The organism is Pseudomonas sp. 7P_10.2_Bac1 (genome assembly GCF_025465935.1).
GTDB lineage: Bacteria > Pseudomonadota > Gammaproteobacteria > Pseudomonadales > Pseudomonadaceae > Aquipseudomonas.
In genome coordinates, this window is record NZ_JANLNV010000059.1 from 1 (window position 1) to 230686 (window position 230686).

Sequence of the window (230686 nt, forward strand, 5' to 3'; positions counted from 1 at the left end):
TATCACTGGGATGAGGTGGTCGTATCCGCGCCCTAGATACGGAGGAACACAATCCGTAAAAAGGACCATGTACAGTCAGAAATCAGCCACAAAGTGCTGGTGAGAAAACGCGCAAAATAATTAATAAGCGCACCAAAAGGAAATACTGCAAAAGGCGCTTCTCACCAGGCCACGCTCATTTCCGCGCATATACAACCTTGCTCATAATCGCCCGAACCTCTCCTTGCAATTCGCGGAATTCCATCATCATCGAGTCAACGTCAACCGCCTTTACACCCTGCCCACGCTTCTCGGCCAACCACAACTTCAGCAAACCAGCGATGCGGCCAAGATCGCCAGTGACCTGCACGAGGTCTTTCACGGCATGAAGATCTAAAACCGAACGGGTTTCGTGGTTGAGGCCCGCCGCCAAAAGATAGGCCGACATTGATAAACCAGCTTGGGTCGCTCGTTCCGCCACTTCAATTTTCTCGTGATCAGTCACCCAGACCTTAACAGGTGGTACTTCCCGTCGAGGTCTGACCATACCGGATTTCTGTACGTCGTCTTTCATGTAACCCCCATCGTCCATCAGCTAACCACACTAGGGACTTTGTTTTTTGATCTGGTCGCGACAGCGATAGTCAGCCTCGCAGAGCAAGAATTCGTTGAGCCAAAGGCGAATAAGGCAGGTGGTGGAGTCCGCAGCTGCGGAGCAGCGTAGGCCTACAACACACATCTTGCCGTCTCTCTCCATGCGTAAAACTGCGCAGTTGCGCGCTTGAATTCTGAAATCGTTATCGCGCATGGTTACGCGCTATTACGTGTTATTACGCTATTATACGCATTCAAACGGCCGATATTATGCGCATCGGTGCGCAACAATGATTACAACTAGATTTGATCGGAATTGTGGAGAGAACACGATGGCAGACACACCGGAAAAAATACGTCGAGGGGTCGGGCGAGTAGCCTTCTTGGCTCGACTCGATGAATTTCGAAAGCTCGTTAACGCAGGGTGGCCAATCACCATAATTTATGAAGATCACGGCTCATCAACTGGATTGAGCTATAGCCAGTTTGTTCGGTACGTTGGAAAGTACCTTCGCACGCCCCCAACGCGAAACGCAGTTGACGAACAACCCCACGTCCAGGCATTGCGCAAAACCTCCCCTGAGATAATCTCCAAGCCGCATGCAACTCCTCTCGAGCAATTAACCGATCCGAAACCCTCAAAGCCCATGAACCCGCCCAAGGGTCGCATAGCCTTCCGGCATGACCCAAGCAGCGGTAATACTCGAGATGACTTGATTTGATGATGGGTTATGAAAAAGGAATCCTTAGTCTGTGACTCGATTATTGAAACGAATCTGTAAAAAATCGGTTTTTACCAAACGTCAAAACGGCCGATTTGAAGCACCCAAACGTCTATTGCAAACCTCTTTTCTTTTGGTGCCCTCCATTAGCTCGCTGCCAGTGCATGGCGAACAAAATATCGAGGTAAAATCAGCTTATGAAATCCACGACCAACGCTGATCTAAGTTGCATTAGGTTACGAACGATTGCATTGATGAATCACTTACGCATAAGTGCAGGAGCGTCATGCCCCTATCAACTCAGCGTTATGATTGACGAGAAAGCCAACAAACTTGGCTGGCCCGACATGACAGAGTCCAAAAGACTCTATAAGTACTTCCAAGGAAACGTGAGAAGGCACCCTACTCAAATACTGAACCTTCTTTCTCAGATTTTTCAAGACGTGGAGAATACCTACTGGAAAGGTCCTAATGATCTGTGGGTTGCGTTGTGGGGTGACATTCCTCTGATATCAATCATTATCAAATCCAGCTCGCAAACCTTGGAGCAATCGACAACCGAGGAGGCGTTGAATAAAGTATTCATGGATTATTTAGTTGATGGCACTTTTTCGCTGCCGTCTACCATTGCAGTATATCGATACTTGGTCATCACGGATCCATACGGCAGATTTGGTGATGGTCACGGCTTCGGCCGAGCATTTTCGATATACAGTCAATTGAAAAAAATCCTCCAAACTGATGACATAAATAAACATCTTTCAGAACTGGGAGTCTATTTAGAGGTCCAGATGGAAATAGACAAGATCGAAAGAGAGCGCATTAATAACAGACCTTACTGGGTTAGCCCCATCGAATGTGGCAGAGTCTAGCCACTTTTCGCTGGAAAGATTACAACAGCTGAGCAAACTATGGAGAGTGAACGCAGCCTCGACGGCACCAAAAGCGTGAGTTTATCCACAGCATCGTAGGGGTAGTAAAAAAGTAGTAAAAAGGTAGAGAGCACTTCGCTCCTATGGACACCACGGTTTACAAGGCCTCCAGCATCAGGGGAGGAATGCAACCCCGATAAAGCGGAATGCAACCCCGACCGACCGGAATACAACCCCGACGCAGGCGGAATGCAACCCCGATAATTCACGAGGGTTAAAGGCGCGTCCACACTGCTTGTTCCATCCCTTTCGTACTTAGCTCGATTCTTCCGGCCGCAATGACCTCGACGCGTTCCAGCTCCTGCATCGCAACACCTAATGAAACCCTGAACTTGCGCATTGGACTGTAATACTGGAAGTGGTCCTTCAACCATACGAGCTGGAAGCGCTGCACAGACTCACTCGAAGTAGCGACGAGACGCTGCAATGCCTTGGCCATATCTTGACCTTTACGAATACGCAGCCGCTTCTCCCAATCGATTAACGCATATTCGCGATTGCTGTAAAGATAACGCCACCTTGGATCGATACGGACGGTGTAGCTCTCTCGCTCTGGATCGTACATAAACTTATCAATCAGGTGGAGAGACTCTGCTCTGCCTACCTCGAGCTTCGGTCTACCGTCCTTCGTCACCTCGACAATTAACATGGCGAAGCTCAGTGCCTTCATCGTTCTGTGCAACCACTGATACTCATAATTCCCGGTTTGCCTGCCTATCGCTCGCAGCAGGCGAGCACGATTGACTGGCACGGCATCACCTAGCGGAGCTTTGATCGCTTCGTGCATCAACTGCATCCAAACATCGGCCTGGGCCTCATCTAGCTGTTCACCCCAATATGTGAGGACAGCGTCCTTTCGGCTGGCTAAGACAGTTTCCTTGTGCATTTTCTTGCCTCCACGAGCCACGGGGGCGAACAAGCTGGAGCGGGCAATGTGATTCGGCATTGCACGACTGAATTCACTTAGGCCAGGCAGAAACAAGGGGGTAGGTGATAGCGCTACAGAAGGCCTTGGTGGGGCGGATTTTCGTAATTGTTCCACCCGGTCAGAAAGAGAACCCCGGGATCTCATTTTGCCGAGCGGCGTTGCTGAGCGATTTGCGCGGTTTTAGTAGGACGCCCTGGCCGAGCGCGATGATGCTCGGCACCAGGCGTTGCAAACTCACTACCGACAACATGCTCTGCCAGCCATTCCTCCACGTCCTCCAATCGCCATAGCAACCGTTTAGTCCCGGGCAGGCGGCAGATTGGCGGTAGAGCCTGAGGATTACGAGTAGCGTCGCTACGGATGCTTGCGACGGATTTTTGTAAACACGCAGAAAGCTGATCGACAGTGAGTAAGGCTTGCATAGATTGGCACTCGTATGACCTGAGCAGGTTAGTGCTCATGGCTGCAGGGGTTTGCGAATGCCATCAGATTTAAGCAATGCCTCGTCATGCTCACGGTAAGGTTTTAAGAGAATCTGTACCGGTACTTTTCTCGCGAAGCGGATTTTAGAGCCTATGAAAATGCAACGTAGAGGTAGCTCCCTGCTACCATAATTAGAGTTGTCAACGCTGATCTGTAACTTTCAAATCTATGGTAGATACGCCAAATCACACCCAAAAGAAACTCACCACAAGGGAAGTATGTAATGAGACTTAAGGAATTAGTTATTTGCAATTTCCGCGGCTACAAGGATCGCACAAGCATTTCTTTTGAAGACGGCCTTACAGCAATTACAGGACGCAACGATGCCGGAAAATCTACAATTCTTGAAGCGCTGGAAATTTTCTTCAATAATAAAAATGTGAAAATTGATATTGGCGATAAGAATGTAAAAACAGAAACCACAGACATCGAGATAACTTGTATATTCGACGAACTGCCAACCGAATTAATTGTCGACGAAAACTACCCCACAAGTTTCAAAAAAGAGTACTTGGTAAATTCCAGCGGTGAAATTGAAATCAGGAAACTCTACAAAATACAAAAGACTGTTAGCGGTCCTTCTGTACACTTAAAATGCCTTCACCCTTCGGCTGAGAAACTGAACAACCTACACAACTCGAAGCTAGGAGATCTGAAACAACTCGGACAAGAACTTGGCATTCAAGATCGGGTAGCAGATAAAAGGGTAGCTTCTCTTTGGAGAGAAGCACTGTGGGGCAGCGTTGAAAATTTGCTGCTCCAGGATCAATACTTGGACGTGAGCTCTTTGGAAAAGGAATCCAAAGCCATTTACAAGAAAATAGAAGCAGAACTTCCTACATTCGCACTATTTAAATCCGATCGGGAAAGCAACGATGCCGATCCAGAAGCGAAAAACCCTATGCAAGTTGCAGTAGATCAGGCAAAAAGAGCTCTGCAAGCTGAAATTGATGCCTTACAAGATAAAATAGAAAAATCGGTCCTAGAGGTAGCTGAAAGAACCAAAGAAAAGCTTCGCGAAATGGACCCGGCCCTAGCTTCTGAATTACACCCTAGATTTAAAGAAAAACCAAAATGGACATTTAGCTTTACACTGGATGGCGAAGATGGCGTACCTATAAACAAGCGTGGCAGTGGTGTCAGACGATTAATTTTGCTTAACTTTTTCCGTGCCGAGGCGGAAAAAGTTAAAGCTGAGAACAGTTCACCAAGAGTGATCTATGCCATTGAGGAGCCGGAAACCTCGCAACATCCTAGTTATCAAATTATGCTTATCGAAGCACTAATTTCGCTTTCATGCCGACCTGACTGTCAAATAATAATAACTACACACGTACCCGCACTAGCAGGCCTATTACCGCTGGACTCAATACGCTTCATTGAAAAAGACAACACAGGAAATCCCTGTATACAATTCGGCGGAGATGATGTTTTAGAGAAAGTTGCGCAAAGCCTCGGAGTACTACCAGAAAGGGAAATAGCAGCATCAAAGGCAGTGATATTAGTCGAAGGTCATAGTGACGTAACCTTCCTTAACCATGCAGCAACTGCACTTAAGAACAATGGGGATATTGAGAAGACTCTTCACGAATTAGGCATCGCGTGTATCCCGATAGGAGGCTGCGGAAACCTCAAGCATTGGGTTTCAAAAAAACTCATAGAGCAGTTAGATCTGAATTGGGGGATATTAATCGACTCAGATGTCGGTGATGTAATGCAACACACCAGAAACATTGAAAATATTGCAAAGCTCAAGGAGGAAGGAAGAATTGCTTTCTCAACTAGAAAACGAGAGCCAGAGAATTATTTAGATCCTCAGCTTTTTATTGATTCTCACCAAACCAATATTGCGTACACAGACACCTGTGACGCAAAAAAAATCATCGCCACCGCGCTAACAATACGAAAAGACGATGTACTGGAACGATTCTGGCCTCGCATGACTGCCGACCAGGTAAAGGCGCGCTCTACATACAATGAAAATGGAGTAGACGTTATTGAAATCAAAGAGATTTTGAATGCTTTTGCATCGTTGACTCAGTAATCCAATACCAACCGCTACGTCTCAAGGCTACGTTTATCGCCCACACAAACGTAGCCTCGAGCTAGCTAGCCTTTGCTCGATCAGTCGCAATGCATGGCACAAATCCGGCACACCAGAAAAGCAAAGTACTGCTGAATTCCGCAACACACTGCACTAACCTGCAACCACACAACTATATGATTTTAATGGGAAAAAAGTAATTTCCATGATAATTCAACCACTTACGGCGCCGCTCATTTGTGCAGTTGCACTGCAAAGGGCCGACGGGGAAGGTTTCGCGGATGAGGCGAGGTTGTGTGCTCATGGTTCAGGTTTCCAGATCTGTTAGACCTCTTAAAACTTCAGCCCCACGCTTAGCGCCACGAAGTCGCGGTCGCTGAGGGTGTTGTAGCGTCCACCAAAGAAGTTGGTGTACGACAGGCTGCTCAAGTAGGTGTTTTCGTATTCGGCATCAAGGCCCAGGCTGATCGCCTTGCGGCCTTGGTTGAAAGTATTGTCCGGGCCCGGCGAGTAGCCGCTGACGTCATGGGACCAAGCCAGATTGGGCTTCAGGTCCAGGCCGGGCAGGACTTTGTTGTAGTCCCACACCGCACGGGCGCGATAGCCCCAGGCATTGGCCGTGGTAAAGCCGTCATGGCCATCAGTACCAAACACTGGATCGCGCCCATAACGCGCGTCGGCACTGCCTTCCAGCCCGGCGGTGTGGATCACGCCGACTTCGCCTATCAGGGTCAGCCGATCAGCGCCCATGGCATTGTCGAAAAAATGCTTCAGTGACGTCTGGAACTGAGTGATCTCTTTGCGCCGATAGCCCTGCAAATCATCCCCCGGCGACACACTCAGCGGGGATGCATCGGCCAAACCGGGCAACAAGGTCACGTTGGCGAACAGCAAGTCGTTGCTGTTGAGTTGCACCGGCGCGTTGGGCCGGTAGCTCAACTCGCCTTTCCAGACCGTACCTGTGGATAACGTGGTATTGAAGCTCAGCCCGAACAGGCGGATGTCTTGTGGGTAATCGATGTAGTAACTGGAGTTGCCCGCCACGATCATCGGCGCCAGGTTGCCAGCCCCGGAGGCCATGTTGTAGGCCGATTGCGAGGCCGCGCGACCACTGAGGATCGGATCACGGCTGTGGTAGTTCATGAAGAACGCACCAAAATCGGTGTCCAGCGGCTCAAACACGTAGTGCAAGGCCACACCAAACTGCCCACTGTTGCGTGCTTTTCGGTCAGACGCCCGACGCACCAACACGCCTTCACCGTTCACATCCACACCTGCCGACGTCAGCGCCGCCAGGTCAGCAACGTCCAGCGCAGAGCGTTTGTTCATCACCCGGTAATTGCCGCTGCAACCGTCGGCGATAACGTCAGATTGCGAAAAGAATGTCCCGCAGTTATCGGCCTCGGACTGTTCCCAATCAAGTTGGTAAAAGGCCTGGGCAGACAGGTTGTCGGTCAGGTTTTGCGACACGTAGAACAGATTGACCGGAACCAGGCCGTCCTTGAATTCAGCACCCGGGCGTCGATAAGCAGAAACGTCCGTGGGGTTGATCGCATTGATCCCACCACCGATGAACTCCGCTTCCCCCCAACTGACCACTTGCTTGCCGACACGCACCATCCCAGGCTGATCGCCGATGGCGTAGTTGTGGTAGACGTAGGCGTCCAGTAACTGCGTGCCCGCCGACTGGGCCGACGCCCTGCGGCCACTGTTACTGATGGGTTTGAAGGGGCGGCTGTCGTCTTGCAGTTCGAAGTCGTACCAGTACTTGCCGCGCACGTAGAGACCGCTGTCGCCGTACTTCAACTCCAGGCCGTGGATACCGGTGAAAATTTTCGAAAAGGTTTCTCCGCGCTTGAAGTTCAAACGGCCATCATCGGAAATTTCGGATTGACCTGTACCGCCGTTATTGGCGCCGATCAGCTTGTGGTCGGCCTTGGCGGTGGACCAACTGGCGCCAATGGCCAGTTCGGAGTCCAACTGGCCTTCAACTTCGCCAATGTTAAAGCTCACGCCCCAAGCGGGCCCGGCGAGCACCGAGGCGAGACTGACTGCCAAGGGCAGTTTGGCTCGGCACCAGAACCGGCTGACTGAGGGCATTGATACTTCTCCGTGCGCACGCTGCAATAAGCCCGCAAGGATGAAGGAAAACCAGAATTTGACAAGATTATCTACGCACCAAACCTCTGCTGGAGCGAGTTTGCCTCGCGATCTTTTGAGTGTTGAAAAGATCGCGAGGCCAGCTCGCTCCTGCAGATGGCAATGCGGTCAATGCATCTCGGTGAAGGCCAGTTTCACGCCCAGCGCCACCAACACCGCGCCCATGGTGCGATCAAACCAGTGGCCCATGCGGGCAAAGCCGGTGCGCACACGCTGATGGCTGAACAGCATTGCTACCATGCAGAACCAGACGCCGGTTGCGATCGCGAGGTACACGCCATAGCCCGCCTGGATCGCCAGCGGAGTGTGCGGGTTGATCACAACAGTGAACAACGACAGGAAAAACAGCGTCGCCTTGGGATTCAGGCCGTTAGTCACGAAACCCGACGTAAAGGCGCCACGCGCCGTGCGTTCACCCACCGGCAAGGCTGCCGAGACAGCGGCCGGATCGGCAGGCTTGGCGCGCAGTGCCTTGATCCCGATGTACAGCAGGTACGCCGCCGCCAGCCATTTGAGCGCGTTAAACAGCACAATCGACTGCGACACAATGATCCCGATACCCAGCAACGAGTAGCCTACGTGCAGGAAAATCGCCGAACCTACGCCAAACGCGGTAAAAATACCGGCGCGGCGACCATGGGTCACGCTTTCACGCACCACCACCGCAAAATCCGGCCCCGGGCTGGCCACGGCCAACAAGTGAATCAAAGCGACAGTCAAAAATTCTGTCCAGTACATGCACGGCTCCATTACAAATTGTTTCTTCTGTTAGGCTCGACACCTTACGCCTTCACTCGACAGCACAAAAGGTACAGTTGATGACGAATACTCACCGCGCAGTCTTCCTTGATCACCCAACCCTGGACCTGGGCGATCTCGATCTCAGCCCGTTACGCAACACGTTCGGCGAGCTGCAGTTGTACTCGGACACCACGCCAGACAACATCATCGAACGCTTGCAGGGCGCCCGCGTCGTCATCAGCAACAAAATCCTGCTCAACGCCGCCACCCTCGCCGCCTGCCCCGATCTCAAGCTGATCCTGGTCGCCGCCACCGGCACCAACAACGTGGACCTGCAAGCCGCCCGTGAGCACGGCATCACCGTTGCCAACTGCCAGGGTTACGGCACCCCTTCCGTCGCGCAACATACCCTCGGCCTGCTGCTGGCACTGGCGACACGACTGGTCGACTACAACAAAGCCGTGGCTGACGGCCAATGGCAGCAGGCCAAGCAGTTTTGCCTGCTGGATTTCCCGATTGTCGAACTGGAAGGCAAGACCCTTGGCCTGTTTGGCCATGGCGAATTAGGCAGTGCAGTGGCCAAACTGGCCGAAGCCTTTGGCATGAGGGTGTTGATCGGGCAGATTCCCGGCCGCCCGGCGCGCGCCGACCGCCTGACCGTGGACGAACTGCTGCCCCAGGTCGACGCCCTGACCTTTCACTGCCCGCTCAATGAACACACCCGCAACTTTATCGGTGCCCGCGAACTGGCCCTGCTCAAACCTGGCGCGTTTGTGGTGAATACCGCGCGCGGCGGCATGATTGATGAACAAGCGCTGGCCGACGCCTTGCGCAGCGGTCATTTGGGCGGCGCGGCTACCGATGTACTGAGCGTCGAACCGCCACGCGACGGTAACCCGCTGCTGGCTGCCGACATTCCGCGCCTGATCATCACCCCGCACAGCGCCTGGGGTAGCCGCGAGGCGCGGCAAAGAATCGTCGGCCAACTCACCGAAAATGCCCAGGCATTCTTCAACGGTACAGCGCTACGAGTCGTCAGTTGATAAACTGCGCCCCTTTTTTGAGGAGCAGATTATGGATCCGCGCAGTGAAGTACTGCTTCGTCAGCCTGACTACTTTCAAGGCTCGGTACTGTTAGTCGGTTTGCCGGCTGACGACTTGCTTGGTCAATTGCCGAACGCGCACGGCTGGTGCTGGCACGCGGGCGATCAGGCTGCACTCGACGCCCGCTTTGCCGGGCGTGTGGCGTTTGGCGTCGAAGTCCCGGCCCAGGCCTTCGACACCGCCGTGGTGTTCTTGCCCAAATCCAAGGAACTGAGCGACTACGTACTCAAGGCCGTGGCCGCTCGCCTGCCCGATGCCGACGTGTTTCTGGTTGGCGAGAAAAAAGGCGGTATCGAAGGCGCATCCAAGCAGCTCACTGCGTTCGGCAAGCCGCGCAAGCTCGACAGCGCCCGGCATTGCCAGCTGTGGCAAGTCACCGTAGAGAACACTCCGCCAGCCCCGGTGCTGGAACAACTGGCGCAGCACTATGAGCTGGAGCTGCCCGACGGTCCGCTGAGCGTCGTCAGCCTGCCGGGAGTCTTCAGCCACGGTCGCCTGGATCGCGGCAGTGCCTTGCTGCTTGAACATTTGGACAAGCTGCCCAGCGGTCACTTGCTGGATTTCGGCTGCGGGGCTGGCGTTCTGGGAGCTGCCATTAAACGCCGTTACCCGCATAACAACGTCACGCTGCTCGATGTCGATGCATTCGCCACTGCCAGCAGCCGTCTGACCTTAGCTGCCAACGGTCTGGAAGCCGAGGTTATTACGGGTGACGGAATCGACGCCGCCCCGATGGGTTTAAACACCATTCTGAGCAACCCACCGTTCCATGTCGGCGTCCATACGGATTATCACGCCACCGAAAACTTGCTGAGAAAATCGATCAAACATCTGAAAACAGGCGGCGAACTTCGTCTTGTCGCCAACAGCTTCCTGCGCTACCAACCGCTGATCGAAGAGCAATTCGGGCACTGCACGGTCAAGGCTGAAGGACAGGGTTTCCGGATCTACAGCGCCAAGCGTCGCTGACATTTTTTAAAAAACAGGGCTTGCCGGATCGGATTTGCCTAGGCAGAATCCGCTCCGTCCTAGGGGAGTAGTCTCCCACGAGCAATCTGCTCGTCCGGCATGCGTCAACATACTTGGTCAACAGACCATGGCGCATGCGACCCAGGCGTCCGCACAGACGGACCGGGGTTTGACAAGACCTATGACACGAACACCTGACCCGGGGCGGGGAGGTTGTACGTGTCATAGCCGTGTCGACCCGCCCCTGGAAACCTACCTGATGATGCTCGACTCCTTACTCGTTCCGACCGCAATCGTTGCTCTGGCCGAAATCGGCGACAAGACGCAACTGCTCGCACTAATCCTCGCCGCGCGTTTTCGCAAACCCTGGCCCATCATTGCCGGCATCATCGTCGCGACCCTCGCCAACCATGCCGCAGCCGGTGCTGTAGGCGCCTGGTTCAGTACGTTCTTCACGGATGTGATGTTGCACTGGATCCTCGCCGCGAGCTTTACCGCCACCGCATTGTGGACGCTGGTGCCCGACAAGATGGACGACGACGAAGCCAGTACGACGCGCAAATACGGTCCGTTCATTACCACGCTGATCACCTTTTTCATTGCCGAAATCGGCGACAAGACCCAGGTGGCGACCGTCATGCTGGCCGCGCAGTATCCGGATTTGTGGCTGGTGATTATCGGCACCACCCTGGGCATGCTGATTGCCAACGTACCGGTGGTATTGGCGGGTAACTTTGCGGCAGACAAACTGCCCCTGACCCTGATTCGCCGCCTGGCAGCGACCGCGTTCTTCGTATTGGCCATTGTGGCCGTGTACAACGCCATGGTGACCAGCGGCTGGGTGTAAAACCCAACCCAACCCTCTCCCAGAGGGAGAGGGAGCTGATTTGTGGCGTTTCGCAGATCGGCTTTTGCCGTTAGGGCCAGGGTGCGGGCAAGACCGTTATTGAGTTTTAGGCGCCTGTTGATAAAGCGGCATCACTTTGGGAATTGCCGCCTCCAGCGAGGCGATCCGGCTACTGGAGGCCGGGTGGGTGCTCATGAATTCAGGCGGCGAGTTCTGCGACGCCTGGCCCATTTTCTGCCACAGGGTGATCGCCGCATTCGGGTTGTAACCCGCACGCGCCGCCAACTCCAGGCCAATCAGGTCGGCTTCGTTTTCATTGCTGCGGCTGTTTGGCAGCGTGAGGCTGTAATTGACCACCGTATCGGCCAATTGCATGCTGTCCTGCCCCAACCCCAACAAGGCGCCAGCGCCCTGCTTGGCAATCTCGATGCCGTACGCCTTGGACATGGACTCGCGGCCATGCTCGCGCAAAGCGTGGGCAATTTCATGCCCCATGACCGCAGCAATTTCGTCATCGCTCAGGTTGAGCTGTTCGATGATCCCACTGTAGAAAATGATCTTGCCGCCAGGACCACAGTTGGCATTGAGTTCGTCACTCTTGATCAGATTGACCTCCCAGTTCCATTGCGCGGCATCCGGGCGGAACGCCGGCGCCTGAGCGATCAGGCGATTGGCAATGGCCTGCAGGCGCTTGGCGTTGGTACTGGTCTTGTCCAGCACCCCCTTGGCGTTGGCTGTGCTGACGGTTTCCTGGTAGGACTGTGCATACATTTGGTCAACCTGCTGGCTCGACAGCATGCTGAACATGTACTGCTTGCGCTCAACCCCCACTGCTCCACCCTGAGTGGTGTTCACCGCCTGACAGCCACTGAGCAACACCCCGGCGCCCAGTGCGCACATTACCGCTAACTTACCCATCGAGGCTCTCCATAAAGATGGTCTATAAAGGTGGCGCGCATCGTATATCAACCCGGTGTCAGGCACTCGGGTGCATTGAGTTTGGGATCATTGACCAGATTGGCCAAAGGTCGTTCACGCAACGCCGTTTGCGGGCTGGCTAGCAAGGCCTGCAACACAGGCAACGGTGTCTCGGGATCGAGCCAGGCTTGCTGCCCGGCGTCGTCGAGGATCAGCGGACGACGCTGCGTGGCCGCCGCCTGAGTCACCACCGCAGTGCTCAACCAGACATGCCCTTCGACCGGATAGGCTTCCCAGATTCCGGCAAAAAACAACGAAGAGCCCACGCCCGGGGTCAACCAGAAGGGTCGCTTGCGCACATTGCCGCGCCACTCATAAAAGCCGTTGGCGGGGATCAGGCAACGGCGCTGACGAAAGGCTTCGCGGAACATCGGCTGCTCGGCCAGGGTTTCGGCACGGGCGTGAGCAGGCGTGCGCGACAGGTCGGTCATCCAGGCCGGTGTCAGCCCCCAGCGCGCCCGCGCCAGCTCTCGCTGCCCCGGCTCAAGAGCAGTGCGCATGATCAAGACCGAGTCGTTGGGGGAGATGTTCCATTGGGCCTGCTGGTCCGCCGGAAACCCAGGCAAGGCTGCAAAGGCAGGGCTCCAACGAAACAAGGCAAAACGTCCACACATGGGGCTGTACAACTCTTTTATAAAGAAACAGTGAAAAAGGCTGCTCAGCAGTCCAGTACACCAGGGAAGCTCTCAGGCTCGTCATCCGCCAGCGGCGAGGCGCCATTGTACGCATCGATCAACTCACGCGCCTGCAACGCCTGATCATTGGCCACAGCCAATCCCAGCAACCCCAGTGCGGGTAACTCGCCCATGCCGCCCACCAGATCACTCCCCTGCAGGCTTGCAACTATTCCTTCACTGGCAAGCATGACCACCAAGAGTTCAGCCTCCATCAAGTTTTCCGGCTCGTAGATTCGCTGCATCGCGCTTACCTGCTACTCATTTTCGCTGTGGACGTCGAGCATCCATTCATGACCATCTGTCTGGAGCGTGAAAACAATAGGCCGGCAACACACCGCGCAATCTTCAATGTATTGTTGATCGCCCCCCGACAGGTCGAGAACGGCTTCGTTCGGCTCGCCACAATAAGGGCAATCATAGTGTTCCGTTTCAAGCATCGCGGTCTCCAGAGTGACTTGTGCGTATAATCGCCGGTCTATTAGCAGGGCCTTATTTTGTCCTGCCCTGCGTACTAACCCTAGCCGTTTCCAACAAGAGAACATGATGGGCGAATTCGATACCATCCGACCTTACAGTGACACTGAAGTCCCGGCTGTTCTGGCCCGGCTACTCAGTGACAAGGCTTTTCTAGATATCCTGACTCACTTTCGCTTTCCACGCCTGGCGGGGGCATTCGGCTGGCTGTTAAAACCCCTTATAGCGCATCGCCTGCGCAAAGAGTTCGCGAACGTCACGTCCGTCGCAACCCTGCAGGACAAGGTCGAAGTGTACGTCGACCGCACCATCGAGCATGCCACAGATGGCGTGACCTATACCGGCGTCGAGCATTTGAAGTCCGGTACCGCTTATCTGTTCCTGGCCAACCACCGCGACATCGTGATGGATCCGGCCTTCGTCAACTACGCCGTGTACCACGCAGGCTTGCCGACCCCGCGCATTGCGATTGGCGACAACCTGCTGCAAAAGCCCTTTGTCAGCGACCTGATGCGCCTGAACAAGAGCTTCATCGTGCACCGTTCGATCACCGGTCGCCGCGAAAAACTGGCGGCTTATCAGTTGCTGTCGGCGTATATCAACCATTCGATTCGTAACGACGGCCAGTCCATCTGGATCGCCCAAGCCGAAGGTCGCGCCAAAGACGGCGATGACCGTACAGACTCGGCGATCCTGAAGATGTTCCACATGAGCCGTAAAGACGAGCCCTTCGCCGAGGTCATTCAATCACTGAACCTGACCCCGGTGTCGATCAGCTACGAATACGACCCGTGCGACCAGGCCAAGGCCCGCGAGCTGTACATTCGTGCAACGACGGGCACCTACAGCAAAGCTGCGGGCGAAGACGACACCAGCATTGCCAACGGCATCACCGGCTACAAAGGTCGCGTACACGTGAACTTTGCGGCGCCGCTGACTGAAGCGTTCGAGGACAGCAAGCTGCTGGCCACCGAAGTGGATCGTCATATCCTCACAGGCTACCGCCTGTTCCCGGCGCACTACCTGGCGTATGCGCAGTGGAACGATGCCGACCCGCAATTGCAGGTTCCGACCGCTGCCGAAGTCTTCCCAGCCGAAGAACTGGCCAAGGCCCAGCAAGAATGGCAACGCCGCCTGGACGCCTGCCCTGCCGAGCATCGCCCGTATCTGGTGCAGCAATACGCAATGCCGGTGCGCAACCAGTACCGCGTCAAGGCCGGCTTGGCGCTGTAGGAGCGAGCTTGCCTCGCGATCTTTTGATCTTCAAAGGATCGCAAGGCACGCCAGCCCCTGGCAAAAATGCCGACCAGCCTAAATTGCCATGTCACCGTTTCGTCATGAAGAGAGGCCACTCTATGGCCCCTCGACACGGACACGGAGCTTGTCATGCTGCACGCTGAAAACCAGGACCGCCTCTACCTGATCGCCCCGAGTGATGAACAACAGGCGCTCATCGAAAGTTTTTCCTTCAATGTCCAGGACCGCCACTGGCTGGTCTATTGCGCCCTGAGCGGCCACACCCATGCCGATTTGCCTGAATTGGACCTGCTCACAGGCATCAGCCGCCTCGAGCTTTACGCCGAGGCCGCATGAACCGATCCGACACAAAAAAGCCCGAACTCAATCCGTTCGGGCTTTTTTATTGTTCAATGATTACTCGCCGAGCAAACGGCCGACCGACGGATCTTCAAACACGCGAGTCAGGGCATCGCTCAACACATCGCTGACCAGCTTGGTGTTGGTTTCCTGATTCGGCGCCATGCCGAAACGCTGATCCAGCGAAGCGCTGTAACGACCACTGTAGCTGCGGCCGCCATTGCGCACGTCAGAGCGGAAGGCCGCACCGATAGTCGCTTCAGTCACGTACATGGTGTCTTTAGGCGACTGATACTTGAGTTCAGACAAGGTAACGGTCAATTGCGGGGCATTCATGCCGTTGGCCGTCGGGGTATAGCCCAGCAGACGCACAGCCGCTTCGGCCTGGGCTTGCAGCTTGGGGATCACATCGGCGCTGCTGACGCTGATGGAACTGGTCTCAGGGTACATACCACCGCGAGTCCCCAGGGTTGGCGAAGGACGACCATCCACTACGCGCACCACCACAGGCTGGCCACGACCGACCGGCGCGATCTGCTTGGTCAGCTTGGGCTGCGGATTGAGTTGTTGCGGGCTGTGGGCGCAGCCGACCAGAGTCAAACTGGTCACAGTGATCAAACCGAACAACAGGCGTTGCAACATGCTCATCTCTCCAGGACTGGATAAAACCGGTCGCCAGTATAGCGGTGCTGCGCCCGCAGGAACTAGCGGCTTGCTGTCACCGCCTTGTCATGGCCGATACATCGACATGTCACGACCCGCGCGTATTGTTTGCCCTACTGACTCAACAGGTGCTTCCCATGAACACGTCATGGTCGTTATTTTCGTTTCTCAAACCCCATCGCTGCTACGCACGGCTGGACTCAATGGGCCGCTGCCAGGCTTTCAAACAGTGCAAACAACCACCGGTCGGCGAGAATTGGGTCGAAATCGAAGAAATTCGCCTCAACTGGTTGCACCAAGTACTACCTGCCAGTGCCCGTATCCCTACGCGCGCGTCCCGTTCAGCGGTGCTACCCCTGTTGGGCCTTTGATACATGCACCAATAAAAGTCATTTAACAGGATCAATTGCCTACGTTTCTTCGCTACAATCTCCCCCCGATTATAAGGACGTCTCCTGATCGGGCCTCGCAGCATCGCTAATGTGCTTTTATTAGCTCCTTCGCACCGCCCACAGAGAGCCGCCCACACAGATCATGTGAAGCTGGCAAGCTTGCTGTTTACAACTCCAACCTTCGCCTTTGCACGATCTGCCAGAGCTGCCATGTTGCTCGGTGACTGTGTTGCATACGCGCAGATACCGGTAGCGGTAGCCCTTTTTTGAGGTTCACGTCTTCAAGAGAGCGTGAAAAAAAACGGGTTTTCACAACTTCACAAGAGTGTGGCGAGCAAATGAAAAGTTTTGCGTCTGAATATGCACCATTAGCGTCTGCAACAACCTCACCCGGCAGGATCCTGATCGGCTCCAGAGCACGAGACTGAGAGCCTGTCCGCTTACGGATTTGGTCGCACAAACGGACGTTCTTGACCTTAAGTCGAATTGCCTGCCGAGCACTGAAATGCGTTCATATGAACCTTGAAGGGCCGGTTGGTGGCGTCCGCTGAAGCTGCAAGAAATTGCGATGAATCGGACATGGCGATCCTTGTCATGAGTGACCAAAGCCCTTATCTGAAAAAGGCTCTGGTACACCTGGCAGCTATGCCGTCAATTAGGTGCCGTAGATTTTGGAGACGCGTTAATGGCGCATAACGAAGCAGTCGACGTAGTACTGGTTGGAGCGGGCATCATGAGTGCCACCTTGGCCGTGCTGCTCAAAGAGCTCGACCCTGGTATTACGCTGGAAGTTGTTGAGCAGATGGATTCGGGTGCTGCAGAGAGTTCCAACCCGTGGAACAACGCAGGCACCGGCCACGCCGGCTTGTGCGAATTGAACTACACGCCGCAAGCGGCGGATGGTTCGATCGACATCAAGAAAGCCGTGCACATCAATGCCCAGTTCGAAGTGTCTAAACAGTTCTGGGCCCACCTGGCCCAACAAGGGACCTTCGGTTCGTGCAAATCCTTCATTAGCCCAGTGCCTCATCTGAGCTATGTCGAAGGCGATAAAGGCGTTGCCTATCTGAAAAAACGCTTTGAAGTGCTGAGCAAGCACCATGCGTTTGCCGACATGGAATACACCGAAGACAAAGCCAAAATGACCGAGTGGATGCCGCTGATGATGCCGGGCCGCCCAGCGGACCAGGTCATTTCCGCCACCCGCGTCCAGCACGGTACTGACGTCAACTTCGGCGCCTTGACCAAGCAATTGCTCAAGCACCTGGCCAGCGCTCAAGGCACGCAAATCAAGTACAGCAAAAAAGTCACTGGGCTCAAGCGCAATGGCAACGGCTGGACTGTCAGTATCAAAGACATCAACAGCGGTAGCACCCGCAACGTCGATGCCAAATTCGTGTTCCTGGGTGCTGGTGGCGCGGCATTACCATTGCTGCAAGCCTCGGGCATCGAAGAAAGCAAAGGCTACGGCGGCTTCCCGGTTAGCGGCCAGTGGCTGCGTTGCGACAACCCGGAAGTGGTCAAGCACCACCAGGCCAAGGTGTACAGCCAGGCGGCCGTGGGCTCCCCGCCGATGTCGGTTCCGCACCTGGACACCCGTGTGGTTGACGGCAAAAAGTCGCTGCTGTTCGGACCTTATGCCGGCTTCACCACCAAGTTCCTCAAGCACGGTTCGTTCCTTGACCTGCCAATGTCGATCCGCCTGGGCAACATCGGCCCGATGCTGGCTGTGGCCCGCGACAACATGGACCTGACCAAGTACTTGATCAGCGAAGTGCGCCAGTCGATGGAAGAGCGTCTGCAATCCCTGCGTCGCTTCTACCCACAGGCCAAAGCTGAAGACTGGCGCCTGGAAGTCGCTGGTCAACGGGTTCAGATCATCAAGAAAGATCCGAAAAAAGGCGGCGTGTTGCAGTTCGGTACCGAACTGGTAGCCGCCAAAGATGGTTCGCTGGCCGCCCTGCTGGGTGCTTCCCCAGGTGCCTCGGTGACTGTTTCGATCATGCTGGAACTGATCGAGCGTTGCTTTGCACAAAAAGCCACCGGCGAATGGGCTGGCCGCCTCAAGGAAATTTTCCCGGCACGGGAAAAGGCCCTGGAGACAGACGCCGAGCTGTATCGCGAAATCAGCACCCGTAGCTCCGAGCTGCTGGAACTGGTTGAGCCTAAAAAAGCTGACACCAGCCTCGCGTAATACTGCGATCGCGCAGTAATCGCAACGAAAAGCCCCTGCCCATTCGGTCAGGGGCTTTTTTTTTGCCTGCATCCCGACAGCCTTTACCCCATCGTGAACAGCACCCGCGTGCCGCCATTGCGTATAAATTCATCATCGTCCGGCACGGCAATCAGCTCTGCCGCACACGTGGCTGCAACCGCCCCCGTTGATTTGGCCTGAGCCCAGCGATTGAGATTTGCCGCACCCGGCGTGAGGTGGCCAAAACCGAAGTGGCAGGCCTGCTCGCCCTGACGGTAGGTAAATGCCTCTGCGCCTCTGGCGACGGGCAGGTAATACATCAGTTCCTGGCTCGACTTGGGTGCAACTACAAAGTCATACCCGGCGTTGTCCGGGTCTTCCAGCCATGAGAAATCATCTCCTGGCGTAATGGCATGGGCGCTGGCATTAAACACCTCTACCTCCAGCACCTCATCGGCCGCCAAGGCATCCGAGCCCAAAGCGACCAGCCCTACTCCAAAGACTAGTGTTTTTATCACGTCGTTAAGGCGATTCATGGTTCGATTCCCTTCAAGTTTAAAGACAGCCCAAAGTCCTTTTCGGCCCTCTTGAGTATTGTTCGCCCACGCAAAAACACCCCGTCGCAAAAAGCGCGGGTTATGTAAGAAGTGTCTGGATCAGGGCTTAGACGAATGGCAACGGCCACTCAGGGTTCTGGCCTTAAGCGGTGGGGCCGCCGCGAAAGGCCATTCCTGGCCATGTCGCGGCTAACCTACGCTCGGCCAGCGTGGGTTTAACGAGGCCTCTTGGATCTAGATCAAAAGATCGCGAGGCAAGCGCGCTCCTACAGGCGGGATCAGCCGCGCGCTGCATTGATGAGTTCGATGTACTCGGCAGCATTGCGCTGGTCTTTGATGATCTCGACAAAGGTCTGGCCGTGCTCATCCTTGCCATCCAGATCGTAACCGGCCTCCTTGAAGAAGGTCAGGAAACGTTCAAAATCGTCGATACGTAACCCACGATAACCTTTGATCAATTTGTGCAGCGAAGGTGAAGTCGCATCCGCAGGCTCGAAGTCCAGGAACAACTTGATCTGCTCATCGCCAATTTCATCACCAATCAACTGCTTCTTATCTTTACGCATGTCCGACTCCAGCCTGCTGATACTTCACGAGGCCCGCAGTTTACCCAAGGCTCAACGCGCACGCACGCTGGCGGTGTGCAAGTCAGCCCAAATATGGCCATTGGCATAGGTCAGGAACTGACAATAGACGGTGTCGTTGCGCAGCAAGTCCATCACCACGCGGTATTGGGACACTGGATAAGACAGCATCAGGGTTTTGCTCTCGCTGTCGAAGACCGGCTTTTTCAGGCTCTTGCTTTCTCCGTCAAACGAAATAAGCACTTCACGCACGGTCGCACCCGGGCTCGCCGGTTTGCCCTTTAAACGCACCAGCAACGGCGCCGTGACCGGTATCGGCTGTTGGTTGGATTGGCGCTGATTGCCCACTACCACCGAATACGAGGTCACTTGCATCAACTGCTGCTGTTCCGGCTTTTCGGTACGCAGCTGCAAGTCATCAGCAGGCAAATACTGCGCGTGTGCAGGCGCAGAAACCGCAGGCGCTGCGGCCAGCGGCAAACTGAACACCAACAAAATAGGGGCTACACAGCGAAATAAGCGGTTCATGACCAGCTCCGAAAGGCGAGGCAAGCACTCTAGCACGCGGACGTAACAGGACATGACCGGATATCTCCACGCCCCGCCTTTTCACTGGCTATACGGCCTGCAGTTGCCCCGACCCAATACGCACATGCCTTGGGTGGAAGCGCGCCAGGCTGCTGCGATGCCCCACGCTGACAATACTCAGGCCCGGCAGTTGATCGATAAGTGCCTGATACAACAGCGTCTCATCCTCTTCGTCCATAGCTGACGTTGCCTCATCCAAATACAGCCACTGCGGGCGATACAGCAGCGCACGGGCGAAGGCCAGTCGCTGTTGCTCACCGCCCGACAACACACGTTGCCAGTGATTGGTCTCGTCAAGCTTGGGGATCAGATGCTCCAGACGGCAAGTGCGCAGCACTTCTTCATAGCGCTCAGGCGGGTAGGTGTCGCCGGTCTGTGGATAACTCAGCGCGTCACGCAAGGTGCCAATCGGCAGATATGGTTTTTGCGGCAAAAACAACGAACGCCCTTGGGGCAGACGAATAGACCCGCCGCCTTGTGGCCACAGCCCGCCCATGGCGCGCAACAACGTGCTTTTGCCGCTGCCGGAGCGACCGCTGAGCATTAACCGGTCGCCAGGTGCCACGTTCAAGCTTGCCTTCTGCAGCAGAGACCGACCATCAGCCAGCGCCAAGCTCAGGCCATCGACGTTTAACGCCTCACCCTGGGTCTGCACATCAATCGCAGGTGAGCGCTGTTCGTTGTCGGTCATGGCCTGACGGAAACTCAGCAAGCGGTCGCAGGTCGCGCGCCAGGTCGCCAAGGTCACGTAGGCGTCGATGAACCAACTGAAGTTATCTTGCACGTTGCCGAAGGCCGAGTTGATTTGCATCAGCTCACCCAGCTCGATCTTGCCCGCGAAGTAGCGTGGGGCCGCCACGATGAAGGGAAAAATAATCGCAATTTGTGAGTAACCGGACGTAAAAAATGTCAGGCGCTTGGTCACCTTCATTTGCGTCCAAAAGTTGTGCCAGACCTTGCCAAAGCGTGCACTCAGCCGTTCATGCTCATTGGCTTCACCGTTGTACAGCGCGATGCTCTCAGCGTTTTCACGCACCCGTACCATCGAAAAACGCAGGTCCGCTTCGTAGCGTTGCTGCTTGTTGCTCAGACCAATCAGGCGACGACCAATCAAGTGCGCCAACCAGCTGCCGACGGCGGCATACAGCAGCGCGCACCAGAACATGTAGCCCGGGAGAGTAATGCCGAACACCTCGATGCTGCCCGACACGCCCCACAAAATAATCGAGAACGAGACCAGGCTGACCACGTTGCGGATCAAGCCCAGGCCCAGGGACAGCGTACTGTCGGTAAAGGAATTGAGGTCTTCGCTGATACGTTGGTCAGGGTTATCGGTGTAGCCACCCTGCTCCAACTGGTAGTAGTTCTTATGGGCAAGCCAGCGCGCGAAGTGTTTTTCGGTCAGCCAGCGCCGCCAGCGGATGGTCAGCATCTGGGTCAAGTAAAGCCGGTACACAGCCCCGGTAATGCCCACGGCGGCAATAATCCCGAAATAACCGATCAGGTGCCAGAAGGCCGCACTGTCCTTGTTTTCCAGTGCGTTGTAGAAGTCTTTGTACCAATGGTTGATCCACACCGAAATGCCGACGCTGAGCAGCGACAAGGCAATCACCGAGATCAATAGCAGCCAAGCCCTGGCGCGCTCCTCACTGCGCCAGTAAGGCGTTATCAGCCTCCAGACGCGAGGAATAAAATCTCCACGCACAGCATCATTTACGACAGAAGGCTCAGCATTCTGATTCATCGTTAAGGCTCGGTAGGAGTAAAGAACAACCTGCAAGCCGGTCAGGGCGACCGGCGTGATAGCACGTTGTAAAACAGACTAGGGCTTGTCGCTGTCAGCTTGCAAGTTGCAAAGAAACTGCGACAGCTTCTGTTCAGCGTCGGACTGGACGCTTCTGCAATTTGCGCTGCAAGGTGCGTCGATGCATGCCCAGCGCACGGGCAGTTGCGGAGATATTGCCTTCATGTTCGCCCAACACGCGCTGAATGTGCTCCCATTGCAGGCGGTCTACAGACATGGGGTTGTCTGGCACCAGCGAGTCGAGATCGGCGTGCTGGCTCAGCAGGGCCGCCATTACGTCATCGGCATCGGCCGGCTTGCACAGGTAGTTGCAGGCGCCGCGCTTGATCGCCTCAACTGCCGTGGCAATGCTCGAGTAACCGGTGAGGATCACCACGCGCATTTCCGGATCGAGCTCCAGCAACTTGGGCAGCAGTACCAGGCCCGAGTCACCTTCCATCTTCAAGTCCAGCGTGGCGAAATCAGGCATGTCCTGCTGAGCCAGCACCAACCCTTCTTCCGCTGAGCCTGCCGTGCTGACGCGAAATCCGCGTCGGGCCATGGCGCGGGCCATGACGCGGGTAAACGTGGCGTCGTCATCCACCAGCAACAAATGTGGAAGCTCTTCGCTTTCGACCTGAATGTCTTCACTCATTTTCGTTTCCTCGGGAGGCACGTGGCAGGCGCAGCTCGGTGAGCGTGCCGCCATCCTCATGACTGTAGAGTTTTACCGAGCCGCCTGCGCGTGTCACGCTGGCCTTGCTCAAGAATAGGCCCAGGCCGAAGCCCTTGCCTTTGGTTGTAAAAAACGGCTTGCCGATTTGTTCGGCTATGGCCAACGGTACACCTGCACCGTGGTCACGAATACTGATGGTCAAATCCAGCGCATCCCAGTCCACCGTCACTTCCAGCCCTTCCGGGCAGGCATCGGCGGCGTTGTTGAGCAAGTTGAGCAACGCCTGGGTGAGGTCTGGCGGTGGTGCCAGACGCGGCACCGGCGCGTGCCCCAGGCACTGAAAACGATAGGTCGCCTCAGGACGCATCAGATGCCAGCGATTCAACGCCTCATCGAGCCATTCAGTCACGTCCTGGGTCTCGATGGCCATACGCCGATTGGCTTCGGCGGCCCTGACCAGTTGCTGCAGGGTTTCCTTGCACAACTTGACCTGATCCTGCAGCACGCTCAAATCGTCCTGCAATTCGGGGTCCAGGTGATCGCGGCGTATTTCCTTGAGCAGTACGCTCATGGTCGACAGCGGCGTGCCCAACTCGTGGGCCGCCCCGGCGGCCTGGGTCGCCACAGCCAGCAATTGCTGGTCGCGCAGGCCCTCTTCACGACGCAAGGCGCGTAACTCTTCCTGGCGGCGCAGCTCTTCGCCCATTCTGGCGGCAAAAAAGGTAATCACCGCCGCCGACAAGGCAAAGCTCAGCCACATCCCGTAGATCTGCAGTTTTTCACGGAAGAACGGCGCCGCTTCCACGGGGTAAAACTGCATCAGCAGCAGCGTGTAAAGCGCCAGCGCAATACCGGTCAAAATCAGCGAGTAGCGCCACGGCAGGGTCACTGCCGCAATGGTCAACGGCACCAGGTAATAAGACACAAAGGGGTTGGCCGAACCCCCGGAGAAATACAGCAAGGCGCTGTGGATAAACAGATCGCAAGCCAGTTGCAGGGCGTATTCCAGCTCAGTGACCGGCCAGGTGGTGCGCAAGCGGATTGCGGTAAACGCACACAACAACGCTGAAAAACCCAGCGTCAGGCAGAGCTGAAACCAGGGCAGCGGCAGTAGATGGAACCCATAGGCGATGCCAACCGAACCTGCCTGTGCGGCCAGCACCAGCATGCGGATAAACGTGAGACGCCAGAGGTTCTGGCGAGTAGCAGACAATAGCTGAACGGGGGCGAGCATGAGCTCTCCTGATGAGTGCTCCAGGCGACCGCACGGAGTATAACCAAGCTGGCGGCCCGACAGGCAAACGTGCGGCAATGGGCCACAGTGTGTTTTTCTGAAAAAACGCTAGTAGCCGCGGCCAATTAGAGGATTAAAAAATCGCGAGGCAAGCTCGCTCAGATTGAACTGCACGCACGTGTGTCCAACCTCCCCCTTTTTTTGAAGTTGTATAAAAAATGTAAGTAGGCGAACTGAATGCCGCCCGCTACAGTCTGATAAGTCTTGCTGACCTCACCCAAGGAGCTTTTATGTTTACTGTTCAGCGCACTGCCGCCCTTTTAACCCTGAGCCTTGGAGCTCTCGCCAGCCTGCCGGCCTTGGCTGACGGGGTTAATTACAATCAGGTCTCGTTGCGCGCAGAAGCCAGTCAGGAAGTGCCGCGCGATCTGATGATCGTGACGCTGTACACCGAGGCGCAAAATACCGATTCGGCCAAACTCGCGGCCGACATCACCACCGCAATGAACAAAGCCATTGGCCAGGCCAAGCAAGTCAAAGATGTGACGATGCGCCAGGGCAACCGTAACAGCTACCCGATTTACGACAACAAGACCCAGAAGATCACCGGCTGGCGTGAACGCGCAGAACTGCGCCTGGAAAGCACCGATTTTGCCGCCCTGTCCAAGCTAACCGGCGAGCTGATGCAAACCCTGAAAATGGGCAACATGCAATTCACCGTGGCCAATGCCACGCGCAAAACCAGTGAAGATGCCCTGCTCAAGGATGCCGTGAATGCGTTCAAGGCACGCGCCCAACTGACCACTGAAGCGCTGGGCGGCAAGGGTTACAAAATCGTCAACCTGAACCTCAACAGCAACGGTTACCCGCAACCGTATATGCGCAGCGTCATGATGATGAAAGCGGCCCCGGCCGCCATGGACGCTGCACCGACGCCTGAAGTCGAAGCTGGCACCAGCGAAGTCAGCATGAGTGCCGACGGTGTGATTGAAGTCCAGATGCAATAAGCCTCACGCCACACCAAAGCCCTTGCAGCGTTCGCGCTCAAGGGCTTTTTTATGCGCGTCACTCCATAGAACTCACAGTCAAAAGGGATATGTCCTACGTATAAAAAAACATGCGCCGACATATTTTCCCGCCTCGAGCCTAGATAAGTAACACCTCCCTCCCAAACCGCCATGCACCCGCATCATCAACTGCACAGCTCATCAGGATTAGGCAACACCTTCACACGAACGAACTAGGGTTAATCCTGTTCCGCTTTGTGCACTGTGCATCGGAGGGGTCTGTATCAAGAGGCTGATTCACACGGTCGTCCTCACACTAAAAATGACAAAAAAGAGGTCTTCATGTTTAAACACGCGGTCATTCCTTTTCTAGTGAGCGCCAGCCTGCTGGCAAGCGCACCTTACGCCCAGGCAGCGACTAACCTGGTGTATTGCTCTGAAGGCAGCCCCGCCGGTTTTGACCCGGGGCAATACACCACAGGCACCGACTTCGATGCTTCGGCCGAGACGATCTACAACCGCCTGAGCGAATTCGAACGCGGCAGTACCAACGTCATTCCCGGGCTGGCCACAAGCTGGGACATTTCACCAGACAACCTGACCTACACCTTCCACTTGCGTGAAGGGGTCAAGTTCCACACCACGCCGTACTTCACCCCCACGCGCAATTTCAACGCCGACGACGTGCTCTTCACTTTCAATCGCATGCTCGACAAAGACATGCCGTTCCGTAAGGCCTACCCGACCGAGTTCCCGTACTTCACAGACATGGGAATGGACAAGAACATCAAGTCGGTCGAAAAAATCGACGACCACACCGTCAGGTTCACTCTAAACAGTGTCGACGCGGCCTTTATCCAGAACATGGCCATGCACTTTGCCTCCATCGAGTCGGCCGAATACGCCGACCAGTTGCTCAAGGCCGGCAACCCGTCCGATATCAACCAGAAGCCCATCGGCACCGGCCCGTTCGTGTTCAAGAGTTACCAGAAAGACTCGAACATTCGTTACACCGGCAACAAGGAATACTGGCGACCCGAAGACGTCAAAATCGACAACCTGATTTTCGCCATCACCACTGACCCGTCAGTGCGCATGCAAAAGCTGAAAAAGAACGAGTGCCAAATCACCATTTACCCTCGCCCCGCTGATCTCAAGGCCCTCAAGGACGACCCCAACCTGAAGATGCCCAGCCAGGCAGGTTTCAACACGGGTTACATCGCCTACAACGTGATGGACAAAATCAAAGGCAGCGACCAGCCCAATCCGATGGCCCAGCTCAAGGTTCGCCAGGCGCTGGACATGGCCGTGAACAAGCCGCAAATCATCGATGCGGTCTATCAGGGCGCGGGGCAATTGGCGACCAACGTCCTGCCGCCGACTCAATGGTCCTATGACGACACGGTCAAGGACGCACCCTACAACCCGGAGAAAGCCAAGCAGTTGCTCAAGGAAGCAGGCATCAAGGAAGGCACCGAAATCACGCTGTGGGCCATGCCGGTGCAACGCCCGTACAACCCGAACGCCAAGCTCATGGCTGAAATGCTGCAATCGGACTGGAGCAAGATCGGCATCAAGGCCAAGATCATGACCTACGAATGGGGCGAGTACATCAAACGCTCCAAGGGCGGGGAAAACGGCGCCATGCTGATTGGCTGGAGCGGCGACAACGGTGACCCGGATAACTGGCTGGGCACCTTGTTCGGGTGCGATGCGATCAATGGCAACAACTTCTCCAAGTGGTGCAACCCCGAGTTCGACCAATTGATCACAGCCGCCAAGTCCACTACCGACGTGGACGAGCGCACCCGGCTCTACAAGCAGGCCCAGCACTTGCTCAAGGAACAACTGCCGCTCACCCCGATCGCCCACTCGACGGTGTATCAACCGATGCGCAAAAACGTTGAAGGCTTCAAGATCAGCCCGCTGGGGTTGATGTCCTTCTATGGCGTCGGCGTCGACAACTAATCTGCCCTGTTGAATGCGGCGGCAACGCCGCATTCACTTGCTCTCTTCCCTTTCAGAAAATCCCCTCATATTAAAGCTACCTCGTACTACAGCAGAGGCTATAGGACTCCCAGACGTTTCCTACAGCATTGTCAGTTCTGACGCATTTACTCACAGTCTCGCCCCCTCTAACGTTTAGTCAAAGCCAGCCCGTTACGTCGGACGGCTGAAGCTCTGCACGGATAAGCCGCTCACGAGGCGCACGTTCAGAACGCCTAAAACAATAAGAAGGATTGGGATCGTGATGCGCAAACCTCTGGTTTTATCTGTGTTGATCACCGCGAGTGCACTGGCCGGCAACCCATACGCCTACGCAGCCAATAGCCTGGTGTTTTGTTCCGAAGGCAGCCCTGGCGGTTTTGATACGGCGCAATACACCACCGCCACCGATAACGATGCCGCCGAACCTCTCTACAACCGCTTGGCCGAGTTCGAGCATGGCGCAACAGCTGTCCAACCTGCACTGGCGACCCGCTGGGACATTTCAGAAGACGGCCTGACCTACACTTTTCATCTGCGCGAAGGCGTGAAGTTCCACAGCACAGCGTGGTTCACCCCGACCCGTGACTTCAATGCCGATGACGTGCTGTTCACCTTCAATCGCATGATCAACCCCGAGCATCCCTTCCGTAAGGCCTACCCCACCGAATTCCCGTATTTCAGCGGCATGAGCCTGGACAAGAACATCGCCAGCGTCGAGAAAGCCGACCCGATGACCGTGGTCATGAAGCTCAACACAGTGGACGCCGCCTTTATCCAAAACCTGGCCATGAGCTTTGCTTCCATTGTTTCGGCCGAATATGCCGATCAATTGCTCAAGAGTGGCAAGCCCGGTGACATCAATCAAAAACCGATTGGCACCGGGCCTTATATATTCCAGCGCTATCAAAAAGACTCGAACATCCGTTATGTCGCCAACAAAGAGTATTGGGACCCCAGCCAGGTCAAGCTCGACAACCTGATCTTTTCCATCAACGTCGACGCCTCGGCGCGCATGCAGAAGCTGCGAAAAAACGAATGCCAGGTCTCGCTCAACCCACGCCCGGCGGACTTGGCCGGGCTCAAGGCGGACCCTGCATTGCAGGTCATTGAAAAACCCGGCTTCAACCTGGGATACATCGCCTACAACGTCCAGCACCCGCCGCTGGGGCAACTGCCGGTGCGGCAAGCCTTGGACATGGCAGTGAACAAGGACGCGATTATCAAGGCGGTCTATCAGGGCTCAGGGCAAAAGGCGGTCAATGCCATGCCGCCGACGCAATGGTCCTATGACGACACCCTCGTCGACGCCCCTTACAACCCGCAAAAAGCCAAGCAATTGCTCAAGGCCGCCGGGGTCACCGAAGGCACCGAAATCACCTTGTGGGCCATGCCGGTGCAGCGTCCTTACAACCCCAATGCCAAGCTCATGGCCGAAATGCTGCAGTCTGACTGGGGCAAAATCGGTCTCAAGGTCAAGATCGTCAGTTATGAGTGGGGCGAATACATCAAGCGCACCAAAAATGGCGAACATGACATCTCGCTGATTGGCTGGACCGGTGACAACGGAGACCCGGATAACTGGCTCGGCACGCTGTACAGCTGCGATGCCATTGGCGGCAACAACTACTCCATATGGTGCGACCAGGCCTACGACGCCCTGATCAAAAACGCCAAGACCGTCACCGACCGCGAGCAACGTACAGCCTTGTACAAACAAGCCCAACAGCTGATCAAGCGACAAATTCCGATCACCCCCATTGCCCACTCAACCGTCAACCAGCCCTTGAGCATCAAGGTCCAGGGTTTTCAGGTCAGCCCCTTTGGCCGCAACACATTCTCGGGCGTCAGCCTCGACGACTGATTAACCCCTTTTCCCGTCAGTTTCAGCAGGCCGCCCCCTGGGTGGTCCGCCGAGGCTTTGCCCAAAAAAACGTCCGCAACGCTCTACACGTAGCCACACCGCCGTGTCCCTAAAGCCACGGCAATAACAAAAAGAAGACACAGGAGCTCAACCATGAAACTTACACACCGCGCGCTGCTAGCCTTGGCCATCAGCGGTCTCAGTACAACGGTCCAGGCCGACGAATTTATCGCCACCCAACTCAAATCCCAGCCCAGTGAGCAAAGCGAAAACGAGGGATTTGTGGAGGGCAGCACCTTGAGTGGTTCCACACGCAATTGGTACGCCAATGAACTCAAACGCCGCGGCGGTGAATTCAGCTACAACGATAACGGCACCAGCAAAACCACACCGCGCCGGATCAACTGGACGCAAGGCACCATTCTTGACTTCAACTCGGGCTTCACCCAGGGCACGGTAGGGTTCAGCACTCAGGTGGCGGCTTACAACGCCATCGCACTGGATCGCAGCGTCAATCACATCGCGGGCAACAACAACCGCACCCTCAGCCGTAATGATGGCGATGCCGTGGGGCAGTGGAGCAAATTGGGCCTGGCGAATATCAAGGCACGTGTCTCCAACACCACACTGACCGTAGGCCGACAGAACTTCAGCAGTCCAACGCTTGATGTGATCGGGAACCGGGCACTGCCTTCAAGCTTTCAAGGGGTGGGATTGCGCAGCGAAGAGTTCAATAACCTGACCTTTGACGCAGGGTCCTTTGACCGTGTGTCGCCACGTACCGAGCAAGGCTTGAGCAAGTTCCGCAGTGAGTACGGCGCCCTCGGTGTCGAAACCGATCGCGCCAGCGTGGCAGGGTTTAGCTACCAGCCTCTCAATAACCTGACAACCTCACTGTATGCCACCCACGTTGAAGACTTCTGGGACCAGTACTACTTTGGCGCCATACACGAATGGGGCGACAACGCCGTGCTGGGCCTGAACACCAAATTCAACTACTACAAGACCCGCGACACCGGCAAACAAGCCATGGGCGAAATCGACAATAACGCCTACAGCCTGGCCTTGGGCCTGACTCATCAGGCCCATACCGTGAGCCTGTCGTACCAGCAGGTGATCGGCGACGAGTACTTCGACTACCTGCACGAAACCAACGGGATTTACCTGGCCAACTCGCTGCTGTCGGACTTCAACGGCCCGAACGAGAAGTCGCTGCAACTGGCGTATAGCATCAACATGGCGCAATACGGAATCCCGGGGCTCAAGTTCAACGCCTACCACGCCCGCGGCTGGGACATTGACGGGACCCACTACAAGGGCACCGCCTATGATGTGCGCAACATGAACGGTGAAAAACACTCGGAGTTCAGCGTTGGCACATCCTATGCAGTCCAGAGCGGTCCACTCAAAGACACGGCCATCCGCGCGACCTACACCACGCACCGAGCCAGCAAAAACCAGTCTGACGGCAGCATCAATGAGTTCCGTCTGGTGACAACCATACCGTTCAACATTCTGTAAACGTTACTGAGTGCTCACCAGCGCTGCGACAGGGTTCAATTGCGCCTGCCGCAGCGCTTAGCCGTTCAACAAATCTGGAGAGGGTTGCCATGAAAAAAAACCTGCTGTGCACCGCCCTTGCCGCCGCACTGCTCAGTGCCGCCGTGAGTGCCAACGCCAAAAACCTGGTGGTCTGCACCGAAGCCAGCCCCGAAGGATTCGACATCACTCAATACAGCACGGCCGTCACGGCCGACGCCTCGGCAGAAACCATCCTCAACCGGTTGGTCGACTTCAAGCCCGGTACCACCGAAGTTGAACCGGCCCTGGCCGAGCGCTGGGACATCAGCCCGGACGGGCTTGAATACACTTTCTACCTGCGCCCGGGCGTCAAATTTCACACCACCGACTACTTCAAACCGACCCGAACCCTCAACGCCGATGACGTGATCTGGAGCTTTCAGCGCCAGTTGGACCCCCATCACCCTTGGCATGCCCTGTCGCTGGTCGGCTACCCCTACTTCGAGAGCATGGGTTTCAAAGACCTGCTCAAAAGCGTCGAAAAAGTCGACGATATGACCGTCAAGATCACCCTCAACCATGCCGAGTCGCCGTTCCTGCGCGATGTGGCCATGCCGTTCACCTCCATCTATTCCGCCGAATACGCTGACCAGTTACTCAAGTCCGGTAAAACCGCTGACCTGAACAGCAAGCCCATTGGCACCGGGCCGTTTATCTTTGTGCGTTACAACAAAGACGCCCAGGTGCGTTTCAAGGCCAATCCGGACTATTTCCGAGGCAAGCCACCGAGCGACAACCTGATTTTTGCCATCACCACCGACAGCAACGTGCGCCTGCAAAAGCTCAAGGCCAACGAATGCCAGATCGCGCTCTACCCCAAACCCGACGAGGTTAAAAACATCCGCCTGGACCCTAACCTCAAGGTCGACGAACTGGCCGCGCTGATGACCAGCTACATCGCGATGAACACCGAACACAAGTACCTGAGCGATGTGCGGGTACGTCAAGCCATCGACATGGCGTTCGACAAGCAAACCTACCTCAATAGCGTGCACGGTGAAGGCAATGCGCTGCTGGCCGTCAATCCGTACCCGCCGACCATGCTGGGGTTCAACGCCAGCCTGCACAACCCGCCGCGCGATCTGGACAAGGCGCGTGCGTTGCTCAAGGAAGCCGGTGTGCCAGAAGGCACCACGTTCACCCTGTTCACCCGCAATGGTGGTGGCCCCAGCAACCCCAACCCGATGCTGGCCGCGCAGTTGCTGCAATCGGACCTGGCACAGGTTGGCCTTAAACTCGATATCCGGGTCATGGAATGGGGCGAAATGCTCAAGCGGTCCAAGGCCGGTGAACACGACTTGGTGTCGACCGGCTGGGGCGGCGACAACGGCGACCCAGACAACTTCCTGACCCCGCTGCTCAGCTGCGAGGCCGCCAGGAATGGTGAAAACTATGCCCGCTGGTGCAATAAAACCTTCCAGGACCTGATCACCAAAGCCCGCACCATCAGTGAACCCGCAGAGCGGGCTGCACTCTATGAACAAGCACAGGTGGTGTTTCATCAAGAACAACCGTGGATCAACGTCACCCACCCTATGCTGTTTACAGCCATGCGTAAAAACGTCGAGGGCTACACCCTCAGCCCACTGACCAACAATAATTTCGCCACGACCCAGGTGAAGTAGAACAATAAAATACCCGCCAGCGCTTAACCTGCACTGGCGGAATTGCCTGACCGGCTGATGAGGAACACCACACGATGTTTAGTTTTATTGCCCGCCGAGTGGGGTTATTGATCCCCACGTTCTTCGGCGTCACCTTGCTGACCTTCGCCCTGATTCGCATGATTCCCGGTGATCCGGTTGAAGTCATGATGGGCGAACGGCGTGTCGATCCCGAAATGCACGCTCAGGCCATGGAGCGCCTGGGCCTGAACAAACCGCTGTATGAACAGTATTTTGATTACGTCGACAAACTCGCCCACGGCGATCTCGGGGAGTCCTTGCGCACCCGTGAAAGCGTGTGGAGCGAATTCATTGCACTGTTTCCCGCCACCCTCGAGCTGGCCGGTGCCGCGCTGTTGTTCGCCGGGGTGTTCGGCTTGCTGGCCGGGGTCATCGCGGCCCTCAAGCGCGGCTCGCTGTTTGACCACGGGGTGATGGGGATTTCCCTCGCGGGTTACTCGATGCCGATCTTCTGGTGGGGCCTGATCCTGATCATGTTCTTCTCCGTGGGCCTGGGCTGGACCCCGGTCTCCGGGCGCATCGACCTGCTCTACGACATCGAGCCGAAAACCGGCTTCATGCTCATCGACACCTTGCTCAGCGACGAACCCGAAGCGTTCTGGGATGCGTTGCACCACATCATCCTGCCCGCCATCGTGCTGGGCACCATCCCGCTGGCGGTGATTGCCCGCATGACCCGCTCATCGATGCTCGAAGTGCTGCGCGAGGACTACATCCGCACCGCCCGCGCCAAAGGCCTGTCACCTGCCCGGGTAGTGTTCGTGCACGGCCTGCGCAACGCGCTGATTCCAGTCCTGACGGTGGTTGGCCTGCAAGTCGGCACCCTGCTGGCGGGCGCCGTGCTCACCGAAACCATTTTCTCGTGGCCCGGCATCGGCAAATGGCTGATAGAAGCCATCGGCGCCCGGGACTACCCCGTGGTGCAAAACGGCATCCTGCTAATCGCCTGCCTGGTGATTCTGGTCAACTTCGTGGTGGACATCCTCTACGGCTTTGCCAACCCACGCATCCGTCATCAGCGCTGAGATCATGAACATGAGTACCTCGACCAACACTGAAGTGGATCAAAGCCTGCTTTATCCCTCCCCGTACAAAGAGTTCTGGCACGCCTTCGCGAAAAACAAAGGCGCGGTAGCGGGCCTGATGTTCATGAGCATCATCGTGTTCTGCGCGATTTTTGCCCCCTGGGTCGCCCCGCACAACCCCAGCGAGCAATACCGCGACTTCCTGCTCACCCCGCCGGTGTGGCTGGAAGGCGGCAACTGGCAATTTTTGCTGGGCACCGACGAACTGGGCCGGGACATGCTCTCGCGCCTGATCGCAGGTTCGCGCCTGTCACTGCTGATCGGCTTGTCATCGGTGGTGATTTCGCTGATTCCGGGCGTGATCCTGGGCCTGTTCGCCGGGTTCTTCCCGCGCCTGCTGGGCCCCAGCATCATGCGTTTGATGGACATCATGCTGGCCTTGCCGTCGTTGCTGCTGGCCGTGGCGATTGTCGCCATCCTCGGCCCGGGGCTGATCAACACCGTCATCGCCATTGCCGTGGTCTCGCTGCCCTCCTACGTGCGCCTGACCCGCGCCGCCGTGATGGGTGAACTGAACCGCGACTACGTGACGGCTGCGCGCCTGGCCGGTGCCAGCTTGCCGCGCCTGATGTTCATCACCGTGCTGCCCAACTGCATGGCACCGCTGATCGTGCAGGCGACCTTGAGTTTTTCGTCGGCAATCCTCGACGCCGCCGCCCTGGGTTTCCTGGGGTTAGGCGTGCAACCACCCACGCCTGAGTGGGGCACCATGCTCGCCTCGGCCCGTGACTACATCGAACGTGCATGGTGGGTGGTAAGCCTGCCTGGCCTGGCCATTTTGCTCAGCGTGCTGGCAATCAACCTGATGGGCGACGGTCTGCGCGATGCGCTGGACCCGAAACTCAAAAACGCCGCCTGAGGAGATTCCCATGTCATTGCTCGAAATCAAGAATCTCAACGTTCGATTTGGCGACGCCAACGCCGTACCAGTAGTCGATGGTTTAAGCCTGTCTGTGGATAAAGGCGAAGTTCTGGCCATCGTGGGCGAATCGGGGTCTGGCAAGTCCGTGACCATGATGGCGCTGATGGGGCTGATCGATGCACCCGGCATTGTCAGTGCCGACGCCCTGACCTTCGACGGCAAAAACATGCTGACCCTCAGCCCGCGTCAGCGCCGGCAAGTGGTCGGCAAAGACATGGCGATGGTCTTTCAAGACCCGATGACCGCCTTGAACCCCAGCTACACCGTGGGTTTCCAGATAGAAGAAGTGCTGCGCCTGCACCTCAGAATGTCGAAAAAGGACGCCCGTAAACGGGCCATCGAACTGCTCGAAAAAGTCGAAATCCCCGCTGCCGCCAGCCGCATGCAAGCCTACCCGCATCAGTTGTCGGGGGGCATGAGCCAGCGCGTGGCGATTGCCATGGCCATCGCCGCCGAGCCCAAACTGCTGATCGCTGACGAGCCGACCACCGCACTCGACGTGACCATTCAGGCGCAGATCATGGACTTGCTGCTCAACCTGCAACGCGAACAGGACATGGCCCTGGTGCTGATCACCCACGACCTGGCCGTGGTGGCCGAGACGGCACAACGGGTGTGCGTGATGTACGCCGGTCAAGCGGTCGAAGTCGGCAATGTACCGGGGCTGTTTGACGTTCCGGCGCACCCGTACAGCGAAGCCTTGCTGGCGGCCATTCCGGAACACAGCATGGGCGCTGCGCGTCTGGCGACCCTGCCGGGCATCGTGCCCGGACGTTACGACCGCCCGCAGGGCTGCCTGCTATCCCCGCGTTGCCCTTACGTGCAAGACACCTGCCGCCAGCAACGACCGGCCCTTGAAACCAAAGCTCACAGCCAGGTGCGCTGCTTCTTCCCTTTGAATCAGGAGGTGGCGTAATGACTGTCGTTCTGACTGCCCGTGATCTGACCCGCCATTACGAAGTGTCCCGCGGCCTGTTCAAAGGCCATGCCGTTGTCCGTGCACTCAACGGCGTGTCTTTTGAACTTGAAGCCGGGAAAACCCTGGCCGTGGTCGGTGAATCCGGCTGTGGCAAATCAACCCTCGCCCGCGCCCTGACCTTGATCGAAGAACCCTCCTCGGGCTCGTTGAAAATCGCCGGGCAAGAAGTAGCAGGCGCCAACAAGGCCGAACGCAAACAACTGCGCAAAGACGTGCAGATGGTCTTCCAAAGCCCCTACGCTTCACTCAACCCGCGGCAAAAAGTCGGTGACCAACTGGCCGAACCGTTGCTGATCAACACCACCCTGAGCGCCAGCGAGCGTCGCGAAAAAGTCCAGGCCATGATGAAACAGGTCGGCTTGCGCCCTGAGCATTATCAGCGTTACCCGCACATGTTCTCAGGGGGGCAGCGCCAGCGCATCGCTCTGGCCCGGGCCATGATGTTGCAACCCAAAGTGCTGGTGGCCGATGAACCCACCTCAGCACTCGACGTGTCGATTCAGGCGCAGGTGCTCAACCTGTTCATGGACTTGCAGCAAGAGTTCAACACCGCCTACGTCTTTATCTCGCACAACCTGGCGGTGGTACGGCATGTGGCCGATGACGTGTTGGTGATGTACCTGGGCCGCCCGGTAGAAATAGGCCCTAAAGACGCCATTTACAGCCGACCGTTGCACCCTTACACCCAGGCACTATTGTCGGCGACCCCGACCATCCATCCGGACCCGCTCAAGCCGAAAATCAAAATCGCCGGAGAACTGCCCAACCCGCTCAACCCGCCGTCCGGTTGTGCGTTCCACAAGCGCTGCGCGTACGCGACCGAGTTTTGCAGCACACACGAGCCAACCTTGCGTGAGCTGGACAACCGCCAAGTGGCTTGCCATCACGCAGAGCAGTTTTTGCAGGGTTAAGAAAACCGTCGGAGCAATCGGTCAACGCTCGATCATCGTGGACAGTAATCCACAGATGATCGAGCGTCGTCACTGACCGGCGGCTCCTGAGTGCAGGATCCAGCCGCTCTTAAACTTATTGGCTGTACGTGTAAAACATCAGGATGACTTGGAGTCCGGAGACTCCCACTCACCCCTGCTGTTTCTCACGTACTGGACACTTGCGCCCTGCAAGTAGGTAAACACACCGGTGTTGTGATCAAACGTATCGCCGTTTTCATAGGTGTACAGCTGCGTTGCCGAGCTTTCAGGAGGCGCATCACCCGCCCCCTCGTCGGGCGCCTTCATATCAGGGAACTCCCACTGGCCGCTGCTATTTTTCACACCCTGAACGCGCACGCCATCCGCAAACGTATACACCCCTGTGCGCTCATCAAACGTATCGCCATTGGCAGCGACATACAGCCCATCAGGTTGGGTAATGCCGCCGTCAGGGTGTTTTACAGAGCCATCAGTGAGCGCGACAGAGCCATTGGGGTGTGTAACCGAACCATCCGCATTCTGCTGGCTGCCTTGCGGGTGTATGACTGATCGTTGCCCTGTTAATTGGTCCTGCGTGTAAGCAACAGCCACTGGCGCAATGAAATTTGTCAGCACGAAGTATTTGGCCGCACTGAGTCCCGTTATGCCCCCAGGAGAAGGAGCCGTCACAGGTGGATTTACGGGCGGATTTACAGGTGGATTCACCGGCGGCCTCACTGGCGGATTCACCGGCGGTCTCACTGGCGGACTCACAGGCGGTCTCACCGGAGGACTCACAGGCGGCCTCACCGGAGGACTCACAGGCGGTCTCACTGGCGGCCTCACCGGTGGCCTTGTTGGAGGACTCACCGGCAACTTCGATGGAGGACTCACCGGTGGCTTCAACGGTGGTTTGCGAATCATCGCCCTTGGCTCATTCGGACTGAGCACCAAGTTTTCAAGCTCATGCGCCTCTTCGTCACCCTCGCGCCAATCATCGTGCAGGTTGGCAGTATCGCTGTCGTGCTGTTCATTCAGTAATTCAACACCCTCTTCACTTACACGATTGTCAGAATCATTCCCTTCGGCTCTGAAGCCGGCTTTATCATTAACTACATCCATTTTTTGTTTCCTCGAAAGCCGTGAAATAACGGCATTAAATACCTTCATACAACCTCACGCAGAACGCTCTCGCGGTGATTGCAGGTTTTTAAAAAGAATAAAATAGAAATAACAAAAAGCCAGACATCGTATTAAAAACAGAAAAGTTACTTAACCAAAGAATTATGCCTGCAAGACAGTAGCCCGCGCACCTGTAGTTATATTCGCAATATAAAAAAAGCGTTTACCCTCGATTATCGCCGCAACATCGTCGGCCTTTGGCACTCCATACTCTAGTTGCCTGATACACGCAGAGTATGAAACTTCAGATTTCAGCGTAGCAATTTTGGTAAGCCCGCCACTCTCTCGCCCCTCTTTCTTATGCGATATATCACAAACATAAAGTATATCCAGACCAATCAACACGTTAGCAAGTGTTTTAGGTCCACTTCAAACTATCGATACCACTGCAATATCTGACCTCTGTGAAACTTCGACCTCTTTGCCATTCACCGCAGCTTGGTATAGGTTTTCTTAAGAAAAATCTCCAACAACCCACTTTATACAAGACCCGCCAACAGGCTTTTTAAACGTGTGCACGTCTGCTGGAAAAAACACTTGTTCAATCGCTACGCTCAGAAAACAAGCATGACGACACCCCCTACCGAGTTAATACGACAAGGCCAATCATGAAATCCGACCTATCAACAGAAAACATCATAAAAAAAATGTCCTACGATGAAATCATTCTGCAAGCGCAAAACGCCCCCAGAGTATTCACCAGTATTTCAACGGCCGAACAGGACAGTGTGAACCGTGAGCCCGGGCTTTTACTGACAAAAGAAGAAATCATCAACATAAAACTCTATGAAGCCGCAGCCCTGGCGCTTCCACACACAATGGAAGACATTCAAATTTATCTGAATTATGGCGACCCCAGTGACGGTGGCCTAGGGCTCGAATACAAAAACTTTTTGGCAACGTTCGGCTTGACACGCAAACACGCTCTAAGTTGGTCAGCACTGCACGATGATATGAAGCTGACGGGCACAAAACTCAAAATATTTGCACATAGCATGACGGTCTATGGCGACTCTATAGAGGAACTCTACAAGGGCATCAAAGCCCTTAAAAAACTTGAAAACTACCTTGAGATCAACAAGATCGAAACCCTCGCCCAGTTAAAAGAGATCGAGGTCAGTTCAGGTGTGAAGTTCCCCGACATCGAACTTGAAAAAGGCACCACAAAACAGCTTGGCAACTACCTCGATAAAATATTCGAAAAAGTGAGCAAAAATCTGGAAGACACAAAAAACATCCAGAATAAACTGACCACTTTCAGCGACGATCTGCACAATCACGTACTGCCAAACATCAAAACTCGACTCAAACTCGTTAACTCAAACCCGGTACAGAGCGATATAGAAGCACTGACGAACTCGATCGAAGAGCGCGCCTTGCACATTGAAGAAAAAAACAAAGAATACAAAGCACTGGTTGAAAAATCCGTCTCAGCTGTCGGCACATTCAACATGGCGGGGCTGGCTTTGGCCATTTATTTGGGCGTCGAAGCCGACGGTATAAGGGTCGAATGTAACCAATTACGTGATGAGCAAGCACTGCACATTGAAAAACTCAGAAAGAAAAACCAGACCTTGGCTTCATTACAAAGAGTTAGGCTCGACTTACAAAACCTTGAGCTTGTGACGTTCAACGCAGATATTGCAACGAAAAATCTAAGACATGTCTGGAACGTCATCTATGTGTACATACAACAGTCGAAAGAGTCGATAGACGACATCAACGATGCATTAAGCCTTGGTCTATTCATGACTGAGTTCAAGCTTGTCATCGACCCTTGGAGAGACATCGAAAAACAAACAGATATATTCATCAACGTCTTCAAAGAAGCCGACGAAGAATACAAGCGAATTTATATAGACAGCGACAAAAAATCTCAAGGCCACATGGAGTTCTAAAATGACCAACACGACCTACCCTCCGATCACCCCCACCCTCATGGCTAACAGTCTGGGCCTCATGAGAGAAGACTCCAGCACCGCCGCAGCGCTCTTTACCCAATTAAACTACCTCCCGGCTCTGCATGATCAACTTCAATGTGTGGTTATTCGTGCAAGCGCCAGCAGCCAGGTGCTACGTGACACGGCATTAACCGCCAAAATGGAACTTGAGAAAAACATCAAAGAGTTGGACCTGCTCAAAAACACCTTAGCAGACTCGCAAGCCACTAAAGACATACACGCCGCAAAAGCTAACCTGCTTAACAAAACAAAACTCAAAGTACGCGATTATAAAGAGCTGTTACTCGCTCAACTTGCAAGCCTCAACAGTCCTTTACCAAGGGATATTACACAGCGTTACCTAGGCGAGTTCGAACAGGAACACGTGGCGGCTGATGCCAGCTTGAATCTCTTGATTGAAAATAAAAATACGCTTCAAGAGGAACGAAAAATCATCACCGCGGGCATTGATGCGCTTTCAGCAGGCGGAGTAGAAAAGCTTGGCAGGGAGATGACAATGACGCTGGAGAGCATAACCAGCCTCGGACTGGCACCTACCCAAGTACAGATTATTATGTTAGCCCTCGAACAACTTAAAAAATCCATCAACCAAATTGGCGAAGGCATTAGATTTTTAGACATGCTACAACAGCGAGATATGTTGATCGCAAAAATAAAAACTCTGAACAACGCCATCACACAAAAGAACAAAGAAATAACTGCTCTAAAAGGCCGAACCAGCTACATCAACACCCTTAACGCCATTGACCACCAGTTGCACATTTATACTGGCGAGTATGAGCGAACAATGGATACTTTTAAATTATTCATAGCAAACATGGACACTGACTTTCAAACCGAAGCCCAAAAGTTTATTCAGTTTTTGAACCCCCTTTCAAAACCCTGGTAAGGGCGTGGACACACTCAACGGCATCGCCAGCCGTGGCAATAAACCTGTCCAATGATGACTGCCTGTTTGAAGCACAACGTTTAAAGGAGACGCGTCTGGCTTTGAAAACGCTGCAGGGGATCTAAAAGCGGTAAACCTGCTGGGCACGTTCCAGGCTTGAGATCCAAGGTATAAAGCTGACGCCAGTCATAAACGTTGGAATCTGCTATCACTGAGCAACAGCGATAGCAGATTCAGATGACTTATGAGTGTTAGTGGTGCTCACGCGTGGCGCGGAAGCTGATGTCAGGCCAGCGCTCTTCCATCAACGCCAGGTTGACGCGGGTCGGGGCCAGGTAAGTCAGGTGACCACCGCCATCGACAGCCAGGTTTTCCACAGCCTTGTTGCAGAACTCTTCCATCTTCTTCTTATCGCTGCTATCGATCCAGCGCGCCGAATACACGGTGATTGGCTCGTAGGAGCATTCCACTTTGTATTCTTCTTTCAAGCGGCTCGCGACCACGTCGAACTGCAGCACACCGACGGCGCCCAGAATGATGTCGTTGCTGCGCTCCGGGAAGAACACCTGGGTGGCGCCTTCTTCGGCCAGTTGCTGCAAGCCTTGGCGCAGTTGCTTGGACTTGAGCGGATCGCGCAGACGCACGCGTCGGAACAGTTCCGGGGCGAAGTGCGGGATACCGGTGAAGCTGAGGTTTTCACCTTCGGTGAAGGTGTCACCGATCTGGATGGTGCCGTGGTTGTGCAAACCGATGATGTCGCCCGCGTAGGCTTCTTCGAGCTGTTCACGCTCGGAAGAGAAGAATGTCAGTGCATCGCCGATGCGAACATCCTTGCCGGTGCGCACGTGGCGCATCTTCATGCCCTTTTCGTACTTGCCCGAGCAAATGCGCATAAAGGCGATACGGTCGCGGTGTTTAGGGTCCATGTTTGCCTGGATCTTGAACACGAAACCGCTGAACTTCTCTTCAACCGGCTCCACCACACGCTCGTTGGCTACGCGGGCCAACGGCATCGGCGCCCAGTTGACCACCGCATCGAGCACGTGATCGACACCGAAGTTGCCCAACGCCGTACCGAAGAACACCGGGGTCAGTTGGCCGTCGATGAACTCCTGCTGGTTGAACTCATGGCAAGCGCCCTGCACCAGCTCAAGCTGTTCAACAAAGCGGTCGTACTCGTCACCCAGGTGCGCACGGGCCTCGTCCGAGTCGAGCTTCTGGATGATCTTGGTTTCAGTGCGCTCATGACCATGCCCGGCGGTGTAGACGATGATGTAGTCGTCAGCCAGGTGGTAAACACCTTTGAAGTCGCGGTAGCAGCCAATCGGCCAGGTGATCGGCGCCGCCTTGATTTTCAGGACCGCTTCGATCTCGTCGAGCAATTCGATCGGGTCACGAATGTCACGGTCGAGTTTGTTGATGAAGCTGACGATCGGCGTGTCACGCAGACGGCACACGTCCATCAGGGCGATGGTCCGTGGCTCAACACCCTTACCGCCGTCGAGCACCATCAGTGCCGAGTCGACCGCGGTCAATGTGCGGTAGGTGTCTTCGGAGAAGTCTTCGTGGCCCGGGGTGTCGAGCAGGTTGATCATGTGGTCGCGATACGGGAACTGCATGACCGACGTGGTAATCGAGATACCCCGTTGCTTTTCCATTTCCATCCAGTCGGAGGTGGCATGGCGGTCGGACTTTCGCGATTTCACCGTACCGGCGACAGCAATCGCCTTGCCCATCAACAGGAGCTTTTCAGTGATGGTGGTTTTACCCGCATCGGGGTGGGAAATGATGGCGAAAGTGCGGCGTTTCGCGACTTCGGCGGCCTGATGGGTCATGGGAAATCGCCTGACGGTTGATTCAAAAAAGGGCGCGGATTATAGCTTAAATCACGACCGAGCAACCACCGTTCGCACCCTTGCTCGTCGATCAAGGGTGGCAATGTGCCGTAAAAAATGTGAACCTTTTAGGCAGTGGAGGCGTCCACTCCTCTGATACGACAAAGCGTCAGGGGCTGAATTATCAGCAAGTTAGTCTGACGAGGCTGCGCTAATGACAGGTGCAAAAGGCATTTCGCCCACCCACCTGTTGCTCTTCGCGAACACATTGTCGGCAGCCAGAAATGGTCTTGCTACAGGGAAATGTGTCCGCCGACTGAAAAAAGGAGTCCGCCTATGGCTAATCGCTATGGTAAAGGGCTTATAGGATGCGTGGCAGTTGTCGCGGTCCTGGCCCTGTTGGTCCACTGGATCGGCATAAGCACTATCGAACACTATCAAGATGATCTGTTGTTCTACCTGCAAGCCCACCTGTACCTCGTACTCGCTTCAATGTTTATCGCCCTCCTTGTAGGGATACCTGCTGGCATTTTCCTGAGCCGCCCCAAAATGGCCGGGCATGCCGAGCGTTTCATGCAGGTCTTCAACATCGGTAACACCGTTCCACCGCTTGCAGTACTGGCCATTGCCCTGGGTTTTCTGGGGATCGGCAGTGGGCCTGCTATCTTCGCCCTGTTTCTCGCCTCGTTGCTGCCCATTGTGCGCAACACCTATGAAGGCCTGAAAAACGTTCCTGCCTCACTCAAGGAAGCCGCTGTCGGTATCGGCATGACCCCGCGCCAAGTGCTGTGGCGGGTCGAATTGCCCAATGCCGTGCCCATCATCATGGGCGGCGTGCGGGTTGCACTGGCGATTAACGTCGGTACCGCTCCGCTGGCCTTCCTGATCGGCGCCAACAGCCTGGGCAGTCTGATTTTCCCCGGCATCGCCCTCAACAATCAGCCGCAATTGATCCTTGGCGCAGCCTGCACCGCGCTCCTAGCATTGCTGCTCGACGGCCTGGTGATCCTCATCAGCCGGCGTTGGTTGGAACGCGGTCTGCGACCTTCATAGGTCGGGCTGAGGAAAGGAATAATCATGAAAAAATTAAGCTTGATATTAGGCTGCATCCTGCTGTTCGCAGGAATTGTTCAGGCCGCAGAAAAACCTACCATTCGCATCGGTGCGCGGGTGTTTACCGAGCAGACCCTGCTCGCCGAAATCACTGCCCAGTACCTCAACAGCAAGGGCTATAACGCCCAGGTAACCGGCGGTCTGGGCAGTAGCCTGGCACGCAGTGCCCATGAAACCGGACAACTGGACATGGTGTGGGAATACACCGGCGTATCGCTGGTGGCCTACAACCACATCACTGAAAAGCTCGACAAAGATCACGCCTACGACCGCGTTAAAGAAGTCGACGCGAAAAAAGGCCTGATCTGGCTGCACCCGTCCAAGTTCAGCAATACCTATGCGCTGGCGTTGCCACAAAACGTGGCTGAAGAATTCCCGGACATCAACACCATCAGCGACCTGGACAAGGCGCTGCGTGACCCGGAAAACAAAAACGCGCTGGTGGCACTCGACACCGAGTTCGCCAACCGCTCCGACGGTTTGCAAGGCATGGTCAAGTTGTATGACATGGACCTGACACGCAAAAACATCCGTCAGATGGACGCCGGGCTGGTCTACACCGCCCTCAAAAACGGCCAGGTGTTTGCGGGGCTGGTGTACACCACCGACGGTCGCTTGAGCGCCTTCAACCTCAAGCTGCTGGACGACGACCTGCATTACTTCCCGGACTACACCGCCGCGCCGGTGGTGCGTAAAGCGTTTCTGGATCAGCACCCTGACCTCGAAGGTCTGCTCAAGCCGCTGGCTGACCTGCTGGACGACGAAACCATGCGCCAGCTCAACGCCCGGGTCGACGTTGACCACGAAAGCCCGTCCAAAGTCGCCGCAGACTTTCTGCGCCAACATCCACTCAACTGAGGAGAAGACATGGAATTTCTAGACGCCTTTTCCCACATGGATTGGTCGCTGGTCGCACACCTGACATGGCAACACATCACTCTGGTCGGCATCGCCGTGACCCTCGCCATCGTGGTCGGTGTGCCCTTGGGTGTGCTGATGACCCGCTTCCCATCGCTGGCCGGCCCCATGCAAGCCAGCGCCACGGTCATGCTGACCATTCCTTCGATTGCGCTGTTTGGTCTGTTGCTGCCGTTCTATTCGAAGTTCGGCCAGGGCCTAGGCCCGCTGCCTGCGATCACCGCGGTGTTTCTGTACTCACTGCTGCCCATCATGCGCAACACCTACCTCGCTCTCACCGGCGTGGAACCGGGTATTCGTGAAGCCGCACGCGGCATCGGCATGACCTTCGGCCAGCGCCTGCGCATGGTTGAACTGCCCATCGCCGTCCCGGTGATTCTGGCAGGTGTGCGCACCGCCGTGGTCATGAACATCGGTGTCATGACCATCGCTGCCACCATCGGTGCTGGCGGCCTGGGTGTACTTATTCTTGCTGCAATCAGCCGCAGTGACATGTCGATGCTGATCGTCGGCGCGGTATTGGTCAGTGTTCTGGCCATCGTCGCTGACCTGCTTCTGCAATGGCTGCAACGCTCGTTGACTCCAAAAGGATTACTGAAATGATCGAACTTCAAAACCTCAGCAAAACCTTCCAAAGCAACGGCAAAGATGTCAAAGCCGTGGACTCGGTAAGCCTGACCGTCAACGAAGGCGAAATCTGCGTATTCCTCGGGCCTTCGGGTTGCGGCAAGAGCACCACGCTGAAGATGATCAATCGCCTGATCACCCCCACTTCGGGCAAGATTCTGATCGACGGCAAGGACACCACCGACCTCGACCCGGTCATGCTGCGCCGCCATATCGGTTATGTGATCCAGCAGATCGGTCTGTTCCCGAACATGACCATCGAAGAAAACATCACCGTGGTCCCGCGCCTGCTGGGCTGGGACAAGAAAAAATGCCACGACCGTGCCCGTGAACTGATGAGCATGATCAAGCTGGAGCCCAAGCAGTACCTGCACCGTTACCCACGCGAACTGTCGGGCGGCCAGCAACAGCGTATCGGCGTGATCCGTGCCCTGGCGGCAGAAGCCCCGCTGCTATTAATGGATGAGCCGTTCGGCGCGGTCGACCCGATCAACCGCGAAATGATCCAGAACGAGTTCTTCGAAATGCAGCGCGCGCTGAACAAGACCGTGATCATGGTCAGCCACGACATCGACGAAGCGATCAAGCTGGGTGACAAAATCGCCATCTTCCGTGGCGGCAAACTGCTGCAGATGGATCACCCGGACACCTTGCTCGCACACCCGGCCGACGACTTTGTCAGCAACTTTGTCGGCCAGGACAGCACGCTCAAGCGTCTGCTGCTGGTCAAGGCTGAAGACGCGGCCGACAACGCTCCGTCCGTCAGCCCAGAGACGCCGGTGGCCGAAGCGCTGGAATTGATGGACGAACACGACCGACGCTATGTCGTGGTCACCGATGCCGACAACAAGGCCTTGGGTTATGTCCGCCGTCGCGACCTGCACCGCCAGACCGGTACATGCGGCCAATACTTGCGTGAGTTCAACGCCACTGCCGCCTACGACGAACACTTGCGCATCCTGCTGTCGCGCATGTACGAGTTCAACCGTTCATGGTTGCCGGTAATGGACGCCGAACGCGTGTTCCTCGGTGAAGTGACCCAGGAATCGATTGCCGCCTACCTGAGCTCGGGCCGTTCACGCGGGGCCAAAACCAGCATTGTTTCGCCTGCTGAAATAGCCTCGGCTTAACCTTCTCCTGGAGGAGCGAGGTTGTCTCGCGATCATTTGATCTTTAAAAGATCGCGAGACAAGCTCGCTCCTGCAGGGCTTATCCAACACGAATCATGTTCTGAGCCATCACTGCCTGGCCATTGATGGTGCACAGCCCGTCTTTATGATGGCTCGCATGCCTTCCGCTGCGAGCCTTCTTTATGTCTCACGCCAAAACCCTCTATGACAAACACATCGACGCGCATACCGTGTGCACGCTCGATGACCAGGGCCACGTGCTGCTCTATATCGACCGCCAGGTCATCAACGAATACACCAGCCCGCAAGCCTTCAGCGGTTTGCGCGAAGCCGGGCGCGACGTGTGGCGCCCTGAAACCGCTCTGGCGGTGGTTGACCATGTGAACCCGACCACGCCGTTGCGCGTCGCCGCCATGGCTGATGCAGGCGGTGCGTTGCAGGTGTCGTACCTGCAACAGAACTGCGAGAAATTTGGTATCGAGCTGTTTGATGTGCTCGACAAACGCCAAGGCATCGAACACGTCATCGCGCCGGAACAAGGGTTTGTCCTGCCCGGCATGGTGATCGCCGCCGGTGACAGCCATACCACTACCTATGGCGCGTTGGGTGCGTTTGGCTTTGGTATCGGCACCTCGGAAATCGAGCACCTGCTGGCCACGCAGACGCTGGTCTATAAACGCCTGAAAAGCATGCGCGTGACGGTGGACGGCGAGTTGGGCGCGGGGCTGACCTCCAAAGACGTGATCATGGCCCTGATCGGCAAGATCGGCGCCTCCGGGGCCACGGGCTACGCCATCGAATTTGCCGGATCGACCATCGAGGCGCTGAGCGTCGAAGCGCGCATGACCATCTGCAACATGGCTGTCGAGGCAGGAGCGCGCGGCGCCTTCATGGCTCCCGATGACAAGGTCTACGCCTACCTCCAGCTCAAGCCACGGGCTCCGCAAGGCGAGCAATGGGAACGCGCCGTGGCGCGCTGGCGCCTGTTGTACAGCGACCCCGACGCGCAGTTCGATCATGAAGTACACCTGGACGCCGCAGAGTTGCAACCCATGGTCACTTGGGGCACCAGCCCCGACCAGGCGGCCGCCATTGGCAGCAGCGTGCCCGACCCGCTGGCCGTGAGCGATCCGATTCTGCGCCAGGACATGCGCCGCGCCCTGAACTACATGGGCCTGGAGCCCGGCATGGCGCTGAATGAAGTGGTCATCAGCCATGCCTTTATCGGCTCCTGCACCAACGCCCGCATTGAAGACTTGCGCGACGCGGCCCACGTAGTGCGCGGCCACAAGGTTGCAGCGCATGTGCGCGCCATGATCGTTCCAGGCTCTACCCAGGTACGCGATCAGGCCGAGGCTGAAGGGTTGGCGGCGATCTTTATCGACGCCGGTTTCGAGTGGCGCCAATCCGGCTGCTCGATGTGCCTGGCGATGAACGATGACGTGCTCGCCCCCGGTGACCGCTGCGCCTCCAGCACCAACCGCAACTTCGAAGGCCGCCAGGGTGCCGGCGCGCGCACCCACCTGATGAGCCCGGCCATGGTGGCGGCAGCCGCAATCACCGGCCACCTCACCGACGTTCGTCAACTGCCAGGGAGAATGTGAACATGCAACCGTTTACCACCGTCAGCGGCAAAGCCGCACCGATGCTTGCGGCCAACATCGACACCGACGTGATCATGCCCAAGCAGTTTCTCAAGGGCATCGACCGTAACAGGTTGGATCGCGGCGTATTTTTTGACCTGCGCTTTTTGCCATCGGGTGAGCCAAACCCTGAGTTCATCCTCAACCAGCCGGCTTGGCACGGCGCACACTTTTTGGTCACCGGGCCGAACTTCGGCTGTGGTTCCAGCCGCGAGCATGCGGTCTGGGGTCTCAAGCAGTTGGGAATCCGCGCGTTGATTGGCAGTAGTTTCGCCGGGATTTTCTATGACAACTGCCAACGCAACGGCGTGCTGGTGATCACTCTGGAAGACGTGTTGGTGCAGGCGCTGGGGCGGCTTATCAGCCAGCCAGAGACGGCTGAAATCACGGTTGACCTACTCACCCAAAGCATCCGCCTGGGGGAGGATTCAGTGATTGAATTCAAGATCGACGACCTGCGCAAAACGGCGCTTTTGCAAGGGCTGGATGCGATTGGCAGCACCTTGCAGCGCAGTCAGCAGATTCGCGAATTTGAGCAGCGGCATTTGCAGGCTAATCCCTGGTTAAGCTGAAAAGCGCCCTGGGCAGAGGTCACAACCGTCCCAAATGCGCCTGCAAAAACTCCACACACACCCGCAACTTGCCGGAATTAGCCAGCCGCGTCGGGTATACCGCCCACACGTCGGCGCTCTGCCGGTAGTCAGCCAGTACCTGTACCAGTCGTCCTTGGTCCAACAGCGCCTTTACATCCCACATCGAGCGCAGCATCACACCGTGGCCGTCCAGCGCCCACTGCAGCACGATCTCACCGCTGTTGGAGGACAACGCGCCACTGACCCGCACGCTGACTTCACCCTGCGGGCCTTGCAGTTGCCAGATACCGAAAGCGTTGTCGCGTTCCTTGAGTACCAGGCAATCGTGCTGCTGCAGGTCCTCCAGGCGCTCGGGCACTCCCCGGCACTCAAGGTAGTCCGGCGAGGCACACAGCACGCGATGGTTGCTCGCCAGGCGGCGACCCATATGTTGGCCGGCGGGGTCATCGCCTACGTGGATTTCCAGGTCGAAGCCTTCATGCACGATGTCCACCACCCGGTCGAACACGTCGAGGCGAATTTCCAGTTCCGGATATTGCTCGGCCAGTAACGAAATGGCCGGGGCAACATGGTTGCGGCCAAAGCCAAAGCTGCTGCACACGTGCAAACGCCCGCGGGGTTCGGCGCGGGCTTCAGACAGTTCGTCGTGCAATTGCTGCACATCGTCGAGGATACGCACCGCCCAGCGCTGCACCCGCTCACCGTCGTCGGTCAGCGCGACGCGACGACTGGTGCGGTGCAGCAAGCGGCTGCCAAGGGTGGTTTCGAGGATCTGGATACGTTTGCTGACATAGGCCGGGGACAATCCCAGCTCTTCTGCCGCAGCGGCAAAGCTGCCCTTGCGCACAACCGTCAGGAAGACCCTCAGGTCTTCCGGCAACGGTGTACTGTCTTTTTTTGGCGGCATGGTCATGAATGGCGTGGCGTCAGGAAGCCCACAGAATAGCTCAGCGCAAAAAAGGCAGCACCTGCTCAAGCAGAAGCTGTGGCACCTCTTCGGCAATGTAGTGCCCAGACGGCAATGCCTGGCCACGCACGTCCGTGGCGACTTTCTGCCACTCGGCCAGCGGATCGAAGCAGCGCCCGACCGTGCCCTCTGCGCCCCACAACACCAGTACCGGCAGGTTCAGGTGCCGACCGGCAGCGATGTCGGCACGGTCGTGCTCTAGGTCAATTCCGGCGCTGGCACGGTAGTCCTCGCATATCCCCCGCGCCGAACCCGGCAGTTGAATACACCGCACGTATTCGGCCAGCGCCTGCGCGGTAAACGGCTGCAAACCGGCGCTGCGGCTACCCATCACGCTCAGCAAATACTGCTCGGGGTCGGCTTCGATCAGGCGCTCGGGCAGTGGCGCCGGGCGAATCAGGAAGAACCAGTGCCAGTAAGCCCGGGCGAAGGCTTCGTTGGTCTGCACGTACATCGCCAGCGTCGGGGCGATGTCGAGCATCACCAAACGGCTGACAGCCTGCGGGTGGTCCAGCGCCAGGCGATGAGCCACCCGGGCACCGCGATCATGGGCCAGCACTGAGAACTGCTCAAAGCCCAGGCTGTTCATCAACGCCAGTGAGTCGCGGGCCATCTCACGCTTGCTGTAGGTACTGTGATCCGCCACCGCTTCAGGCCTTTCGCTGTCGCCGTAGCCGCGCAAGTCCGCCGCGACAACGGTGAAATGTTCGGCCAGTTGCTCGGCAACCTTATGCCAGATCACGTGGGTTTGCGGGTGGCCATGGATTAACAGCAAGCCCGGCCCGCTGCCGCCGATACGATAGGCAATCTGAACGCCATTGACCCGGCGTTGCTCTGTATGAAATCCCGCAAACATGTGGCTGCTCCTTTTGTTAGTCAGCCCATGCTAGGGGTCTGAGATTCTGCTGCAAGGGCCAAAGCGTGGCGGCTCGATTCATGAAGTGTGAAACATCACCCGCGCATCAAGGCCGGTTCACTTATTACGTGTCGATCCGGGCGGTCTTTGCCGGGGGGCTTGCGCCCTCTTCATTATTGAGCGGGAAATACACACAGACGGTCAGACCGCCCCCTTCACGATTGCTCAGTGACAGGCTGCCTTTATGGCTGACGGCAATGCGCTTGGCGATGCTGAGCCCCAATCCAAAGCCGCCTGATTGATCATTACGCGACGTCTCCGCACGCACGAACGGATCGGTGACCGACTGCAAAACCGATTGCGCGATGCCGGGGCCGCGGTCGTTGACTCGCAACGTCACACCGTTTGAGGAGCGCTCGACCTCAATGGTTATCTCGCGGGCATAGGCCTGTGCATTCACCAGCAAGTTCTGCAAGCAACGGTGCACCAGCACGCCGTTCGCGCAGATCATCCCGCCCCTACCGCTGACAGGCAAAGGCTCTTTGGGCGTCGACAGTTCCGTACACAGGTTACGCAACACGCTGTCGACATCAATGAACTGGTACGTGTGCTGGCCGGCACTCTGCAGGTAGACGAGGACCTGAGTAATCATCCTGTCCATTTGATAAATGTTCTGCTTCAAGCGCTCACGCTGATCGAGATCGCTCAACCGCTCAATGCGCAAGCGCATGCGGGTCAACGGCGTTCGCAGGTCGTGGGACACTGCCGCCAGAAAAAAGCTCTGGTCATTGACCATCGCAATAATCTGTTTCTGCATGGCGTTAAAGGTCTGGGCCGCCTGTCGCACCTCCAGGGGCCCTTCAATCGCCAACGGCGCCTGGTCCAGGTTGTCGCCCAATGCATTGGCGGCGTCACTCAGCCGTTTCAGAGGGCGCAGGCACAAGCGCACAGCCAGCCAGCACATCCCGATGACGCCGATAATGCGCACCACATACACCCGCAGAATGTAGTCGGCGATTAATGCCCAGGCTGACTCGCCACTCCAACCCTGCAACTCGTGCGCCTCGATGCTCAACCAATGGCCGTCGGCCAATGGCACTGCGAAGTCCACATGGGCCGTGGCCGTTTGCAGGCCAAACAGGCTGCGCCAGACCAGCGGCTGGCCTGATGCGTCGGTGAGGTCGACATTGATCATCTCAACCACAGGCTCCTGCCCCAATTCATACGCCAGCGCCTGCTTCAACAGCAAGGCCGTGCGCCGGGCAGCGCGATGGTTGTCAGGTTGGGTATCGGGTTTTGTGGCCAGGCAGTTGGCCGTGTAATGGGCAGGTGCCGTCTGCGGCTGACCCGGTATACAGCTGTTTTGGCTGATCAATTGTGCGGTTCGGCTGGCCATCAGCCGCACAGGGGCTTCGAGGACTTGTGCATAGCGCACGTCAAACCAGATGCTGCTCGACAACAATTGGATCGCCAGCGTGCCGCTGACCAGGATCAGCGTCAGTTGGCCAAACAGGGTTTTGGGCCACAGGCGCATCACCGCCTTCAAGAGCACCTCGCGCACCGGGTCAAACCGCCGCTTCAGGGCTGGCAACACTCAACAGATAGCCTTCATTACGCACGGTCACTATCTGCACGTGCCCCTCTTTGAAATGCTGGCGCAGACGACTGATGCACATGTCGATCGAGCGATCCTCGGGCGAGTATTCACGGCCCATCGCACTGAGTGTTAGTTGATCGCGCGATAGCACCTGTTCACGGGCCTGGAGCAAATCACGCAAAACCCTGAAGTCGGAGCGCGGCAAGGTCAATGTCTGGCCGTCCGGGGTGTGCAGCAGGCGCTTTACGTAATCGAGGCGATAGCCAACGAACTCGCGCTGTGTCGTGACCGGACGATCCGCATGGGGGTCGGTGCGACTGTGCCGACGCATTACCGCCTTGATTCGGGCCATCAACTCACGGGGTTCGAAAGGCTTGGTCAGATAATCGTCAGCCCCCACCTCCAGCCCGACGATGCGATCCAGCGCTGAGCCTTTGGCGGACAGCATGATGACGCTCAGGCCGGGGCGCGACTGAAGCTGGCGACACAGGCTCAGCCCGTCTTCGCCCGGCAGCATGACGTCCAGTACAACCAGATCGACCGCTTGGCGCTCCAGGTGTGCCCACATCTGCAGACCATCGGCTGCTGCCAGCACCTGATCGCCATTCTCACTCAGGTAATCGCACAGCAACTCGCGGATTTCATCATCGTCATCCACGACCAGCAGCGTTTTGGCGTCCGGGAGAGGTTTTGGGCCGGACAATATGTACCGCTCATTACATTCCATTACACATCCAGACATATCCGTAATAGTGCCTGACGGCGCGACACCTAAAATGCTACCAAACATTATCTGCAAATACGAAGTATTACCAATGACAACGCAGGGCATGATGACGGATCTATCAGCACCAACTTCGACCTTAACCCCCCCTTATCGCCATCCAGCACCCCGCAGCCCTGCAGCAATCATGGTAGCCATGGGGCTCAGTGCAATGTTCGGCATGGCCAGCCAACAGGCGATAGGCGCACCGCTTGAACTGGACACCTTGAATGTCCAGGGCACCCAGCCCTCAGCCGATGAAAGCGCCGACCAACTGGGTTACACCGTCAAGAGCACGACCAGTTCGACGGGCATGAAACTCACCCCGCGCCAAACACCACAGTCGGTCACCACCATCACCCAGGAACAAATGGCCGACCGCCAGATCACCAACATCGAGCAAGCGCTGGACAGCGCACCCGGCATCACCATGAGCAAGTCGGAAGTGGGCGGACGCACCGAGTACCGGGCACGCGGCTATCCGATTACCAACTGGAAAACCGACGGCCTGCAGTTTCAGGGCGGCTCGGACTTCAGTGGCGCAGGCAGCTCGCTGAACATGGACATGTATGAGCGTATCGACATCGTTCGCGGTGCCAATGGCTTGCTGGGCGGCACGGGCGATCCATCGGCCACCGTCAACCTGATCCGCAAACGCCCGGGCTTCGAGTTTGGCGGCAGTGCCTACGCCACCTATGGCAGTTGGGACCAACGTCGTCTGGGCGCCGATCTCAACCTGCCATTGTCTGAAGATGGCCGTTTGCGCTCCCGTCTGGTCATGACGCAAGAAGATGCCAATTCTTTTCGCGATCAGCAGTCCGACCGTTCGCGGGCGGCGCTGGCCAATTTCGAGTTTGACCTGACGGATGACACGACGCTCGGCGCGGGCTATCAATATGAGTACTACAAAATCGTCGGTGGCGGCTGGGGGGCAAACATCCCGATCTGGTACGGCGATGGCAGCAAAACACATCTACCGCGCAGCACCAACGTGGTGCCCAGCTGGAGTTTTGGCGAATACACCACACGCACAGCCTTCGGCTCGCTAGAGCATCGCTTTGACAACGACTGGACACTCAACGTCAAAGCCGCGCAAAGCACCACCGACGCGCTGAATCACCGCGGGCTGGCCAAGGTCAACTCTAAAGGCGGGGGCGAATTCGGCGGCTACTGGAACCAGGATGGCAGCGGTGCCGTGCTTAACGGCTTGCACAGCTCCACCGACACCACCCAGCAGTCTGCACAAGTCGACGTAACCGGCCCTTTCAGCTTGTTCGGACGCACCCACCAAGCCATGTTCGGCTACAACGACAGCCGTACCGTCGCCTGGTCGCCCCAGTACCGTTGCAATATGGTCAGCGATGACCGCATCAGCCCTAGCTCGCTTGGGTGCCAGTTCCGGGCAAACAACGGTTTCCCGATTACCGACTGGCACAACGGAGTTGACAGCGACTACCGGATCAATGCGTACAAAACCGGCCTGCACACCAAAACCACCACTCGCCTGCAAGGCATGTATGCGGCCACCCGCCTGAGCATTACCGACCCGTTGTCGGTGATCCTGGGCGCGCGCATCAGCGATTACAGCAGCACGACGTTGTCGACTAACGGCGCCCGCAGCAATCAACAGCAAAACGGCATCGTCACGCCTTACCTGGGCGCGGTATATGACCTCAACGACACGTACTCGCTGTACGCCAGCTACACCGATATCTTTAGCCCGCAAAGCGAAGAAAGCACGAGCGGCAACAAGTTGGAGCCGATTCGCGGTCAGAGCTATGAAACCGGGATTAAGGGTGAATGGTTGGACGGCAGGGTCAACGCTCAAGCGGCCTACTTCCTGACCCGTCAGGAAAACAAGGCAGTGACCGATGGCGCCAACACCACGCCCACCGGTAACCAGGCGTACACCACGGGCACCGGCGTAGAAACAGAAGGTATCGACCTCGAAGTCTCCGGCGCGCTGACACCTAACTGGAATGTCTATGGCGGCTACACCTACCTGCACTTCCGCCGACTCAACGCCGACGGCCAAAGTGATCCGTCGCACCTATTCAAGGCCTCGACCACCTACCGTCTGTCAGGTGCTCTTGATCGCCTGACCGTGGGTACCGGCGTCACCGCGCAAACCAGCATTCGCGCCACCTCCACCCCGGCGGGTATTCCCTCCAACGGCGTGAGCCGCGGCCCCACCGATGTCACCTGGGCGGGCTATGCCATCTGGAGCGCAATGGCCAAATACGACCTCACCGAGGACACGGCCGTTACCCTGAATGCCAACAACCTGTTCGACAAAACCTACTACACCCGTTACGGCTTCTATGCGGGCGCCATCTATGGTGATCCGCGCAGCGTGTCGTTAACCCTGAGTACTGCATTTTGAGGCCCGGCCAGATTCCTTCCCCGAGGTAAGCCAAGCTTCAACGTGCAACTACCTAAGCCCGCCAAATGGCGGGCTTAGTCTATTTGGCACGTCTGAAAAGCCACGATGGGAACATCACACTGTCATCAAGGTCGGTTACTTGAATAGCTCACTTTTTCGCCCCGACGAAGGCTTATAAAAATGCGACATTTTTAGTTGATCTCAGCGCTTTCACGTCCTACAGTTCGCGCCGAACATCCATGCTGGAAACGATCCATCCGGCTCAAGTACTGACGACGAGAGAGCAAGCTTTCGGCGGACATGCCTTGGGAAGTAGGCGAACCAAAGTGGGGATACGGAGGATGTTCATTTGCACCCATTTATTTATGACGTTTGCCACTAGGAGTCCCTACTCATGTCGATTCAGGTCGAAGAATACTTCGCGCGCGAAACCTTTCAAAAAATGAAGGCCTTCGCTGACACCCAGGAAACCCCATTTGTTGTTATCGACACCGCCATGATCGGCCAGGCGTACGACGACCTGCGTGCAGGCTTCGAATTTGCCAAGGTGTACTACGCGGTCAAGGCCAACCCGGCCGTTGAAATCATCGACCTGCTGCGCGACAAAGGGTCGAACTTCGACATCGCATCGATCTACGAGCTGGACAAGGTTCTGGGCCAGGGCGTTTCCGCGGATCGCGTCAGCTTCGGCAACACCATCAAAAAATCCAAAGACATTCGTTACTTCTACGAGAAAGGCGTGCGTCTGTTCGCCAGTGACTCCGAAGCCGACCTGCGCAACATCGCCAAGGCCGCGCCGGGCTCCAAGGTCTATGTGCGCATCCTCACCGAAGGTTCGAGCACGGCTGACTGGCCGCTGTCGCGCAAGTTCGGCTGCCAGACCGACATGGCCATGGACCTGCTGATCCTGGCCCGCGACCTGGGCCTGGTGCCTTACGGCATTTCGTTCCACGTGGGTTCGCAGCAACGCGACATCAGCGTCTGGGACGCGGCCATTGCCAAGGTCAAAGTGATCTTCGAGCGCCTGAAAGAAGAAGACGGCATCCACCTCAAGCTGATCAACATGGGTGGCGGCTTCCCGGCCAACTACATCACCCGTACCAACAGCCTGGAAACCTACGCCGAAGAAATCATTCGCTTCCTGAAAGAAGACTTCGGTGATGACCTGCCGGAGATCATTCTGGAGCCGGGCCGTTCGCTGATCGCCAACGCCGGGATTCTGGTCAGTGAAGTGGTATTGGTCGCCCGCAAATCGCGCACCGCTGTTGAGCGCTGGGTATACACCGATGTCGGCAAGTTCTCTGGCCTGATCGAAACCACGGACGAAGCCATCAAGTTCCCGATCTGGACCGAAAAGAAAGGCGAAATGGAAGAAGTGGTCATCGCGGGCCCAACCTGCGACAGCGCCGACATCATGTACGAAAACTACAAGTACGGCCTGCCCCTGAACCTGGCCATCGGTGATCGCCTGTACTGGTTGTCGACCGGTGCCTACACCACCAGCTACAGCGCCATTGAATTCAATGGTTTCCCGCCGCTGAAGTCGTTCTACCTGTAAACCTTGTAAAAAAAACCTCCCCGGATTGGCGTCCGGGGAGGTTTTTTTATGGCCTGACGGTAGCGCTGAACGGTGTCACACCGTGCGCTGCAAGGTATTGATCCGCGCTTGATACACCTCACTCATGGCCCGGATGGCCGGCTCTTTGGCTTCAAGCAACGCGGCGTGGCTGACCCGCAGGAATTTCAGGTTGCCGATGGCCTGGGCACGCTCGAGCCAAACCAGTGCGCCCTCGATATCACCGCGCTCGGCCAGCACGGCAGCGTGGCTGAATTGCCCGCGAAAATCTCCGGCATGGGCGGAGCGCTCATACCATTGGTGTGCGGCCAGCGGGGCGGCCGGGCAATAGCGACCGTCTTCAAGGTAGCGACCCAACAAGTTCATCGACTTGGCGTGCCCCCTATGCGCAGCCTCGCGGTACAAGGCAAACGCCGCGTACTGGTCTTGCGCCACACCGCGTCCGGTCGCCAGCAAGTTGGCATAGTTATACAAGCCCCAATCGAGCCCGCCCTGAGCGGCCATGCGGTAATGGCTGGCGGCCGCGCGTTCATCCACGGCGCACCCCCAGCCATGCTCAAGGCAGCGACCCAGCATATTGCGCGCCATCAAGTGCCCGCCGTTGGCGGCAATACCAAACCAGCGAAAGGCCAACGGCACATCGCGCTCAATGCCTTGCCCTTCCAGCAGGATCTGGCCCAGCAGCGCTTGCCCTTCAAGGATGCCTTGCTTGGCGGCCATCAAAATGGCCTGTGCGGCCCGGGCCGGGTTCTCGGCGAGCATGCTTTGCAGTTGCTCGCCGCTGAGCACTTCTTCACGGCGTAATTGAAAGCTCATGACTTACACCTCAACCCAACGGCGCAACAGGTTGTGGTAGGTGCCGGTGAGTTGAATCAGTGACGGGTGATCGGGCACATCGCGGGTCAATTGCTGAATGGCGTTGTCCATCTCAAACAATAAGGTGCGCTGGCTGTCTTCACGGACCAGGCTTTGGGTCCAGAAAAACGACGCAAAGCGGGCGCCACGGGTCACCGCGTTGACCTTGTGCAAGCTGGTGCCGGGGTACAGCACCATGTCGCCCGCCGGGAACTTGACCTGCTGCACGCCATAGGTGTCCTGGATCACCAGCTCACCGCCGTCGTAGTCCTCTGGATCACTGAAAAACAGTGTGGCCGACAAATCCGTTCGCACCCGCTCCGGGCTGCCCTTGGGCTGACGCACCGCATTGTCGATATGAAAGTCGAAACTTCCACCGCCGGTGTAGCAGTTGATCAGCGGCGGGAACACTTTGTGCGGCAAAGCCGCCGACATGAATAACGGGTTTTGCCACAAGCGTTCAATCATCGCCGCACCGATTTCCTTGGCCAGCGGGTGACCTTCGGGCAATTGCAGATTGTGCTTGGCTTTGGCCGATTGATACCCGGCGGTGATTTTACCGTCGGCCCACTCTGTCGCCATCAACGCCTCGCGAATGCGCTGGACTTCTTCACGGGAGAACAAGCCGGGAATATGCAGCAGCATGGGGCGATACCTGAACGTGAGAAGGATGCCAATGGTATTGATTCTTATTGACTATGTAAAACTTTGTTAAAAAGTAGGGTCAAAAGCAGTCTTGCAAAAGCTGTAACGGCTAAATGTAAAGAATGTAAATTTAGCGCGAATAGTAATTCCTCTCAATTGTTAGGAGGAATTGTTTGCACTATATTCCGCCCTCAAATTCCGGGGGGAGGGATCTTCACATGTCGCGCCAACGTATAAAAATACCTGCCAATTCACCGCGTTTACTGGCCTCGGCTATCGGTGTAGCGCTCACTGCCACCTCTGCCAACCAGATGGCTCAGGCCGCCGAAAACACAGATAAAAAGACTCAGGGCAACAGCATTTCCCTGGGCGCAACCACCGTGACCGGCGAGCAGGCACAGCAGTCGTATCAGACAGAAAAAGCCAGTTCCCAGAAATACACCGCGCCCCTGGTCGACACACCACGCTCGGTGACCGTCATCCCTCAGCAAGTGCTGCAAGACACCGCTGCCACTTCGCTGCAAGACGCTCTGCGCACCGTACCCGGTGTGACCTTCGGCGCAGGCGAAGGGGGCAACCCACAAGGCGACCGTCCATTTATTCGCGGCTTCGACGCCCAAGGCGATACCTACCTGGATGGCGTACGTGACGCTGGCGGGCAAACCCGCGAAATCTTCGACATCGAATCCATCGAAGTCAGCAAAGGCCCCAACTCGTCATTCGGTGGCCGTGGCTCGGCGGGCGGTAGCTTGAACCTGGTGAGCAAGACCCCAAAACTGGGCGATTTTCTCAACGGCGGCTTCACCTACGGCTCGGATCAGACCCGCCGCTACACCGTCGACATTAACCGTCAGTTCCTCGACACCGCCGCGTTCCGTCTGAACTTGATGAGCCACGAGCAAAACGTCGCGGGTCGTGATTCGGTCAACTACGACCGCTGGGGCATTGCCCCCTCGCTGACCTTCGGCCTGGGCACAGACACCCGCCTGAACCTCAGCTACTACCACCTGAAAAGCGACGACCTGCCAGATTCGGGCATACCGTATGGCTACGGCAGCGCGTCCAAAACTGCGGCCCACGTGCACGACAAGCCGGACGATGGCGGCCACAGCAACAACTTCTACGGGCTCAAAGACCGCGACTTCCGCAAGACCCGCGTAGACATCAGCACCATCACGTTCGAACACGACTTCAACGATTCGATGACCGTGAAGAACACCTTCCGTCACGGCAATACCGGGCAGGACTATATCCTGACCCAGCCGGACGACAGCCAGCACAACGTTAACCAGTACGGCACCGTCTGGCGTCGCGCCAACACCCGTGTGTCGACCACCCAGACCACCACCAACCAGACCGACCTGTACGGTACCTTCAACCTGGCGGGCTTCAAGAACACCTACTCCACCGGGCTTGAGTTCACCCGCGAAGAAACCCGCGCCAGTGGCTACACCGTGACCCCGAACAGCAACCCTAATTGCACACCGGATAAAGTCGGCAACAGCGGTGGCCAATGCACCTCGCTGTCCAATCCGAACCCGAATGACGAATGGACCGGCACCGAGGCGCGCAACTACTACGGCACCAACACCGTTGGCGTGACCAAAGCCGCCTACGTGTTTGACACCCTTGAGCTCACCCCGCAATGGCTGCTCAACGCCGGCCTGCGTTACGACCAGTTCGATACCACTGCCAACACTAACGCCGCCTCGGGCCGTACCAAAGCCAAAAACGACAGCAACTTCTTCAACTGGCAGGCTGGCCTGGTGTGGAAGCCGCAGGATAACGGCAGCGTTTACCTGTCCTACGCCACGTCGGCCGCGCCTCCAGGCGGCCTCGTGGGTGAAGGCGTAGAAGGCAACGGCCTGATAGCACCGGGCAGCATCATCACCAGCGACTTGAAACCAGAAGAGACCGTCAACTACGAACTGGGCACCAAGTGGGATGTGTTCCAGGACCGCCTGTCCCTGACAGCTGCCGTGTTCCGTACCGAGAAAAAGAACACCCGTGTTCTGGTCGACTCGTACACCTATGAAAACGCCGGTAAATCCCGCGTTGACGGCATCGAACTGTCGGCCAGCGGCAAGATCACTGACAAGTGGCAAGTGTTTGCAGGCTACAGCTACCTGAAAAGCGAGCTGGTGGATCCGGGCCTGAAAGCCAACCGTAACGGCAGTGTGAACACAGCCGCTGTGTCGGACAAAGGCAACGAAATGCCGAACACGCCGAAAAACAGCTTCAGCCTGTGGACCACCTATGAAGTCATGCCCAAGCTGACCATCGGTGGCGGCGCGTTCTATGTGGACGCGGTGTATGGCGATACAGCCAACACGGTTTACGTGCCGTCCTACACTCGTTACGACGCAATGGCCAGTTACAAGCTGACCAAGAACATCGACCTGCAATTGAACCTGCAGAACCTGACCGACAAAACGTACTACGACAAAGCTTACGCGGCACACTTCGCCAATCAGGCGGCCGGCCGTACAGCCTTGTTGACCACCAGCTTCCACTTCTAAGCGCAACACCCGCTGCGGGGTTTCCCGCGCAGTGAGCCAGTGCCTCGTCCAGTCATGGTCGGGGCATTTGCGTGTAAACAACTCGGGCACGGCATAATGCGCCGTGACGCATTTTATGAGCGAACAAGGCGGTCGTCGTGTTTAAGAAAACCCTGTTCCAGTTGCACTGGTTTTTTGGAATAACCGCAGGGCTCATCCTGGCCCTGATGGGCATCACAGGCGCGACCGTGTCGTTTCAGGACGAGATACTGGACTGGCTCAATCCAACCGTACTCAAAGTCCAGAAACTGGACAGCGGCGTGCTGGCGCCTGCCGAACTGGTGCGTATCGTCGAAGCCACCGAAGGCAAGCAAGTGGCCATGATCTGGGGCGGTCTCGATACAGACAGCGCCTCACGGATATTTTTCACCCCGCCACCGGGCGAACGCCGTGGCCAACTGCGTTATGTCGACCCTTACACCGGCAGCTATCAGGGTGACGTCACGGGCCTGGACTTTTTCAACCTGATGCTGCAACTGCACCGTTTTCTGGCGATCGGAGACACCGGCCGCCAGATCACCGGGGCCTGCACCTTGATGTTGTTGTTCTTCTGCCTCTCGGGCCTGTACCTGCGCTGGCCGCGCAAGGCGTTGAACTGGCGCGCCTGGCTGACCCTGGACTGGGCGAAAAAAGGCCGCAGCTTCAACTGGGACCTGCACGCCGTCGCCGGAACCTGGTGCCTGGTGTTTTACCTGTTGGCGGCCCTGACCGGCTTATCGTGGTCTTACGAGTGGTACAACAAGGGCCTGCAAAAACTCTTCTCCGACACCCCGAACGCCGAGCAACGCAAAGGCGGACGCGGCGGGCCGCCAGGGGGTGGCGGCGGCACTCTGGTCGCTGATTATGAGGCCATGTGGGCCAGCATCCAGAAAGCTGCCGGGCCCGACCTGAGCCAGTTCAACATCCGTATGCCGCCCGCCGCTGGAATGCCTGCGACAGTCTATTACCTGTTGAAAACCTCGCCCCACGAACGCGCGCTTAACCAGATCACCCTCGATCCGGCCACCGGTGTGGTAAAGCGCGTCGATCGCTATGACGAAAAAAGCTACAAGGCGCAATTGCTGACCAGCATCTACGCCCTGCACACCGGTAGTTACTGGGGTATTACCGGGCGTGTCCTGGTCACCGTTGCATCCTTGACCATGCCGCTGTTCTTTATTACCGGCTGGTTGCTGTACCTGGACCGTCGGCGTAAAAAACGTCAGATCAAACAGGCGCGTCAGGGTTTTAGCGACGTCAGTCGCGATGCGTCTTCCTGGCTGATCGGCTTTGCCAGCCAGAGCGGCTTTGCCGAACAACTGGCCTGGCAGACTGCCGGGCAATTGCAAGCGGCGGGCTTGCCGGTGCGCGTCCAGCCATTGGCCGCCGTCAGCGAAGAAGACTTGCAGCAGGCCAGCAACGCCTTGTTCGTGGTCAGCACCTTTGGCGATGGCGAAGCACCGGACAGCGCGCGCGGCTTCGAGCGCAAAATCCTCGGCCACCCGCTGAGGCTCAACGCCCTCAAGTATTCGGTGCTGGCCTTGGGTGATCGCCAGTACCCGCACTTTTGCGGCTTCGCGATCCGTATCCAGCAATGGCTGGCCGAGCGTGGCGCGCAGTCATTATTCAGCCCGGTACACGTCGACAGCGGTGACCCCGAAGCTCTGCACCACTGGCAAGTACAACTCAGCCAACTGACAGGCGCTGTACCCGGCGCCAACTGGCAAGCGCCGAGCTACAACAACTGGACCCTCGCGCATCGACAACTGCTTAACCCTGGCAGCAGCGGCTCCGGGGTTTACCTGCTGGGGCTCAGCGCGCCCGACACCGACTACACCTGGCAGGCAGGTGACCTGGTTGAAGTGATGCCAAGGCAATCGGCATGGGCAATCGACCATGTGCTGGACGGGCTGGGCCTGTCAGCAGACACCCTGGTTCAGCTCGATGGTCTGCAAGAAACCCTCGCCCAAGCACTGGCCAGCCGCCAGCTACCAGAGAACCGAGGGCACCTGGTGGGCCTGCATGCCCAGGCGCTGGTCGACGCCTTGATCCCGCTGAACATGCGCGAATACTCCATCGCCTCGATCCCGCAGGACGGCGTGTTGCAATTGATTGTGCGTCAGGAACGCCATCCCGATGGCAGCCTGGGCCTGGGCTCTGGTTGGCTGACCGAACACGCTCCCCTGGGTGCGGCGATCAGCCTGCGTATACGGCGCAACAGTGGCTTCCATCTGCCAGCCGAACCTTGCCCGCTGATCTTGCTGGGCAACGGCACCGGGCTTGCCGGGCTGCGCAGTTTGCTCAAGGCGCGAATCCAGCAGGGTCAACAACCCAACTGGTTAGTGTTTGGCGAACGCAATGCGGCCCACGACTTTTATTGCCGCGAAGAGCTGCAAGGCTGGCTGGCCAGTGGTGCGTTGACGCGACTCGACCTGGCGTTTTCCCGGGATCAGCCACAGAAGATTTATGTACAGGACCGGTTACGCGAGTCCGCTGAAGAACTGCGCCGCTGGCTGGTCGACGGTGCGGCGATCTACATCTGCGGCAGCTTGAACGGCATGGCGTCTGGTGTGGATGAAGCGCTGGTTGACCTGCTGGGGGCCGAAGCGGTGCAACGGCTGATTGAGCAAGGACGTTATCGCCGGGATGTGTATTGAGCACCGTACAGGCAGGAGGGTGTCTACCAAACCAGCGGCTATTTAAAACAGGGTCGACACCCGGCGGTCTTTAATAGGCAACTGATGATGTAATCGAAGGTAATTAAAGATCTTTCTTACAGTCAGCGTTGTTATATCCGCACTTAGAGGGCTGCAGAGAGGTATTAAAAAACTACTCTGAACGTGGCACATCAACTTTCACAGGGAAGTGAAAATGCTGCCACGTCCGCCCCGCCCCACCCTTGAGCAACGCCATTTCGCCCGGCGTTTACGCGTCGAGCAAACCGACTGCGAGTTACACCTTTGGCAAAAAATACGCGCCAGACAATTGCTGAATCTGAAGTTCCGCCGCCAGCATCCCTGCCCGCCCTATGTGCTGGACATCTATTGTGTTGAGTTGAAGTTGGCCATTGAACTCGATGGCGGCCAGCATTTTGATGGGCAGTCGTTGGCCTATGACCGGCGTAGAACCGGTTACCTCCAAGGTTTGGGGATCACCGTGTTGAGGTTTGATAACCGGCAGGTGCTTGAGCAAATGAATGAGGTATTGGAAGAGGTGTATCGCGTGGCCGGGCGAATGTTAAAAGCGCCCTCACCCCAACCCTCTCCCGGAGGGAGAGGGGGCTGACCGAGTCGTGTTTGGCATCTGCGCCAAGCCCAACAGACTGCAGCCAATCAACAGCCCCCCCCCAATCGGCTCCCTCTCCCTCCGGGAGAGGGCTGGGGTGAGGGGCTTGTGTCACGCCAAAATCCAACAAGCCGCAATGACTCAGGCTGCGCCTTAACCCTTGGCCGTTTCCAGTGCCATGTCCACCGGCTCCGGGCGTTTGATCAAGGCATATACCACGGCTGTCACCACACTACCGGCCACGATCGCCAGCAAGTACAGCAACGCATGGTTGATCGCATTCGGGATCAACAACACAAACAATCCGCCGTGCGGCGCCATCAGTTTGCAACCGAAATACATCGACAACGCACCTGTCAACGCGCCGCCCACGACGCTTGCAGGGATCACCCGCAGCGGATCTTTGGCCGCAAACGGGATCGCTCCTTCCGAGATAAAGCACAGCCCCAGCACCATCGCTGCCTTACCCGCTTCACGCTCGGTCTGGGCGAATTTGCGGCGTGCAATCAGAGTCGCGATGCCCAGGCCAATCGGTGGCACCATGCCCGCCGCCATGGTCGCAGCCATCGGTGCATAACTTTGCGAAGCCAGCAAACCCACCGAAAACGCATACGCTGCCTTGTTGATGGGGCCGCCCAAGTCGACACACATCATGCCGCCCAGCAACACGCCCAGCAGGATCGCGTTAGTGGTGCCCATGCTGTCCAGGAAGTGCGTCAGGCCTTCGAGCATGCCAGCCACGGGCTTGCCGACTACGTAGATCATCACCAGGCCAGTGAACAGGCTGGCAAACAACGGGATGATCAAAATCGGCTTCAGCGCTTCCAGGCTTTGCGGCAAGCGCGCATAACGATTGATCGCCTTGGCGCAGTAACCGGCAATAAAACCGGCAATGATCCCGCCAATAAAGCCGGCCCCCAAGGTGCTCGCCAACAAACCGCCAATCATCCCCGGCGCCAGGCCCGGACGGTCGGCAATCGAGTAGGCGATATAACCCGCCAGCAACGGCACCATCAATTTGAACGCCGCATCACCGCCAATTTGCATCAACGCCGCAGCCAGGGTGCCGGGCTCTTTATAAGCAGTAATGCCAAACACAAAGGACAGCGCAATCAGCAAACCACCCGCCACCACCATCGGCAGCATGAACGACACGCCGGTCAGCAGGTGTTTGTAAACGCCGGTTTTTTCTTGCTTGGCCGGTGCCGAAGCTCCCGTTGCCGCGCTCTCTTGCCGACCTTCGGCCAGGGCTTTGTTCAACGTGGCTTCTGCCTGTTTAAGCGCAATGCCGGTGCCGCAACGGTAGATTTTCTTGCCTGCAAAACGCTCGGCCGGGACTTCAATATCAGCCGCCAGCAACACCACGTCCGCCTCGCTGATGGCCTGCGCACTCAATGGGTTGCGTGCGCCAACCGAGCCCTGGGTCTCGACCTGCAGCTCGTAGCCCAGACGCTTGGCCGCCTGTTGCAGCGCTTCAGCCGCCATAAAGGTGTGGGCCACTCCGGTCGGGCAAGCGGTCACCGCAACGATTTTCGGTGTATGCGCTGCCGAGGCTGGCGCAACGGCAAGTTCCGGGGTGGTGTACACCTCGGCTTCTTTGACCCCGCGCAGCAATACCGCTTCGACGTCTTGCAGAGCCTGGGCCGGGCTGCTCTGGAACACCCGCTTGCCGATAAAACGCTGCAGATCTAGCGGTGTGCTGCTGACCACCAGCACCCACTCCGCTTCATCGATGGTTGCCTTGGACAACTGACGTTCCGGGTGTTTGGGGTCATGCACTTCAACGCTGGTACTCCACCCCTGGCGCTGTGCAGCGGCATCAAGCAAGCGGGCGCACAGTACGCTGGTGACCATGCCGTTAGGGCAACCCGTCACAATGGCTAATTTCATGGATATCCCTCTTATTCTGTTGCCAGAGTGCTGACGTTGACGGCGCTTTCGAGCGTCGCCAATTGCACCGCATCGCTGATGCCGAAACCTATTTGGGTGACTGCCATGGCCGCAATGGCGGTGGCAGTGCGCAAGGTCTGCTCCGGGCTGTGGCCGCTGATCAGGCCGTGCACCATGCCAGCCAGCAATGAGTCACCCGCGCCAACCGTACTCGCCACGCGGACTTTGGGAGGTATCGCCTGCATGGAGGGTGTCCCTGGGCTGAACCAATTCACGCCTTGGGCTCCATGCGAGATCACAACATGCACGACCCCTTGAGTCTGTAACTGGGTGGCGGCGGATACTTGGGCGTCCAGGCTACTGATCGCACTGCCCAGCACTTCGCTGAGTTCTTCAGCATTAGGTTTGACCAGCCACGGACCTGCACGCAGGCCTTCTTTCAAGGCCTCACCGCTGGTGTCCAGGATCACTTTCAAGCCGAATGCCTTGAGCCGCAGCACCAACTCCCGCAGCCACTGCGCTGTGATGCCACGCGGCAGGCTGCCGGCCACCACCACCGCGTCATGGCTGGCCGCAATGTGATCGAGTTTGTCGAGCAAGGCCTGTTGCGCCAGCTCACTGACCTGCGGCCCAGGGCCGTTGATGTCCGTGACGCGGCCATTGTCTTCGGCCAGCTTGATGTTGCTGCGGGTTTCGCCCGGCACACGAATGAACGCGTCGGCAAAACCACGGCGCTGGAACAGCGCCTCAAAAGCCTGTTGATTGTCCTCACCCAGAAATCCGCTGACGGTCAGCGAGTGCCCCAGGTCCGCCAGCACTTGTGCCACGTTGAGGCCTTTGCCAGCGGCATGGCTCAACAGAGCCTGGCTGCGGTTCACCTCGCCAGGTGCCAGTTGCGGCACGCGCACGGTCAGGTCCAGTGCCGGGTTTAGGGTGATTGTGAGAATCCTGGCCATTACAACGCCTCTACCAATGCACGGACTTCGTCCGGACTGCCGACGCTCAGGGCCTGTTCGGCCAGGGTTTTAAGACGTTCCATGTTCAATTCACGTACTCGCGCTTTCACTTCTGGGATACTGCGTGCCGACACGCTGAGTTCATCCACACCGATGCCCACCAGCACTGGCACTGCCAGCGGATCGGCCGCCAATTCACCACAGACACCCACCCATTTGCCGTGGGCATGGGCTGCTCGCACGGTGATGTCGATCAGTTGCAGCACCGCCGGGTGCAAGCCGTCTGCCTGCGCTGACAAGGTCGGGTGGCCACGGTCGATGGCCAATGTGTATTGCGTTAAATCATTGGTGCCGACACTGAAGAAGTCGACTTCCTTGGCCAGCACCGGAGCCAGCAAGGCGGCCGATGGCACTTCTATCATGATCCCCAATTGCAGGTCGGCCACCGGGATCTCCAGACGCAGACGCTCTGTCATGTCCCGCGCCGCACGCCACTCCGCCACACTGCCAACCATCGGGAACATGATGCGCAACGGCCGGTTGTCCGCCGAGCGCAACAAGGCGCGCAACTGGCTTTCCATGACCTGCGGGCGTTGCAGGGTCAGGCGGATGCCGCGGACCCCGAGAAACGGGTTTTCTTCTTTCGCGATGGGCCAGTACGGCAGCGGCTTGTCACCGCCCACGTCCAGGGTCCGGACCACCAGGGGCCGACCTTGCAGGTCGTCCAGTACACGGCGGTACTCGGCTTCCTGGGTGGCTTCGTCCGGCGCCTGGGAATGGGCCATGAAAATCAGTTCGGTGCGTAGCAGGCCAATGCCTTCGGCGCCCTGCTCAACCGCGCCGGCAACGCCTTTGCTCTCACCGATGTTGGCAAACACTTCAATCGCATGCCCGTCCGCAGTCACGGCAGGTTGATGGCGCAACTCAGAGGCGGCCAACAGGCGCTGCTCGCGGCTGTCGCGCTCATCGGTGGCGCGCTGCAAGGCATCCGCATCGGGGGCCACGTGCAAACGACCGCGCTGGCCGTCGATCAACAATTGCGTGCCCGGCTCCAGCAACAGTACAGCGTCGCCTGCGCCTACCAGGGCCGGTATCCCCAGGGCTCGAGCGACGATAGCGCTGTGCGCGGTAGCACCGCCACGTGCAGTCAAGATGCCCGCCACCCGCACCGGGTCCAGACGCGCTACGTCCGAGGGGCCGACTTCATCCATCACCAGCACGTAGGGCTGATCGGGTTCGGCCAGGGTCTGGACGCCACACAACTGCGCCAGCACGCGACGGCCAATGTCACGCAAGTCCGCCGCACGCTCAGCCAACAGCGCGTCCTGCAATGACTCTTGTTGACGGGCGGCCGCTTCGATCACCGCCATCCAGGCCGCTTCGGCGCTTTCGCCTTGCTTGAGACGCGAACTGACTTCGTCGGTCAGTTCCGGATCATCGAGCATCTCCTGATGGGTGATGAAAATTTCGCGGATGGCCTTGGACTGACTGCGCTGGATCAGCTTTTCGATGTCTTGGCGCACCTCATTGATGGCGCTTTGCAGGCGTTCACGCTCAACCGCAGATGACTCGCCACGCAGGGGGTAATCGAACACTTGCAGCACCTGGATGTGCGCCGGGCCAATGGCAATCCCTGGCGACGCCGGCACGGCGTGAATGACGCTGCCGGCAACGGGGGCCGCCACCGCAGCGGTCATATCGGCCTGGGCCGGTGCGGATTCGCTGTGCTGCGCCAGCGGCTCGACCTCTTCGCCAAGGCCTTCTTCAACCGCAGCCAAAATAGCCGGCAAGGCGTCATCGGCGACCGACGGTTCGGCGACAAATTCCAGCACCTGGCCACGGCGCGCACCGAGGCTGAGCAGTTTGCTCAAGCTCTTGGCAGACACCGCGCTGCTCTCTTGGCCATCGATGATGCGCACACGAATATCGCCGTCAAAACCCTTGGCCAATTGCGCGAGGATCTTGGCCGGGCGGGCATGCAAACCATGGGCGTTGGCCAGGGTGATACGGGCACTCGGCCAGTCTGCCGGCAGCTCGCCGCCCAAAGCCTCAAGCACTGCGCGGCGGCTGGTGGCACGCCCCAATTCTTGACCGCGCCCTTCTATTAATAACGCGCACAGACGTTCCAGCAGCGCCTGATGCGCTTCGCCCAAGCTGGCCAGGCAGAACAGCCCGCTGAGCGGCTGGCCCAAATAGCGAATGGGTTTGTCTGGGGTGACAAAGGCCAGCCCAGGGCGTTTGACCGTTTGCTCACTGTGCAGCCACCACAGGCCATCACCCAGCGGCAGCGCCTGGGCCTGTTGCAACACGGCGGCAAATCCGTTGCTCACGCAGTCAGCCTGGCGCAGCAAACGCGCGCCGCGCCAGACCAACTCTTCAAAGTCATCGGCTGACACGCCAAGGCCAATCATCTGAGCGTCCAGTGCAAGTTCTTGCGGGGCGCCTTGCAGCAATTTGAGCAACGCCTCAGGTGAACTGGCGCGCCGCAGGGCCTCGCCTAAATCGGTTTCGCCCAGCGCCCGGGTCAGCAACTGCAATAGCCGCAGGTGTTCGTCAGACTTGGCCGCAATACCAATGGCCAGGTAAACAATGTGTCCATCCCCCCAATCCACGCCCTGTGGAAACTGCAATAGGCGCACGCCGGTGGTGTACACCAGGTCACGGGTTTCAGGAGTGCCATGGGGGATTGCAATACCTTGCCCCAAAAAGGTTGAGCCCTGAGCCTCACGCGCTTGCAAGCCATTCAGATAACCTTCGGCCACCAAACCATCGGCAACCAGTTTATCGGCGAGTAAATGCAGCGCCGCAGACTTGTCCACAGCCGTTTGGCCCATGGAAATCTGCTCTTTAGTGAGCTCGAGCATGCGTTCTCCTTTTCCGACGCTCAACGGCGCACGGTATTGTTTTGAATTATGTCAGCTTAGGCCGCTCTCCCTAGAGTGTGTCAGCAGATGTGTGGCAAGCACGCTGCTGTCGTAGGAAAATGCCTTAAATCATGCAGGCTGAAACGTTTAATCAAGAAAGGACGGCACGTTACTGCATAATCGCTCGCGCTTGAAGCCCAACCTGTCGGTTTGATCGAAGTCAACCGGACGATGTTGCAAAAAAATACAGTGACTACAAGGCAGACGATGATCGACTGCCGTAATCGGTTAGGATTGACCACAATGTCGACACGTACTACAAAAAATAAGGAATTTTCGGCGTGAAGCTCAGTGATATTGCACACCTTGCAGGGGTTTCGGTGACTACCGCCAGCTATGTCATCAATGGCAAGGCCGAGCAGCAGCGCATCAGCAGCAGCACGGTCGAGCGCGTACGCGCTGTTGTCGAGGAGCATGGATTTACTCCCAACCCACAAGCCGCAGGCCTGCGCAGCCGGCACACGCGCACACTGGGTTTTATTCTCCCGGACCTCGAAAACCCGAGTTATGCACGCATCGCCAAGCAGCTTGAACAAGGCGCCCGTGCCCGTGGCTATCAATTGCTGATTGCCAGCTCAGATGACGCCCCCGACAGCGAGCGCCAGTTACTCAAACTGTTTCGTGCACGCCGCTGTGATGCGCTGTTCGTGGCCAGCTGCTTGCCGCCGGAAGACGACAGCTACCGTCAACTGCAGGACCTGGGCCTGCCAATCATTGCGATTGACCGAACACTGGAGCCTGCGCGCTTCTGCTCGGTGATCAGCGACGACTGCGAGGCCAGCCTGCAACTGACTCGTAGCCTGTTGAAACCCGTGCCTCAGCAAATTGCACTGATCGGCGCACGCCCCGAGTTGAGCATCAGCCAGGCCCGTGCCGCCGGATTCAAGCAGGCACTGGAAGGATTTGAGGGTGAAATCCTGATCGAACACGGCGCAGCCTTCAGCCGAGAGTGCGGCCGACGCATCATTGACGAACTGCTGGAGCGTTTGGGGCATTTTCCTGAAGCGCTGGTCACAACCTCCTACGTGCTGCTGCAAGGCATGTTCGATGCCTTGCAGGAACACCCGGACCAAAAGCCGCCGCTGCGCCTGGCCACCTTTGGTGACACTCAGTTGCTGGACTTCCTGCCGCTGCCGGTCAATGCCATGGGCCAACAGCACCAGTTGATTGCCGAAAAAGCCTTGGAGCTGGCGTTGGCGGCTATTGAAGAACGACGCTACGAACCGGGCATCCGGGCCATTGCCCGTACCTTCAAACAACGCATTCAGTAGGTTGAGTGCATGCCACTGATTGACACCCACACTCACCTCGACTTCCCGGACTTCGATCCCGACCGCGCGTCATTGCTGGCGCGCAGCCGGGCGCTGGGGGTCGCAAAGATGGTGGTGCTAGGGGTCTGCCAGGACAATTGGCAACGTCTATGGGATCTGGTTGAAAGCGATCGCCAGTTGTATGGCGCCTTGGGTTTGCACCCGGTGTATCTCGATCAGCATCGCCCTGAGCATGTGCGTGAACTCGGGGAGTGGCTGGAGCGTCTGGCCGGGCATCCACAGTTATGCGCGGTCGGCGAAATCGGCCTCGACTACTTTTTGCCTGACCTGGACCGTGATGCTCAGCAGCATCTGTTTGAAGCGCAACTGCAACTGGCGGCCGAGGCCAACCTCCCGGCGTTGCTGCATGTTCGTCGCAGCCATGCACCGGTCATCGCCACGCTGAAGCGCTTTAAGCTAAAGCGCGGCGGGATCATCCATGCCTTTGCGGGCAGTCGTGAGGAAGCCCGCGAATACATCAAGCTGGGGTTCAAGTTGGGGCTGGGCGGCGCAGCCACCTGGCCACAAGCCTTGCGCCTGCGCAAAGTCCTCGCTGACGTGCCGTTGGCGTCCATCGTGCTGGAAACCGACTCGCCCGATATGGCGCCGTTCATGTACCCCAATCAACGCAACAGCCCGGAGCACTTGCCAGCTATTTGTGAAGCGCTGGCGCAAGTGATGGGGATAAACGCCGAGGTGTTGGCCGAGGCCAGTACGGCGAATGCGTGTGAGGTGTTTGGCTGGGAAACTAACTAAAACTTTGTAGGAGCGAGCTTGCCTCGCGATCTTTTAAACCAGCAAAAGATCGCGAGGCGAAGGGCTTAGAGCAACAACGTCCACACCGCGAAACCGGTGTACCACAACACCGCTGCACGCAGCAGCAAGGCCCACAAGGTGTCGAGACTGGCGACGCCCTCCGGGCCGACTTGTGGTGCCGGAATTTCCGCGGCGGCACAACCGGCTTTGTTAATGAGCTGTTCTGCGCTGATGTCCCAGCTCAACAGTTCATGCAACATCACCCGAGTGACCGCGGCAAAGTTGCCCACCAATGCAAAACTGGCCGCCAACAGACGCACCGGCAACCAGTCGAAGGCATGCCGCAGTTGCTGCGCACGCTCAACCAGCTCAGGGTTTTTACTGTGTTCCGCTGCCAGCGCCAGCAAGCGATAGCTCAATGCTGCTACCGGGCCCAACAGGAAGTACCAAAAAATGACTGCGAAGAAACTCTGATACGCCTGCCAAAGCAAATAACTTTGTACTTTCTCGAGCAATTGCTCGCCGCTGTCTGCACACACGCCGAGGTCACGCTCAGCCACATGCACACTCGCCTGTAAGTCTGCGCGCCGCCAGGCATCACGAATCGGACCCAGCCCCGCCAGCAAGTCGCCACGCCCCAGACTGTAGATCAGGACCAGTAGGTGCACCGGCAACACCAACAGGCCATACGCCACCGGCGCCAATACCCACAGCAACAGGCCCAGTACCAGCACCGGGAACAGGATCAGGATGGCCAACACCCACCACGGCCTGCTCGCCAGTTTGGGGCTGGACTCCAGCTTGTGCAGTTCGCGCAACCAGCCGCCATCACACTGCAGACGCTGACGAACACTCGAGAATTTCTCGACCAGAATCGCCAGCAGTAACACCACAAAACTCATCGCTTATCTCCTGTGTGCCGCAACGCGTCACGAAAGCGCATCCATTCAAAAGCCGGGCCCGGATCCGTTTTTCGTCCCGGTGCAATGTCACTGTGACCACATATGCGCTGCGTTGTGATTGCCGGATAGGCGGCCTGTAACTGCCGGGTCAAGGCTAGCAGCGACTGATACTGCGCGTCGGTGAATGGCAGTTCATCAGTACCTTCAAGCTCGATGCCCAGAGAAAAATCATTGCAGCCCTCACGCCCGCCAAAATTCGAAATACCGGCGTGCCAGGCACGATCAAGACAGGAGACAAACTGAGTGATTTCGCCGTCACGTTCAATCAGAAAATGCGCACTGACCGTGAGTTGGCGAATACCTTCAAAGTAGGGATGTTCAGTGGCATCCAGTTGGTTCTGGAAAAACTCTTGCACTTTGCCGGTACCGAACTGACCTGGCGGCAAGCTGATGTTGTGGATAACCAGCAGTGAGATCTCGCCGCCAGGGCGCGCATTGAAGTTGGGTGACGGGCAATGGTGCACGCCTTGGCACCACCCGCTTGCGGGATCCAGTTGCATACAGGCTCCTCAATGACACTTACGAAGGGGCCCAGTATGCCGCGATGGACACACCGATGGGGAGCAATCTGTATGGCCTGGATCAATGCGCGCTGTATTGACCCAGGCTGCCGATCATCGAAGCGAGGGCACGGTCGAACAACGGCCGATCATCCAGCAATGAAATCGTCCCGCTGCGCAATTGACCGATCAAGTCAGCGCGGCTCTTCTCCACTGCTTTGATACCGCTGCGGTTCACAAACACGTGGCGGCCTTCGGGTTCAAGAATCGCAATCAACTTGCAGCGCTGGCGGCAGGCCGGGTTGGCTTGCAGTTCAATCCAAGTGCCGATACGCAACTGACTGACCAGCAGCAAGCCCAAGTGATCCTGCTCGTCCAGGGCTGTCGGCAGCCCGGCACTGGTGAGGAGCGACTGTTTGGCTTGCAACTGCTCGCGGGCACGCAGGCGGTGTTCAAGCTGCTCGACCAGCCCGCGCTCGGCATGGGTAAACCTGAGAAAATCCTGCAGCAGCGCTTCGAGCAGTTCGGGCAAGTTGACACTAGGGCAGCGCGCCAGTTGCTTGACCACCCGTTCGATTTCCCGATACAGCGGGTCGCCGTAAATACTAACGCTGTCATCCCAACCAACGGCCGCCTCTGCCATCACGTTCAATAGACTGCGGGCTGGGTGGCTGTCGCTACTGAAAAAATGCTGATCCATGCGGGCAATATTGAGCATGGGCTCCTGCAACTGGCCCAGAAGCTTTTTCAAGGGCATTGCCAGATTGCGGTCGCGGCTGATGTACTCGAATAACTTGCCCACCAGTTGGCTGACGTCCTGGCCAGCCACCACCGACTCTTGCTCGCGGGTTGCCAGGCCAGCGCTACAACAGGAGTCCGCAGCGCCAAGCTCGGGCAGTACGCCCGTGGCCACCAGCAATTGGTTGGCATCGGCGTACAGGCGCGTGGTCTGGCTGAGCAGGTATTTGTCGAAGAGTTGCAACATGATCAGCTTGACCTTGAGATCAACGCCCTGATCACGCTCTGCCTGCAAGAAATACTCACAGAGCATGGCCGGCCCCAACGGGTTGTTGTGCTCATTGAGCGTCACCCAGCTCAAGGTATTGAGACGAGCGGACAATTGGCACAGGGCCAACTGATCGCGGGTCAGCACTTGGGCGACCATGGCGTTGATGACTTGATCACGTTCAGAATCATTGATGACCAAAGGGAACGCATTGTGTACCGGAACCGGGGCCTGCAAGGCGCTCTCGCCAGCATCCGCCTGGGTCAACTTGATGAAGGCGAAAAAAAGCTGCTCAAGAAAACCGCGTTCGATGTTCTTGCGCTTGAGCCGCACATCGCGCATGGCTTCAAAATACAGACTTTGCTCGGCGTCACTCTGGGCCTTGTCGGCCATTTCAAACAAGGTTTCATCGGCATTGTCGAACAGCACCTGCAGTTCTTGCTTGAGTTGCTGAGCGGCCTTGTCATGCACCTGCAACAGGATCACAGGCAGGCGGGTGAGCGGCGAGTGCATCGCCAACTCCGTAGAGACCCTGTACCCAGGCCCCACTTTCCCGTCATTTTGCATCCAGTCCTCCAGTAATGGTTTTATTCGCTGACAAGTGAAACGCACGTGACTGTTAAGTCACGCCTGACGCTCACGGACAGTAACCGGCGCGTGTTTGCACACGCGCCGGTGGGTCGAAATCAGAACATCACTTATTGCGTCAAAGCTATGACGCCAAATAGAAGGCGGATTATCTTGTAAAAGAGGCCGCATATACCAGCAGCACTCTTCAATTCATCCAACCCGTGGGCAAATTAATCCTGAAACTGCCAAAAGCCGCACAATTAGGCGTGTACTCGGCCACAGCACTGCGCACCTTGGGTTCCTCGGCAGCATAGTCATATAATCGACCCACTTTGTTTGTGGAGCGCGTTATGCCGAATTTACATCTGGCCGACCTCACTGCCGAAATCGAAGCCAACGTGCGCCGTGCGTTAGCCGAAGACTTGGGCAGCGGCGACATCACCGCACAACTGATCCCGGCCGAACGCCTGGCCAAAGCGACCATCATTACCCGCGAAGCGGCCGTTATCAGTGGTACCGCCTGGGTCGACACTGTGTTTCGCCAGCTCGACCCACGGGTAGCCGTGCATTGGCAAGTGGCCGACGGCGAACGCGTAAGCCCCAATCAAGTGCTGTTTCACCTCGAAGGCCCTGCCCGCTCGCTGCTGAGCGGTGAACGCAGCGCCTTGAACTTTCTGCAAATGATGTCGGGCGTGGCGACCCACGCACAGTCATTGGCCGACAAAGTCGCCGACACCCGAGTCAAGCTGCTCGATACCCGCAAAACCTTGCCGGGCCTACGATTGGCACAGAAATATGCGGTGACCTGCGGCGGCTGCCATAACCACCGCATCGGCTTATACGATGCCTTCCTGATCAAGGAAAACCACATCGCCGCGTGCGGAGGCATTGCCGAAGCTATCAGCGCCGCACACAAAATCGCACCGGGCAAACCGGTGGAAATCGAAGTCGAAAGCCTGAAAGAACTCAAAGAAGCACTGGATGCGGGCGCCGACATCATCATGCTCGACGAACTGAGCCTGGATGACATGCGTGAAGCGGTGCGCATTAACGCCGGCAAAGCCAAGCTTGAAGCCAGCGGCGGGATCAACGACGCCACCCTGCGGCCCATCGCTGAAACGGGCGTGGACTACATCTCGATTGGCGCCATGACCAAAGATGTCAAAGCGGTAGACCTCTCAATGCGCTTGAGTTGCTAGCTGCGTCAGAGTGGCAAATTTTGAGCTGCAAGCTAAAGGCCTCCCTAGCTTGCAGCTTGCCGCTTAAAGCTTGCCGCTTGTAGCTGCCTCCAACCCCAACAACCATTGTTTGGCGGCCAATCCGCCACCAAAGCCGGTCAGGCTGCCATTGCTGCCAATCACGCGATGGCACGGAATGATGATCGGGATTGGGTTACGCCCATTCGCTGCGCCGACCGCCCGTGAGGCTTTAGGGCGCTGGATCTGCTGAGAAATCTGACCGTAGCTGGTCGTCATCGCGTACCCAATGGTGGTCAGCGCCTGCCACACCGACTGCTGAAACGCTGTGCCCAACGGCTTGAGTGGCAAGTCGAAGGTCACCCGTTCACCCGCGAAATATTCGTTAAGTTGGCGACGGACTTCTGCCAGTTTGCTCGGCGCATGTTCCCAGCCTGGCAGCGGCGTGTGTGGCCGGCGGTCCAGTTCGAACCGGATTTCACGAAGCCCTTCATCATCGGCCACCAAAAACAGCGGGCCAATCGGTGAAGGCATTTGGTCGTAATACACCTGCGTCATGTTGGCTCCTTGCGTGCGGCTGCAGAATCGGTCGCTGCACGCCATAAATACATCACTGAATAAGCGCGCCACGGCCGCCAGCTTTCTGCCAGCGCTTGCAACGCCTTGGTGCTCACCGGTTCACCGAGCGGGTTGGCTTCGCGGCGTAAAATCAAATCGGCTGCCGGAAAGGCATCGGGGTGTTTGAGCACGCGCATGGCAATGTAGTGCGCGGTCCACTCACCAATGCCCGGCAATTGCACCCAACGGCTGATAAAACGTTGCAGCGGTTGTTCGAGGGCAAAATCGACTCGTCCGTCAATCAAGGCACGAGCGATGCCTTGGATGGTGTTGATTCGCGCCTGAGTGATACCCATTTGCCCCATGTCTGCGTCCACCAATTGCTCGGGACCAGGGAACAACCGGTTCAGCTCCGAACCGGCTACCGCCTCTATCGCAATGCCGTAGCGCTGCACGATACGACTGGCGAGGGTGCGCGCCGCTGCCACGCTGACTTGTTGGCCCAGCACCGCGCGCACCGCTACCTCAAAACCATCCCAACCACCCGGCAGACGCAAACCGGGGTAGCGTGCGATGACCGGCGCCAGCAGCGGGCTGCTGCTCAAGGTCTGGGCAATGGCCAGCGGGTCGGCGTCCAGATCAAACATCCGGCGAATCCGAGTGACCACGCTGAGCATCTGGCTCGGCGCCACGTTCAATAGCTCAAGTTGCAATGCATGTTGTTCCCCCGGCCATGCACTGACCCGAAGCCAACCGGGAGAAGCCGGATCACCGAATACTCGTTGATAGCTCTGCCCATCCACCTGCTCGATACCCGGCAGGGCCCGGGTCTGCAAAAAGCCCAGCAACGCCTGGAAGTCGTACGGCGGGCGATAGCCCAAACGCAACACCAGCGCCTTGTCGGCACGGCTTTTAGGGCTGCGTCTGAACGCCCTAGGCTCGGCATGATTAGCTTCGGCAAACGCCGCATTGAAACGGCGCAGGCTACGAAACCCCGACGCCATTGCCACCTCGGTGATCGACAGATCCGTCTCGGTCAGCAGTTGCTTGGCGAACAGCAATCGCTGAGTCGCATGCACTGCCATTGGCGGCGCCCCCAGGTGCTGGACGAACAAACGGCGCAATTGCCGGGCACCAATCTGCATGCGCTCGGCCAATGTCTCCAGAGAGTGATCGGCCAGGTAACCCTCATTCATCAGTGCGAGGGCCCGCGACACCAAATGCTCGCCGTGCAGCCACAACGGGTTGCCCGGCGCCAACTCCGGCCGACAGCGCAGGCACGGGCGAAAGCCCTGGGCCTGAGCGGCGGCGGCACTGGCGTAATAGACCACATTCTCGGCTTTGGGCGGCCGTGCCGGACAGACCGGCCGACAGTAGATTCGAGTGCTGAGCACGGCGGTAAAAAACACCCCGTCAAACCGCGCGTCGCGGCTTAGACGGGCGATTTCACAGGCAGCAGTGCTGGGTGTCGAAAAGCGGTCATGTGTGTTCATGAGCCGCAGAATAGCACTGCATTTTTAGCCATTCTCGCCATTTTCGGACGTCAATGTTCGAGAACGTCAGGCCCGTGTCGACCTGTCGGAACTCACTACTTGCACGCCCCTTTATCGAGGCACGTTCCACTCTGGCTCCACACCAGCGTGCTGCCCGAGCTGCTCAGCGATGGGGTCATGACGCTGGTCCAGCCGCCAGCGGCCTCGGTGCCGGTCATGGTAATCACGCCATCGATCACGCTCATGCCCGCCGCCAGGTTGTCGGTCGGGTCTGCCGGGCCAGGAATACCGTGGGTGCCAGCGTCGCACACACTCAAGTCATTGCTCTCGCTGTAACACAGCGCAACGGCCGTCTTGTACGTGTTGCTGATGGCGTTCAGCTCGGCAAAACGGGCTTTCATGGTGTGGTCGTGGTAAGCCGGTAACGCAAACGAGGCGATCAAGCCAATGATCGCAACCACGATCATCATTTCGATCAGGGTGAAGCCGTGTTGTTGTTTCACAAAAAGTCTCCAAAAGTGGGACGTGGCCCAGCGGCCAGACGCCATAACTGTGCTGAGCCCGCAAAAAAGTGCGCACAGGCTACCAAGGTTAGCGGTCGGATGCTCTCTCACTGCGTGGCAGACACCTTTGGATACTCTCGCGACGCGACCTCATCGCTCTGCGCATCTAGCCTTAAGGCTCACAGCACAACAGGACGAGCAGTTCTTGAAGGACTCATACATGGCAGCACAACCCGTTAAAACCGGGGTTTATCGCTGGGAAGGCACCGACCTCAAGGGCAACCCTGTCAGCGGTGAAACCAACGCACAAAGCCTGGCCATGATCCGGGTTCAACTCCGTCGACAAGGTATTACCGCTGGTAAAATCCAGCGTCATGGCACGCACAAGCGACGCCAGGGCAAACCCATCACAGCGCTGGATATTTCTCTGTTCACCCGCCAGTTGGCCACTTTGATAAAAGCCGGCATCCCTTTGCTCCAGGCGCTGGAGGTCATCGCCAAAGGGTTCGAGCGCCCGGCAATGCGCCAAATGGTCACCGAGCTTGCGCAGGACATCAGCGCAGGCACCACCCTGGCCACGGCAATGCGCAAGCAACCCGCCTATTTCGATGCACTGTTTTGCAACCTCATTGACGCCGGTGAACAAGCCGGCGCCCTGGATGTGGTGCTGCAACGGGTGGCGACCTACAAGGAAAAAACCGAGGCCCTGAAAAAGAAAGTCAAAAAGGCCATGACCTACCCGACCGCGGTGGTCCTGGTGGCGCTGCTGGTCAGCGGCATTTTATTGATTGAAGTCGTGCCGCAGTTTCAGGAGTTGTTTCGTTCATTTGATGCCCAGCTTCCCGCCTATACGCTGGCGGTGATCGCTTTGTCCCAGATGCTGGTGCAATACGGTGTGTGGCTGTTCGCTGGGGGGTGTCTGGGCCTTCTCGCCTTTGGTCATCGCTATAAACGCGCTCCAGGTTTGCGCCAGCGTATTGATCGCTGGCTGTTGAAACTGCCTGTCATCGGTACCTTGCTGCACTTGTCGGCCATCGCCCGTTTTGCCCGCACGCTGGCCACCCTCCTGGCGGCCGGTGTGCCACTGCTTCAGTCCTTGCGTGCCGTAGCGGGCGCGACGGGCAATCACGTGTATAAAGAGGCCGTGCTCAGGCTCCAGCAACAGGTTGCAACAGGTAGCCAGATCCATGTCGCCATGAGCGCTACGGGGGTATTTCCGGGCATGGCGATTCAAATGACAGCAATTGGCGAAGAATCCGGCACATTGGATGACATGCTAAATCACGTCGCCACCTATTATGAGAGCGAGGTCGACAGCCTGGTCGATAACCTGACAACGTTGATGGAGCCGCTGATCATGGCGGTTCTCGGGGTGCTGGTAGGCGGGCTGGTGATTGCCATGTATTTACCGATTTTCAAACTAGGCCAAGTCATTTGAGCACGATCGATTATTTTTCCCTGTTTCCCGACGTCTTTATCGCCTGCGCACTGGTGCTGGGCCTGTTGGTAGGCAGCTTTATCAATGTGCTGGCGTGGCGCCTGCCCACAATGCTCGAACAGGACTGGCAGGCACAGGCTCGAGAATTGCTCGATATGCCTGCCCAGGCCAAAGGCCCTGTGTATAACCTGATGCGGCCCCGCTCCCACTGCCCGCACTGCCAGCAACCGTTGCGCTTCTGGGAAAACATCCCGGTTCTGAGCTACCTGGCGCTACGCGGCAAGTGCGCGCGATGCAAAACCGCCATCAGCTTGCGTTACCCGATAACGGAGCTAACGTGCGGCGTGCTGTCGGCAGTGGTGGCATGGCACTTGGGTTTTAGCCCTCAGGCTGGCTGGATGTTGCTGTTGACCTGGGGCTTGCTGAGTATTTGCCTGATCGATCTCAAGCATATGATCGTGCCGGATGTGCTGGTGTTACCACTGCTGTGGCTGGGTTTGTTGCTCAACACGTTCGATACTTTCAGCACGCTGACCCAAGCAGTGTGGGGCGCGGCGCTGGGGTATCTGTGCCTGTGGGGCATTTTTTGGGTGTTCAAATTGCTGACCGGCAAGGACGGCATGGGCTATGGCGACTTCAAGTTGCTGGCGCTATTCGGGGCTTGGGGTGGCCTGGCGGTATTGCCGTTGACCCTTGTGCTGTCGTCGTTACTGGGCGCGATTGCAGGGCTGAGTCTTTTGGCCTTGCGTCGGGCACGCACCTCCACACCCATCCCCTTTGCACCGTATCTGGCCATTGCTGGGTGGATTGCAATGCTCTGGGGTGGTCAAATGACCGACTTCTATTGGCAGCTATCGGTTTGAAATGAATACCCCCTCTTCCAAACCCTGGATTCTCGGTCTGACCGGCGGCATCGGCAGTGGCAAAAGTGCCGCCGCCGAGCACTTTGCCGCTTTGGGCATTCACGTCGTGGACGCCGATCACGCGGCGCGCTGGGTGGTCGAACCCGGACGCCCGGCGCTGAGCCAAATCGCCGAACACTTTGGCAATGAAGTTCTACAAGCCGACGGGCAACTCAATCGCGGTGCGCTGCGCAACCTGATTTTCAGTGACCCGCAACAACGCCTGTGGCTTGAAGCCCTGCTGCATCCGCTGGTGCGCGAGGAGATTGCGCAAAACCTGGCTCAGGCCCAATCGCCCTACGCCATTCTGGTCTCGCCGCTGTTGATTGAATCTGGTCAGTACAAGACAACCCAGCGCGTTCTGGTGATCGACGCCCCGCAAGCCCTGCAGGTTCAGCGCACCTTGTTGCGCGATAACACCAGCGAAGCGCAAGTGCAGGCTATCCTCAAAGCCCAGGCCAGTCGCGAAGAGCGTCTGCGCCATGCTGATGACGTGCTGGTCAACGACACCGACCTCACGGCACTCAAGACCGAAGTCGAGCGCTTGTATCACTTTTATTTAACTCTGCATGGAGGCCAACCATGACCAAACCTATGACCGTAGATTGCCCAACCTGTGGCGTTGCAGTGCAATGGAAAACCACCAACGCCTACCGGCCTTTCTGCTCAGACCGTTGCAAACTGATCGACCTGGGTGCCTGGGCCAGCGAAGAACACAAAATTCCGGTGAGCCCGGACGCTGAGGAAGAGCTTTTCTCAGAAGACTTGCCAACGCGTCTGCATTAACGCTCTGGAGCCACTGCACCAGGCTGCGATTGATCAACGATCAAAAAAATCGCAGCCTTGAGCACTCCACGAAAGGCCCTCACTGGGCACGCCTCTTTTTGAATGCCCTCGCCAGCCCTGCAAGCTGTTGAGCTTGGGGGACCCACAAGGGGATGTGAGTACAGAGATTTTTTAGTCGCGCAATGGTGGAGTCAAACCGGCTTGTGCTTCTGGTTGAAACAGACCAAGTCAATTTCCACCAGCGCCTTGCGCCCTAAACGAGTGACGCCCACCGTTGTTCGTGACGGGAGTTTTTGCGGGTTGTTGAAATACTGCGCGTACACCGTATTGAACGCGGCGAAATCGTTGTCGTAATCGCTCAGATAGATGCGTACAAACAGCGTGTCATCCAGGGTGTAACCCGCATGGTCAACGATGCGCAGCAGGTTCTCGAAACACAGATGGGCCTGGGCCTCGATACCCTCACGCAACTCGGCGGTGGGGGCATCCGGGTCGGTCGGCAATTGCCCGGTAACGTACAACCAGCCATCGGCCTGGACCGCATGGGAGTACATGGCCGAAGGCGGGGGCGGGCTGGCATTCGGCACAAAGTGATGCAACGTGTCTTGGGACATGGTTAAAACCTCGAACTGAAAATTAAAGCGCTGCAAGCGCCTTCTGAAAACATTCGACCGGTGCGAGAGCCACGCCGATGCCGATCCAGCCGGTCGCGCCATCGCGGTGGGCAATACCGGTATGAATCCGGATCGACTCGCCCGCTGCCACCACTGCGCGAGCATCAAGCCCCGCACCGACTCCACGGCTGCCTGTAAGGGCGGGCGCAATCAGCGGGTGCTTTGCGATAAACAATTCACGCATGCGCCGCCCGGCAGCCTCGGCTTGTTCCCAGTCCTGAACCATCAACTGCGCAAGCTCAGGCGCCGCGTGCGCGATAGTGCCGCCAAGTCCGTAGGCTTCCACAATGGCGCTATCACCCAGGTCGGCCTGGCCATCGGCAGGCACGTTAGGAGGAAAAAAATAGCCTTGTGGCGAAGAGGCCGCGTGAGTAAACCAGCGCTGCCCTGCCCCGGCGATGCGCACGCCGCAGCGTACGCCGTTGCGCGCAATGGCGGTAATGATTGACGAACCGTCTATACCGCTTGCTCGGTCCAGGGCTAGCTTGGCGGCGGCCATGGCATAGTTGAGAAAGTGCTGCGGGTTACCCAGTAGCCACTGCCGAATGTCGCCATCAAGGGCTGGCAACTGCTGCGCAAATGCATACATCCCGCCGACATTGCGCTGATGGGTGTCATCCCCCAGCGACACGCCTTGGGCAATCAGCGGCAATAATGGCAGACCTGCGGCGGGCAATGCCTTGATGATGCCCGGCCCGACCACCCGGTCCAGATAATCGAGTTGCTCGCCGATCAATTCGTCGTAGCAACCAAACCGTAGTGCTCGGCGCCCGGACTCAGCTAGCGTGGCGTGAACCACTTCGTTACACGCACGGTTTTCGATCCGCATCAATAGCTGGCTGGGTCGCACCACGCCCGCCATGGGGGAAACGGTGCCCAGATCATGGTTGGCATGCAGGGTAATTTCGCCGTCAAGTATCAGCCGCCTGGCGTGATCGAGATCACCCGCCCAGCCTTCATGCAAGGCTGCGCCTGCCAGGGCGTTAAGGACCACGGCAGGAATTTCGTCGGCCTGAGCGAACGGCGGGCCGGCGTGCCCCAGGTGTCCGGCTTCAAGCCCGAGGGCAGACGAGGCCGTTTGCGCGCCGACCAGTACCGGTTCGGTACTGAGAATGCGCTGTACCGCCAGGGTGTTGGGATGAACTTCAGACATGGTGGGTAACCGGCTCTGGCTGGCGATGGGAAAGAAATTCCTGGGCCCGCAGGGTTTGCGGTGCACTGAAAAACATCTCAGGGGTCGCTGTCTCGACTATCCGCCCCTGATCCATGAACACAATGCGATCAGCGCTGCGCCGGGCGAACTCCATCTCGTGGGTGACCACAACCATGGTCATGCCCGCCTGAGCGAGGGATTGCATGATCGCCAGCACCTCACTGACCCGCTCTGGGTCGAGGGCGCTGGTGGGTTCATCGAACAACAGCAGTTGCGGGCGGGTGGCCAGCGCGCGAGCAATGCCTACCCGCTGTTTCTGCCCGCCGGACAACGTCGCCGGGTACACATCCGCCTTGTCGCTCAACCCGACCTTAGCCAGCAACTCGAGGGCCTCGGCCTGAACCTCAAGCTTGGGCCGACGCTGCACGTACAGCGGTGCCTCCATAATGTTTTGCAGCACGGTCAAGTGTGGCCACAAAGCAAAGTTCTGAAAGACCATTGCGGATTGAGTACGGAGTTTGGCGATGTTGCGTTCAGACATTTTGCTGCCGTCGGCATTGAAACCGACACGCTGCCCGGCGAGGTGGATACTGCCGCTATCGGGCACTTCCAACCAGTTCAGACAACGCAGCAGAGTCGACTTGCCAGCCCCCGAAGGGCCGAGCAAACACACGGTTTCACCCACAGCCACTTGCAGGTCGACGCCCTGTAACACAGGGCGGCCCGCAAAGCTTTTATTCAGCCCGGCCACCTGCAAGGCGATGGGGGTCGGGCTATTCAGAGAAGTCATCGATAACGCTCCGCCTTGCGCCACAGCATCGACACACCCAGTTCGATGACAACGCAAATCAGCCAGTAGAAGAACACCGCCGAAAACAACGCGGCGAAGGGAATGTAATAGTTCGATTGCAGGTTATTGGCAGCCGAAGTCAGTTCGGGCACGGCGATGATGGTCAAGAAAGACGTGTCTTTGACCACCTGTATCATCTGGTTGCCCAGCGCCGGCGCACAGTTGACCCACAGGTTCGGCAGAATCAAGCGCCGAGCCAGCAACACGCCGCGAAACCCGAACGCCAGCCCGGCCTCGATTTCTTCACGAGGTCTTGCCAGCCAACCGCTCCGTAAAATCTGCGCCATATAAGCACCGTGGTACAGCAACAACGCCAACAGTCCGGACTCGATATTGCTCAGGCGCAACCCCAATGACGGCAGCCCGTAGTACACCAGATAGGCCAGCAAGAGAAATGGCGTACACCGCATCAGCTCTATAAAGCCGCTCAAGAGTGATGCCAAGTGGCGTTGACGGCTCATCAGCACCAGGGTCAGGCCGCAACCAAGCAGCAACGACGAGGCCCCCGCAACCACCGACAGCACCACCGTCAGTTCGACACCGTGGAGCAGGTCGCCAATATGCTCCCAGGCTACCCCCAGTTCATTGGCAATCATGTGAGTCGCGCCTTGTGTTGACGTTCGAAATAACGTTGCGCCGCCACCACCAGCCAGATGATCAGGATGTACAACACCAGTGCCGCCATGAGCGGCGGTAACGGCCGATAGGTATTGGCGCCGATGCGTATGGCCGTGCGAGTCAGGTCGACAATGCCGATCACTGCAACAGCCGGGCTGTTCTTGATCAGGATGGTCATTTCATTCACCAGCAACGGCAGCACTTGGCGGCCGACCTGGGGCAACTCTATGCGTCGTAGCCGCAGCGTTGCGCCCATACCGCCTGCCTTGGCCGCATCCAGTTGATCACGGGGAAACTGCGCAAAACCACCGCGCCAAATCTCGCAATTGAACGCCGAGGTGTTGATGGTCATGGCCAGGATTGCCGCCGTCGGTGCCGAGATGTCATAGCCCAATGCCGGGGTAATGAAGAACACGGCCAAAGCAAGAGTCAGCAGCGGTGTGGCGCGAATCACGCTGATATACGCCGCCAACAGCGGCCCCAGCAGGGGCCATTGTTGACGCCGCAACAACGCCAACCCAAGGCCGACGACTTGGCCAAGGCCAATCGAAACGGCCGTCAGCCCCAGTGTCACCAACGCGCCAAGCAGCAAGGGGCCTGGTTCAAGGCCCCATTGAGTGAAGTTCATGTGGGTTCAATCAATAATCAGAGACGAAATGCGCCGGTGGCTCGGGAAATACGGTGCCAAACCACTTTTGTTGCAGTTGCGCGATATCGCCGTTTTTACGTTCTTGATCGATGAACTTATTGAGGTAATCCAGCACGCTTTGATTGCCCTTGGCCACACCCCAGGCGACATACGTCTTGCTCGACACCGGCTGGCCCAGCTCAAACACACCCGGTTTCTCTTTGAGCAAGGCGTTCAGCCCGACAATGTTGTTGACCACATAATCAGTGCGGCCCAATGCCAGGTCCTGATAGGCCTCTGGATAGGAGGTGTACTGGACGATCTTGCCGAGTTTGCCGCCACTGGCCGCGAGCAACTTCTCAAGCTCCGGCAGACGCTGATACATCGCACTGCCCGCCTGGATACCGAGCGTCAGACCGTTGAGATCCGCGACGCTTTTGATCCGGTCATCGCCCTGGCGCTTGAGGTAATAGACCGTGGCCTCGGCAATCGGTGTGGTGAAATCCAGCGACTGCTGGCGTTCACGGGTGATAAGCAAACCGGTAACAGCCGCATCGTACTTGCCGCTGACGACCCCTGCCAGCAACCCGGTGAACGGCATGATTTGTTGGTGTACATCCAGCGGACCTGCGGCCCTGAGCTTTTGAACAAGCTCGTTATCGAAGCCACTGGGCTTGCCGTCTTCGACGAACTCGAAGGGACGGAATTCGTCTTCCGTTGCCACCGACAGGTAGCCGCGTTGCTTGACCTCGTCCAGGGTCGCCGCCTGCGTGAGCAAGGGAGCCAGAAGAGTGGTGAGCGCCAAAACCATGCGCAAAGAAAATCCATGACCAGGCTTGCGGCCTGCTTGAGCGAAAGAAAACACTGTCATGAGGGGTGACCTGAGGGAGGGTAATGCTATCTGTGAGTTGGCCTCCAGCTTAGCGACCATTTTTCAGGCCGGAAAAGAATATCTAGGTCTATTGTTATTCCTGTTTGGAGCAACAAAAAGGCCGTGTATGGGGCTTGATGACAGTCGTGTTCGAGAGCCTTTCAGTGATGATGAAAATTGGCGCATCCACTCCTGGACAGTTAAATACCGGCTTTGCATCACCAGAATGGTTTCAGATCACCTATTTCAGGGCTAAGCTGCGCGCATGGACGACTCTGATTATTTGCGCCTGCTCACGAGTCAGGCCGAACAAGCCAATGCCTTTCTATCCAATGCCCGCAAATGGGAGCGAGAGCGTTGGGTCTGTCAGCGCCTGCTTCAGGGCTTGAACATTCCTTATCACAGTGAAGACTTCACCCAGGCGAACCAGGAGCCACCCGACGTGCTGTTTGGCGAGGCGCGCTTTGAAGTGTTTTTTGTACTGGATGAAGGTCGTCGCTTGAACGATGAATGGCGCGAAGAACTCCAGCGCCGCCGCAGCGCCTACTCGTTAAGCCAACTGGTACGCCGAGAAGCGCGCCCCAAGCGCATTCCGGCCAACAAACTGTTGCAACGCCTGGGCCCCACGCTGCGTAAAAAAGCCAAGAACTACCAGGAGCGTGACATCGATTTAGGCCAGTTGGACATCGTCGCTTTCTCCAGCCTCAAACGCGAAGTGCTGGACTTGAACAGCCATTTCCCACCGCCCACCGAGTATTTACGCCAGGGTTGGCGCTCGTTGTCCCTGGTGGGGCCGACGTTTGCCCGCGTGCTGTTCGCCCAACCCGATGCGCCCGACTTTCTGCGTAATAACCTGGGCCGCAGCATTATTTTCGATGTCGGGATCAGCTTGTGAGCGCTTGGGGGTTAATTGAAAACACCCTCGTTCGTCTACACGACAAACTGAGAGTCGAGCCGTTGAGCAGCAACCGTTATGCTGGCTTTGATCCTGATGGCGCTAATGCTGTAGCTTTGTCACATCCTGCAACGTCTATCTGACGAGGCACTGTGTATGCTGGCCCCCAGAACCCAGATGATCAGCAGCAAACCAAATTCCAGGTTATCCGGCGCTTTGAGCTGCCTTGCGCTCGCCCGGGTAACTCGCGCACTGATTTTTTTAAGCCTTGTGAGTGATACCTATGACCCATCGTATTGTTATCGTCGGCGGCGGCGCTGGCGGTCTGGAGTTGGCGACCCGCCTGGGCAAGACCCTGGGCAAGCGCGGCAAAGCCAGCGTCACGCTGGTGGATGCCAACCTGACCCATATCTGGAAACCGCTGTTGCATGAAGTGGCGGCCGGCTCGCTGAACTCATCGGAAGACGAACTCAACTACGTGGCCCAAGCCAAATGGAATCACTTCGAATTCCAGCTGGGGCGCATGAGCGGATTGGACCGCGAGCAGAAAAAGATCTCTTTATCTGCGACCCTCGACGAAAACGGTCAAGAGTTGGTGCCTGCGCGCGAGTTGAGCTACGACACGCTGGTGATTGCCGTGGGCAGTACCACCAATGATTTCGGTACCAAGGGCGCGGCTGAACACTGCTTGTTCCTGGACACCCGCAAACAGGCCGAGCGCTTTCACCAGCAATTGCTCAACCACTACCTGCGCGCCCACGCCGGGCAGACGGATGCCGTAGAGACCATCAGCGTGGCCATTGTTGGCGCCGGTGCCACCGGGGTTGAACTGGCGGCCGAGCTGCATAACGCCGCCCATGAACTGGCGGCTTACGGCCTGGACCGGATCAAACCGGAAAACATGCACATCACGCTGATCGAGGCCGGACCGCGGGTATTGCCTGCACTGCCGGAGCGTATAGGCGGACCTGTGCACAAAACCCTGGAGAAACTGGGGGTCAAGGTGCTGACCAACTCGGCTGTCAGCGAAGTCACGGCTGACAGCCTGGTGACCGCCGATGGTCAGGTGATTCCTGCGAGCCTGAAAGTCTGGGCCGCAGGTATCCGTGCGCCTGGCTTCCTCAAGGACATTGCCGGGCTGGAAACCAACCGCATCAATCAATTGGTGGTACGCCCTACCCTGCAAACCACCCGCGACGACAACATTTTTGCCTTTGGCGACTGCGCGGCCTGCCCTCAACCGGGCACCGACAAAATGGTGCCACCGCGTGCACAAGCGGCTCACCAACAAGCGTCGCTGTTGGCAAAATCGTTGAAATTGCGCCTGGAAGGTCAATCGCAATTGCCGGACTACCACTACCGCGATTACGGCTCGCTGATCTCGCTGTCGAGTTTTTCGGCGGTGGGTAACTTGATGGGCAGCCTGATGGGCACTGTCATGCTGGAAGGCTGGTTGGCGCGGATGTTCTACATTTCGCTGTATCGCATGCACCAGATGGCGCTGTACGGCACATTCCGTACCTTGATGCTGATGCTGGGCAGCCGAATCGGACGCGGCACCGAGCCGCGCCTGAAACTGCATTAAACCGATACCGTGTAGCCCCTGACGAGAAACAAGGCTGCGTGGGCCTCAGGACCGCACCCAGGCAGCCTCATTCTCCGTCAACGCCCGGCGTGGTTCCCCGCCTCCGCTTCACGGCCTTTAAAGCCGTGGGGCTTGTGGTCTTCGAAGAACTTCACATTGCGGGTAAAGTCTTCCAGCAACAACTTGGCCATGTCGATCGACAAGCCTTGCCTCACCAGAATCCGCTGCACCACGATGTCCTCGACATTCGCCGGCAGGCTATAGGCCGGCACCAGCCAGCCGCGTATGCGCAAACGGTCAGCCAGGTCATAGAGGGTGTAGTTGGTGTCCGCACCCGGTTTCAAACGCCAGGTCAGGGCCGGAATCCCCAGCTTCGGATCGCCACTGAAGAGCATTTCAAATGGCCCGATCTTGACCAGCTCCCGCGCCAGGAACTGCGCCGTTGCGTAGCATTCAGAGTGAATACGCTCGTAGCCCTCACGCCCCAGACGCAAGAAGTTGTAGTACTGGGAAATGACCTGCCCGGCCGGGCGCGAGAAGTTCAAGGCGAAGGTCGGCATGTCACCGCCCAAGTAGTTGACGTGGAAGATCAGCCCTTCAGGCAGATCCTGCGCGTCACGCCACACCACCCAGCCGGCACCCAATGGCGCCAGGCCAAATTTGTGGCCCGAGGTACTGATGGACTTGACCCGCGAAACCCGGAAATCCCATAGCACTTCAGGCGCGCAGAACGGCGCCAGGAACGCACCGCTGGCACCGTCGACGTGAATATCAACACTCAGACCCGTGCGTTTTTCCAGCTCATCGAGCGCGTCAGACAGCGGCTGAACCGTCTCATACAACCCCGTAAAGGTCTGGCCAAAGGTCGGGACCACCACGATGGTGTTCTCATCAACCCGGCCGTCCAGGTCTTCTGGCGTCATGAACCAGTGCCCTTGCGACATAGGCACTTCGCGAATTTCGACGTCCCAGTAACGGGCGAATTTATGCCAGCACACCTGCACCGGGCCGCAAACCATGTTGGGTGTTGCAGTGGATTTGCCCTCTGCTTTACGCGCAGCACGCCAGCGCCAGAGTGCAGCCAGGCCGCCGAGCATGCACGCTTCGCTGGAGCCGACAGTAGAAGTGCCCAGGGTGTTCGCAGCATCCGGCGAATGCCATAAGTCGGCCAGCATATGGATACAACGATTCTCAAGTTCGGCCGATTGCGGGTATTCGTCTTTGTCGATCATGTTTTTATCGATCGACAGGTCCATCAGCCTGTGGACTTCGTCTTCTGACCAGGTTTGGCAGAACGTGGCAAGGTTCTGACGAGAGTTACCGTCCAGATACAACTCGTCGCGGACCAACTGAAAAACCTCACTAGCGACCTGCTCAGCCTCCGGGAAGTGCTTGATCGCGACAGCGTGATCCAGAGTAGATGAACCAAAAACCGGATCAGCCGCAGAATGAGGCTTTACGCGGTGCAGTGCCATAAGAACTCTCCTTGAGTAATAAACAACACAACTGAACCTTGCGACTCCTACATGTTCAGTTTCGGCTCAGGCAGCATAGCTAAGCATTCGAGGTTTGCTGGTTGTTTTTCGATCAAGGCTTCTCCAATCACTAATATTGGCCCTTATCAAACATGAAATAAGTGACTGATTTTTAAAAAACACTTTGCCCGTTGAGGGTTGTGGTTAACCCGCCCTGGCATTTACACAGCTTTGAAGGATGAGGAATGACTCGCATGGGGACTGCGTAAAGCTGCACGCTGTGAGGGATGCCGGACAGATTCGGGGCGCAGAATAAAAGACTGCTTTGCGCAGTGCAGCCCAAAGCGGGCACAGCCTGGAGGGGCTCGGGGATTCTATGGGTTTAGCGGATGGCTTTTCGACAGGCATAAAAAAAGCGCCCCTAAGGACGCTTTTTTTATGGCCGCTGATACAACTGGCATCAGGGCCTGAATTTTCACACCCATTACTGCTGGGCAGAAAATGGTCGGGGTAAGGGGATTCGAACTCCTGACATCCTGCTCCCAAAGCAGGCGCGCTACCGGACTGCGCTATACCCCGGTAAAAAAAAGGCACCTTCAAGAGGCGCCTTCTGCGATCAGCGCTTTTGGCCTCTGATCTTAAGATCTAACCCCAGCGAACTAGAGTCAAAAATGGTGGGTCGTGTAGGATTCGAACCTACGACCAATTGGTTAAAAGCCAACTGCTCTACCAACTGAGCTAACGACCCAAAAATGGTCGGGGTAAGGGGATTCGAACTCCTGACATCCTGCTCCCAAAGCAGGCGCGCTACCGGACTGCGCTATACCCCGGCTTGAAACTGGCTCCACGACCTGGACTCGAACCAGGGACCCAATGATTAACAGTCATTTGCTCTACCAACTGAGCTATCGCGGAACTTTGCGTTTCAATCTACAACGTTACTGCCTTACATCTCTGCAGTTCTCTTTGACTTCATCGCATTGCTGCGTTGGCGTCTCTGAGGCGGGCCATTTTACAACCTTTCAAACCCTTGTCAACCCTTTTTTTTCCTTAGAAGACAATGATTTAGGTCTTCTAAGAGGCTTCCTGGTTTGGGCCAAGTTGCCGGTGTGGGTGACTTACTGCGGGGCGCATCTTACAAGCGTTTTCCTTACAGATCAACACCCTAAGTAAAAAAAGGCCTCACTCAGTGAGGCCTTCCTTAAAACACGGTGTTTGCACCTTAGGCGAAGACGATTTCGTCGTCTTCCACGTTGGCGACTACCGTGCTGCCTGGCAGGAACTGACCGGAGAGAATCAGTTGCGCCAGAGGGTTTTCGATCCAGCGCTGGATCGCACGTTTGAGTGGACGTGCGCCATAAACCGGGTCGTAGCCCACTGCGATCAACTTATCCAGTGCATCCTGGCTCAGCTCAAGTCGCAGGTCACGCTCAGCCAGACGGCTACGCAGCCGACCCAACTGGATCTCGGCAATGCCCGCGATCTGATCACGTGCCAGAGGCTCGAAGATCACCACTTCGTCGATCCGGTTCACAAACTCCGGACGGAAGTGTGTGCTCACCGCATCCATGACCGCAGCCCGTTGTGCTTCGCGATCACCGACCAGTTCCTGGATCTGTGCAGAGCCCAGGTTGGAGGTCATCACAATCACCGTGTTGCGGAAGTCCACCGTACGACCGTGGCTGTCTGTCAGTCGCCCGTCTTCCAGTACTTGCAGCAACACGTTGAACACATCCGGATGGGCCTTCTCGACTTCATCCAGCAGCACGACCGAGTAAGGTTTGCGGCGTACGGCCTCGGTCAGGTAACCCCCTTCTTCGTAACCCACATACCCTGGTGGCGCACCAATCAGTCGAGCCACGGAATGTTTCTCCATGAACTCGGACATGTCGATCCGCACCATCGCCTCTTCCGTATCAAAGAGGAACTCGGCCAGCGCCTTGCACAACTCGGTTTTACCGACACCGGTTGGGCCCAGGAACATGAACGAGCCGCTTGGGCGATTCGGGTCACTCAACCCGGCTCGCGAACGACGCACCGCATTAGCCACGGCCACCACGGCCTCGTCCTGGCCAATGACGCGCTCATGCAGCAGGTTTTCCATGTTCATCAGTTTTTCGCGCTCGCCTTCGAGCATTTTCGACACGGGGATACCGGTCCACTTCGAAACGACTTCAGCGATTTCCTCTTCAGTCACTTTGCTGCGCAACAACTGGTTTTCAGTTTTGTTGCTGTGCTCGTCGACCATTTGCAGGCTGCGTTCCAGATCGGGAATAACCCCATACTGCAACTCGGCCATGCGATTGAGGTTGCCGCTACGACGGGCCACTTCCAGTTCTTGACGGGCCTGCTCGATTTTCTGCTGGATCTGGGCAGAACCCTGCACTTCGGCTTTTTCCGAAGTCCAGATTTCTTCCAGGTCAGAATACTCGCGCTCATGGCGCTCGATTTCTTCCTGCAGTTTCTCGAGACGTTTTTTCGCGGCCTCGTCTTCTTCTTTCTTCAGCGCCTGGGCTTCAACCTTCAGTTGAATCAAGCGGCGCTCAAGACGGTCCAGAACTTCCGGCTTAGAGTCGATCTCCATGCGGATGCGGCTGGCCGCTTCGTCAATCAGGTCAATCGCCTTGTCCGGCAGCTGACGATCGGTGATATAGCGATGGCTGAGCTTGGCCGCTGCAATGATTGCACCGTCGGTGATCGCCACCTTGTGGTGAACTTCATAGCGCTCTTTAAGCCCGCGCAGAATCGCGATAGTGTCTTCTTCGCTTGGCTCATCGACCAACACTTTCTGGAAGCGACGCTCAAGCGCTGCGTCCTTCTCTATATATTGGCGGTACTCGTTGAGCGTGGTGGCACCGACGCAATGCAACTCGCCGCGGGCCAGTGCGGGCTTGAGCATGTTGCCCGCATCCATTGCCCCTTCGCCCTTGCCGGCCCCTACCATCACGTGCAGTTCGTCGATAAACAGGATGATTTGCCCTTCCTGTTTCGAGAGCTCGTTGAGCAACGCTTTCAGACGCTCTTCGAACTCGCCACGGAACTTGGCACCCGCAATCAGCGCACCAATGTCCAGCGACAGCAGCCGCTTGCCTTTAAGGCCATCCGGTACTTCGCCATTGATGATCCGTTGGGCCAAGCCTTCGGCAATCGCCGTTTTACCAACACCGGGCTCACCAATCAGAACCGGGTTGTTTTTGGTGCGGCGCTGCAAGACCTGAATGGTGCGACGGATTTCATCGTCACGCCCAATGACCGGGTCGAGCTTGCCCTCTTCAGCACGCTTGGTTAGGTCGATGGTGTATTTGTCCAGCGCCTGGCGCGATTCTTCGGCGTTAGGGTCATTGACCGCTTCGCCGCCGCGCAGATTATTGATCGCATTTTCCAGGGCTTTTTTGCTGACGCCCTGGCTGAGCAACAATTTGCCCAGTTTGCTGTGATCGTCCATGGCCGCCAGCAAAACCAACTCGCTGGTGATGTACTGATCACCTTTTTGTTGCGCCAGACGATCGGCCTGATTCAACAGACGCGCCAAGTCTTGCGACATATTCACGTCGCCGGTTGGATTCTGGATTTTGGGCAGTTGGTCGAGTTCTTTGGTCAGCTCTTTGCGCAAGCTGTTTACATCAAAACCGACTTGCATCAGCAATGGCTTGATGGAACCGCCCTGCTGCTCCAACAATGCTTGCATCAAGTGCACTGGCTCAATAGCCGGATGGTCATGGCCAACAGCCAATGACTGGGCATCGGACAACGCCAATTGCAGCTTGCTGGTTAATCTATCTATACGCATTCGTCACCTTCCTTATGAGCAGGCCGGAGGGATGGAAACTCCTGAATGAAGAAACCTGCCAGATACCTTAGTAGATGCGGGCGGTTTCGAGAGTTTCAAGCGTATAGAAAATGATGCACGTCAACTGGCAGGCGTTTCGATCCAGACCAAGGAGGCAAAACGACCGGTGCGAGAGCTACGCCGATAGGAGAAAAAACGCGGGTCGGTGACAGTGCAAAAACCACCACCATAGACCGCCGTAATGCCGCAGCGGGCCAGACGCAGGCGCGCCAACTCGTAGATGTCGGCCATATAGCGGCCTTCATTGATACTTGGAGCAAATGCGCCAGCGGCGTCGGGCAAGTCCTTTACAAAAACCTCGCGCACTTCGCCCCCGACTTCAAAGGCTTTGGGGCCGATGGCCGGACCAAGCCAGACCAGTATTTCCTGGGGTTCAACATTGAGGCTTTGCGCTGCTGCTTCAAGCACCCCGGCCGCCAACCCGCGCCATCCGGCATGGGCCGCGGCGACTCGCGTCCCCGCACGATCACAGAACAAGGCTGGCAGGCAGTCTGCCGTCATGACTGTGCAGGCAATACCAGGCGTGGCTGTCCAGCTGGCATCAGCTTCTGCAACCTGATCGGGGTTGGCATGCGCAACCACAACCCCGTGTACCTGACTGAGCCAGGCGGGCTGTACGTCAAAAGCATGCGTCAGACGCTGACGATTATGCGCGACAGCGTGTGGATCATCGCCCACATGGTCGCCAAGATTGAGGCTGTCGAACGGCGCCGCACTGACACCGCCCGCACGGGTAGTCACACAGGCTCTGATGCCTGCCGGCGCAGGCCAGTCAGGAATCAGGAAGGTGTTCATCCGATGAAAGCCTCGCGGTCTTGCTTGAGCAGGGTCAGCAACCAGGTGAAATCGTCCGGCAGAGGTGATTCCCAGCTCATGCGTACACCGCTCGTCGGATGATCCAACTCGAGGAAACGCGCATGCAGGGCCTGACGCGGGAAGTTTTTAAGGGATTCGACCATGTTCACATTCGCCGCCGGCGGGATGCGGAAGCGACCGCCATAGGCCGGGTCTCCGACCAGCGGGAAGTTAATGTGCGCCATATGGACACGAATCTGGTGCGTGCGACCGGTTTCCAGCTTGACCCGCACATGCGTATGAGAACGGAAACGCTCAAGAACGCGGTAATGACTCACCGCCTGCTTGCCGCCTTCCATGACCGCCATGCGCTGGCGCTGCTGGCCGTGACGGCCGATAGGCGCGTTGATCTTGCCCCCGGCGGTAACGACACCAATCACGATGCATTCATAAATGCGGCTGACACTGCGGCTCTGCAACTGTGCAACAAGTTGTGTCTGCGCCTGAATGGTCTTGGCGACCACCATCAGGCCCGTAGTGTCCTTGTCGAGGCGATGCACGATCCCCGCACGCGGCACATTGATAATGTCCGGCACGTGGTGCAGCAAGGCGTTGAGCAAGGTACCGTCGGCATGCCCGGCAGCCGGGTGTACGACCAGGCCAGCAGGCTTGTTGATGACCAGAATGTCATCGTCTTCGTAGACGATATCCAGAGGGATATCCTGGGCGACCCATTCACCCTGGGCTTCCTGCTCAGCAGTCAGCTCCAGGATGGCACCGCCGTGCACGATATCACGGGGGCGTACGACGGCTCCGTCCACTGTCAGGCGGCCGTCTTTGATCCAGGCGGAAAGGCGCGAGCGCGAGTGCTCAGCGAATAATTGTGCGGCGACTTGATCGAGGCGTTGGCCACCCAGTTCGGACGGCACCTCTTCGCGAAGTTGAATTTTCTCGGACATGCTCATCAGGACCGCGCCAAGCCTTTGGTTTCGGCTGCGCGCTTGTGGTTAAATACGGCGTCTTTTGCCCCGAGGCTTTTCACGGGGCGCTCATCATAACAGGACGGACCCGCCCAAGACAGCGGCCGTCATAGGGACGCAAGCCGCCATGCAAGTGAAACACCTGCTGCTGATCGCCATCCTCGCACTGACCGCCGCTTGCTCGTCGACAAAAGAAGTCGTTGACGAAAACTTGAGCGAAGTCGAGTTGTACCAGCAGGCGCAGGCCGACCTGGACAACCACAGCTATACCAGTGCCACCGCCAAGCTGAAGGCTTTAGAGTCGCGCTATCCGTTCGGCCGCTATGCCGACCAGGCACAGCTCGAACTGATCTACGCCTACTATAAAAACTCCGAACCGGAAGCGGCCAAATCTGCCGCCGAGCGTTTCATTCGTCTGCATCCGCAGCATCCAAACGTCGACTACGCCTACTACCTCAAGGGCCTGACTTCGTTTGACCAGGACGTTGGCTTGCTGGCGCGCTTCCTGCCGCTGGACATGACCAAGCGTGACCCTGGCGCTGCGCGTGACTCCTATAATGAATTCGCTCAGCTCACCAGCCGCTTCCCGAACAGCCGTTACGCACCTGACGCCAAACAACGCATGATTTACCTGCGTAACCTGTTGGCAGCGTATGAAATCCACGTAGCCGATTACTACCTGACCCGTCAGGCTTACGTAGCCGCTGCCAACCGTGGTCGCTATGTCGTTGAAAACTTCCAGGAAACCCCTTCGGTTGGCGACGGCCTGGCGGTGATGGTTGAGTCTTATCAGCGCATGCACCTGGACCAACTGGCAGCCACCAGCCTGGAAGTACTCAAGGACAACTACCCGAACCACCCAAGCCTGGTGAACGGTGAGTTTGTGCCGCAAGTATCCGACGCTGACAACCGTTCGTGGTTGAGCAAGGCGACCTTGGGCCTGATCGAATCGTCCACCCCGCTGCCACCAGGCGAAACCCGCGCCAACCTCGACATCCAAAAGCAATACCAGGATGCCAAGGATGCAATTCCGCCTGAGCTCAAAGCCAAGGACGCTGATGGCAACATCATCGAAGATCCAGAAGACACCAGCAAAAGCCGGTCCTGGTTCAGCTACATGACCTTTGGTCTGTTCGACTGATTGTCACAGCCAAACAGAAAGAGCCCTTCGGGGCTCTTTTTTTGCCTGTCATTTGGTGCTGTGCGCCTATCAAGTCCTTGGCTAAACTGGCGTATCTTTTCTCGGATAGCGGATAACCATGTTTCGTTTACTGATCTGGGCGGCTCTGATTGCTGCTGGTGTGTGGTTCTGGCGCAAATACAAGGCCAGCCTGCAGACGACCAAAAGACCTGCCGACCCGGGAGCACAACCGATGGTGCGTTGCGCCCACTGTGGCGTACATTTACCGCGTGATCGCGCACTGAGCAGACATCAGGAATGGTTCTGCTCACAAGAGCACTTGCAGCAAGGGCCAAAAGCACCCCGCTAAAGTCAAAAGCTCGCTCCGAGCATAATTCACGCCCTTGCAGGAGCGAGATGGCCCTGGCCCTCTCCCAAAGGAGAGGGAGCCGATTGAGGGATGCTGTCGATTATCGGCAGCCCCTCCGACGATTTGCTGCTTTAAATCCGCCCGATCGGTGCATACGGCGCAGGATCGATAATCGGCTCACGGCCCAGCAACAGGTCGGCAAACAACTGACACGACGCGGGGGCCAGCACCAGACCATTTCGGTAGTGCCCGCAGTTAAGCCACAAACCGTCAAAACCAGAAACCCGGCCAATGTAGGGGATGCCTTCTGGCGACCCCGGCCGCAGGCCAGCCCAATGCCCCACCAAGTCGGCGTCTGCCAGTGCAGGAATCAGTTCAACGGCTGAGGCCTTAAGGCTTTCAAGCGCTACGTCAGTCGGCGTTTTATCAAAACCTTCGTGTTCCAGCGTACTGCCGATCAATATGTGCCCATCCCTGCGCGGGATCGCATAACGGCCTTTGGCCAAGACCATGCTCGACAACAGATCAGGCGCGCATTTGTACAAGATCATCTGACCTTTTACCGGTTCCACAGGCAGCTCCAACCCCAAAAGGCTCAGCAACTCACCACTCCAGGCACCGGCCGACAACACCACCTCGTCACCGCGAATCTCTCCTTGCGCAGTATTCACCCCGACAATTTTAGAGCCCTCGTGGATAAATCCCTGAACCTCACTGTGTTCATGGATCGTGACATTGGGCATGGCGTACAGAGCCGCCTTGAGCGATTTAACAAGCCGCGGATTACGCACATTTGCCACATCAGCCATATAAATGGCACGCGAGTAGCCGCTGCCCAATACCGGCACATCCCGTTCAACTGCAGGAATCTCAACGGCACTCAAGGGCCGCCCCTCTCGCCGGGCCCACGCCAGCGCCTGCTCTTCATCCTCAAGGTCCAGCCAGTACAAGCCTGTGGTATGGACTTCAGGGTCGACACCGGTAGCCGTGAACAGGCGATCGGCCAGCTGTGGATAAAAATCCTGAGACCAATGGGCCAGCGCCGTCACTGCCGGGTTGTAGCGCCAAGGGTACAGCGGCGACACAATCCCGCCGCCCGCCCAGGAAGACTCCTGCCCCGCTGCATTACGATCAAGCAAGATCACGTGTTCAACCTCGGCCGCCAAATTGAACGCCGTCAACAGCCCAATCACACCCGCGCCTACAATCACCACTCGTTGCTGCTTAGCCATCTATCCACTCAGCTCATAAATGCACATTAATCGTTAGCGCCCCCAACACTGCTGACTTGTCAGGTCCGGAGCGGAGTCTGCATTGGCTGCCAGGCCCATGTGGTTCAACGTGTAATTACCACAGGCGTCGGCCGCCATAGGCGAGCCTTCGCGACGAGTCGCCGTTAACAGATAGGTGTGATCGGCGAGTTCAGAGGTGATCAGGTAGTGCTGATTACCCGGGCTGACATTTTCCGCACCACTGTATAAACCTTTTTTCGTATAAAAACGCTCAAGACTTTGGGATTGTTCTGATAACAACACCACTATTTGAGCGCGATACCCGCGCTTCACCGATTCGCTGTAAAGCGGATACACGACTGCGCCAAGAATACCGATGATCGCGACCACGATCATAAGCTCCATTAAAGTGAACCCTGCTGCATACCGATTCATTCAGTCGCCTCTATTGGATTTGCCGCCACATGACTCTCCGAAAGCGCTGATGGATCGGATCATCCGTCTCACTGCCTGGTGAGCGGTATCGCACAAAAACGCTCTCTAGCACGGTGCGTGACAGCCCTCGGACACCAATGGCGGTCACTCGATAAAAATGTGCAGATGCAATACCCGGCAACTGAGCTGGCGTCACACCAACGCCTAAGCTTTGAATGCCATACAGACCGTCCGGAGACTTAAGCCACTGCATCCCCGAAACCGGGTCCAGACCAGGCGAGACTTGGGAGCGAGCAGACGCCGGCGGTGCGCATCGAGCGACCGTTTCGCAAGCCGACAACTCCGGCCACAAGGCTTGAACGTGCGACTCGCCCAAGCGCAACCCGGCCTCTCCCGCCTGTAGCGATTGGTTGGCCAACCACACACTGCCGGCCATTTTTTCTTGCTGTACGGCACTCTGCAGCGAAGAAAGACCGATCAAGCTGACTAACAACAGAAACGTCAAACACACCAACAAGGCCATACCTGATTGTTTTCGAGAAAAAACGCTCATCTCTAGCCCAACCGATTACGTAAGGCCACCACCAGCTGATAAGTCTGATCCTTCACCCGCGCGCGAGGATCACGCAAGGTCAGTGCAATTTTCAGGCTGCGGATACTGGCCAGATTGCTCGGGTATTCTTCATATCGCTGAACCGATTGCCCCGTTGTAGAGCCTGCCATGCCAAAACTCACCTCAAACGCCGCCACGTTATCCAGAAGTACGGCTTTGCTGGGACCGACCTTGAGTTGACCGTTTTCGAACCAGTACACAACGTTGCGTAGCGCAAAAGCTGTCTCACCAGGCGCCAAGGCCAAGGGTTGACCTGAATAGGCCTGCGCATGACGTTTACAATCGGACACCACCGTCCAGTCCGGTCGGGTGCCCTGCAGCCCGACATCAGCACTAATAAATCGCCACGACCTTGAGCCTGCCCCCCCTTGCCAGGAAATCGGTGTCTGGAACGCTAGCGGCGCATTAATGATGCTATGCGTCGACAGGCACCCGAACATGCCAATCATCCGGACTTCCTGGGCAAGTTTGCTCAGTACGAAACGGGCGTCTTCTTGAGCAGCGGCCGCCGCATATTGCGCAAGGTAAGTCGCGCGCGCACCGAGAAACACCTGGGTGGCCCCCGTGACCAGCAACGCACCCAAGGCCAAAGCGAGCATCAGCTCTATCAAACCAAACCCGGTGTCTGCCCTCTTCATGAAGCGCTTGAAGGGTTGTTGGACGCGATCTGACTGGTGAGGGTGAATGCCTGTAGCGCACCTTCCTTTTTACTGGCGCGGGCATCGTCCCACTCCAGCGTGATAGCAACCTGACTATCATTGAAGGTAATGCGGCCCTGGGCACTGTCCCCGCCGAACTGACGAATATTGCGTTTAAAGTCGGCAAGATCCTGGCCCAACACGCTGTGCAGGCCCACTGCAGCAGACGACACGGCGTAATCAGCCGAAGGATTTGCACGAATTCGATCCAGCATGTCATAGGCAATGAAGCTGGCCTGGGTGGTCATCAAAGCACTGTCGGTGTGCTTCAGGGCATTCAGTTGCACGGCCGCGGCCCCCAGCAGCCCGCTGGCCAAAATAACCGTGGCCACTAGCACCTCGACCAAGGTCATTCCACTTTGCAGGCGTTTACCAGAACGAAACATGTGCGCCTCCCTGCCTCCAGTCGCCAACACACCCTGTGTCGGCCTTCCAAAAGCCTAGCCGCGCAAAATGGCCTTACTTGTAGGAACCCGCGGGCAAAATGCAGGGATTATTCATCTGCTAACGTGCGTTCAAACCCAATCATTTCGGCTAACACATGCTGAAATTGTTGTTTGGGCAGCCCCGATCATTGATGAGCTATAAATTTTGAAGCGCAAGGAGTGCGCGAAGGCATGTCCAGGGAGGACAGCGTGTACCAACAAGGCATGAGCTTGATCCAAATGTTGTTTACGCTAGCAATTGTGGCGATTACCGCCCAATTCGCCGGCCCGACCTACGGCGTTCTGGTAGAACAGCAACGCCGTCAGGTCATGGCTGAACAACTGGCCAGCAGTTTGCGCAACGCACGTACCGAGGCGCTGTTGCGGCATCAATATGTGGTGGTGCACGCCCTGGAAGAGGATTGGGGCAGAGGCTGGCAGGTCATTCTGGATCAGAGTGGCCGAGGTCATCTTGATCATGACAATCCGGTACTGGCGCAAAGACAAGGCAACACGCATGTACCGATTGCCGGCAACACGCCGGTCAAACATTACGTTCGGTTCAACCCACTGGGCGAACCCTTGCTCAGTGGCGGGGCATTTCAGGCGGGAACATTACATATTTGCCAGGCAGACTCCGCTCTTAGCCACTATCAAGTAGTACTCGCCAAGAGCGGCCGTATCAGCCTGCGCAGCGATCAAGCGGCGCAGGCGTTGTGCGCCGTGGCTTAAATCAGCGAGCGAACGCGCAGTTCTTTCGGCATCGAGAAGGTGATGTTCTCTTCACGGCCAGCCAGCTCGTCAGCACCGGTTGCCCCCCACGCATGCAACTGCTGAATCACACCACGTACCAGGACCTCAGGAGCCGAAGCGCCTGCCGTAATACCAATACGCTGCACGCCGTCGAACCAGCTCTTTTGCAGGTCTTCGGCGCCGTCGATCAGGTATGCAGGGGTTGCCATGCGTTCAGCCAGCTCACGCAGGCGGTTGGAGTTTGAACTGTTCGGGCTTCCCACCACCAAGACCACATCGCACTCGTCAGCCAGTTGCTTGACTGCATCCTGACGGTTTTGCGTGGCATAGCAGATGTCATCTTTGCGCGGGCCGCCAATGGACGGGAAACGAGAGCGCAGAGCGTCGATCACACGGCTTGTGTCGTCCATCGACAAGGTGGTCTGGGTCACGAACGCGAGCTTTTCAGGGTTGTTGACGTGCAGATTGGCGACATCTTTTTCGTCTTCAACCAGATAAATCGCACCGCCATTGCTTGGGTCATACTGGCCCATGGTGCCTTCGACTTCCGGGTGTCCGGCATGGCCAATCAGGATGCACTCGCGGCCGTCACGGCTGTATCGCGCAACCTCGATATGCACCTTGGTGACCAGTGGGCAGGTGGCATCGAACACTTTAAGGCCACGACCTGCCGCCTCGCTACGCACTGCTTGCGACACACCGTGGGCACTGAAAATGACGATGACGTCATCCGGCACCTGGTCCAGCTCTTCAACAAAGATCGCGCCACGGGAGCGCAGGTCTTCGACGACAAATTTGTTGTGCACCACTTCGTGGCGAACATAAATAGGCGGACCGAAGACTTCCAGAGCGCGATTGACGATTTCAATCGCTCGGTCCACCCCAGCGCAGAAGCCACGGGGGTTGGCGAGTTTGATGTGCATGCTAGGCCTCGTGGGTCGCGCAGAAAAATAATGCCAAACAGGCCCGGCCGGCATTGACCGGGCTCTGAGTTACAGCGCTTTAACGTCTTTGATTTCCACGTCGAAGGTCAGGGTCTTGCCTGACAACGGGTGGTTGAAATCGATGGTTACTTGATCGTCGTCAAAGGCTTTGACCACACCAGGTAGCTCGGTGTTGGCCGCGTCATTGAAGATCACCAGCAAACCTTCAGACAGCTCCATGTCCTTGAACTGCGAACGAGGAATGATCTGCACGTTTTGCGGGTTAGGCTGGCCGAACGCGTTTTCCGGAAGGATCTCCAGGGTGCGTTTGTCGCCAGCCTTGAAACCGAACAAAGCGGCTTCAAAACCTGGCAACAGGCTGCCATCACCGACCTTGAAGGTCGCCGGGGACTTGTCGAATGTACTGTCGACAGTGTCGCCATTCTCCAGGCGCAATGCGAAATGCAGCGTGACTTCCGTGTTCTGGCCAATACGTTGCTCAGTCATGAGCCGGTTCTCCAGACTTTTTACTTTTGAACATATCCAGTGCCAGCATCACGGCGCCCACGCAAATCGCACTGTCGGCGAAGTTGAAGGCCGGGAAATGCCAGCGGTTTTGCCAATGCACCAGAATGAAATCGACCACATGACCATAAACGATACGGTCATACAGGTTACCCAGCGCACCGCCCAGAATCAGCGCCAGCGCAATGGCCAACCAAGTGTCATTACGCCCAAGGCGCTTGAGCCAGACGATCAGCACGGCACTGACCACAACCGCGATCAGGGCAAACAGCCAACGCTGCCAGCCTGCACTGTCGGCCAAAAAGCTGAAGGCCGCACCCGTGTTGTAGGCCAGCGTCCAGCTGAACAGGTCCGGGATGACCACGATCTGCTGATACATCTGCAAGGCGTTGTCAAAATAGACCTTGCTGGTCAGGTCAATGACCAAAACCAGCACAGTCAACCAGAGCCAGCCCAGGCGCCCGAAGCGCCCGGCAGTGCTGGTATTAGGCATAGTGACGTACCTCGCCGGCGCCGCTGATGTTATCGACGCAACGACCGCAGATTTCCGGATGCTCCGGGTTCACACCAACGTCTTCACGGCAGTGCCAGCAGCGCGCGCACTTGGCATGCGCCGACTTGACCACTTTGAGCTTGAGGCCCGGCACTTCGGTGACCACGGCATCTGCCGGTGCCTGCGCGAAAGGCGCAACGCTGGCAGTGGAGGTGATCAGAACAAAGCGCAGCTCGTTGCTCAGCTTGGAAAGATCGGTGGCCAGTTCGTCTTCGGCGAACAAGGTCACTTCTGCCTGCAAGTTGCCGCCAATAGCCTTGGCTGCACGCAGGTTTTCCATTTCCTTGTTGACCGCAACCTTGACCGCCATGATCCGCTCCCAGTAGGCACGGTCCAGCTCGGTGCCTTCCGGCAGTTCACTCAGCCCGTCATACCAGGTGTTTAGCATGACCGATTCGTTGCGCTCGCCCGGCAGGTATTGCCACAGTTCGTCGGCGGTGAAGGCCAGGATCGGAGCGATCCAGCGCACCAGCGCTTCGGAGATGTGGAACAGCGCGGTCTGGCACGAACGACGGGCCTTGCTGTTGGCGCCCGTGGTGTACTGACGGTCCTTGATGATGTCGAGGTAGAAACCACCCAGCTCCTGAACGCAGAAGTTGTGCACCTTGGAGTACACGTTCCAGAAGCGGTACTCGCCGTAGTGCAGTTCCAGCTCACGTTGCAACAGCAAGGTGCGGTCTACTGCCCAACGGTCCAGAGCCAGCATTTCTTCGGCGGGCAGCAGGTCGGTGGCCGGGTTGAAGCCGGTCAGGTTGGAAAGCAGGAAGCGCGCGGTGTTACGAATACGCCGGTAGGCGTCCGCACTGCGTTGCAGGATCTGGTCAGAGACGGCGATTTCGCCCGAATAATCGGTCGAGGCTACCCACAGGCGCATGATGTCAGCGCCCAAGGTGTCGTTGACCTTTTGCGGAGCAATCACGTTGCCCAGCGACTTGGACATTTTGCGGCCCGCTTCATCCACGGTGAAACCGTGAGTCAGCAGTTCGCGGTATGGCGCGTGGTTGTCGATGGCGCAGCCCGTCAGCAACGACGAGTGGAACCAGCCACGGTGCTGGTCGGAGCCTTCAAGGTACAGATCGGCACGTGGGCCGGTCTCGTGACCCATCGGGTGCGAGCCACGCAGAACGTGCCAATGGGTAGTACCCGAGTCGAACCATACGTCCAGGGTGTCGCTGATCTTGTCGTACAGCGGCGCTTCGTCGCCCAACAGCTCGGCCGGGTCCAGTTTGAACCAGGCTTCGATGCCTTCGACTTCAACGCGCTTGGCCACTTCTTCCATCATTTCGACGGTACGTGGGTGCAGCTCGCCGCTTTCCTTGTTCAGGAAGAACGGAATCGGCACGCCCCAGTTACGTTGACGCGAGATGCACCAGTCAGGACGGTTGGCGATCATGGCATGCAGGCGCGCCTGGCCCCAGGCCGGCACGAACTGAGTATCTTCAATGGCTTGCAGAGCGCGGGTACGCAGGGTGTCGCCTGCTACTGGCTCTTTGTCCATACCGATAAACCACTGCGCTGTTGCGCGGTAGATCAGCGGGGTCTTGTGACGCCAGCAGTGCATGTAGCTGTGGCTGATGGTTTCGGTGAACATCAACGCATCGACTTCGGTCAGCTTGTCGATGATGTTCTGGTTGGCCTTCCAGATGAACTGGCCACCGAAGAACTCCAGCGACGGCACGTACACGCCATTGCTTTGTACCGGGTTGATAATGTCGTCGTTGACCATGCCATAGGCTTTGCAGGTCACAAAGTCGTCTACGCCGTAAGCCGGTGCGGAGTGAACCACGCCGGTGCCTGCGCCCAGTTCAACGTACTCAGCCAGGTAAACTGGCGACAGACGGTCGTAGAACGGGTGACGGAAGTTGATCAGCTCAAGTGCCGAACCGGTGGTGGTGGCGATCACCGAGCCTTGCAGGTTGTAACGGGCCAGACTGGACTCAACCAGCTCCTCAGCCAGCACCAGCAGTTTGTCGCCCACGTCGACCAGCGCGTAGGTGAACTCCGGGTGCACGTTCAGCGCCTGGTTAGCCGGGATGGTCCACGGCGTGGTGGTCCAGATCACGATCGAAGCCGGTTTGCTCAAGGTTGCCAGGCCAAAGGCCTCGGCCAGCTTGGCGTCATCGGCAATCGGGAACGCAACATCGATGGCCGACGACTTTTTGTCCTGGTATTCGACTTCTGCTTCAGCCAGGGCCGAGCCGCAATCGAAGCACCAGTTCACAGGCTTCAAGCCTTTGAATACGAAACCGCCCTTGACGATTTCGGCCAAGGCGCGGATTTCACCTGCCTCGTTTTTAAAGTCCATGGTCTTGTATGGGTTGGCGAAGTCGCCCAGCACACCCAGACGGATGAACTCGGACTTCTGACCTTCGATCTGCTCGGTCGCGTAGGCACGGCACAGCTCGCGGGTTTTATCCGCGGACAGATTTTTACCGTGAGTCACTTCAACCTTGTGCTCAATAGGCAGACCGTGACAGTCCCAGCCCGGTACGTACGGCGCATCGAAACCGGCGAGGGTTTTCGAACGCACGATCATGTCTTTTAGAATCTTGTTCAGCGCATGACCGATGTGAATCGTACCGTTGGCGTACGGAGGACCGTCGTGAAGTACGAACTTCGGACGATCCTTACTAATCTCGCGCAACTTCCCGTACAGGCCAATGCTGTCCCAGCGCTGCAAAATTTGCGGTTCGCGCTGTGGCAGGCCGGCCTTCATTGGGAAGGCTGTGTCCGGAAGGTTTAACGTGGATTTGTAGTCGGTCATTTCAGGCTCTTTTTAAGCGGTTGACCCAGCCAATGGGCTCGGGCGGCGGCGACGTCCGCATTGATCGCCGTCTTGAGCGCCTCCAGAGAGGCGAAACGCTGCTCATCACGCAGCTTTTGGTGGAATACCACCGTCAATCGCTGGCCATATAAATCGCCAGCGAAATCCAATAGATGTACTTCGAGATGGGCATTGCCATCCCCTGCTACGGTCGGTCTGACGCCTATATTAGCGACACCGGGCCAGGTTTTCCCGTCGATCTCGACGCTGACCAGATACACCCCACTCAGCGGAACACGACGTCGCTTGAGCTGGATGTTGGCCGTTGGCGTGCCCAATTGGCGCGCCAGTTTTTGACCGTGCAAGACCCTGCCGGCAATTTGGAAGGGACGCCCCAACAAACGCTCTGCCTGCTTGAAGTCGCCCTGGGCCAACGCATCGCGCACCTGGGTACTGCTGATGCGCATGCCGTCCAGCTCAACGGTTTGCGCGGCCTCAACGGTAAAGTTCTGCATGACGCCTGCTTGTTGCAGGAAGTCAAAATCACCCAATCGATCACAGCCAAAGCGGAAGTCGTCACCGACCTCAAGGTGCTGTACACCAAGGCCGTCGACCAGGATCGTGTCAACAAATTCGGCAGCGCTGAGCTTGCACAGACGTTGATTGAACGCCAGGCACAATACCCGATCAACCCCGGCGTCAGCCAATAGCTGCAATTTGTCACGCAGGCGAGCCAGACGCGCCGGAGCGGTTTCAGGGGCAAAGAATTCGCGTGGCTGTGGTTCAAAAATGACCACGCAGCTGGGCACGCCCAACTCCAGCGCACGTTCACGCAGCCGCCCCAGGATAGCCTGGTGACCACGGTGTACACCGTCAAAGTTGCCAATAGTGGCGACACAGCCCCGATCTTGGGGCCGCAGATTGTGAAGGCCTCGAACCAGCTGCATAACGCGCTTCTTGCTCATAAAGTGGCCGATTATAACCACACCCAGCCCGTGACGACAGGCAACAGCGCAAGGCAAATCAGGTCAAATCGACAAATTAGACGTTTGACCGCAATTTTCCTTACATCAAAGACTTGCGGGCGAAATCCTTCAAACGCAAGCCCAATAGCAACAACATACCGAAATAAGCCAATACACCCGCCACCACCAGACCTCCAAGACGCATGAAGCGCTCAAGCATGTGGCCTTGGTCCCAGGCTGGCATAACATGCATCAGGCCCAGCAATACCGCCGACATCACGACAACGGCCAGTACCAGCTTGAACAGGTATTTAGGCCAGCCCGGCTGGGCGATAAACAATTTTTGCCGGCGCAACTGCCAGAACAACAGACCCGCGTTGATGCACGCCCCCACACTGATCGCCAGGGCCAGCCCGGCGTGTTGGAGCGGGACAATAAACACCAGGTTGAGCAATTGCGTCACGACCAATGTGAACACGGCAATCTTTACCGGGGTGCGGATGTTTTGTTGCGCATAGAAGCCTGGGGCCAGCACTTTGATCAGAATCAGCCCGAGCAAGCCCACTGAGTAAGCAATCAAGGCACGCTGGGTCATCGCTGCGTCCAGAGCACTGAACTCCCCGTATTGAAACAGCGAGACGGTCAACGGCTCAGCCAGGATCGCCAAGGCCAGGGCACACGGCAGCACCAGCAAAAAGCACAGGCGCAGCCCCCAGTCGAGAATCCGCGAGTACTCCTGGCGGTCTTTGTTGGCGTAAGTCTTGGACAGCGTTGGCAGCAGGATGGTACCCAACGCCACCCCCAGCACGCCGGACGGCAACTCCATCAGACGGTCGGCGTAGTACATCCAGGACACCGATCCGGCCACCAAAAAGGAAGCGAAGATCGTGTTGATGATCAGCGAGATCTGGCTGACCGACACCCCCAAAATAGCCGGCACCATCTGTTTCATCACCCGCCATACACCGCTATCGCGCAGATTGAGGCGCGGCAGTACGAGCATGCCGATTTTTTTCAGGTGCGGAAGCTGGAACAGCAGTTGCGCCAGCCCACCGGCCAGTACTGCCCAACCCAGCGCCATCACTGGCGGATCAAAGTACGGCGTCAGGAACAAGGCAAAGATAATCATGCTGACGTTCAGCAGCGTCGGCACGAAGGCCGGCACCGAAAAGCGGTTCCAGGTATTGAGGATCGCCCCGGCCAGCGACGACAAAGAGATCAGCAATATATAAGGAAAGGTCACCCGCAACATGCTGGAGGTGAGCTCGAACTTCTCCGGCGTGCTCGCAAACCCCGGGGCCGTGGCCCAGATCACCCAAGGAGCAGCCAACATCCCCAGCACGGTCACAATAGCCAGTACCAGCGTCAGCAAGCCGGCCACGTAGGCGACAAACGTCCGCGCAGCCTCCTCACCTTTCTGGTTTTTGTATTCAGCCAGAATCGGTACAAAGGCTTGAGAAAAAGCCCCTTCGGCGAAAATCCGGCGCAGCAAATTGGGTAATTTAAAGGCAATGAAGAACGCATCCGTCGCCATCCCGGCGCCAAACATGCGCGCAACAATGGTGTCTCGGACAAAGCCCAGAACCCTTGAGATCATGGTTATAGAGCTAACAGCAGCCAACGACTTGAGCAAATTCATTGAAAGAGTTTTTGCCTTTAGAGAAAGAGCAGGCGAACAAAGCGTTCACTTATGCGATACTGCGCGCCGCAACAGCACAGAGCCAAGCTCGCGAGTTTACAGGTCAAGCGCCGGAAATAAATCTCCCGTCTCCCTCGATCCACCACTCAGCGGCTCGAATCAATCTCCCTTGACAAGCGTTGTCGTCATCGGCATGATTCGCGGCCTATTTTGTTTGTTAATTCCAAAAGTCTTTCGAGGAGCTCGACGGTGGCCAACACACCTTCCGCCAAAAAACGTGCAAAACAGGCTGAGAAGCGTCGCAGCCACAACGCCAGCCTGCGTTCCATGGTTCGTACCTACATCAAGAATGTAGTTAAAGCCATCGACGCAAAAGACGCTGCCAAAGCTCAAGCTGCTTATGTTCTGGCTGTTCCTGTTATCGACCGTATGGCCGATAAAGGCATCATCCACAAGAACAAAGCTGCTCGTCACAAGAGCCGCCTGAATGGCCACGTCAAGGCGTTGAACCTTGCTGCCGCTTAAGCGATAAGCTTTTAAAAAAACCGACCTTAGGGTCGGTTTTTTATTGCCTGCGATTTAATAGCAACTTTGCAGGAGCTCATTGCAGCTGACTGAAGGACGCAACTCAAAGTGGTAGCGGGCTTGCTAGCGATCTTTTGAGGGTTTGAAGATCAAAAGATCGCAGCCTTCGACAACTCCTGCGCTGAGCTACAGCGATTATTACTCATGCGGCCACGGCAGAATCGGAATCGCCGTCACCGCATTTTGCGGGCTGCCTTCAATCAGGCGGTCGCTGTACACCAGATACACCAGCGTATTGCGCTTCTTGTCGAGGAAGCGCACCACCTGCATGGTCTTGAAGACCAGCGAAGTGCGCTCTTTGAACACCTCATCGCCATCCTTCAAATTACCCTTGAAGCTGATCGGGCCAGTTTGGCGGCACGCTATGGACGCTTCGGCGCGATCCTCAGCCAACCCCAACCCCCCTTTCATGCCTCCCGTCTTGGCCCGCGACAGATAGCAGGTCACGCCATCTACCTTGGGGTCATCGAACGCCTCAACCACAATACGATCATTCGGCCCAACGAATTTGAACACAGTCGATACCGAGCCAATTACTTCGGCTGACGCCAGCAAGGGCATCCCCAAAATCAACCCCAACAGACCATTAAGCAAACGCATCTACAGCCTCCATGTCATACCAAGATCAAGTTGTCGCGGTGAACCAGCTCTGGCTCAGCCATGTAACCCAATACGCCGACGATAGCATCCGACGGCTGCCCGATGATCTTCTGCGCCTCAGCCGCACTGTAATTGGCCAGGCCGCGGGCAATTTCTCGCCCATCAGGCCCTACACACACAACCATCTCGCCACGACGGAAACCACCCTGCACCGCCTTGACACCGACCGGCAGCAAGCTTTTGTGCCCTTCGGACAACGCTGCGACAGCGCCATCATCCAGCACCAGGGTGCCGCGAGTCTGCAGATGCCCGGCCAACCACTGTTTGCGTGCAGCCAGCATGCCACGCTCTGGCGAGAGCAAAGTACCCAGGCGCTCGCCCACCTTAAGGCGATCCAGAACGCGCTCCAGACGACCACCGACGATAATGGTATGCGCCCCGGAACGAGCTGCCAAGCGCGCCGCACGCAGTTTGGTCTGCATGCCGCCACGACCCAACGCACCACCCGTACCGCCCGCAACCGCATCCAACGCCGGATCATCAGCACGCGCTTCATAGATGATCTTGGCATCGGGATTGTTACGCGGGTCCGCGTCAAACATGCCGTCGCGGTCAGTCAGGATCACCAGCAAGTCAGCTTCGACCAGGTTAGCGACCAACGCAGCCAGCGTGTCGTTGTCTCCAAAGCGGATTTCATCCGTGACCACAGTGTCGTTTTCGTTGATCACCGGGATCACGCCCAACTCAACCAAGGCGCGCAAGGTGCTGCGAGCGTTCAGGTAACGCTTGCGGTCGGACAGATCGTCGTGCGTCAGCAAAATCTGCGCAGTGTGTCGCGAATGCTCAGCAAAGCTCGACTCCCACGCCTGCACCAGGCCCATCTGCCCAATAGCAGCGGCCGCCTGCAGTTCGTGCATCGCACTGGGTCGCACCGTCCAGCCCAAGCGGCTCATGCCAGCTGCTACCGCGCCCGAAGACACCAGCACCAACTCAACACCGGCCTCATGCAAAGCCACCATCTGCTCGACCCACACGCCCATTGCCGTGCGATCCAGGCCCTTGCCATCTGCTGTCAGCAATGCGCTGCCGATTTTCACGACCCAACGCTGCGCACCTGTCACCTTGCTCCGCATCATCATCCAACCTATGCCTGAGAGCAGCGCGACCGAGCGCTACCCATGGATTTATTCTTGATTACAGTTTCACAGATACCAAAACGCCGCTCAATTGAGCGGCGCTGTAGTTTACTGCAACGAATCAGTCGCGGACGTAAATGATTTCTGGACCATCTTCGTCATCCACATCTTCTTCGTCCCAGTCATCGTCGCCCATATCATGAACGCTCTTAACACCGCTGCGACGCAGGGCACGCTTGTCGTCCAGCGCCTGAAGCTGCGCACGCGCCTCGTCTTCGATGCGCTGATCAAGATCAGCCAGCTCTTCTTTGTAAGCCGGATCATTGGCCAGGCGATCAGCACGGTCTTCAAGATAGCGCATGATGTCATGGCACAGCTTGTCGGTACCGATCTTGGCAATCGCCGAGATGACGTACACAGGGCCGGTCCACTCCAGACGATCAACCACTTCCTTGACGCGCGCGTCGTGCTCTTCTTCTGGCAGCGAGTCACACTTGTTCAATACCAGCCAGCGATCACGCTCGGCCAGCGACGGGCTGAACTTGATCAGCTCGTTAACGATCACTTCAGCGGTATCAGCAGCGCTGTCAGTACCCTCAACCGGCGCCATGTCCACGAGATGCAGCAACAGACGGGTACGCGCCAAGTGCTTAAGGAAGCGAATCCCCAGGCCCGCGCCTTCGGAAGCGCCCTCGATCAGACCCGGAATGTCGGCAATGACAAAGCTCTTCCAACGATCAACGCTCACCACACCCAGGTTAGGCACCAGGGTCGTGAACGGATAATCAGCGACTTTCGGCTTGGCCGCAGACACCGAACGAATGAAAGTACTTTTACCGGCATTCGGCAAGCCCAGCAGACCGACGTCCGCCAGCACTTTCAATTCCAGCTTGAGGTCACGCTGCTCACCCGGCTTGCCCGGCGTGGTCTGGCGCGGCGCACGGTTGGTACTGGATTTGAAACGAGTGTTACCCAGGCCGTGCCAGCCGCCATGCACAACCAGCAAACGCTGACCCGGGACTGTCAGGTCACCAATGATTTCCTGAGTGCCCGCATCAATCACGGTAGTGCCGACCGGAACACGCAGTACCAAGTCTTCGCCCTTGCGGCCGGTGCAATCAGTGCTGCCACCGTTAGAGCCACGCTGCGCCTCAAAGTGACGGGTGTAGCGGTAGTCGACCAGGGTGTTGAGGTTTTCGTCGGCGACCATGTAGATCGAGCCGCCGTCACCACCATCACCACCGTTGGGACCACCATTTTCGATGAATTTCTCACGACGGAAACTCATGCAACCGTTACCACCGTCGCCTGCTTTTACTTTGATCGATACTTCATCAACAAACTTCATAACAAAACGCGCCTCTCGTCATCAGGACGAGCCGATAAAAACTAGACATAAGACTCTTGCAAAAATGAGCGTAGCGACCCCAATCAACGACCGTCAAATCCGGCGCCAAAAGCCCATACAAACAGCTTTGCAAGAGACTCACCCCAAAAACGAAAAAGCCCCGTCGCAAGACAGGGCTCTTCCAGCTACCAAGCTATTACGCTGCGACGACTTCAGTCTTCGGAACGATGCTTACGTAGCGGCGACCGAAGGCGCCTTTAACCTGGAACTTGATCACGCCTTCCACTTTCGCGAACAGGGTGTGATCTTTGCCCATACCAACGCCGTAGCCAGCGTGGAATTGGGTGCCGCGCTGACGCACGATGATGTTGCCCGGAACGATAGCCTGGCCGCCATACATCTTCACGCCAAGGCGTTTGGCTTCTGAGTCGCGACCGTTACGGGTACTACCACCAGCTTTTTTGTGTGCCATGAGTCAATTCTCCTAGTGAGGAATTAGGCTGAAATTAAGCCTGAATACCGGTGATTTTGATCTCGGTGTACCACTGGCGGTGGCCCATGCGCTTCATGTGGTGCTTACGACGACGGAACTTGATGATGCGTACTTTGTCGTGACGACCTTGGGAAATCACTTCTGCAACAACAGTGGCGCCAGCAACAACTGGAGCGCCGATATTTACGTCGTCGCCATTGGCGACCAACAGAACGCGATCAAAAGTGACGGATTCGCCAGTAGCGACTTCCAGTTTCTCGATCTTCAGGTATTCACCCGGTGCTACTTTGTATTGCTTGCCACCAGTAACGATTACTGCGTACGACATGGTATTTCTCCGATAATCCTGCTCACCCAGCGCTTTATAGGTAAAGGTATTGGCTGGCATGGCTGCATGGGGCTGGAACGGCCCAAGTGCAATTGCGTAAGGCAGGTGCTGCCCAGGAAGTTCAGGGTGCGCGATTGTACGCAAGCCACGCCTGCCTTGCAAGGGGCCGTCCATCGTGCCTTGACAGGCCCAGCCCCCCGACCTAGCATGCCGCGCAACCCTTCTGGAGCACCTGTCGCTGATGCAACCCCAAGCTTTCTACCGCGCGGTGGCGGACGATTTTAGCGCCGTCGACGGCATCATCAAGAAGCAGCTGACTTCACGCGTACCGCTGGTCTCAAAAATTGGCGACTACATCACTTCGGCCGGCGGCAAACGCCTTCGTCCTTTATTAGTGCTGTTGTGCGGCAAGGCCCTGGGCCGCGAAAGCGACGACCTGCGCCTGCTGGCGGCGACCATTGAGTTCCTGCACACCGCGACCCTACTCCATGACGACGTAGTCGACATGTCCGGCATGCGCCGTGGCCGCAAGACCGCCAACGCCACCTGGGGCAATGCCCCGAGTGTTCTGGTCGGCGACTTCTTGTACTCGCGTTCCTTCGAAATGATGGTCGAACTGGGCTCGATGCCGGTGATGAAGATTCTTTCACAAGCCACTCGCATCATTGCCGAAGGCGAAGTGCTGCAGCTGTCCAAGGTACGGGACGCCAGCACCACCGAAGAAACCTACATGGAAGTCATTCGCGGCAAGACCGCCATGCTCTTCGAAGCGTCGACCCACAGCGCCGCCGCGCTGGCCGAAGCGACGCCCGAGCAACGCGAAGCCTTGCGCACGTTTGGCGACCACCTGGGCGTGGCCTTCCAACTGGTCGACGACCTGCTCGACTACCGCGGTGATGCCCAGACCCTGGGCAAGAACGTGGGTGACGACCTGGCCGAGGGCAAACCGACCTTGCCGCTGATCTACACCATGCGCGAAGGCACGCCGGAACAAGCTGCCCTGGTTCGTACGGCCATTCAAAAAGGTGGCATTGAAGACCTCGAAAGCATTCGTGTCGCCGTGGAAGCTTCAGGCTCGCTGGAATACACCGCGCAACTGGCACGCGACTACGTAGCCCGTGCGATTGTCTGCCTCGACGCGCTGCCGCCAAGCCAGTACCGCGACGCACTGGTTGAACTGAGCGAGTTTGCAGTAGCTCGCACGCACTGATGGTGATCAAAGCAGCTGCACTGCGCACAGGCGTGGTGTTGCTGCTTTTTTTACGCCCCTAGACCAAAAGATCGCGAGACAGGCTCGCTCCTGTCGGTAAACACCATTCGCCCCCTTCGGCACAAAAACCCTATATAATGCGCGCCTTTTAGCCCACCTGACTTTCAAGGAGCTTTAGTGAGCACGTTGCCACCCTGCCCGAAATGCAATTCCGAATACACTTACGAAGACGGCGTACAGCTGATCTGCCCGGAATGCGCCCATGAGTGGTCCGCCAACGGCGACGCTGAAGACACCAGTGATGTAAAAATCTACAAAGACTCCGCCGGCACCGTTTTGAACGACGGCGACACCATCACTGTGATCAAGGACCTGAAAATCAAGGGCACCTCGCTGGTGGTCAAAGTCGGCACCAAGGTCAAAAACATCCGCCTGTGCGATGGCGACCACGACATCGACTGCAAGATCGACGGTATCGGCCCGATGAAGCTCAAGTCCGAGTTCGTGCGCAAAGTCTGATCCGACTACCTGCCTTCCTGCGTCCGCGCAGGAAGGGACAACTCTTCGCAACACGCCCCCGCACTATCAAAAAGCCTGCAACGTTGACCCACAGCAGTTTTAACGTAGAAAAAAGAGAAATCCGCCAATAGGCACTTGCTATTAACTGAATAAGAATTATTCTCATTGTCATTCATCTAGGAGATGACGACGATGACTTATTTAATTGATGCCTGGCTGGACCGTCCACACCCTTACCTGCGAATCCTGCACCGGGAAACCGGCGAGGTCTGCGCGGTATTGGAAGAAGAAGCGCTCAACGAACTGCAGGACCAGGGCGACCTGGATTTCAACGGCCTCAACTCAAGCGAGCCGCTGGTGCTCAAGGAGCTGGTGCGTAATCTGTTTCTGTTTTGCTATGCCCGGGCATTGCGCCCCATCGGCACGGCGGTACCTCACGAACACCACACCCGAATAGAAATATGACAACGTGGAGCCGCTAAAAGGCCCTGTAGGAGCGAGCGTTTAAACGATCAAAAGATCGCAAGGCAAGCTCGCCCCTACAGCTAGAGCGTGGTGTTCTTACAGAACGTCCAGCAGCTCAACGTCGAATACCAGGACGCTGTGCGGAGCGATGCTACCAACGCCTTGCGCGCCGTAAGCCAATTCGCTCGGCACGTAGATGCGCCATTTGCTGCCGGCGTTCATCAGTTGCAGGGCTTCGGTCCAGCCAGCGATCACGCCGCCTACCGGGAATTCAGCAGGCTGACCACGATCGTAGGAGCTGTCGAACACAGAGCCGTCGATCAGGGTGCCGTGGTAGTGAACACGTACGGTGTCTTCACGGGTTGGCTTGGCGCCTTCGCCAGCGGTCACAACTTCGAATTGCAGACCGGAAGCCAGAGTGGTGATGCCGTCTTTCTTGGCGTTTTCAGCCAGGAAAGCCTTGCCTTCACCTGCGGCAGCTTCTGCCTTGGCAGCGGCTTCAGCTTGCATGATCTCGCGGATCACTTTGAAGCTGGCAGACATTTCTTCCTGGCCAACACGGCTTTCCTTACCTGCGAAAGCGTCAGTCAGACCGGCCAGGATCGCGTCCAGGCTAACACCCGGTGGCGGGTTGTCGCGCAGTTGGTCGCCCAGTTGACGGCCAATGCCGTAGCTGACGCGCGTTTCGTCGGTCGACAGATTTACTTCGGACATAACACTGCTCCGCTATAGAGCGACTTGAAAAAAGCCATTTACAACCGCTTCCCTCACAGTCGCCCAAAACCAAAAAAGGGCGAGCAGACTACCACAGCCCCCAAAGCCTTCGCAGCCCGGGATGGTGTACTGCACGTCACGACACGATCAGTGCTTGGTCAGCTTGTCGAGATAGCCCATGGCAAACGCTGACACAACAAAGGTCATGTGGATGATCACGTACCACATCAGGTACTGGGTTTCGATGTTGCGAGCATCCATGAACACCCGCAGCAGGTGGATCGAGGAGATGGCTACAATCGACGCCGCGACTTTCATCTTCAGCGAGGTAGAGTCCATGGTGCCCAGCCAGCTAAGCTTCTCCTTGTTCGAGTCGATGTCCAGTTGCGAGACAAAGTTCTCGTAACCCGAGATCATCACCATCACCAACAGGCCGCCCACCAGCGCCATGTCGATCAGCGACAGAATGACCAGGATCAAGTCCGACTCAGTCAACTCAAACACATTGGGGATAACGTGAAACACTTCCTGGAAGAATTTCAGCGCCAGCGCCAGCAAACCCAGCGATAGCCCAAAGTAAATCGGCGCCAAAATCCAGCGCGAGGCGTACATTGCATTTTCGATAAAGCGTTCCATTGAATCTCACAGGCTGTAAAAAAATGGGCGCGAGTATATCAGTCAGAATTGAGCAGAGATAAAGCGGTAGAAACAGCCTGTAAAAACATTTTCTGCTAGTGTCGACCTCATCAGCATCGTTTACGGACAGGAAAACGAACAATGTATCTGCGATTCCCATTGGTCTGTCTCGGGCTTTCAACGGTTTTGCTCATGACAGGCGGCTGTTCGCCTGGCGACAAACATCCGCAGGCCAGTCTGGAAGAAAGAACCGCAGCGTTCGAAAAGAGCCTTGATGCCATTCAGGACCCGCAGTTGAAAGACGCCGTGGCCGACCTCGGCGGCTCGCTGTTGCTGCTGGAACGCGCCCGAATCAAGCTGCAGAACAAGCCGATTGAAACCGAGTACGGCACTGACGAACTCGCGCAACTCAAGCACTACCCCAACAGCCAGGCCCTGAGCGACACCTACATCAATGGCCTGTTCGTGGTGCGCAAGAACTCAAGCTCCGATTACCTGACCGACCTGGAGCCGATCTTCCCGTTCAGCCAGAACAATGAGTCCGACTTCCCGTTCCCCCATGCGCTGGAATGGCAGTCCGTGACGCTGAGCAACAAGCAAGTAGTACCCTTCCAGGCTGAATGGTCAGAAACGGATTCCGGGATCCAGCTCAGCCCTTCCAGCGCCAACTTGAGCAACCCCGACGACCTCACCATCACCTACCCTTATATCGATGGGGTCGAGACCGCGAACATTCAGCAACCCCAGCCGGTCACGCTGCACGGCGAGGCAGAAGTGATCGCCCCCGGCAACGTGGTCAACTTCAGCCTGACCAGCAAAGACCTGGGTAAAACCCACTCCGATGGCAGCATCAGCGTCACGCTGCTGGCCCTGGGCAAGAACTTCGCCGAGGTCGACATCAGCAACAGCGCCCCGCTGGCTGAAGAAGTACGCGACACCGAACTCAACCCTCTGATCATCCAGGCCCGCGACGCCACAGGGCAGTACCTGACGCGCGCCGGTTCCATCGATGAAGACGCCGAACAGCTGGCTTTCTATCAGCAGCAACTGGCAGAAATGTTCAAGCAAAAAGCCTGGAGCGATGAGTTCAGCAAAAAACTCGACGATGAACAAAAAGCTTTTGATAACAAACACCCGCATCACTACAGCAAGGTGTATTTCAACGGGCAGATTGAAAACATCGACATCAGCGTGCTCGACTTCTCGACCGCCAAGGTCACCCGCAAGACACTCGACCTGCCGGTGGTGCGGCTCGACAAAAATGTCGTCGGCAAAGACATCCAGGCCCTGCCGCTGTCTGTGGTGGTGTATGACGATCAGGCCGTCAACTACCTGAAAGACGCAACCCTTGACCCCGAGCAGCTCAAAAAGAGCGTGGTCATCAGCCAATCGGTGGAGGACGCCAGCGCGGCTACCCTGGAGTTCAGTCACCCACCCACCTTCAATGACGAATTGCTGGGCGCCCTGCCCGACTCGGCCGACACCCCGGTAACCTTCTTCGCCGAGGACGCGAACGGCAAGCGCGGCGAACCGCTGGAGCTACCTGCCGAAGCCTTCGATGCTGACCCCAAGACCGGAGTCATCACCTATGACCTCAACCTGTTCCCCGAAACACCTGCCTACGCCATCGGCTCAATGCCGTTGTACGTAGCCGACATTGATAAACAAGACCTCGACGTTGCCCACCTGCCCAAAGGGCTGGAGCTCAAAGGCAATGCGCTGGTGGTTGATCAGGCGTTGTTCCCAAGTGACGCATGGCGTTTTTACGCCAAGGACGACACCGGTAACTACCTCAAGGAAGTCCTCGCCGTCAGCCACAGCGCCGAGCCCAATGGCCCGGCCGCTTTCGACGTGCACTACTTTTATGGGCACCCGACGCACATCGAGAGCTACGCACGTACCTCGCTGGAACCCGTAGAGTATGGCTTTGAGGTCAAGCTGGACAAAGTCCCGGAGGTCACGCCACCGCGCTGACTAGCGCAAAGCGTGACAACGCTGGCCGTTGATCTGACGCAACTGGGCCTGCACATGCAGGCTCCAGATGTGCGGCGAATTGGCGATGCGATAGCCGTGCAGCGTCAGGCTTTCAACAATCGACTCAAGAATGGTTTCGGCCACGAACGGGCCGCAAAATGGCCCTTGGGATTTGACCGTGGTCGGCTGCTCGCCTGACAAACCTGCCGCGAACAGCAGTGTCCACAAACCGGTATTGCCGGCCAAAGGACGAATACTGCACTCAATGCGGGTTTCAAGACCCAGACATTGACGGGTAAGGCAAAGGTTGCGCGACATGACGGCGCCCCTCGGTAGAGCCTGTCTCAGACGACACTCCCTGAGCATAGAAGGAAAACCCCGACCGTAGAGGGCGCCAAGACCAACGGCTTGACGCCTGCCCACAAACACTCAGCGCCCTGCTGCCGAGCCAGCAAGCCACTGTTCCACATCCTCGACGGGAATATTTTTCGCGAAATTAGAGGTGCGCGCCTTCGGGCACCACACTGGTTGCGCGCCAAATTGCGCGCTTCAGTGGGTCGGTACTCGCCTCCAACAGACGTGTTAGCGCCCTGCCTCCAGGGGCACGCCATTGTTGGATAGACACGCCTGATTGAACCGCCAACCTGTGGGAGCGGACTTGCTCGCGATAAGGACGACCCGGTTCATCTGCCACACCGTGTCACTTTCATCGCGAGCAAGCCCGCTCCCACTCAGGCGAGTTACCCCAGCATCAAGCCGGCTTCTTCGCCGCCATGGCCTCTGCCAGTAATTCCTTTTCAGCTTCCTTGAGGTCGTCGTCGTTGACCATTTCTGCAATCACGCGCAAACGCTCGACCACACGGGCGTTGACGCTACCTTCAGGAAACTGGCCCTCTTCATCCGGCTCACCGGCAGGCTCGCCCACCAGCAGGCTCAAGGCTTCATCGGCCTGGCGCACGGCATACACGTGGAACTTGCCCTCGCGCACGGCCTTGAGCACCTTCTCGTCAAGCATCAGGGTCGCGACGTTGGCCTGCGGGATGATCGCCCCCTGCTCCCCGGTGAGGCCACGGGCTTCACAGAGTCGGAAGAAGCCTTCGATCTTCTCGTTAACCCCGCCCACGGCCTGCACTTCGCCGAACTGGTTGATCGAACCGGTGATCGCAAAGCATTGCTTGAGTGGGGTTTTAGACAGTGCCGAAATCAACGTGCAGGCCTCACCCAGCGAAGCACTGTCGCCATCGACGTAGCCGTACGACTGTTCCAGGGCAATGCTCGCCGAAATCGCCAGCGGGAACTCCTGGGCATAGCGGCTGCCCAGGTAGCCGGTCAGAATCATCACCCCTTTGGAGTGAATCGGCTGCCCGAGGTTAACTTCGCGCTCAATATCGACAATACCGCTGCCGCCCGGATACACCGTGGCCGAAATACGCGCCGGCACACCAAACGCCGAGTCACCGACTTCCAGCACGGTCAGCCCGTTGCACTTGCCGACCGCCGCCCCGTCGGTGTCGATCAGAATGATCCCCGCCAGCATGTCGTCCAGAATGCGTGCCGAAACACGCCCGGTACGGGTCGCCTTGGCCTTGAGTGCACGCTCGATATGGCCCGCGTCGGTCATTTCGTCATTAGCCAAGTGGCGGATAAAGTCCGCCTCACTGACCAGTTGGAACAAATCGCCAATACGCGCCGACAACCGCCCCTGATGCTCGGCCAGACGCGCGCTATACGTCGCCAGACGCGCCACTGCGCCTGCCGTCAGCGGCGCCATGCCTTCTTCGGAGGTACGGGTAGTCAGCAACTGAGCGAACTGCTCCAGGCTTTCATCGACCATCGGGATGTCTTCGTCGAAGTCCACCAGCACCCGGAACATCTCCTGGAAGTCCGGGTCCAGGTCTTGCAGTGTGTAGTACAACTGGCGGGCACCAATGATGATGACCTTGACCTGCAGCGGAATCACCTGCGGGCTCAGGGTGACGGTGGCCATGCGCCCCAGTTCGCCCAGCGGTGACTCCATTTTCAATTTACGCGACTGCAATGCACGTTTCAGCGCGTCCCAGACAAAAGGCTCGCTGAGCATCTTCTCAGCTTCGAGAATCAAAAAGCCGCCATTGGCACGGTGCAAGGCACCCGGGCGCAGTTGACGATACGTGGTGTACAGCGCGCCCTGGTCAGTGCTGTATTCGATGCGGCCGAACAGGTTGTCGTAGGTCGGGTGCGGTTCAAACACCACTGGCGCACCACCGCTCATCGGCTGGCCGACCACCAGGCTAGGCAGATACTGCTCTTCCAGCAGCTTGCGCGCCTGTGCGTCGGTCTTGCTGTCGTCCACCAGTTGCTCGACCACGGTTCTGAGCAGATACACCTGCACAGCCTGCAGATACCCGCACACTGCGCCGTTTTCGGCGTATTTTTGCGACAACGGCGACAACAGCGGCTGCAGGGCCAGAGTAATGGTTTCTTCGTTCAGTTGGCGCAGTTGGTTGTTCGACTCGCGCTTCCACTGCGGCAAGCTGGCCAGTTCTTCGTTGAGGCGCTCCTCAAGCCCGGAAATATCCTCGTGAAAGCGCTCGCGCTCTTCTTCAGGCAACTGCGAAAACTCGGCCTCATCCAGCGCCTTGCCGTCGCTCATTGGGGTAAAGGCCACGTTGCTGCTATCACGGTACAGCGCCACGCCCTTTTCCAACGCCAGACGCTCGATCACATCCAGCGCACGGTCGTAGCGCTGATTGAAACCACGGTCGATGGCGCTTTTGCGCTGCTGGTAGGTTGGGTGTTCAAACACCGCCGGAAACGTCGCCAGCAGGTTGTCGATCAGGCCATTGATGTCGGCGATAAAAGCCCCGGCCGTACTCGCGGGCAATTCCAGCGCGCGCGGCTCACGTGGCTCATCAAAGTTATTGACGTACACCCAGTCGCTCGGCGACTTGAGGCGCTTGCCTTCCGCCTTGAGGTAACGCTTCACAAACGAGAAGCGCCCCGTACCCGGCTCGCCCATTACAAAAACGTTGTAACCCGGACGTGGCATCGCCACGCCAAACTGTAAGGCTTCGACCGCGCGCTCCTGGCCGAGAATGCCGCGAAAGGGTTCTAAATCATTGGTGGTCGAGAAGCTGAACTGTTCAGCGGAGAAAGGACGGGTAAGCGCGTCAGGCGCTAGACGCAGGCTGGCAGCAACAGAATCAGGCATCGGGCTTCCTTACATCAGGCAGGGCAGATGCAAGCATTCTGGCGCTGGCTGTACGCCACTGGCAAGGCGCGCAACACGGGAATTCTCGGGACCCCGTGTTTACGGGGGAAAATTGCCCTCGATCAATGATTGTTTTACAAAAAACCACGGAACCTGCAGATCGCGCCTAGACTCCTAGATGTTGCGAGACTGGATTAATAACCGGCCCGCTCTGGGGCATGACGCCCAGAACCCCTTGTCCATTGATTGCACGCATAGAGAACAATGAATATGAAACGGATTCTTCTCGGTACTCTTTTTACAGCGGTTTCCCTCAATGCCATGGCTCAAGCACCTGGCGGTCCGAACTGTGGTTGGGGCAACATGCTGTTTGAAGGTCAGCGCGGCACACCCGCTCACTTCTTGGCCTCCACCACCAACGGTACATCCGGCAACGCCACGTTCGGCATGACCTCAGGCACCAACGGCTGTACGACCAAGGACGCCCTGACTTACGGCGGCAAATCGTGGATTGCCATGAATGGCATGATGAACGAGCTGTCCGAAGACATGGCCAAAGGCAATGGCGAGGCACTGACTACCTACGCGGTAGTACTGGGTGTCGCCCCTGAAGACCGCGAGCATTTCGCCTCTGTCACCCACGAACACTTCCAGCAGATCTTCAGCAAGGCTGACGTGACCGCAGATGATGTTCACACCAACACACTGGCTGTTCTCAAGAGCGATGCCCGTCTGTCCAAGTACGCAACTGCTGCGTCATAAGTGAAACGTGTCCGCTCCCCAGGGAGCGGGCATTTGGCTGTTTTTCATTTCTATTCGCCTGACAACAGTTGCTCACCATGCTCAAACGCCTTGCCTATCTGGCGCTCTGTGCCTGCGCCCCGCTGTACGCCGCGCCTCAAATCGACAATCAACGTTTGCAGCAACTCGCCAACGACCCGTTCTGGATTTCTCTGGGCCATTATGAAGCCCGTTCACTCGGCGGCTGGCGAAGCTATGTCAGCGACGACAAATTCTTTCTGGCCCCGGACGGAGCCCACCACCCTGACGCAGAGCTGCGTGCAACCGTCGAGGCGTTGTATGCCCCGGTAAGCCTGGGCGACAAACACCCGCAGTGCGTGTACCCGGCCCGCACCCGCTGGCTCAAGGCGCAACTGAACCTCAACGACCTGCCCAAAGTGGACTGCGCAGAGTTCACTCAGTGGTTCTCCGACGTCGCGCCGCACAGCACGGTGATGATCTTCCCGGCGGCGTACCTCAACAGCCCGTCGTCCATGTTCGGCCACACTTTGCTGCGCATTGACCAGGCCGATGTACAAAGCAACAAGACCTCGCTGCTCAGCTACGCGATCAACTTCGGCGCCTATATCGAAGGCTCCGACAACAGCATTCTGTATGCCTGGAAAGGCCTGGCCGGCGGTTATCCCGGCCTCTTCGCCCTCGTCCCCTACCAGGAAAAACTCTCGGAATACCGCAGCCTCGAGAACCGCGACCTGTGGGAATACCGACTCAATCTGACACCCGAAGAAACCCAGCGCATGGTCGAACATGTGTGGGAGTTGAAACAGATCAAGTTTGATTATTTCTTCTTCGATGAAAACTGCTCGTACCGCCTGTTGGAACTGTTGCAAGTGGCGCGCCCGGGCTTGCAGTTGACCACCCAATTCCCGCTGACCGCGATCCCCACCGACACCGTGAAAGCGGTCAAGGAAGCGGGCCTGGTCGACAGCATTGAGTACCGCCCGTCTCGCGAGCGCGAGTTGCTGGACCGCGCCAAAGTTCTCGACCCCGAAGAACAGCAATGGGTATTGCAAGTCAGCGCCGATCAGGGGCAGTTACAGAATCCGGCATTCATGGCGCTGCCCAAAGCGCGTCAGGCGCTGATTATCGACGCAGCCTATCGACTTGAGCGCTACCGCGCCAACGGCCTTGAACGCGATACCGGGCGTTCGCAACGCAGCTTTGAACTGTTACGCGCCATCAACCAGAACCCGGCGCCAGAACTGCAAGTCGAGCGCCCCGAACTCCCCGAAAACGGCCACGAATCACGCACCTGGCAACTCGGCGCGGGCAGTCGCGACGACAAGGCCTTTGCCGAATACGGCCTGCGCATGGCCTATCACGACCTGAACGACAACGCACCGGGCTTCCCGCTGGGCGCGCAGATTGAAATCCTCCAGCTCAAGCTGCGTCAATACGAAGGCAATAAGTGGCAAGTACAGCAATTGGACCTGGCCAACATTCGCTCCCTGACTCCGCGCAACGCACTTTTGCAGCCTTGGTCATGGCAAGTGGGCGGCGGGCTCGAACGAGTCCTGGGCAAACATGGCAATGAACGACTAGTCACCCACGCCAACGGCGGCGCAGGTGGTACTTGGCAGTTAAGCGACAACCTGCTGGGCTTTGCGTTAGGCACCGTGCGGGTCGAGCACAACAACGACTTCGCTGCGTTTGTTTCACCGGCCGCGGGCTACAACACTGGCGTGCTGTGGCGTAACCCGGTGGGCAACCTGAGCCTGGAAACCAAGGCTGACTACTTCACCAACGGCGAAGTCCGCCGTAGCCTGAGCCTGAATCAGCAATGGGAAATCTCCCGTAATTTGGGGCTGCGATTGACTGCGCAACGTGAGTTCAGCCACCTTGCCTCACCGGTCAACGAAGTGATGCTTGAAGTTAAGTGGTATCACTACTGAAAGGAGCTTTAGAGCATGGCAGTTAACTGTGATTCCTTGGAACACGTACGCGGGCACATCGACGCGCTCGACCGCCAGATCGTCGCCTTGCTGGCCGAGCGTGGCGCCTATGTATCCCAAGCCGCGCGGTTCAAAAAAGACAGCGACGCAGTACGCGCCCCACAACGGGTTGAGCAAGTGATCCATAAGGTCCGAAACCTGGCTGACGAACTGGGCGCTAACCCCGAGGTGGCCGAAGCGGTATATAGGGCAATGATTGCCGGGTTTATCCAACAGGAGTTGGCCGAGCATTCGGCGCTGGATAACTCTCTGGCGCAGCCAAAGTAGAGGGAACCGATGGGGGGATGCTGAAGAGACTCGCTGGCCTGTTTGCTGCGCGACAGCGCGGCGTCGAAAACAGGGCGGCCCCTCCTACGGGAGAAAACGGTTAACAAAGGGACTGCCATCATGAGCCGTGCATTTGTAAACGAAGACAGTGCCGCCAATCAGGCCGATACACCGGTTGAGCGTCAGGTCAGCGAACAGCCCAATTACGTCACCGCCCAGGGCCTTGAGCAACTGCAAGCCAAGGTCGCTGAGCTGCAACGCCTGCACAGCGCAGAAGCGTCCCGCAAGGACGCGGCCGACCAGCAGCACCTGGCCGATATGGAGCGCGATTTGCGCTACTTCAATCAACGTCTGCACAGCGCACAGGTAGTCGCCCCCGCGACCTCGACGCAAAAGGTGCAGATTGGCAGCTGGGTCACCTATATCGATGAACAGGGCACGCAAAAGCGGGTGCAACTGGTCGGGGAAGATCAGGCCGATACGGCGCAGGGCTTGATTAACTGGGGCTCGCCGCTGGGTCGCGCGCTGTTGGGCGCGCGACAGGGCGATGAAGTGCTGTGGATTCGACCCGCAGGCGATTTGCAGGTCGAGATCCTCACGATAGAACCGGGTTAGACCACACCCTGAGCCAGCATGGCGTCGGCGACTTTCACGAAACCTGCAATGTTGGCGCCCTTGACGTAGTTGATACGGCCGTTCTCTTCGCCGTAATGCACGCACGCATGGTGGATCGACTGCATGATGTTGTGCAGCTTGTTGTCCACTTCACCGGCCGTCCACAGCAGGCGCATCGCGTTCTGCGACATTTCCAGGCCACTCACCGCCACACCGCCTGCGTTCGAGGCTTTGCCCGGCGCGAACAGAATGCCCGCGTCGATAAACAGGTCTACCGCCTCAAGGGTGGTCGGCATGTTCGCGCCTTCGGCCACGCACACGCAGCCATTGCTCAGCAGCGTTCGGGCCGCGTCGGCGTCCAGTTCGTTTTGCGTGGCGCACGGCAAGGCGATGTCACACGCCAGGTTCCACGGGTGCTGACCTGCCAGGAACTCCAGGCCAAACTGGCTGGCCAGTTCGCTGATACGTCCACGCTTGACGTTTTTGAGATCCATCAGCGCGTCCCACTGTTCATCGTTCAGGCCCGCTTCGCAGTACAGGGTGCCTTCGGAGTCCGACAGCGAAATCACTTTGCCGCCCAGGTCCATGACCTTGCGTGCTGCGTACTGCGCCACGTTGCCTGAACCGGAGATCGCCACGCGCTTTCCATCAATGCGCTGACCGCTGCGCTTGAGCATTTCCTGAGCGAAATACACACAGCCAAAGCCGGTGGCTTCAGGGCGAATCAGGCTGCCGCCGTAGCTCATGCCTTTGCCGGTAAACACTGAGGTGAACTGGTTGCTCAGACGTTTGTACTGACCAAACATGAAGCCGATTTCGCGCGCCCCCACGCCAATATCGCCCGCCGGTACGTCAACGTCAGAACCAATGTGGCGGTACAACTCGCTCATGAAGGCCTGGCAGAAGCGCATCACTTCAGCGTCGCTCTTGCCCTTGGGGTTGAAGTCGGAACCGCCTTTACCACCGCCCATGGGCAACGAGGTCAGGGAATTCTTGAACGTCTGCTCGAACGCCAGGAACTTCAACACGCCCAGATTCACCGACGGGTGGAAACGCAAGCCGCCCTTGTACGGGCCAATCGCGCTGTTCATCTGGATGCGGAAGCCACGGTTAACCCGAACTTTGCCTTCATCGTCGACCCATGACACGCGGAACACAATTGCACGCTCTGGTTCGCAGATGCGCTCAAGAATGCCTGAAGTCAGATAATGCGGATTGGCTTCAAGAAACGGCCACAGGCTACGCAGGACTTCTTCCACCGCTTGGTGGAATTCTGGCTGGTCCGGGTCACGTTTTTTCAGGCGAGCAAGGAAGTGGTCGACGGATTCGATCATAGGGAAGTCTCGGCAAATTTGTTGTCGTTAAACGGAGATTGGCCAGAACTTTAACAATTCATTCCGCACCGCGACAGCGCAAAATGTCGCAGTTATGAATTTAAATGGTGCTTTTATATAAATAGCCTCGGTTTTACCCGACTTTTGCGCACCAAAAAAGTGATTTATGTACTCAGTTTTGCACCAATAAAAACACGCAAATCTGTAGGAGCGAGCTTGCCTCGCGATCTTTCTCACGATCAAAAGATCGCGAATCAAGCTCGCGCCTACAGGGTCCCCCAAAAAAAACGGAGCCCCGAAGGGCTCCGTTTTTCTTGCAAACCGGCTTTACTGGGCCAGTTTTTTGTGGCGCACACGGTGCGGCTGGGTGGCCGCTTCGCCGAGGCGCTTTTTACGATCCGCTTCGTACTCGGTGTAGTTGCCTTCAAAGAAGACCGCTTGCGAGTCGTCTTCGTACGCCAGGATGTGCGTTGCAACACGGTCCAGGAACCACCGATCGTGAGAGATCACAATGGCAGCGCCCGGGAAGTCCAGCAGCGCTTCTTCCAGAGAACGCAGCGTTTCAACGTCAAGGTCGTTGGACGGTTCGTCGAGCAGCAGCACGTTGGCGCCCTCTTTCAAGGTCAACGCCAGGTGCAAGCGACCGCGCTCACCACCGGACAGGTCCTTGACGAACTTCTGTTGGTCGCCGCCCTTGAAGTTGAAACGGCCCACATAGGTACGCGACGGGATTTCATAGTTACCGATGCGGATCACGTCGGAGCCATCGGAAATGGCCTGGAACACAGTTTTGCTGCCATCCAGGTCGTCACGGCTCTGATCAACGCACGCCAGTTGCACGGTGTCACCGATTTCGATGCTGCCCGAATCCGGCTGCTCTTTGCCCATCAGCATGCGGAACAGAGTCGACTTACCGGCACCGTTACCACCGATCACGCCAACAATGGCGCCTTTAGGCATGGCGAACGACAGGTTGTCGATCAGCACGCGATCGCCGTAACCCTTGGACACGTTCTTGAACTCGATAACCTTGTCACCCAGGCGCGGACCGGCCGGAATGTAGATTTCGTTGGTTTCGCTGCGCTTCTGGAATTCCTGCGATTGCAGTTCTTCGAAGCGTTGCAGACGCGCCTTGGACTTGGACTGACGTGCCTTGGCACCTTTACGCACCCATTCCAGCTCGTCTTTCATGGCCTTTTCATGGGCCGACTGCTGCTTGGATTCCTGGGCCAGACGCGCGGACTTGGCTTCAAGCCAACCCGAGTAGTTGCCCTCGTAAGGAATACCGGCGCCGCGGTCGAGTTCCAGAATCCAGCCCGCCACGTTGTCCAGGAAGTAACGGTCGTGCGTGATCGCTACCACGGTACCTGGGAAGTCGTGCAGGAAGTGCTCCAGCCAGGCCACCGAGTCGGCGTCCAGGTGGTTGGTCGGTTCGTCGAGCAGCAGCATGTCCGGGGCCGACAGCAGCAGGCGGCACAGGGCCACACGGCGCTTCTCACCACCCGACAGGTGTTCGACCTTGGCATCCCACGCCGGCAGGCGCAGTGCATCGGCGGCCACTTCGAGCTGACGCTCAAGGTTGTGACCATCACCGGCTTGCAGGATGGCCTCGAGCTTGGCTTGCTCAGCGGCCAGCTTGTCGAAGTCGGCATCCGGGTCAGCGTATTCAGCGTAAACCTGGTCCAGACGCGCTTGCGCATCCTTGATCACGCTCACGGCCTCTTCGACCACTTCGCGCACGGTTTTGCTCGGATCCAGTTGCGGCTCTTGTGGCAGATAACCAACATTGAGCTCTGGCATTGGACGGGCTTCACCGTCGAACTCGGTGTCGACGCCAGCCATGATTTTCAACAGAGTAGATTTACCCGAACCGTTCAGGCCAAGTACGCCGATTTTGGCGCCCGGAAAAAACGACAAGGAGATGTTTTTCAGGATTTCCCGCTTCGGCGGAACAACCTTACTCAGCCGATGCATGGTGAAAACGTATTGAGCCATGGATAACCTAGCGTCAGTGACTGATGAATAAGGCGCGAGCGATGCCCAGATCAGGCCATAGCACAAAGACAGGTATTGAACGGATCAATGCCTGCTCGCAGAAAAAGCCTGAATGTAGAAGCCAAAATGCACTCGCGTAACCGGCAAAGCTACCTGAATGCGCTGAACAGGGCAAACCAGCGCACGCCACGGCACTGGCACTTTGCCACGACCCAAGGCATGCTAGCCCTCCTATGGGCGTCCAGCTAATAATACGCTCCGCGCCATAGCCGCCAATCCCAGGATCACAGCTTGCCCAACGTAGCCCCGCCCACTCTCGTCAATGCGCCAGGCCAAACCCTTGGCCCACCCGTGCGCGGATCGTTAAAAGGTGCGCTGGCAGCGCTGGTGTTATTGCTGCTGGGATTGCTGATCTGGTTATTGATTGAACAGTTCAAGGAAACCCTCGAACACGAGCATCAGGCCAGCGTCCATTACAGCGCTGACCTGGCCGACCACATCAGCCTGAGCCTGGCACTCAAGGCAGAAACAGCCCTCAACCAGTTGCCACTTTACGAACTCCCTCGCACAACGAGCCAGCAACTCGCGGTGGTCAGCCAGTTACGACCTGCCCTGCCGAGCTTGCACAGCCTGGCTTTGCTGAGCCCATCGGGGGACATCCTGCTCGACAGCAGCGGCGCCAGCAACGACGTGGCTTTTTTAAAGGAATGGGTGCTGAGTAATCCGCCCCAAGGTCGTGCCGATGTGTACTACTACGGCAATAGTCCGGATGCTCGCGTCATTTATTTGCGGTTGCGACCGTCCAATGGCACCTTCAACGGTTACTGGCTACTGCGCCTGAGCCCCGATATCCTGCAAAAGCTGGCGCGCCGAACCGCCGAAGATAACCGTCCACAATGGCTGATCGAAAATAGCCAGTCGGATCAGGTTCTCAGCCGGATGGACACCGCCACCACTGGCGCCACACTCAGTCCAGCCGACCTTGAATCCACAGTGGTGCAGGTACCCTTGAGCCACAGCGACTGGCAGTTGCGTGGCCTGTTCGACAGCAGCCAGGCAAGTGCACATCTGTTGCCGGGCTTGATTGGCAAATGCCTGCTCGGCCTGATGTTCTCCATGCTGCCTATTCTCGCGCTGCTCAACATGCGTCGGCGCCAGCGTCAATTACATGAAGGCCGACGCCGCTACCACGACATTTTCGAAGGCACCGGCGTAGCCCTGTGCGTGCTGGACCTGGCCAGTTTGCCGGGCGTGCTTGAGCGCGAAAAACTGCACGACCGCGAGGCGCTCAAGCATTGGCTACAGGACAACCCCGAACGGCGGCGCCTGTTATTTGAACAACTGCGTATCACCGAAGTGAACCAGGTGGCCCTGCAACTGCTGGGCATCAACTCAGGCCATGAAGCCTGGATTAAACTGATCAACGGCTGCCCGGCCACCCCTTCGGCCATCGGTTATCAGTTGGTGGAGGCCGTACTCGAACACCAGCAGCAGCTTGAACTGGAAATAAAACTCACCGACGAACAGGGTCATGACCAACATTTATGGCTGGTCATGCGCCTGCCCGAAGACCGCCAGGACTACCACGCAGTTATTCTGAGCCTCAGTGACATCACCAGCCGCAAGCTGATCGAACTGTCACTTCAAGAGCGTGAAAGCTTCTGGTCGGATGTGGTGCGCACCGTCCCTGACCACCTCTACGTACAAAATGTCATCAGCCAGCGGATGATGTTCAGCAACAACCATTTGGGCCAGACCCTGGGCTACAACAGCGCCGAATTGCAGCAAATGGGGCTGTTTTTCTGGGAGCTGCTGCTCCACCCCGAAGACGCCGAGCACTACAACCAATTGCGCCAGCAACAGCGCGACGGCGGGTATGTCCAGCAACTCGACTGCCAGTTGCGCTTTCGGCATCAAAGCGGCGAATGGCGCCGCTTTGATATTCGCGAACAAGCCCTGGCCCGCGACACCGACGCCCAGGTGACGCGCATTGTCGGTGTCGCCAAAGACATCACCGATCAGATCGAAGCCAGCGAGTCGTTGCGCGACAGCGAGCATCGCTACCGGATGCTGGCCGAAAGCATCAGCGATGTGATTTTCTCCACCAACAGCAACCTGCAACTCAACTACGTCAGCCCCTCGGTGGAAACCGTACTGGGTTATAAGGCCGAATGGGTGTTCCAGCATGGCTGGAAGGCAACCATCGCCAAACCGCAACAGTTGAGCGGCCTGAACAGCCTCATCGAACGAGTCAGCGATGCGCTCGACAAGCCGGATCAACTGGAGGCCCTGCGCACCCAACTGCACACCCAATTGTTTCTGCTCGATTGCTTGCGCGCAGACGGACGCAAAATTCCGATCGAGTTGCGTCTGATTCTGGTGTGGGACGAAAACGATAAATTTGAAGGCTTGCTCGGTGTTGCCCGCGATATCAGTCAACAACGCAGCGCCGAAAAAGACCTGCGTATGGCCGCCACAGTGTTTGAACACTCCACCTCGGCGATTCTGATCACCGACCCGGCCGGCTATATCGTGCAAGCCAACGATGCCTTCAGCCGGGTGAGCGGTTACTCCGTTGAGCAGGTGCTCGATCAACTGCCTAACCTGCTGACGGTAGATGAACAGCAGCAAGCACACTTGCAGTACGTGATCAAACAGCTGAACCAGCACAACACGTGGGAAGGCGAGGTGTGGCTCAAACGCCGCAATGGCGAACATTACCCGGCATGGGTCGGGATTACGGCGGTGTTCGACGACGAAGGCGACCTGGCCAGCTATGTGTGTTTCTTCAGCGACATCAGTGAGCGCAAGGCCAGCGAACAGCGCATCCACCGGCTCGCCTACTACGATGCCCTGACTCACCTGCCCAACCGCACACTGTTCCAGGACCGCCTGCACACCGCGTTGCAGCAGGCAGAACGAAACAAGTCGTGGGTAGTACTCATGTTCCTCGACCTGGACCGCTTCAAGCCGATCAACGATTCGCTGGGCCACGCGGCGGGTGATCGCATGCTCAAAGACATGGCCACGCGCCTGCTGGCGTGTGTCGATGACGATGACACCGTGGCGCGCATGGGCGGCGATGAGTTCACCCTGCTCCTGCAGCCCCGCGCAACCCGCGTGATGGCTTTGAACCGGGCGGTCGGGGTGGCTGAGCAAATCCTCGCCAGCCTGGTGCAACCGTTCGTCCTGGAAAGCCGCGAGTTTTTCGTTACCGCCAGTATCGGCATCGCCCTGAGCCCGCAGGACGGCAACGAACTCAGTCAACTGATGAAAAACGCCGACACGGCGATGTATCACGCCAAAGAACGCGGCAAAAACAACTTCCAGTTCTATCAGGCCGACATGAACGCCAGCGCCCTGGAGCGACTGGAGCTGGAAAGCGACCTGCGCCATGCCCTGGAACAGCAGGAATTTATTCTGTATTACCAACCGCAATTCAGTGGCGACGGCAAGCGCCTGACCGGGGTTGAGGCGCTGCTGCGCTGGAACCATCCACGCCGCGGGCTTGTGCCGCCGGGAGACTTCATCCCGGTACTGGAAGAATTGGGGCTGGTGGTGGATGTCGGTGACTGGGTGCTGGCCGAGTCGTGCCGCCAGCTCAAGCGCTGGCACCAGGAGAAAGTGCGCGTGCCAAAGGTCTCGGTCAACATCTCGGCGCGGCAGTTCTCGGACGGCCAGCTTGGCACAAGGATCGCCAGCATCCTCAAGGAAACCGGCCTGTCACCGGCGTGCCTTGAGCTGGAACTGACCGAAAGCATCTTGATGCGCGAAGTCAGCGAAGCGCTGCAAATTCTCGCCAGCCTGAAAAACCTGGGCCTGAGCATTGCTGTTGACGACTTCGGCACCGGCTACTCGTCGCTCAACTACCTCAAACAGTTCCCAATCGACGTGCTCAAGATCGACCGCACGTTTGTCGACGGCCTGCCCGCGGGCGAGCAGGATGCGCAAATTGTCCGCGCAATTATCGCGATGGCCCACAGCCTCAACCTGGCGGTGATCGCTGAAGGCGTCGAGACCCACAAGCAGCTCGAATTCCTGCGTGAACATGGTTGCGATGAAATCCAGGGCTACCTGTTTGGCCGACCGATGCCTGCCCACCTCTTGGTCAAGCAATTGCAGGCCTATGGTTTCAAGCTTGCAACCTGATCAAGCGCGCCGTGAATCGCTTTCATATGCCAGTTAAGACCCCATTGGGTTAGAATGCCCCCCTTTTCAGCCCCCGATCCTTGAGGACCGCCATGTTCAGCCGTGATTTGACACTTGCCAAGTTCGACGCCGACCTTTTTGCCGCCATGGAGCAAGAAGCTCAGCGCCAGGAAGAACACATCGAGCTGATCGCTTCGGAAAACTACACCAGCCCAGCGGTGATGGAAGCTCAAGGCTCGGTCTTGACCAACAAATACGCGGAAGGCTACCCAGGCAAGCGTTACTACGGCGGCTGCGAATACGTCGACGTGGTTGAGCAACTGGCCATCGACCGTGCAAAAGAGCTGTTCGGCGCCGATTATGCCAACGTTCAACCGCACGCCGGTTCCCAGGCCAACAGCGCCGTTTACCTGGCCCTGCTGTCGGCTGGCGACACCATCCTGGGCATGAGCCTGGCACACGGTGGTCACCTGACCCACGGCGCCAGCGTTTCGTCCTCGGGCAAACTGTACAACGCTGTTCAATACGGCATCGACGCCAACGGCCTGATCGACTACGACGAAGTTGAGCGCCTGGCCGTTGAGCACAAGCCAAAAATGATCGTGGCCGGTTTCTCTGCCTACTCGCAGATCCTGGACTTCCCGCGCTTCCGCGCCATTGCTGACAAAGTGGGCGCTTACCTGTTCGTCGACATGGCCCACGTCGCGGGTCTGGTCGCCGCTGGCGTTTACCCGAACCCGGTTCCATTTGCTGATGTGGTAACCACCACCACTCACAAAACCCTGCGCGGCCCACGTGGCGGCCTGATCCTGGCCAAGGCCAACCCTGAGATCGAGAAAAAGCTGAACTCGGCTGTATTCCCGGGTGGTCAAGGTGGCCCACTGGAACACGTGATCGCAGGCAAGGCAGTGTGCTTCAAAGAAGCCCTGCAGCCTGAGTTCAAGGTTTACCAGCAACAAGTGGTGAAAAACGCCCAAGCCATGGCTTCGGTGTTCATCGAGCGCGGTTACGACGTGGTCTCGGGCGGTACTGAAAACCACCTGTTCCTGCTGTCGCTGATCAAGCAAGACATCTCCGGTAAAGACGCTGACGCCGCGCTGGGCAAAGCCTTCATCACCGTCAACAAAAACTCCGTACCTAACGACCCACGCTCCCCATTCGTGACGTCCGGTCTGCGCTTCGGTACTCCGGCTGTGACCACCCGCGGCTTCAAAGTTGAAGAGTGCCGTGAACTGGCTGGCTGGATCTGCGACATCCTGGACGACATCAACAACGAAGCCGTAATTGATGCCGTTCGCGAAAAAGTAAAAGCTATCTGCAAAAAGCTGCCGGTGTACGGCAACTGAGTGTAAATCGCTGAATAAAAAGCCCGGCCTTGAGCCGGGCTTTTTTTTGCCTGCCCTGTAGGAGCGAGCTTGTCTCGCGATCTTTTGATCTTAAGCGCTTGCTCCAAGCCTGGCACTGATCCTGAAATCACACCGTTCAAAACCCAAGAGAGGCTTTAGCTGGCATGATTCCTATCAACCGGTAAGACCGGTCAGCCAATTTAATGAAAATTTACTTGATAAACTTAAAAAACACACCCTAGACTGATCGCGAATTGGACATACCGGTAAGACCACAATAATTAAGTCCTGAAGACGATTTGCTCGACATACGTTTGCCAGGACACTGCCAGGATTCCTCTCATGATCAGATGGTGCTCGCGGTCAATCTTCTTTCAAGTCGTACTGGGCCTCCTCTTGGGCGCCGCCTGCGGCCTTGTTCTTCCTGAATACTCTTCCCACCTCAAACCCTTGGGCGATGCTTTTATCAAGCTGATCAAAATGCTGATTGGCTTGATTGTGTTCTGTGTTGTAGTCAGTGGTATCAGCGGTGCAGGCGACTTGAAGAAAGTCGGGCGGATCGGCCTTAAGTCGGTCATTTACTTTGAAATTTTGACCACGATTGCACTGGTCGTGGGATTGGCCTTCGCATTCAGCAGCGGAATCGGCACAGGCGCCAATATTCATCTGGATCAATTGCCTAACGCCTCGGTCAGTGACATCGCCCAACGCAGTGAACATATGCAGACGACTGCTCAATTCTTGATGGATCTGATCCCGACCTCAGTGATTGGAGCCTTTGCTGACAACAACATTCTGCAAGTGTTGCTGTTTTCCGTTCTATTTGGCAGCGCACTTAACTTGGTCGGTGAAGCCGCGTCCGGTATCGCTCGACTTATTGACGAGTTGAGTCATGTGATTTTTCGCATCATGGGAATGATTGTGCGCCTGGCACCTATCGGAGTGTTCGGCGCCATCGCCTTCACGACCAGTGCGTACGGCCTGGACTCGTTGCAACACTTGGGCAGTCTGGTGGGTTTGTTTTACTTGACCTGCGCGGCATTTGTTTCAGTGATCCTGGGCGTCGTCATGCGCGTCTCGGGCCTGCGTCTCTGGCCGCTGATTAAGTACCTGCGCGAAGAGCTCACAATTGTATTGGGCACCGCATCGTCCGATGCTGTTTTGCCACAGATCATGCGCAAGCTGGAACATCTCGGTATCGGCAGTTCTACCGTAGGGCTGGTGATTCCGACTGGTTACTCCTTTAATCTCGACGGCTTCTCGATTTACTTGACGCTGGCCATCGTGTTTATCGCCAACGCAACCGGAACACCGTTGGCCATGACTGATTTGCTGACTATTTTGCTGGTGTCGTTAATCACCTCAAAAGGCGCTCATGGCATCCCAGGTTCAGCCTTAGTGATTCTTGCTGCTACCTTGACGGCAATCCCGGCGATCCCAGTGGCGGGGCTGGTTTTAGTGTTGGCTGTGGACTGGTTTATGGGCATTGGTCGCGCACTGACTAACCTGATCGGTAACTGTGTGGCGACCGTTGCGATTTCCCATTGGGAAAAAGACATCGACGTTCAACGTGCCAGCAAAGTACTTGCCGGCCTGCCGGGCTATACCTTTCGGCCGCTTAAACCTGAGGTCATTGTCGGGCCTCAGGAATTTTGAAGTCTTCTAAACCTCTTTTGTAGCTCATGGAGCGAAAAGTGATCACCTCTTCAACGGTTGTAAATTCGGTGGTAGAAAAACTCAGGTCAGCGCTGGCTCAAGGCGAATGGCGCAGCGGAGAGATGCTGCCTGGGCAACGGGAGCTGGCTGAAAAGCTCGGCATCAGCCGTCCGAGCCTGAGGGAAGCCATCATCGTGCTGGAAACGCTGGGACTGGTCCGTACCTTGCCGAGCAAAGGCGTTGTGGTGCTGGAAAGCAACGTTTACCAAACGCCAGTGCAAGAGAATGTGCTGGCCCAAGCCAGCATGGAAGACGTCCTGCAACTGCGTTACACCCTCGAGCCTTTTATCGTCGGGCTGGTCGCGCAATCTATTAGCAGCAGGGAAGTCGGCCAGTTACGGCTGACGCTGATGGACATGCGCGAAGCGCTGGAAGCCAACGACAGCGAAGCCGGGGTCAACGCTTACATTGCTTTTCATGAGGAGCTGTTCAAGCTGACGTCTAACCCCATCTTTCAGAGCGTTGTCCTGCAAACCAGCAACGCCCTGAAACAAAGTGCACAAGTGCTACGAGACTCACCTGAGCACATGGCAGAAAGGCTTGAGGAAAACGAAGCTGTAGTACGCGCGATTCGTGCCAAAAACAGTGCGCTGGCGGGCGCCGAAATGCGTCGCCATATTCTTCGAGAAGGGCAGCGTGTGGGAATAGCGCTGAATGTACCTGACGAAAACCCCAGCAGTTGAACATGTTTCAGACTGGAGACTGACCATGAATTCTCATGCTTTGTTGCCCCCCATCTCCTCACTCCCCGAGTCACGTCCACGGCCTGCAACGTCGCGTGTCAATGACGCTTACGCCCACCTGCTCGACGCCATTATTGAACAGCGCCTGCCCCCCGACAGTCGCCTGAGTGAAGAGCGTCTGGGGCTAGAGTTTGGCGTCAGTCGGCTGCAGATTCGTCACGCACTGACGTTACTGGCCTATCAACAAGTCATCATCCTGCAAGCCAGAGCATGTGCGCGGGTTGCGAGCCCTTCCGACGAGCAACTACGTGAAGCCCTGCATGCTCGACGCCTCACCGAAATGGCCTTGATACCCATGGCCTGCCGACGGGCACAAAGACATGATGTGGAGCACTTGCACAGCCTGCTCGATTATCAGCAGCAGTCGCGCGCTGGCAATCAACGTGGCGCGGCAATTCGGTTAGCGGGGGCATTTCATCTGCATGTGGCCCACATGGCCGGAAACGCCCCCTTGGCGTATTTCCTTTCCAACCTGATCCCAATGACATCACTGGCAATTACCCGCCGTTCGAACGCAACCCAGGGGTGGCACCAACAGTCTGCAATAGCCAACGCCGTGGCAAATCGAGATGAAGCCACCGCTTTAGCGTTACTCAATCAATACCTTGATGACCTGATGCCGGCGTGAAGCCGGCACGTTAACCACGTCTCAGCCATCGCGATGGCGCTGCCGCAGGCTGCGATCTTTTGACTTTAAAGTTCGCAGCCCTTGGCATCTCCTACGGGAAAACATTAATCGGTCAGCCCGGCAAACCCTTCGCGAATCTTGGCCTCTGGCAAGTCATCGGCAATAAACACCATCACGCTTTCACGCGCTTCACCCTCAACCCACTCGGTGTCCCAATCAAAACCGTACAGTTTCAACACGCCTTGAAACACCAGCCGCCGATCTTCACCAGCGATATTCAAAACGCCCTTGTACCGCAGCAATTGCTTGCCGTGTTCTTCGAGTAGGTCGTTCATGAATGCGCTCAGGCTGTCGATATCCAGCGGCTTTTCAGTGCGCAGCACCAGGCTGGAAATACGGTCAGCAGAGGCCGCAGGCTGTACCGGTCGCAAGCTCACGCTGCCGCCCAGGTCGGCGTTGAGGTTGAACCCACGCACATCCAGCAGTTCGGCCAGGTCAATTTTGCCGTGCTCGACCACACGAATCGGTGCCCGCCGGTTGATCCGGGTCAGGCGCTCGCAAAGCGCCTCAAAGGTGGCGTCGTCCACCAGATCACGCTTGCTCACCAGTAACCGGTCAGCAAAACCGATCTGCGCCTGGGCGATGGTCTGGCTCAGGTGCACATCCGCGTGAGCGGCATCGACCAAGGTGATGATGCCGTCCAGCAGGTAGCGCTCACGCAACTCTTCATCAATAAAGAAGGTTTGCGCCACCGGCGCCGGGTCGGCCAGACCGGTGCATTCGATCACTAACCGATCAAAGGCGATTTCGCCGCTGTCCAGCCGCTCGAGCAGCAGGTACAGCGCTTTGGTCAAATCGGTGTGGATAGTGCAGCACACACAGCCGTTGGCCAGGGTCATGACCTGGACCGGCTCGTCGCCCAGCAATTGGGTGTCGATACCGGCATCGCTGAATTCATTTTCGATCACGGCGATTTTCAGCCCGTGCTCGGCTTTGAGCAGGTAACGCAACAACGTGGTTTTACCGGCACCCAGAAACCCGCTAAGGATGGTGACGGGGATGGGAGAGGACATGCGGTGTCTCCTTGAAAGAGGGAGCGCAAAACAACTGTAGGAGCGAGCTCGCCTCGTGATCTTTTCAAGGTTCAAAAGATCGCGAGACAAGCTAGCTCCTACAGAGGTCTAGCTATTTAACAGCACTTGGGCCCGCCCTTGCCGCCGTAACGGGCTTCCTGGCGTTCCCTGAAGAACGCCTCGTAGCTCATCACCGGCTTGTGCGGGTGCTTGGTTTGCATATGCTCGACGTAGGTGTCGTAGTCGGGCATGCCGACCATCAGGCGCGCGGCCTGACCGAGGTATTTACCGAGGCGACTCAGGTCATTGAACATGGCTGCAATCCTCTATCGTGCATCCGGCATAGGCTCGAATGGCGTTTCTTTGTCAGTACGCTCTTTGCTACCCCAGGCGGCGATACCGACTTTGAGCGCGTAGAACAGGATGCTGAACACCACGAACAGGAACAGGACGGTCAAACCCGCGTTGGTGTACGCGTTGATAATGACGTGCTGCATCTGATCGATGTTTTTCGCCGGGGCAATCACTTGGCCCGCGTCCAGCGCTGTGCTGTATTTTTTCGCCAGCGACAGGAAACCAACCGCCGGATTGGCGTCGAACAGCTTGATGAAGCCTGCAGTGGTGGTGCAGATCAGCAGCCACACCGCTGGCAGCAGGGTGACCCAAATGTAGCGTTGACGCTTCATTTTGATCAGTACAACGGTTGCCAGCATCAGTGCGATCCCCGCCAGCATCTGGTTGGAGATGCCGAACAGCGGCCACAGGGTGTTGATGCCGCCCAGCGGGTCGATCACGCCTTGGTACAGCAAGTAACCCCACAAGGCGACACAGCCTGCAGTCGCGATAAGGTTGGCTGGCCAGGATTCGGTGCGCTTGAGCGCTGGCACGAAGCTGCCCAGCAGGTCTTGCAGCATGAAGCGACCGGCACGGGTACCGGCGTCAACCGCCGTCAGGATGAACAGGGCCTCAAACAAAATGGCGAAGTGGTACCAGAACGCCATGGTGTTTTCGCCCGGCAGCACGTGGTGCAGGATCTGTGCGATACCCACGGCCAGTGTTGGAGCACCGCCTGCACGGGCCAGTACGGTGGTTTCACCGATGTCTTTGGCCAAGGCCGTCAACTGATCCGGAGTAATGGCAAAACCCCAACTGGTGACAGTTTGCGCCACCGTCACCACATCACCGCCAACAATGGCAGGCGGGCTGTTCATGGCGAAGTACACACCCGGCTCGATCACCGACGCGGCAACCATTGCCATGATGGCCACGAAGGACTCCATCAACATGCCGCCGTAACCGATGTAACGGGCGTTGGCTTCGTTATCCAGCAGTTTTGGTGTAGTACCCGAGGAGATCAGTGCGTGGAAACCCGACACCGCGCCGCAGGCAATGGTGATGAACAGGAACGGGAACAGGCCGCCTTTCCAGACCGGGCCGTTGCCGTCAATGAACTGAGTCACAGCCGGCATTTTCAGCTCGGGCATGGTGATCAGAATGCCGATGGCCAGCGCAATGATGGTACCGATCTTGAGGAACGTGGACAGGTAGTCACGCGGCGCCAGTACCAGCCACACCGGCAACACCGCCGCCACAAAGCCATAGCCGATCAGCATCCAGGTGATTTGCACACCGGTAAAGGTGAACACGTGGGCCCACTCCGGGCTCGCGGCAATTTGCCCGCCCAGCCAGATCGAACCCAGCAACAGCAGCACACCGATCACCGAAATTTCACCGATGCGACCCGGGCGTATGTAGCGCATGTAAACGCCCATGAACATCGCAATCGGGATGGTGGCCATCACCGTGAACATGCCCCACGGGCTCTCGGCCAAGGCCTTGACCACGATCAGGGCCAGCACCGCGAGGATGATGATCATGATCAGGAAGCAGCCAAACAGCGCGATGGTGCCAGGCACCTTGCCCATTTCTTCGCGCACCATGTCACCCAGGGAGCGACCGTTGCGACGAGTGGACATGAACAGGACCATGAAGTCCTGGACCGCGCCCGCCAGTACCACACCGGCGATCAGCCATAGTGTGCCGGGCAGGTAGCCCATTTGCGCAGCCAGTACCGGGCCGACCAAAGGGCCAGCGCCAGCGATGGCGGCAAAGTGGTGTCCGAAAAGAATGTGTTTGTTGGTCGGCACGTAGTCCAGACCATCGTTATTGAGCACCGCAGGCGTTGCCCGATGCGGGTCCAGCTGCATCACTCGTGTTGCAATGAACAGGCTGTAATAACGATAAGCGACCAGGTAGATAGCCACCGCTGCCACAACAATCCACAGCGCGTTGATCGCCTCACCCCGGCGTAATGCCACTACGCCAAGGGCGCAGGCTCCTACAATTGCCAGCACCAGCCACGGGATGTGGCGTAGTAGGCTATTTTTATTATTCATTTTTATATTCCGGCCAGTTGGACAAGAAGTACCGCTCTCGGAGTGTAGCGCTCCTGACTCTAAAGACCACCCCCTTACCTTGGTCTAGAGCCTTCTTTTGCAGATTTATGCTGGGCGGGCTGGCACCTTGGCCTGACCCTCAGTGCTCTCTTTGCCGCTGCTTGATAAAGTCCAGAAACAAACGGAACCCATGCGATAGGTGCTGGCGGCTGGGGTAATAGAGGTAGAAGCCGGAGCGATCCGTCAGCCAGTCCTCAAGTACCAGGGCCAACTGCCCGGTTTCGGCCAGCGTGTTTATCTGCTCTATATGAAAAAAGCCGATCCCGGCGCCCTTGAGCACAGCGTCCAGCGCCAGATCCATGTCATTGACGGCAATGTCACCGTTAACTTCAATTTCGATCTGCTCGCCAGCACGCTCAAACTCCCAGTGATAGACGTTTTCCTTTGAGGGAAAACGAAACACCACACACTGGTGCCTTAAAAGATCCCTGGGATGCAGGGGCGCCGGATGACGAGCAAAGTACTCGGGGGTGGCGGCCACGGCAAAACGCACACGGGGGCCAATAGGCGTGGCGATCATCAACTCCCCTACTCGCTCGCCGAGCCGCACCCCGGCGTCAAAGCCCTCGCCCACCACATCTGCCAACTTATCGTCGGCCATGATCTCCACTTTCATACCAGGGTATTGCTGGACGAAATCCGTGGCGATGTCCATCAAGAATAATCGGGCGGCCTGCCGTGCTGCCGTGATGCGCAGTGTTCCCGTAGGGGTATCGCGCAATGGTGAAAGATCATCGACTGCCCGCTGAATATCCACCATGGCAGGCGCCAGGCTGTTATAGAGCCTGCGCCCCGCTTCAGTCAGCGACACACTGCGCGTGGTGCGATTGACCAACCGCAGTGACAAATGCTCTTCAAGTTGTCGCAGCGAATGACTCACAGCAGAAGGTGATACGCCCAATTCAACACTGGCCGCTCTGAAACTCTGATGCTTGGCGACTGCCGTGAAAGTGGACAAGTCAGAAAGGCTGGGTCTCATTACTGAGTTATTCTCATCTTTAAGTTCGTAATTGAGAGATTATCAGAACAATATTCCAGCAGTAAGCTTTCTGCTCATTCCACATTTGAGCAGGCACTGACATGAACGCATCGCAAGAGACTGGATCAGACACACCGATCAAAACCCATATTATCTGGGCGCACCCACGCACCGACTCACTCACCGCGCGCGTGGTATCAGGCCTCAAGGCCGAGGCCCAGAACAACCACATGAGCGTTTCCGAGCTTGATCTGTACCGGGCAGATTTTGATCCGGCCCTGCATGAAGCCGACGAGCCAGACTGGAAAGACCCTGCCAAGACATTCTCGCCACACGTCATGCATCTGGCAGAGTCATTGCCTGGGGTCGATCACTTGGTGATAGTGTTCCCGGTGTGGTGGTACTCGATGCCCGCCATGCTTAAAGGCTACATTGATCGGGTCTGGAACTACGGACTGGTCTATGGCGGCGGTAAAAAGCTACCCGTTTCGTCCATCCGCTGGATCGCTTTGGTCGGTGGGGCGCGGGGACACTTCGAGAAACATCAGAAACATCACTACATGGAAGACCTTCTGAATGAAGGCATCGCCAAATACTGTGGTGTTGAAAACTCTTCGGTGACCTTTCTGTACAACACCATCGCCCTGGAAGAAGACACCGATGACCTGGCAAAGCTCCACGAAACGCTCATCGACCAAGCCAGGTCTGTGGTTTCAGCGCTCGCATAAGACGTCGGCCCAGTGACGATCAACGGCGTAGTCACACCCGAACACCGGATGAATACGCCGTTCATTTACGGCCTCAAAGCCTATTCAAACAGCGCATCCAGCGCTTGTTCCAGGCGGGTCACGCCGATGACTTTCAGCCCCGGCGGGGATTCCTTGGGCGCGTTGCCCTTGGGCACGATGGCGCGTTTGAAACCGTGTTTGGCGGCTTCTTTCAAACGCTCCTGGCCGCTCGGCACCGGGCGTACTTCGCCCGACAGGCCGACTTCGCCAAACACCAGCAGGTCGTGGGGCAACGGGCGGTTGCGCAAACTGGACATGACCGCCGCCATCAAGGCCAGGTCGGACGCGGTTTCCAGCACTTTCACGCCACCCACTACGTTGAGAAAGACGTCCTGGTCGTGAGTCGGAATACCACCATGTCGGTGCAAGACCGCCAGCAACATGGCCAGTCGGTTCTGGTCCAGGCCCAAGGTCACACGCCGCGGGTTGGACATGTGGCTGTCGTCCACCAGCGCCTGCACCTCGACCAGCATCGGCCGTGTCCCTTCCCACGTGGCCATCACCACGCTGCCCGGGACTTCTTCTTGAGCACGCGTCAGAAAGATCGCAGAGGGATTGGAAACTTCCTTCAAGCCTCTGTCAGTCATACCAAACACACCCAACTCGTTGACCGCACCGAAACGGTTTTTCACCGCGCGCAGCAAACGTAAACGTCCGTCGGACTCTCCTTCGAAATACAGCACGGTGTCTACCATGTGTTCCAGTACGCGCGGGCCCGCGAGGGCGCCCTCTTTGGTCACGTGGCCGACCAGAAAGATCGCCGTACCGCTCGACTTGGCATAACGCACCAGCAACGCCGCGCTCTCGCGCACTTGCGAAACACCGCCTGGGGCCGATTGCAGTTGTTCGGTGAAGATGGTCTGGATCGAGTCGATCACCATGACCTTGGGCTTTTCAAGCTTGGCCGTGGCGATGATGTTTTCGATGCAGGTTTCGGTCATGACCTTGAGCTGGTCCTGGGGTAAGCCCAGGCGCCGGGCACGCATGGCCACTTGCTGCTGGGATTCCTCGCCCGTGACGTACAGCGCAGGCATGCGCCCCGCCATCTGGCACAGGGTTTGTAGCAGGATTGTGGACTTGCCGATACCAGGGTCGCCGCCGATCAGCACCACGGAGCCGTCTACCAGGCCACCGCCTAGTACGCGGTCCAGTTCGCCGGAGGCGGTGGAAAAGCGCGGAATCTCTTCGACACTGACTTCGGCCAGGGTCTTTATTTGTGCCTGCTGCCCGGTCCAGCCCGTGCGGCCGCTGGGCGGCGCTGCCGAGCCGCTTTCTACGACGGTTTCCACCAGGGTGTTCCAGACTCCGCATTCTGCGCACTGCCCGGCCCACTTGGGAAAGGTTGCACCGCACTCGGTGCAGCCGTAAATGCGCTTAGGCTTGGCCATCTGAACTCCGCACAAAAAACGTGATGATATGCGGTCAGTGCGACTCGGGCATACGAATTTCGCCCTTGGCCAGCTGAGCGGCGGTATTGCCCTGAGCGTCCCGGGCATTCAGATCGGCGCCTTTTTGGGACAAGTCATTGAGCAGCTCGACGCGTTTGAACAGCCCGGCAAACATCGCAGCGGTCTGCCCGGCACCATTGCGCTGATCCGGGTTGCAGTCAGTATTCATCAGACGATGGGCGATCTTGAATTCGCCTTTGAAAATGGCGCCCATCAGGGCGGTGTTGCCACGCAAATCTTGCGCGCAGGCATTGGCGCCGGCTTTGAGCAAGTGCTCGACGGCCTCGTCATGACCGTTATAAGCCGCAAGAATCAAGGCGGTGTAGCCTTTGCTGTCCTGGACATCGAGGTCAAAGTGCGAATCGATGAACGTGTCGAGCATGACCACGTCGCCGCGCCGTGCGGCATCGAAATAGTAGCCCTTGAGTTGGGTCTGGGTGTCGGGTTGTTCGGCAAGGCTCAGCCCGCTGACAAACAGCAGAGCCAAGGTCAATAAAATACGCATGTGGACTGCCTTTAAATAAGTACCAGATCAAAAGCCCCTCACCCTAGCCCTCTCCCGGAGGGAGAGGGAACTGATCGCGTGCGTACTCGATACCACCGCCTCCGGGAGAGGGTTGGGGTGAGGGCCGGGGTGTTAATCCGCCAGTTTCGCCGCCAGCGCCTTGACCCGTGCCAGGTCGCCCTTGGCCACTTTGGTCACGCCAGTGCCGTACTCAGGATCTGCCTTATAGAGGAAGGACAGAATGATGTGCTTGCTTTCGTCGTCGGTGGTGGCCAACGAGCCGCCGAAGTTTTCAATCAAGTCCTGACGTTCTTTTTTGCTGTATGAACGGTAAAGGTCGCCTGCCTGTTTGAAATTCTGCTCACGTTGAATCTTCGCCTGCTGCGTCGTACCCGACAGCGGCATTTCGCTGTAGCGTGCGGACTGCGGCTCTTCACGCGGCTCAAGACGGCTTGGCTGGTAGTTCACACCCGTGGTGCTGTGCCCACTGTTCATCGCACCGTCCTGGTTACCGTTGTTGACCGCCACCCGTGGCGCGTTGATCGGCAATTGCAGCGCGTTGGCGCCCAGACGGTACATCTGTGTATCGGCATACGAGAACACACGCCCCTGCAGCAGGCGGTCTTCTGAAGGTTCGATACCCGGTACCAGGTTGGCCGGAGCCATGGCGACCTGCTCGGTCTCCTGGAAGACGTTGGCCGGGTTGCGGTCCAGGACCATCTGCCCCACTTTGCGCTCGGGCACATTCGGCCAGATCTTGGTGGCATCCAGCGGGTCAAAATCGAACGACTTCAAGTCTTGCGGCTTGAGAACCTGCACGTACAAGTCCCACTTGGGGAAATCGCCCTGGTTGATGTGCGTCACCAGATCGTGGGTCATGTGGCTGTAGTCACGACCCTGCACCTGGGTGACTTCTTTAGGGTCGAGGTTGCGAATACCTTGCAGGCTCTTCCAGTGGAACTTCACGTAATGGACTTCACCCTTGGCGTTCACCAACTTGTAGGCGTGTACACCATTGCCGTCCATTTCGCGGTAGCTGGCCGGGGTGCCCGAGTCGGAATACAACTCGGTCAGAGTGCGCGTGGCTTCAGGAACATGGGAGAAGAAGTCGAATCGGCGCGAATCATCGTCAAGATTGGTCCGCGGATCGGGCTTAAAGGCGTGAACCATGTCCGGGAACTTGATCGCATCACGAATAAAGAACGTCGGAAAGTTGTTGCCCACCAAGTCCCAGTTGCCGTCCGCGGTGTAGAACTTGGTGGCAAAGCCACGCGGATCGCGCAGGGTTTCAGGGGAATGGTTGCCGTGCACCACGGCCGAGAAGCGCACAAACACCGGGGTGGTTTCGCCGGCCGCAAACACGCGCGCTTTGGTCAGGTCACTGAGGTCTTGTGTCACGGTGAACGTACCGTGGGCACCGGTCCCACGCGCATGCACCACGCGCTCGGGAATACGTTCGCGGTCGAAGCGTTGAAGTTTTTGCAGCAACTGCACGTCTTGCAGTAACACCGGGCCAGTAGCGCCAGCCGTTTGTGAGTTTTGATTATCGCCCACCGCTGCGCCGTTATCGCGGGTCAAGGTGGCGGCGTGAACAGAAACCGATAGCAGGCTGATGCTCAACGCACTAAGCAGGCGTCGCTGGGCACGTGGCCCAAGGGCGGAAGGGGTGGTCATGCATGTGTCCTCTGGTTATTTGCTACGCATTTCAATGCGTTGCGCAAAGGCTAGAGGCACACCAGAGGTTCTCTAAATTGAAAGGTCTGAACCAGCCCATTAAGAAAAAAGGCTGGCTTTGGACACCTCAAAAGCGTTATGAGCGGGATCGTTAAAACTTCTGCGCCCCGCACGGGTCAATCCACCAGATTGCAATTAGTCTGGCAGGCGAGATGCGCAAGGCTGATTTACACTGCATCTACCAACCTCATCTGTAACAAGGAATAACCAATGAGCGTGTTAAGTGAGTTCAAGGCCTTCGCGGTCAAAGGGAACGTGGTTGATATGGCCGTGGGTATCATCATCGGCGCCGCGTTCGGCAAAATCGTTTCATCTTTCGTCGGCGATGTTGTCATGCCGCCATTGGGTCTATTGATTGGGGGCGTGGACTTCACTGACCTGGCCATTACGCTCAAGGCTGCGGCCGGTGATGCACCTGCCGTGGTACTGGCCTACGGCAAGTTCATCCAAACCGTGATCGACTTCCTGATTGTGGCCTTTGCAATTTTTCTGGGCGTCAAGGCAATCAACCGTCTTCGCCGTGAAGAAGCCGTTGCACCCAGCACTCCGCCGCTGCCTTCTAAAGAAGAAGAACTATTAGGTGAAATTCGCGATCTGCTCAAGGCACAAAACAAACAGCCCTGAAGGCAACAACTAAAAACAACGGCGCCTTCAGGCGCCGTTGTTTTATACACTCTTTGCTTAATACAACTACCAGTAGTTCTCAACGGCAACTTGACCGGGCCGACGCGTCAAACTAAGTTGCAGGTTTCGATCTTTCAATAGCTTGCGCGTGTCATCAATCATTTGCGGGTTACCGCACAACATGACGCGTGAGTGCTCTGGCGTTAATTCAACACCCGCAGCGCGTTCAAGTTCACCGTTTTCAATCAACGTCGTTATACGCCCGTTTAATACACCAGGCAGTGACTCGCGAGTCACGATCGGTAGATAGGTCAGCTTATGGGCATACTCTGCCAAGTAGTCGCGCTGCCCCAACTCGCCAATCAAATCCTGGTACGCCAGTTCACACTTCTCACGCGCACTGTACACAAGAATGATCCGCTCAAACTTCTCCCACACTTCAAAGTCCTGCAGGATCGAAATAAACGGTGCGATACCGGTGCCCGTTGCCAGCAACCACAAGTCGCGGCCATCAATAAACCGATCCAGAGTCAAATAACCAAAGGCCTGGCGGTCAACCATCAACGTATCGCCCACCTGCAACCGGCTCAACTCGCTGGTGAACTCCCCTCCCGGCACCACAATGGAAAAGAACTCCAGGAACTCGTCATGCGGGGAAGACACCATGGAATAGGCACGCCATACCGTGCTGCCATCCGCTTTGGTGACGCCGAGCCTTGCGAACTGCCCGGCGCGAAAGCGAAACCCCCGGTCACGGGTAGTGCGCAGGGTGAATAGGCTGGGCGTCAGGGGCTTAACATCGAGAAGCGTCTGCTGGGTGAACTTATCTGCGCTGGCGGTCATGGTGCGCTCCGTTGGGCTAATGCCCTAGTGTCGCGCAAACACGCTGCAAGGAACACCGACGGTTTGTGATGGCTTTGCGCCTGGCTAGAAACGGAGCCTGGACAGTCATTGCCGCGACCAACTTTCAACCGTTTATACAGTGCAAGCGTTTTAGATTTTGAACATACTGCCACACACATAAAACAACAAAAAACCGGCGTCAAAAAAACCTTATTACAACTATTAATCAGCAAGCCATAAAACTTCAAAACTTTAAAATAATAGAGCAATTACTCTTGAGATCGATGTAGAAAATTCTTACATCCACTTAAGACTTATCATCTACTATTAGAATTCACATTGGATCCACCTTTCTGGAAGTGCCGGCATTATGGGTACAGCGAACCGTGTTTATACGAAACAAGAACTTACGCTGCAAGGCGAATCTAATTTGCTCACCTATACCCGCAATCGGATAGAGCTGTACGGATTTGATAACTTTCTGTTCAGAATGACTACACAATATGGAGACATCCAATCAGATAGAAAAATACTTACCAACCACCCAACTGAATTCATCGACACGTTTGACGCAAGTTGTCTCTCTCATAAAAACCCCATTGAAAACCATTTCAAGCGATCGATTGACCCACTGGTCTGGGATCACAAGCTATTCAGTGAAACGCCTGAGCTCCAAGAGGTCTCATACTCATATGGACTCAATTACGGATGGTCGTTGTCAGCTCACGACTCCAAGGGGACCTTCAGCATACTGAGCCTGAGCCGTCGCTGCTCACACATCTCCCCCCAGGAGTTCAACGAGAAGGTTGGCAATTTGTTGTGGCTATGCCACCAGCTGCACATGGCGATGTACGAAAACTTCTTCATAGACATGCGATTGAATGACCCCAACAATCACCTGTCGGTGCGTGAGTCAGAAGTCCTGAAGTGGACGGCTCAAGGCAAAACGGCGTCTGATATTGGCATGATCCTGAACCTGACACCGCGAACCGTGAACTTTCACATCAGCAGCGCGATGCGCAAAATGGGAGCCACCAACAAAACGTCTGCGGTGGTTATCGCCGCCAAACTCGGCCTGCTGTAAAACGGAGCCTGTGCAGGGCCGGCGCTCACAACAATAAAAGCGCCGGGCAATCTCCGTTAAAAAAACGTAAAATCGCCCCTACCTGAAAATGCCACGGCTTCCAGGAGTGTTTGACTGCTTGTGTGTCCCCCTCAAACAACCCTCGATTCCCCAGAGTTTGTTTAAATGCCTGCGCTCGAAAGTCCTTTCGCCCAACTCCACCTGATCCGTCAGCCAGAACAACAGAACGAGCCGCTACAGGCCTTCGACGCGGCAGACGAGTACCTGCTCAACCACATGGCCGAACTGGCGCTGCCAGCCAACAGCCGGGTTCTGGTGCTCAATGACAGCTTTGGGGCTCTGGCGGTCAGCCTGGCGAGCACCCAGCATGTGACCAGCAGCAGCGACTCATTCCTTGCCATTCAAGGCCTGGAAAAGAACCTGGTGCGCAACGGCCAGGCATTTGATGCCGTCACAATCATTCCAGCCAGCCAACCGCTGACAGGCCCGTTCGACTGCGTACTGGTAAAAGTCCCTAAAACCCTGGCACTGCTCGAAGAGCAACTGATCCGTCTGCAAGGGCAACTGGCCCCCGGCGCACAGGTCATTGCCGGCGCAATGATCAAGCACTTGCCGCGTGCAGCCGGTGATTTGCTGGAGCGTTACATTGGCTCGGTGCAAGCGTCGCTGGCGGTAAAAAAAGCCCGTTTGCTGATTGCCACTCCTCAAGACCTGGGCCCGTTTACCTCGCCCTACCCTTCGCGTTACTCCCTGGACAAGCCTGCCATCGAGCTGCTTAACCACGCCAACGTGTTCTGCCGCGAAGGACTGGATATCGGTACTCGCGCCTTTTTGCCGCATTTGCCACGCAACCTGGGTTCGGCCCGAGTGGCGGATCTGGGCTGCGGTAATGGCGTGCTGGCCATCGCCAGCGCCCTGAGCAATCCGCAGGCACAGTACACGCTGGTTGATGAGTCATTCATGGCGGTGCAGTCTGCGCGGGAGAACTGGCAGGCAGCGCTGGGTGATCGCGACGTGAATATCCGTGCGGGCGACGGCTTGGCCGGGCAAGCACCGAACTCACTTGATGTAGTGCTGTGCAATCCGCCGTTTCATCAGCAACAGGTAGTCGGCGATTTTTTGGCCTGGCGCATGTTCCAGCAAGCCCGTGAGGCGCTGGTGGTCGGAGGGGCGCTGTACATTGTGGGCAATCGTCACTTGGGCTATCACAGCAAGCTGGCCAAGCTGTTTCGGGGTGTCGAACAAGTGGCCGCAACGCCCAAGTTCGTCATCCTCAAGGCGCGCAAGTAATCCCAAAACACCAAACCGCTGTAGGAGCGAGCTTGTCTCGCGATCTTTTGATCTTTAAAAGCTCGCGAGGCAAGCTCGCTCCTACAGGACGGGGTGGTCTTTATTACGCGATTAACCACCCGCAATACCCGGTAAAAATCCCGCAAGGTGACTGCGGCATCGGCGGCACAGGCGTAACCTGCCCGATCTGACGCCACATACCCTTGTCTCGCGATCTTTTGATCTTTAAAAGCTCGCGAGACAAGCTCGCTCCTACAGGACGGGGTGATCTTTATTACGCGATTAACCACCCGCAATAACCGGCAAAAATCCCGCAAGGTGACTGCGGCATCGGCGGCACAGGCGTGACCTGCCCGATCTGACGCCACACCCCTTGTAGGAGCGAGCTTGTCTCGCGATCTTTTGATCTTTAAAAGCTCGCGAGGCAAGCTCGCTCCTACAGAACGGGGTGGTCTTTATTACGCGATTAACCACCCGCAATACCCGGCAAAAACCCGCAAGGTGACTGCGCCATCGGCGGGACGGGCGTGACCTGCCCGATCTGACGCCACATACCCTTGTCTCGCGATCTTTTGATCTTTAAAAGCTCGCGAGACAAGCTCGCTCCTACAGGACGGGGTGATCTTTATTCCGCGATTAACCACCCGCAATACCCGGCAAAAAACCCGCAAGGTGACTGCGCCATCGACGGCACAAGCGTGACCTGCCCGATCTGACGCCACATACCCTTGTAGGAGCTCGCTCCTGCCGTATGTCTCAATGGCTTTTCATGCCCGCAGCAGTCATGAACAGACGGATCAACATGGCGAACACCGCCAGGCTCGCCACGCTGGCGGTCCAGATCAACAACAGCCAACCAATGCGTTGCCACAGTGGTTTTTTCTCGGCTTCCTGCACATCGTTTAGGTAATTCTTGCCAGCCATCTCAGGCACTCCTCTTGAGAAAAGGCTGCGCCCGTCGGGGCGCAGCGGCACTTGCGGCTAGTGGTATCCGTCTTCGTGGGTCACCTTGCCGCGGAACACGTAGTAGCTCCAGTAGGTGTAACCCAGGATGAACGGCAGGATGAACAAGGTGCCCACCAGCATAAAGCCTTGGCTTTGCGGCGGAGCAGCAGCTTCCCAGATCGAAATCGACGGCGGGATAATGTTCGGCCACAGGCTGATACCCAGGCCGCTGTACCCCAGAAACACCAGCAGCAGGGTCAGCAGGAACGGCGTGTAGTGCGCGTTACGGGCAATCGCCTTGAACAAACCGTACATCGTCACCAGCACCAGAATCGGCACCGGCAAGAACCAGAACAGGTTAGGCAGGGTGAACCAGCGTGCGGCAATCTCGCTGTGCGCCAGCGGTGTCCACAGGCTGACAATGCCCATCACCACCAGCAACACCACCGCCAATGGCCGACCCAGATTGTGCATACGCTCTTGCAAGGGCCCTTCTGTCTTCATGATCAGCCAGGTACAGCCGAGCAAGGCATACGCCACGATCAGGCCGAGCCCGCAGAACACGCTGAACGGTGACAGCCAGTCCAGGCCGCCGCCCGCGTATTCGCGGTTGACCACCGGGATGCCTTCGATAAAGGCACCCAGCGCCACGCCCTGGAAGAACGTCGCGATGATCGACCCCCAGATAAAGGCTTTGTCCCAGATGTGACGTTTGTCGGCCTTGGCCTTGAAGCGGAACTCGAAGGCCACGCCACGAAAGATCAAACCGACCAGCATCAGGATCAGCGGCAGGTACAGTGCCGACAGCACTACCGAATAAGCCAGCGGGAAGGCACCGAACAACGCCGCGCCGCCCAGTACCAGCCAGGTTTCGTTGCCGTCCCAGACGGGGGCGACGGTGTTCATCATCACATCGCGGTCTTTCTCTCCTTTAATAAAAGGGAAAAGGATGCCGATCCCCAGATCGAAACCATCCATGACCACGTACATCATGACGCCAAAGATGATGATGATTGCCCAGATAAGTGGCAGATCAATACCCATGACTCAGTTCCCCTTCTTCAGGCTGTCGCTGTAACCTTCATCCGTGCCTTCAACAGCAGCCGACAAAGGACGGGCAGGCGTGCGTTGCTGGCCAGGGCCACCCGAAGGCTGACCATCGCCCTCATGGGCAATCGGGCCTTTGCGTACCAGACGCATCATGTAGCCAATCCCGACGCCAAACAGCGAGAAGTACACCAGCACAAACATGATCAGGGTGATGCTCATTTGCGTCACGCTGTGGTTGGACGAGGCGTCTGCGGTGCGCATCAACCCGTAAACCACCCACGGCTGACGGCCAATTTCCGTGGTGAACCAGCCCGCCAGAATGGCGATCAGCCCGGACGGCCCCATCCACAGCACCAGTTTCAGGAACCAGCGGTTCTCATACAGCGTGCCGCGCTTGCGCAGCCACACGCTCCACAGACCGATAACGATCATCAACATGCCCAGCCCGACCATGATGCGGAAGGTAAAGAACACGATGGTGGAGTTCGGACGATCTGCCGCCGGGTAGTCCTTCATCGCCGGGATCTGTTTATCCAGACTGTGGGTCAGGATCAAACTGCCCAGGTATGGCACTTCGATCTTGTAGTCGGTGGTTTCGGTTTTCATGTTCGGGATGCCGAACAGAATCAGCGGTGTAGGCTCGCCGGGCTTGTTTTCCCAGTGACCTTCAATCGCAGCGATTTTCACCGGCTGATATTTCAACGTGTTCAAGCCGTGGGCATCGCCGATAAACGCCTGGATGGGAGCAACCACTAGGGCCATCCACATTGCCATCGAGAACATACGGCGAATGGCTGGCGTATTACGCCCACGCAACAGGTGCCAGGCGGCCGAAGCACCAACGAAGAACGCTGTGGCGACAAAAGCGGCGGTGGCCATGTGCGCCAGACGGTACGGGAACGACGGGTTGAAGATCACCGCCAGCCAATCGACCGGTATCACGCGACCATCAATGATTTCGTAGCCCTGCGGGGTTTGCATCCAGCTGTTGGACGCCAGAATCCAGAAGGTCGAAATGAGCGTACCGACGGCCACCATAATGGTGGAGAAGAAGTGCATGCCGCGACCGACACGGTTCCAGCCGAAGAGCATGACGCCCAGAAAACCCGCTTCAAGGAAGAATGCGGTCAGCACCTCATAGGTCAGCAACGGCCCGGTAACGGCCCCGGCAAAGTCAGAGAAGCGCGACCAGTTGGTCCCGAACTGGTACGCCATGACCAGGCCAGAAACCACGCCCATGCCAAAGTTGACTGCAAAAATCTTCGACCAAAAGTGGTACAGGTCACGGTACGTATCGTCACGGGTTTTCAGCCACATGCCTTCGAGCACCATGAGATAACTGGCGAGACCGATGGTGATGGCAGGAAATAGAATGTGGAACGATACGGTGAACGCGAACTGAATTCGGGCGAGATCGAGAGCCTCCAAACCGAACATAAGTCTTCCTCTATCAGGTATCAGGTTGTCAGGGCACCGACAGGACGCCGGTGTCCAACAGCCCCACGAGCAATGGCCTTTGCGAATCTGCGCTCGCACTGCTGGCCACCACGCAAGGGAATCAGGCCGTCTGGCCACTCCAGTAAAAGCCCGGCGGGCTTTGACCTGGATCAAACATTGCTGAAAGAGTAGTCCATTCTCGGCGTGTGGCTAATGTGGCTGGTTGTCGCGTGACAGGTTGTCCCAGGCCCTGAAATAGACAGTTGCAGCCAGAGCGTGTAATGGCCGACAAGATTTTTTGGCGCGACCGTCGGGCGGTTTTCGGATTGCGTGAGGGCGAGTCATTATTTGTTACAGAAAAGTGATAATCTCGACGTCCCCTGCCCTCTGCCACGACCTTTCAATGACCAGCCAGCCTCTTCTGTTACGTCATCACCGGCCTTTTGTGGCCTTCTGGTTTGCCCGTATCTTCACCGCCAGCGCCTTTCAGATGCTGACCGTTGCCATTGGCTGGAACCTTTACCAGATCACCGGCAACGTGATGGACCTGGGCTGGGTGGGGCTGATCGAGTTTGCGCCACGCGTACTGTTTATGCTGCACACCGGGCATGTGGCCGACCGTTATGACCGTCGCCGCGTGGCTGCCCTGTGCCAGACACTGCAAGCAATGATCGCCCTGACGCTGGCGATCAGCAGCATTCACGGCGACATCACCCGTGAAATGATCTTTGTCCTGGCGTTTTTGCTCGGTGCCGCCCGCTCCTTCGAGCAACCCACCACCCAAGCCTTGCTGCCCTCAATCGTGCCCGTGGCCTTGTTCCCCCGCGCCGTGGCCGCAGCCCAGGCGGCGCAGCAATCGGCAACCATCGTGGCCCCCGCGTTTGGCGGTTTGCTCTATGCATTTGGCAGCGTGTGGGTCTACGGCCCCAGCGTGGTGCTGTACCTGATTGCTGCACTGTTAATGAGCAACCTGCCAGCGCGTCAGGTCGCACTGAATAAAGGCAAAGCAACGCTGCACTCGCTGTTGGCAGGGATTCGCTTTATCCGCAGTCGCCCAGACATCCTCGGTGCCATCTCACTGGATCTGTTTGCCGTACTTTTGGGCGGTGCGACCGCGTTGTTGCCGGTATTTGCCAAAGACATTCTGCTCACCGGCCCGTGGGGCCTGGGCATGCTGCGCTCAGCCCCGGCGGTTGGCGCGCTGCTGATGTCGCTGTGGCTGGCGCGCTTTCCGTTCGAGCGCAAGGTGGGGCGCACCATGTTCACCGCTGTCGGGGTGTTTGGCGTAGCGACCATCGCCTTCGGACTGTCGACCTCGTTCTGGTTCTCGATGCTGGTGTTAGTGATCCTCGGCGCTTCAGACATGATCAGCATGGTGATCCGCGCCTCGTTCGTGCAGCTGGAAACCCCGGATGAGATGCGCGGGCGGGTCAGTGCGGTCAACGGGCTGTTTATCGGCGCATCCAACCAACTGGGCGAATTTGAATCGGGCGTTACCGCCCACTGGATGGGCACCGTGCCTGCGGTGGTGCTGGGCGGGGTGGGCACGCTGTTTATCGCCGGGCTGTGGATAAAACTGTTCCCAGGCCTGGCCAAGCGTGATCGGCTGGTTGAGGATTGACACCGTGTAGTCGCTGCCGCAAGCAGCGACTACAGGCCAGGCTAATTGATGTGCAACTGCGCACCCAGCCGGGTGAACGGAGCAACCAGTGAGGTGTTACTGAACTGGAACCAGCCTTGCGCGTTGTTACCCAGGTCGAAGGTGTAGACGTAACCCACCGTGGTGCCTGCACCGTCGCAGGTCACCAATCCCTCTCCTTTGTTACAGACCGGTGTGCGCGCTCCGTTGATCGTCTGCCCATCAAATGTCACGGTCGGCTGTCGTCCGTAGCCACGTTCCAGCACATACACCTTTATATGCGGCCCACGGTGCTGCATTTTGGTCTGCTCGCGCCCGTCCGACACATCCTCTACAGCCCCCGAGCCAGAGGCCACCTTGAGAATTTCGATCTGGCTCAATGGCATCGCCGGTGCCGCGCCTGCCCCAGCGCTGATCAATAGCCACAAACCCGCGATGAAAGCGTTGATGGTGTGTTTCATGGATTCCTCCGATAACTGGCACGCAGTATGCCTTCCTACCTGGCGTTACAAAACATCGCGCCGTTCGGTCAGCAAAGCAGCCAGACGTTCATGCTGCTGGTATGATGCGCGGCTTTTTCCGACAGACAGAAAAAACTCAGGCCCTGGCCGCCTGTGCTTTGCTGTCGAAAACGATTCAATCACGGCGCCGGCGGCGCCACGGGGACTGGCATGCTGGAAAGGCTGTTTCAACTCAAGGCACATAACACCAATGTGCGGACCGAGATTCTTGCGGGTATCACCACCTTTTTGGCGATGGCCTACATCCTCTTCGTGAACCCGAGCATCCTCGGCGAAACCGGGATGGACAAAGGCGCGGTATTTGTCGCGACCTGTCTGGCAGCCGCCATTGGTTCGGCGATCATGGGCATCATTGCCAACTACCCGATCGCACTCGCGCCGGGCATGGGCCTGAACGCCTTCTTCACTTACACCGTGGTGCTGCACATGGGCCACACCTGGCAAGTGGCGCTGGGTGCGGTATTTATCTCGGCGGTGTTGTTCTTCCTGCTGTCGATCTTCCGCATCCGCGAGTGGATCATCCACAGCATCCCGCTGCCGCTGCGCTCGGCCATTGCCGCGGGTATCGGCCTGTTCCTGGCGCTGATCGCACTGGGTAACGCCGGGATCGTGGTGGCCAACAAGGCGACCCTGGTGGGCATGGGCGACCTGACTCAGCCAAAAGTGGTACTGGCCTCCTTGGGCTTTGCCCTGATCGTGGCTCTGGAAGCACTGAAAGTGCGCGGCGCAGTACTGATCGGCATTCTGGCGGTGACCATTGCCTCTATCGTCATGGGCGTGACCGACTTCGGTGGCGTAATGTCGATGCCGCCATCCTTGGCCCCGACTTTCCTGCAACTGGACATCAAAGGTGCACTGGACGTCGGTCTGATCAGCGTGATTTTTGCCTTCCTGTTCGTTGACCTGTTCGACAACTCCGGCACCCTGATCGGCGTTGCCAAGCGCGCCGGCCTGATGGGCAAAGACGGGCACATGCCCAAAATGGGCCGCGCCCTGATCGCCGACAGCACCGCAGCCATGGCCGGTTCGTTGCTGGGTACCTCGACCACCACCAGCTACATCGAATCGGCAGCGGGCGTGAGCGCCGGTGGCCGTACCGGCCTGACCGCCATCGTGGTCGGCGTGATGTTCCTGCTGGCCTTGTTCTTCTCGCCATTGGCGGCCAGCGTTCCGGCGTTCGCCACCGCGCCTGCGCTGATGTTCGTGGCCGTGCTGATGATGAGCGGCCTGGCTGAAATCGAATGGGAAGACGTGACCGTTGCCGCCCCGGTGGTGATCACCGCGCTGGCCATGCCGTTCACCTACTCCATCGCCAACGGCATCGCCTTCGGCTTTATTTCCTGGACGGTGATCAAGTTGCTGACCGGCCGCGTTCGTGAGCTGAATGCGCCGCTGATCATTCTGTCGATACTGTTTGTGGTCAAGCTGGGTTGGTTTAACGCATGAGTGCTTTGCCGTTTGATTCTGCTACCTACGCCCTGGAACTTGAGGCCAAGACCCAGCGTCTGCGCGAGCTTCTAGCGCCGTTCGATGCGCCTGAGCCCCAGGTGTTTGATTCGCCGTTGAAACACTTCCGCCTGCGCGCCGAATTCCGCCTGTGGCGCGAAGCCGGCGAGCGGCACTATGCGATGTTCGCCCAGGACGACAAACGCACGCCGATCCTGATCGACGAGTTCCCGATTGCCAGCCTGCGCATCAACCAATTGATGCCGCAGCTCAAGGCCGCGTGGCAAGCCAGCGCAGCGCTGAGCAACAAGCTGTTCCAGGTGGAGTTCCAGACCACTTTGGCCGGTGATGCGATGGTCACGTTGTGCTACCACCGCCCGCTCGACGAACACTGGCAAAACGCCGCAGAGCAATTGGCCAAAGACCTGGATATCAGCGTCATTGGCCGCTCCAAAGGCAAGCGCGTGGTGATTGGCCGTGATTACGTGGTCGAAAAACTCGAGATCGCGGGCCGCACCTTCACCTATCAGCAACCGGAAGGCGCGTTCACCCAGCCAAACGGCACGGTCAACCAGAAGATGCTCAATTGGGCGTACGAAGCTTTGGGCCAGCGATCGGACGACTTGCTGGAGTTGTACTGCGGCAACGGCAACTTCACCCTGCCGCTGGCGACCCGCGTGCGCAACGTGCTGGCCACGGAAATCAGCAAGACCTCGGTGAACGCCGCCTTGAACAACCTCAGCGACAACGCTGTGGATAACGTTAAGCTGGTGCGTTTATCGGCAGAAGAACTGACTGAAGCCCTGAACGAAGTCCGCCCGTTCCGCCGTTTGCAGGGTATCGACCTGAAAAGCTACGCATTCGGCAGCGTCTTCGTCGACCCGCCGCGTGCGGGCATGGACCCGGACACCTGCGAGTTGACCCGGCGTTTTGACAACATCCTGTACATTTCCTGCAACCCACTGACCCTGGCCGAGAACATCGCCCAACTGCACGATACCCATCGTATTGAGCGTTGCGCTGTGTTTGACCAGTTCCCGTGGACGCACCATATGGAATCGGGTGTGATGTTGGTTCGTCGTTAAGCGGCTTGCTACTCACCCCAGCCCTCTCCCTAAGGGAGAGGGCGCCCATCGGGGGTTGCTTTAGAAGCTTGGCGGTCTACCAGCAACAGCGATGCACTTGAAAACAACTCGGTCAGTCCCCTCTCCCTCTGGGAGAGGGTTAGGGTGAGGGCGGTTTTCAAGTCCTGCTGAAATACCCCGCCACCTGCATCAAATCCGCGTCATTCAATAAACCCGCATAGCACTTTAGCTGCACCCGGGCAAGTAAATAGGCATACCGCGCTTCAGCCAAATCGCGCTTGGCGCTGTACAACTGCTGCTCGGCATCCAAAACGTCCAGGTTGACCCGCTCCCCGCCACTCACGCTTTTCTGCGTAGCATTGACCAACGCGCTGGCGGACTGCACGGCCATTTCATACGCCCGTACCTTGGCCGCCGCGCTGTTATTGAGGTTGTACTGCTTGCGCAAGTCCACCAGGGTCGCCGCAGTCTGCGCGTCCAATTCGTACTGCGCCTGAGACAATTGCCGCGCCGCCTGACGGGTCGATGCCGATACCGAACCACCGGCAAACAAGGGCACGCTGAACTGAATGCCAACGCTATTGGTGTCGTACTTCTGTTGGTAAGTGCTCTCGGAGTCCGAACGGGTTTGCCGACTGCTCGCGTACAGGCTGAGCTTAGGCAAGTGCCCGGCCCGGCGACGCTCCACCTCATACTCGGCCGAGGTCAGGGCATGCTGCTGCGAGGCCAGTTCCGGGTTATTGGCCAGCGCCAGTTCGCGCCAGCTTTCAAAACGCTGCGGCTCCAACGGCTGGATCGCAAAATGCGGCAATGACACTAAAGGATCAAGCTGCTCCACCTGCAACGGCTCCCCCAGCATGGCCTCAAGTTCGCGCAATGCGGCGTCCAGTGCGTCTTGAGCCTCGATTTCCTGAGCGACCGCCAAACTCAAGCGTGCCTGGGTTTCAAGCACATCGGTACGGGTGCCCTCCCCGCCTTTCAACAACCGCTGGTTAAGTTGCAAGCGTTCGCTAAACGCCCGTTTCTGCGCCCGACTCAGCTCAATCCGCTCCTGCGCCAGCAAGGCCTGGCTGTAGGCACTCAACACCCGTACCGCCAAATACTGGCTTTTACTGCGAAAACGCTCATCGGCCAGCAGGGCCTGCGCTGCGCCTTGCTTAAAGCGTGCGTAGGCCTCGTAGTCCAGCAGTGGTTGCTGCAAGGTCAACGTCGCCGCATAACTGCGGTAATCGCGATCGGTCGTCGTGTGCGATTGCGTGACTTCAGACTCATTGCGCGAGTTGGTGTAGTTCCACGCCAGCGTCGGCAACAGCGCTGAACGCCCGAGGGCTCGGTTTTCCTGGCCTGCCGCCCGTTCTTCTATGGCCGCCTGGAACGTGGGATCGTTGTGCACCGCCAAATCATAGGCTTCAAGCAAACCCAACGCCTGTGCCGGGCTAGCCAGCGCGGCACAGAGCATCAATAACCCGCTGCACATTCGACGCACGTTCATTCTTCCACCAAGGCCATGTGCGTGCGGTCCAGCAGCGGCTTGAACAGGTAATTGAGCATCGAGCGCTCACCGGTGCGCACAAAGGCCTCGACCGGCATGCCGGGGCGAATCTGTTGCCCGGCCAGTTGCGCCAGGCCCTCGGCGCTGACCTGCGCCCGCAACGTGTAATACGGTTCATCAGTACGTTCATCGACTTGACGGTCTGCCGATACCAGCGTCACCTCGCCTGCCACCCGGGGCGTGGTGCTTTGGCTAAAGGCGCTGAACATCAGTTCTACCGGCAACCCGGCGTGGACTTTGTCCGCCAGTTCCACAGGCACCCGCGCCTCAACCAGTAACGGCTCTCCCTGCGGCACGATTTCCATCACGGCCTGGCCCGGCCTTATCACCCCGCCCTCGGTAAACACGTCCAGGCCGACCACAATCCCCGCCACTGGCGCACGTAACTGACTGTTGGCCAGCTCGAATTCCGCTGAGGCCAAGCGGTTGCGCAGGTCTTCGGTACGCACGCGGGTATCAGCCAGTTGCGTGCGCACCTCTTTCTGATATTCCTCAGTCAGTTGGCGAATTTTCAGGCGCATTTCCTGCACCTGACGCTGTAATTGACCGATACGCCCATAGTCTTCACTGATCGAACCCAGCACTTGGGCGTAGACCCGCTCGCTGTCCAACAGCCGATTGCGCGGGATATACCCTTCACGGGCCAGCTCGCGCAGGCCTTGCAGTTGCTCGTCGAGCGCCGTGCGCTGCATCACTTTATTGGCTTGTGAATCACGCACCCCACGCAGTTGCGCCTCAGTACCGGCAATGCTTTCGCCGATGCCTTGCTGATCGAGCAGCAACGCCTGACGTCGACTGGTGAACAATTGACGTTGCAGTGCCAGGTTCGACGCCACCTCGGGTTCGCTTTGCAGCGCCATCAACTCAGGCGGAAAACTCACGCGCGCGGCGCCTTCAACTTCGGAATTGAGCCGCGCCTCGCTGGCCAACGAGCCATAGAACTGGCTACGCAGCGACTGCGCCTGCCCCAGCAGCGGGGTTTCCTTGAGCCGGATCAGCACTTGCCCGGCTTGCACGCTGTCGCCATCGCGCACATCGATGCGCTCAACAATCCCGCCGCTGGGGTGCTGCACCACTTTGCGATGGCCCGACACCATGACCTTGCCCGACACCGCGACGCCTTTGTCCAGCGGTGCCAAGGCAGCCCAGGCGAGAAACCCCAAAAAACCGCCAAGCATCAGCAGCCAGCCAAGGCGCGCATAGCGGGTGTCATCCAGTTGCAGCACGTTGCTATCAGAGACCTGTTTAACGTTTGCAGCACTCATGCCTTGCTCACCTCTACGGTGCCAAGCCGGTAGCTCACGTTCATCGCCGGTTTAGGCGCGGCGGGCTTGGGCGCGGCGAGCACCTTGGCGGTGGGGCCAAAGGCTTGCAACTGACCGTCACGCAGGATCAACAGTTGATCGGTGAGGGTCAGCACGTTGGGTTTGTGGGTAATCAAAATCAGCGTGCGCTTGAGCTGTTTGAGTTGGGCAATGGCCTGTAGCAAGGCTTGCTCCCCGGCGTCATCAAGGTTGGAATTGGGTTCATCGAGCACGATCAGCGCGGGTAAACCGTACAGGGCACGGGCCAGGCCGATGCGTTGCTTCTGCCCACCCGACAGCCCAGCACCGCCTTCACCCAGACGGGTGTCGTAGCCTTCAGGCATTTGCACAATCAGTTGATGCACGCCCGCCAGTTGCGCCGCAGCCAGCACTTTGTCGGAATCAACTTCTGCGAAGCGTGCGATGTTCTGTGCGATGGTCCCGGCAAACAGCTGAATGTCCTGGGGCAAATACCCCAGATGCGGGCCGAGTTGCTGTTTGTCCCACTGCGACAGCTCCGCACCGTCCAGTCGAACCTTGCCCGCCAACGGCTGCCAAACCCCAATCAGCAAACGCGCCAGGGTCGATTTGCCGCAACCCGACGGCCCGATCACGCCCAGCACTTGCCCGGCGGGCAACGTGAAACTCAGGTTGGCCAACGTTGCGCGCCGCGTACCCGGTGCGCTGGCGCTGAGCTGTTCGACCGCCAACTCACCGCGTTGCACGGGCAACGCCATGCGCGGTGGCCGCGCCGGATGCGCCTGCAACAAGGCTTCAAGACGCTGATAGGCCAGGCGCGCCGAACTCCATTGCTTCCACACACCGATCAACTGATCGATAGGGCCCAGCACCCGGCCCATGAGAATCGAGCCGGCGATCATCATCCCGGCGGTGATCTGCCCTTGCACCGCGAGCAATGCGCCCAGACCCAATACCAAGGATTGCAGGGCCAGACGCACACCTTTGGACCAGGCGCCGACACTGGCGGTTTTTTCACTGGCCAGGTTCTGCTGTGCCAAAAACGCCGTGTGCTGCGCCAGCCAACGCCCGCGCAACGTCGCGAGCATGCCCATCGCCTCAATGGCTTCGGCATTGCGTAGGTGCGCGCTGGCTTGCTGAGTGGCTTCGACCGACAACTCGCTGGCGACCTTGAGCGGCCCCTGCGACACCCGCTGATTGAGCCACGCCAGCAGCATCAACAGCACCGCGCCGCCGAGGGCCAGCAGCCCCAACCACGGGCTGAACATAAAAATCACACACAGATACACCGGAAACCACGGCGCATCGAAAAACGCAAACAGCGCATTGCCGGTGGCGAACTGGCGCAGGCTGGTCAGGTCATTGAGCGCCTGCCCGGCCGCCGGGTTGCCGGTGCGCAATTGCGCCTCAAAGGCGGCGTCGTACACGCGCTGATTCAAGCGCATGTCCATTTGCGTGCCGAGGCGGATCACCACCTGGCTGCGCACCCATTCCAACGCGCCCATCAGGCCAAACAGGCCGAGGATCATCAGCGTCAGCATCAACAGGGTCATTTCATTGCCCGACGCCAACACCCGGTCATACACCTGCAACATGTAGAGCGCCGGGGCCAGCATCAGTAAATTGATCACGGCCGAGAACAGGCCGATACTGAAAAAAGCACGCTTGTAGGCCGTCAAGGCAGCCCGCATCTCGTTGGCGACATGGGCTTTGGGCCGGGTCATGAAGAGGGTTCCGTGGAGAAATCACCGGTAAAACTGCGGGAGTTGACTCGCCAGCGAGGTCATCGCGAGCAAGCCCGCTCCCATAGGATCGGGTTCAAGCCTGTGAAAACAGGGCGTGCCCGTGTTAAGCCGCCAGCGCCCAGTCTTGAGCAGCGTCTTGCACACCAACCAGACCGATATCAGCCGCAAACGCGGTGTCGGCGTGCGCCAAACCAGCAGCCGCCAGTTGGTCGAAGGTCGAATCGGTGCTCAGGTTGAACTCGCTCAGCAGGGTGTTGAGCACGCCTTCCAAGCCCGCCACGTTGCCGCGCATCAGGCCGTAGATCACGTCCTGAACGGCGTTGCCAGCACGGCCAGCATCGCTGGCGGCAGACAGGTCGAGGCCGTTGAAGGAGACAAAATAGTCTTGAAGTGCAAAATCGCTGCCTTTACCACCGGTCAATCCAGTGCCCAATTGGACGCTGTCCAACTCACCCCACAAATAGTGATTCATATTGTCGCCAGGCGACACAAGTGGGTTATACACATAGTGCAAACCATTATCCGTATCGCTACCGGCGATGTAAGCATATTCAGAGTTATTGGCACCAGAAGTAGCGTATTGCTCGCCATCATATTTGCCATCACCCGTGTTAAACCCACCGGTATTGCCTGTGCCATGGCCGGCTGTTTTGAAGCCTGTGGACCAGACACTGAGCACGTCTTTAATGGAAATATCACCGAATGCAGAGCTGTATGTAATTGAAACAGTCATACCGTAACCTCTTCCTTGGAAAGTTTTAGTGAGCGCACACCCAAGTGTGCATTTACCCGACAGGGTAAATTCCTTGTTAAGAAATATCGCTTATTTCTTAAAACTTATATTCGAGCATACCGCTCAGTGTTCGTCCGCGCGCCAGACTCAAGTTATTAACATCCCCCATGGCAACAAAGTAGGCTTCGTCCGTAGCGTTTTCCATCACCAACGAAATATTAAAATCATCAGTCATCCAATAACTGGCATACAGGTCATAGACACTGTATTTTGGCCACATCGCCTGTTCAATGGACTTATAGCTGTGTGCATTTAGATCCTTGCCGTTACCTGGGCTGTAACGCAGGCGAACGCCTGCATCCAGACGCCGCTCCAGGAAGCGCGCACCAACCGTTAATGAACCTCGATCCGCAGGCATATAGGCTGCATTGCCCATTATTCCGCCGCAATCGACTGCGTTGTTATTCACTTCATCATCCAGCCATTCACTTTCGCTGACAGGGCGAAGACCTATTTTCCCATCTGGCCGGGTATAACGCTCAATATAACTCTTAAGTTTTTTCCCATATTTTTTTGCTCCCCCCATGTAGTAGCGCTTGGAGCAAAAATCGTTACTACCAATCATATGGGTATAGCTCAAGTTCGTGTAAACACGCCCCATATCATAATTGGCTTGGTATTCAACCCCTCGAAAGCGTGTATCATTCAAGTTATTAACGTACGCCAGATCGCCAAAATTACTAGTTGTCGTTTCCGGCAATGAAATACCGTACTGCATAAATGAAAAGTTTTTGATCCGATTATCAAAGTACGAGACTTTCATCCCCAGTCGGTCATTATTGAAAAACAACGACTCCTTGAAGATATTGAAACCTACCTCCCAGTCTTTGGACTCTTCAGCCTTGAGGAAAGGGTTTGGGAAGACCCGCTCAGGTGCTTCGCCACCATGGGGACGCCCGGTCATGAATACTTCTGTCACTGCCGGTGGACGCCAGCCTTTACCGACGTGAGAATACAGTTGCAGCCAATCCACTCCGGGCTTGATAGCGATGCCGAACGTTGGCGAAAAACGACCGCTCTCATTGTCGACGTCATACATTTTTTCTACACGTTTGGCCGGATCGAGATTGATCACAGGCACGCCGTTCTCATAACGGACAATATTTTTCTCGTATAGCGTCATGCCTGTTTTACCTTCCAGGCGATAGCGGTCATAGCGCAGACCACCGCTCAGGTTCAACCAACCGTCGTAGTCATACTCCAGATTACTGAACAGACTGGCCATAGTCCGTTTGCCAGAGGGGTTCGCGCCCTCTACATAAGGCAGCGATTGTTCGTTGACGGCGGCCACTTTGTTGGTGCGCGGCGTGAATGTATCCTGATACATCTCCAGGCCGTAATTCACGCTCAACTGGCCATAGGTGTCGAAGTTGAACAGCGAGGTGTTTTGCACCATCCCGCCCCAGGTCTCCGTCTGGAAACGGTCTTTATAAGCACCAAAGGCGTTGTCAGCCGTGGCGTTATGCCGGGCGTTGGCGCGGTCCAGTTGCGTGTCGACGTAATACAGCTTGGCCTTTAGATCAATCAATTCATTGTCCGGATTGAAGCTGTAATCAATCGCGTAGTTGGCCGTACTCAGGTTGTTTTTACTGTGCCGGACATAGTCATAACCTGACCCATCTGCCTTGGCATACGTCCAGGCATCATTGCTGTCGCTGTCAGTGTTCAGGTAACTCAACTGCACACGCTGGTTGTTCGGCAGGTTGAGACCGAACTTGGCCATTTGCGATCGGGTCACGCTGCCTGCGTCACCGACTTCACTTTTCAGCCAGCTTTTCCAGGCTTCGCGGCGTACATCCTTGAGCCGGATCTGAGACCCTAAATTGCCCGCATTCTGCCGCCCGCTGCGGTAATTACCGAAGTGCCGCTCGCTCACGGCAAACAAAGCATCACCAACGTCGTTACCAAAGGCGAACACTCCGCCACCGTTGAAATAGGTGCCGTTGCCCATGTTGCCAATACCGTTGCCAGCACGAATGCGCCCGCCAAACTCTTTGCCGTCTTTCAAAAAATCACTGGCTTCGAGGGTCCTGAAGGTGGCGATCCCCCCGATGACGCCAGCACCGCCCAGGGTCGACTGCGCGCCTTTGTCGATTTCAATGTCGGAGATCATTTCCGGGTCGATCAGCATCACGCCATTGCGGTGCTGGTGGCCGTTGACGTTGAAGTTCTGGCGCATGCCGTCAACGTTCATGTTGACCCGGCCATAGTCTTGAACCCCACGGATATTGATCGACAAGCCGGGGTCACGCTGGTCCACCGCGGTGTACACACCGGGAGTCTCTTCCAGCAGGTCAGCGGTATGACGGGGAGCGCGCTTGTTGATTTGCTCGCGGGTAATCACCGACACCGCTTGGGGCGTCTGGTACACCCAGTCAGCACCATTGCCGTTCTCACTGGCCGTCACCGAAGTAGTGCCCAACGCCAGCGCGGCTTTGGCCTCGCCGCTCACGCGAGTCAGGGTCACTTGGCGTTCGCCGGTGAAGCGGTATTCCACCGGATTGCTGCCCAGCAGGCGTGCCAGGCCTTCTTGCACACCGAAGTCACCGTTAAGGGGCTGCGAAGCCAAGCCTCTCAGCATCTGGCTGTCAAACAGCACTTGCAGACCGGCTTGCTCGGCAAACACCAGCACCGCTTTGTCCAGCGGCTGCGCCGGAATGTGGAAAGCGATGAATTCTTGCGCAATGGCGCTGCTGACTTTTTCAACGGCGTGCGCCGGTGCGTGTGCCGCCAACACGGCCAATATTCCAACATGTACAGCAAAGGCTAACCGGCTTGCGGGCTGCTTTCCTTTGCGCTGACTAACGACCATTTTTGTTATCCCCAGGCTTACATACTTTGTTATGAGAATGAATCTCAATAGCAAGACGAGCCAGTGGGGAAAAGTCAGTAAAGGTTTTTGCGATTAATTTTCAGAAGCCCGATTTGGCTGATCAAACCCACCTGGACCGCGCCGTCTTCGACGCCGCGCAGCAAACAGGCCACCGCTAATCGAGAGCATCCCCCAATCGGTTCCCTCTCCTTCGGGAGAGGGCTAGGGTGAGGGGGCTCTTGGATCAGGTCAAAAGATCGCGAGGCAAGCTCCTAAAGGGAACGGTTTAATAAATCAGGCTGACGCCTGCCAGTTGCACACGTTTGACGTGCAGTTCCTGGGTGAGTGTCTGTAAGGCGCTGTCGAGCATTTCGAGACGGAACACACCGCTGACTTGCCGGTCTGCCAACGCGCGGTTGGCCAGCACGATTTGCCCGGGACGGTAGCGGTTGAGTTGCTCAACCACCTGCGCCAACGGCTGGTGGTCAAACACCAGGACACCACGCCGCCAACCGGTGGCCGCACTTAAATCGAAGCCCGCCAAAGGCTCTACCCCGTCCTGCGAACTGTAGCGCGCACTTTGCCCCTCTTGCAGGATCTGTCGGACAGGCCCATGAATGGGCGGTTTTTTCAGGCTGACGGCCACGCTGTGCTGCAGCACACCGACCCACGCCTGGTCACTGCTTTGGCGAGCGACGACGAATTGGGTACCCAGGGCCTTGGTTTGCCCACCAGCACTTTGCACCACAAAGGGCCGAACCTCAGCCTCGCCCATCGGCGCTACATCAAACACGGCCGAGCCCGCCAGCAGGCTGATACGGCGCTCGTAGGTGTCATAGTCGATGCGGATGGCGCTCGAAGCGTCCAGCTCCACCGAACTGCCGTCGTCTAGCTGGACGGTGCGAATTTCTCCTACACCGGTTCGGTAGTCAGACTGCATGTTGATCAGCACGGTCGGGCCGCTGAGCCAGCCAACGGCCAATACCAGTGACAACGCGGCGGCGCGTGCAGCCCAGCGCAAGGGACGGCGGCGACGTGTGGCTGGCGCCGGGTGCGGTAACTTGGGGCGCTGGCGACGAGGGGCGGATGTTTGCAGGTGCAGGTCCAGGGCCAATGCCCCCATGGCCGCCCAGGTCTGCTGGGCGAACTGCAAGGCTGTCGTGTGGCGCTCATCGGCCGCCAACCACTGCTCGAGTTGCGCCTGTGCGGCTGCGTCCAGCTCACCGGCATGCAGGCGCACCGCCCACTCGGCGGCCGTCTCAGTGATGATCTGTTGTTCGCTGCCCTGGCTGTTCACGTGTGAATCTCAATTTCTCGTTATGTATAAGCAGTGACGTCTAGCTTGCCAATTCTCAGTAAACCGTTGGTCGACAGGGTACAGGTCATTTATCCGGTTCTTGCAGACGCTGCATGACATACGCCAAAGCCTTGGACAGATGTTTTTGCACTGAGCTGTCAGAAATTTCAAGGTGGCGCGCCACTTCGGCGTGGGTCATGCCTTCGATGCGGTTGAGCCGGAAAATTTCCTGGGTGCGCTCGGGCAGTTCTGCCAATGCCTGTTTCAGCGCCGTGCGCTGTTGTTCAGCCATCGCCTGGGCCTCCAACCCTGCCAGTTCATCCTCGATCTCGGCCAATTCTTCTTGTGCCACGGAGTCGGTCTTGCGCCGGGCTTCCTGACGGATGTGGTCGACCAGCAGGTTGCCCGCCACGCGGTAAAGGTAACCGGGGGTGTTGTCGATCTGCTCCTTGCGCCCGCGCTCGGCCAGGCGCAAGAAACTCTCCTGGACCAGATCCGCTGCCAGCTGTGGGTCTCGTACCTTGCGCCCCAGATACCCGCGCAGGGTACTGGCATGCTTGAGGAACAAGCCCTTGAGGTCCATATCCGACAAACCGACTCCCTGGAGCAAAAGGAAAAGGGGCGGCTATCTTACTTTTTATCGAGAATGATTTTCAATTGATATTGGCGCGTGGTCAGAACGTTCGATAAACGCCCACAAATGTGCTGAAAGCGCCCAGGTCATTCCCCTCACAATTGACCTGATTAACCGATTGGTACAATTTAAGGCGATCGACTGAGCCCGCTCAGACGACCACACAAAAACAACGCAGAGTTGCCTTGATATGCCCCCTATCGTGCTGATACTGAACGGCCCCAACCTGAACCTGCTGGGCACTCGAGAGCCCGGCATTTATGGCCATGAAACGCTCGCCGATATTGCCGACGTGTGCGGCAAAACGGCTACAGAAGAAGGTTTGCAGGTCGAGTTTCGCCAAACCAACCACGAGGGCGAGTTGCTCGACTGGATCCATGCCGCTCGCCTGCGCTGCGCCGCGATTGTGATCAACCCGGCGGCCTGGACCCACACCTCGGTGGCCATTCGCGATGCCTTGGTGGCCAGTGAGTTGCCGGTGATCGAGGTACACCTGTCAAACATTCACAGCCGCGAAGCCTTTCGTCATCACTCCTTCGTCTCGGGCATCGCCCAAGCTGTACTGTGCGGGTTTGGCAGCAACGGTTATCGCCTCGCGCTGCAACATCTCAGCCGCCAATTGAAGGGCTAGCCGAATGTCGACCTCAAGACCAGCGTCAGTATTGGCCGGGCTGATCGGCGCCGGCATTCAAGCATCCCGCACACCCGCACTGCACGAGCGCGAAGGCGAGGCACAAGGGCTGCGTTACACGTATCAACTGATTGATCTGGAGGCGCTCAAGCTCGACGTCAACGCCCTGCCCGACCTGCTGACAGCCGCAGAAAGTCTTGGCTTCAGCGGCTTGAACATTACCTATCCGTGCAAGCAGGCCGTCCTGCCCTGGCTGGACGAATTGTCTGATGAGGCCAGAGGAATCGGGGCCGTGAACACAGTGGTATTCAAGGACGGCAAGCGCATTGGCCACAACACTGACTGCTCAGGTTTTGCTGAAGGATTTCGACGCGGCTTGAGCGGCGTTGCCGTGCAGCACGTCGTCCAGATGGGCGCGGGGGGCGCTGGCTGTGCCGTGGCTCATGCCTTGCTCAGTGAAGGCGTACAGCAACTGGATATTTTTGATGTGGACATCGAGCGCGCACAGCATCTGGCGGACAATCTGAACCAGCATTTTTGCGCCACACGGGCCCGGGCAGGCACAGACCTTGAAACGGCAATGGCCCGTGCCGACGGGCTGGTCAATACCACGCCCATGGGCATGGCCAAACTACCGGGCATGCCCGTGCCGGCACACTGGCTGCGCCCTGCCATGTGGGTGGCCGAGATTGTCTACTTCCCGCTGCACACCGAACTGCTGCGCCACGCCCAAGCCTTGGGCTGCCGCACGCTGGATGGCGGCAACATGGCCGTGTTCCAGGCGGTCAGGGCGTTTGAATTGATCAGCGGCAAAACCGCCGATCCGGCGCGCATGTTGGCGCACTTTCAGGCAATGAACGGTTGAAGCAGGCCGCCCTCGCCATGCGAGGCGGCACGGCGCTCAATCAGGCCTGCAGATAGCGCAGCACCGAATCGCAAATCATCTCGCGCTGACGCTGCTTAACCTGCGGGTCGGACAAGTCGATCTGAAAAATCTCACCCAACGTGTAGCGATTGGACACGCGATAAAAACAGAACGAACTGACCAGCAGGTGCACGTCCAGCGGGTTTAAACCGGGGCGGAACACCTGCTGCTCAACGCCGCGGCGCAGGATCTCTTCGAGGGCATGAACAATCGTGTCGTTCATGGCCTTGATGCCTTCCGAACGCTTGATGTATTCGCCCTTGTGGATATTTTCGACGCTGACCATACGCACAAAATCGGCGTTCAGGTCATGGTGATCAAAGGTGAACTCAACCAGCTTCTGGATCGCCTGGCGGGGTTCCAATTCATCCAGGTGCAGCAGGTTTTCGGTGCTGCGAATCTCGCCGTAGAGCTTCTCCAGCACTTCGACGTAGAGCTGCTCCTTGCTGGTGAAGTAGTAATAGATCATGCGTTTGGAGGTGCGAGTGCGCTCCGCGATGGCATCCACGCGTGCACCCGCCAGCCCCTGTTCAACGAACTCGGAGAGGGCTTCCTGGAGGATGTTTTCGCGGGTTTTTTCCGGGTTGTTTTTCCGGGCTTTTCGCGGTTCGACTACGGGCGCCGTGGCGTCAGCGTCGGCCTCGACTTCTGATATCTGGGTCATTACAGGCTCACGGCCATCGGAAGATGGCCGTGATTATGGCCCGAGCCGTTCAACGAAGGAAGCCAACAAACTTATTCGTACGTCGCCCTACAGCTTGGCCTGACGCACAGCCCCCGTCCGCGACTTGGCCATTGCCGCCAGACGGACCGCCACGTTAGCCGCGCCATAACCGGCATAACCATTCTTGCGCTGCAATAACTCAAAGAAGAAACGACCGGCAAACGGCTCGGTGTATACATGAAACAGTTCGCCGCCCTGGGCGTCGCGGTCGTAGAGCACGTTGAAGTAGGCCAGTTCGCTCAAAAACTCATCATCAAAATCAAAACGCGCCGCCAGATCGTCGTAGTAATTCAACGGAATATCCAACAGCGGTACGCCAGCGTCTTTGGCGCGGCTGACTTGTGCGAACAGGTCGTCGCACTCAAACGCAATGTGATGCACACCTGAGCCGCGATAACTCGACAGCGCGTGTGAGATGGCAGTGTTCTTGTTTTCAGAAATGTTCAACGGCAAGCGAATCGTGCTGCAACGGCTACGCAAGGCGCGGCTTTTTACCAGCCCATACGGGTCGGGCAACACCACTTCGTCATCGGCTTCAAAGTCCAGCAAGCCCTTGTAGAACAGCACCCACGTGTCGAGGCTGTCGGCCGGCAGCGCCATGGCCATGTGATCAATGCGCTTGAGCCCACCTTGGGTTGTCGCAGCAGGGTTGAGGTTGAAGTCAGATTCGTACAGCGGTTTGCCCGCTTCGTCCTGATCAACCAGATAAATCAGGCTGCCATCCGGTGCACGAACCGCCGCCAGCTCCAGCTCATTGGGGCCGACCAGGCCTCGATAAGGCTGGCCTTTATAGGCCACGGCACGGGCCAGCGCGCTGGCGCTGTCTTGCACACGAATGGCGGTGGCGCACAGCGAAGGGCCGTGGGCCTCAAAAAAGTTATGGCCGAAAGAATACGGCTCAGCGTTGAGGATCAAATTGATGTCGCCCTGACGCAGCAGGCTCACATTCTTGGAACGGTGCTGGCCCGCCTTGCTGAAACCCAAACGCTCAAGCCAATGGGTCAGTTGCGCACCCTGATCGTCATCGACCGCGAATTCAAGAAACTCGATGCCGTTGTAGTGACTGGCCTTGGGCGGCGAGAACAGCGGTTCAAGCGTCGCGGCAGGTACGGCTTGCTCGGCGAGGCGCTCGCGGGTTTTTTCTTCAAGGTAGAGCAACGAGCGCAAACCATCAGCGGCATTGGCGCGGGGAGGCGCGGCGCGAAAACCATCATTGAAAATTTCCAGCGAGAGCGGTCCGGTGTAGCCACTCTGAATGATCGGCGCCAAAAAGCCCGGCAAGTCGAACTCGCCCTGCCCCGGAAAACAGCGGAAATGGCGACTCCATTCCAGCACATCCATGGCCAGGATCGGCGCGTCGGCCATCTGCACAAAAAAGATCTTGTCTGCGGGAATCTGCGCAATCGCACTCGGGTCGCCGTTGAGCGACAGGGTGTGAAAGCTGTCGAGCAGCACACCCAGGCTCGGGTGATCGATGTGGCGCACCAGGTCCCACACCTGCTGCCAGGTATTGACGTGTCGTCCCCACGCCAGGGCTTCGTAGCCAATGCGCAGGTTTCGCGCACCGGCGCGCTCGGCCAACAGGCTCAGATCGTCCAGCAGGATCTGCCGGTCGCCCAGCGAATCGGCGGCAGTATTGCTGCACACCAGCACCAGGTCGGTGCCAAGTTCCTGCATCAAATCGAATTTGTGTTCGGCGCGGTCAAGGTTGCGCGCCAGCCGGTCGCGGCGGCAGCCTTCAAAGTCACGAAACGGCTGGAACAGGCTGATTTCCAATCCCAGGTCGGCACATATCTGGCGCACTTCGCGAGGGCTGCCGTCGTAATACAGCAAGTCGTTTTCAAAAATCTCGACCCCGTCAAAACCCGCTGCGGCAATGGCATCGAGTTTTTCTGGCAAGGTGCCGCTCAAGGAAACCGTGGCGATTGAACGCTTCATTTGTAACCTCCAGGATTGCCCGGCGTATCACCGACGGCATTTCTTAATAGCCTGATTATTAAGGGCACCCTATCATTGAGCAACCAATCTGTACCATCCGGTTAGTTTTGCGTGCGATTATCGAACACTATGCCCCTTGATGAATTGACGGCTTTTTGTCCAATCGCCACCATCCAGTGCGTACCTTTTGCAACAAACGCTGCACAACACGACATAACAATTCCAAAAAAAAACGGGTAACCGCTCATGCTTGCTTTTATTGATATGACGCCCTGCTTTGCTCTGCCGCCTGCGTGGTTCCCGATCTCTCAACGGACGGGTAAATAGCCATGACCCCTTCTCAATCGACACACGTCAACTCTGCCCAAAGCACCCCGCACGCCGGTATCGGCGACAAGATCCGCGGCGCCATGGCCATGGGTAAAACCCGCTGGGGCATGCTCGCCCTGGTGTTTTTCGCCACCACGCTGAACTACATCGACCGCGCCGCTTTAGGTGTGATGCAACCGATTCTAGCCAAGGAAATGAGTTGGACGGCGATGGACTACGCCAACATCAACTTTTGGTTCCAGGTGGGTTACGCCATCGGCTTCGTTCTGCAAGGCCGTTTGATCGACCGGGTCGGGGTCAAACGCGTGTTCTTCTTTGCCGTCTTGCTGTGGAGCCTGGCCACCGGCGCACATGGCCTGGCCACCTCGGCTGCCGGCTTTATGGTCTGCCGTTTCATTTTGGGAATGACCGAAGCCGCCAACTACCCGGCCTGCGTAAAAACCACACGCTTGTGGTTCCCGGCCGGTGAACGCGCCGTCGCCAGCGGTATCTTCAACGCGGGCACCAACGTCGGGGCCATGTTCACCCCCATGATGCTGCCGCTGGTACTGCACGTGTGGGGTTGGCAGGCCGCGTTCTTGTGCATGTCAGCATTAGGTGGCATTTGGCTGATTTTCTGGGGGCTGAAGTACTACAACCCCGAAAACCATCCCACCGTGAGCAAAGAGGAACTGGCGTACATCCAGAGTGAGAAAGAGCCTGAGCAGAAAAAAGTCGGCTTCGGCGCCATCCTGAAAATGCGCGGCACCTGGGCATTCGCACTGTCGTACTCAATGACCGCCCCTGTGTTCTGGTTTTACCTGTACTGGCTGCCGCCGTTCTTGAACCAGCAATACAACCTGGGCATCAACGTCACTCAGATGGGCATCCCGCTGATCATCATCTACATCACCGCCGACTTTGGCAGTATTGGCGGCGGGATTCTGTCTTCGATGCTGATCAGTCGTGGCATGGCGGCGGTCAAGGCACGCCTGGTGTCGATGTTCCTGTGTGCGTTGTGCATCATCGGCGTGGTCATGGCCGCAGGCTCCAGCCAACTGTGGGTGGCCGTGGGCGCCATCGCCTTGGCCCTCGGCGCGCACCAGGCCTGGACCGCCAACGTATGGAGCATGGTGATGGACTACACGCCGAAACACATGATGGCCACCGTGTTCGGCTTTGGCGGCATGTGCGCCGCCATCGGCGGGATGTTCATGACTCAGTTCGTGGGCTATGTACTGACCATCACCCACAACAACTACACCGTGCTGTTCACCATGATTCCGGCGATGTACTTCATTGCTCTGGTCTGGATGTACTTCATGGCCCCGCGAAAAATCCCGCAGGTTTGAGTTAGATCCAAAGCGTTCAAACAGCCCTTCTCCTTCGGGAGAGGGGCTTTTTTTTGCAGCTCAAAAGATCGCGAGGCAAGCTCGCTTCTACAGGAAAGTTGAGGGTCAAACCGCCCTTCCCTTGCGCTGTTGCCAGGCCGCGGCCAACCCACTCACGCAGACAATCGCAATACCGATGCGTGATGCCAGGTCTGGCGTGTGGTCGAACAACAGCCAGCCCAGAATTCCGGAAAACACGATCTGGCAGTAACTGAACGGCGCCAGCAATGCCGGGGCGGCCAGGCGAAACGACTGGGTCAGCAACAAGTGCGCGGTCATGCCAAGCGAACCAAGCGCGAGCATTTCCAGGCCATGCACCCAGGTCGGGGTCTGCCAGAAAAACGGCACCAGCGCACTCAGCACCAACGCGTTAAACAAGCCTGCGAAAAAGTTACTGGTCGTCGGCGTGTCATACAGACTGAGCTTGCGCGTGAGGATCTGGTAACAACTGAAACACAGCGCCGCAGACATCGGCAGCAACACCGCCGGGGTAAACAATTCGCCCCCCGGATGAATGATCACCACCACCCCGATAAACCCGCAGATCACCGCAATCCACTGCCCCCGCGAGACTTTCTCACCCAGCAAAGGGCCGGACAACGCCGCCACCAGCAGCGGTGCCAAAAAGTTAACGGCGGTGTTTTCCGCCAGCGGAATGAACAACAAACCAAAGGTAAAAAACAGACCGGAGCCGAGCAGACAGATCGCCCGGTACACCTGCAGCAACGGACGCTTGCTGCGTAAAACCCGAAGCCCGGATTGCGGCAAGAAGTAAGTGGCCATCAACACGGTGTGCACCACATAGCGCGCCCACACCACCATCACCACGGGGTACAAACTGCTCAAGTACTTGGAAAGCGCATCGTGACTGGAGAACAACGCCGTCGCGATCACGATCAGCAGAATGCCCTTGAGTGGCTGGTTAACGCCTGAAAGTGGCGTAGGCAATGTCATCGAACACCTCATGTGCGTGAATCAACTGATAGCGCGCCGGCGTCCTTGACCCATGGCTATACGCAAAGAAGTCTTCAATGCGTTGATCCTTTTATAAGATTTGTAGGATCACAGAATCTGCACAATTTAGAACTCGGTTCCATATATTGCAAGAGGTTTAACTGAATGGTTAAAAAGCTTTCTCAGGTGTGAAATAGCTCAGATGCCTGGCAGGCCACAGACAGTTCTTGCGTATATCCCAACATCAGCACCGCCAATTGGTGCAGGCGTTCTTGCGGCAAACGCGCGCTCGGCCCTGCCACGCTCAACACGCCGATCACGCGTTGATCCAGCGGGCTGCGCACCACGGCGGCGATGGCTGAAGTACCGACTGCCGAGCTTTCTTCGACCCAGGCATAGCCGTGCTCGCGGGCGAGGCGCAAGCGCTCCAGCAGTTCAACATTGGAGGTTGGAGCGTTGGGGCCGACACCTTCTGGCGCCACGATGCCCTGGCGTTCGACCTGCGACAACGCGCGGGCATCGCTCATGGTGGCCAGCAAGGCATGCCCGGAAGCGGTGTAAAACAAGGGCGCATCACGGCCCATGTCCGGGTCGTAACGCAAGCCGGAACGCGCCCCCTGGGATTTGGCGACCCACGTCAGGCGCTCGCCCTCCACCACGCCAAGACGCACCAGTTCACCGGCCTCCTGAGCCAGCCGGTCGAGAATCGGCTGCACACTGTCAGCGCCACAGCTGGCCAGATACTGAAAGCCCATGGCGACTAACTTGGTCGATAGCTGATAGCGGCTGTTCTCGGCGTTTTGCCGCACATACCCCAGACGCACCAACTCGGCGAGCAAACGATGTGTGGCGCTTTTGGGAATTCCCAGTTGCTCTGCCAGCGTCTGCATCGCCACACCCCGAGGCTCATCGGTGAGGCTTTCGAGCACACGCAAGACTCGTTCGATCTGACTGCCAGCCATAGAAGGCCCCTTAGAAAATAAGAGCAATTCTAAAAGGGAAAGCTGAAAACGCCAAAAGTGGAACTGAGAACCCCACGCCCCCGCGTATCGGCCGGTGCTTAAAAGTCGAAAAACACCGTTTCGTTCGGGCCTTGCAGGTAGATATCAAAGCGGTACGCCGGTTTGCCGTTCACTTCGCAGCGACGGGCAATCAACGTTTCACGGCGTTGCGGTTGCTCGATCAGGTTGAGCACCGGGCATTTGCCGTTGGCCTCCGGCTCGTCGCTGAAGTACAGGCGGGTCTGCAAGTGAATGTTGATGCCGCGGGCAAACAGCGACACGTTGATGTGCGGCGCCATGGGCACGCCGGCAGCATTTTTGACCACGCCCGGCTTGAGGGTGTAGAGCGTCCACTCCCCGGCATCAAAGGTCGTTGCCGTACGGCCGAAGCTGTTGAAAGGCTTCTCGGAGTCGAAATGTTCGTCGTAAACGCCTTCGTGGTTGGCCTGCCAGAACTCCAGAAAGGAGTCGCGGACCAAATGGCCATTACCGTCATGGACGTTGCCGACCAGCACAATATGCTCGCCCGGCGCACCAGGCTTGGCCATCTCGTTCCAGATTTCTTCCGGGCGCGGCGGGTTACCCGCAGCGGCCAGCGCCAGACCGATATGCACGTAGGGGCCAGCCGTTTGCGATGGGGTTTCGGGTAGCAGTTCGATAGGCATGACGAGGCTCCTCAGCAGTTTTCGAAGTGAGTCTTGCGCTGACCGCGCAGCACAATGTCAAAGCGATAGGCCAGGCAATCCATAGGGTTGGCCGCGCCCATATCCAGCCGTGCAATCAGGCTTTGCACCGCTTCAGGGTTGGCAATCGACTTGACGATCGGGCACATCGGGATCAGCGGATCGCCTTCGAAATACAGCTGGGTAATCAACCGCGTGGCAATCGACGGGCCACTGATGGAGACGTGAATATGCGCCGGGCGCCAGTCATTGGGGCCATTGCGCCACGGGTAAGGGCCGGGTTTGATGGTACGGAAGCTGTAGTTGCCCTGGCTGTCGGTGAGGGTGCGGCCCACGCCACCGAAGTTGGGGTCCAGCGGCGCCAAGTAGCGGTCGTTCTTGTGGCGATAGCGCCCACCGGCGTTGGCTTGCCAGATCTCCACGAGCGTGTGCGGGATCGGCTTGCCGTACTGGTCGCACACGCGACCCGCGAGCACAATCCGCTCGCCGACCGGCAAACCGCCATTGTTGAAGTTCAACAACAGGTCGTTATCGAACTTGCCAAATTTGAGGTGGGAAAAATCAGGGCCGCTGGTTTCACTGACCGATTGCGCAATACTCACCAGCGCCTGGCGCGGAGAACGGGCAATCGACGTTTTGTAGTCAGGGGTCAGGGCTTTGGGGTGCCAGTTGCGATCACGGATGATAAAGCGCCGGCTGTCTGCGTCAGACATGTCGATCTCCTGTTGTTTTTATAAAGGCCGGGGCCAGTTTCAAACAACAGGGGGATCAGCACTATTGAAAAGGCAATCGCCATACATAACCAAATGGTTATGGATAGACACCTTCGGCATACGCCTGCCCCAACTCGCGCAACACGTCGACACAGCCTTGTGCCGCCACCGACATGGGCGTATGTGCGTTGCTGCAAATACCGATGGAGCCGCCCGGCTCGCGCTGGCCGAGGTCGAGTTCTTGCAACTCGCCGCTGGCCAGATCCAGGCGCACGGCATCCAGTGGGGCGATCCACACGGCATCGTTGCGCAGCACGTAACGGCGGCTTACCGTGACGGACAGGGTTTCCAGGCGCTGACGCGATTGGCTGATGCCGCACTGCACAAACAGGCTGTCGGCAAAGGTGCGGATGGTGGTGTTGGCCAACGGCAGCACCAGCGGGTAACGCTCCAATTGGCCACGGTCCAGCGGGCCTTGCAGCAAAGGATGACCCGGTCGCACCACCAAAGTCATCGATTCGCTGTACAGGTGTTCAAAGTTCATCCCTTGAATTTCCGGGCTGTCGGTCATCCGCCCGATCACCAAGTCGACATCGCCTACGCGCAATTGCGACAAGAGATACGCACTCGGCCCAGTCACGATACTCACCACCAGCGCCGAATGGCGGGCGTGCAAACGGCTCACCAACTCGGGCACCAGCAGGCTTTCAACGGTGGATAACACCCCCAGCCGCACTGTCCCGCCGGCGTATTCGCCCCCGCGCAAGGCGTTCACCCCCTCGCGCAAAGCCTGCACCGATGGCGTTGCGTAGCGTAGGAAAGCCACCCCAGCCTCGGTCAGACGGACACCGCTTTTACTGCGCACAAACAGACTCACCGTCAGCAGCTCTTCAAGCTCCTTGAGGGTTTTCGACATGGCCGGCTGGCTCACCGCCAACACATCCGCGGCCCGCGCCAAACTGCCCTGGCGGGCCATTTCCAGAAAGCACACCAGGTGGCGATATTTGATGCGGGTATCGATATTCACAGGCGAAGCACTCGGAGCTAATAGGCGGACCTATTCAACCACTTACACCCAAGGTCGCAAACTGCATTAAGACGTCTCAACTTACAAACCTTGTGGTCGCAGCCTTGCACCCCAAGCACAGCTATAAAAATTGCAGGGTTTTAGCGTCGTATTTAAATCATTCAACCGTGTTGAGAGTCTTAACTTACTGTCATCGCACTCAACAAACGTCTGACAGCCGGGCTGGCGCAGTACCTAGCGAGCAGCAACACTCAATAAACAGATTTATCAGAGGACTCCTCCATGCAATGGAAAAAAGGCCGACGCAGCGACAACGTTGAAGATGTTCGTGATCAACAGGGCGGCGGCGGTGGAGGCATGCGCATTGGCGGCGGCAAAGGCTTGAGCCTGATGGCGGTGGTGGTGATCGTGGGCATTGGCCTGCTCACCGGCCAGGACCCGCTGCAGATTCTTGGGCAACTCAGCGGCCAACTCACCGAACAGTCGTCACCGCAGGTGGCGCAGCAACCGGGCCATGCGCCGCCTGCCAATGATCAGCAGGCGGATTTTGTCCGGGCGATTCTGGGCGATACCGAAGACACCTGGCGCCAGGTGTTTCAGCAATCTGGCCGCACGTACAAAGACCCGACCCTGGTGCTGTTTCGTGGCCAGGTCAGCTCGGCCTGCGGCTTTGCCACGGCGGCCAGCGGGCCGTTTTATTGCCCGGCAGACCAAAAGGTTTATCTGGACATGAGCTTCTTCCAGGAGATGGCCCAGCGCTTCAAGGCCGCCGGGGATTTTGCCCAGGCGTATGTGATCGCCCACGAAGTGGGGCATCACGTCCAAACCCTGCTGGGGGTCTCCGCCAAAATGCAGGCAGCCCGCCAGCAAGGCAGGCGCATGGAAGGCGACGGTGGCTTGCTGGTGCGCCAGGAATTGCAAGCCGACTGCCTGGCCGGTGTGTGGGCCAACCTTGCACAAAAACGCCATGACTGGCTGGAACCCGGAGACATTGAATCAGCTCTAAATGCCGCCACCGCGATTGGCGACGACCGTTTACAACAACAGTCTCAAGGGCGCGTAATGCCCGACTCGTTCACCCACGGCACCTCCGCGCAGCGGGTGAGGTGGTTCAAGGCCGGTTTTGCCAACGGCAATATCAATCAGTGCGACACCTTTTCGGCAGCGAGGCTTTAAATGGCAATACGGTTGATGGCATTGGCGGGCCTAATGCTCGCCTGTTCTGCAGCGATAGCCGCAGAGCACGGCGTCAAAGAGCTGAGCCCCGATCACTTGAAGATCGGCGCCAGCGAATTAAATATCGGGCTGAGTCAAAACTGGAATCAGCCACTGCCCAATGTGCAGCGGGCGCTGATTGTGATTCATGGTCGTTTACGCAATGCCCAAACCTACCTGGAGAGTGGCGAGAAGGCCGCGTCGCAAGCCGGGCAGTTATCCACAACCCTGGTCATTGCGCCGCAGTTTTTGAATGAGAGCGATGGCTCACGCCATACCCTGCCCAACGATGTGCTGCGCTGGCACGCCAATGACTGGATGGCCGGCCAGCCCGCGATAAGCCCGAGGCCATTGAGTTCTTACGCCGCGATAGACCAGATCCTGCAACGCCTGGGCGACCGTCAGTTGTTCCCCAACTTGCGCGAAGTGGTCATCGCCGGGCATTCAGGCGGTGCACAAGTGGCACAGCGCTATGCCCTGACCACGCAGGCGGACAAAGCCCTGGAAGCTGAAGGCATCAAGGTGCGTTACGTGATCGCCAACCCGTCGTCCTACGCCTATTTCGACAAACAGCGCCCGGTGCAGAACTTCGATCCGGCCACCTGCCCGGGTTTCAATACCTGGAAATACGGCCTCAAAGACTTGCCGGATTACGCCGAAGGCCAGAAGCACCACACGCTTGAGCAAGCTTATGTGAGCCGCGACATTACTTATCTGCTCGGCGCGCAGGACACCGATCCCAACCACCCCGCGCTGGACAAAAGCTGCGAAGCCGAAGCCCAGGGCGCCTACCGTTTGATACGCGGACACAACTACTTCGACTATCTGACCCAGCGCCATCCGCAGGGGCTCAATCAGCGATTGGTTGAAGTACCGGGCGTTGGCCACAACGGCGATGAAATGTTCACCTCGCCAGCAGGGCAAAAAGCGTTGTTCGCAAGATAAGAAATGGCTGGGGTTGCCGCAGCCTGCGGCAACCCCAGCAGAGTTATTTCAGCCACTGATGCAACTCATGGCAATCCTGGGCATGCCAGTCGGTCAACTCAGGCCACGGGTTGTCCGGGACATTGACCAAAACCGTTTTACTGCCCGCCGCGCGACCGCATGCCAGGTCAAAACGGTAATCGCCCACCATCACCAACTGCGACGGTGCCACTTCCCACGCCTTGGCCAATTGCAACAAGCCATCCGGATCGGGTTTGTGGGCGGCGTTCTCGCGTCCAAGAATGTCTTGCGGTGCAAAACACTCCCCCAGACCAATCGCCTTGAGCGTGATATGCGCCAATGCCTGGGCATTGCGCGTCAACACGCCCAGGCGATAACCCCGGGCAGCCAGGTCGCGCACCAACTCAACCGCACCCGGGGCCGGCGTGGAAGCCAGCGCCAATTCGCGCTCATGCTCCAGCAGCCAGGCATGCTTGGCGGCCGCTTCGTCAGCCGGCAAGCCGTTCAAGTGGGTCAGGATGTCGTCTTCAGGCGGGATGGCCAGCGCCTCGCGAATCGCCGCAAAGTCATGCACGGCGAGGGTCAAGGTGCCGTCCATGTCGAACACCCAATGCTTGATGTCCTTGAGGGTCATGCCCAGTCCTTGCGATGGCGAATCAGGCCTTCCTGGGTCACCGAAGCGACCAGCTTGCCCGCACGGTTGTACACGCTGCCACGCGAGAACCCGCGTGAGTTCCCGGCCCACGGGCTGTCCATGGCATAGAGCAACCAGTCATCGGCGCGCAGTTCGCCATGGAACCACAGCGCGTGGTCGAGGCTGGCGACTTGCATGTCGCGTTGCCACACGCCTTTGCCATGGGGCAGCAGCGAAGTGGTCAGCAAACCGAAGTCCGAAGCGTAGGCCAGCAGGTATTTGTGCAGCGCCAGGTTGTCTGGCAGGGTGCCGTCCGCCCGAAACCACACGTATTTGATCGGGTCGCTGACTTTAGGGTTAAACGGGTCTTCACCCACCACCGGACGAAACTCGATGGGCTTGGCGCACAGGAGTTTTTCACGCATCGACTCAGGAATCAGGTGCGCGCGCTGGCGAATCATCTCGAGTTCGGACGGCAGGTTTTCCGGCCCCACCACGTCGGGCATCGGGTTTTGATGTTCAAAGCCGCCCTCATCGTATTGAAACGACGCGCTGCTGGTGAAAATCGGTTGGCCCTTCTGGATCGCCGTCACCCGGCGAGTGCTGAAACTACCGCCATCGCGTACCCGGTCAACCTGGTACACCACCGGCAAACTGGCATCGCCAGGGCGCAAAAAATAACCGTGCAGTGAATGCACATGGCGAGCGTCTTCCACGGTCTGGCTCATGGCCGACAAGGACTGGCCCAGCACCTGACCGCCGAACAGTTGGCGAAAGCCCAAGTCCTGGCTGCTGCCGCGAAAGAGGTTCTCTTCAATCGGTTCCAGGGTCAGCAAGTTGACCAGATCATCCAATACTTGGCTCATTCAGACTCTCCTCACACAGAGCAATACCGTCGTAATCTGCGCTACGTCGGCCCACAAAAAATTTGGCGCTTGCCGCAAACAGTATGTTTGCAGCCCGCCCGTTCAACCGTGCAACGTTTCCAGCCACTGTGCCCGGGAAATGCGATACAGCACATGCGGCCTTAGTGGATGACCTTCTTGCAGCCCGGGATGTTCAAAGTCACCGTCAAGGTCACGCTGCATACCGATGGCCTGCATGACCTTCTGCGAAGGCAGATTGGTCTCGGTGGTAAACGACACCACCTGGTCCTGCGCCAATCGATCAAAGGCGCAACGCAATACGGCCCAAGCAGCTTCGCTGGCATAACCCAGGCCCCAATGTTCAGGTGCCAGTCGCCAGCCTATTTCAACAGCCGGGGTGAATGCAGCGGCAAAACTGACATTCAACAGCCCGGTGCAGCCAATGAATGCACCCGTGTCTTTGCGCTCCAGTGCCCACATACCGTAGCCGTATTCGGCAAAGTGGCCACGAAAACGCCCAATCAGTGCCGCACTGTCGAGTCGGCTCAACGGCGCCGGAAAGTAGCGCATGACCCGAGGATCAGCACACATGGCGGCAAACTCTGGCAGGTCTGTGTCACGCCAAGGGCGTAAACGCAAACGCGGGCTTTGCAGTTCTTCAATCTGCTCCATCAGGCCTCTCCAGGTGTTACCAGGCTTTTCCAATGCTCAGCAGTGTACAGCGCTGTTAATATCCAGCGCTCGTTCCGACGTGAAATCCATATGCCAGTACCGCTGATTTACCACGAAGACTACAGCCCGGAGTTCCCAGCCGAACATCGTTTTCCGATGGACAAGTTCCGCCTGCTGCACGATCACCTGATCGACACCGGGCTGACCCGCGATGCCGACCTGCTGCGTCCTGAACTGTGCCCTGTGGATATCCTCGCGCTGGCCCATGACCGCGCCTATATCGAACGCTATATGGCCGGCGAACTGGCCCGCGAAGACCAGCGGCGCCTCGGTCTGCCCTGGAGCGAAGCCCTGGCGCGCCGCACCATCCGCGCCGTAGGCGGCTCTTTGCTGGCGGCCGAACAAGCCCTCGAACATGGGCTGGCGTGCCACCTGGCCGGGGGCACCCACCACGCGCACTACGATCATCCGGCGGGCTTTTGCATCTTCAATGACCTGGCCGTGATCAGCCATTACTTGCTGGAAAGCGGCCGCGTTAACCGGGTGCTGATTTTCGACTGCGACGTGCACCAGGGCGACGGGACGGCGCGAATTCTGGAACATACGCCCGAGGCCATTACCGTTTCCCTGCACTGTGAAAAGAATTTTCCGGCCCGCAAAGCACAAAGCGACTGGGACATCGGCCTGCCCATGGGCATGGGCGATGCCGAGTATTTACAGGTGGTGGACGAGGCGCTGAATTACCTGCTGCCGCTGTATCAACCGGACCTGGTGCTCTACGACGCCGGTGTGGATGTGCATAAAGACGATGCTCTGGGCTATCTGAAGCTCACCGATGAAGGCGTGGCGGCGCGGGATGAAAGCGTACTGCGCCATTGCCTGGGCCGGGACATTCCGGTGGTCGGGGTCATTGGTGGCGGTTACAGCAAAGACCGCAAGGCGTTGGCACGACGGCACGGGATCTTGCACCACAGCGCGCAAAAGGTCTGGTTGTCATCGGGTGGTCATTAAGCCGTGAGTCTTTTACCCACAATGCCTGTGGAACTGCCTGTGGATAACCTGAGCGAAAGCCCTTGCAGGCCACGTTGCGTATAGCCTGCAGAGAGCTGTACATTTTTCGTACAGCCCTTGTCTGCGTAGGCGCGAGCTTGCCTTGCGATCTTTTAAAAGATCAAAACATCGCGAGGCGAGCTCGCGCCTACGCAGGGTATTGGGTGTTCATCAGGTAGAATGCCCGCCTTATTTCGCCTATTTGCAGCCTTGCCATGACTGAACCCACGTCCTCCCCCTCCCCGCACGTCGCCATCATTGGCGGTGGCCCCGCCGGTTTGATGGCTGCCGAAGTGTTGAGCCAGGCAGGCGTGCAGGTTGATCTGTATGACGGCATGCCGTCGGTGGGCCGCAAGTTCTTGCTGGCCGGAGTCGGCGGCATGAACATCACCCACTCCGAGGCTTACCCGGCGTTCATATCCCGTTATGCCGAGCGCGCACCTCATATAGCGCCGCTGCTGCGGGCCTTTGATGCCGATGCCTTGTGCCAGTGGATTCACGACCTGGGCATTGAAACCTTTGTCGGCAGTTCGGGCCGGGTGTTCCCTACCGACATGAAAGCCGCGCCACTGCTGCGCGCCTGGCTCAAGCGCCTGCGCGAATCCGGCGTTGTTATCCACACCCGTCACCGTTGGCTGGGCTGGCAGGCCGATGGCCAGTTGCGCATCGACAGCCCCGACGGTGAAAAACAGCTCAAGCCGGATGCCGTATTACTGGCCTTGGGCGGCGGCAGTTGGGCGCGGCTGGGCTCTGACGGTGCGTGGATGCCGCTGCTGGCTGAACGCGGCGTCGAGTTGGCGGCCTTGCAGCCGAGCAATTGCGGGTTTGATGGGGAGGGCTGGAGTGACGTGCTGCGCAGCAAGTTCGCCGGGGCGCCCTTGAAGAACATCGCCATTGCCCTGGAGCACAGCACACCGCGCTTGGGCGAATGCGTGATCACCGCCAGCGGCATTGAAGGCAGTTTGATTTACGCCTGGTCCGCGCCCATTCGGGAAGCGATCAACCAGCACGGCGCGGCCACCCTCGTGATCGACCTGTTGCCCAACAAGCCTGTGGATAAAGTCACGGCGGCCCTGGCCAAGCCACGCGGCTCACGTTCCATGAGCAAGCATTTGCACAGCCAGCTGGGCCTGGACGGCGTCAAGGCCGCGTTGTTGCGCGAATTGGCACCGGCAGACGCCTTCAACGACCCGGCCCAACTGGCCAAGGCGATCAAAGCCCTGCCCCTGACACTGATCAAGGCACGCCCGCTGGACGAAGCCATCAGCAGCGCCGGCGGCGTGCGCTTTGAGGCACTGGATCAAAACCTGATGCTCAACGCAGTACCGGGTGTGTTCTGCGCCGGCGAGATGCTGGATTGGGAAGCCCCCACCGGCGGCTATTTGCTCACTGGCTGCTTTGCCAGCGGGCGCGCCGCAGGGTTGGGGGTTTTGAGCTGGCTTAGAGGCCAATGAAACCGTAGGAGCGAGCGTGCTCGCGATCTATCAAACATCGCGAGCAAGGCATGTTATGGCTTGCGTTTGCGCGGGCCGGTGTTGAACACCGGTACTTTGCGCACTGGCTTGACCGATGGCTCTGCCGGGGCCACGTCGCCGCTGTCGACCCACTTGCCCAGGTTACGTTTGCCGGCACCGCCTGCAGCCTTTGGCTTCTTCGGTTTTTTCGGCTTTTTGATCACCTGGCCCGACGCATCGGTTTGCGGCACGCGGTGCTCTGGCTCGAAGTCCGGCTCTTCGTTGCGGGTCAGGGTCTGGCGGGTCAGCACTTCAATGGCCGACAGCATGTTCACTTCGTCTGCACACACCAGCGAGATCGCCTCACCTTTCTGGCCCGCGCGGCCGGTACGGCCAATGCGGTGAACGTAGTCTTCGGCCACGATCGGCAAGTCGAAGTTGACCACCAGCGGCAGGTCGTCGATGTCCAGACCGCGTGCCGCCACGTCAGTGGCCACCAGAATCTGTACTTCGCTGGCCTTGAAGCGGTCCAGCGCGCGTTGGCGGGTAGCCTGTGGCTTGTCGCCGTGGATGCCATCCGCGTTGACGCCCAGGCCTTGCAACTTGCCCACCAGCTCATCCACACCGTTACGGGTCTTGGCAAATACCAGCACTTGCTTCCAGCGCTGGGTGCGCAGCAAGTGCAGGAACAGCTCGGACTTGCGCTTTTTATCGACCGGGATCACCCACTGCTTGACGCTGCTGGCGGCCACGTTGCGCGGGCTGACTTCGATGCTCAGCGGGTTGTCGAGCATCTGCCCGGCCAACAGGCGGATCGCGTCCGAGAACGTCGCAGAAAACAGCAGGGTCTGGCGCTTTTTCGGCAAGGCACGGTAAATGTCGCGCAGCTCTTCGGAGAACCCGAGGTCGAGCATACGGTCGGCTTCGTCGAGGATCAGGGTTTGCAGCTGGTTGAACTTGATCGCGTTCTGGCGATACAGATCGAGCAAACGGCCCGGAGTGGCCACCAGCACATCCACGCCTTTGCGCAGTTTCATCATTTGCGGGTTGATGCTGACTCCGCCGTACACCGCGTAGGTGCTCAACGGCAGATGTTCGGCGTACTGGCGAATGTTCTCGTGAACCTGCTCGGCCAGCTCACGGGTCGGTACCAGCACCAGCGCGCGGATCGAGTTGCTGGCGACTTTAGGCCCTTCCATGGTCAGCAATTGCAATAACGGCAGGGCAAAGCCGCCAGTTTTGCCGGTGCCGGTCTGGGCGGCGGCCATCAGGTCGCGGCCTGCCAGCACGGCGGGAATCGCTTGGGCCTGAACCGGGGTTGGGGTCTGGTAGCCGAGCGCCTCAAGGGCGCGCAGCAAGGGCTCGATCAGGCCAAGGGTGGCGAATGTCATGGGAATACCGTCGAAAAAGGTCTGCGCAGGGGTGCATACGCTGCAATGGCGCGCAGTTTACCCTAATTCAGACGGTTTTCTGCTTGCGCCACTGCGGCAACCCGATCAACACCACCGCGCTGATGATGACCGCCATCGCCACGCACTCTTCAACACCAATGGTCTCGCCCGCAAACACGATGCCCAGCATCACCGCCACGGCCGGGTTGACGTAGGCATAGCTGGTGGCCGCTGCCGGACGCACATTTTTCAGCAGGTACATGTAGGCGCTGAAGGCGATGATCGAGCCGAAGAACACTAGATACAGCAACGCGCCCCAACCGGCGGCGGTGGGCATGTGGGTCATGCGTTCGCCACTGAGCAGGCTGCCAACCAGTAGCACTGCGCCTGCGGTGATCATTTCCGCGGCGCTGGCCATCGCCCCGGCGGGCAGCGGCAAATGCCGGCTCCACACCGAACCGAACGCCCAGGCGGCGGCCGCAAAGAGGATCATCGCAGCGCCCAGCGGGCTGGCTTGCAGGTTGGAGCCGAGGTTGAGCATGGCAATGCCGATCAGCCCCAGCGCGATGCCGGCCCATTCCAGCCGCGTATTGCGCGCGCCCCAGAAATAGCCGAACAGCAACGTGAACAACGGTACGGTTGCCACGGCCAGAGCGGCCACGCCCGAGGCCACGCCCGAGTGCTCGGCGAGCGTCACGCCGCCGTTGCCGCAGGCCAGTAGCAGAAAGCCGATCATCGCTGCCGAGCGCCACTGCACAAAGGTCGGCGTCGCAGCTCCGCGCCAGCGCATAAAGCCATACATCAAGCAGCCGGCCACAAGGAACCGCACCCCGGCCATCATCAACGGCGGCCAGGACTCGATGCCAATACGGATCACTAGATAGGTCGAACCCCAAATGACGTACAACGCGAAAAAAGCACCGATCAGTTGAAGCGGGAAACGACGTGCGGCAGGCATGAGGCGGCTCGAAAGGCAGAGGCAGGGGACTGCGGATTCTAGACAACGAAGCCGGAAATAATAAGTAACAGCCGCCCCCAAAGTGACCCGTACACTTTGGGGGCGGCCGTGGAAGATCAAAAGCCCCTCACCCTAACCCTCTCCCGGAGGGAGAGGGAACTGATTGGGGGCAGTCTGAAAGGCGCGCTATATCTGAAAGCCCTTTGCAGACTCATCGGGGAATGCTCAAGGTTTTGGGCGATCTGAAAGCAATGGCATTGCCTGACAACAACTCGGTCGGCCCCCCCGGAGGGGGAACTGATTGGGGGCAGTCTGAAAGGCGCGCTATATCTGAAAGCCCTTTGCAGACTCATCGGGGAATGCTCAAGGTTTTGGGCGATCTGAAAGCAATGGCATTGAGCCTGACAACAATTCGGTCGGCCCCCTCGGAGGGGGAACTGATTGGCGGCAGTCTGAAAGGCGCGCTATAGCTGAAGGCCCTTTGCAGACTCATCGGGGAATGCTCAAGGTTTTGGGCGATCTGAAAGTAATGGCATTGAGCCTGACAACAACTCGGTCGGCCCCCCCGGAGGGGGAACTGATTGGGGGCAGTCTGAAAGGCGCGCTATAGCTGAAGGCCCTTTGCAGACTCATCGGAGAATGCTCAAGGTTTTGGGCGATCTGAAAGCAATGGCATTGAGCCTGACAACAACTCGGTCGGCCCCCCCGGAGGGGGAACTGATTGGGGGCAGTCTGAAAGGCGCGCTATAGCTGAAAGCCCTTTGCAGACTCATCGGGGAATGCTCAAGGTTTTGGGCGATCTGAAAGCAATGGCATTGAGCCTGACAACAACTCGGTCGGCCCCCCGGAGGGGGAACTGATTGGGGGCAGTCTGAAAGGCGCGCTATAGCTGAAGGCCCTTTGCAGACTCATCGGGGAATGCTCAAGGTTTTGGGCGATCTGAAAGCAATGGCATTGAGCCTGACAACAATTCGGTCGGCCCCCTCTCCCTCCGGGAGAGGGCTGGGGTGAGGGCGGCTTTTAAACCCCGCAATAGCGCTTCAAATGATCGCTGATCTTCGCCGCCGGCACCTTTTGCAGCTTGCACAGCAGATCATGATCCAGCGCTTTCACCCCATGTTTGTGCCGCAACTGCTCGGCCAGGTAAGCCGTCAAATTGGCCGCCATTTCCGCATCGGCCATGGCCCGGTGAGCCTGGCCGGTGTGGGGCAATGCGGCAAAAGTGGTCAAGGTACCGAGCTTGTGGTTGGGCGCCGCCGGCATTAACCGCCGCGCCAGCAGTAACGAACAGGCAAAGTTCTGCAAACGGGTACGCTTGATGCGGCCCATCTCGAAATCCCAGAACTTTTGGTCAAAGGCCGCGTTGTGCGCCACCAGCGGAGTAATGCCAACAAACTCGTTGACCTCGTTCATCACCCGCTCGGCAGGCGGCGCGGTGCGCAACATGGCATTGCTGATGCCAGTCAGTTGTTCGATAAACCCCGGCACCCGCACGCCCGTGTTCATCAGGCTTTGGTAACGATCGACGATGCGCCCCTGTTCAAGAATGACCACCGCAATTTCAGTGGCCCGGCAGGTGCTGCTCGGCGAAAGGCCGGTGGTTTCAAAGTCGATGACCGCAATACGTTCCAAACCAGATCAATCCTGTAAAAAAGCGTTACTTAAGCAGCAGGCTGCCTTCAATCGGCACGTAGCGCGACGCTGCGCGAATCAGCGAGTTGGCGGTCAGGCCGGGCACGCCATAGGCTACGGTTGCGACACCATGCTTGCTGGCAATGCGCTCGAGCAGCAGGTCAAAGTCGCCGTCACCCGAGGCCAGCACCACTTCGTCCACATTGGCTGCACAGTCCATGATGTCGATGGTGATGCCCACGTCCCAATCGCCCTTGGCCGAGCCATCGCTGCGCTGAATATAAGGTTTGAGTTTTACCGTGAAGCCCAGGTTGCGCAGGATCTGCTGGAACTGCTGCTGCTTGCTATCGCCCCGATCAATGGCGTAGGCGTATGCCTCGACAATTTCGCCGTGCTGGCTGATATCCGCCCACAACGCCGCGTAATTGAAATGGCAGCCATAGGCCTGGCGAACCGTGTAATAGAGGTTCTGCACATCCGCAAAGAGCGCAATTTTTTTCACCGGCAAACCTCATGAGGCCCTGGAAAACGGGCGCGTAGGTAAAAAACAAGGCAGCAGTATGCCAGCCTGCCGAGTCTTTGCGCGGAATAACCGCCCAGCGTGCCATCACACGCCGGGCGTTGAGAGGTCAGACGAAGGAGTCGTCGTCAGAATAGAAGCTGTCGTCGTCGTTGAAACCGCCGCCATCAAAGCCGGACCGGTCGTTGTTGGCAAACTGCTGGTTGTCATTGCCCCAGCCATTGCCACCGAAGTTGGACGGCTCCTCAATGATTTCCTCAATCACCTGCGGCTGCTGCTGATGATGGCTGAACAAGCTGCTGATGCCTTCTGCCAGCATCACGCCACCGGCCACGCCGGCTGCGGTTTTCAGGGCGCCACCCAAGAACCCGCTGCCCGCTGCGGGGGCTGGGGCAGGCTGCTGTGCATACGCCGGGGCAGGAGGCGGGGCAGACGGACCATCGCGCCAGCCGCCCGAGCTAGGCGGTGCGCTGAAGGATGGCGCCGGCGCCGGGGCAGGCGCACGGTTGCCGCCACCAAAAATACTCGACAGAAAACCACCTCCCGATGCCGCCGGGGCAGGCGCAGCGGCCGCAGCGCGGGCTTGTTGCAGTTCGGCCTGCAACTGTTTGTTCTGCTGGTCGAGCTGCTTGATCGCCGCTTCCTGCACCAGAATCGCCTGGGTCATGAAATAAGGGGCCAGCGGCTGGCGCGCGATGTGTTCGTTGATCAGCGACTGCGCTTGAGTGTCTCGCGGGGTCGCCTCTCGTTCAGCCTGCTGCAACCGGGTAAATAGCCCGTCAATCAGGGTTTGCTCTTCGCTGTTCATGACGACCTCGTTGGATTGTCGAAAAATCTACTAACCGCCTAACTACAGTAGGCACTCAAAAGTTATGGGGACGTTACGAGAAGTTTCAACGGACCTTTACCCAGCTTTACATTTGCTTACCCGCGCCTGTCATCGGTTAAAGTGGCGCACTGTGTTTAAACAGCTGAAAACTGACAATGAATCCGCTTACCGTTCTTCGTGACTCCCTGTATTTCATTCAGCGCAACCTGGGCCAAGTCATCACCCTGTGCTTGCCGCTGGTGATTCTTGAGGCCGTGCTGCAATACCTTGTAGACAACGCCGTGGGCCCGAATGCTTCCCAGGGCTACGCGCTGATCGTCGGCTTGCTGGTGTACCCGCTCTACACCGGGGCGCTGATCGTGTTTCTCGATGCCCGCAGTCGTGGCGAAAGCCCGAGCAACCGCGACCTGCTGGCCCGCGCCATCAGCCTGTGGCCCAAGTTCGCGCTGCTGGCCGCCATCAGCACGCTACTGATTGTGCTGGGGCTGTCGATGTTCTTTATCCCCGGCATTTACCTGACCGTGGTGCTGGCGTTTTCCGAGTACAACCTGGTGCTGCGCGGCCAGCCACCCCTGACCGCCATCAAATCGAGCCTGATCATGAGTCGGGGCCATTTCTGGCGGATTTTCGTGTGCATCCTGGCGGTCATGGGGCCTTTGCTGCTGTTCAAGCAACTGAGCTTTTCACTGGTCCCTGAAGACGACAACGCACTGCTGTCCGTGGCACTGGAGAGCTTCAACAGTTTTCTGCAGTTGTTCCTCTCTGTGGTCCTTTTCCGTCTATTTATGCTTATCAGTGAAAAGTCCGACTCGTAACCAAGAAAAATTCCTATGCGCGGAGCCTTGGGGGGCTGCACTGCCGTCAGGTATGCTCGGCAACTTCTTAGCCCCTCATAAGCCGAGCCCATGCCACGTCTACTGCGCCCCACTGTATTCGGTCTGCTGCTGATCTCAGCGGTTGTGGCTGGCCTGATCTTCAGCGTGACGTGGCGTCCGGACCCCAAAGAGGTGTTGCCCGTCACGTGCCCGGTGGCGGCGCCCACACTGGTGGCCGGGCAAGCCATCAAGATCATGACCTGGAACGTGCAGTACCTGGCCGGCAAGCGCTATGTGTTCTGGTACAACCTGATCGACGGCAGCGGCCCGGATGATCGCCCGACCCGCGAAGACATGGCCTTCAGCCTGGATGAAGTGGCACGGGTGATCCGCGATGAACAGCCCGACCTGATCCTGTTGCAGGACCTCGACGAAGAAGCCAAGTCCAGCGACTATCAAAACCAGCTCGCCTTGCTGCAGGAACGTCTGGTCGACCTCTACCCGTGCAGCACCCAGGCCTTTACCTGGAAAGCCGACTTTGTGCCAGACCGGCATATCTTCGGCAGCGTCGGGCGCAAGATCGTCACCCTCAGCCGCTATCAGATCGAGCACGCCGAGCGCCTGCAATTGCCGGTGGCCGACAGCAACCTGATCAGCCGTCAATTCCAGCCCAAGCCGGCCATGCTGGTCAGCTACCTGCCGCTCAATGATGGCGGGCAACTGGTGGCCATCAACACCCAGCTCGATGCCGCAGCGCTCAACAACACCAACCTCAAACGCCAGATGCAGGCCACCGCAGCACTGGTCGACAAATATGAAAGCCAGGGCACGCCCTGGGTGATTGGCGGCAACTTCAACCTGCTGCCCATCGGCCAGTTTTTACGCCTGCCCGCCGAAGAGCGGCTGGGCTACTCGCCTGACAGCGAACTGCATCTATTGTGGGAAAAGTACCCGATGCTTCCCAGCAACCCGGAAGCCACCGGCATCGACCGCGAGCAATGGCTGACCTACTTCCCCAACAACCCTCGGGTGGACGAGCCTGACCGCACCCTCGACTACCTGTTCTACAGCCCCAAGCTGCAACGCGTCGAAGGCTACGTGCGCCAGGAAGACACCCAGGCCATTTCCGATCACCTGCCGGTGGTCGGGCGGTTTTTGCTACCGGCCGATTGAGCGCCCACACCTCGCCCCAAGCCCGTTTAATGGGTACGCTTAGAACTGATTTGGGGCAATGTGTGCAATCGCACCAAAATGCTCTGGAATGGTTCGCAAAACGACCTAATTTCGCACGGGTGCACTAAATGAACGCAATCGAGAGGCCTTCGAAGCGGACCAAGACCGCCAAGTTGAGCCGTCAGGAAATTCTTCAGACAATTCGTCTGGCAGCCATCAGCGAATTCAGCCTGCACGGCTTCAATGGCGCCTCGACGCAATCCATCGCTCAACGCGCCGGGATGACAAAATCTCAGTTGCATTACTACATAGAAGACAAGGAACAGCTCTACACCGCGATTCTTGAGCAGATCTACATCAAGTGGGCGGCGCTGTTCTCACTGGACAAAGACAGCCAGACACCGGCTCAGGTGATCGCTGACTACGTGCGCAAAAAACTCGACCTGGCGCTGCAAGAGCCGGAGCTGTCCCGGGTGTTCACCCACGAGCTGATCAGCGGCGGCACCCGCCTGCAGCCCTTCTGGGAGAACGCCACCCCCTGGACCGAAAAGAGCATTGAGCGCATCCAGAGCTGGGTGGACGCGGGCCAGTTGCGCCCCCTGAACCCACGCTTGTTCCTCATGCACATCTGGGCGATGACCCAGTATTACGCCGACTACGCCCTGCAAGCCGAGCGTGTGCTGGGGCAATCCCTGCAAGCGCCCGAACAGCGCGAAGAAATCCTCGATGAACTGGTCAATTTCGTGCTCATCGGTGCCGGTCTTAACCCCTGATCCCCCTCCCCTTTTAACCCGCAAAAACAGTTCGCAGCGGCACTGGCATAGACATTGCTATTTACAAACCATTCGATCAAACCGATTGGTCAAAAAATGTCAAAAGCCGCTGATGTTCAAGTCTTCGTTCAACACCGCCATGCGTTGACGCCGTCTATTGATTGCTGGCGACTGGCCCGTCGTGATGGGGCGCCGCTGCCGGCATTCAGTGCCGGTGCGCACGTGGAAGTGCAAGTCGCGGCGGGGCTGCGCCGGGCGTATTCGCTGTGCAGTGACCCGGCCAACACCGCGTTCTACGAGATCGCGGTCAAGCACGAAGTCGATGGCCGTGGTGGCTCTCGGGCGCTGCATCAATCGGCACGCATTGGCACCGACTTGAGCATCGGTGCGGCGCGCAACCTGTTTGCTCTGGCCGACGAACCGGGCCTGCACGTGCTGGTGGGCGCGGGTGTCGGGCTGACACCGTTGATCGCCATGGCGCACAGCTTGCATCGCTCGGGAAAGGCGTTTCAGTTGATCGCCCGGGTACGCCAGCGTGAAGACCTGCTCTTTGCCCCGTTGCTGGAGCATGGGCCGTGGAGTGACCGCGTGACCGTGAGCTACAGCAGCGAAGGCGCGCTAGCGCTGCCAGGCAACGCCGCCCATGTGTACTGCTGCGGGCCGGACGGTTTTATGCAAGCGGTGAAGGCTCATTACGCAGAGCTGCCCGAGGCGTGCTGGCATCAGGAGCACTTTGCCGGTGGCGCGGTCAGCGTCGCGGCCGAACAGGGCTACCGGCTGGTGTTGTCTGCCAGCGGCCGGGAGATCGAGGTGGCCGCCGGACAGCGCTTGATCGACGCCCTGCGCGCCAACGGCGTGGCCTGCGAAACGGTCTGCGAACAGGGGGTGTGCGGCAGTTGTGTGGTGGGTTGGCAGGACGGCCGCCCGCGTCATCAGGATGAATGTCTGACCGACGAGGACCGCCAGTCATACGTTGCCCTGTGCTGTGCCGGATGCGACTCCGACAGCCTGACACTGGAGCTCTAGCGATGGCCCTGCAGCTCGATAACCTTCGTCTTCCCGCCTGGCTGTTGCCCGCAAACTGGCCGCGCCAGTCAGGCCAGCCACTGCGGGCACGCCTGGACCTGCACGAGGGCCGTATCACCCGCGTGCAACCGGCGAACGGCCAGCCCAGCGGCCTCGACTGCAAAGGCGCGCTCGCCTTGCCCGGGCTGGTTGAGCCCCATGCGCATCTGGACAAAACCTACACTCGCCGCCGTCTGGGGGCGATAACGCCCGGCCTGCTGGGGGCCATCGAAGCCACCCATGCCGACCGTGCCCTGTGGAGCGCAGACGACCTGCGCCAGCGCGCCAGCCGGGCGATTGAGCAGGCCCGCTGCCATGGCGTGACGCACCTGCGTACCCACCTCGACTGGTGGAGCGCCGAACCGCCAACCGCCTGGGCCGTCATCCGCGAACTGGCCCAAGACACGCCAATGCACCTTGAGCAAGTGGCCCTGGTGCCACTGCCCCTGTTGACCGACAAGGCCCAGGCGCAGCGCATCGCCCGCGTTCTTGCGTGCGACACCCAGGCACCGAGAACCGTGCTCGGTGCATTTATCCACAGCAGCAATTACAGCGTTGAAGGCGTGCACCATCTGCTCGCCTGTGCCGCGGATGCCGGGCTGGATCTGGATCTGCACATCGACGAAGAACTCAGCGCCTCAGCCTGCGGACTGGCGACGGTAGCCCGTGCTGCCAGTGCCATGGCCTTTCCCGGGCGCATCGTGTGCAGCCACGCGTGTGCGCTCTCGACTTATCCACAGGCTCAGGCGCAGACCACCCTCGATGACGTGGCCCGCGCTCCCATCACCCTGGTGGCACTGCCCGCCACCAACCTGTACCTGCAAGACGCCGTGCACGACCGAACCCCGCGCCTTCGCGGCCTGACCTTGCTCAAAGAAGCCCGTGCGCGAGGCATCCCGCTGTTGCTGGGCAGTGACAACGTGCAGGACGCCTTTTGCCCGATCGGCAACTACGACCCGTTGGCAACCGTGCAGTTGGCCGTGCTGACAGCGCAGCTCGATGACGTGTTCGACACCTGGTCGCAAACGGTGTGCCGCGCCGACTGGCTGGGCCAGCCCGCAAGCAGCGCTGGCCTGCTCGACAACGTCGCCAACCTAACCCTGTTGCACAGCAGCGACCCTTACAGTTGGCCCGCCGACACCACCCGCAGCCTGCTGCGCGGCGAGTGCGTGCCCGACACCTTCAACACTTACCTGCGAGGCCTGCCATGACCTTGCGCACGCCGCCCCAGACACCGCGTTAACAGAGTTCGACCCAGACCCAACCGTGCCCGACCAGGACGCCAGCGGGTCGGTAAATGCAGTACCGACCACACCCAGAGCCAATCTTGAACTTGCCTTATCCCACTTGAGGAGCTCGCTGAGCATGAGATTTGAATCCAACGTCCGCAATCGTTTGATCCTGCTGGCTGGTTTAGCGTGTCTGGCCAGCCAGGCCCAGGCCGAAACGGCCACGCCGATTACCTTCCTGACCAACTGGTACGCCCAGGCTGAGCACGGGGGCTTCTACCAAGCCCAGGCAGAAGGTTTGTACGCCAAGGAAGGTCTTGATGTGAACGTGCAAATGGGCGGGCCGCAGGTCAATGCCATTCAACTGCTGGCGGCGGGCCGGGCGCAGTGCATCTTGAGTGAAGACATCGCCATCTTCTCTGCGCGCCAGCAAGGCGTACCGCTGGTCATGGTGGCTGCCAGCTTCCAGCACGACCCGGTGGTGCTGATTGCCCACGACGATGTAGGGCAACTCCAAGACCTGCGCAACAGAACCCTGCTGATCTCCAGCTCCGTGCACTCCAGCTGGTGGCCGTGGGCGAAGTCCCAGCTCGGCTTCTCGGATGAACACACGCGCCCTTACAGCTTCAACGTTCAGCCGTTCATGGCCGACAACAACCTGGCGCAACAGGGTTACCTGACGTCCGAGCCCTACTCGCTGACCAAACAGGGCGCCACCTTCAAGACCTTCCGGCTCAGTGAAGCGGGCTACCCGCCCTATGGCAACGCCATTGCCTGCGACAGCCGCTGGGCCGATGCCCACCCGGACCAACTCAAGGCCTTTGTGCACGCGTCGATGCTGGGCTTCAAACATTACCTCGCTGACCCGGCGCCCGGTGACAAGCTGATCCGCGAAGCCAACCCGGCCATGACCCAGGACCAGCTCGACTATTCGGTGCAAAAACTCAACAGCACGGGCCTGGTGACCGGCGGCGATGCGCAGACTGGCGGGATTGGCGTCATCACCCCGGCACGCATGAAACAGACCTGGGACATGGCGGTGAAGTACGGCCTGATCGACGGCGCCAAAGTGCCGCTGGATGAAGCCTTTACCACGCGTTTCATCGAACAAGCACCGGTGATGCCATGAAGATCGCCTCGCTGGTGCCACCGCCACCCTCGGCCAAAACCGGTAGCGCGCCCGTTGCCATTGAAGCGCTGTCGGTCGAGAAGGTGTACGCCAACGGCACCCAGGCCCTGCGCCCGGTCGACCTGACCATCGCTGAAGGCGAGTTCATCACCCTGCTGGGGCCTTCGGGCTGCGGCAAGAGCACCTTGCTCAAGATGGTCGCCGGGCTGATCGAGCCCAGCGATGGCCGCTTGCTGCTCTGGCGCAAACCGGTAAACAAACTGGCCAGTACCGGCAAGCACCTCTCGTATGTGTTCCAGGAAGCCACGCTGATGCCCTGGCACAGCGTGCTTAAAAACGTGCGCTTGCCGCTGGAGCTTGAAGGGGTGCCGACCGAAGAGGCAGACCGTCGCGTGGCGGCGGCCTTGCAACGTGTGGGCCTGGAAAAGTTCGCCAACGCGCTGCCACGAGAGCTGTCCGGCGGCATGCAAATGCGGGCCTCCATCGCACGCGGCCTGGTGGTCGAGCCCAACTTGCTGTTGATGGATGAGCCGTTCGGCGCGCTGGACGAAATCACCCGCAACACCCTCGACAGCGACTTACTGGACCTCTGGCAGCGCCACAAGTGGACGGTGATGTTCGTCACCCACTCCATTCATGAAGCGGTGTTTTTGTCGCAGCGGGTGATCGTGATGGCAGCGCGGCCCGGCCGTGTAGTCGCCGATATCAAAATCGACGAGCCCTTCCCGCGCAACGACGAGTTTCGCCTGACCAAACGCTTCAGCGAATACGCCATGCATTTACACCACTTACTGGTGGCAGCCAGTCAGGAGTCAGCCTCATGAGCGGTACTGTCAAAGCCAGGCCCTGGATCTCCAACCCGGCGCAACAACGCGTGATCATCCCGCTGGTGATCGCGATCATCCTGGTGGGCATCTGGCAACTGGTACTCACGGCACTCAAAGTGCCCGCGTACTTGATCCCCACGCCCGTGATGATGTTCACCTCCCTGGTCCAGGACTGGGGCGTGCTCGGACCGGCGCTGCTGTTTACTCTGAAAATCACCGCGCTGTCGTTCGCGTTGTCGGTGGTGATCGGCGTGCTGGTGGCGTTCGTCTTCGTGCAGAGCCGACTCATCGAGCTGGCGTTTTTCCCCTACATCGTGCTGTTGCAGGTGACCCCGGTGGTGGCCGTGGCGCCGCTGATCATCATCTGGGTCAGCAACATCACCCTGGCGATGGTGCTCTGCGCGACCTTGATGGCGGTGTTTCCAATCATCTCCAACACCGCGCTGGGGCTGCGCAGTGTGTCGCCGGGGCTGCTGGCGTACTTCAAGTTGCGCCGCGCCAGCCGCCTGCAAGTGCTGCTGAGGCTGCGCGTACCGACCGCGTTGCCTTACTTCTTCGCCGCACTGCGCATTTCCAGTGGTCTGGCGCTGATCGGCGCGGTGGTGGCCGAGTTTGTGGCGGGCACCGGCGGCACCAACACCGGGCTGGCGTACCAGATTCTGCAGGCCGGCTTCCAGCTCAATATCCCGCGCATGTTCGCCGCGTTGTTCCTGATTTCCGTGGTCGGCATCGCGCTCTTTGCGGGCATGTCGTGGCTGTCCAACAAGGCCATCGGGCGTTGGCACGACAGCGAATCAGACCGTGGTGCGTAACTTTTTAAAACTCTCTATTCAGGTGTTTTCATGACCGATCAAAAAAGTCGCGTCCAGGCGCTGTGCCAAGCACTGCCCGCGCTGGACTGGGTGACCAGTGCGTTTCAACTCAAACGCCTGTCGAAAGATTTTCACTGGTTCAGCCCGATCCTCAAGAACGATCTGGCCGATTGCCTGGCCGACCTCGCGGTCAAGCCGCGCAACCAGGACGAACTGCGCCAGATCGTGGCGGCCTGCAGCGCGGCGGGCATCGGCATGACCCTGCGCGGCGGCGGCACCGGCAACTACGGCCAGGCCGTGCCCTTGCAAGGCGGGCTGGTCATCGACATGAGCGGCCTGAGCACTGTGCAGTGGCTGCGCGATGGCGTGGTTTGCGCCGAGGCGGGGATTCGCCTCGCGGCATTGGAAGACGCGCTGCGTGAAGACGGCTGCGAGTTGCGCTGCATGCCGTCGACCTACCGCATGGCGACCCTGGGCGGGCTGTTCGCCGGTGGATTTGGCGGCATTGGTTCCATCACTTACGGCCCCTTGGCCGCCAATGGCACCTTACTGGCCGCGCGCATCCTGACCGTCGAAGCCGAGCCGCAGATTGTGGACATACGCGGCCCCGAGCTGCTGCTGCTCAACCACAGCTACGGCACCAACGGCATCGTGCTGGAACTGGAAATTGCCGTGGCCCCGGCTCAGGAATGGGACGAGTACCTGCTCAGCTTTCCGAGTGCCGAAGCGGCCTACCACTGCGCCGAAGCCCTCGCGCAAAGCCCGGCGATCCTCAAGCGCAACGTGGCCTTTTTCGAGGCCGGCGTGGTCAATTACTTCACCGATTTGAGCGAACACCGCAGTGCGGACGAGCATGGCGTGATCACCGCGCTGACGCCTGCCGCCCGTGAGCCGCTGGAGCAGTTGCTGAGCCAGTTTGGCGGGCGCATTGCCGTGGCCAAGACCGCTGCGCAGGTCCGTGAAAGCGGCCACACGCTGCTGGAATATTGCTGGAACCACACCACTCTGCACGCGTTGAAAGAGGACAAAAATCTTACCTACCTGCAGACCGGTTATGAGTTCGGCCAGACCTGGCAACAACTGCTGGCCATCGCACAGTTGCATGAGCCCGGCGAGGTCATGAGCCACCTGGAATTCATCCGCGACTCACAAGGCCGCGTGCTGTGCGTGGGCATGCCGCTGGTGCGCTTCCAAACGCCAGAACGCCTCCAGGCGCTGATGGCGGCCCATCGCCAATGCGGCATCCGCATCGACGACCCCCACGTGTTCCATCTCGAAGACGGCAAACACGGCGGCGTGCTCGACCCGCAAGTGCTGGTGCTCAAGCGCCGCTTCGACCCGGCCGGGCTGCTCAACCCCGGCAAGATCCGGGGCTGGCGCTAACCCGACAATGCGCGTGCGGGGTTGGGTTTTTAAACGTGTTGCTGCGAGGTTCATTCGATCATGAGTTCTACGTTCACCTACCCAGGGTTGCGTGAGGTTAATGCCCCTGAAACGCTGTCGATGATCACCGCCGATGGCGTGCGTCTGGATGCTGACGTGTATAGCCCGGTTGGCGACGGTCGCTTCCCGGTGCTGTTGATGCGCCAGGCCTACGGGCGGCGCATTGCCTGCACCCTGTGTTACGCGCACCCGTCCTGGTACGCCGCCCACGGCTATTTGGTGGTGGTGCAGGATATTCGCGGCCGTGGCACCTCCGAAGGCACCTTCCACCCTGGCCGCCATGAAGCCAGCGACGGCGCCGAAGCCGTGGAGTGGGCGGCGCAATTGCCCGGGTCAGACGGGCAAGTCGGGATGTACGGGTTCTCTTATCAGGGGTGTGCGCAACTGCTGGCGGCCAGCGGTGATTGCCCGTCGTTGAAGGCCGTGGCACCGGCCATGGCGCCGTGGGACATTGGCCGCGGCTGGATGTACGAAAACGGCGCCATGCAGCTCAAGCAGATGGTCGAGTGGGGGGTGCAGATCAGTTGCGAGGCGGCGCGACGTAAAGGCGATGCCGAGGCCTACGCGCAGCACAAAGCCTTTGCCGTGGCGCCCACCTGGCAGCAGGCCATACCCGCCCAGCCACCGGTGCTGACTCAGCACGCTGAGCTATCGCACTACCAGGACTGGCGCCAGTGGAGCGTCGAAGATGCACACTGGGCCGCGATTTCACCCTTTGCAAAGGCTGAGCAGATCGCCGCCAAAGCCCTGCCCACGCTGCTGATCGGCGGCTGGTTCGACACGTTCATCAACGGCACGCTGGCGGCCTTCCATGAACTGACACGCCTGCAGCACCCGCACCTGCGTCTGGTGGTTGGCCCCTGGCTGCACTTCCCGTGGCGTCGCCATGTGGGCGGCGTGGATTTCGGGCCTGAAGCCGACTTGAACACCGACGCCCTGCACATCGCCTTTTTCGATGAGTTCCTCAAGGGCATCACGCCTGCGCCGGTCGAGCAAAACCGTATTCGCCTGTTCGACATGGGCAGCCTGCAATGGCAGACGTTCACGGACTGGCCTGCGCACACCCGTGCGCTCTACCTGCACGGCACGGGCCGGGCGAGCATGGACGTGGAGGCAGGTACGCTGTCAGAGCAACCCGCCGAGGCTGGCTGTGAATGCGTGGTGCACGACCCCTGGCGCCCAGCGCCCGCCGTGGGCGGCTGCTTCGGCCCGGTGCCAGGCCCGGTCGACCGCAGCGCGGTGGATTACCGAGGCGATGTACTGACGTTTACCTCGGCAGCCATGGACCATGCACTGTGCCTGGCGGGTGATATCTCGGCCACGTTGAGTGTCACCTCAGACCGCAGCAGTTTTGATCTGTCCTGCGTGCTGTCCAGAGTGCTGCCCTCCGGTGTCGCGCAACCGCTGAGCAGCGGTTATGTGCACCTGCGCCAGGCGCCGACGTCGGCAGTTCACGTGCCGATGGTAGCGACCTGCGTGACGTTGCAGCCCGGCGAGCGCATTCGCCTGTCAATTGCCGCCAGTGACTTCCCTGCCCACCCGATCAACCCCGGCACCGGCCAAGACCCGATGACCAGCGCGACCGTGGAAGCGTTGGTCACCACCTTGATCGTCGGTTTGGGCGGTGAAGACGGCTCCTTTATCGAACTGCCGCTACTGGCCTGCTGAGGAGAGCGACGCCATGACTGGGACGTGTGATCCGTTCACTTGCGAGTTCGCGACGGCGTTGGTACATCCGGCCTCAACGGGGCTGCTGGATGGGCTGCGTGTTGCGGTAAAAGACAACTTCGATATTGCCGGCCATATCACCGGCGCCGGCAACCCCGAATACGCCGCCGACCAAACCCCGGCGCTGGCCCACGCGGACATGGTTGAGCGCTTGCTGCAAGCCGGAGCGTCGATTGTGGGTAAAACCCACATGGACGAACTGGCCTACAGCTTGATGGGCGTCAACAACCGCTACGGCACCCCGCTCAACCCTGCCGCTGTCGACCGCGTACCGGGCGGCTCGTCCTCCGGCTCTGCCTCGGCGGTAGCGGCTGGCCGCGCCGATATCGGCCTGGGCAGCGACACCGGCGGCTCGGTACGCCTGCCCGCGTCGTTTTGTGGGCTGGTGGGCTGGCGGCCCAGCCATGGTTTGTTTTCGGCTGAAGGCATGTTGGGGCTGGCCCCCAGTTACGACGTGCCCGGTTTCTTCACCCGCGACCTGGCCACATTGGCGCGGCTGGCGGACACGTTGTGTGAACCGGTGGCTGGTGGCGCGGCTGGTAAATGGGTTGCACCGAGCGATTTATGGGCGCTGTGCAGCGACGAAGTGCAGACGGCACTCAAGCCTTACTTGCCTGAAGGCTGTGAACAGCGGGCGTTGTTTGAGCCTGCGTTGCGGGACAGTTTGCTGCCGACCTTTCGTACCCATCAGGGGTATGAAATCTGGCATTTGCTAGGCGATTGGATCAGCCAGCGCCAGCCTGCGTTTGGGCCGGGGATCAGCGAACGGTTCCAGGCGGCGAGTCAACTGAGTGAGGCGGCGTTCAATGGCGCGCGTAACCAGCGCACGGCCATCCGTGAGGTACTGCAGCGGGTGCTGGCCGATGGCACGGTATTGGTTTACCCCACTGCGCCAGGGGCTGCGCCGCTGCGGTCTGAAGCGCAAACGGGGCTTGAGCAGTATCGCAATGCGGCGCTGACGTTGCTGTCGGTGGCGGGGCATGCCGGTTTGGTGCAGGTCACGGTGCCACTGGCGAGCCTTGACGGGGCGCCGTTGGGGTTGTCGTTTGTGGGGCGGGCGGGATCGGATCTTGAGCTTATTCGGCGGATGGCTGAGGTGTTGGATCAAAAACCTTAAAAGCCCCTCACCCTAGCCCTCTCCCGGAGGGAGAGGGGACTGATTGGGGGTGGCTGGGGATTGTTTGCGGGCTGGCAGGGGTTTGCTGAATCAGAAAAAGCCAGTCATCCGTTACCGAGCGCTTACCGGGCTGAATGTTTTGCACTGAATCTGAAAACACCTCGATCAGTTCCCTCTCCCTCCGGGAGAGGGGACTGATTGGGGGTGGCTGGGGATTGTTTGCGGGCTGGCAGGGGTTAGCTGAATCAGAAAACGCCAGTCATCCGTTACCGAGCGCTTAACGGGCTGAATGTTTTGCACTGAATCTGAAAACACCTCGATCAGCCCCCTCTCCCTCCGGGAGAGGGTTGGGGTGAGGGCCGGTCATCACACTTAATCTGGCTTTAAACGCCACCCCAGGACATTGAGCAAATCACAACCGTCGCGCAGCAAGATCATTGCGGTGGTGGCCAACTGTTTGAGATCAATGGCGTCCGCGTCTTGAACGTCGCGACTGGAGAAGGTTTCCATGAGTTGGGTCACCGCCAGTACCCGGGCGGTAGCGTTGGCGTGCAACACATCCAGCGGGGCGTTGCGGTCGATCAGTAAGGCGGGGATGGTGCAGTCGATGGCGGTCAGCGGGATGTACGGGGAATGTGTCATAGGGTAAATCTCATTAAGGTCGGATTTTAGCCATCCATTTCGTCGCCAAACAAAATAGGTGGCCGCTGTACGCAGGTTGGCGAACCGGTCGACCTTAATCCCGGCAGATCCGAAGATCTCCCACGTACAGTTGCCATAAAGTACGACGTGCAAAATACACGCTCGGCCATAGATAGCAATTACACATTTCATTAAGGAAGTTCCAGGTCGCCAAACCCAGTCGCCTTTTGGGCGAGCGCCGACTATAGGCGCCGCCCACTCCCCCAGCAATTGGCAACGCTGTGCGAAACCTCCCGCAATTATGTGGGCATCCCTTGGACGTTTTTCACCCCATCTCAGTCGTGCGCAACAACGCCACCTTGAGGCTCTCGGCAAACACGCTGGCCATGGCGGACAGGCCCTTCTCTTTGCCGACCAGCGTGAGGCGCTGGGGTTTTTGGGCGAATTCTTGCACCGGCACGTACACGAGGCGCTTTTGCTGGCGCTCGGAGTCGATGTCGAACAAGGTCAGAAAGGTGATGAAGTTGCCAGACATGGCCAGGCTGCGCATGGTCTCGATGGCATTGGTTTCCACGCAGGTGCTCAACGTGGGTGGGGCCTTGGCCAGGACGCGGTCCAGGTAAGGGCGAATGGCCGTAGTGCCATCCGCCAGGATCAACGGGTAGTCCATGCATTCGGCGAGCCGTAAGGTCGAGCGCTCGGCCAGGGGGTGATCCGGCGCCATCACCGCGCCCAGCCGCGCGATGGAATGGCTCAGGTGGATCAGCCCGGGCTGGGTCGCAAAGTCAAACCCCACACCCAGGTCCGCCGCCCCGGACGCCACCGCCTCCAGAATCTCCTCGCCAGTGGTCATCATTTGCAGCTTGATGGTCACGCGGGGGTTTTTCTTCAAGAACAATGCCACCGCCGCCGGGATCAGACTCGCCGCCAGCCCGCTCATGAAGCACAGGGTCACCTCCCCTCGCCTCAACCCCTTCAGGCTGTCGATCAAGGCCTGGGTGCGGGCCATGTCTTTCAAGGTGTCACGGATATGGCGAATGAGCACTTCACCGGCCGCCGTCAGCACCAGGGTACGGGCCGTGCGGTTGAAAATCGGCGTGCCCAGGTCGTCTTCCAGCGCAATGATCTGCCGGCTGATGGCCGAGGCAGAGACGTGCAGCCGCTCGGCGGCCTGGCGAATGGAACCGGTGCGCACCACCTCGTCGAGGTAGTTGAGGATGCGGCTGTGCATGGGCGTTCTCGTGTCAACCTAAAGGCAACACCCTATCAAGATTTTGATGCTTTTAATGCAGCTTTTTCGCGTCCATCATCGGGTTGTCATCGCCAGCCGCTACGTGCGAATCCAGGCTGCAATCAGCAGAAGGAACCATCATGAACAGTTTCTCGTTTCAGCCGGCGCACGCCGCTGAGGTTTTCCAGATCAGCCCTTCGGATACCAACTACTTCGCGGTGCTGTTCGACCCGGCGAAAGATCAGGTCGAGTCAATTTACGTGGTCGAGATTTTCAACGTCGGCGGGGCCACGCCACCGAACGCCCACACCGTCGCCCACGAATTTTTCTTTGTGCTGTCGGGTGAAGGCGTGGCCGTTTCCAATGGTGAGCAATTGCCGATCCGCAAGGGTGACAGCCTGTTGCTGCGCCCGGGCAGCGAGCACGTGATTCGCAATACAGGCACCAGCAAGCTCTACACGCTCACGGTGATGACACCCAATGAAGGCTTCGCCGAGCTGATTCGCTCAGGCACCCGCTGTGAGCTGGACGCCGAAGACCTGCTGGTACTGCGCGGAGTCGGAGCATGACGCAACGAGTTTCAGCCACAACGCTGGTGCAACTGGGCGCGAGCCAGCCGGGCGCGTGGCATGTGAATGCCCAGGTAGTGGACATGGTGCGCAAGGGCGCTGCGCCGAGGCCCGTCAGCGTGACCGATAGCCAGCGGCAGATCCGCTTTGACCTCAATAAAACGGCGCTGCTGGTCATCGATATGCAAAACGATTTTTGCCACCCCGACGGCTGGCTGAGTTCCATTGGCGTCGACGTGACACCCGCACGCCGTCCGATCAAGCCGCTGCAGGCGCTGTTGCCCGTGATGCGCGGCCATCAGGTGCCGGTGCTGTGGGTCAATTGGGGCAATCGGCCCGATCGTCTCAATCTGCCGCCTGCGGTGCTGCATGTGTACAACCCCGATGGCCGCGGCGTGGGCCTGGGCGATCCGTTGCCAGGGTCTGGCGCCCCGGTGTTGCAGGCCGGAAGCTGGGCGGCGCAAGTGGTGGATGAACTGCCGATCGAAGCGGGCGATATTCGGGTCAACAAGTTCAGGATGTCAGGGTTCAAGGACACGGATCTGGACAGCATCCTGCGCAATTTGAATGTCACGACCCTGCTGTTTGCCGGGGTCAATATGGATCAGTGCGTGCTGTACACCCTTCAAGATGCCAACTCGGCAGGCTACGACTGCATCATGCTCGAAGACTGTTGCGCCACCACTTCGCCTGCCTACTGCCAGGCCGCGGCGGTGTACAACACGCGGCAATGCTTCGGGTTTGTCGCGCAGTCGACCGAGTTGCTCACAGGTCTTAGTGATTCGAGGTTTGAATGATGGAAAAACTGACTATCGGCACTTTTGTGGTCGATGAGCCGCAGGTGCTCAGCGAGGTCACCGCCCAGTGTGATCGATATGAAACCGCCTTAATGGATAACGACCTGGACACCCTCGACGGCTTGTTTTGCGATTCGCCAGTCACGCTGCGTTATGGCGTGGGCGAGAACCTGTATGGCATCGAAGCCATTCGCGGGTTTCGCAAAGGCCGCAGCGGCGGTTCACCCAAGCGCGTGGTAACCCGCCGCGAGATCACCTGCTTTGGTGATTCGGTTGCCCTGTGCAACCTGGAGTTCAAACGCGAAAACGCAGCCGTGGTGGGTCGGCAAAGCCAAACCTGGCTGCGCACAGACGCCGGCTGGCGAATTGTGTCAGCCCACGTCTCGCTGATGGCAGCCACGTCATAACCCTTGAAGGAGTTAAACCCATGAAGTTGAAATCGCATTGGTGGTGGGATCTGACGGCGCTGGATTTCGCCCAACTGGAGATGCAAAACATCGTGGCCGTGCTGCCGGTGGGCGCCGTGGAACAACATGGCCCGCACCTGCCAGTCAAAGTGGACACGGCTATCAGCGACGGCATTATCAAAGAGGCCGTGAGCCATATGGCTGACGACTTTCCGGTGCTGGTGCTGCCCACTCTGTCGATCGGCAAGTCCGACGAACATATCGACTACCCCGGCACGTTGACGATTTCTGCCCAGACCCTGGCGCAGCTCTGGTTTGAAGTGGCGCAAAGCGTTCATCGGGCGGGTGTGCGCAAGATCGTGTTCGTCAACGCCCACGGCGGTCAGCCGCAAATCATGGAGGTCGTGTGCCGCCGCCTGCGGATCGAACTGGGGATGTTGGCGGTCGGTTGCGCCTGGTATTCGGTGACCGAGATGGCTGACTTGTTCAACGCCCATGAACTCAAGCACGGCATCCATGCCGGCGAGGTCGAAACCAGCATCATGCTGTACCTGCACGGTGACCGGGTGGACATGGCCCACGCCAAAAACTGGGAGTCGCTGTCAGTGGGGCTTGAGAAAAAAGCCGGCATGCTCACCCCTGAAGGCGCGGTCAGTTTCGGCTGGCAGGCACAAGACCTTCACCCATCTGGCGCCTGTGGCAATGCGGCGGCAGCGGATGTTGCACGCGGGGAAGTACTGGTTAAACGAGCATCAAGCAGTATTTTGAAGTTGCTCGAAGAAGTGGCGGAGTTCTCCATGGATCATTTTGCCAATACACCGAACTCTTGCGCCGACTGATCCACCGCACACTTAAATAACAATAACGACACAGTCTAAAACTGGACGCCGAGTACGCCCGTAGTCGGCTGAACGAACCCCGTGTTCATTCAATCTTTGAGTGTTAAACGCAAAAACTGCCCATTAAGACGCTGGCTTGAGCAGCCCGCGTGAACTTATTTAATTATTCGGAGCACTCTAATGGCGCCTCGCAGTTTTTCGGCTATCACTCACGTTATTGGTTTAGGCGGTTTTATCCTGTTTAGCGCGATGAGTACCGCAGCAATGGCCGATGCAACGGGCACTCCCGCCGAGGCGGATGACCTGGCAGACATGTTGACCCAAGGCACGGTGTCCGGTGCATTGCGCATGCGTTATTACACCGACACCAACGCTTATTTCGTCAAACATTTGAACCAGGACACCGTGGGCTATGGCGGTTTTATCAAGTATGAAACGGCCGCCCTCAATGGTTTTAAATTGGGTGCAAGTTTGATTGGCCAAACCACTATTAATCGCCCCGATGATAAAGCCAGCACGTTCCCGGACATTGGCACTGATGTTGCCAACGTCGGTGAAGCGTATATCAGTTGGGAACATGATGACTTCAAGATAACCGCCGGTAACCAGCGCGTTGACCTGCCTTTTATCAGCGATTACGACTGGCGTAACGTGCCGATCCTGTTTCAAGGCCTGAACGTGCACTACGGTGATAAAGACAACTTCTTGTCGCTGGCGCGTTTTTACCGCTGGAAGGGCTGGGGCGACGACCGCTTCTCGAAAAACAACGCCTACTCCACCACCGAAGAAACCGCTGGGGTGGCGGTGATCGGCGGGGGCCGTGCCGTGACCCTGGGCGACGTGAAGTACAGCGGCCAGTTATGGCACGAGCACTATTACGACTACACCAACCTCAACTACGGTGAGGCACACGTCGCCAAGGTCACGGGGGATTTTCGCCCTAACGCCGGGATTCAATACATGCGCGGCACGGGTGATGGCCGCGACCTGGCTGGCAAAGTCGACAGCACCACCTTCGGCGCGCAAGCAGGCTTTGACTACAAAGCCACTAAAGTTGCCTTGGGCTATGACCATATCCAGGCCGCGCCCAATGCGTACAACAATGGCAGCCTGGTCACACCTTATGCGCACAACACAGCCGGTGGCCCTTACTTTGCCGCGCCGTTTTTCACCAGCCCGCAAGATCTGGGCTCAGGCAATGCCTACTCGCTGGACGTGAGCACCAGCGCCACGCAAAACCTGTATGTGGGCACGCGCTACTCGTACATGGACCTGACGGCCACCGCCGGGGACAGCAGCCTTAACCAGTCCGAGTACTTGCTGTATGGCATCTACTCCTTTGGCGGCTCACTCAAGGGCCTGAGTGTTACCGATTGGGTGGGGGTGCAAACCTCTCCGAAAAAAAGCGACTTCTTCCAGAATCGTCTGGAGCTTAACTACGCCTTCTAAGCCTGCCTGACGCCCCCCGGTCATTGGGCCGGGCACGGCCTGCACAGGTTTTGTACGGGAGAAACACGATGCTTAATTCGGTCCGAGGGCGGCGCGGTATCGCAGTAGCCCCTCATGCCCTGGCGTCGCAGTCGGCCCTGGCGGTTTTGCGCGAAGGCGGCCATGCCGTCGAAGCCATGGTCGCGGCGGCCGCCACGATTACTGTGGCCTATCCGCATATGAACGGGATCGGTGGCGACAGCTTTTGGCTGTTGTCCCTGGCCACCCCGAACGGCCCCAAGCTGATCGGCATTGAAGGCTGTGGCAAGGCGGCTGCGGGTGTCAGCACCCTCGATTATCAGGGGCGTTCCAGCATCCCGTTTCGGGGGCCAGAGGCGGCGCTGACCATGGCCGGTACGGTCAGTGCCTGGGAGCGCAGCCTGGACGTGGCCGCACGCGAGATCGGTTCACGCATGCCGTTGCCGCGCCTGCTGGAAGACGCCATTTTCTATGCCCGCCACGGCGTACCGGTGACCGCCAGCCAGCAGCGCAGCACCTTGGCCAAGTGCGGCGAGTTGCATGATGTGCCGGGGTTTGCCGAGACCTTCCTGCAGGCCGGCCAGGTGCCCGCTGTCGGTAGCCTGTTCAAGCAACCTCGGCTGGCCGCGACCTTCGAGCAACTGGCGCACGCCGGGCTGGCCGATTTTTATCGGGGCGACCTGGCACAGCAGATGGCCCACGCGCTTCAGGCCGTGGGCAGCCCGCTGCGCTGGGCAGACTTCCAGCATCACGAAGCCATTGAATGTCGCCCGCTGATGCTTGAGCACAGCCTGGGCCGCGTCTATAACATGCCGCCTCCGACCCAGGGGCTGGTCTCGCTGTTGATTCTGGGGCTGATGGACCGTGTGCCGGGCAGCCGCTCAGATCCGCTCGGCCCTGACTTTGTGCATGCCGCTGTCGAGGCGACCAAACAAGCGTTCAAAGTGCGCGACGCTCACATCACGGACCCTTTGCACATGCAAGTCGACCCCGCGAGCTTTTTGCAGCGCCAGGTACTGGACGAGCTGGCGCAGCACATCGACCCCGATCACGCCGCGAGGTGGGGCGCAGGCAAAGGCCCGGCCGACACGGTATGGATGGGCGTAATTGATCAGCACGGCAATGCCGTATCAATGATCCAGAGCATTTATCACGAGTTCGGCTCGGGCATTGTGCTACCGGGCAGCGGCGTCAATTGGCAGAACCGGGGGGCGTCGTTTTCCCTCGATCCGGGCCACATCAACTGCCTCAAGCCGGGCAAAAAACCCTTCCACACCCTCAACCCCGCCTTGGCCCATCTCAACGATGGCCGCGTGATGGTGTACGGCAGCATGGGGGGCGACGGGCAACCGCAAAACCAGTGCGCCGTGTTTACCCGGGCCGTGGTGCATGGGCTAAACCCGCAGGCGGCCGTCAGTGCGCCGCGCTGGTTGCTGGGGCGCACGTGGGGGCAGTCATCGGACACCCTCAAGCTGGAAAATCGCTTTGCACCAGACACCGTGCAGCGGCTGCGCGAGCTGGGCCACGACATCGAACTGCTCGATGACTATGACGAAACCTGTGGCCATGCCGGGTGCGCGTTCAAAAATGCGGATGGCAGTGTCGAAGGCGGTTCAGACCCTAGATCCGATGGAGCAGTAGCCGCCTATTAAGGCCCGCAATGCACAGGGGGGCGACCGTAAACGGCCGCCCCCCTGTGTCGTGCGTGCGAGTGATCAGCTACGGGCTGGTATCGAGCCATTGACCGGCTGATTTTTTGGCGCTTTGCCACGATCGGAAATGAAGATCATGGTGATCAGGATGCCAAACAGCGCAAGCCCGGCCAGCAGGTACAGACCGCTTTCGTAAGTACCTGTCATTTCCTTGAGCGCGCCAATGATGCCAGGGCCAAAGAACCCACCCAGGTTGCCGACCGAGTTGATCAGGGCAATACCCGCCGCCGCACTGCTGCCACTCAGGTACAGCGCTGGCAGTGGCCAGAAAGGTCCTTTGGCGCCCATGATGCCAACCGTCGCCACACACATCGCGATGATGGCCATGTTACTGCCGGTCAGCCAACCCGCCGTGCCCAAGCCACCCGCGATAAACAACAGCGAAATGATGACGAAGGCCGTGCGCTTCTGGAAACGATCCGACAGGAAGCCGATGGTCACCATGCCGATGCAGCCGACGACGTAAGGAATGGCGGTGATCCAGCCAATGTCCATACCGCTGAAGCCTTGCTGCTTGATGATCTGTGGCAAGAACATCGACAGGCCAATGTTGGCAGCCGTCGCGCAGAAGTAAATCATGCACAGGGCCAGGATCGACGGGTTGCAGAACACTTTCCACAGGGACGACTTTCCGTCCAGTGCGACAGGGTGCGCCTTGGCATCTTTATCCAGCTCGCTCGTCAACCACTGACGCTCTTCATCCGTCAACCAGGACGCCTGTTTCGGCGAGTCCGGCAAGTATTTGAGCACCACACCGAACAGCAGAACGCCCGGGATACCTTCGATCAGGAACAGCCACTGCCAGCCCTTGAGGCCCATCCAGCCATCCAGTTGCAGCAGTGCGGTCGACACAGGCGCACCAATGGCCAGAGAGATCGGAATCGACAGCATGAAGATCGAGATGATCCGCGCGCGGTAACGCACCGGGAACCAGTAGGTGAGGTACAAAATCACCGCAGGGAAGAAGCCCGCTTCGGCCACACCCAGCAGGAAGCGCATGATCAGGAAGCTCTTAGGCCCCTGTACCAATGCCATGCAGGTGGCGATCAAGCCCCAGGTGAAGAGGATGCGAGCAATCCAGCGGCGTGCACCGACTTTCGCCATGAGCAGGTTGCTGGGCACTTCGAACAAGCAGTAACCGATGAAGAACAAGCCCGCGCCCCAGCCATAAACGGCAGCGCTCAGGCCAATGTCGGCGTTCATCGTCAGCGCGGCAAAGCCCACGTTGACTCGATCCAGATAGGAAATGATGTACAAGCAGATCAGTAGCGGCAAGAGTCTCAGAAAGATCTTGCGGGTTACCTGCTTTTCAATTGCAGTGCTCATAGTTAAGAACTCTTATTTTTTTAGGCTTAATTGATTTCTCGGTTACCGAATCTCTAACTAATCTGGCAAGCCACCTCATCTCAATGGATCTTTCATGCGCTTATTGGCGGGCAGAGTAACAAGGCCTGTTACGTCATGATCTCGAATGAACACAAACGAGTAAGGCGCGAAGATTGCCACAGCACCGCCCACATCCAAACCGAAAAAAAATGCCTCTATACATGCAGAAAACACATGAATGGGCAGTGGGAAAGACGTCCTGTAGGGCGTGTGAATGCGCTCACCAGGGCGGTAATCTGGTCGCGACCGACACGCCATGCATGGGGCGTTTCGGGCATTGGTGCCTGTAGGACGCTGACCTGGGCGGCGCATTCAAACGGGCGCTGAAGCCCCGTTTTCATTGGCCCTGACCAAAAAACCACCCCATGCCGTGCAGGACGCTTAACAGCCGTCTGGCGGTAAGGATTTTTACCGCGCAGCGGATCACGCTATGCTGTCGGGGTAAATGCCGGATGCTGGCCTTTTGGATTAACCCGCAGCCTCCCCGCCACGCCCTAACGCCTCCTTTATTCAGAGTCATCATGAATCCACGGACACTCAATCCTTCCATTTCTTCTTTGCTGGCCTTCGAAGCGTCTGCTCGACATGGCAGTTTCACCCGCGCCGCCGAAGAACTCAGCCTGTCGCAAAGTGCAGTTAGCCGACAAGTTCAGTCATTGGAAGAACTTCTGGGTGTTTTGCTCTTTGACAGAATCGGTCGGCACATTACGCTGACCGAAGTTGGCCGAATTTATTCTGTGGAAGTTGCCGGGGCACTGGCTCGAATTCGCGACGCAACCATGCAGGCCCTTGCCTACCGAAGTGGCGGTGGTTCTTTGCACTTGGGTGTATTGCCGACATTCGGCACCAAGTGGCTGCTGCCGCGCATGAGTGACTTTTACGCCAAGCACCCGGAAATCCTGGTTCACATCCACTCGCGGGCGAGCACCGTAGACTTCACCACCACCGGCCTTGATGCCGCGATTTGCGTGGGTGAAGGGGTCTGGCACCATGTGGTTTCGCACAAGCTGTTTGATGAAGAACTGGTGCCGCTGGTGGGCAGCAGCAATGTCGAGGCGCAGCAATACCAATGTGCCGAAGACTTGCGCACGGCGCAGCTTCTGCAAGTGGCCCCGCGCCCGCACCTGTGGCTTGAGTGGTTCAAGATGCAGAATTGCCAGCCCGGCCGGTTGCGACTGGGCCCGCAATTCGAACTCACCACTCACCTGATCCAGGCCGTGTCTTCTGGCATCGGCGTCGGGCTATTGCCGCGTTTTCTGGTCAAGGATGAGCTGGCCAACGACACCCTGCGCATCCCGTTCGACTCCATCTCCCCGACCGGAACGGCCTACTACCTGCTCATCCCGCCGCACAAAGCCAACCACCGGCCCATCGCCGTGTTCAAGGACTGGTTGATGGGGCAGTTGTAAGGCACCCAGCTCTAGCGGGCCGCGCGTTCGCCGGAGCCTAACCCTTAGGGCTTGCGCGGCTTGGCCCTTGCCGTCGCTTCGGCCACCAAAGGGTCATCTGGCCAGTAATGTTTGGGGTAACGCCCTTTCAGGTCCTTTTTCACCTCGGCATAGGTGCTGCGCCAGAAGTTGGCCAGGTCTTGGGTGACTTGCACCGGACGTCGTGCAGGCGACAGCAGGTGCAGTTTGACCACTTGCCGACCGCCCGCGATGCGCGGGGTGTCGGCCAGGCCGAACAGTTCTTGCAGGCGCACCGCCAAAATCGGCGGCTGCTCGCTGTAGTCCAGGCGCACCGACGAACCCGATGGCACTTTGATGTGCTGCGGCGCCAGTTCGTCCAGACGCTGGGGCAGCGGCCATTTGAGCAAGTTATGCACAATGCTGGACAAGTCCAGGTTGGCGAAATGGCTCAGCCGCGACACCCGTCCCAAGTACGGCCCCAGCCATTCTTCAAGCCCGGCCAACAACGCCGTATCGCCCACGTCCGGCCATTCGCTTTGGCCTTGGCTGCTCACATCGAGCTGACGCAACAACGCCACACGGGCTTGCCATTGCCGCAGTTCAGGCGTCCAGGGCAGCAGTTCCAACCCCTTGCGCCGCACCAGATTGACCAGCGCCTGAGTGCGCGCCATTTCATCCAGGCCGGTCAGGGCCTCACGACTCAATACCAGCTCACCGACTTTTCGCTGACGTTCGGCGCGCAATACCCCTTCGCGCTCGTCCCAATCCAGTTGGTCCACGACGCTGACGTGTTCACTGAGCACACCGTCCAGCAGCCCTGGATCAAATTCGGCAGCCAAATAGATACGTTCTTCGCGCTGGCCCTGACGACTGCCCAAATCGGCGATGACCAGCCACGGCTGTTTCATCAAGCCGTCGACTTCACTGAACAGCGCCGCCCGGCCATTGGCCAGCCGGTACTCAGCGCCGCCGGGCTTGCGCTGTTGCGCGATACGGTCGGGATAAGCCAGCGCCAGCAAGGCGCCCAGCCAACGCGGGTGATCGGGATCAGCGACCGCTTGGGTCGGTTTGCCGCGCAAGTAGCCCTGGTATTGCCGGGCCAGTTGTTTGGCGCGCTGCACCCCGCCCTGCCCGCCTCGCACCGCGCGACTTTCACCGGACAGCAAGGCCAGACGGCTGTGCACATCGGCACCGGCACCGCGCAAGATATCGCGCTCGCCCAATAGCGCGGCCACGTCGCAGGCCATCGCCGCCAAGCCCAGTTCATGCCCGCGCAACAACAAATGCGCGATGCGCGGGTGGGCCGGAAGTTCGGCCATCGCTTCGCCGTGGGACGTCAGCTTTGGCCCACGCAAGGCGCCCAGGCGCTCCAGCAATTGCTGAGCCTGTGCATAACTCGCGGCGGGTGGCACGTCGAGCCATGTCAGTTGCTCAGGGGTGACACCCCAACGCGCCAGTTGCAACGCCAGCCCGGCCAGGTCGGCCTGGAGGATTTCCGCGCTGCCATACGCCGCCAACTGCGCGTGCTGGTCTTCGGACCACAACCGATAACACATCCCCGGCTCCAGTCGCCCGGCACGGCCCGCGCGCTGGGTGGCGCTGGCGCGAGAGATGCGCTGGGTGTCGAGGCGGGTCATGCCGCTGCCCGGATCAAAACGCGGGACCCGCGCCAGACCGGCGTCGATCACCACGCGCACACCGTCGATGGTCAGGCTGGTTTCCGCGATGTTGGTGGCCAGCACCACTTTGCGTGTGCCGCTGGGCGCCGGTTCGATGGCGGCACGCTGCGCAATCAGATCCAGCTCGCCATGCAGCGGGCACAGGGCGATGTCGCTGCGCTGGCCCAGCGCCTCGGCCAGTTGTTGATGGACGCGACGAATCTCGGCCTGACCGGGCAAAAACACCAGTACGCTGCCGGGCTGGTCATGGATCGCCTCGAGCACCGTCTGCACCACCCGCGGCTCAATAAACTCACCCGGCACAAAAGGCCGCCCCCAGCGCATGGTCACCGGGTACATGCGCCCTTCGCTACGCAGCACCGGCGCATCGTCGAGCAAAGTGGCCAACCGCTCGCCTTCGAGGGTGGCTGACATCAACAGAATTTTCAGCGGCTTTTCATCACGAAACAGCTCACGACCATTGAGGCTCAAGGCCAGGGCCAGATCGGCGTCCAGACTGCGCTCGTGAAACTCATCAAAAATCAGCAGGCCGACGCCTTCAAGCGCCGGGTCTTCTTGCAGACGGCGGGTCAAGATGCCTTCGGTGACCACTTCGATGCGGGTAGTGGGGCCGACCTTGCTGTCCAGACGAATGCGATAGCCCACGGTTTCGCCGACTTTTTCACCCAATTCGCTGGCTAACCGCTCGGCCGCTGCCCGCGCAGCCAACCGCCGTGGCTCCAGCATGACAATGCGCTGGCCAGCCAGCCAGGGTTCATTCAACAGGGCCAGCGGCACACGGGTGGTTTTACCGGCGCCGGGCGGTGCTTCGAGCACCGCTTCGTGGCGCTCACGCAAGGCTTGACGCAGTGCAGGTAAAACTTCATCAATCGGCAAAGAAATCATGGTGGCTCCAAAACAGAGCGGCGAGTATAACGGCGAACGGTTTTGCAATAAGCGTGGTCTTAAGGTCTTTACGAACTGAGTTCGAGCGACGGTGGCGGGTTGTAACCAGGCAGTGCCAGCCTGTTTGCTGCCCCGCATGGCCGAGCGCGGATACAGTTCGTACAGAGCCTAACCCTTCAGCGTCTTCGAGGTTTTAATATGCGTAGATTTTCGCGGGTCATTGGCGGTGTCGTGGTTGCGGCGCTGCTCACTCAACTGACCGCCTGCGGCAGTATTTTCTTTCCAGATCGGCGCGGACAGATCGATGGCCGGATCGACCCGATGATCGCCGTGCTGGACGGGCTCGGGGTGCTGTTTTATGTGATTCCGGGCTTGATTGCTTTTGGTGTCGACTTTGCGACCGGAGCGATCTATTTGCCGCCGGGTAAAACCGCCCAGATCGAACCCGAAAAGCTGCGCGAAGCCGTTGGCGCCGACGGTAAAGTCGACAACAGCAAGCTGCAGGCGATTCTGGAAAGCGAACTGGGCCGTAGCTTCCCGCTGAACGATCCGCGTCTGATTCAGCACAAGGGCAGCACCCAGCAATTGGCCATGTATGGCTTGAAACCCGCAGTCTGATTAAGGAAGGCCCATGTCCAGCAGCCCGGAACACGCTCGCCTGTTACGCCTGGCCACCCGCGCCTCGGTGGCCGTGGCCAGTATTTTGATCATTACCAAAGCCATCGCCTGGTGGCTCAGTGGTTCGATCAGCATGCTTGCCGGGCTTACGGACTCATTGCTCGATGGCGTGACCTCTTTCCTCAACCTGCTGGCGGTGCATTACGCGTTGCGCCCGGCCGATGACGACCACCGTTATGGGCATGGCAAGGCGGAGTCATTGGCCGGTATGGCGCAGGCGCTGTTTATCGGCGTGAGCGCGGTGCTGATTGCCTTTCAGGCGTTCGACCGACTCAAACACCCCGAGCCGGTCAGTGCAGCCTGGCTCAGCATTGGTGTGATCGTGTTCTCGCTGGTGATGACGGTGGGGCTGCTGATCCTGCAACACCGCGTCATCAAGGCCACGGGCTCCAACGCCGTGCGCGCTGATTCGCTGCATTACCGCTCTGACCTGATGCTCAATGGCAGCATTTTAGTCGCACTGGTTTTCGCGGCGGTTGGTTTCCCGCAACTGGATGCGTGGTTTGGTCTGGGGATTGCGGTGTACATCCTCTGGAGCGCCTTTCAGATCGCCCGCGAGAGTTTTTCGGTGCTGATGGACGAAGAGTTGCCCACCGATGTCAGCGAAAACATGTTGGCGTTGGCCTGCGCTGTTCCGGGCGTACTGGGCGCGCACGACTTGCGCACGCGAATCTCGGGCAGCGTCTGGTTTGTGCAACTGCACCTCGAACTGCCGGGCCAGCTCAGCCTGCTGCAAGCGCACACACTGAGCGACCAAGTGGCCGCAGCGATTGAGAGCGCTTACCCGCGAGCCGAAGTGCTGGTGCATGCGGATCCTGTTGGATCAGCCGCAAGCTGAAAATTAGAAGCCGCTACAAGCTGCAAGCTCGAAGCCTTAGGGATGGCCCCTTGCTTGGGGCTTGCAGCTTGCCGTTGCCTCAATACGTCACCTGGTACCCCCGGCTGTTCAAGCAGTTGCCTTCCGCCTGCCGGTAGGTCTGCACCACGGACTGTGCGGGCGCATAGGCGGCGTGGGCGGGGTCGAAATGGCTCTGGTCCACAGCCCAGCGGTAGCAGTCATAACGATCCTGGTTGATCTGCGCCGGGGTCTGACCATTCATCGGATACGCTACCACGTCATAACCATTGCTCACTGGCTGCGGGGCGGGCTGCACAATCGTCACGGGCGGCTCGACCACGATGTAGTCCTGTGTTGCCGGTTGGTAGGTGTAGTAAGCGCCAGCGGCCACGAAGAACAACGAGTTGCCCACCCACACTTCACGCGCATAGTTCGGAATGACCGTTACACGAATCCCGTAGGGCGGCTGCACCACCACGTAACGAGGACCTTGCGGGCGATACCAGTAGCCCGCGGAAAAGAAGAAGTTTTGCCCGTGATAAGGCACTTGGTGGTATTCACCCTGGAACCGATCAATCACATAGCCGGGACGGTATTGCGGGCCTGGGCCCCAGCCATTGCCATGCCCGTCCGGGCGACCGGCCCAGCGCACGTCGTTGGGGTGGAAGTTATTACCGCCTGGTCTGGCGTTTTGGCCACCGGCCTGCCAGTTCTGATTGCCGCCACGGTTTGGCACCTGGGTTTGCTGCACGGCGTTAGGGCGCGGCTGAATCGGCAGGTTGCTGCCCGGTGGCACAGGATGAGGTTGCCCTGGCCGCACTTCAAAATGTTCTTGCAAGGCTGGGTTGGCGGGCGGGGCTTTCACCTCGGGATGAAACTGAATACCCGGCGCTGGCCGATTTTCAGGGTGCGGTTGAACGGCCTGGGGTGGCCGGTTCTCAGGAGGCCTGCTCTCGGGCGGGCGGTTTTCAGGGCGTTGCGGACCGCCTTCCGGTCGCGCCTGAGCGCGCTCCTCATGCGGCTGGTTGCCGCCCTCTTGACGATGCTGCTCTCCATTAGGCCGAGTTTCTTGAGAGTTTCCATCCCCTCGCTCATCAGCCAGTACTTGACCGGTGATACTCGCACAGAGCAAGCCCACCGCGGCCAGACGCCAGATGCGCGACTTCATGTTGTTCCTCACTAGGGTTAGGGGCGCGTACTCATAAGACTGGAAAACCGCAAAGCGGTTCTGCGTAAGGTGTGGGGGGGCGTACTTTATTTTTGCGCGCAATAAAAAAGGGCGACCCGTCGGTCGCCCTTTGAATTTTTCTGTCCTGGCTCAACACTTGTGGTGTTGGCTCACCTCGCTCCGTCTGCTGGACAGTGCGTAGCCCGGGGGCCGGGGCAACCCTGTTGGGTTGGCGGCCGCGGCAGGCCTGATTCGGCGGGCCGCAGTGGACTCTATGTCCGGGCAGTGATTCTGGTGTAAAGCATAGGCCTGGGGCGGCGACACAGGATTGCTAAGATTGCTGAATAAAATAGGACTTGCGCAATTTTTGCCTTCAGATGGATACTTTGCCGCAATAGTTATGACAAAGGGTGTCTTCGTGAGCAAACTGGACCGGTACGACCTAAGCATTTTGGCGGAATTACAGCGTGATGCGCGCATCTCTAACCAGGAATTGGCCGAACGTATCGGGCTGTCACCTTCGCCGTGCTCACGACGGGTCAAGCAGTTGGAGGATGACGGCTATATCTCGCGCCAGGTCGCTTTGCTCGATCGCAAGCTGCTGGGTTTGACCCTGACCGCCTACGTACTGATCGGCATGGACCGTCACACACCCGAGCGTTTTGAGAACTTTGAAGCCGCGATCCGCAACCTGCCGCAAGTGCTGGAGTGCAGCCTGGTGACCGGCATAGACGCTGACTACCAACTCAAAGTGGTCGTGCCGGACATGGATCACTATCAAAAACTGCTGCTGGGCCATCTGACCCGCATTGATGGCGTGACCAGCGTACGTTCAAGTTTTGTGCTGAACCAGGTGCTCAACAGCACTGAGTTACCGTTGACGCATTTGCGTACGTGATCAACACCCGGACCGCCGGAGCCCGCAATGGACCCTGCTGTATTTGAAGAATGGATGATGACGATACTGGTCAGCGTGCTGATCCTGTTTATGGGCTTTATCGTCTGGGATCTGGCGAAAAAGTCCAAGGCCGGGCGCTTTGGTTCGATGATTCTGTTTTTTGTACTCGGCCTTGGGGTCGCCGCGTTTGTCATCAAAAGCGTGGTGATCGGCCTGATCGAATCTGGCGCGTTATAACCGCGCCGGCACTTCCTTGTAGTGCCCCTGCTCCAGCCCATCGAGTGTCCAGTCGCCGATGCGGACCCGCACCAGACGCAATGTCGGCAACCCCACCGCCGCTGTCATGCGCCGCACCTGGCGGTTACGCCCTTCGCGAATCACCAGTTCCAGCCAGGCCGTCGGGACGCTTTTGCGAAACCGCACTGGCGGGTTGCGCGGCCACAGTTCAGGCTCTTCGAGCGCCCGCGCTTGGGCGGGCAGAGTCTTGCCGTCATTGAGTAGCACGCCGTCACGCAACTGCTGCAATTGCTCCTGCGTCGGCTCGCCCTCCACTTGCACCCAATAGGTTTTCGGCAATTTGTGCTTGGGGTCGGCAATCTTGGCTTGTAGCTGGCCGTCATTGGTCAGCAACAGCAAGCCTTCGCTGTCACGGTCCAGACGCCCGGCCGGGTAGATGCCCGGAATGGGGATAAAGTCCTTGAGGGTCGCGCGCCCGCCTTCGTCGCTGAACTGGGTCAGGACATCAAACGGTTTGTTGAACAGAAACAGTTTGGGCTCAGACGGCGGTGCCTTGGCCACACGGCGATTGGCGGCATGGGGGCTGGTGCTTTTAGGCGCCGGACGGCGTGGGGCGGGACGAGCAGGACGGGACATGACAAAAAGAACATCTAGCGATCAGGGCTGCTCATGCTAGTGCCCTGATCGCTAAATGACCACTTGAATCAACGGAATGGCGGTTCGTCGAAGCTGCGCAGTTTGCGCGAGTGCAGCGAGTTGAGCTGGCTGCGCATCAGGTCGACGGCGGCGATGCCGATCTTCAGGTGCTGACTGACCGCACGTTCATAAAACGCGTTGGCCGAGCCCGGCAGTTTGATTTCGCTGTGCAAGGGTTTGTCCGAGACGCACAGCAAGGTGCCGTATGGCACACGCAAACGGTAGCCTTGCGCTGCGATGGTGCCGCTTTCCATGTCTACTGCCACGGCGCGGGACAGGTTGATCAGCGGCCGTTCCTGAGCCCAGCGCAACTCCCAGTTACGGTCGTCGTAGGTCAGCACGGTACCGGTGCGCAGGCGTTTTTTCAGCTCATCGCCGCGCTCGCCCGTGACTTGAGCGGCCGCTTCCTGCAGCGCCAATTGCACTTCAGCCAACGCCGGGATCGGGATATTAGGCGGTACAACTCTGTCCAGAATCCCGTCACGACGCATATAGGCGTGAGCCAGCACGTAGTCGCCAATGGTCTGCGATTGGCGCAGGCCGCCGCAGTGGCCGATCATCAACCAGCAATGCGGACGCAGCACGGCCAAGTGGTCCGTGATGTTTTTGGCGTTGGACGGGCCGACCCCGATGTTTACCAGGGTGATGCCATGACCGTCGTTGGCCTGCAGGTGATAGGCGGGCATTTGGTAGCGGTGCCACACCACGCTGGCGGCAATGGCCTGGGCTTCGCCGTAGTCCATGGACTTTTCGATGATCACGTTGCCGGGCATGACCATGCGCACAAAGCGCGGGTCGTCCCGCAGTTGCTCAAGGCCATGGAGGATGAACTGGTCGACATAGCGATGGTAGTTGGTCAGCAGAATCCACGGCTGCACATGGCGCCAGTCGCTGCCGGTGTAGTGCACCAGGCGGCGCAGCGAGAAGTCGACACGGGCTGCGTCAAACAGCGCGAGGGGCAACGGGTCGGTGTTTTCCCAGTCGTACAGACCGTCGGCGATGCCGTCGGTGGCCGCCGACAGGTCGGTACTCGGGAACACACGCGCCAGGGCAGCCGCGGTGACGCCGGAGCCGGCGAGTTCGTCGCCCTGCTCAACCACGTAGGGGTACGGAATGTCCTGTTGGCTGACACCGACCTCAACCACCACGGTGAAGTCACGCATCAACGGCACTAACTGCTCCAGCAGGTAATGACGGAAGGCGGCAGGATGGGTGACGGTAACGCTGTAGGTGCCGGGCAATTGCACCTTGGCATAGGCGCGGGTGGTGGTCGGGACTTCGCCATTGATGCGGTAGGTCAGGCGCAGTTCCGGGTAGCGAAACAGGGCACGCTCTTGCGAGGTCGGCTCGATCCGGTCCTTCAGGTAGCGCTTGAGTGCCTGGCTCAGCGCCGTGGTTGCGCGTTCATGCAGGGCCGCCAGGCGGTCGACAGCCTCGGCAGCGGTTGAAACGACAATAAAAGCTTCGGTCACAATAAGCATCCTGTCTTCTGAACTGGCAGGCCTTTATCTTGCCTGTATCAATCGTTAATAAGAAGACCGCCATACAACCTGTAAGAGCTTGCCTCGCGATCTTTTAAAAGATCGCGAGGCAAGCTCGCTCCTACAGTGGATGGTTGGTGTACGGGGTTGAGCGCTCGACGATGGCGGCGACGTTCAGGCCGCGCGGCAGGTTGCCGTAGGCGCGGCCACTGCCCTGTAGTCGACTGGCAATAAAGGCGTCGCTGACGTCGCTGTTACCGGCTTCCAAAAGCAGTTTGGCCTGTAGGCCCAAGGCAATGTCTTCGGTCAGTTGCCGGGCCCGGTATTGAATATCGCCGGTGTCTTTGAACGCCTGTTTCAAGCGTTCAATGTGCTGCGCCAAGCGCGCGTCGCCATGGCCGTCGCCCAATTCGGCGAACAACGCGTCCAGCACGCCCGGCTCTTTGGACAGAGCGCGCAAGACATCCAGGCATTGCACATTGCCGGAGCCTTCCCAGGTTGAGTTGACGGGCGCTTCGCGGTAAAGACGCGGCAGGATGCTGTCTTCCACATACCCCGCGCCGCCCATGCACTCCGCGGCCTCGTTGATCATGGCCGGGGCGCGTTTGCAGATCCAGTACTTGCCCACGGCGGTGACCAGCCGCGAGAAAAGGGCCTCTTGCGAGTCTTCCAGATGGTCCAGCGCGCGCCCCATGCGCAGGCTCAAGGCCAGCGCGGCCTCGCTCTCCAGCGCCAGGTCAGCCAGGACGTTTTGCATCAAGGGTTGTTCGTCCAACACCCGGCCGCCCACCCTCCGGTGCGCACAATGATGGCTGGCCTGGGTCAGCGCCTGGCGCATCAATGCGCTGGAGCCGACCATGCAGTCAAAGCGGGTCATGGCGACCATCTCGATGATGGTGGGCACGCCGCGCCCTTCTTCGCCGATCATCCAGGCCAACGCCCCACGGAACTCGACTTCGCTGGAAGCGTTAGAGCTGTTGCCCAGTTTGTTCTTCAAACGCTGGATATAGAACTCGTTGCGGGTGCCGTCCGGGCGGTGGCGCGGCAAGAGAAAGCAGGTCAGGCCTTTGTCGGTTTGCGCCAAGGTCAGGAAGCCATCGCACATTGGCGCCGAGCAAAACCACTTGTGCCCCAGCAACTCATAAGCCTGCCCCGGCCCGCTGGCACCCACCGGGTAAGCCCGGGTGGTATTGGCGCGTACGTCGGTGCCACCCTGCTTTTCTGTCATCGCCATACCCAGGGTGACCCCAGCCTTTTGGCTGATGTCGACGTTACGCGGATCGTATTCAGTGGCCAGCACTTTGGGCAACCAGATCTGGGCAATGTCTGGCTGCAAGCGCAGGGCGGGTACGCTGGCGAAGGTCATGGTCAACGGGCAGCCGCTGCCCGCTTCGGCCTGGCTGTGCAGGTAGGTCATGGAGGCGCGAGCCACGTGGGCGCCCGGTTGCGGGTCGGTCCAGGGCAAGGACGGCAAGCCATGTTCAATCGCGGTACGCATCAGTTCGTGGTACGCGGGGTGAAACTCCACCAGATCGATCCGATGGCCAAAGCGGTCATGGCTGACAAACACCGGTTTGTTTTCGTTGGCCAGAAAACCCGCTGCCATCAACGGCCCACCGGCCAGCGCCCCGTACTGATCAATCCGCGCTTGCGCCCAACCTGCGCCGAAATGCTGGCTCCAGTGCTGCAGGGGCAGGTCAATGCGGTACAGATTGGCGCCATCCAGAGATGGCGGTTGATTAGTAACCTGGTGGGTCTCGGCGTATTGATGCAGGTTCATGGTGCGGGCTCCTCGGATCAATCCAATGACCCAGTGAAGCACGCACAGCCACCATCACAAGGGGCATAAGCGCCTAAACTCCGGCGCTTTTGCCCTCGCTTGCCTGGAGCAGACGCCGTGCAAGCGCCTGCTGCACGTCTTCCAGGCTCAACGGCCTGATCAGATAATCGGTGATTGCGTCGACCTGCCCGCGCGCCGCCTGGGCCTCTGCGTCGGACCCAAAGACCGCCAACACCGGCAATTGCAAGCATTCGGCCAAGGTCAGCAGTTGAGCCTCTTTTGAGGTGCCGGTGATCAGCGCCAGCGGGCACCCCAACAACACGGCATCGACGCGCTCACGGCGTAATAGCTCGATGGCGGCATGGCCTGACTCCACGCATTGCACGTGATAGCCCAGCGTGAGCAACATCCCGCGCAGGTCCACTGCTCCGACCCGGCTGTCTTTGACCAGCAACAGGTGGCACTCGGCAGGGCTTGCTTTCAAGTTCAAGGACGGGCTCTGCACGGGCTGCGACAAAGCCTCAAGCTCCAGCGATACCTGAAACTGTGACCCTTGCCCCGGCTGCGAATGGTGAGTCAGCTGGCCGCCCATCAACTCCACCAAACGCCGACAAATCGCCAGGCCAATACCCAGGCCGCCATAATTGCGGGTCATTGAGCCATCGACCTGGAAGAAGTGCTGGTACAGCTCGGCCTTTTCCTGATGAACAAAGCCGATGCCGCTGTCGATGACGTTGAATGCCAGCGACCAGCGCGTGTCGGCGGCCGCATTGCCGGTAACGCGCAGAATCACCCCGCCTGCACAGGTAAACTTGATGGCGTTATCCAGCAAACACTCCAGGCACTGGCGAATCTTCGCTTCGTCCCCGCTCCATTGATCGGGTAGCCCGTGGGCAATGTCATACGAAAACGTCAGGCCCTTGCTCCGCGCCTGTGGCCCGAATTGAGCACTCAAGCCCTTGAGCAACTCACTCAAGCTAAAAGGTTGCTGCTCGGCCGTAAGGCGCCCGGCTTGCAGCTCGGTCAGCGACAGAATGCCGTTGACCATGCCCATCATTTCCCGGGCTGAACCTTCGGCAGTGTGCGTGTAAAGCGCAAGCTCGGGGCTCATGTCCAAGGTTTTGATCAACTCCAGCGAACCGATAACGCCGTTCATCGGCGTGCGCAGTTCGTGGGTGACCGTCGACAGAAATTCGTCCTTGAGCTGGTTGGTGCGGGCCAGTTGCTGGTTCATCGCCGCCAGTTTGTGCCCGGTGTCCTGCAAGGTGCGCGCATGCAGATCGCGCATCGCGTTGATCCGGTCCGCCAGCGCCAGCGACAGCAGGCAGCCCTCGACTGCCGAGCCGATCTGGCTGGCGTACATGGTCAGGAACACGTTCGGCAAATACCCCAGAACCATCAGCGTGTTGACCAGGCCTCCGAGCAAAAAGGCCGACCAGGCGATCACAAAATAGCGCGCCACCCTTAAGCCGCGCGCCCAGGCCAGCACACCCGAAACAAAGATGACAACGATAAACGCCAGGGCCAGCCCCGTCGCCAGGCGCAGGGCCAGCGCATAACTGGTGACCAGCGACAACACCATGACCAGCGCGCCAACGCCCATCAGCAACATCAGCGTACGGTCCAGCCAACGGCTGTGGGAGCGGGTCTGTAGAAAGGAGCGCGCAAACTGGCAGCCAAACAGCGCCGCCGAGCCGATCAAAAACGGCACCGCCGCGTTGGCCCACCACGGGTTGTTGGGCCAGAAGTACTGCACCGCCGCGCCATTGACCGCAAGCTGGTACAGGCCAAACGAGGCCATATAGACGATGTAATACAGGTAACTGGTGTCGCGCACGCTGATGAAGATGAACAGGTTGTACACCAGCATCCCCAGCAGCACGCCGTAAATCAGGCCCAGCACATAAATACGGTTGGGCTGGTCTTCGAGATAGGTCTGCGCGGACCACAACGTGAGCGGCGCTTGAATCGAGCCTTCGCTGGCCAGGCGCAGGTACACGGTCTGGCTTTGCCCAGGGCTGAAATTAAGCTCGAACAGGTAGTTGTTTTCTTTGATTTGCCGGTTGCCAAAGGGCAATGCATCGCCCGTGCGCTCGGCAAGACGGAAGTTGCCCTGCTCGTCGGCCAGATACAGGTCAATGTTGTCCAGCGGGGGATACGCCAGTTCCAGCAACCAGCTACGGGGTAGCTTGGGGTCTTTGGGCAGATAGCGCAGATCAATTTTCAGCCAGAAGGCCGAGCGCGAATAACCGGCGTTCAGCGTGTCTTTGTTGTGGGGTTTGAACAGGCCATCGTTGGCGAGGACATCATTGAGCGTCGCCTTGCCCCCGGTATCTTCAAAGACCTGCATGACCCGGCCCAGTGGCAGGCTCTGTGTGGATTCATCGAAGTCGACTGCGCCGACCAGCATCGGTAGCCAGCCCAGCAACATCATCAGCAAATAGCGCATACAGCCCCAGCGTGGTCCGCCCGGTAACGTGCAAAATCTCCCATTCCGTTTGAGACCGCGTCGACCGTCATACCTGTTAGTAATGTGGCGCGTACTCTAGCATAGCCGGGGCTTGGAGGCCGCATGGCCATCACACAATTCACGTGGGAGCAAAGCGCCGCAAAAAAGCGTTTGGTGTTAAGCTCGCGCACCATGAATATCTACAGCTCTCGCCCCGTTGTCCTCTGTCTCTCCGGCCATGACCCCAGTGGGGGTGCCGGCTTGCAGGCAGATATCGAAGCCCTGCTGGCTCAAGGTTGTCACGCCGCCCCCGTGGTCACCGCCCTGACTGTGCAGAACACCGTGAATGTCAGCGACTTCCGCGTGCTGGATCGAGAGTGGGTGCTGGCGCAAGCCAACGCCGTACTCAGCGACTCCACGGTCGCGGCGGTCAAGCTGGGCATGCTCGGCTCACTGGAGATGGTCGACACCGTTGTCGAACTGCTTCAAGCCAACCCGCATCTGCCGATGGTCTGCGACCCGGTACTGCGCGCGGGCGGTGGCGGACGACTGGGTAAAGACGAAGTGGGCTACGCCATGCGCGAGCGCTTGCTGCCACTGGCCACCATTGCCACCCCCAACCTGCCCGAAGCCCGCATTCTGGCCGAACTGCCCGAAGGCAGCGCCGATGAATGCGCCGAAAAACTCCTGCCATTTTGCAAACACCTGCTCATCACCGGCGGACACGGCGATGAACACGAAGTCCATAACCGCCTGTACAGCCGCGACGGTAGCCGTCACACCTTCACTTGCTATCGCCTGCCGGGCAGTTATCACGGCTCGGGCTGCACTCTGGCCAGCACCCTGGCGGGGCGTTTGGCCATTGGCGAGCATCTGGTGAGTGCGGTCGAGACGGCGCTCAACTACACGTGGCGCACCTTGCGTGATGCCGAGCAACTGGGCCAGGGCCAATATGTGCCCCGCCGTTTACCCCTGGACTTCTGTTCGTAACCAAGAGGCTCGACCCATGAAGCTGCGTGGTCTTTACGCAATCACTGATAGCCAACTGCTGGCCGGCAAAATGCTGAAGTATGTCGAGGCGGCGCTGGATGGCGGCCTGACACTCTTGCAATATCGCGACAAGAGCAACGATGAGGCGCTGCGCCTGCGTGAAGCCCAAGCACTCAAGCAATTGTGCGATCGCTACAAGGCGCATTTGATCATCAACGATGACGCCGAACTGGCCGCACGGCTGGGTGTGGGTGTGCATCTGGGCCAGACCGATGGCCCGTTGACGCCTGCGCGCTCCTTGCTGGGCCCCAAGGCAATTATCGGTTCAACCTGTCACGACCGGATCGAACTGGCCGAACAGGCAGCCCAAGAAGGCGCAACCTATGTTGCCTTCGGTCGCTTTTTCACCTCAAGCACCAAGCCTGGCGCCGCCCCGGCAGCCCCGGATGTCATCAATCAGGCACGTGCCCGGCTGAGCCTGCCGATTTGCGTGATTGGCGGCATCACTCTGGACAACGCCGCCCCACTGGTGGAACGCGGCGCGGATCTGCTGGCCGTGGTCCACGGCCTGTTTGGCGCCGAGAGCACTCAGGAAGTGACCCGCCGCGCCCGCGCGTTCAACGCCTTGCTGTCTATTTAAATACCGAATACTGATTCAGAGAGAGCCCATCATGTCTCGTTCCGAAACGCTGTTTGCCAATGCCCAAAAACATATTCCCGGCGGCGTGAACTCGCCTGTTCGTGCATTCAAGAGCGTTGGCGGCACGCCTTTGTTCTTCAAACATGCCGAAGGTGCCTACGTCACTGACGAAGACGACAAGCGTTACGTGGATTACGTGGGTTCGTGGGGCCCGATGATTCTGGGCCACAGCCACCCGGACGTTCTGAACGCTGTGCGTGCACAGTTGGAACACGGCCTGTCGTACGGTGCACCCACTGCCATGGAAACCGAGATGGCCGATCTGGTGTGCTCGATTGTGCCGTCCATGGAAATGGTCCGCATGGTCAGCTCCGGCACCGAAGCCACCATGAGCGCCATCCGCCTGGCGCGGGGCTTCACCGGCCGCGACAACATTCTCAAGTTTGAAGGCTGCTACCACGGCCACTCTGACAGCCTGCTGGTCAAGGCCGGCTCCGGCGCCCTGACACAAGGCGTACCAAGCTCGGGCGGCGTACCAGCCGACTTCGCCAAACACACCCTGACCACCACGTTCAACGACATCGACGCCGTCGAAAAACTGCTGACTGAAGTGGGCGACACGGTGGCGTGCATCATCGTCGAGCCGGTGGCGGGCAACATGAACTGCGTACCGCCTGCGCCGGGTTTCCTGGAAGGCCTGCGCAGCCTGTGCGACAAGCATGGCATCGTGCTGATTTTTGACGAAGTGATGACCGGTTTCCGGGTTGCACTGGGTGGCGCCCAGGCCTATTACGGAGTAACGCCCGACCTGAGCACCTTCGGCAAAATCATCGGTGGCGGCATGCCAGTAGGCTGCTTTGGTGGCAAACGCGAAATCATGCAGCACATCGCTCCGCTGGGCCCTGTGTATCAGGCAGGCACGCTGTCGGGTAACCCGCTGGCGATGGCCGCGGGCCTGACGACCCTGCGCCTGATCAGCCGCGCGGGCTTCCACGACGAATTGACCGATTACACCACGCGCCTGCTCGAAGGCCTGCAACAACGTGCGGACGCGGCGGGCATTCCCTTCGTGACCACCCAGGCCGGTGCCATGTTCGGTCTGTACTTCAGCGAAGCCGATGACATCGTGACCTTCGACGACGTGATGGCCAGCGATGCCGATCGCTTCAAGCGCTTCTTCCACTTGATGCTGGAAAGCGGCGTATACCTGGCACCTAGCGCCTTTGAAGCCGGCTTCACCTCGATTGCCCACGGCGACGCCGAACTGCAACTGACCCTGGATGCGGCCGAGCGCGCATTTGCTGCGTTGAAGTAACTGACACCTTGCAGGAGCAAGCTCGTCTCGCGATTTTTTAAAGATCAAATGATCGCGAGACGAGCTCGCTCCTGCAGGGGGTTATGCTCTTTTTATGCGCGTAAGGGGCTAATCATTTATGCCACCTGTCCAAAATCGTCTTAAATCAATCGATATGGCGGTCAGGCAGCAGAAAAACGAGTAAAGACTTTGTAAGGTTGCCTCCGCTTATTTCATAATGCGCGCCTACTCATCCCTTGGTCGGGTATGCCCGCCTTTCAGAGGTACGTCGATTCCCATGAACCGCACCGGCCGCGCCCTTGCACTGGGCTGCCTGTTGCTCCTTCAACCGTTGCTTGCCCAGGCAGGCGGCAACTCGCTGTTGATTCCAGCGATGGGTCGTTGCACCCTCAATACGCAGCCAGAAGACCTCAAAGAAGCTCTGGCAGCCTGTGTTGAGGCGGCAAAAACCGGGGATGCAGAAGCTCAATACGAGCTGGGTGAGTTCTATTACGACGGTAAAAACGCTCCGCAAGACCTCAATCAAGCCCTGAGCTATTTCGAACAAGCGTCGCTGCAAGGCCACGCCATGGCGCAGTTCCAGCTGGGCACCATGTTTTTCAAGGGTGAAGGCGTACCGGCCAATAACATTCAGGCGTACATCGTGCTGAAAATGGCCGCGGTCAACGGCGCCGAAGATGCGCTCGACACCGCCGACCTGGTTGCCGAGCAAATGCCCCGCGAGCAACTCGAGACAGCCACCCAGATTCTGGGGCAGATCTTCCGCAAGTACCTGCTCGAACTGCAATCAGCCGACGGTCGCTCGCCGTTCTCACCGCTGCCTTGACGTCAAGGTGCCGAACTATTTGTCCGGCATCGGAAACGGAAACGGCATCACGTTGCTCATGCCATTCGCTTCGCTGATTTTCGGGGTTCCCAAACGTTCGACCTCATCGATGCGCACAATCGAGTGCATCGGCACGAAGCTGCGCACTACCCCTTCAAACTGAGCCTTGAGCTTCTCTTCGCTTGGGTCGACGACAATTTGCGTGCGCTCTCCGAAGACAAATTCCTCAACTTCCAGAAAGCCCCACAGATCACTTTGATAGATCTGCTTGGCGTACATTTCGAACACCTGGCCCTGATTGAGGAAAATCACCTTGTAGATTGGAGCTTCGCGTTTGGTCATGGTGGGCGGGTAGACATCTGTGGATATAAAAGAGGGCGCGAACTATAGCATAGCCACCAGACGCGCAGCGCTAGGAACCGGCGACCATGCCCCCTATAATGCGCGGTTCTTTGAACCACTTGATGAACACCCATGGCCAAGAAGCTTTACATCGAAACCCACGGTTGCCAGATGAATGAGTACGACAGCTCGCGCATGGTCGATCTGCTGGGTGAACATCAGGCCCTGGAAGTCACAGCGCGCGCCGAAGACGCTGATGTCATCCTGCTTAACACCTGCTCGATCCGTGAACGTGCCCAAGACCGCGTGTACTCGCAACTGGGCCGCTGGCGCGAACTGAAACTGGCCAACCCCGAGATGGTGATTGCCGTCGGCGGTTGCGTTGCCAGCCAGGAAGGCGCCGCCATCCGCGACCGCGCCCCTTATGTTGACGTGGTGTTCGGCCCGCAAACCCTGCACCGCCTGCCTGAAATGATCGACGCGGCGCGCATCACCAAGCTGCCGCAGGTTGACGTGTCGTTCCCCGAGATCG

206 protein-coding genes, 4 tRNA genes, 1 pseudogene and 1 riboswitch (1 of these 212 cut by a window edge) are annotated in these 230686 nt (G+C 58.2%); of the genes and pseudogenes, 98 read left to right on the forward strand and 113 right to left on the reverse strand.

Going from position 1 to position 230686, the window contains the following annotated elements; genetic code table 11:
* Positions 1–175: 175 nt before the first annotated feature.
* Complete coding sequence (locus NTD86_RS11210) at positions 176–553, reverse strand: plasmid mobilization protein (RefSeq protein WP_262202290.1); 378 nt, start codon at positions 551–553, stop codon at positions 176–178.
* A 996-nt stretch (positions 554–1549) separates the two neighbouring features.
* Here NTD86_RS11210 and NTD86_RS11215 point away from each other — a divergent pair.
* A complete protein-coding gene (locus NTD86_RS11215) occupies positions 1550–2167 on the forward strand; it encodes a hypothetical protein (RefSeq protein ID WP_262202291.1) in 618 nt (205 codons plus the stop codon).
* Between the two features lie 274 nt (positions 2168–2441).
* On the opposite strand, the gene trfA is transcribed toward NTD86_RS11215, so the two are convergent.
* Positions 2442–3269 carry a plasmid replication initiator TrfA gene (gene trfA, locus NTD86_RS11220; protein ID WP_262202292.1) on the reverse strand — a complete coding sequence of 276 codons (828 nt, stop codon included), beginning with the start codon at positions 3267–3269 and terminating at the stop codon, positions 2442–2444.
* Between the two features lie 592 nt (positions 3270–3861).
* Here trfA and NTD86_RS11225 point away from each other — a divergent pair.
* Entirely contained in the window at positions 3862–5682 is a 1821-nt protein-coding gene (locus NTD86_RS11225; RefSeq protein ID WP_262202293.1) for an AAA family ATPase, read from the forward strand.
* Positions 5683–5920: 238 nt separating this feature from the next.
* Here the strand turns inward: NTD86_RS11225 and NTD86_RS11230 are convergent.
* The 3 genes and pseudogenes from NTD86_RS11230 to NTD86_RS11240 form a co-directional block, all read right to left on the reverse strand.
* Positions 5921–5986: pseudogene (locus tag NTD86_RS11230) on the reverse strand (MBL fold metallo-hydrolase); the annotation flags it as partial.
* Between the two features lie 29 nt (positions 5987–6015).
* On the reverse strand, positions 6016–7782 hold the full coding sequence (locus NTD86_RS11235) for a DUF1302 domain-containing protein (RefSeq protein WP_262202294.1): 1767 nt from the start codon (positions 7780–7782) through the stop codon (positions 6016–6018).
* Positions 7783–7950: 168 nt separating this feature from the next.
* On the reverse strand, positions 7951–8580 hold the full coding sequence (locus tag NTD86_RS11240) for a LysE family translocator (RefSeq protein WP_262202295.1): 630 nt from the start codon (positions 8578–8580) through the stop codon (positions 7951–7953).
* Positions 8581–8660: 80 nt separating this feature from the next.
* Between NTD86_RS11240 and NTD86_RS11245 the strand changes: the two genes are divergently transcribed.
* The 3 genes from NTD86_RS11245 to NTD86_RS11255 all read left to right on the forward strand — a co-directional run bounded on the left by NTD86_RS11245 (position 8661) and on the right by NTD86_RS11255 (position 11503).
* Positions 8661–9626 (forward strand): 2-hydroxyacid dehydrogenase, encoded by a 966-nt coding sequence (locus tag NTD86_RS11245; RefSeq protein ID WP_262202296.1) that lies wholly within the window; start codon positions 8661–8663, stop codon positions 9624–9626.
* 31 nt (positions 9627–9657) lie between these two features.
* A complete protein-coding gene (locus NTD86_RS11250) occupies positions 9658–10656 on the forward strand; it encodes a class I SAM-dependent methyltransferase (protein ID WP_262202297.1) in 999 nt (332 codons plus the stop codon).
* A gap of 50 nt (positions 10657–10706) precedes the next feature.
* Positions 10707–10826: riboswitch (yybP-ykoY riboswitch) on the forward strand.
* Positions 10827–10918: 92 nt separating this feature from the next.
* A complete protein-coding gene (locus NTD86_RS11255; protein ID WP_262202719.1) occupies positions 10919–11503 on the forward strand; it encodes a TMEM165/GDT1 family protein in 585 nt (194 codons plus the stop codon).
* Positions 11504–11599: 96 nt separating this feature from the next.
* Here NTD86_RS11255 and NTD86_RS11260 read toward each other — a convergent pair whose 3' ends face one another.
* The 4 genes from NTD86_RS11260 to NTD86_RS11275 are packed head-to-tail and all read right to left on the reverse strand — an operon-like array spanning position 11600 to position 13595.
* On the reverse strand, positions 11600–12421 hold the full coding sequence (locus tag NTD86_RS11260; RefSeq protein ID WP_262202298.1) for a M48 family metallopeptidase: 822 nt from the start codon (positions 12419–12421) through the stop codon (positions 11600–11602).
* Between the two features lie 47 nt (positions 12422–12468).
* Positions 12469–13095, reverse strand: coding sequence for an SOS response-associated peptidase (locus NTD86_RS11265; RefSeq protein WP_262202299.1), 627 nt, complete (start codon positions 13093–13095; stop codon positions 12469–12471).
* A 44-nt stretch (positions 13096–13139) separates the two neighbouring features.
* Entirely contained in the window at positions 13140–13400 is a 261-nt protein-coding gene (locus tag NTD86_RS11270; protein ID WP_262202300.1) for a putative signal transducing protein, read from the reverse strand.
* A gap of 12 nt (positions 13401–13412) precedes the next feature.
* On the reverse strand, positions 13413–13595 hold the full coding sequence (locus NTD86_RS11275) for a CPXCG motif-containing cysteine-rich protein (RefSeq protein WP_262202301.1): 183 nt from the start codon (positions 13593–13595) through the stop codon (positions 13413–13415).
* Positions 13596–13698: 103 nt separating this feature from the next.
* On the opposite strand from NTD86_RS11275, the gene NTD86_RS11280 reads away from it, so the two are divergent.
* Together NTD86_RS11280 and NTD86_RS11285 are read left to right on the forward strand one after the other, a co-directional pair.
* The gene (locus NTD86_RS11280) at positions 13699–14865 is read left to right on the forward strand and encodes a 1-acyl-sn-glycerol-3-phosphate acyltransferase (protein WP_262202302.1); all 1167 of its coding nucleotides are present in this window, start codon (positions 13699–13701) and stop codon (positions 14863–14865) included.
* 153 nt (positions 14866–15018) lie between these two features.
* Positions 15019–15225, forward strand: coding sequence for a hypothetical protein (locus tag NTD86_RS11285; RefSeq protein ID WP_262202303.1), 207 nt, complete (start codon positions 15019–15021; stop codon positions 15223–15225).
* Positions 15226–15285: 60 nt separating this feature from the next.
* Here the strand turns inward: NTD86_RS11285 and NTD86_RS11290 are convergent, their stop codons facing one another.
* Positions 15286–15870 carry a YajG family lipoprotein gene (locus NTD86_RS11290; protein ID WP_262202304.1) on the reverse strand — a complete coding sequence of 195 codons (585 nt, stop codon included), beginning with the start codon at positions 15868–15870 and terminating at the stop codon, positions 15286–15288.
* Positions 15871–16028: 158 nt separating this feature from the next.
* On the opposite strand from NTD86_RS11290, the gene NTD86_RS11295 reads away from it, so the two are divergent.
* Together NTD86_RS11295 and mqo are read left to right on the forward strand one after the other, a co-directional pair.
* The gene (locus tag NTD86_RS11295) at positions 16029–16262 is read left to right on the forward strand and encodes a hypothetical protein (RefSeq protein WP_262202305.1); all 234 of its coding nucleotides are present in this window, start codon (positions 16029–16031) and stop codon (positions 16260–16262) included.
* Between the two features lie 706 nt (positions 16263–16968).
* Complete coding sequence (gene mqo, locus NTD86_RS11300; RefSeq protein ID WP_262202306.1) at positions 16969–18477, forward strand: malate dehydrogenase (quinone); 1509 nt, start codon at positions 16969–16971, stop codon at positions 18475–18477.
* An 83-nt stretch (positions 18478–18560) separates the two neighbouring features.
* Here the strand turns inward: mqo and NTD86_RS11305 are convergent, their stop codons facing one another.
* The 6 genes from NTD86_RS11305 to NTD86_RS11330 all read right to left on the reverse strand — a co-directional run bounded on the left by NTD86_RS11305 (position 18561) and on the right by NTD86_RS11330 (position 23899).
* Positions 18561–19013: a hypothetical protein gene (locus tag NTD86_RS11305; protein WP_262202307.1), complete on the reverse strand. Its 453-nt coding sequence runs from the start codon at positions 19011–19013 to the stop codon at positions 18561–18563.
* 299 nt (positions 19014–19312) lie between these two features.
* Positions 19313–19600, reverse strand: coding sequence for a PA4642 family protein (locus NTD86_RS11310; RefSeq protein WP_262202308.1), 288 nt, complete (start codon positions 19598–19600; stop codon positions 19313–19315).
* 51 nt (positions 19601–19651) lie between these two features.
* Entirely contained in the window at positions 19652–20146 is a 495-nt protein-coding gene (locus NTD86_RS11315; RefSeq protein WP_262202309.1) for a hypothetical protein, read from the reverse strand.
* 88 nt (positions 20147–20234) lie between these two features.
* Entirely contained in the window at positions 20235–21950 is a 1716-nt protein-coding gene (locus NTD86_RS11320) for an ABC transporter ATP-binding protein/permease (RefSeq protein WP_262202310.1), read from the reverse strand.
* 133 nt (positions 21951–22083) lie between these two features.
* Positions 22084–22644: a response regulator transcription factor gene (locus NTD86_RS11325; RefSeq protein WP_262202311.1), complete on the reverse strand. Its 561-nt coding sequence runs from the start codon at positions 22642–22644 to the stop codon at positions 22084–22086.
* A complete protein-coding gene (locus NTD86_RS11330) occupies positions 22637–23899 on the reverse strand; it encodes an ATP-binding protein (protein ID WP_262202312.1) in 1263 nt (420 codons plus the stop codon). The genes NTD86_RS11325 and NTD86_RS11330 overlap by 8 nt, the downstream gene beginning before the upstream one ends.
* A gap of 290 nt (positions 23900–24189) precedes the next feature.
* Here NTD86_RS11330 and NTD86_RS11335 point away from each other — a divergent pair, with 290 nt between their 5' ends.
* The 9 genes from NTD86_RS11335 (at position 24190) to NTD86_RS11375 (ending at position 35919) form a co-directional block, all read left to right on the forward strand.
* The gene (locus NTD86_RS11335; RefSeq protein ID WP_262202313.1) at positions 24190–24906 is read left to right on the forward strand and encodes an SIMPL domain-containing protein; all 717 of its coding nucleotides are present in this window, start codon (positions 24190–24192) and stop codon (positions 24904–24906) included.
* A gap of 342 nt (positions 24907–25248) precedes the next feature.
* The gene (locus NTD86_RS11340; protein ID WP_262202314.1) at positions 25249–26874 is read left to right on the forward strand and encodes an ABC transporter substrate-binding protein; all 1626 of its coding nucleotides are present in this window, start codon (positions 25249–25251) and stop codon (positions 26872–26874) included.
* 283 nt (positions 26875–27157) lie between these two features.
* A complete protein-coding gene (locus NTD86_RS11345; protein ID WP_262202721.1) occupies positions 27158–28756 on the forward strand; it encodes an ABC transporter substrate-binding protein in 1599 nt (532 codons plus the stop codon).
* 153 nt (positions 28757–28909) lie between these two features.
* Entirely contained in the window at positions 28910–30277 is a 1368-nt protein-coding gene (locus NTD86_RS11350; protein WP_262202315.1) for an OprD family porin, read from the forward strand.
* Between the two features lie 89 nt (positions 30278–30366).
* Entirely contained in the window at positions 30367–31962 is a 1596-nt protein-coding gene (locus tag NTD86_RS11355; RefSeq protein ID WP_262202316.1) for an ABC transporter substrate-binding protein, read from the forward strand.
* Between the two features lie 74 nt (positions 31963–32036).
* The gene (locus NTD86_RS11360) at positions 32037–33047 is read left to right on the forward strand and encodes an ABC transporter permease subunit (RefSeq protein WP_262202317.1); all 1011 of its coding nucleotides are present in this window, start codon (positions 32037–32039) and stop codon (positions 33045–33047) included.
* A gap of 10 nt (positions 33048–33057) precedes the next feature.
* Positions 33058–33966, forward strand: a complete 909-nt coding sequence (locus NTD86_RS11365; RefSeq protein WP_262202318.1) for an ABC transporter permease subunit — start codon at positions 33058–33060, stop codon at positions 33964–33966.
* A 10-nt stretch (positions 33967–33976) separates the two neighbouring features.
* Positions 33977–34945: an ABC transporter ATP-binding protein gene (locus tag NTD86_RS11370; RefSeq protein WP_262202319.1), complete on the forward strand. Its 969-nt coding sequence runs from the start codon at positions 33977–33979 to the stop codon at positions 34943–34945.
* Entirely contained in the window at positions 34945–35919 is a 975-nt protein-coding gene (locus NTD86_RS11375; RefSeq protein ID WP_262202320.1) for a peptide ABC transporter ATP-binding protein, read from the forward strand. Before NTD86_RS11370 ends, NTD86_RS11375 begins: the two co-directional genes overlap by 1 nt.
* Positions 35920–36057: 138 nt before the next feature.
* Here the strand turns inward: NTD86_RS11375 and NTD86_RS11380 are convergent, their stop codons facing one another.
* Positions 36058–36645, reverse strand: a complete 588-nt coding sequence (locus NTD86_RS11380) for a hypothetical protein (RefSeq protein WP_262202321.1) — start codon at positions 36643–36645, stop codon at positions 36058–36060.
* Positions 36646–37709: 1064 nt separating this feature from the next.
* On the opposite strand from NTD86_RS11380, the gene NTD86_RS11385 reads away from it, so the two are divergent.
* Together NTD86_RS11385 and NTD86_RS11390 are read left to right on the forward strand one after the other, a co-directional pair.
* Complete coding sequence (locus tag NTD86_RS11385; protein ID WP_262202322.1) at positions 37710–38999, forward strand: alpha-xenorhabdolysin family binary toxin subunit A; 1290 nt, start codon at positions 37710–37712, stop codon at positions 38997–38999.
* A 1-nt stretch (position 39000) separates the two neighbouring features.
* A complete protein-coding gene (locus NTD86_RS11390; RefSeq protein WP_262202323.1) occupies positions 39001–39951 on the forward strand; it encodes an alpha-xenorhabdolysin family binary toxin subunit B in 951 nt (316 codons plus the stop codon).
* A gap of 251 nt (positions 39952–40202) precedes the next feature.
* Here NTD86_RS11390 and NTD86_RS11395 read toward each other — a convergent pair whose 3' ends face one another.
* A complete protein-coding gene (locus NTD86_RS11395) occupies positions 40203–41786 on the reverse strand; it encodes a peptide chain release factor 3 (protein ID WP_262202324.1) in 1584 nt (527 codons plus the stop codon).
* Positions 41787–42122: 336 nt separating this feature from the next.
* Here NTD86_RS11395 and NTD86_RS11400 point away from each other — a divergent pair, with 336 nt between their 5' ends.
* The 6 genes from NTD86_RS11400 (at position 42123) to leuD (ending at position 47789) form a co-directional block, all read left to right on the forward strand.
* The gene (locus NTD86_RS11400; protein WP_262202325.1) at positions 42123–42839 is read left to right on the forward strand and encodes an ABC transporter permease; all 717 of its coding nucleotides are present in this window, start codon (positions 42123–42125) and stop codon (positions 42837–42839) included.
* Positions 42840–42863: 24 nt separating this feature from the next.
* Positions 42864–43757, forward strand: a complete 894-nt coding sequence (locus tag NTD86_RS11405; protein ID WP_262202326.1) for a glycine betaine ABC transporter substrate-binding protein — start codon at positions 42864–42866, stop codon at positions 43755–43757.
* Between the two features lie 9 nt (positions 43758–43766).
* Positions 43767–44420, forward strand: coding sequence for an ABC transporter permease (locus tag NTD86_RS11410; protein ID WP_262202327.1), 654 nt, complete (start codon positions 43767–43769; stop codon positions 44418–44420).
* Positions 44417–45574, forward strand: coding sequence for a betaine/proline/choline family ABC transporter ATP-binding protein (locus NTD86_RS11415; RefSeq protein WP_262202328.1), 1158 nt, complete (start codon positions 44417–44419; stop codon positions 45572–45574). Before NTD86_RS11410 ends, NTD86_RS11415 begins: the two co-directional genes overlap by 4 nt.
* A gap of 182 nt (positions 45575–45756) precedes the next feature.
* Complete coding sequence (gene leuC, locus NTD86_RS11420; protein ID WP_262202329.1) at positions 45757–47178, forward strand: 3-isopropylmalate dehydratase large subunit; 1422 nt, start codon at positions 45757–45759, stop codon at positions 47176–47178.
* On the forward strand, positions 47175–47789 hold the full coding sequence (gene leuD / locus NTD86_RS11425; protein WP_262202330.1) for a 3-isopropylmalate dehydratase small subunit: 615 nt from the start codon (positions 47175–47177) through the stop codon (positions 47787–47789). The genes leuC and leuD overlap by 4 nt, the downstream gene beginning before the upstream one ends.
* A gap of 19 nt (positions 47790–47808) precedes the next feature.
* On the opposite strand, the gene NTD86_RS11430 is transcribed toward leuD, so the two are convergent.
* The 4 genes from NTD86_RS11430 to NTD86_RS11445 form a co-directional block, all read right to left on the reverse strand.
* Positions 47809–48717, reverse strand: a complete 909-nt coding sequence (locus NTD86_RS11430) for a LysR substrate-binding domain-containing protein (RefSeq protein ID WP_262202723.1) — start codon at positions 48715–48717, stop codon at positions 47809–47811.
* A gap of 40 nt (positions 48718–48757) precedes the next feature.
* Positions 48758–49633, reverse strand: coding sequence for an alpha/beta fold hydrolase (locus NTD86_RS11435; protein ID WP_262202331.1), 876 nt, complete (start codon positions 49631–49633; stop codon positions 48758–48760).
* A 124-nt stretch (positions 49634–49757) separates the two neighbouring features.
* On the reverse strand, positions 49758–51167 hold the full coding sequence (locus NTD86_RS11440; protein ID WP_410016977.1) for an ATP-binding protein: 1410 nt from the start codon (positions 51165–51167) through the stop codon (positions 49758–49760).
* Positions 51168–51198: 31 nt separating this feature from the next.
* Positions 51199–51957 (reverse strand): response regulator, encoded by a 759-nt coding sequence (locus tag NTD86_RS11445; protein WP_262202332.1) that lies wholly within the window; start codon positions 51955–51957, stop codon positions 51199–51201.
* Positions 51958–52141: 184 nt separating this feature from the next.
* Between NTD86_RS11445 and NTD86_RS11450 the strand changes: the two genes are divergently transcribed.
* Positions 52142–54376: a TonB-dependent siderophore receptor gene (locus NTD86_RS11450; RefSeq protein ID WP_262202333.1), complete on the forward strand. Its 2235-nt coding sequence runs from the start codon at positions 52142–52144 to the stop codon at positions 54374–54376.
* A gap of 394 nt (positions 54377–54770) precedes the next feature.
* The gene (locus NTD86_RS11455; protein WP_262202334.1) at positions 54771–55934 is read left to right on the forward strand and encodes a type III PLP-dependent enzyme; all 1164 of its coding nucleotides are present in this window, start codon (positions 54771–54773) and stop codon (positions 55932–55934) included.
* A gap of 75 nt (positions 55935–56009) precedes the next feature.
* On the opposite strand, the gene NTD86_RS11460 is transcribed toward NTD86_RS11455, so the two are convergent.
* Positions 56010–56768 (reverse strand): tetratricopeptide repeat protein, encoded by a 759-nt coding sequence (locus NTD86_RS11460; RefSeq protein ID WP_262202335.1) that lies wholly within the window; start codon positions 56766–56768, stop codon positions 56010–56012.
* Between the two features lie 3 nt (positions 56769–56771).
* Complete coding sequence (locus NTD86_RS11465) at positions 56772–57452, reverse strand: Fe2+-dependent dioxygenase (RefSeq protein ID WP_123751319.1); 681 nt, start codon at positions 57450–57452, stop codon at positions 56772–56774.
* Between the two features lie 218 nt (positions 57453–57670).
* On the opposite strand from NTD86_RS11465, the gene NTD86_RS11470 reads away from it, so the two are divergent.
* The 3 genes from NTD86_RS11470 to NTD86_RS11480 all read left to right on the forward strand — a co-directional run bounded on the left by NTD86_RS11470 (position 57671) and on the right by NTD86_RS11480 (position 63274).
* Positions 57671–59971: a TonB-dependent receptor gene (locus tag NTD86_RS11470; protein WP_262202336.1), complete on the forward strand. Its 2301-nt coding sequence runs from the start codon at positions 57671–57673 to the stop codon at positions 59969–59971.
* Positions 59972–60108: 137 nt separating this feature from the next.
* Positions 60109–62646 carry a sulfite reductase flavoprotein subunit alpha gene (locus tag NTD86_RS11475; protein ID WP_262202337.1) on the forward strand — a complete coding sequence of 846 codons (2538 nt, stop codon included), beginning with the start codon at positions 60109–60111 and terminating at the stop codon, positions 62644–62646.
* A gap of 214 nt (positions 62647–62860) precedes the next feature.
* Positions 62861–63274 (forward strand): endonuclease domain-containing protein, encoded by a 414-nt coding sequence (locus NTD86_RS11480; protein WP_262202338.1) that lies wholly within the window; start codon positions 62861–62863, stop codon positions 63272–63274.
* A 153-nt stretch (positions 63275–63427) separates the two neighbouring features.
* On the opposite strand, the gene NTD86_RS11485 is transcribed toward NTD86_RS11480, so the two are convergent.
* Genes NTD86_RS11485 through ptsP form a run of 3 tightly spaced genes read right to left on the reverse strand, consistent with a single transcriptional unit; the run spans position 63428 to position 68984 of the window.
* Positions 63428–65164: a PTS fructose-like transporter subunit IIB gene (locus NTD86_RS11485; RefSeq protein ID WP_262202339.1), complete on the reverse strand. Its 1737-nt coding sequence runs from the start codon at positions 65162–65164 to the stop codon at positions 63428–63430.
* Between the two features lie 11 nt (positions 65165–65175).
* Positions 65176–66120 (reverse strand): 1-phosphofructokinase, encoded by a 945-nt coding sequence (gene pfkB, locus NTD86_RS11490; RefSeq protein ID WP_262202340.1) that lies wholly within the window; start codon positions 66118–66120, stop codon positions 65176–65178.
* The gene (gene ptsP, locus NTD86_RS11495; protein WP_262202341.1) at positions 66120–68984 is read right to left on the reverse strand and encodes a phosphoenolpyruvate--protein phosphotransferase; all 2865 of its coding nucleotides are present in this window, start codon (positions 68982–68984) and stop codon (positions 66120–66122) included. The genes pfkB and ptsP overlap by 1 nt, the downstream gene beginning before the upstream one ends.
* A 341-nt stretch (positions 68985–69325) precedes the next feature.
* Between ptsP and cra the strand changes: the two genes are divergently transcribed.
* Both cra and NTD86_RS11505 read left to right on the forward strand, forming a co-directional pair.
* Positions 69326–70315, forward strand: coding sequence for a catabolite repressor/activator (cra, locus tag NTD86_RS11500; RefSeq protein ID WP_262202342.1), 990 nt, complete (start codon positions 69326–69328; stop codon positions 70313–70315).
* A gap of 9 nt (positions 70316–70324) precedes the next feature.
* The gene (locus NTD86_RS11505) at positions 70325–71110 is read left to right on the forward strand and encodes a TatD family hydrolase (protein ID WP_262202343.1); all 786 of its coding nucleotides are present in this window, start codon (positions 70325–70327) and stop codon (positions 71108–71110) included.
* Between the two features lie 65 nt (positions 71111–71175).
* On the opposite strand, the gene ampE is transcribed toward NTD86_RS11505, so the two are convergent.
* From ampE to NTD86_RS11520, 3 genes are all read right to left on the reverse strand, one after another.
* Positions 71176–72012 (reverse strand): regulatory signaling modulator protein AmpE, encoded by an 837-nt coding sequence (ampE, locus tag NTD86_RS11510; protein WP_262202344.1) that lies wholly within the window; start codon positions 72010–72012, stop codon positions 71176–71178.
* Positions 72009–72572, reverse strand: coding sequence for a 1,6-anhydro-N-acetylmuramyl-L-alanine amidase AmpD (ampD, locus tag NTD86_RS11515; protein ID WP_262202345.1), 564 nt, complete (start codon positions 72570–72572; stop codon positions 72009–72011). Before ampD ends, ampE begins: the two co-directional genes overlap by 4 nt.
* Positions 72573–72654: 82 nt before the next feature.
* The gene (locus tag NTD86_RS11520; protein WP_410016974.1) at positions 72655–74091 is read right to left on the reverse strand and encodes a DUF1631 family protein; all 1437 of its coding nucleotides are present in this window, start codon (positions 74089–74091) and stop codon (positions 72655–72657) included.
* Positions 74092–74498: 407 nt separating this feature from the next.
* Here NTD86_RS11520 and nadC point away from each other — a divergent pair, with 407 nt between their 5' ends.
* Complete coding sequence (gene nadC / locus NTD86_RS11525) at positions 74499–75347, forward strand: carboxylating nicotinate-nucleotide diphosphorylase (protein WP_262202347.1); 849 nt, start codon at positions 74499–74501, stop codon at positions 75345–75347.
* Between the two features lie 63 nt (positions 75348–75410).
* Here the strand turns inward: nadC and NTD86_RS11530 are convergent, their stop codons facing one another.
* From NTD86_RS11530 to NTD86_RS11540, 3 genes are all read right to left on the reverse strand, one after another.
* On the reverse strand, positions 75411–75902 hold the full coding sequence (locus NTD86_RS11530; RefSeq protein WP_262202348.1) for a methylated-DNA--[protein]-cysteine S-methyltransferase: 492 nt from the start codon (positions 75900–75902) through the stop codon (positions 75411–75413).
* Entirely contained in the window at positions 75899–77395 is a 1497-nt protein-coding gene (locus NTD86_RS11535) for a DNA-3-methyladenine glycosylase 2 (RefSeq protein WP_262202349.1), read from the reverse strand. The genes NTD86_RS11530 and NTD86_RS11535 overlap by 4 nt, the downstream gene beginning before the upstream one ends.
* Positions 77396–77490: 95 nt before the next feature.
* Entirely contained in the window at positions 77491–77898 is a 408-nt protein-coding gene (locus NTD86_RS11540) for a prepilin-type N-terminal cleavage/methylation domain-containing protein (protein WP_262202350.1), read from the reverse strand.
* A gap of 220 nt (positions 77899–78118) precedes the next feature.
* On the opposite strand from NTD86_RS11540, the gene NTD86_RS11545 reads away from it, so the two are divergent.
* Genes NTD86_RS11545 through yacG form a run of 4 tightly spaced genes read left to right on the forward strand, consistent with a single transcriptional unit; the run spans position 78119 to position 81024 of the window.
* Positions 78119–79336 (forward strand): type II secretion system F family protein, encoded by a 1218-nt coding sequence (locus NTD86_RS11545; RefSeq protein WP_262202351.1) that lies wholly within the window; start codon positions 78119–78121, stop codon positions 79334–79336.
* Complete coding sequence (locus NTD86_RS11550; RefSeq protein ID WP_262202352.1) at positions 79333–80199, forward strand: prepilin peptidase; 867 nt, start codon at positions 79333–79335, stop codon at positions 80197–80199. Before NTD86_RS11545 ends, NTD86_RS11550 begins: the two co-directional genes overlap by 4 nt.
* Position 80200: 1 nt before the next feature.
* On the forward strand, positions 80201–80824 hold the full coding sequence (gene coaE / locus NTD86_RS11555; protein ID WP_262202353.1) for a dephospho-CoA kinase: 624 nt from the start codon (positions 80201–80203) through the stop codon (positions 80822–80824).
* Positions 80821–81024: a DNA gyrase inhibitor YacG gene (gene yacG / locus NTD86_RS11560; protein ID WP_262202354.1), complete on the forward strand. Its 204-nt coding sequence runs from the start codon at positions 80821–80823 to the stop codon at positions 81022–81024. The genes coaE and yacG overlap by 4 nt, the downstream gene beginning before the upstream one ends.
* Before the next feature lie 191 nt (positions 81025–81215).
* On the opposite strand, the gene NTD86_RS11565 is transcribed toward yacG, so the two are convergent.
* Genes NTD86_RS11565 through NTD86_RS11590 form a run of 6 tightly spaced genes read right to left on the reverse strand, consistent with a single transcriptional unit; the run spans position 81216 to position 85818 of the window.
* Positions 81216–81638, reverse strand: a complete 423-nt coding sequence (locus NTD86_RS11565; protein ID WP_262202355.1) for a RidA family protein — start codon at positions 81636–81638, stop codon at positions 81216–81218.
* 22 nt (positions 81639–81660) lie between these two features.
* Positions 81661–82851, reverse strand: a complete 1191-nt coding sequence (locus tag NTD86_RS11570) for a DUF1116 domain-containing protein (RefSeq protein ID WP_262202356.1) — start codon at positions 82849–82851, stop codon at positions 81661–81663.
* Positions 82844–83641 (reverse strand): amino acid ABC transporter ATP-binding protein, encoded by a 798-nt coding sequence (locus NTD86_RS11575; RefSeq protein WP_262202357.1) that lies wholly within the window; start codon positions 83639–83641, stop codon positions 82844–82846. The genes NTD86_RS11570 and NTD86_RS11575 overlap by 8 nt, the downstream gene beginning before the upstream one ends.
* On the reverse strand, positions 83638–84297 hold the full coding sequence (locus tag NTD86_RS11580; protein WP_262202358.1) for an amino acid ABC transporter permease: 660 nt from the start codon (positions 84295–84297) through the stop codon (positions 83638–83640). The genes NTD86_RS11575 and NTD86_RS11580 overlap by 4 nt, the downstream gene beginning before the upstream one ends.
* On the reverse strand, positions 84294–84947 hold the full coding sequence (locus tag NTD86_RS11585) for an amino acid ABC transporter permease (protein WP_262202359.1): 654 nt from the start codon (positions 84945–84947) through the stop codon (positions 84294–84296). The genes NTD86_RS11580 and NTD86_RS11585 overlap by 4 nt, the downstream gene beginning before the upstream one ends.
* A 10-nt stretch (positions 84948–84957) precedes the next feature.
* Positions 84958–85818, reverse strand: a complete 861-nt coding sequence (locus NTD86_RS11590; protein ID WP_262202360.1) for a transporter substrate-binding domain-containing protein — start codon at positions 85816–85818, stop codon at positions 84958–84960.
* A 265-nt stretch (positions 85819–86083) separates the two neighbouring features.
* Between NTD86_RS11590 and NTD86_RS11595 the strand changes: the two genes are divergently transcribed.
* Positions 86084–86713 carry a DUF1780 domain-containing protein gene (locus NTD86_RS11595; RefSeq protein WP_262202361.1) on the forward strand — a complete coding sequence of 210 codons (630 nt, stop codon included), beginning with the start codon at positions 86084–86086 and terminating at the stop codon, positions 86711–86713.
* 283 nt (positions 86714–86996) lie between these two features.
* Positions 86997–88298, forward strand: coding sequence for an NAD(P)/FAD-dependent oxidoreductase (locus tag NTD86_RS11600; protein ID WP_262202362.1), 1302 nt, complete (start codon positions 86997–86999; stop codon positions 88296–88298).
* A gap of 77 nt (positions 88299–88375) precedes the next feature.
* Here NTD86_RS11600 and NTD86_RS11605 read toward each other — a convergent pair whose 3' ends face one another.
* The 8 genes from NTD86_RS11605 to rluD form a co-directional block, all read right to left on the reverse strand.
* Entirely contained in the window at positions 88376–89773 is a 1398-nt protein-coding gene (locus NTD86_RS11605; RefSeq protein WP_262202363.1) for a glutamate decarboxylase, read from the reverse strand.
* Between the two features lie 502 nt (positions 89774–90275).
* Positions 90276–90352 (reverse strand) — tRNA-Pro (locus NTD86_RS11610).
* A 93-nt stretch (positions 90353–90445) separates the two neighbouring features.
* Positions 90446–90521: transfer RNA gene (locus tag NTD86_RS11615), tRNA-Lys, on the reverse strand.
* Between the two features lie 5 nt (positions 90522–90526).
* Positions 90527–90603: transfer RNA gene (locus NTD86_RS11620), tRNA-Pro, on the reverse strand.
* 9 nt (positions 90604–90612) lie between these two features.
* Positions 90613–90688, reverse strand: a tRNA-Asn gene (locus NTD86_RS11625).
* 307 nt (positions 90689–90995) lie between these two features.
* Complete coding sequence (gene clpB, locus NTD86_RS11630) at positions 90996–93563, reverse strand: ATP-dependent chaperone ClpB (RefSeq protein ID WP_262202364.1); 2568 nt, start codon at positions 93561–93563, stop codon at positions 90996–90998.
* A 120-nt stretch (positions 93564–93683) separates the two neighbouring features.
* Positions 93684–94418 (reverse strand): peptidoglycan editing factor PgeF, encoded by a 735-nt coding sequence (gene pgeF / locus NTD86_RS11635; protein ID WP_262202365.1) that lies wholly within the window; start codon positions 94416–94418, stop codon positions 93684–93686.
* Positions 94415–95377, reverse strand: coding sequence for a 23S rRNA pseudouridine(1911/1915/1917) synthase RluD (gene rluD / locus NTD86_RS11640; RefSeq protein ID WP_262202366.1), 963 nt, complete (start codon positions 95375–95377; stop codon positions 94415–94417). The genes pgeF and rluD overlap by 4 nt, the downstream gene beginning before the upstream one ends.
* A 148-nt stretch (positions 95378–95525) precedes the next feature.
* On the opposite strand from rluD, the gene NTD86_RS11645 reads away from it, so the two are divergent.
* On the forward strand, positions 95526–96539 hold the full coding sequence (locus tag NTD86_RS11645; protein WP_262202367.1) for an outer membrane protein assembly factor BamD: 1014 nt from the start codon (positions 95526–95528) through the stop codon (positions 96537–96539).
* Between the two features lie 118 nt (positions 96540–96657).
* Positions 96658–96888, forward strand: coding sequence for a PP0621 family protein (locus NTD86_RS11650; protein ID WP_262202368.1), 231 nt, complete (start codon positions 96658–96660; stop codon positions 96886–96888).
* Between the two features lie 131 nt (positions 96889–97019).
* On the opposite strand, the gene thiO is transcribed toward NTD86_RS11650, so the two are convergent.
* The 5 genes from thiO to pilV are packed head-to-tail and all read right to left on the reverse strand — an operon-like array spanning position 97020 to position 100252.
* Positions 97020–98120, reverse strand: a complete 1101-nt coding sequence (gene thiO, locus NTD86_RS11655) for a glycine oxidase ThiO (protein ID WP_262202369.1) — start codon at positions 98118–98120, stop codon at positions 97020–97022.
* Between the two features lie 33 nt (positions 98121–98153).
* Positions 98154–98555 carry a type IV pilin protein gene (locus tag NTD86_RS11660; RefSeq protein ID WP_262202370.1) on the reverse strand — a complete coding sequence of 134 codons (402 nt, stop codon included), beginning with the start codon at positions 98553–98555 and terminating at the stop codon, positions 98154–98156.
* Positions 98556–98565: 10 nt separating this feature from the next.
* On the reverse strand, positions 98566–99078 hold the full coding sequence (locus NTD86_RS11665; RefSeq protein WP_262202371.1) for a PilX N-terminal domain-containing pilus assembly protein: 513 nt from the start codon (positions 99076–99078) through the stop codon (positions 98566–98568).
* A 32-nt stretch (positions 99079–99110) separates the two neighbouring features.
* Positions 99111–99806 carry a prepilin-type N-terminal cleavage/methylation domain-containing protein gene (locus NTD86_RS11670; protein WP_262202372.1) on the reverse strand — a complete coding sequence of 232 codons (696 nt, stop codon included), beginning with the start codon at positions 99804–99806 and terminating at the stop codon, positions 99111–99113.
* Positions 99803–100252 carry a type IV pilus modification protein PilV gene (pilV, locus tag NTD86_RS11675; RefSeq protein ID WP_262202373.1) on the reverse strand — a complete coding sequence of 150 codons (450 nt, stop codon included), beginning with the start codon at positions 100250–100252 and terminating at the stop codon, positions 99803–99805. Before pilV ends, NTD86_RS11670 begins: the two co-directional genes overlap by 4 nt.
* Positions 100253–100483: 231 nt before the next feature.
* Between pilV and NTD86_RS11680 the strand changes: the two genes are divergently transcribed.
* Entirely contained in the window at positions 100484–101023 is a 540-nt protein-coding gene (locus NTD86_RS11680; RefSeq protein ID WP_262202374.1) for a GspH/FimT family protein, read from the forward strand.
* Here NTD86_RS11680 and ispH read toward each other — a convergent pair.
* The 6 genes from ispH to murJ form a co-directional block, all read right to left on the reverse strand.
* A complete protein-coding gene (ispH, locus tag NTD86_RS11685) occupies positions 101020–101967 on the reverse strand; it encodes a 4-hydroxy-3-methylbut-2-enyl diphosphate reductase (protein WP_262202375.1) in 948 nt (315 codons plus the stop codon). The genes NTD86_RS11680 and ispH overlap by 4 nt on opposite strands.
* A 69-nt stretch (positions 101968–102036) precedes the next feature.
* The gene (fkpB, locus tag NTD86_RS11690) at positions 102037–102474 is read right to left on the reverse strand and encodes an FKBP-type peptidyl-prolyl cis-trans isomerase (protein WP_262202376.1); all 438 of its coding nucleotides are present in this window, start codon (positions 102472–102474) and stop codon (positions 102037–102039) included.
* Complete coding sequence (lspA, locus tag NTD86_RS11695) at positions 102467–102985, reverse strand: signal peptidase II (RefSeq protein WP_262202377.1); 519 nt, start codon at positions 102983–102985, stop codon at positions 102467–102469. Before lspA ends, fkpB begins: the two co-directional genes overlap by 8 nt.
* Complete coding sequence (ileS, locus tag NTD86_RS11700) at positions 102978–105809, reverse strand: isoleucine--tRNA ligase (protein ID WP_262202378.1); 2832 nt, start codon at positions 105807–105809, stop codon at positions 102978–102980. The genes lspA and ileS overlap by 8 nt, the downstream gene beginning before the upstream one ends.
* A complete protein-coding gene (gene ribF / locus NTD86_RS11705) occupies positions 105806–106756 on the reverse strand; it encodes a bifunctional riboflavin kinase/FAD synthetase (RefSeq protein ID WP_262202379.1) in 951 nt (316 codons plus the stop codon). The genes ileS and ribF overlap by 4 nt, the downstream gene beginning before the upstream one ends.
* 118 nt (positions 106757–106874) lie before the next feature.
* The gene (gene murJ / locus NTD86_RS11710; protein WP_262202380.1) at positions 106875–108413 is read right to left on the reverse strand and encodes a murein biosynthesis integral membrane protein MurJ; all 1539 of its coding nucleotides are present in this window, start codon (positions 108411–108413) and stop codon (positions 106875–106877) included.
* 249 nt (positions 108414–108662) lie between these two features.
* Between murJ and rpsT the strand changes: the two genes are divergently transcribed.
* Positions 108663–108938 carry a 30S ribosomal protein S20 gene (gene rpsT / locus NTD86_RS11715; protein ID WP_055101773.1) on the forward strand — a complete coding sequence of 92 codons (276 nt, stop codon included), beginning with the start codon at positions 108663–108665 and terminating at the stop codon, positions 108936–108938.
* Between the two features lie 198 nt (positions 108939–109136).
* On the opposite strand, the gene NTD86_RS11720 is transcribed toward rpsT, so the two are convergent.
* The 5 genes from NTD86_RS11720 to rplU all read right to left on the reverse strand — a co-directional run bounded on the left by NTD86_RS11720 (position 109137) and on the right by rplU (position 112903).
* Positions 109137–109598, reverse strand: a complete 462-nt coding sequence (locus NTD86_RS11720; protein WP_262202381.1) for a CreA family protein — start codon at positions 109596–109598, stop codon at positions 109137–109139.
* A 14-nt stretch (positions 109599–109612) separates the two neighbouring features.
* The gene (proB, locus tag NTD86_RS11725) at positions 109613–110731 is read right to left on the reverse strand and encodes a glutamate 5-kinase (RefSeq protein ID WP_262202727.1); all 1119 of its coding nucleotides are present in this window, start codon (positions 110729–110731) and stop codon (positions 109613–109615) included.
* A 124-nt stretch (positions 110732–110855) separates the two neighbouring features.
* Entirely contained in the window at positions 110856–112082 is a 1227-nt protein-coding gene (gene cgtA, locus NTD86_RS11730) for an Obg family GTPase CgtA (RefSeq protein WP_262202382.1), read from the reverse strand.
* Between the two features lie 196 nt (positions 112083–112278).
* Positions 112279–112554 carry a 50S ribosomal protein L27 gene (gene rpmA, locus NTD86_RS11735; protein WP_047273595.1) on the reverse strand — a complete coding sequence of 92 codons (276 nt, stop codon included), beginning with the start codon at positions 112552–112554 and terminating at the stop codon, positions 112279–112281.
* A gap of 34 nt (positions 112555–112588) precedes the next feature.
* Positions 112589–112903: a 50S ribosomal protein L21 gene (gene rplU / locus NTD86_RS11740; RefSeq protein ID WP_007950961.1), complete on the reverse strand. Its 315-nt coding sequence runs from the start codon at positions 112901–112903 to the stop codon at positions 112589–112591.
* A gap of 241 nt (positions 112904–113144) precedes the next feature.
* Here rplU and NTD86_RS11745 point away from each other — a divergent pair, with 241 nt between their 5' ends.
* The 3 genes from NTD86_RS11745 (at position 113145) to NTD86_RS11755 (ending at position 115097) form a co-directional block, all read left to right on the forward strand.
* Complete coding sequence (locus NTD86_RS11745; RefSeq protein WP_262202383.1) at positions 113145–114113, forward strand: polyprenyl synthetase family protein; 969 nt, start codon at positions 113145–113147, stop codon at positions 114111–114113.
* Positions 114114–114290: 177 nt separating this feature from the next.
* Positions 114291–114632, forward strand: coding sequence for a zinc ribbon domain-containing protein YjdM (locus NTD86_RS11750; RefSeq protein WP_262202384.1), 342 nt, complete (start codon positions 114291–114293; stop codon positions 114630–114632).
* A gap of 192 nt (positions 114633–114824) precedes the next feature.
* Positions 114825–115097: a hypothetical protein gene (locus NTD86_RS11755; protein WP_262202385.1), complete on the forward strand. Its 273-nt coding sequence runs from the start codon at positions 114825–114827 to the stop codon at positions 115095–115097.
* A gap of 96 nt (positions 115098–115193) precedes the next feature.
* Here NTD86_RS11755 and NTD86_RS11760 read toward each other — a convergent pair whose 3' ends face one another.
* Both NTD86_RS11760 and NTD86_RS11765 read right to left on the reverse strand, forming a co-directional pair.
* A complete protein-coding gene (locus NTD86_RS11760; protein WP_262202386.1) occupies positions 115194–115811 on the reverse strand; it encodes an FKBP-type peptidyl-prolyl cis-trans isomerase in 618 nt (205 codons plus the stop codon).
* A 147-nt stretch (positions 115812–115958) separates the two neighbouring features.
* Entirely contained in the window at positions 115959–116447 is a 489-nt protein-coding gene (locus tag NTD86_RS11765) for a TIGR00645 family protein (protein ID WP_262202387.1), read from the reverse strand.
* Positions 116448–116588: 141 nt separating this feature from the next.
* On the opposite strand from NTD86_RS11765, the gene NTD86_RS11770 reads away from it, so the two are divergent.
* Complete coding sequence (locus NTD86_RS11770) at positions 116589–118421, forward strand: hypothetical protein (protein ID WP_262202388.1); 1833 nt, start codon at positions 116589–116591, stop codon at positions 118419–118421.
* Here NTD86_RS11770 and NTD86_RS11775 read toward each other — a convergent pair whose 3' ends face one another.
* Together NTD86_RS11775 and NTD86_RS11780 are read right to left on the reverse strand one after the other, a co-directional pair.
* Entirely contained in the window at positions 118422–118739 is a 318-nt protein-coding gene (locus NTD86_RS11775) for a hypothetical protein (RefSeq protein ID WP_262202389.1), read from the reverse strand.
* A gap of 433 nt (positions 118740–119172) precedes the next feature.
* Complete coding sequence (locus NTD86_RS11780; RefSeq protein WP_262202390.1) at positions 119173–121611, reverse strand: Lon protease family protein; 2439 nt, start codon at positions 121609–121611, stop codon at positions 119173–119175.
* A 270-nt stretch (positions 121612–121881) separates the two neighbouring features.
* On the opposite strand from NTD86_RS11780, the gene NTD86_RS11785 reads away from it, so the two are divergent.
* The 4 genes from NTD86_RS11785 to NTD86_RS11800 all read left to right on the forward strand — a co-directional run bounded on the left by NTD86_RS11785 (position 121882) and on the right by NTD86_RS11800 (position 125246).
* Complete coding sequence (locus tag NTD86_RS11785) at positions 121882–122373, forward strand: DUF3015 domain-containing protein (RefSeq protein ID WP_262202391.1); 492 nt, start codon at positions 121882–121884, stop codon at positions 122371–122373.
* A 77-nt stretch (positions 122374–122450) separates the two neighbouring features.
* Positions 122451–124304, forward strand: a complete 1854-nt coding sequence (locus NTD86_RS11790; RefSeq protein WP_262202392.1) for a DUF4105 domain-containing protein — start codon at positions 122451–122453, stop codon at positions 124302–124304.
* A gap of 15 nt (positions 124305–124319) precedes the next feature.
* Positions 124320–124631: a chorismate mutase gene (locus NTD86_RS11795; protein WP_262202393.1), complete on the forward strand. Its 312-nt coding sequence runs from the start codon at positions 124320–124322 to the stop codon at positions 124629–124631.
* A gap of 120 nt (positions 124632–124751) precedes the next feature.
* Positions 124752–125246 (forward strand): GreA/GreB family elongation factor, encoded by a 495-nt coding sequence (locus NTD86_RS11800; RefSeq protein WP_262202394.1) that lies wholly within the window; start codon positions 124752–124754, stop codon positions 125244–125246.
* On the opposite strand, the gene gdhA is transcribed toward NTD86_RS11800, so the two are convergent.
* Together gdhA and ettA are read right to left on the reverse strand one after the other, a co-directional pair.
* Positions 125243–126580 (reverse strand): NADP-specific glutamate dehydrogenase, encoded by a 1338-nt coding sequence (gdhA, locus tag NTD86_RS11805; protein ID WP_262202395.1) that lies wholly within the window; start codon positions 126578–126580, stop codon positions 125243–125245. The genes NTD86_RS11800 and gdhA overlap by 4 nt on opposite strands.
* 327 nt (positions 126581–126907) lie before the next feature.
* Positions 126908–128575 carry an energy-dependent translational throttle protein EttA gene (gene ettA, locus NTD86_RS11810; protein ID WP_262202396.1) on the reverse strand — a complete coding sequence of 556 codons (1668 nt, stop codon included), beginning with the start codon at positions 128573–128575 and terminating at the stop codon, positions 126908–126910.
* Between the two features lie 291 nt (positions 128576–128866).
* Between ettA and NTD86_RS11815 the strand changes: the two genes are divergently transcribed.
* The 5 genes from NTD86_RS11815 to NTD86_RS11835 all read left to right on the forward strand — a co-directional run bounded on the left by NTD86_RS11815 (position 128867) and on the right by NTD86_RS11835 (position 137157).
* Positions 128867–132724 carry a bifunctional diguanylate cyclase/phosphodiesterase gene (locus NTD86_RS11815; protein ID WP_262202397.1) on the forward strand — a complete coding sequence of 1286 codons (3858 nt, stop codon included), beginning with the start codon at positions 128867–128869 and terminating at the stop codon, positions 132722–132724.
* A gap of 92 nt (positions 132725–132816) precedes the next feature.
* Positions 132817–134070 (forward strand): serine hydroxymethyltransferase, encoded by a 1254-nt coding sequence (gene glyA, locus NTD86_RS11820; protein ID WP_055101792.1) that lies wholly within the window; start codon positions 132817–132819, stop codon positions 134068–134070.
* A 342-nt stretch (positions 134071–134412) separates the two neighbouring features.
* On the forward strand, positions 134413–135726 hold the full coding sequence (locus NTD86_RS11825) for a C4-dicarboxylate transporter DctA (protein WP_262202398.1): 1314 nt from the start codon (positions 134413–134415) through the stop codon (positions 135724–135726).
* A 38-nt stretch (positions 135727–135764) separates the two neighbouring features.
* Positions 135765–136469 (forward strand): FadR/GntR family transcriptional regulator, encoded by a 705-nt coding sequence (locus tag NTD86_RS11830; protein ID WP_262202399.1) that lies wholly within the window; start codon positions 135765–135767, stop codon positions 136467–136469.
* A 25-nt stretch (positions 136470–136494) separates the two neighbouring features.
* On the forward strand, positions 136495–137157 hold the full coding sequence (locus NTD86_RS11835) for a GntR family transcriptional regulator (RefSeq protein ID WP_262202400.1): 663 nt from the start codon (positions 136495–136497) through the stop codon (positions 137155–137157).
* Positions 137158–137261: 104 nt separating this feature from the next.
* Here the strand turns inward: NTD86_RS11835 and yjiA are convergent, their stop codons facing one another.
* The 4 genes from yjiA to NTD86_RS11855 form a co-directional block, all read right to left on the reverse strand.
* Complete coding sequence (gene yjiA / locus NTD86_RS11840) at positions 137262–138230, reverse strand: GTPase (protein ID WP_262202401.1); 969 nt, start codon at positions 138228–138230, stop codon at positions 137262–137264.
* A gap of 116 nt (positions 138231–138346) precedes the next feature.
* The gene (locus NTD86_RS11845; protein ID WP_262202402.1) at positions 138347–138544 is read right to left on the reverse strand and encodes a YbdD/YjiX family protein; all 198 of its coding nucleotides are present in this window, start codon (positions 138542–138544) and stop codon (positions 138347–138349) included.
* Between the two features lie 12 nt (positions 138545–138556).
* Positions 138557–140626 carry a carbon starvation CstA family protein gene (locus NTD86_RS11850; protein ID WP_262202403.1) on the reverse strand — a complete coding sequence of 690 codons (2070 nt, stop codon included), beginning with the start codon at positions 140624–140626 and terminating at the stop codon, positions 138557–138559.
* 139 nt (positions 140627–140765) lie between these two features.
* On the reverse strand, positions 140766–141665 hold the full coding sequence (locus tag NTD86_RS11855; RefSeq protein WP_262202404.1) for a LysR family transcriptional regulator: 900 nt from the start codon (positions 141663–141665) through the stop codon (positions 140766–140768).
* A gap of 101 nt (positions 141666–141766) precedes the next feature.
* Here NTD86_RS11855 and NTD86_RS11860 point away from each other — a divergent pair, with 101 nt between their 5' ends.
* The gene (locus tag NTD86_RS11860; RefSeq protein WP_262202405.1) at positions 141767–142393 is read left to right on the forward strand and encodes an NAD(P)H oxidoreductase; all 627 of its coding nucleotides are present in this window, start codon (positions 141767–141769) and stop codon (positions 142391–142393) included.
* Positions 142394–142473: 80 nt separating this feature from the next.
* Here the strand turns inward: NTD86_RS11860 and radA are convergent, their stop codons facing one another.
* The 3 genes from radA to katB all read right to left on the reverse strand — a co-directional run bounded on the left by radA (position 142474) and on the right by katB (position 146080).
* On the reverse strand, positions 142474–143841 hold the full coding sequence (gene radA / locus NTD86_RS11865; protein ID WP_262202406.1) for a DNA repair protein RadA: 1368 nt from the start codon (positions 143839–143841) through the stop codon (positions 142474–142476).
* A 34-nt stretch (positions 143842–143875) separates the two neighbouring features.
* Entirely contained in the window at positions 143876–144406 is a 531-nt protein-coding gene (locus tag NTD86_RS11870; RefSeq protein WP_262202407.1) for an ankyrin repeat domain-containing protein, read from the reverse strand.
* A 132-nt stretch (positions 144407–144538) separates the two neighbouring features.
* Entirely contained in the window at positions 144539–146080 is a 1542-nt protein-coding gene (katB, locus tag NTD86_RS11875; RefSeq protein WP_262202408.1) for a catalase KatB, read from the reverse strand.
* Between the two features lie 270 nt (positions 146081–146350).
* Here katB and mscL point away from each other — a divergent pair, with 270 nt between their 5' ends.
* The gene (gene mscL, locus NTD86_RS11880; protein ID WP_262202410.1) at positions 146351–146764 is read left to right on the forward strand and encodes a large-conductance mechanosensitive channel protein MscL; all 414 of its coding nucleotides are present in this window, start codon (positions 146351–146353) and stop codon (positions 146762–146764) included.
* Between the two features lie 66 nt (positions 146765–146830).
* Here mscL and NTD86_RS11885 read toward each other — a convergent pair whose 3' ends face one another.
* A complete protein-coding gene (locus NTD86_RS11885; protein WP_262202411.1) occupies positions 146831–147607 on the reverse strand; it encodes a ferredoxin--NADP reductase in 777 nt (258 codons plus the stop codon).
* 370 nt (positions 147608–147977) lie between these two features.
* On the opposite strand from NTD86_RS11885, the gene NTD86_RS11890 reads away from it, so the two are divergent.
* Together NTD86_RS11890 and NTD86_RS11895 are read left to right on the forward strand one after the other, a co-directional pair.
* Entirely contained in the window at positions 147978–148691 is a 714-nt protein-coding gene (locus NTD86_RS11890; protein ID WP_262202413.1) for an autoinducer binding domain-containing protein, read from the forward strand.
* Positions 148692–148856: 165 nt separating this feature from the next.
* A complete protein-coding gene (locus NTD86_RS11895; RefSeq protein WP_262202415.1) occupies positions 148857–149981 on the forward strand; it encodes a methyltransferase in 1125 nt (374 codons plus the stop codon).
* Between the two features lie 756 nt (positions 149982–150737).
* Here the strand turns inward: NTD86_RS11895 and NTD86_RS11905 are convergent.
* From NTD86_RS11905 to NTD86_RS11915, 3 genes are read right to left on the reverse strand one after another with little or no spacing between them, the layout of a single operon-like run.
* Complete coding sequence (locus NTD86_RS11905; RefSeq protein ID WP_262202416.1) at positions 150738–150905, reverse strand: DUF2474 domain-containing protein; 168 nt, start codon at positions 150903–150905, stop codon at positions 150738–150740.
* A gap of 57 nt (positions 150906–150962) precedes the next feature.
* The gene (cydB, locus tag NTD86_RS11910) at positions 150963–151970 is read right to left on the reverse strand and encodes a cytochrome d ubiquinol oxidase subunit II (protein WP_262202418.1); all 1008 of its coding nucleotides are present in this window, start codon (positions 151968–151970) and stop codon (positions 150963–150965) included.
* A gap of 3 nt (positions 151971–151973) precedes the next feature.
* The gene (locus tag NTD86_RS11915) at positions 151974–153413 is read right to left on the reverse strand and encodes a cytochrome ubiquinol oxidase subunit I (protein ID WP_262202420.1); all 1440 of its coding nucleotides are present in this window, start codon (positions 153411–153413) and stop codon (positions 151974–151976) included.
* A 403-nt stretch (positions 153414–153816) separates the two neighbouring features.
* On the opposite strand from NTD86_RS11915, the gene NTD86_RS11920 reads away from it, so the two are divergent.
* A complete protein-coding gene (locus NTD86_RS11920) occupies positions 153817–155034 on the forward strand; it encodes an MFS transporter (RefSeq protein WP_262202421.1) in 1218 nt (405 codons plus the stop codon).
* 41 nt (positions 155035–155075) lie between these two features.
* On the opposite strand, the gene NTD86_RS11925 is transcribed toward NTD86_RS11920, so the two are convergent.
* Positions 155076–155513, reverse strand: a complete 438-nt coding sequence (locus tag NTD86_RS11925; protein ID WP_262202422.1) for a YolA family protein — start codon at positions 155511–155513, stop codon at positions 155076–155078.
* Between the two features lie 210 nt (positions 155514–155723).
* Here NTD86_RS11925 and NTD86_RS11930 point away from each other — a divergent pair, with 210 nt between their 5' ends.
* Both NTD86_RS11930 and trmA read left to right on the forward strand, forming a co-directional pair.
* The gene (locus NTD86_RS11930) at positions 155724–157019 is read left to right on the forward strand and encodes an NCS2 family permease (RefSeq protein WP_262202423.1); all 1296 of its coding nucleotides are present in this window, start codon (positions 155724–155726) and stop codon (positions 157017–157019) included.
* Complete coding sequence (gene trmA / locus NTD86_RS11935; RefSeq protein WP_262202425.1) at positions 157016–158104, forward strand: tRNA (uridine(54)-C5)-methyltransferase TrmA; 1089 nt, start codon at positions 157016–157018, stop codon at positions 158102–158104. Before NTD86_RS11930 ends, trmA begins: the two co-directional genes overlap by 4 nt.
* 157 nt (positions 158105–158261) lie before the next feature.
* Here the strand turns inward: trmA and NTD86_RS11940 are convergent, their stop codons facing one another.
* The 7 genes from NTD86_RS11940 to NTD86_RS11970 form a co-directional block, all read right to left on the reverse strand.
* A complete protein-coding gene (locus NTD86_RS11940) occupies positions 158262–159596 on the reverse strand; it encodes a TolC family outer membrane protein (protein ID WP_410016975.1) in 1335 nt (444 codons plus the stop codon).
* Entirely contained in the window at positions 159593–160921 is a 1329-nt protein-coding gene (locus tag NTD86_RS11945; RefSeq protein WP_262202427.1) for an HlyD family type I secretion periplasmic adaptor subunit, read from the reverse strand. The genes NTD86_RS11940 and NTD86_RS11945 overlap by 4 nt, the downstream gene beginning before the upstream one ends.
* Positions 160918–162663 (reverse strand): type I secretion system permease/ATPase, encoded by a 1746-nt coding sequence (locus tag NTD86_RS11950; RefSeq protein WP_262202429.1) that lies wholly within the window; start codon positions 162661–162663, stop codon positions 160918–160920. Before NTD86_RS11950 ends, NTD86_RS11945 begins: the two co-directional genes overlap by 4 nt.
* A gap of 124 nt (positions 162664–162787) precedes the next feature.
* Positions 162788–163417: a heme acquisition protein HasA gene (locus NTD86_RS11955; RefSeq protein WP_153332224.1), complete on the reverse strand. Its 630-nt coding sequence runs from the start codon at positions 163415–163417 to the stop codon at positions 162788–162790.
* Between the two features lie 97 nt (positions 163418–163514).
* Positions 163515–166289 (reverse strand): TonB-dependent receptor, encoded by a 2775-nt coding sequence (locus NTD86_RS11960; RefSeq protein WP_262202430.1) that lies wholly within the window; start codon positions 166287–166289, stop codon positions 163515–163517.
* A gap of 286 nt (positions 166290–166575) precedes the next feature.
* Positions 166576–167586, reverse strand: coding sequence for a FecR family protein (locus tag NTD86_RS11965; RefSeq protein ID WP_262202432.1), 1011 nt, complete (start codon positions 167584–167586; stop codon positions 166576–166578).
* 85 nt (positions 167587–167671) lie between these two features.
* Entirely contained in the window at positions 167672–168178 is a 507-nt protein-coding gene (locus NTD86_RS11970) for an RNA polymerase sigma factor (RefSeq protein WP_262202434.1), read from the reverse strand.
* Between the two features lie 232 nt (positions 168179–168410).
* Between NTD86_RS11970 and aroQ the strand changes: the two genes are divergently transcribed.
* On the forward strand, positions 168411–168851 hold the full coding sequence (gene aroQ, locus NTD86_RS11975) for a type II 3-dehydroquinate dehydratase (RefSeq protein ID WP_262202435.1): 441 nt from the start codon (positions 168411–168413) through the stop codon (positions 168849–168851).
* Between the two features lie 4 nt (positions 168852–168855).
* Positions 168856–169716 (forward strand): shikimate dehydrogenase, encoded by an 861-nt coding sequence (locus NTD86_RS11980; protein ID WP_262202436.1) that lies wholly within the window; start codon positions 168856–168858, stop codon positions 169714–169716.
* A 40-nt stretch (positions 169717–169756) separates the two neighbouring features.
* Here NTD86_RS11980 and NTD86_RS11985 read toward each other — a convergent pair whose 3' ends face one another.
* Together NTD86_RS11985 and quiC are read right to left on the reverse strand one after the other, a co-directional pair.
* Positions 169757–170440, reverse strand: coding sequence for a TetR/AcrR family transcriptional regulator (locus NTD86_RS11985; protein ID WP_262202437.1), 684 nt, complete (start codon positions 170438–170440; stop codon positions 169757–169759).
* Positions 170441–170527: 87 nt separating this feature from the next.
* Positions 170528–172438, reverse strand: a complete 1911-nt coding sequence (quiC, locus tag NTD86_RS11990; protein ID WP_262202438.1) for a 3-dehydroshikimate dehydratase QuiC — start codon at positions 172436–172438, stop codon at positions 170528–170530.
* 329 nt (positions 172439–172767) lie between these two features.
* Between quiC and NTD86_RS11995 the strand changes: the two genes are divergently transcribed.
* Positions 172768–174099, forward strand: coding sequence for an MFS transporter (locus tag NTD86_RS11995; protein WP_262202439.1), 1332 nt, complete (start codon positions 172768–172770; stop codon positions 174097–174099).
* Between the two features lie 105 nt (positions 174100–174204).
* Here the strand turns inward: NTD86_RS11995 and NTD86_RS12000 are convergent, their stop codons facing one another.
* The 5 genes from NTD86_RS12000 to pcaQ all read right to left on the reverse strand — a co-directional run bounded on the left by NTD86_RS12000 (position 174205) and on the right by pcaQ (position 178516).
* A complete protein-coding gene (locus NTD86_RS12000; RefSeq protein WP_262202441.1) occupies positions 174205–175092 on the reverse strand; it encodes a DMT family transporter in 888 nt (295 codons plus the stop codon).
* 182 nt (positions 175093–175274) lie between these two features.
* Complete coding sequence (locus NTD86_RS12005) at positions 175275–176054, reverse strand: IclR family transcriptional regulator (protein WP_262202442.1); 780 nt, start codon at positions 176052–176054, stop codon at positions 175275–175277.
* A gap of 98 nt (positions 176055–176152) precedes the next feature.
* Positions 176153–176758, reverse strand: coding sequence for a protocatechuate 3,4-dioxygenase subunit alpha (gene pcaG, locus NTD86_RS12010; protein ID WP_262202444.1), 606 nt, complete (start codon positions 176756–176758; stop codon positions 176153–176155).
* A gap of 11 nt (positions 176759–176769) precedes the next feature.
* Entirely contained in the window at positions 176770–177489 is a 720-nt protein-coding gene (gene pcaH / locus NTD86_RS12015) for a protocatechuate 3,4-dioxygenase subunit beta (RefSeq protein WP_262202445.1), read from the reverse strand.
* A gap of 97 nt (positions 177490–177586) precedes the next feature.
* A complete protein-coding gene (gene pcaQ, locus NTD86_RS12020; protein WP_262202446.1) occupies positions 177587–178516 on the reverse strand; it encodes a pca operon transcription factor PcaQ in 930 nt (309 codons plus the stop codon).
* 282 nt (positions 178517–178798) lie between these two features.
* On the opposite strand from pcaQ, the gene NTD86_RS12025 reads away from it, so the two are divergent.
* Entirely contained in the window at positions 178799–179692 is an 894-nt protein-coding gene (locus tag NTD86_RS12025; protein ID WP_262202448.1) for a neutral zinc metallopeptidase, read from the forward strand.
* The gene (locus tag NTD86_RS12030; protein ID WP_262202449.1) at positions 179693–180676 is read left to right on the forward strand and encodes an alpha/beta hydrolase; all 984 of its coding nucleotides are present in this window, start codon (positions 179693–179695) and stop codon (positions 180674–180676) included.
* A 43-nt stretch (positions 180677–180719) separates the two neighbouring features.
* Here the strand turns inward: NTD86_RS12030 and NTD86_RS12035 are convergent, their stop codons facing one another.
* The 3 genes from NTD86_RS12035 to NTD86_RS12045 form a co-directional block, all read right to left on the reverse strand.
* On the reverse strand, positions 180720–181310 hold the full coding sequence (locus NTD86_RS12035; RefSeq protein ID WP_262202450.1) for an HAD family hydrolase: 591 nt from the start codon (positions 181308–181310) through the stop codon (positions 180720–180722).
* Complete coding sequence (gene tesB / locus NTD86_RS12040) at positions 181307–182176, reverse strand: acyl-CoA thioesterase II (RefSeq protein ID WP_262202452.1); 870 nt, start codon at positions 182174–182176, stop codon at positions 181307–181309. The genes NTD86_RS12035 and tesB overlap by 4 nt, the downstream gene beginning before the upstream one ends.
* Positions 182177–182278: 102 nt before the next feature.
* Positions 182279–182848 carry a GNAT family N-acetyltransferase gene (locus tag NTD86_RS12045; protein ID WP_262202454.1) on the reverse strand — a complete coding sequence of 190 codons (570 nt, stop codon included), beginning with the start codon at positions 182846–182848 and terminating at the stop codon, positions 182279–182281.
* A gap of 90 nt (positions 182849–182938) precedes the next feature.
* Here NTD86_RS12045 and NTD86_RS12050 point away from each other — a divergent pair, with 90 nt between their 5' ends.
* Together NTD86_RS12050 and NTD86_RS12055 are read left to right on the forward strand one after the other, a co-directional pair.
* On the forward strand, positions 182939–183859 hold the full coding sequence (locus NTD86_RS12050; RefSeq protein WP_262202456.1) for a histone deacetylase: 921 nt from the start codon (positions 182939–182941) through the stop codon (positions 183857–183859).
* A gap of 254 nt (positions 183860–184113) precedes the next feature.
* On the forward strand, positions 184114–185352 hold the full coding sequence (locus NTD86_RS12055) for a TIGR03862 family flavoprotein (RefSeq protein ID WP_262202458.1): 1239 nt from the start codon (positions 184114–184116) through the stop codon (positions 185350–185352).
* 53 nt (positions 185353–185405) lie between these two features.
* On the opposite strand, the gene NTD86_RS12060 is transcribed toward NTD86_RS12055, so the two are convergent.
* From NTD86_RS12060 to NTD86_RS12080, 5 genes are all read right to left on the reverse strand, one after another.
* On the reverse strand, positions 185406–186743 hold the full coding sequence (locus tag NTD86_RS12060; protein WP_262202460.1) for a DEAD/DEAH box helicase: 1338 nt from the start codon (positions 186741–186743) through the stop codon (positions 185406–185408).
* 67 nt (positions 186744–186810) lie between these two features.
* Positions 186811–187701 carry a drug/metabolite exporter YedA gene (gene yedA / locus NTD86_RS12065; RefSeq protein ID WP_262202461.1) on the reverse strand — a complete coding sequence of 297 codons (891 nt, stop codon included), beginning with the start codon at positions 187699–187701 and terminating at the stop codon, positions 186811–186813.
* A 1020-nt stretch (positions 187702–188721) separates the two neighbouring features.
* On the reverse strand, positions 188722–189333 hold the full coding sequence (locus NTD86_RS12070) for a PolC-type DNA polymerase III (RefSeq protein ID WP_262202463.1): 612 nt from the start codon (positions 189331–189333) through the stop codon (positions 188722–188724).
* Between the two features lie 25 nt (positions 189334–189358).
* Positions 189359–189835, reverse strand: a complete 477-nt coding sequence (locus tag NTD86_RS12075; RefSeq protein ID WP_262202465.1) for an NYN domain-containing protein — start codon at positions 189833–189835, stop codon at positions 189359–189361.
* 127 nt (positions 189836–189962) lie between these two features.
* The gene (locus NTD86_RS12080) at positions 189963–190661 is read right to left on the reverse strand and encodes a DUF2076 domain-containing protein (RefSeq protein WP_262202466.1); all 699 of its coding nucleotides are present in this window, start codon (positions 190659–190661) and stop codon (positions 189963–189965) included.
* Positions 190662–190837: 176 nt separating this feature from the next.
* Between NTD86_RS12080 and NTD86_RS12085 the strand changes: the two genes are divergently transcribed.
* The 11 genes from NTD86_RS12085 to NTD86_RS12135 all read left to right on the forward strand — a co-directional run bounded on the left by NTD86_RS12085 (position 190838) and on the right by NTD86_RS12135 (position 202793).
* Positions 190838–191497 carry a YciC family protein gene (locus tag NTD86_RS12085; protein WP_262202467.1) on the forward strand — a complete coding sequence of 220 codons (660 nt, stop codon included), beginning with the start codon at positions 190838–190840 and terminating at the stop codon, positions 191495–191497.
* Positions 191498–191587: 90 nt separating this feature from the next.
* Complete coding sequence (locus NTD86_RS12090) at positions 191588–192670, forward strand: endonuclease/exonuclease/phosphatase family protein (protein ID WP_262202468.1); 1083 nt, start codon at positions 191588–191590, stop codon at positions 192668–192670.
* A gap of 128 nt (positions 192671–192798) precedes the next feature.
* Complete coding sequence (locus NTD86_RS12095) at positions 192799–193443, forward strand: TetR family transcriptional regulator C-terminal domain-containing protein (protein ID WP_262202469.1); 645 nt, start codon at positions 192799–192801, stop codon at positions 193441–193443.
* A gap of 96 nt (positions 193444–193539) precedes the next feature.
* A complete protein-coding gene (locus NTD86_RS12100; protein WP_262202471.1) occupies positions 193540–194469 on the forward strand; it encodes a PDR/VanB family oxidoreductase in 930 nt (309 codons plus the stop codon).
* 2 nt (positions 194470–194471) lie between these two features.
* Entirely contained in the window at positions 194472–195719 is a 1248-nt protein-coding gene (locus NTD86_RS12105) for an amidohydrolase family protein (RefSeq protein WP_262202473.1), read from the forward strand.
* 154 nt (positions 195720–195873) lie between these two features.
* Positions 195874–196866, forward strand: a complete 993-nt coding sequence (locus NTD86_RS12110; RefSeq protein WP_262202475.1) for an ABC transporter substrate-binding protein — start codon at positions 195874–195876, stop codon at positions 196864–196866.
* Complete coding sequence (locus NTD86_RS12115) at positions 196863–197690, forward strand: ABC transporter ATP-binding protein (protein WP_262202477.1); 828 nt, start codon at positions 196863–196865, stop codon at positions 197688–197690. The genes NTD86_RS12110 and NTD86_RS12115 overlap by 4 nt, the downstream gene beginning before the upstream one ends.
* Positions 197687–198505: an ABC transporter permease gene (locus NTD86_RS12120; RefSeq protein WP_262202479.1), complete on the forward strand. Its 819-nt coding sequence runs from the start codon at positions 197687–197689 to the stop codon at positions 198503–198505. The genes NTD86_RS12115 and NTD86_RS12120 overlap by 4 nt, the downstream gene beginning before the upstream one ends.
* A 30-nt stretch (positions 198506–198535) precedes the next feature.
* Positions 198536–199888, forward strand: coding sequence for an FAD-binding oxidoreductase (locus NTD86_RS12125; protein ID WP_262202480.1), 1353 nt, complete (start codon positions 198536–198538; stop codon positions 199886–199888).
* A gap of 60 nt (positions 199889–199948) precedes the next feature.
* Positions 199949–201616, forward strand: a complete 1668-nt coding sequence (locus NTD86_RS12130; RefSeq protein WP_262202481.1) for a CocE/NonD family hydrolase — start codon at positions 199949–199951, stop codon at positions 201614–201616.
* A 13-nt stretch (positions 201617–201629) separates the two neighbouring features.
* Complete coding sequence (locus NTD86_RS12135) at positions 201630–202793, forward strand: amidase (RefSeq protein ID WP_262202483.1); 1164 nt, start codon at positions 201630–201632, stop codon at positions 202791–202793.
* A gap of 372 nt (positions 202794–203165) precedes the next feature.
* On the opposite strand, the gene NTD86_RS12140 is transcribed toward NTD86_RS12135, so the two are convergent.
* Both NTD86_RS12140 and NTD86_RS12145 read right to left on the reverse strand, forming a co-directional pair.
* On the reverse strand, positions 203166–203435 hold the full coding sequence (locus NTD86_RS12140; RefSeq protein WP_262202485.1) for a short-chain dehydrogenase: 270 nt from the start codon (positions 203433–203435) through the stop codon (positions 203166–203168).
* A gap of 325 nt (positions 203436–203760) precedes the next feature.
* Positions 203761–204666, reverse strand: coding sequence for a LysR family transcriptional regulator (locus NTD86_RS12145; protein ID WP_262202486.1), 906 nt, complete (start codon positions 204664–204666; stop codon positions 203761–203763).
* 140 nt (positions 204667–204806) lie between these two features.
* Here NTD86_RS12145 and NTD86_RS12150 point away from each other — a divergent pair, with 140 nt between their 5' ends.
* From NTD86_RS12150 to NTD86_RS12175, 6 genes are all read left to right on the forward strand, one after another.
* Complete coding sequence (locus tag NTD86_RS12150; RefSeq protein ID WP_262202487.1) at positions 204807–205235, forward strand: cupin domain-containing protein; 429 nt, start codon at positions 204807–204809, stop codon at positions 205233–205235.
* The gene (locus NTD86_RS12155; RefSeq protein WP_262202489.1) at positions 205232–206032 is read left to right on the forward strand and encodes a cysteine hydrolase family protein; all 801 of its coding nucleotides are present in this window, start codon (positions 205232–205234) and stop codon (positions 206030–206032) included. The genes NTD86_RS12150 and NTD86_RS12155 overlap by 4 nt, the downstream gene beginning before the upstream one ends.
* Entirely contained in the window at positions 206032–206439 is a 408-nt protein-coding gene (gene hpxZ, locus NTD86_RS12160; RefSeq protein ID WP_262202491.1) for an oxalurate catabolism protein HpxZ, read from the forward strand. Before NTD86_RS12155 ends, hpxZ begins: the two co-directional genes overlap by 1 nt.
* Positions 206440–206459: 20 nt before the next feature.
* Entirely contained in the window at positions 206460–207278 is an 819-nt protein-coding gene (locus NTD86_RS12165) for a creatininase family protein (RefSeq protein ID WP_262202493.1), read from the forward strand.
* Positions 207279–207458: 180 nt separating this feature from the next.
* Complete coding sequence (locus NTD86_RS12170) at positions 207459–208727, forward strand: OprD family outer membrane porin (protein WP_262202495.1); 1269 nt, start codon at positions 207459–207461, stop codon at positions 208725–208727.
* Positions 208728–208795: 68 nt separating this feature from the next.
* A complete protein-coding gene (locus NTD86_RS12175) occupies positions 208796–210397 on the forward strand; it encodes a gamma-glutamyltransferase family protein (protein ID WP_262202497.1) in 1602 nt (533 codons plus the stop codon).
* Positions 210398–210460: 63 nt separating this feature from the next.
* Here the strand turns inward: NTD86_RS12175 and NTD86_RS12180 are convergent, their stop codons facing one another.
* Positions 210461–211783, reverse strand: a complete 1323-nt coding sequence (locus tag NTD86_RS12180; protein ID WP_262202498.1) for an MFS transporter — start codon at positions 211781–211783, stop codon at positions 210461–210463.
* Positions 211784–212364: 581 nt separating this feature from the next.
* On the opposite strand from NTD86_RS12180, the gene NTD86_RS12185 reads away from it, so the two are divergent.
* Positions 212365–213252, forward strand: coding sequence for a LysR substrate-binding domain-containing protein (locus tag NTD86_RS12185; protein ID WP_262202500.1), 888 nt, complete (start codon positions 212365–212367; stop codon positions 213250–213252).
* Positions 213253–213296: 44 nt separating this feature from the next.
* Here NTD86_RS12185 and hrpB read toward each other — a convergent pair whose 3' ends face one another.
* Positions 213297–215816, reverse strand: coding sequence for an ATP-dependent helicase HrpB (gene hrpB / locus NTD86_RS12190; RefSeq protein WP_262202502.1), 2520 nt, complete (start codon positions 215814–215816; stop codon positions 213297–213299).
* A 198-nt stretch (positions 215817–216014) separates the two neighbouring features.
* On the opposite strand from hrpB, the gene NTD86_RS12195 reads away from it, so the two are divergent.
* Together NTD86_RS12195 and NTD86_RS12200 are read left to right on the forward strand one after the other, a co-directional pair.
* Complete coding sequence (locus NTD86_RS12195; protein WP_262202504.1) at positions 216015–216434, forward strand: polyribonucleotide nucleotidyltransferase; 420 nt, start codon at positions 216015–216017, stop codon at positions 216432–216434.
* Between the two features lie 13 nt (positions 216435–216447).
* Positions 216448–217332, forward strand: a complete 885-nt coding sequence (locus NTD86_RS12200; protein ID WP_262202506.1) for a cation diffusion facilitator family transporter — start codon at positions 216448–216450, stop codon at positions 217330–217332.
* Between the two features lie 79 nt (positions 217333–217411).
* Here the strand turns inward: NTD86_RS12200 and NTD86_RS12205 are convergent, their stop codons facing one another.
* Positions 217412–218500 (reverse strand): DUF6515 family protein, encoded by a 1089-nt coding sequence (locus NTD86_RS12205; RefSeq protein WP_262202508.1) that lies wholly within the window; start codon positions 218498–218500, stop codon positions 217412–217414.
* 400 nt (positions 218501–218900) lie between these two features.
* On the opposite strand from NTD86_RS12205, the gene NTD86_RS12210 reads away from it, so the two are divergent.
* Both NTD86_RS12210 and NTD86_RS12215 read left to right on the forward strand, forming a co-directional pair.
* A complete protein-coding gene (locus tag NTD86_RS12210; protein WP_262202509.1) occupies positions 218901–219398 on the forward strand; it encodes an Lrp/AsnC family transcriptional regulator in 498 nt (165 codons plus the stop codon).
* 27 nt (positions 219399–219425) lie between these two features.
* Positions 219426–219635, forward strand: a complete 210-nt coding sequence (locus NTD86_RS12215; protein ID WP_048367598.1) for a DUF2788 domain-containing protein — start codon at positions 219426–219428, stop codon at positions 219633–219635.
* Here NTD86_RS12215 and NTD86_RS12220 read toward each other — a convergent pair.
* From NTD86_RS12220 to NTD86_RS12235, 4 genes are all read right to left on the reverse strand, one after another.
* The gene (locus NTD86_RS12220) at positions 219630–220196 is read right to left on the reverse strand and encodes a pseudouridine synthase (RefSeq protein ID WP_262202731.1); all 567 of its coding nucleotides are present in this window, start codon (positions 220194–220196) and stop codon (positions 219630–219632) included. The two genes, NTD86_RS12215 and NTD86_RS12220, sit on opposite strands and share 6 nt — an antisense overlap.
* 143 nt (positions 220197–220339) lie before the next feature.
* On the reverse strand, positions 220340–221812 hold the full coding sequence (amn, locus tag NTD86_RS12225) for an AMP nucleosidase (RefSeq protein WP_262202511.1): 1473 nt from the start codon (positions 221810–221812) through the stop codon (positions 220340–220342).
* Between the two features lie 121 nt (positions 221813–221933).
* Positions 221934–223592, reverse strand: a complete 1659-nt coding sequence (locus tag NTD86_RS12230) for an acyl-CoA dehydrogenase family protein (RefSeq protein WP_262202513.1) — start codon at positions 223590–223592, stop codon at positions 221934–221936.
* A 73-nt stretch (positions 223593–223665) separates the two neighbouring features.
* Entirely contained in the window at positions 223666–226041 is a 2376-nt protein-coding gene (locus NTD86_RS12235; protein WP_262202515.1) for a hybrid sensor histidine kinase/response regulator, read from the reverse strand.
* A 192-nt stretch (positions 226042–226233) separates the two neighbouring features.
* On the opposite strand from NTD86_RS12235, the gene NTD86_RS12240 reads away from it, so the two are divergent.
* The 4 genes from NTD86_RS12240 (at position 226234) to NTD86_RS12255 (ending at position 229812) form a co-directional block, all read left to right on the forward strand.
* On the forward strand, positions 226234–227031 hold the full coding sequence (locus NTD86_RS12240; RefSeq protein WP_262202733.1) for a hydroxymethylpyrimidine/phosphomethylpyrimidine kinase: 798 nt from the start codon (positions 226234–226236) through the stop codon (positions 227029–227031).
* A 16-nt stretch (positions 227032–227047) separates the two neighbouring features.
* Positions 227048–227671 (forward strand): thiamine phosphate synthase, encoded by a 624-nt coding sequence (gene thiE / locus NTD86_RS12245; RefSeq protein WP_262202517.1) that lies wholly within the window; start codon positions 227048–227050, stop codon positions 227669–227671.
* A 31-nt stretch (positions 227672–227702) separates the two neighbouring features.
* Positions 227703–228986, forward strand: a complete 1284-nt coding sequence (hemL, locus tag NTD86_RS12250) for a glutamate-1-semialdehyde 2,1-aminomutase (RefSeq protein ID WP_262202519.1) — start codon at positions 227703–227705, stop codon at positions 228984–228986.
* Positions 228987–229263: 277 nt separating this feature from the next.
* The gene (locus NTD86_RS12255) at positions 229264–229812 is read left to right on the forward strand and encodes a tetratricopeptide repeat protein (RefSeq protein ID WP_048367611.1); all 549 of its coding nucleotides are present in this window, start codon (positions 229264–229266) and stop codon (positions 229810–229812) included.
* 15 nt (positions 229813–229827) lie between these two features.
* On the opposite strand, the gene NTD86_RS12260 is transcribed toward NTD86_RS12255, so the two are convergent.
* Positions 229828–230154 (reverse strand): DUF1820 family protein, encoded by a 327-nt coding sequence (locus NTD86_RS12260; protein ID WP_048367613.1) that lies wholly within the window; start codon positions 230152–230154, stop codon positions 229828–229830.
* A 132-nt stretch (positions 230155–230286) separates the two neighbouring features.
* Here NTD86_RS12260 and miaB point away from each other — a divergent pair, with 132 nt between their 5' ends.
* Positions 230287–230686: the 5' end (the start) of a tRNA (N6-isopentenyl adenosine(37)-C2)-methylthiotransferase MiaB gene (gene miaB / locus NTD86_RS12265; RefSeq protein ID WP_262202521.1), read on the forward strand. Its footprint extends 929 nt past the window's final position; only the first 400 of its 1329 coding nucleotides appear in the window; its start codon is at positions 230287–230289; its stop codon lies off the right edge, out of view.

What these genes read in the sequence shown, in the direction of transcription:
- NTD86_RS11210 (WP_262202290.1), bottom strand. Translation starts at nt 553, where the DNA reads ATGAAAGACGACGTACAGAAATCCGGTATGGTCAGACCTCGACGGGAA.
- NTD86_RS11215 (WP_262202291.1), top strand. Translation starts at nt 1,550, where the DNA reads ATGAATCACTTACGCATAAGTGCAGGAGCGTCATGCCCCTATCAACTC.
- NTD86_RS11225 (WP_262202293.1), top strand. Translation starts at nt 3,862, where the DNA reads ATGAGACTTAAGGAATTAGTTATTTGCAATTTCCGCGGCTACAAGGAT.
- NTD86_RS11235 (WP_262202294.1), bottom strand. Translation starts at nt 7,782, where the DNA reads ATGCCCTCAGTCAGCCGGTTCTGGTGCCGAGCCAAACTGCCCTTGGCA.
- NTD86_RS11240 (WP_262202295.1), bottom strand. Translation starts at nt 8,580, where the DNA reads ATGTACTGGACAGAATTTTTGACTGTCGCTTTGATTCACTTGTTGGCC.
- NTD86_RS11245 (WP_262202296.1), top strand. Translation starts at nt 8,661, where the DNA reads ATGACGAATACTCACCGCGCAGTCTTCCTTGATCACCCAACCCTGGAC.
- NTD86_RS11250 (WP_262202297.1), top strand. Translation starts at nt 9,658, where the DNA reads ATGGATCCGCGCAGTGAAGTACTGCTTCGTCAGCCTGACTACTTTCAA.
- NTD86_RS11255 (WP_262202719.1), top strand. Translation starts at nt 10,919, where the DNA reads ATGCTCGACTCCTTACTCGTTCCGACCGCAATCGTTGCTCTGGCCGAA.
- NTD86_RS11260 (WP_262202298.1), bottom strand. Translation starts at nt 12,421, where the DNA reads ATGGGTAAGTTAGCGGTAATGTGCGCACTGGGCGCCGGGGTGTTGCTC.
- NTD86_RS11265 (WP_262202299.1), bottom strand. Translation starts at nt 13,095, where the DNA reads ATGTGTGGACGTTTTGCCTTGTTTCGTTGGAGCCCTGCCTTTGCAGCC.
- NTD86_RS11270 (WP_262202300.1), bottom strand. Translation starts at nt 13,400, where the DNA reads ATGCAGCGAATCTACGAGCCGGAAAACTTGATGGAGGCTGAACTCTTG.
- NTD86_RS11275 (WP_262202301.1), bottom strand. Translation starts at nt 13,595, where the DNA reads ATGCTTGAAACGGAACACTATGATTGCCCTTATTGTGGCGAGCCGAAC.
- NTD86_RS11280 (WP_262202302.1), top strand. Translation starts at nt 13,699, where the DNA reads ATGATGGGCGAATTCGATACCATCCGACCTTACAGTGACACTGAAGTC.
- NTD86_RS11285 (WP_262202303.1), top strand. Translation starts at nt 15,019, where the DNA reads ATGCTGCACGCTGAAAACCAGGACCGCCTCTACCTGATCGCCCCGAGT.
- NTD86_RS11290 (WP_262202304.1), bottom strand. Translation starts at nt 15,870, where the DNA reads ATGTTGCAACGCCTGTTGTTCGGTTTGATCACTGTGACCAGTTTGACT.
- NTD86_RS11295 (WP_262202305.1), top strand. Translation starts at nt 16,029, where the DNA reads ATGAACACGTCATGGTCGTTATTTTCGTTTCTCAAACCCCATCGCTGC.
- mqo (WP_262202306.1), top strand. Translation starts at nt 16,969, where the DNA reads ATGGCGCATAACGAAGCAGTCGACGTAGTACTGGTTGGAGCGGGCATC.
- NTD86_RS11305 (WP_262202307.1), bottom strand. Translation starts at nt 19,013, where the DNA reads ATGAATCGCCTTAACGACGTGATAAAAACACTAGTCTTTGGAGTAGGG.
- NTD86_RS11310 (WP_262202308.1), bottom strand. Translation starts at nt 19,600, where the DNA reads ATGCGTAAAGATAAGAAGCAGTTGATTGGTGATGAAATTGGCGATGAG.
- NTD86_RS11315 (WP_262202309.1), bottom strand. Translation starts at nt 20,146, where the DNA reads ATGAACCGCTTATTTCGCTGTGTAGCCCCTATTTTGTTGGTGTTCAGT.
- NTD86_RS11320 (WP_262202310.1), bottom strand. Translation starts at nt 21,950, where the DNA reads ATGAATCAGAATGCTGAGCCTTCTGTCGTAAATGATGCTGTGCGTGGA.
- NTD86_RS11325 (WP_262202311.1), bottom strand. Translation starts at nt 22,644, where the DNA reads ATGAGTGAAGACATTCAGGTCGAAAGCGAAGAGCTTCCACATTTGTTG.
- NTD86_RS11330 (WP_262202312.1), bottom strand. Translation starts at nt 23,899, where the DNA reads ATGCTCGCCCCCGTTCAGCTATTGTCTGCTACTCGCCAGAACCTCTGG.
- NTD86_RS11335 (WP_262202313.1), top strand. Translation starts at nt 24,190, where the DNA reads ATGTTTACTGTTCAGCGCACTGCCGCCCTTTTAACCCTGAGCCTTGGA.
- NTD86_RS11340 (WP_262202314.1), top strand. Translation starts at nt 25,249, where the DNA reads ATGTTTAAACACGCGGTCATTCCTTTTCTAGTGAGCGCCAGCCTGCTG.
- NTD86_RS11345 (WP_262202721.1), top strand. Translation starts at nt 27,158, where the DNA reads ATGCGCAAACCTCTGGTTTTATCTGTGTTGATCACCGCGAGTGCACTG.
- NTD86_RS11350 (WP_262202315.1), top strand. Translation starts at nt 28,910, where the DNA reads ATGAAACTTACACACCGCGCGCTGCTAGCCTTGGCCATCAGCGGTCTC.
- NTD86_RS11355 (WP_262202316.1), top strand. Translation starts at nt 30,367, where the DNA reads ATGAAAAAAAACCTGCTGTGCACCGCCCTTGCCGCCGCACTGCTCAGT.
- NTD86_RS11360 (WP_262202317.1), top strand. Translation starts at nt 32,037, where the DNA reads ATGTTTAGTTTTATTGCCCGCCGAGTGGGGTTATTGATCCCCACGTTC.
- NTD86_RS11365 (WP_262202318.1), top strand. Translation starts at nt 33,058, where the DNA reads ATGAGTACCTCGACCAACACTGAAGTGGATCAAAGCCTGCTTTATCCC.
- NTD86_RS11370 (WP_262202319.1), top strand. Translation starts at nt 33,977, where the DNA reads ATGTCATTGCTCGAAATCAAGAATCTCAACGTTCGATTTGGCGACGCC.
- NTD86_RS11375 (WP_262202320.1), top strand. Translation starts at nt 34,945, where the DNA reads ATGACTGTCGTTCTGACTGCCCGTGATCTGACCCGCCATTACGAAGTG.
- NTD86_RS11385 (WP_262202322.1), top strand. Translation starts at nt 37,710, where the DNA reads ATGAAATCCGACCTATCAACAGAAAACATCATAAAAAAAATGTCCTAC.
- NTD86_RS11390 (WP_262202323.1), top strand. Translation starts at nt 39,001, where the DNA reads ATGACCAACACGACCTACCCTCCGATCACCCCCACCCTCATGGCTAAC.
- NTD86_RS11395 (WP_262202324.1), bottom strand. Translation starts at nt 41,786, where the DNA reads ATGACCCATCAGGCCGCCGAAGTCGCGAAACGCCGCACTTTCGCCATC.
- NTD86_RS11400 (WP_262202325.1), top strand. Translation starts at nt 42,123, where the DNA reads ATGGCTAATCGCTATGGTAAAGGGCTTATAGGATGCGTGGCAGTTGTC.
- NTD86_RS11405 (WP_262202326.1), top strand. Translation starts at nt 42,864, where the DNA reads ATGAAAAAATTAAGCTTGATATTAGGCTGCATCCTGCTGTTCGCAGGA.
- NTD86_RS11410 (WP_262202327.1), top strand. Translation starts at nt 43,767, where the DNA reads ATGGAATTTCTAGACGCCTTTTCCCACATGGATTGGTCGCTGGTCGCA.
- NTD86_RS11415 (WP_262202328.1), top strand. Translation starts at nt 44,417, where the DNA reads ATGATCGAACTTCAAAACCTCAGCAAAACCTTCCAAAGCAACGGCAAA.
- leuC (WP_262202329.1), top strand. Translation starts at nt 45,757, where the DNA reads ATGTCTCACGCCAAAACCCTCTATGACAAACACATCGACGCGCATACC.
- NTD86_RS11430 (WP_262202723.1), bottom strand. Translation starts at nt 48,717, where the DNA reads ATGCCGCCAAAAAAAGACAGTACACCGTTGCCGGAAGACCTGAGGGTC.
- NTD86_RS11435 (WP_262202331.1), bottom strand. Translation starts at nt 49,633, where the DNA reads ATGTTTGCGGGATTTCATACAGAGCAACGCCGGGTCAATGGCGTTCAG.
- NTD86_RS11440 (WP_410016977.1), bottom strand. Translation starts at nt 51,167, where the DNA reads ATGCGCCTGTGGCCCAAAACCCTGTTTGGCCAACTGACGCTGATCCTG.
- NTD86_RS11445 (WP_262202332.1), bottom strand. Translation starts at nt 51,957, where the DNA reads ATGGAATGTAATGAGCGGTACATATTGTCCGGCCCAAAACCTCTCCCG.
- NTD86_RS11450 (WP_262202333.1), top strand. Translation starts at nt 52,142, where the DNA reads ATGGTAGCCATGGGGCTCAGTGCAATGTTCGGCATGGCCAGCCAACAG.
- NTD86_RS11455 (WP_262202334.1), top strand. Translation starts at nt 54,771, where the DNA reads ATGTCGATTCAGGTCGAAGAATACTTCGCGCGCGAAACCTTTCAAAAA.
- NTD86_RS11460 (WP_262202335.1), bottom strand. Translation starts at nt 56,768, where the DNA reads ATGAGCTTTCAATTACGCCGTGAAGAAGTGCTCAGCGGCGAGCAACTG.
- NTD86_RS11465 (WP_123751319.1), bottom strand. Translation starts at nt 57,452, where the DNA reads ATGCTGCTGCATATTCCCGGCTTGTTCTCCCGTGAAGAAGTCCAGCGC.
- NTD86_RS11470 (WP_262202336.1), top strand. Translation starts at nt 57,671, where the DNA reads ATGTCGCGCCAACGTATAAAAATACCTGCCAATTCACCGCGTTTACTG.
- NTD86_RS11480 (WP_262202338.1), top strand. Translation starts at nt 62,861, where the DNA reads ATGCTGCCACGTCCGCCCCGCCCCACCCTTGAGCAACGCCATTTCGCC.
- NTD86_RS11485 (WP_262202339.1), bottom strand. Translation starts at nt 65,164, where the DNA reads ATGAAATTAGCCATTGTGACGGGTTGCCCTAACGGCATGGTCACCAGC.
- pfkB (WP_262202340.1), bottom strand. Translation starts at nt 66,120, where the DNA reads ATGGCCAGGATTCTCACAATCACCCTAAACCCGGCACTGGACCTGACC.
- ptsP (WP_262202341.1), bottom strand. Translation starts at nt 68,984, where the DNA reads ATGCTCGAGCTCACTAAAGAGCAGATTTCCATGGGCCAAACGGCTGTG.
- NTD86_RS11505 (WP_262202343.1), top strand. Translation starts at nt 70,325, where the DNA reads ATGCCACTGATTGACACCCACACTCACCTCGACTTCCCGGACTTCGAT.
- ampE (WP_262202344.1), bottom strand. Translation starts at nt 72,012, where the DNA reads ATGAGTTTTGTGGTGTTACTGCTGGCGATTCTGGTCGAGAAATTCTCG.
- ampD (WP_262202345.1), bottom strand. Translation starts at nt 72,572, where the DNA reads ATGCAACTGGATCCCGCAAGCGGGTGGTGCCAAGGCGTGCACCATTGC.
- NTD86_RS11520 (WP_410016974.1), bottom strand. Translation starts at nt 74,091, where the DNA reads ATGCACTCGCCGCTCACCCGCCTGCCTGTGATCCTGTTGCAGGTGCAT.
- nadC (WP_262202347.1), top strand. Translation starts at nt 74,499, where the DNA reads ATGCCGAATTTACATCTGGCCGACCTCACTGCCGAAATCGAAGCCAAC.
- NTD86_RS11530 (WP_262202348.1), bottom strand. Translation starts at nt 75,902, where the DNA reads ATGACGCAGGTGTATTACGACCAAATGCCTTCACCGATTGGCCCGCTG.
- NTD86_RS11535 (WP_262202349.1), bottom strand. Translation starts at nt 77,395, where the DNA reads ATGAACACACATGACCGCTTTTCGACACCCAGCACTGCTGCCTGTGAA.
- NTD86_RS11545 (WP_262202351.1), top strand. Translation starts at nt 78,119, where the DNA reads ATGGCAGCACAACCCGTTAAAACCGGGGTTTATCGCTGGGAAGGCACC.
- coaE (WP_262202353.1), top strand. Translation starts at nt 80,201, where the DNA reads ATGAATACCCCCTCTTCCAAACCCTGGATTCTCGGTCTGACCGGCGGC.
- yacG (WP_262202354.1), top strand. Translation starts at nt 80,821, where the DNA reads ATGACCAAACCTATGACCGTAGATTGCCCAACCTGTGGCGTTGCAGTG.
- NTD86_RS11565 (WP_262202355.1), bottom strand. Translation starts at nt 81,638, where the DNA reads ATGTCCCAAGACACGTTGCATCACTTTGTGCCGAATGCCAGCCCGCCC.
- NTD86_RS11570 (WP_262202356.1), bottom strand. Translation starts at nt 82,851, where the DNA reads ATGTCTGAAGTTCATCCCAACACCCTGGCGGTACAGCGCATTCTCAGT.
- NTD86_RS11575 (WP_262202357.1), bottom strand. Translation starts at nt 83,641, where the DNA reads ATGACTTCTCTGAATAGCCCGACCCCCATCGCCTTGCAGGTGGCCGGG.
- NTD86_RS11580 (WP_262202358.1), bottom strand. Translation starts at nt 84,297, where the DNA reads ATGATTGCCAATGAACTGGGGGTAGCCTGGGAGCATATTGGCGACCTG.
- NTD86_RS11585 (WP_262202359.1), bottom strand. Translation starts at nt 84,947, where the DNA reads ATGAACTTCACTCAATGGGGCCTTGAACCAGGCCCCTTGCTGCTTGGC.
- NTD86_RS11590 (WP_262202360.1), bottom strand. Translation starts at nt 85,818, where the DNA reads ATGACAGTGTTTTCTTTCGCTCAAGCAGGCCGCAAGCCTGGTCATGGA.
- NTD86_RS11595 (WP_262202361.1), top strand. Translation starts at nt 86,084, where the DNA reads ATGGACGACTCTGATTATTTGCGCCTGCTCACGAGTCAGGCCGAACAA.
- NTD86_RS11600 (WP_262202362.1), top strand. Translation starts at nt 86,997, where the DNA reads ATGACCCATCGTATTGTTATCGTCGGCGGCGGCGCTGGCGGTCTGGAG.
- NTD86_RS11605 (WP_262202363.1), bottom strand. Translation starts at nt 89,773, where the DNA reads ATGGCACTGCACCGCGTAAAGCCTCATTCTGCGGCTGATCCGGTTTTT.
- clpB (WP_262202364.1), bottom strand. Translation starts at nt 93,563, where the DNA reads ATGCGTATAGATAGATTAACCAGCAAGCTGCAATTGGCGTTGTCCGAT.
- pgeF (WP_262202365.1), bottom strand. Translation starts at nt 94,418, where the DNA reads ATGAACACCTTCCTGATTCCTGACTGGCCTGCGCCGGCAGGCATCAGA.
- rluD (WP_262202366.1), bottom strand. Translation starts at nt 95,377, where the DNA reads ATGTCCGAGAAAATTCAACTTCGCGAAGAGGTGCCGTCCGAACTGGGT.
- NTD86_RS11645 (WP_262202367.1), top strand. Translation starts at nt 95,526, where the DNA reads ATGCAAGTGAAACACCTGCTGCTGATCGCCATCCTCGCACTGACCGCC.
- NTD86_RS11650 (WP_262202368.1), top strand. Translation starts at nt 96,658, where the DNA reads ATGTTTCGTTTACTGATCTGGGCGGCTCTGATTGCTGCTGGTGTGTGG.
- thiO (WP_262202369.1), bottom strand. Translation starts at nt 98,120, where the DNA reads ATGGCTAAGCAGCAACGAGTGGTGATTGTAGGCGCGGGTGTGATTGGG.
- NTD86_RS11660 (WP_262202370.1), bottom strand. Translation starts at nt 98,555, where the DNA reads ATGAATCGGTATGCAGCAGGGTTCACTTTAATGGAGCTTATGATCGTG.
- NTD86_RS11665 (WP_262202371.1), bottom strand. Translation starts at nt 99,078, where the DNA reads ATGGCCTTGTTGGTGTGTTTGACGTTTCTGTTGTTAGTCAGCTTGATC.
- NTD86_RS11670 (WP_262202372.1), bottom strand. Translation starts at nt 99,806, where the DNA reads ATGAAGAGGGCAGACACCGGGTTTGGTTTGATAGAGCTGATGCTCGCT.
- pilV (WP_262202373.1), bottom strand. Translation starts at nt 100,252, where the DNA reads ATGTTTCGTTCTGGTAAACGCCTGCAAAGTGGAATGACCTTGGTCGAG.
- NTD86_RS11680 (WP_262202374.1), top strand. Translation starts at nt 100,484, where the DNA reads ATGTCCAGGGAGGACAGCGTGTACCAACAAGGCATGAGCTTGATCCAA.
- ispH (WP_262202375.1), bottom strand. Translation starts at nt 101,967, where the DNA reads ATGCACATCAAACTCGCCAACCCCCGTGGCTTCTGCGCTGGGGTGGAC.
- fkpB (WP_262202376.1), bottom strand. Translation starts at nt 102,474, where the DNA reads ATGACTGAGCAACGTATTGGCCAGAACACGGAAGTCACGCTGCATTTC.
- lspA (WP_262202377.1), bottom strand. Translation starts at nt 102,985, where the DNA reads ATGCCTAATACCAGCACTGCCGGGCGCTTCGGGCGCCTGGGCTGGCTC.
- ileS (WP_262202378.1), bottom strand. Translation starts at nt 105,809, where the DNA reads ATGACCGACTACAAATCCACGTTAAACCTTCCGGACACAGCCTTCCCA.
- ribF (WP_262202379.1), bottom strand. Translation starts at nt 106,756, where the DNA reads ATGCAGCTGGTTCGAGGCCTTCACAATCTGCGGCCCCAAGATCGGGGC.
- murJ (WP_262202380.1), bottom strand. Translation starts at nt 108,413, where the DNA reads ATGAATTTGCTCAAGTCGTTGGCTGCTGTTAGCTCTATAACCATGATC.
- NTD86_RS11720 (WP_262202381.1), bottom strand. Translation starts at nt 109,598, where the DNA reads ATGCGTTTGCTTAATGGTCTGTTGGGGTTGATTTTGGGGATGCCCTTG.
- proB (WP_262202727.1), bottom strand. Translation starts at nt 110,731, where the DNA reads ATGCGGAGCAAGGTGACAGGTGCGCAGCGTTGGGTCGTGAAAATCGGC.
- cgtA (WP_262202382.1), bottom strand. Translation starts at nt 112,082, where the DNA reads ATGAAGTTTGTTGATGAAGTATCGATCAAAGTAAAAGCAGGCGACGGT.
- rpmA (WP_047273595.1), bottom strand. Translation starts at nt 112,554, where the DNA reads ATGGCACACAAAAAAGCTGGTGGTAGTACCCGTAACGGTCGCGACTCA.
- rplU (WP_007950961.1), bottom strand. Translation starts at nt 112,903, where the DNA reads ATGTCGTACGCAGTAATCGTTACTGGTGGCAAGCAATACAAAGTAGCA.
- NTD86_RS11745 (WP_262202383.1), top strand. Translation starts at nt 113,145, where the DNA reads ATGCAACCCCAAGCTTTCTACCGCGCGGTGGCGGACGATTTTAGCGCC.
- NTD86_RS11755 (WP_262202385.1), top strand. Translation starts at nt 114,825, where the DNA reads ATGACTTATTTAATTGATGCCTGGCTGGACCGTCCACACCCTTACCTG.
- NTD86_RS11760 (WP_262202386.1), bottom strand. Translation starts at nt 115,811, where the DNA reads ATGTCCGAAGTAAATCTGTCGACCGACGAAACGCGCGTCAGCTACGGC.
- NTD86_RS11765 (WP_262202387.1), bottom strand. Translation starts at nt 116,447, where the DNA reads ATGGAACGCTTTATCGAAAATGCAATGTACGCCTCGCGCTGGATTTTG.
- NTD86_RS11770 (WP_262202388.1), top strand. Translation starts at nt 116,589, where the DNA reads ATGTATCTGCGATTCCCATTGGTCTGTCTCGGGCTTTCAACGGTTTTG.
- NTD86_RS11775 (WP_262202389.1), bottom strand. Translation starts at nt 118,739, where the DNA reads ATGTCGCGCAACCTTTGCCTTACCCGTCAATGTCTGGGTCTTGAAACC.
- NTD86_RS11780 (WP_262202390.1), bottom strand. Translation starts at nt 121,611, where the DNA reads ATGCCTGATTCTGTTGCTGCCAGCCTGCGTCTAGCGCCTGACGCGCTT.
- NTD86_RS11785 (WP_262202391.1), top strand. Translation starts at nt 121,882, where the DNA reads ATGAAACGGATTCTTCTCGGTACTCTTTTTACAGCGGTTTCCCTCAAT.
- NTD86_RS11790 (WP_262202392.1), top strand. Translation starts at nt 122,451, where the DNA reads ATGCTCAAACGCCTTGCCTATCTGGCGCTCTGTGCCTGCGCCCCGCTG.
- NTD86_RS11795 (WP_262202393.1), top strand. Translation starts at nt 124,320, where the DNA reads ATGGCAGTTAACTGTGATTCCTTGGAACACGTACGCGGGCACATCGAC.
- NTD86_RS11800 (WP_262202394.1), top strand. Translation starts at nt 124,752, where the DNA reads ATGAGCCGTGCATTTGTAAACGAAGACAGTGCCGCCAATCAGGCCGAT.
- gdhA (WP_262202395.1), bottom strand. Translation starts at nt 126,580, where the DNA reads ATGATCGAATCCGTCGACCACTTCCTTGCTCGCCTGAAAAAACGTGAC.
- ettA (WP_262202396.1), bottom strand. Translation starts at nt 128,575, where the DNA reads ATGGCTCAATACGTTTTCACCATGCATCGGCTGAGTAAGGTTGTTCCG.
- glyA (WP_055101792.1), top strand. Translation starts at nt 132,817, where the DNA reads ATGTTCAGCCGTGATTTGACACTTGCCAAGTTCGACGCCGACCTTTTT.
- NTD86_RS11825 (WP_262202398.1), top strand. Translation starts at nt 134,413, where the DNA reads ATGATCAGATGGTGCTCGCGGTCAATCTTCTTTCAAGTCGTACTGGGC.
- NTD86_RS11835 (WP_262202400.1), top strand. Translation starts at nt 136,495, where the DNA reads ATGAATTCTCATGCTTTGTTGCCCCCCATCTCCTCACTCCCCGAGTCA.
- yjiA (WP_262202401.1), bottom strand. Translation starts at nt 138,230, where the DNA reads ATGTCCTCTCCCATCCCCGTCACCATCCTTAGCGGGTTTCTGGGTGCC.
- NTD86_RS11845 (WP_262202402.1), bottom strand. Translation starts at nt 138,544, where the DNA reads ATGTTCAATGACCTGAGTCGCCTCGGTAAATACCTCGGTCAGGCCGCG.
- NTD86_RS11850 (WP_262202403.1), bottom strand. Translation starts at nt 140,626, where the DNA reads ATGAATAATAAAAATAGCCTACTACGCCACATCCCGTGGCTGGTGCTG.
- NTD86_RS11855 (WP_262202404.1), bottom strand. Translation starts at nt 141,665, where the DNA reads ATGAGACCCAGCCTTTCTGACTTGTCCACTTTCACGGCAGTCGCCAAG.
- NTD86_RS11860 (WP_262202405.1), top strand. Translation starts at nt 141,767, where the DNA reads ATGAACGCATCGCAAGAGACTGGATCAGACACACCGATCAAAACCCAT.
- radA (WP_262202406.1), bottom strand. Translation starts at nt 143,841, where the DNA reads ATGGCCAAGCCTAAGCGCATTTACGGCTGCACCGAGTGCGGTGCAACC.
- NTD86_RS11870 (WP_262202407.1), bottom strand. Translation starts at nt 144,406, where the DNA reads ATGCGTATTTTATTGACCTTGGCTCTGCTGTTTGTCAGCGGGCTGAGC.
- katB (WP_262202408.1), bottom strand. Translation starts at nt 146,080, where the DNA reads ATGACCACCCCTTCCGCCCTTGGGCCACGTGCCCAGCGACGCCTGCTT.
- mscL (WP_262202410.1), top strand. Translation starts at nt 146,351, where the DNA reads ATGAGCGTGTTAAGTGAGTTCAAGGCCTTCGCGGTCAAAGGGAACGTG.
- NTD86_RS11885 (WP_262202411.1), bottom strand. Translation starts at nt 147,607, where the DNA reads ATGACCGCCAGCGCAGATAAGTTCACCCAGCAGACGCTTCTCGATGTT.
- NTD86_RS11890 (WP_262202413.1), top strand. Translation starts at nt 147,978, where the DNA reads ATGGGTACAGCGAACCGTGTTTATACGAAACAAGAACTTACGCTGCAA.
- NTD86_RS11895 (WP_262202415.1), top strand. Translation starts at nt 148,857, where the DNA reads ATGCCTGCGCTCGAAAGTCCTTTCGCCCAACTCCACCTGATCCGTCAG.
- NTD86_RS11905 (WP_262202416.1), bottom strand. Translation starts at nt 150,905, where the DNA reads ATGGCTGGCAAGAATTACCTAAACGATGTGCAGGAAGCCGAGAAAAAA.
- cydB (WP_262202418.1), bottom strand. Translation starts at nt 151,970, where the DNA reads ATGGGTATTGATCTGCCACTTATCTGGGCAATCATCATCATCTTTGGC.
- NTD86_RS11915 (WP_262202420.1), bottom strand. Translation starts at nt 153,413, where the DNA reads ATGTTCGGTTTGGAGGCTCTCGATCTCGCCCGAATTCAGTTCGCGTTC.
- NTD86_RS11920 (WP_262202421.1), top strand. Translation starts at nt 153,817, where the DNA reads ATGACCAGCCAGCCTCTTCTGTTACGTCATCACCGGCCTTTTGTGGCC.
- NTD86_RS11925 (WP_262202422.1), bottom strand. Translation starts at nt 155,513, where the DNA reads ATGAAACACACCATCAACGCTTTCATCGCGGGTTTGTGGCTATTGATC.
- NTD86_RS11930 (WP_262202423.1), top strand. Translation starts at nt 155,724, where the DNA reads ATGCTGGAAAGGCTGTTTCAACTCAAGGCACATAACACCAATGTGCGG.
- trmA (WP_262202425.1), top strand. Translation starts at nt 157,016, where the DNA reads ATGAGTGCTTTGCCGTTTGATTCTGCTACCTACGCCCTGGAACTTGAG.
- NTD86_RS11940 (WP_410016975.1), bottom strand. Translation starts at nt 159,596, where the DNA reads ATGAACGTGCGTCGAATGTGCAGCGGGTTATTGATGCTCTGTGCCGCG.
- NTD86_RS11945 (WP_262202427.1), bottom strand. Translation starts at nt 160,921, where the DNA reads ATGAGTGCTGCAAACGTTAAACAGGTCTCTGATAGCAACGTGCTGCAA.
- NTD86_RS11950 (WP_262202429.1), bottom strand. Translation starts at nt 162,663, where the DNA reads ATGACCCGGCCCAAAGCCCATGTCGCCAACGAGATGCGGGCTGCCTTG.
- NTD86_RS11955 (WP_153332224.1), bottom strand. Translation starts at nt 163,417, where the DNA reads ATGACTGTTTCAATTACATACAGCTCTGCATTCGGTGATATTTCCATT.
- NTD86_RS11960 (WP_262202430.1), bottom strand. Translation starts at nt 166,289, where the DNA reads ATGGTCGTTAGTCAGCGCAAAGGAAAGCAGCCCGCAAGCCGGTTAGCC.
- aroQ (WP_262202435.1), top strand. Translation starts at nt 168,411, where the DNA reads ATGCCCCCTATCGTGCTGATACTGAACGGCCCCAACCTGAACCTGCTG.
- NTD86_RS11980 (WP_262202436.1), top strand. Translation starts at nt 168,856, where the DNA reads ATGTCGACCTCAAGACCAGCGTCAGTATTGGCCGGGCTGATCGGCGCC.
- NTD86_RS11985 (WP_262202437.1), bottom strand. Translation starts at nt 170,440, where the DNA reads ATGACCCAGATATCAGAAGTCGAGGCCGACGCTGACGCCACGGCGCCC.
- quiC (WP_262202438.1), bottom strand. Translation starts at nt 172,438, where the DNA reads ATGAAGCGTTCAATCGCCACGGTTTCCTTGAGCGGCACCTTGCCAGAA.
- NTD86_RS11995 (WP_262202439.1), top strand. Translation starts at nt 172,768, where the DNA reads ATGACCCCTTCTCAATCGACACACGTCAACTCTGCCCAAAGCACCCCG.
- NTD86_RS12000 (WP_262202441.1), bottom strand. Translation starts at nt 175,092, where the DNA reads ATGACATTGCCTACGCCACTTTCAGGCGTTAACCAGCCACTCAAGGGC.
- NTD86_RS12005 (WP_262202442.1), bottom strand. Translation starts at nt 176,054, where the DNA reads ATGGCTGGCAGTCAGATCGAACGAGTCTTGCGTGTGCTCGAAAGCCTC.
- pcaG (WP_262202444.1), bottom strand. Translation starts at nt 176,758, where the DNA reads ATGCCTATCGAACTGCTACCCGAAACCCCATCGCAAACGGCTGGCCCC.
- pcaH (WP_262202445.1), bottom strand. Translation starts at nt 177,489, where the DNA reads ATGTCTGACGCAGACAGCCGGCGCTTTATCATCCGTGATCGCAACTGG.
- NTD86_RS12025 (WP_262202448.1), top strand. Translation starts at nt 178,799, where the DNA reads ATGCAATGGAAAAAAGGCCGACGCAGCGACAACGTTGAAGATGTTCGT.
- NTD86_RS12030 (WP_262202449.1), top strand. Translation starts at nt 179,693, where the DNA reads ATGGCAATACGGTTGATGGCATTGGCGGGCCTAATGCTCGCCTGTTCT.
- NTD86_RS12035 (WP_262202450.1), bottom strand. Translation starts at nt 181,310, where the DNA reads ATGACCCTCAAGGACATCAAGCATTGGGTGTTCGACATGGACGGCACC.
- tesB (WP_262202452.1), bottom strand. Translation starts at nt 182,176, where the DNA reads ATGAGCCAAGTATTGGATGATCTGGTCAACTTGCTGACCCTGGAACCG.
- NTD86_RS12045 (WP_262202454.1), bottom strand. Translation starts at nt 182,848, where the DNA reads ATGGAGCAGATTGAAGAACTGCAAAGCCCGCGTTTGCGTTTACGCCCT.
- NTD86_RS12050 (WP_262202456.1), top strand. Translation starts at nt 182,939, where the DNA reads ATGCCAGTACCGCTGATTTACCACGAAGACTACAGCCCGGAGTTCCCA.
- NTD86_RS12055 (WP_262202458.1), top strand. Translation starts at nt 184,114, where the DNA reads ATGACTGAACCCACGTCCTCCCCCTCCCCGCACGTCGCCATCATTGGC.
- NTD86_RS12060 (WP_262202460.1), bottom strand. Translation starts at nt 186,743, where the DNA reads ATGACATTCGCCACCCTTGGCCTGATCGAGCCCTTGCTGCGCGCCCTT.
- yedA (WP_262202461.1), bottom strand. Translation starts at nt 187,701, where the DNA reads ATGCCTGCCGCACGTCGTTTCCCGCTTCAACTGATCGGTGCTTTTTTC.
- NTD86_RS12080 (WP_262202466.1), bottom strand. Translation starts at nt 190,661, where the DNA reads ATGAACAGCGAAGAGCAAACCCTGATTGACGGGCTATTTACCCGGTTG.
- NTD86_RS12085 (WP_262202467.1), top strand. Translation starts at nt 190,838, where the DNA reads ATGAATCCGCTTACCGTTCTTCGTGACTCCCTGTATTTCATTCAGCGC.
- NTD86_RS12090 (WP_262202468.1), top strand. Translation starts at nt 191,588, where the DNA reads ATGCCACGTCTACTGCGCCCCACTGTATTCGGTCTGCTGCTGATCTCA.
- NTD86_RS12095 (WP_262202469.1), top strand. Translation starts at nt 192,799, where the DNA reads ATGAACGCAATCGAGAGGCCTTCGAAGCGGACCAAGACCGCCAAGTTG.
- NTD86_RS12100 (WP_262202471.1), top strand. Translation starts at nt 193,540, where the DNA reads ATGTCAAAAGCCGCTGATGTTCAAGTCTTCGTTCAACACCGCCATGCG.
- NTD86_RS12105 (WP_262202473.1), top strand. Translation starts at nt 194,472, where the DNA reads ATGGCCCTGCAGCTCGATAACCTTCGTCTTCCCGCCTGGCTGTTGCCC.
- NTD86_RS12110 (WP_262202475.1), top strand. Translation starts at nt 195,874, where the DNA reads ATGAGATTTGAATCCAACGTCCGCAATCGTTTGATCCTGCTGGCTGGT.
- NTD86_RS12115 (WP_262202477.1), top strand. Translation starts at nt 196,863, where the DNA reads ATGAAGATCGCCTCGCTGGTGCCACCGCCACCCTCGGCCAAAACCGGT.
- NTD86_RS12120 (WP_262202479.1), top strand. Translation starts at nt 197,687, where the DNA reads ATGAGCGGTACTGTCAAAGCCAGGCCCTGGATCTCCAACCCGGCGCAA.
- NTD86_RS12125 (WP_262202480.1), top strand. Translation starts at nt 198,536, where the DNA reads ATGACCGATCAAAAAAGTCGCGTCCAGGCGCTGTGCCAAGCACTGCCC.
- NTD86_RS12130 (WP_262202481.1), top strand. Translation starts at nt 199,949, where the DNA reads ATGAGTTCTACGTTCACCTACCCAGGGTTGCGTGAGGTTAATGCCCCT.
- NTD86_RS12135 (WP_262202483.1), top strand. Translation starts at nt 201,630, where the DNA reads ATGACTGGGACGTGTGATCCGTTCACTTGCGAGTTCGCGACGGCGTTG.
- NTD86_RS12140 (WP_262202485.1), bottom strand. Translation starts at nt 203,435, where the DNA reads ATGACACATTCCCCGTACATCCCGCTGACCGCCATCGACTGCACCATC.
- NTD86_RS12145 (WP_262202486.1), bottom strand. Translation starts at nt 204,666, where the DNA reads ATGCACAGCCGCATCCTCAACTACCTCGACGAGGTGGTGCGCACCGGT.
- NTD86_RS12150 (WP_262202487.1), top strand. Translation starts at nt 204,807, where the DNA reads ATGAACAGTTTCTCGTTTCAGCCGGCGCACGCCGCTGAGGTTTTCCAG.
- NTD86_RS12155 (WP_262202489.1), top strand. Translation starts at nt 205,232, where the DNA reads ATGACGCAACGAGTTTCAGCCACAACGCTGGTGCAACTGGGCGCGAGC.
- hpxZ (WP_262202491.1), top strand. Translation starts at nt 206,032, where the DNA reads ATGGAAAAACTGACTATCGGCACTTTTGTGGTCGATGAGCCGCAGGTG.
- NTD86_RS12165 (WP_262202493.1), top strand. Translation starts at nt 206,460, where the DNA reads ATGAAGTTGAAATCGCATTGGTGGTGGGATCTGACGGCGCTGGATTTC.
- NTD86_RS12170 (WP_262202495.1), top strand. Translation starts at nt 207,459, where the DNA reads ATGGCGCCTCGCAGTTTTTCGGCTATCACTCACGTTATTGGTTTAGGC.
- NTD86_RS12175 (WP_262202497.1), top strand. Translation starts at nt 208,796, where the DNA reads ATGCTTAATTCGGTCCGAGGGCGGCGCGGTATCGCAGTAGCCCCTCAT.
- NTD86_RS12180 (WP_262202498.1), bottom strand. Translation starts at nt 211,783, where the DNA reads ATGAGCACTGCAATTGAAAAGCAGGTAACCCGCAAGATCTTTCTGAGA.
- NTD86_RS12185 (WP_262202500.1), top strand. Translation starts at nt 212,365, where the DNA reads ATGAATCCACGGACACTCAATCCTTCCATTTCTTCTTTGCTGGCCTTC.
- hrpB (WP_262202502.1), bottom strand. Translation starts at nt 215,816, where the DNA reads ATGATTTCTTTGCCGATTGATGAAGTTTTACCTGCACTGCGTCAAGCC.
- NTD86_RS12195 (WP_262202504.1), top strand. Translation starts at nt 216,015, where the DNA reads ATGCGTAGATTTTCGCGGGTCATTGGCGGTGTCGTGGTTGCGGCGCTG.
- NTD86_RS12200 (WP_262202506.1), top strand. Translation starts at nt 216,448, where the DNA reads ATGTCCAGCAGCCCGGAACACGCTCGCCTGTTACGCCTGGCCACCCGC.
- NTD86_RS12205 (WP_262202508.1), bottom strand. Translation starts at nt 218,500, where the DNA reads ATGAAGTCGCGCATCTGGCGTCTGGCCGCGGTGGGCTTGCTCTGTGCG.
- NTD86_RS12210 (WP_262202509.1), top strand. Translation starts at nt 218,901, where the DNA reads ATGACAAAGGGTGTCTTCGTGAGCAAACTGGACCGGTACGACCTAAGC.
- NTD86_RS12215 (WP_048367598.1), top strand. Translation starts at nt 219,426, where the DNA reads ATGGACCCTGCTGTATTTGAAGAATGGATGATGACGATACTGGTCAGC.
- amn (WP_262202511.1), bottom strand. Translation starts at nt 221,812, where the DNA reads ATGCTTATTGTGACCGAAGCTTTTATTGTCGTTTCAACCGCTGCCGAG.
- NTD86_RS12230 (WP_262202513.1), bottom strand. Translation starts at nt 223,592, where the DNA reads ATGAACCTGCATCAATACGCCGAGACCCACCAGGTTACTAATCAACCG.
- NTD86_RS12235 (WP_262202515.1), bottom strand. Translation starts at nt 226,041, where the DNA reads ATGCGCTATTTGCTGATGATGTTGCTGGGCTGGCTACCGATGCTGGTC.
- NTD86_RS12240 (WP_262202733.1), top strand. Translation starts at nt 226,234, where the DNA reads ATGAATATCTACAGCTCTCGCCCCGTTGTCCTCTGTCTCTCCGGCCAT.
- thiE (WP_262202517.1), top strand. Translation starts at nt 227,048, where the DNA reads ATGAAGCTGCGTGGTCTTTACGCAATCACTGATAGCCAACTGCTGGCC.
- hemL (WP_262202519.1), top strand. Translation starts at nt 227,703, where the DNA reads ATGTCTCGTTCCGAAACGCTGTTTGCCAATGCCCAAAAACATATTCCC.
- NTD86_RS12255 (WP_048367611.1), top strand. Translation starts at nt 229,264, where the DNA reads ATGAACCGCACCGGCCGCGCCCTTGCACTGGGCTGCCTGTTGCTCCTT.
- NTD86_RS12260 (WP_048367613.1), bottom strand. Translation starts at nt 230,154, where the DNA reads ATGACCAAACGCGAAGCTCCAATCTACAAGGTGATTTTCCTCAATCAG.